Raw genomic sequence first — 230,686 nt, forward strand, 5'->3', positions numbered from 1 at the left:
GAAGATGCTGTTTTATTTTTGGTAGCATATCAGGATTAGCATAGCTGCTAATGGTGCGCTCTACACGGGCAAAGTGCTCATCAATGATGATGTCTGGATTCAGCTCAAGCGCATCTAACTTATCAGTCAGAGTCGTTGTTTGATTGCTGAGCTTAACATCAAATACGTCGCCCAAGCTGTGGGCAGGGTCAGTCGAGATAATTAACGTCTTTTGACCGTTGGCAGCAAATTGCGATGCTAACGCAGCGGCTGTGGTGGTCTTACCTACCCCGCCCTTACCGCCCACAAATACAATGGGGATGCTATCTAATTGCTCGACCAATTTGTTTAAACTTTGCATAATATTCTCTTTAGGGCCTTCTGGCTTAGTCAAACTTCTGTCTTGGCTAAAAGTTAAAAGCTGTTTTAACAGCAGCCGCCATGCTGTAAGGGACAACGGGGCATACCCATGCGCTGATGCCACTCATGAAATTGCTCTAAGAATATGGGCTGTAGCTCAAGCGTATAAAAGCTGGCAGGATTATCAATGCCTAAGCTTTCGCAAAATAATAACAGCATAAACAGATCTTCTTCATCACGCGCTGCTCGAGCCAGTGTTTGTCGATATGGCGCATGATAAAACTCATTTAAACCAGCAACAAAGCGCTGCCACCAAGACTGTGATTGGGTATCCATGTTTATTGCCCTCTTCCTAAACCAGTTTTTATATAAATGACCATCATATTATCACCTTATCCATTATGTTATAAAAAAACGCCAACTTAAAGTCAGCGTTTTTTATCCTAATTAAAACCTAATTACTGTCTATGCTCTATGCTCTATGCTGTCGCCATTCACGACGTAATACAGAGAAGCTTTCAAAAGTTACCAAAATGGTAGCAATTAAGATAATAATATCCAAGAAGATAAGCAGCCAATTGCCATCACTATAGAACGTCTTCAACTGCAGGATCAATGCAAAGATTGCCATCACTAATAAGAAAGACAAGGGCGCAAGCGTATACCAAACCGTTTTGCCTTTACGCAGTAGAATAACGGTGACAATCATCAAGGTTAATGCAGCCATCAACTGGTTGGTAGTACCAAATAAAGGCCAGATTAGCATACCGCCTGAACCATCGATACCGCCAGCACCAAAGGCAATTAACAAACAGCTACCAACTGCAAGAAGTGTGGCAACCACGCCTTTTTTAAGCGCTGGCAAGTTATAAACCTCACCAAACTCTTGGAAGATATAACGCTGTAAGCGCACACCCGTATCCATGGTTGTACCCGCGAATAAAGCGGCCATAACCGTCAAGATAGTCTGTGATAATACAATCTCAATACCCATGCCATTATTTAAAATAGTGGCACCGCCATCGATAAAGGCACCGACTGAACCATCACCAAACTTCTGATAGACGCCTTCCCAGTCTGCTAAAGTCGCAAAACCTGCGGTAGCAGCCAAGATAGCACCCAGCGCTAATAGCCCTTCACCCACTGCACCAAAGTAACCGACAAAGCGAATGTCTTCTTCTTTATCAATTTGCTTCGAGGTAGTACCGGTTGCCACCAATCCATGGAAGCCAGAAATCGCACCACAAGCAACGGTAACGAATAACAGCGGCATGATTGAAGGTGTGCTTGCTGGTAAGTTGTGGTTGATTGCAGGTGCAACAATATCTGGCGTCGCAATAAAGATAGCGCCATATAAAAGGATTAAGCCCACAAACAGCTGCAATCCATTAATATAATCACGTGGCTGTAATAGCATCCAAACTGGTAGTAATGATGCAATCGCAGCGTAGAAAAATAAGAATAAGATCCATACCGCATTATCTGGTAAACCAAACACTGTCTCTGGGATGGCGACAGGCATTAATGTACCCAGATAAATCAGTCCGTATAAGGCGACAACACCAAATAGTGAGACCCACGCTAGGTTCATTTTGTAGCGATAGATACACTGACCAATGATAGCGGCGACGACTAATGCTCCCCAAACCGGAATAACCGCGGTTGGTGTTTTGATCATCATATTGGCAATCACCACACCAAATACAGCGTTAACCATCAACAGTAGTAAGAAGATAACCACCATCATCAAGGTGCGTACCTTGCCGCCCATCACAGAGCCTGCGATACTACCGATTGACTGACCCTTATTACGGACACTGGCCCAAGTGGCTGACATATCGTGAACCCCAGCCATAAAAATAGTACCTAAAACCACCCATATCATGGCCGGTACCCAACCCCAAATAACAGCGATGGCAGGACCGATAATAGGTGCCGCACCGGCAACTGATGTAAAGTGATGTCCCCACAGCACGTACTTATTGGTAGGCACATAGTCAATACCATCTTTCATGGTATGTGCGGGGGTGGGAATGGAATTATCCAATCCTAAAATATGCTTAGCAAACATCTTTGAATACACAAAGTAGCCGGCAAGCATGGCTAGGACGCCAAACAGTAAGACAATGGCACTGTTCATTTGTTCCTCCTTGAAAGTTAGCTTTGATAAGATTGGGAGTATTGAATTAAGTTAATAATAAGATGAACTTTTAAAAAACGCATTATTATAGACTGAAATAATGGGTAAAAACTATAGCTAAGCCATTTTTAAGCTGCGTTGTTCTGCTTCCTTGCGTAATACTTAACTTCAGTAATCTTTGACTATATCATTTATTAAATTAAAACCATATTAAATAAAAAACCACCCGCTGTGGTAGCAAGGTGGCTTTTTATTAAACTGATTGTCGTTATTAACAACCTATATTAACGAACTTTAAAGCGACGACAACGCTTAGTTCTCGAGCGCATCGATAATATCTTGCCCCATAGGGTTGCCTTCACCATCGCGGTAGCGTTGCAATATGTCAGCGGTATACTCACGGATGTCTATCGTATTCGCCGCATTGGGTGTGGTTGCACCTTCAGGCAAACTTGTAAACACAGGAGCCGTAATCGATACTGGCTCATAACGGGTTAAGCTTTGAAGCTCCACAGCACGCAACACATCCAGCTCTTCGCTGGCAGGTGCCTCATCTTTAAGCTTGTACTGTTTAAAGTGCCACTGAATGCGCTGATTATTATCAATGGCATAGATATCACGCCATAACCAGCTGCTCTCTGGGGTATCGGGGTTATAAACACTGTAGCGAACGTTTGGTTTATTAGCCTCTTTATTAGCCTCGTTTTCTTCATCTGCATCGACATCACTATCATCATTAGTTTCAACACCCTCTTCATAGGTATTGTTTTCTATCATGGTAAGTAATAAGCTGACCAATTTACGACTGTCAAATTTCAACTTTTGATAGGCGTCCTCATCATCAGCTTCTGTATCAATGATATCAGTGACATCGTTTTCTGACGCGGCCATAATTTCGGCCTCAAGGGCATTGGCTTCTGCTTCTTCTAATTCGGCCGCAGCTTCTTCAAACTCTTGTTCTAATTGAGCAAGATATTCTTCTTGAGTCTGTCTTTTTTGAGACTGACTTTCTTCCGCCTCTTGCTTCATTTCTTCAACCAGCTCAGGATACTTTTCGCTAATCTGTTGATGCAACAACTTGAAGTAGTTGTTCAGGTTGCCCTCAACATCGTCTTCGGTTAAGCGTCTTTCAATCACATAAGGCGCTGACTTCAGATAAGGCAAAAAGCGGCTGTCGAATTTTATGGATTCATTCGCACTTTGCTCGGCGCTTAGCAGTTGATTATTGGTTAAGATTTTATAGCGCTGCGCCGGGATTTGCTGTGCCGCCTGATCAGTGGCATAAAAATGGCTGGCAATGAAATCTCGGCCAAAGCCTTCTGGCAAGCTACCATCATTCAAATCGAGCTTTAACCACTTGTTGTGCATTGAGGTGCCCAGCTTTTGATCGAAATAGACCGATAATAAATAAGCATAGGTATCGGCCCAGATATACACGGCGCCTTGTTTGGCATCAATGTATAAATAGTGACTGGCAATACTGGTCAGATTTATGCCTTGATAGCGTAAGGTTGGCGTCACACTCATTTTACCAAGCAAGGGTTGATAAACGCCTTGCACACTAACACTGGTTGGCTTTAAGAAATAGGCATCGAGCAACTTGGCTTTATGCGCGTCTAACTTGGTATGCGCACTGTCATAATTAGGTAAGAAATTATCTTGCTGTTCAACGCCTGATAAAGCGGCCAATAACTCAGTGATGGCTTGTTGATCATTATGTGGTGTGCTGTCTTCGTTTTCGTCTATATCATTGGCTTCGTCTTCAACAACTGCTGAGGTTTCTTCAATAATTAGAGTATCACTGCTTGGCTGTTCACTATCCGAATTATTAATGTCATCATCAAGGTCGTTGCTATCAGCATAATCAGACTCTGAGTCTAAGCCTATGTCCAAATCAATCTGATCGTATCTGGCGTTTTCCCACTCTACTTGCTCTGTTTTACACTCAATGAATGCAGACTTAAGTGCTTCACGCTGGGTACTGTATTTAGAATTGTCTATATCAGCGCCCTCAAGCTGTGCGCGCTGAATCAGATCGGCGTAGGCTTGATCATGAATGTGTTCGCAATGCTCCTCGGCAATATCACTCATCGCCAACTGGTCTTCACTGACCTGATCGAAGGCAGCCAAGCGTGCTTGATTGGAGCCAATCATATCCATCCGGTAGCGATAAGCGGACTTGCGCTGTTTTTGCAATGCTTCCATTAAAGTGTGCTTTGCCAATAGCGACTGCTCAGATTCGGTAGGCTGGCTTGCCATAATTTGACTTAATGAGCTTGAATGAAGGCCGCCGTTAGTCAATGCGCCATTTGACTGACAGCCTACTAACGATAATGCACTGATAGACAATGCGCCTAACGCAGCAACGGTTACTTTTTTTGTACCAACTTGGGGTGTTTGTTGATTATCTGGCGTATACGACATATTCTGTTTATCACTAGCAATACGGTTATTTACTGGGGTATGACTATTAACTGGTGTGTGGCTATTATTTGGAGTATGACTGGGTTTCATTTTCGATCCTTGACCTATTTTCGCTATTTTTGGCACTGTGTCTTAATAAGCATGCGTTTCATATCAACGGTTTGATAGCTCCATGCTCTAATACATTTGATCTTCATCGGGAAGATAATCTTCCATCGAAGACTCATCGTCCAAATAATCATTCACATTGCCAGAGTCTATGATACGAATCTGCGATTGATAGTAATCGTCATCATAGGCTTGATAGCTGTTGGTGTCACGGTTGTAATAGCCATAACCAGAACGCGCTTCACGAGCAGTCTCTATCGACTTCTCACGATCTTTGATGTTTTTCAACCAAGCATTACCGTCTACCGATTTTATATTGTTTTGGGTAAAAGGCTGGCCAAAAGACTGTTCAAATAGCGATGCTAGCGGGCTTTGTTTAAGACCAGAATCAAAGCGGGTTTGAGTGGTTGTGGTGTGGTTACGGCCTGCCAAATCACTACCAATGGCAGTACTAACCTGCTTACCAATCAAACGATTGCTTGAATCTAAATAGTAAGTATTAATCTTATTAAAGGTAATCGGCAAAAAGGTCTCTAAGGTTTGCGTCATGCGTCCAATATCATCGGTTAAGAAAGTAACACTTAATTCCTGCCATTGTTCCAGGCGATCCACTATATCTTCTGGATGTTCATAGGCCTCTGGATGATTGGTCACATGGGTCTGTAAGCTGTTTGCCATGTGTTTAACAATCACGCCAAACATCTTGCCTGATTGATAAGCATCTAAATTAACTTTAACAGCGCGACGAGCGCCTAGCTCTTTGGCAAAAGGGTCTTGGCTAATATCTAGCGCTGTAAAATTACTACTGTCTAGCTCAGTTAAGCTGTGGTTGATTGCAGTAATCAAGGCATCATAAACCACTTCAAGTGGGAAGTTGCGACTAAGTTCTTCAGGTAAACCAAAAGCAACCGTGGTTGATACCATCTCATCAGGCAGCGGTGTGTTTTCTGGTGCCATTAAAGCCACAAACGGTAAAATCGCACTAGGATCTAAAGTCATAGACCCTTGCTTAAAGTCGATACCCAGTGGCAATTGCACTGAGGTATAAGAAGAAGGGCTGGCATAATCAAAGCTATAAACACTGTTATATTTCTTTTGCTTAGCATCGTAAGCACTTAACTGATTTAGCGTTAGATACTGATAATAATAAAAGTTATTGGCTTCAATCTGAGCTGGCGTGATTTGCATCATCGCAACCGCTTTTTGAATGGCTTCTACGCGTTGCTGCTTTTCGTACTCACTTTCTTCTTCATAGTCATAATCACCATAATCATAGTCATCATTGCCATAAGTCAGCTCTTCAACCAGATCATTTTCGATTTCATATTTTGTTTTTTCATCTAATGCCAGTTGTTTACACTCAATAAAATCTTCATTGATGTCTAGATAGTGTTGCGGATTGTTTTTATAGGTAATACCTTTTCGTGCCGCTTCATCTTCGCTGGCAATCATCTCATCAGTACACTGCACAATTTGCTGCTTATAGTCCAAAAAGTACTGTGGCCAACCGTAGGATATATAAGTCACAGGCTCTAAGTCGTTAAGCAAAAACACGCTATAATCACACGCGTTGTAACTGCGCCATGTGTTATAGTAGGTCTTTAAATCCTTATCGTTTGATCGATCTGAAACCAAGTAATCAGACGTTTGCTTAGTAAAGCGATCAACGCAGGCATTTTCAAGTTTGACGTATTGACGCTGATACACATTAGAGAGCGCTAAGATTTCAGGCTCATCCTTACTAACTTCGTTTAAACATTCCTGAAAAGTCGCTTCAAGTGCTTTAATACCTTCATCATCATGTTTAGTGCCTGGCTCAGTTTCTAAAATAATATCAAGATCATAGGAAAAATCGACGGCGCATGAATAGATATCATCTAAATAACTAACCACTAAGTTTGAGTCATCATAGCTACTGGCCGACAGCCCCTCTACTCTTGTCACCTTATAGTTTGGGGTTGGCAAGCTGCCTTGTTTTTCATCGATATAGTTTAAGTATAAGGCGTCGCCATCAAGTAGGTAATCGTCTTCAGTACGATAAGTAGGACCGGCGAATTTCTCTTCATCGCCATAGTAAGTGATTGATTCCTCATCATCAGAATTATCATAAGCGTCATCATCACTGTCTAACTCTTCTTCATAAAGCGCTTTTTCATAAACCGTTTCTTCATAAATCTCTTTTATATCAGCGGCAACATCATCTTCATAATCATATTCGTCATCTTCGTAGTCATCTTCATCACTAAAATCAACCTCACCAAATATCACATTTCTAAGTTTAAACAGCTCTAATGCAGACAATGAGCCTTCTAATATACTTATAAAAGAATTTTGTGACTCAGCATCAACACTATTAGGCTCAAAGAAAGGAGTCTCATGCATACGTGTTTGCGAGATGGCCACATGATTGCTGCTTAAATGAGTGTTTAAAGCATTTAATAGCGTATTTTTGGCATTTTCATCAGCACTATCGGTTTTCGTAAACAGCTGCTGATAGCGATTGTTATTATCGGCGACTTGTTGCTGATAGGCTGTATTTGCAGAAATTGGCGAGTCTGTTAAATCAAAACTTTTTAAGGACTGCTCTGGGGAATGGGTAGTTTGACAGCCTAACAGTGAAGCTAATGATGCGGTTAAAAACAGAAGTTTAAAATGACGGCTTGAAGTTGATTTAGCGTATTGAGAAATGTTGGTCATGGTGGTTTGACTGCTCCGTGCGTCTTGATCAATCTATCAGTTATTTATCCTAATCGATCGATTTTGAACTCAAATATGACTGTTACGATAAACTATAATTGCACAATAAAGGGTTAGACAAATATAAGATTGTTGAATAAAATCAAAGCAATGCACGACAGTTACCTTCGGCGCATTAAACTTTATAGTCACATAAATAACGCAATGTGTGTAAGATTTAGGTAATACTATCACAATACACAGCTACATTAGGTTACAAAATAGCTTTTTTGTTTACTTTTTATAACCTAAGCTGTTCATCTAACGCTTTTTTTAGTTGGATTTATTCTTCTAACCTTGGTTAAAATTTGTTTATCTGAACTTGGCTATTACGAATAGGTTTATTAAAACGTCTATTCGATTTTAATAAAGACGAGCTGGATACAACCACTCACCTTTATTCACCCCCTACACCACTTACAACTCTATTTATATAGATATTTTATTTATATAAATTGTCATAAAAGGATTTAACATGACGCATTACTTTGGATTTGAACCCACCGACAAACTAAAAAATATGATTGACGACGCTGAACAAAAAGTCAGCTCTAATAGCTCGGAACCTTACTATCCGCTACGTAATGATATTTCTCATCAAATTGCCCACGAAATTATCGAAAACCTATTGGTTAACCTAATCAGTGTCATTCCTGATGAAGAACGCAAAGAAAAAATGAAAGGCATTGTCAGCAAAATTGAAGGCGCAGCTGACACCATGCTGAATATCTTATTGGGTAAAGATAAAAATAAGGACGTCCTACCTAACTTTGAATATCTAAAAAACGAAACTGTATTTGAAGACAATGATGGCAACACGCGCATCGGCTTTAAATTAGACGACTCTGTTGCTCAAACTATTAATGATGGCTTCGATTCAGTCACTGATGAGTCAGTCGATAAAGATAAACTACAAAAAGGATTAATGGCGATGAATCACGCCGTTGTTGATCACTTTATTACTCGTTTTTCTGAAACCCTTCCGCTAGGTATGTTCAAGCGCAATGCAGTACCAGTTGCCAAAGCAGGTATTAATAAAGCACTGGAAGTGGCTATCAACAAGCTATTCCCACAGCTGCCATTGGAATCGTTACAACGCTTGGTTGCTTTTTACCGTCCCTATGTAATCGAAAAAGCGTAATCATTTATGCAATAGCAACAATTAAGGCCTTATCCGCTTTGATTTTGTGTTGAGGCGGATAACAATATTGGCTCGTTATGGTAAATCCTGTTAAAATAACGACTTTTACTTAACCTGTGGTGCCATTATGAGCCAAATCAGCAACCAAGAAATCGAAAAAACCCTACGCAACTCAGAATGCCTAATCAGTAGCATTGAAGTCGCTGCTGCTTATGAGCGTCTAGCAGCACAGTTGAACCTACATTACGCTGGCCTAAACCCGATCGTTATGGTCGTTATGAACGGCGGCTTAATCCCAGCAGGTCAATTGTTGACTCACCTCACCTTCTATCATCGTATGCACTATATTCACGCGACTCGTTATCGTGAGAATGAAGGCACCAATGAGTTAATCTGGAAGTACAAGCCAGATGTTAACCTTGAAGGCGAACACGTGCTACTAATCGATGATATTTTTGATGAAGGCATCACCTTAAAAGCGATCGTTGAAGATTTGAAAAATGAGAATCCAGCCTCGATCAACTGCTGTGTGCTACTAAACAAAGAGCACGACCGCAAGGTGCAAGACTTCAACGTTGATTTCATCGGTTTAAATGTTGCAGACAGATATGTCTATGGTTGTGGTATGGATTTCCATGGTTACCTACGCCACCTTCCTGGCATTTATGCGATTAAAGAAGACTAGGTTTAGTTTTCATTAATCAGATATGCAAAAAGCACCTGAATAACAGGTGCTTTTTTATGCGCTATTTTTGTGATTGAGTAACTTTTAAGGAACGTTTAAAGTGTCTCAAACTGCAACGCCAATCCGGTATGTCTTTGGGTTGGTGTCTGTACTGCTTTCTCTAATGCTGACTTTGAACTATAGATAGTCACCTGCTTTTTAGCGCGTGTCACCGCCGTATAAATCAGCTCTTTACTTAGTAGTCTGCTGTGACTGTTATCTAAGGCAATCGCCACATGATCAAACTCAGACCCCTGAGATTTATGAATGGTCATCGCATAAGCAGTCGTGATTAACGCATCATTTAACAAATTAACCGCTATCCCCTGAGTTTTATTCTCAAAGAACACCTCTAATCGCCCCTTGTCACCCGCTGTTTGTAAGCAAATACCAATATCACCGTTGAACAGCCCAAGCTCATAGTTGTTTTGCAGCACCATCACCGGGCGTCCGTGATACCAGTTGTCTTGTCTTATTAACAGCTTTAGCTCATTGGTATGCCATTGAGTTAGGTAATCGTTAATAAAATGATCGCCCCATTCGCCATGATGCCCGGCACTTAAGATTCTAAATTGATTAAATACAGCCATCAGCTCAGTAATGGTTTGTTTTACGACTTCTGGCATGGAAGTTGCGATTGAGTGCGTTAGTAGTTTATGTGTTTTACTAACATAATTAGCATAATGTGTGGTCAGCGAATGAATTTGATTTTTATTGCTTAGGCTATTTATTATCTGATTATTAGAAGATGATTTATCTGATGGCTTTGATAACTGGGTGTTTTCAAAGTGTAGCACTTCATCCTTTTGTATTAACTGCCACATATCCCTGACATCAACCTGAGACTGGTTAATCAGGGTTGCTAATTGCCCAATACCAGAGTCAGCACCAAAGCGTCTACTCTCAGTCAGCTGTGCATGAATTGGTGTCAGCAAAGGCGTGCGACATAGATCCGCCAATACTGCCCCAGCATCTACTGCCGCTAACTGATTGGCATCTCCTAATAATATCAGTCTTGCACCCGGCTTAACCGCACTAACTAAATAATTGGCAAGCTCTACCCCTAGCATAGATGCTTCATCGACAATGATAATATCTTCGCCCAATGGGTTATCGGCGTTATAACGTGGTTTACCAGTACGCCCTATGCCTAATAAACGGTGAATAGTTTTCGCTTCTTGTAGCTGCATCTCAACCCCAGCAGCATCAAGCGCTGCCTGAAGTGACTCTTGCATGCGCTGCGCCGCCTTACCTGTGGGTGCCGCCAATGCTAAACTGGCACTATCGGTACTAAAGGTAATACGTGGTTGTATCGCTGCACTACTCTGTTTGTCCTGTGCCTGTTGTAACGCCATGACCAGTTGCGCCACGGTATAAGTCTTACCGGTACCAGGGCCGCCAGTAATGATGCTAAATGCGTTATTATTGGCCACTTCAACGGCATTGACCTGCTGTGCATTGAGGTGTTCAGGAATATCGATATCTAGCGGGCTAATGCGATTATTAAGTATTTGCTTTACCTTCATCGCCAGATTGTATTCTGCTTGCCATGCTCTATGTAGCCAGAGTGTTAGTGTGATGGGTTGTTGTTCTGATTTGTGATACTTAGTGTGGTAGATATTTGGCGCTTGCTTACTTTTGCTTAGGCTATTTTTATTTGTCAGAGATAAAGACTGTTGTTCATTGACCAATGCTTCAAACAAATCATGCTGCTGTAACTGTGCGATCAATGCTGACAAGCTAAGGCGGCTAAGCTGTTGATAAACTGTCAGTACCAATTGCAGACGCTGCTTTAATATCACAACTTGCGCTGAGTTAACCGAAGCATGCCACCACAACTGCTCCTTCTTCGTTAGCAATACCGACATGATTTCAAATATAGTAAGCTGTCCTTGAATGGCTCGCACATTTAAAGAAGGCTGCTCCGCTGAAGCTGACTCATCACTACTTAGCGCATCGCTATCAATCTCATCGGCGTCAATATAATCAACCAAAGGCGCAGTTAATATCTGCAATACTTGAACTTGCCAAGCATACAGCGACACTGCTTTGCCATTGATATGCCCTATGCTAGGCGCCTCATTGGCTGCCTGAGTCAAGGTTAATACCGTGTGCCCCTCTTCTAACTGGCTGGCCAACAAGATAAAAAATGCTCTAAACAAAGCATCACTCTCATCTGTGTGTGCAGCAGTTTGCTCACCTGACACTGCCCTACTTTGACTGTTCATTGGTAGTTCAGTGCTTTTATAAGCAGTGGCTGTTTGTTGGCGGCGCTTGATAATATAGTCACTCACCTGTGTCGCCCAGCTTTGTTGAGCGCTGATGGTGGGGATTGTACGGTTACTTTGTGCCATGAGTTTTCTCTGAGTATTCTTTAATTTATTTTTAATAAAGATATTTTTATTTGCTTAGGCTATTTTAATTAATACTAAAATAACGGATACGATTAAACCATCGTATTCATTTGATTAAATCAGCTAACTTGGCTTACCAAACAAGCTATCAAGCGCTTTTACAAATTCAATAGGAATATCCCAAGTAACCAGTCCATAGCGCTCGCTTTCAAAGTCATTATCCGTATTATCGTCAGCTTCGGCTTGTTCAGCTTCCGCCATATGCACCCCGCGTAAAAAAACATACTCTACCGGTGCCAAATATTTGTCCTCATTACCCTCATAATCAGCGATTCGCATTGACAAAAAGCGATGCAAAGCGACTTGATAAATAGCCGCTTGCAGCCAATACCCTGCTTTACTCATCGCTTTTTTCAAAGCAGCTTGGCTATAATCGCTTAGGCTATTTCCTAAATAATTACTCTTATAATCAACCACATGGAACTTATTGTCATACTGATAGACCAAGTCAATCTCCCCTCGCAAGTAGCGATACAGATAATCATGACTTTGAGCCAATAAGTTAATATGCTTATCTTTATCAGGCACATACTGCTCAAACAGTTGATTAATTTGTAGCACCTTAAACTGCTCTGACAGCCCCATATTAAAGCCAAGCTCTGCCACACGCTGATGTGGTTCAATGGCTATTAATGGCTGGTTAGAGGCCAATAACGGCGTATGTAGCACTTCATCAATCCAATTCACCAATGCCTTATGCTCACTGTCGTCTATCTCAAATTCAGGCTTATCATCAGACTTATTTGAATTGGGCGCTAGGTTATTGTTATTCAGCTTAGAGCTGTCTTTTTCGTTTAACACGCGTAGTTGCTGCTCACGGCTGGCATAGACTGCTGGCAGCTGATAGCTTCTAATAGCTTTATCGATGACCTGTGGCCACTGCGCTTTATTGGTAAACTCAATCTTTTCGTAAATTTCATGCAAAAAGGTACCCGCATTGGCGCCTTTGACGAAGCTGAAGCGAATGTCGTCTTTTGCTTTTAGCTGCAGCTCACTACCCTCATGACTAACGTTTATATCCGTAGGATTGATACTATTAAGGCCGTTTCTCGAATCAACAGCAACCATACCGAGTGCCACAGCATCATCAATACGCTCATCAGCCACTGCCAATGCTTGCGCCGACTCATCTAGCTGACGTGCCAGCGCGGTAAAGCTGGTCTTGGCCCAACCTTTGAAGTAGTTGGTTTTCATCACTGTCGCAAAGTCATCATACTCAATGGGCTGACTGATTGACTTGCCAGACTCAGAGTCAACGGACGTTGACGAAGACACCGAACTACTTTTCGCAGCTTGCTCAAAGTGACTATTAAAGCAATCGATAATATTAACAGCGGGCAGATAACCAATTTGTTGCTTGAGTCTATCCGGCAATTGATAGGTTACAGGTTTTTGCTTAGGCGTTTCAAACCAATGAAACACAGGTTTAAGATCCATATCAGCGGTATTATGCGGATCAGATAACACGATGTATAACTGCTCACTGGCGCGGGTGAAGGCAACATAGCCCAGACGCAAACGCTCATCAAAGTTTTCATCAGTCTCTAAATCAATATAGTGCGTTTTATTTGTAGCTGTGCCTTGCATTGGTGAAAAGCGACGCAAGGTAATTGAATTCTTATTACCGGTAGTTGCTATAGAGGACGGTTGCTCAGTATTGTCTTGCTCAACCTTATCTTGCTCGACGTTATATAAATACAGCCCGTAGGTTTCACCTTTACCCGATTTATTACTAGCAGAAGCCATTCCCATGACATACACAATCGGGAACTCCAAACCCTTGGATTTATGAATGGTCATCAGCTGCACCCCTGACTCAGTTGGCAGTGGATGTTGCTTGGCCCAGTCGCTACCCGGGGCTTGTTCAATATTTTGTTTAAACCAGGCCAGCAGTTCGTACTCACCCATGCTCAGACCATACTCTGCCAAGATATCCATCACATGGCGCAAGTCCATAATATGGCGATCACCATCTTTGTGGGCCGCCAATGCTTGCCAGACACCTTGCGGCTGTATGGTATTGGCCTCGAATAAATAATGAAGCGCGGATAAGATACCGTAACGCTGCCAAAGCTCCGCCCCCTGCTGCAAATAGCTGATAAAGTCTTGATAGCTTTTTTTACTCTGTTTATCTGTTTGCTGCGCTTGGTTGTCATCTGCCTGACTGTCGTTACTTATACCCGTGTTAGAAATCGAACTTGTATGATCTGCCTCAGCCACACCAGTTTCATAATCCATCATCATCGCTTTGGCTTGCTTAACACTAAACCCATACAGATGACTGGTTAACACCCGATTGACCAAATCATGACGATACGGCTGCAACATGGCACTGAGTATCGCTGCCACATCTTCGGCAATCACCGTTTCAAAAATACTGGCATCACTGGTGGTCAAGGTTGGAATCTTGAGCTTAACCAGTTCATTCTCTAACTGCTTTAACTGTTTTTTAGCCCTTGCCAGCACCCCAATATCACTGGGCTTGATCGGCTTACCGTCTAGGGTTTGGCCGCTATTGAGTAGCATCGCAATATGCTTGGCCGTCACCTCAAACTCGTTATAGCTTGCCTCTGTGTCATACGGTAGATTAATTAAGCTGACCCCACGATTAGGCAACACGTGTTGATGCAGCTCTTGATTCAGGTCTTGTTGTCGCTCGGATTGTTGTGCTTGCTGACCTTGTTGCAGTGACTGCATCCATGACAGCTTCGCCTCTTCATTAGCCGCTTCAATATACTGATAATAAATACCCTCACCGAGCTTTGCTAAGTGATGCTGCTTGGCACTGTCTTGAGTGGGCATACAAAACCAATGATTGAGTGCATCAATGACTGCTCCATTAGAACGGCGGTTAACATTCAATGTCCAGATATGCTTGTCATCGAACTGGCGCTTCATGGCATTGTAGTTGGCGACGTCACCACCACGGAATCCGTAAATGGCTTGCTTGGGGTCACCGACCAACAATAAGAACTCGTTATTAGAACGCTGCTTACGGTTTTTAGTATTTGGCAAATACACGCTTTGGATCATAATGGCCTGTTCACCATTAATATCCTGAGATTCGTCAATCAAGGCTACTGGATAATGGTGACGAATATAACGTGCCAGTTTATCACCTTGCTTACCACTTAATGCTTGGTTAAGCCTTACCATCTGTAAACTAAATGTTGTCTGTGAGCGCTCTTCTAAAATAATTGGCAGTCTTTCACGCACCGCCAGTACAATATGGCGATTTAAATTGGCGAGTAAGCCCGTTGTATATGACTCTAAGCCATTAGACATATCAATAACATCCATGAGCTTACTAATGGTCGTCAGCCCAAAAAACACCTGATGCTCTTTTTCTCGCTTTGAGTTAAAGTTTTTAATCTTACCGTCTTCTTGAGGATAACGTGCAGCCTCAATCGCTTCGATTAGTTTTTTAGCATCTTCACTTAGATAGCTCTCAAAGCCTAACCCTCTTTGCGAGATAACTTTGTGAATCTCAATAATATGCTCAAACCTCGTTTGAAGGCTCGATCTACCATTAAATCCTTGAGATTTTCTATAATCAGGATTGAGATAAGGCTCAATATCAGTTAAATCTAACTGAGAGAAGTCATTAAGTAACTGTTCATACTCATCAAAACTAAAATCAATGACTGGCACTTCATCAATAGTCGCTGAAAAGAAGTTTAGCGAGCGCTGTACAAAGCCTCTATGATCGGCAACATCCGTTAGCTTGCCTTGCTGGTCTAATAACTTGTATAGACGCGGCTGCTCATAATACAGACGGCTTTGAAACTGACGCAGCTCATCATGGATGATACTGTCAGTGACTTGCTCAATACTGTGATCTTCTATAATGGACATGCCTTGTTGGTGACCGGTCTCACTACTGTATTCGCTCAGCCACTTTTGCGCCAAGCTGTCTAAAGTTCCAACGAACAGCTTATCAAGCGTGGTCAATACCAAGGCAGTACGGCGAATGGCCTCTGATAGCTTATAGGTGTGTAAATGCTGCAACAGATATTGCACCAGATGCATGTTCACCGGATCGCCCATAATGCCATCAAGGCGGGCATACTTAGCTTGCTCTTTTAGCCATTCCGCCTGTTGCTGTTTACACGCTTCTTTTTTCTCAATCAAACGCTGTTGCTCGGCATGTGCATCCTGATTTTCATCATGAGCCTCAATATCAGTACTTGACTTGGCTTTATCAGCCTCCGCATCTGGTTTAATCACCAATTCAGTCGGATACAACTCATCATGATTGGCTGGATTAGCACTGAGCACATCAACCCACTTCAATAACTGATAAAACTCAACCAATCGATCATGAATACGTTGGCGCATCTCAGCGGCAGCGGCACGCGTAAAGGTAGTGGCAATGATTTGCTCTGGTGCGCGGCGGGCCTCAATCAATAAGCGCAGCACAATACCGGTCAGCGTCCAAGTCTTACCGGTGCCTGCCGAGGCTTCAATTAAGTGTCTGCCGGTGAGATCGACATCAATAGCAGGTATGATTTCTTTAGGTTTGGCCGGTTGTGACGCTGGTTGGCTACTGTCTTGATTGAGCGACGTGGTCATGCTGTCTGATTGAGTCATATCAATTTACGCTTATTGGTTTGTCTTATGTGTATTATCTGTCTATTTCTGTCTTGTAGTGCTTGTTGCTTACAATGGCTTCTGCTTTATAACGGATTGGCTTTAAAAAGATATTGGCTTATTAAATGCTAGGCTTTTAAAGGCGTCAAAGCGTTATACATTGGCTGATACAAAGGTAATGCCAAATTATCTAGTCCATCACGCAGCGCATTAAAGGCATCATCATCACGCAGTACATACTGCCAAATGGCATGTCGGACGCAATTATCATAGACATCTTGTTGATAGCCCGGCGCAAACCACTTGCTAAAGTCCGAACGTTTGGTCCAATACTGGCTATCTTCTTCGGCCGATTGTTGAACCTTTGCCACATAGTTTAGGCCGTACTCTGGCAATAAGGTCATTGGTACTTGACCTGCCAGCTTAGCGAACAGCGCCCATTTGATCAGTTCAATGGCTGCCTGATTGTGTTCTACTGGATTTAGCTTAAACGCAACCACACTCTTATAAGCATCTACATCAGAGCGTGACTTACTAAAGCGCCAATAGCTGACCCCATCAGCGAGCGCCACTTGCTGAGCTGTGGTGCCTCTGGCCACTTGCCAATACAGATGCGACAACCAAAACTTTAATAGATGTTTAGGGCCTGCTGAGCTGGGCAGTATGTTTAACCAATATCGAGGGGAACGCTGAGAATACGCAAGTTGATCGCTATGATTGACATCAATAGCGTCATCTCCATGATTAGTTGTTGTTAGTGCATCAGCAGTATTTGTATCAGTCGTTTGTGTAGAGACTGTATTAGAATGAACAGGCACTTTACCTTTAAGCTTAATATACTTAGGTAATAACGACAGCCACTGCTTAATCTCACTCTGCGAACTGTTATCTTGTAAATTGTTACCTGATGCTTGATGCTGATACGATTCAAACAGCTGCTGTACATTAAGCTGAACCGGCTCTTCTTTGGTAGCAGTCAATAAGAAGTGAGCAGGTTGCTGCTGCTCTTGCAATAGCTCGATTAACGGCTCGTTATCAGCTTCATTGACTAACAGCTGCTCTATAAACTCCTCGCATTGCTTTTGCAGCTTCTGCTGTTGATTGGGCAGGGTGGTTTGACGCGCAATACCAGCAGGCATGATCTTTTGATACATCAACTGGTTGTCTTGTTGAGCAACGCCCTGCTGAGCATTAGACTGGCTATTATCGTCCGAGCTGTTGTCTATTAAACTAGTATCTTCAAGCGAGTCATTGGATTGAGACTGATTTGCCAGTGAATTAATCAGATACTCATTGATCTGATAGCGCGCTAATGGATCTAAAAACAGCGGTTCTTGATTGGCCATCACTTGCTGACCTTGCACTACGTGTACTTGCTGATAGCGCAAAAACTCTTTACCCGGATGGCGGACTTGATACGCCAAAGCGCCATCAATATCTATTTCTTCGATATTAAACAAGCTATCGGCCAACGCCGAGCAAGCAAGGTCAGCATCTAAATCTAGACTGTCAGTAGAACCTGATTGATCGTTTGAACTAATAGCAGCTTGATGATCAAGCAGCTGTAATAGCGACTTGATGGTCTCAATATCTAATGAACCCAGCTTACCAAGCAGATTGACTTGTTTGGGTTGCTGACTAGACTCAGGTTTAGCTTGCTCTGGTGGCTCTACAAACAGTCTGGCAATAGACTTGTATTGCTCGGGCGTTGGCAACTCGACTCGGCTAACAGACGGCTGATTATCACGTACTTTAAGCGTATTAAATACACTTTGCCACAGCGGTGCTGGCGGGAACTGTCGCTGTTGAGCCAATTTGGTCTGACGCATTGCATGATTTAATTGTGCTTCTAAGTCTAAATTACCAGAGTCGTTAGCATCACTGCCTAAGTCAGTACTTGTTAGTTCCGTATCGTTAACAGACTCATCGGTATCATCAGCGCTTACTTGATCGAGCTCTTCCGTGGTCTCAAACAAGCTTTTATCAAACGGTAATGCCGGATGCTCGGTGACTAGCCACTGCTTAATTAAATTTGGCAACTGACGTCTGACACTTTGCGCATCAGGGTCAATATCATCAGGCATATTTTGCATTGAGCTGACTTGCCATTGCACTTCGCCTTGTAAGAACTGTAGTAACTCGCTGACTGGGTTGGCCGGTAGATGCTCATGGGTATCAGTTAGGCTCTGACCGTTATAGAATATCCAACAGGCACTGCGCGCGCACAGTAGCGCATCCAAGAAGGCACCATTGTCATCATCCTCACTGTCTCTATCACCGCGGCGAGACATGGTCGCTTTCATCAAGTCATAACGGTTATCACGGTCACGTCCTGGGAACTCAGATAAGTTCATATTGAGCATGACTACCAGCTCAAACGGTACGTTTCTTAACGCACCAAAGCGACCAAAGGTAATCACTCCGGTCGGCTCGGCACTCACTTGCTGACTTTCTAGCTCAGCTTCGATACTGTCTAGCATAAAGCTAAGCTTAAGTGGCAGCTGCTCAATATTATCGAAGCTGTTTTCTTTTTGCTGCTCAGTTGCCTGACTCGGATCACTATAGTGTTGGTAATGACGATTGGCACGCAGGCTAGACTTAAAGCCGTTCATGGCGTTATAAATGGCGCGCATACTGCGGGTTTGATCGACATCAGCAAAGTAACGGTGAATCACTTCGGTCTCAATCTGATTGAGCCAGTCTTCTGCTTTCATGGTTTGTAGGTGATCATAGCGTCTTTCGACCAATCCGCTATAGATGCGACACAAGGCTTCGATAATCGGTGCGTCATTGAGGCTGACCTGTGATAACGGCAGGCTCATCTCGGCAATGGCAGTCTGCGGCCAATCGTGCTCGTCAATCGGATACAAGCAGTTGCTCATGCCAGCTTCCGGCATCACCAAACCTAAAGTTAGGCGGTCTAATGCTTGGGCAAAGCTAAAGCGATAATCAAAGTCCTTGTCATCCAAGGTCTGCTTTAAGTGCTCTTCATCAAAGCCGCGGATAAAACCTGCCTCAACCAATAGATCACAGCCTCGACTCATCTGCTCATGGGTCAAACCAAAGCTTTGATATAGTGGCGGCAGCATCAACCAATCAAAGACTTCCGCCGCTTCAAAGCGTGCACTGTCACTACCGAGCAATTTATAAAAGCCAATCACCGCTTCCCACAGCTGACGAATATCCGCATCCACCACACCGGTAATCTTGGCGGGCAAATACAAGCCGTCTTGACCTTTGCCATTGACAAAGATAGAGCTAATCAGGGCATGATGACGCTCCACATCAGGCAATAACACCACGATATCAGACACATGGCGTGGCTTAGCACCTTCTGGCAACGGTTCATTAAGCCAGCGTCCAATCATAATGCGCAGCACTTCTAGCTGACGCTGTAAACTGTGGCACGAATGAATACTTAGGCTATTATCTTGTGAAGAGATTGGCCAACTACGTGGCTTATCGTAATGCTTATTTTCAAGCACCTCATCAGAATACGGATCAAACTCATCAGTTTGAGCAATATCAATATTGGCTGATTTAGGTAAACTTTCGGCTTCTGTACTTTGAGGATTTGAGCTTTGATTGCCTGCGCTCTCTAGCTGCTCACCAATGTCTTTGGTTACGCGCACTGCAGTTGCTTGCTGCGTCGATTGCTCATCGAGCATCAGCACATCTTGTTGCAGCTGTTGTAATAGACTTGGCGTGTTATTTAATGAGTTATTTGGCGCGTTATTTGAAAAGTTATTTGGTGAGTTATCCAACTTTTGGGCAGAGTCACTAGCGTCAGATTGAGACTCAAGATTTGGCTGCGCCTCTTCTTCGAAAAAGCCATCCTGCCAATAATCGTCTTGCCAAAAGTCATCGTGCCAGACTACCTGCGCGCGCTCATAATCCTCACCACCTGACAAGGTCGCCAACATCGCAAAGGTATCACGTGATTGCTTACCCAGACGTGACAGCAGACTGTGACCATAGTCACGTAGGAACACACTCTCAGGGTTAATAATACGTTGACGCTCAAGCCAAGACTTATCGACAATATCTGCCCAAAACAGCTTTGATGGATTGTAGTGCAGCAAGGTGATGTCCATAAACTCAGACAAACGCTGCAAAAAGTCGAGCTCTGCTTGTGGTAGCTGCTGAATGGTAAAGATTCTCAGCACTTTGGGTAGCGTATCTTGCTCATGGGCAATGTTGTTGGTTAGCACTTCCCAAAACTTAGCTTCTAACGCCACACGGTGCAAATGCACATCGGCAAAAAGATTTAGCCAAAGATGACGCTGCGCGGCTTCTAACTCAATATAATGATCTATCAGCCAATCTGGCGTACCGCGCGCATATTTATCGAAGCGCAACGAGAGACTGTCTTTTTCTAAAATCAGTTGCTCAACTGGCAGCTGCTTATTGTTCGACCACGTCTGTAGCCAGTCTTCACGGTGGGTCAGATAACGGTTAAACACCCGTGCCAAATCACTTGCCAGCTGCCACAGTCTGGCATCTCTTTGCCCCGGATCTTGAGTGTTTTGCTGTTGGCCATCCGTTTGGCTCTGGTTCTGATTCTGAGTAGAATTTTTAGCTTGGTTTTGATCTTGCAGCGATTCCATCAATGAAATCAGCAGCGGATACAACGGATGCTTGTCATCTTTGATGATTTGCGCTTGATAATGATTAAGATATCCAAAGATTCGCCACTGCATAACGGTTGGCGACAGCACAGCCACTTCTGGCACATTAATAGTAGTGGCATTCGGGTCTTGGCTTTTGACAAAATCATTATGACGGCTCAATACCGCTTGCATCAGTCGCCATTGATATTCACCCCAGAATTTGGTCTGCACCAAGGTACTAATGCCTGCCTGACTGGCGATGGTTTTATCCAGCCAATCTCCCAGTACTTTTGACGGCACAATCACAATAAACGGCTCAAAAATGGGCTGATCTTTGGATTGATATTCGTGTAGCAGTTGGGTGACCAGTTTTTCGGTGCGATTGGACTGAATAATTTTAAACATAAGGGGCAATCTTTTGTTAAAGGCAATTCGGATTAATACGGCGATAGCAAAGACACAGGAATTAGAAGAACACAGAGTTTAGAAAAGATAAAGCGCTTAGATAAGCATAACCGATTATGGCAAAAAGAAAACCATCAAACCACACCCGAACGTCACCCATTGTCGCAAAGATTTGATAAAGCATTAAAGCCATGCTTCACAAGTCAAGTGTTAGGTCTAATTAAACCAACTATCTGCTAAGGCTTGCGCTATCGACCCAATCAAGCTCCTCTAAGATACGCGCCCACTGCTCGTCAAATCCTGCCGTCAACACTAACGGCTCACCAGTTACCGGATGATCGAGTTTTAAGGTCTGAGCGTGTAACAGCATACGTGTGCAATCATATTGAGCACGAAAAAACTTATTATGGCGTCCATCACCATAGCTGGTATCCCCGACTATCGGGTGAAACAGATGTCGCATGTGCCGGCGCAGCTGATGTTTCCGCCCAGTCTCAGGCAATAAGCGCATTAAACTATAACGGCTGGTCGCATGCTTTTTTGAAACCGCAAACGGCAGCTCAATTTGGTCTAAGCTTTGCCAATGGGTTACCGCTTCTTGAGCAGGTTTGTCTAAATCAGCAAATTTATCGGCAATAGCATCCGGCTTAAAGCTTAACGCATAATCAACGCTGCCTTCCTCTGCCATAAAGCCACGCACCACAGCGATATACTGCTTAGCAACTTTACGCTCAGTAAAGGCTTCAGTCAGACTGCGTGCCACAGCAGAGCTCTTAGCGAATAACAACACGCCGGATGTTGGTCTATCTAATCGGTGTGCTGGAAACACATGGCAACCGACCGCATCACGGGTGAGCTGCATCGCAAAGCGGGTCTCGCCTTTATCCAGCCAGCTGCGATGCACCAATAGACCGGCTTCTTTATTAATGGCTACTAGATGCTCATCTTCATAGATAATTTCTATTGGGTTATGTTTTAGGTCGTCTGTTTGGTTATCTGATTGACTGTCAGTGCCACTTTCAATATCCATCTTTATCCATTATTAATATTGTTCTTTAGGCGTTAGGCTTAACTCTTAATAGGTTTGCTTTAAGCCCACTCTCACTGTTTAATATCTTGAGCAGGCAGGGCTTAAGTTCTATAAAGCACTTTCACCACATGCCAGCCAAACTTGGTTTTGACTAAATGCGGGGTTAATAGCTCACCATTGAAGCAAACTTTATCAAATGCCGGCACCATTTGACCTTTTCTAAATTCACCCAAGTCGCCGCCCTTCTTACCAGAGGGACAAGTTGAGTGTTTCTTAGCGAGCACATCAAAATGCGCGCCCTTTTTAAGCTTGGCTATAATTTCTTCAGCCAGCTCTTTGTCTTTTACCAAAATATGTAATGCGCTTGCGGTACGTGCCATGATATCAATCCTTCAAAAATATTAATTGTCGCGGCATTATAGCACTAGTGACTGATAGTACGGGTGCTACGCTTATAAAAGTGGGTCAAACAGCTGATTAATTATGATAAAATAATTCTCCTTTCTATCAGCATTTCAATCTATGCGCTTATAGCTCAACAGGATAGAGCAGTCGCCTCCTAAGCGATCGATCGGGGTTCGAGTCCCTGTGGGCGCACCAACACATGTGATTACTAGTTACCGCTCATTACCTACACCCCTTCAAGTAAATAAATCCAAAGGAATGTAGTTTTTTATTTTAGTTAATATTTAAGAAAAATTTATCAAAATTTTAGCCAGTACTAATCTTATCCACTAACTTTTTTGTGTCTGCAATTTCCGTTTTTGCAAGCAGCTAAGGCAATAATGATGCTATTATCAAGTGCTATTGCATTTGATTGTGACCAGTAAACAACTTGACAAGGAATAGTATGAAAAAATTAGCAGTATTAGCAATGGTAGGATTAATGTCAGTAACAGCTACAGCAGCAAGTTCTGACGGCTGGGCTTTAGTAGCGACTACTGAGAACAACCAAAGTAGAAGTTATGTCAATACTCACACTTTGACCAATTCAGGATCATATAAAATGTCCTTTGAAAAAGTGGAATTTGCTGAATACCAAACCGATGGCGAAAACTATTACAATTCTATTGAAATGTTTACTACTGTTGATTGCAACAGTACTCCAAAAAGAATTAGCAGGGATAATTATAAAGTTTTCAAAGATGGTAAGTATCTATTTATGTTTTTCGAGGATGAGGAAACTTTTAATGATGCGCCTATAGGCACTGTTGGTGGCAATGTAGCTGATTATATGTGCTCGCATTAAAAAGATAGGACAAACCAGTGTCACGTTGATAGTGAGAACCTGCCTGTAATTAAGCCAAACCATCCTGCTTCAGATATGGTTTGGTATCTTGATACACGCAAGCACATCGGTTAGAGGTGAAATTAATTAAGCACTAAGACTTGTTTTGAACCTCTTGTAAACACTCATAATTCTTCTTATCTAGAAACAGTGAAATCGCTAAACCTTTAAGGTATTTAGTCTCATACACCGGGTAACTATAAGCCTCAGATAATAAATCGTGATAAAAATCGAGGCTGTTTTCTGCCAATTCAAGGCCATCAGAATTTTGACTTAAATCAATTAGAAGATAAATATCCTCATAATCATAGCCCTTTTGCCTCATGTTCATAAAATTAAAAGCATAGGCTGACTTAGCTGAACAAATCCCTCTTTCTTCATAAGAAAGCTGTTGTTCTATCTTAATATTATCCTCTACATCAGCACTCTCGATAAGCGCTTGAAGCTCAATAGGCAAGTCTGAAAATGACATTGTATTTGCTATCGTATCTTTCAGACTTTCTGATTCTTCAGCATAACCCTGCTGATACGGTGTAACTGTACTGATTAAAATGCCAAAAGTTAAAAGCCATTTTTTCATAGTTATATTCAGCCGTTAGAGTGTGATTTAATTTAACGATAAATACTCTACTAACTCCCCACTCTGCCCTTCTTAAAATGTTCGGCCTGGTCGAATATCTCGGTATACACCTCATCGCGATCAATCGGCGGATAGCCCCACTCATCAAGCAGCACAATCAGATCAAACTCTAGCTCAGCCTTAGTATCATTACGCTTATTCCAGTCGGTATACTGCGCTTTATCATCAACCAAGTCTTTCACCGCTTTAGACAGCTCGATAAGCTTATCTTCTGGGTAAGTAAAGTCATACTTATGCGCCAGTGTTAATAAGATGTCATAAAAAGCTTTTTGTTCATAATCGATACCCTTATCTTTATACGAGCTCACCTCATCGCGCATCTGGTGAATGATATCGATAATTTGGTCAGTGAAGTCTTTCATCACTGTTGAGTGCATGATGCTGCTTTCATCACGCTCGTTGTACTTTTGCACAATGGCGTTCATCTTTTTACTAAAGTCGATACTCTTGACCTTGTTGGTCTTTTTGAACTCACCAATGGCTTTTTTGAGCAATTGCTGCAACAGTTCCATCTTGGTATTGGGCTGTTTAATCTTATCAATCTTAGCCAAGTAGTCATCGTCAAAGATACTGATTTCATGCCCATGCTCAGCGCCCATCTTGAAGATTTCTTCGACACCATCGCTTTGTAGCGCATCTTTCACCAGCTCACGCACCTTTTCATTCATTTGCTCAACATCGGGGGCATTGCCGGTAGTAATTTTGAATATAATGGTACGAACCGCTAAGTAGTAGTGAATCTTGTCCTTGTGCAGTTGCGTTAAGTCATTACTACCAACACAGATGTCATAAGCTGACTTCAGACGCTTTACCACATCCATAAAAAAGCGCTTCGACTTCTCAGTGGCCAGTACAAAGTTGGCCGACTCATTTAGACAATCTAATTGCTCAATGGGCTTACCTGAGAAGTAGCCTGAGTTATCAAAGTTATGGAACATGGCATCAAGTAGGCTTAACTGGTCCTTGACGATCACCACCGATTGAGCGATTTCTTCTAAATTTTGCTCTTTGCCTTCGGTGTACTGAGCCAGCGCCAAGTTCATGTGCTTTTTGATACCAATATAATCCACTACCAGCCCGCGCTCTTTACCCTCAAACTTACGGTTGACCCGTGAGATGGTTTGAATCAGATTGTGCTTTTGTAACGGCTTATCAATATAGATGGTATCCAAGAAAGGCACATCAAAGCCGGTGAGCCACATATCAACCACGATGGCTATCTTAAAGTTGGATTTGCCATTTTTAAATTGACGGTCCAGCTCTTTGCGATAGTCTTTAGTGCCCAGTAAATCCCACAGCTCTTGAGAGTCATCCTTGTTACGCGTCATAATCATTTTGACGCGCTCCATCGGCTTAATGGTCTTTTTCTCGCTCTCAGTAAGCGTGCTGCCCTCTTCACAGGCCATCACTTCCGCCCATTGCGGTCGTATATCGATAATGTCCTTATACAGCTTAAATGCGTTCTCACGAGAGCTACACACGAACATGGCTTTACCTTTTTGGGTCGTGCCCTCGGCCACTCGAGTTTCGTAATGTTCAACGAAGTCTTCAGCAATAGCTCGAATACGGTCAGGGTCGCCCAATACGGTCGACATAGTCGCCATGGTTTGCTTACTTTTTTCTATCTGATACTCGTTGGCACCTGCTTCTTCGGCTTGCTTATAGTATTTTTCGACTTCTTCCAGTTGATTGTTATCCAACAACACTTTGGCGGCGCGTCCTTCATAGACGATAGGTACCGTAATCTCGTCATGCACCGACTCGGTCATGGTGTAGCTGTCGACAATCGGGCCGAACACATCGAGCGTGGCATCGACTGGCGTTCCGGTAAAGCCAACGTAGGTTGCATTAGGCAATGAGTCATGCAGGTATTTGGCAAAGCCGTAAGTCTTTTTGACACCGTCTTCGGTAACGGTAATCTTCTGCTCAAGGTTGAGCTGGCTGCGGTGCGCTTCATCAGATAAGACAATGACATTGCTGCGCTCTGTGAGCAGCTGCGTATCTTCGGTGAACTTGTGAATAGTCGTCAGGTACACGCCGCCGCTTTTAATGCCTGACAGCCGCTCTCTTAGCTCAGCACGGCTTTCAACACTGATGATATTGTCATCACCAATATAGGTCTTGGCATTGGTAAATTGACCAGACAGCTGATCGTCTAAGTCGGTACGGTCCGTAATCAAGACAATAGTCGGGCTGCCAAGCGTCACATCACGCATTAACAGACGGGTTAAAAACAACATGGTATAGCTTTTACCACATCCGGTCGCACCAAAGTAGGTACCGCCTTTACCGTCACCAGCGATAAGCTTGCCAGCCGAGTCAATTTGCTTGATGTGCTGTTTGATATTATTGAATAGCTTGGTAGCCGCATAGTACTGGGGATAGCGGCAAATGATTTTCTCTTTTTTGGTAGAGGTATCAGGCAGGTAGATAAAGTTACGCAGCACATTAAACAGGCGCTGTTGATTAAATAGGCCTTGAATCATGGTAATCAGCGCACTGATTCCGTCTGTTTCTAGCGCTTCATCACCAGTGACTTTACGCCAAGAGTAGAAGAATTCATAAGGCGCAAATTGCGAGCCCATTTTGGTATTGGCACCATCACTAATGACACAGATGGCATTGTATTTGAGTAGTTCAGGGATATCACGGGTATAGCGGGTCGTGAGCTGCACGTAGGCATCATGTAGCGGTGCTTCTTCGCGTATGGCGCTCTTAAATTCGAACACCACCAGTGGCAAGCCATTAATGTATAAAATGGCATCGGGAATACGCAGCTCATAGCCTTCAATATTTAGCTGAGTGACGACCCGCAGCGTATTATTGCTCAGGTCATCATAATCAAGCAGCTGGATAAACAGGTCTTTTTTGGTGTGGTCTTCACGCTTAAGCAAAAAGCCATTAGACACATCTTTCATAATGGCTTTGTTACTGTCGTAAAGATCAGAGGCTGGCAGGGTTTTAAGACGATGCAGGATTAAGCCAATCTCATAATCGGTAATGTGCTGATCTTGATAGCGTCTGGCTAGAAAATCACGTAAATCAGACTCAATGAGTACATCTTCAGGCTCCCGCCCAAGCTGGCTATCGACGATTTCACCTGGGGTGTGTGGATAACCTTCGCTGGCAAGTAATTCGACAATGGCCTGTTCAAGTTTGGCTTCAGTGAATTTCAATGCTATGTTTCCTATACTAAATTACCACTAAAATGCGTTTCTGATATGAATGATATGTATGGGTAGCTACTTACTGCAATTCGCTTATAACTGTCTTTGCAAAGGCGGGCAGTTTAAACTGGTTAGTAGGGCTCCATAAGAGGGATAAAATTAAATCTTTACTTGAACGTAACTAAACTTACGCCTATAATAGCTCCTAACAGCACCGCCACCTCTACCTAATCTCTCTGGTAACATTGAATTAGGAAATGTGGCGGTTTTCTATTGTCCATTGATTTATCTTAGTAGATTTTGTAAGTTTCTTCACCAGTCCTGCCAAGTACTAAATCCTATATCATTTAATTTGATAGCTTTATTTGTTGGTGTAGGAAATTTATGAAATAAATCTTCTACTTTACGATCCCAAGTACTGTTTGGCTCAATGACCGCTAACAAATGCTTCATCATAATAAGATAAAAGAACAACCGTTTATTATCCGCTGATGACAACCCTAAAAAACGACTGTCCACTTTTGCCACAACATCAATATTTATATTCCATAATCTCGCATGATGTGCACAAATATTGCGTATATAGTTTAATGACTTAAGCCAGCTTCCGAATACATTGGGATTATCCACACCATAACTTTGTGATATTTGCTTTTTCTGCCTACCTTTAAGTCCTGAATACAATACCGATAAGCTACCAAAATCCATAACCTCTACTCCTACCCATATCGGCAAGTCTTCATAAGTGGCGATGTGATGCTTGATAAATGGACTTTTGTTTGAACGACGTATCTGATATTTATACTTTTTCAACCATGATTCATAGTTAATTTGTTTGCTTTCACCTTGAACAAACTTTTGGTCAAAATTATTTTTATCTAAATGTGCAACAGGGCTGATACGTCCAAAATTGTATGCTATGTTGGTTCTTACAGACATCTCAATGACCTCTAGAGCTTCTAAACACAACATACGTAACTTTTTATCAAAATTATAGATATTTAAAACATCGGTAAATTTAGTATCTTTATAAAAATTATTCTCTCTCGTGTTATTAATTAGTTGCCTAAATGGATACCAATACCCACTTAATCGGTAGTAATTTACTTGCGATAGAATATGTATAGCGTCAGTTTTATCCTCGAATATCATCCCTCTATTCTCAAGCAAGGCTATCTGTTTTTCGAATGATTGCCAAGGTTTGCAACTTTGTTTATTCAATAGATTCAAACGAGGTATTCCTTTGCCTGTTTATTTTACGTGAATTGCAAGTACTAGCATCTTAACAAAAATTTATCGTAGTTTACTCTCCATTGTACTTTTAGGTCACGATAATAATCGGTATATGCAATACACCCTACTTTGTTATATTTTTTTCTTACAGCTTAAATCACGACCTTATATATAACTTTTAATAATACTCCTTTTTCACAGGATCAAATCTCTTAACGGTGCTGTGATGTACATCTTCTATACGCCCAGTATCGTCATTGGGCATTTCTCCTATATATGTCATTTGGATGGGATAATACTTCGAGTTATCATCAGGTAAAACCTTGTAGACTACATCATATTTATAACTCAACGGGGAATCTTCACCATATACCCCAGATATATCAAGACCTCCATCACCTAAATGATAAATGTCAATAAAATCATCTTCTGGTAGATGTAAAGCTTCCCACCAATATGAGTCTTCACCATGTACGAGTTGATTGTTTTTATAGATACTGCCGACAAGATCTTTTCCGATTACTTGTATGCCTGTCTTCACATTAAATGAGTCAAATTTTATTAAACCCCATCCCCCTGAAATTTCGATTTCATTGTCTGGTAGACTCTTACTAACCAATTGATATACTGACCCCTGCCGTCAAATCCGTACACCTAAACTTGGGAGATTTTGATCAGGCAGCTTGACGATAGAAATCCATCCAAACTTGTCTTGGCGATCTCATACCTAAACTCTGCTGAATCCTGACTTGATTGTAATCTAACTCGATATATTTTATGATACTGTTGATTGCTTCAAATCGAGTTTTGTAATTATGATGATATATCAGCTCATTCTTTAAAACGCCCCAGAAGCTCTCTATTGGCGCATTGTCATAACAGTTACCTTTCGCACTCATAGATCCTTTAAAACCGTATTTACTGATCATTTTGCGATAATCTTCGCTGCAATACTGGCTGCCTCTATCTGAATGTACAATAAGCCCTTGGCTAGGTCGTTTATCCTTGATTGCTTTATTTAAGGCTCTACAGACTAAATCTGCTTTCATGCGTTTATCGATAGCGTAGCCAACCAATTCTTTGGTATATAAGTCTTTGACGCCTGCTAAATAAAGCCAGCCCTCATCTGTCCAAATATAGGTTATATCACTGACCCAAGCACAATTAGGACGGTTAACGCCAAACTGTTGTTTAAGAAAATTAGGATAGACTCGCTTGTTATGGTCTGAGTCCGTTGTCACTTTAAAGCGTTTATGACGTCTACATTTGATGTCATGTTCTTCCTTGATACTACGCACCATGTACTTGCTAATCTCATGTCCATGCTCACTTAAATGTGCATGCAGACGCTGATAACCATATCGCTCTTTAGTCTCACTATGCGCAGCTTTTACAAGCAGCTCACAGCGGTTACGATGTATTTGCTGAGCACTGATATTACGCTTGGTCCAGTCATAGTAGCTTGATGGTTTAATATCAAGGGTTTTACACATGCTGGTAATGCTAAATTCATATTTGTGATGGTCAATAAAGGCGTACCTTACTGACCGTGTTTCGCAAAGTACGCCGTGGCCTTTTTTAGTATCTCTCGTTCTTCTTGTGCTATTTTTAGTTCACGCTTTAAACGCTTCATTTCTTCAAGGGCTGAAACAAGCTCTGGATCGTATTGCTTAGTACCCTTGAGCATGCCTTGATTGGCTTTTCGTTGCCAGTTAGCCAGTGTCTGCATTGGCAGCCCTAACCGCCTAGCTGTAGCACTAACATTGCCACCATTATTCTCTATTGCTTTAACTGCTTCTGCTTTAAATTCTTCACTGTATCTTTTAGCTTTCTTTGTCATGGTAAACTCCTATTTGTCTTCCTTAGTTTACCAAGTTTTTGTCTACGGTTTTTTCAGCATAGCTCATACACCACTATCTAACTGTTTGAAAGTATATAAATCAGCTGATGTGAGACAAATACGACACGAAATCAAATAATCTGGATCATCTTCATCTACCTTGAGTTTTTCAATGAGTACCAGATAACGAGTTTCTCCTGAAACGTTTTTATATTCAATGGCAGGATGCATGACTCCCACTGTTCTCAAAACTTGATCATCTACCCCAGTTAGACCGATATATGGATAGCTATTAAGTTCATCGTCACCATAAACCACGTTGACCATTCGATCACTGTAAAATTGGCGCATGATGTATTTGAAATTCAATTCAGGAATTTTAGTTTGCGCTATTTGTTGGGCATTAAATACCGGTGTTGCCGCCATGGCAGAAGTAGCCGTTAGAGAACCCAATCCAATCGCTAAACTTAATAGTAATCTTTTCATAAAAAGTCCTTTGATACGTTTTAAACTAAAATCCCTTTAAATATTTGCCACCAACTTCTCAGCATCAGGAATACGCAGCTCGCCTGACATGAGTTTGGGTAATAGCGTGTCACGGAGTTTGGCTAGTGTTCTACTCTCTTTAGCTTGTATTGAAATTTTTTCGAAGTTTACTGAAGTCATTTCATGAAATAGCTCTAATACTTTATTGCTACTTTTAGGTAGAGCCATATAAAAATCAGAAAAACATGAGTTTTGAACTCGTTGTCGTCCTGAAGAACCAACCATGCTCTGAATAGCATGCAAACGGAATTTATTATTACGAGCTAAACAGGCAACAAACTCCATTGTAATATTATCTTTTTCCCTTAAAACAATAAATTCTGTTGAGCCGAAGCCAACCTCACCAGGTTCTAAAAAGTCTACTAATCCTGTTTTACCATTCTCAAGACAAGGAGTTATTCGAGCAAATAAGACATCTCTATTTTGAAACTTCGTTCCACCTGAATATTCTTTTTCTATTACACCATCAATATTAAAACCAGATTCTGGCAATGCTTTCATGTCAGCATGACTGGCTAAAGTTCCCTTTTTTAAAGTCAGCCTAGGGTTGATTTCTATCATATTATCAATACTATCGACATCCCACCCCTTAGGAATCCAGCCTAAGTCTTCAATAAACTCAAACTCACTCGGGAATAGGTCATTAATCTCTGAATTAGTCTTAGATTTACCACTGTCTAATTGAGCCTGACGCATTTCTGCGCGCTCTTTTAGTGGTTCAGGAATAGCTTTACCTGCCAGCAACGCGTTATCAATCACTGGGTCGAAGTCAACAAACCAGCTTTTAAACAAAGCTTGTGCCATCGCTTCTAGCGTTTCGTTCATTTGACGATTTAGTTCGATTTTATCGTCTAGTGTGCCTAGGATGTGAGCAATCGCTTTTTGTTCAGGCATTGGGGGTAGCTTAAATGAATAACTACTTAAAACTTTCGCGTTTGCACCAGCTTGAGCTGAACCTGTCTTAGCTCCTTGAATAAATGCCCACCATTGAGGAGAACGCATTGAGTACCAAACGAAAAATGGATTGGCTACATCCTCTTTAAGTCTAAATCGGATTAAGTATGAAGCATAAACTGTGTCCTGCTCTCCAGTAAAAATATAGTTTTCACCAGTGCTATTGCCTGTCCGTGCTACTACAATATCTCCTGTATGTAAAAGATATTTCTTTAACTTAGAATCATCAATAGGGCAATAAGGAACAGTATTCCAGTCAACCACACCATTTTGAATATCAGTAATTCGTAAAAATTTTGGACCCACTTCCTCATTTGTTGCACTTTCGGTGTAGCCATATGATACATCACTTGAAATATCTCCGAGTTTCACTTCATCCCAATTATTTGCCATAACCTAACACCTCCAAGTTATGACGAATCGCTTGTTCTAACTTTTCTGACTCAGCCATTTGCTGATACAAGGTTTCGCTAAGCTCACTCATTTTGGTTTCAAATGGAATGCCATCATCCTCAATTGGCGCCATACCCACATAACGACCTGGGGTAAGCACATAATCATTGGCTTTAATCTCATCTAATGCTGCTGATTTACAGAAGCCTGCTTCGTCTTCATACGCCTCATACCCGCCCGCGTGCTGCTCGCCCCGCCACGCATGGTAGGTATCGGTTATCTTTTTAACATCCTCATCAGATAAACTTTTATGCGTACGGTCGAGCATATAGCCTAGATTACGCGCATCAATAAACAGCGTTTCACCTGAGCGATTGCGTAAGCCACGCTCTTTGCTATCAGCAGACTCCGCTTTTTTATCTTTACTGATAAACCATAAGCAAACTGGAATACCAGTGGTATAAAATAGCTGACCGGGCAGAGCCACCATACAATCTACCAAATCATTCTCTAAGATTTGTTGACGGATTTCACCCTCACCACTCGTCGTAGTAGACATCGAGCCATTGGCCAATACGAAGCCGGCCGTACCATGCTCAGACAGCTTAGATATCATGTGCAATATCCAAGCGTAGTTGGCATTGCCCGTTGGCGGTGTGGGATAACCTGCCCAACGTGGGTCATCGACTAGCTCATCATCGGCACGCCACTGCGACTGGTTAAATGGCGGGTTAGCCATGATAAAGTCCGCTTTGAGCTGTGGGTGTTGGTCTTTGAAGAACGTATCGGCCGCCACTTCGCCTAAGTTACTAGAGATACCACGAATGGCTAAGTTCATCTTCGCCAGCTTATACGTGGTCGTGGTGTACTCTTGACCATAGATAGACACATCCTTGGTGTCGCCTTGATGGTTCTCAATAAACTTAATCGACTGCACAAACATACCGCCCGAGCCGCAACACGGATCGTATATCTTGCCCTTATACGGCTCAATCATCTCAGTAATCAAGTTCACTACCGACTTAGGCGTATAGAACTCACCACCGCCTTTGCCTTCACTGTCAGCGAACTTACCTAAGAAGTACTCATAGACACGGCCAACCACATCTTTGTGCTCATTATCGATGGTGTCGATGTTGTTAATCACATCAATCAAAGCCGCTAACTTACTCGGGGTTAAGCCAAGACGTGAGAAGTAGTTGTCAGGCAGTGCGCCTTTTAATGATTTGTTGGTCTTCTCAATAGTGCTAAGCGCCGTATCAATCTTCAGTGCAATATCTTCTTGCTTGGCGTTTTGTTGAATAAAACTCCAACGTGATTCTTCTGGCAAATAAAACACGTTCTCTTTGGTATAAGCCTGTACCAAATCAATATACTTCTCTTGGCCAGCATCTATCAGCTCTTGCTTACGCTTCTCAAAGGTATCACTGATGAACTTTAAGAAGATAAGACTGAGCACAATGTGCTTATACTCTGAAGACTCAACGCTACCACGCAGCTTATTGGCCGCATCCCATAGCGCCTCTTCAAAGCGAACTTCTTTTTTATCACTCTTTTTGGTTGTTTTTGCCATGATTAAAGATTCTCTATTGTTATGAAGGATTGCTCAAAAGTGGATTGTTTTATAATTGATAACATAAATAAATGAGCTAATATTAACGGTTCAGTTACACTGGTGCAATGCTCAGTGCCTTATATCGCACCTAGATTAAAAAACAGGGTGTATAAACCGCTTGTGTATAAACACTGCAATGGTCGTACAAATACAAAAAAAGCCTGCGATGTGCTGGCAGGCTTTGATTAATAACTTAATAAAATCTATATCGTTAAAGGCCTATATCAAATAGCGATAACCAGACCTAAGTCAAATAGGTTAAGTTAAATTCCTCTATCACAACGTACCGTTCTATTTTGTCTATCAAATTTCAAAGCAACGAACTCATATCCTCCAACCTGATATCCATTTATATCGTTTCTGGTGAGATCAGATTCACTGTCCTGTGGTACTTTAAATGCTGAACGTAGATTCACAAAATTATCGTTTTTGAAAAAAAGCTTACTGTGAAATTGATTATAACCTCTATAAGTCTCTATTTTCTGTAAAGGATAACCAAAAGCGACAGCATCTTTTAGAATGACGGTGGTCGTTTCGTTTGGATCATCTCCCTGCGGTTTACTTATTTTTTGATGATCAGCAATAGCGCCCGGCTGCTCTTGAACAAGTTTGTCTAACTCTACGAAGTCACAGCCATCTAACATGGGCTTGATATAGCGACCTATCTCTGTTGCTTGAGACTGTGTATTGGTCGTATTTTGAGAGGCCGGCGATAGTACAGCAACAGCGATATCTTTCATTGCATCGCCCATCTTGCTGTATGTGCTATCTGGACCAGATGCGCATCCTGAAAGCGTGGCAATACTGACTGTGGCAACCATTATTTTAAAGATATTATTTCTCATCATGCTTCCTAGTTGTTACATTACAGGGGTGTTTTATTATCATAATAAAATTCGTCTAAGTTTGTAAGGTTTAATATCCGATAAATGAATCTGCATAATACTAATTTGCATAATACTAAGCCTTTGATAGGACTCTCTCAAAAGTTTGCCTCAGACAGTTAGGCATGTTGTCGCATTTATGGTCAGAACATTGGTTTAAATTAGGTGTTAGGTTAGCTTAAGTAGCCATAGATTCAGTTAATAAATGAACTGATTGCTATTCTGATATTCATTTTAGTTAAAACAGATTGATTTTATATCGCTAAATTGAGTGTCGCTAAACATAATAATCCGCTATGCTTAATACTACTCATTTTGAGTGGCATCTGCTTTGGCGATGCCAATGTTCTCAAATCTATATTTCGACTGCTATCCATTCTAAAGGAGTATTTGTATGAAAAAACTTTGTATATCTCTAACGGTTGCCACTGGATTGGCTTTAAGCGCGCCAGCAATGGCAGCAAATCTAAATGGCTTTTTAACACCAAATTCATTGGGTAAGAATATCAACACATTGAATAAACAATACAACCTTGGCTTAACCAAAGCAGATTGGGATGGCTGGGATTTGTACACCAATAGCTCAAATACTGATTGTGATCTGAGTGTATCAACCAAAAATGACAAAGTAACAGAAATTAAAGTTTCACCAAATGGTGAAAACTGCCGATATAAGACCCAGTCTAGCGGTATCACCTTCCAATATGACAAAACCCGAGTGGTCGATATATTAAATAATGCCAAACTAGCAGATATACAATTTATTCCTGGCTGTTTTAACTGCCCTTCAAGAATTGAACTACCAGATGAATTAGTCGTGTCCAGACCTCAAGATAAATACACCACAACCTTTGGCATTAGCGGCTATAACGATGATTATCTAAAATATATGGCCACAAAAATGGGCATAAAGAATGTTGAACAAGATTACTACCCTGCTATGGACAGCTTAGAAGAAAAGCTCAATGCTAATCCAAAGGCTTATAATCGTGAAGACTTCAAGCGACAAGCCATCAGAACCTATGATCTAAAGTCGACACCTTGGGTTTTTAAGATTACTGCTAAATAAATACACTGAGCATATGCTTAAAATCAGTTGTAGTCATAAGTAAAGCAGCACATAAGTTATCTTATGTGCTGCTTATTCAATTAAGATTCCCTAACCCCTATCCCTCAAAGCGCTCATCCTTTTCTAACTCATCGATTAATGCTATCCATTCTTTCACTACCAATTCGTTTGCAATAAACGCATTATCTGTATCATTGTACTTTCTCAAGCCCTTTAAAATCATCTTATAGGTTGCATTAAATTCTTCAGTGTTTAACTCCTCTAAGCTTACATAGTCCATGCCACATTCAATGGGTAGGTATAACTTAAACTCTAACGCCTCATCGTCAATGAACTGCCGTGAGTATTCAAATATCTCGTAAAACCAAAACTTATAAAAGCACAGTCTCTTTTGTTCATTAATAAAGACTAATGATGGCACAGTGCAAACTCCTAATGTTTCAGGCAGTTAGTTAGGTAGATATTGAGAAGCTAGTCACTATTGAGAACTCAATATCGACTCAACCTCCTGATCTAACTCAATACGTCTTTGATAAGTGCGATCTGTCAGACAGCTATTGTAGACCATAGTGTGCATACTACCGCCTGCCAGCTCTCGAGTGGTAAAATCACACGACTTATCTCTAAAGCTTATCCAAGCCCGCTGCGCCTGCTTTAACTGCTCTTTTTCTGATGCAGACTCTAACAATCCCATTAATGATTTGTATGAAATATTCAGTTTGCTGTCTTCATACTCCAGATTTCTGCCCGTACAATTTACCAAATCAGACGTAATATACTCACCATCACAGAACTCAACAGGCTCTGCCTGAGCGCTCATTAACATGCCAGCCAGCACACCAACGCCCATACCCAGTTGTACCCAATATTTAACAAATCGCATCAGCTTATCCTCTTATTAATTAGTCTTTACCTTCTTTTTGCAGTGTCTATTTTTATAATATTACAGTTTTAAATTCATTTTGTCTTTACGCAGTAGAAATAATTCAGTAATGACAGTAAAATTTAGTTACTATGAAAGTTTAAGTGATATTAAAATTATAGAGACCTATCATTAGTAACGAAGTCATTCATTATTAGGCCATTCATATTAGGAAATTTGTCATGTCTGATGTCGCCAGGCTAACCCCAGAAGCTGCCAGAGCCCTTATTAGAGACGGTAAGCTCAATCGCCCGACCTCAGGGATGTGTGAAGGGCATGTACAGGCCAACTTAGTCATCGTACCTAAGGCACTGGCCTTTGACTTCTTATTGTTCGCTCAGCGCAATCCCAAATCTTGCCCTATCTTAGATGTCACCGATATCGGCAGTCCCGAGCCTAAGTTTATGGCACCAGGTGCAGACCTACGCTACGACCTAGCCAGATATCGTATCTATAAGCATGGCGAATTGGTCGATGAAGTGAGCGACTTAGATGACTACTGGAAGGACGACTTGGTTGGCTTCTTATTAGGTTGTAGCTTCTCATTTGAGTCGGCGCTGATCAATGCCTCTATCCCAATTCGTCACATCGAGGACAATCACAATGTACCGATGTACATCACCAATATAGACACCGTACCTGCCGGCAGCTTTAGAGGCAAAATGGTAGTCAGCATGCGGCCGATACCCTATCAACAAGTCACCCGCACTGTTCAAGCAACCTCAAGATTCCCACAAGTACATGGTGCGCCGATTCATATTGGCGACCCTAGCTTAATCGGTATTAATGATATTCATAATCCAGACTTTGGTGATGCTTCGCGTATTAATGAAGGTGAAGTACCTGTGTTTTGGGCGTGTGGCGTGACCCCACAGAATATCGCCATTACCGCCAAGCCTGAGCTGATGATTACTCATGCGCCGGGCTATATGTTTATTTGTGATCCTAAGGATGAGGACTTGGCGGTGTTGTAACGGCCGTTTTAAAAACTGGTATTTATTTAAACCAATTTAAGTCGGCTACGCTTAGTCAGGCATTTATTATCAATTAAAAACACAGGAGAACCCGTATGAGATTCAAAAAACCACTGGCCGCACTTTTTACCTTTTTAGTCGCCACCCCCTCTGCATATGCCTCTTTAGAATCACAGCTTGAAGTCATGGATATGGCGGGCGCTTTACTAGATTACTACCCCTCACATGACGAAGATGGTAGCGGTGTTTTGACAGAGTATCAGGAAGAAAAAACGCGCTTTATGCTTACTCGTAATGAAACCTATTCTTTCGCCGCAGTCTGTGATGATGACTGTACCGATATTGATCTCTATGTTTATGACAATAATGATAAGGTCGTGGACTTAGATGATGAGGATGACGACCATCCCGTTGTTAGTTTTACAGCCGAATACAGTGGTCCTTATTACGCCGAAGTCACCATGTATGAGTGTGCAACCAAGCATTGCGCCTATAAAGTTAGAGCATATAAACAGACTCGGTGATGGTTTATTAGATGGCTGTATCACTAAGCCACTGCTTGACTGCCTATGCTGCTTTTCTACCCATTTAATGCATTGATTATAGAATGCACTATATTTGAAGGTTAATTATGAAACCATTAAAACAACTGGCCGCCCTTGCTGCCCTCATGATCGCTATGCCCTTTGCACAGGCATCTGTATACTCAGAGATTGAGGACAGCGATGCGGCACTCGCGGGCCAAGGCTTCTACCCCTCACATGACGAGGATGGTACCGGTGCATTAGCAGAAAATGAGGAAAAGCTAACTGAGTTTGTACTCACGCGCAATGAAACTTATATGTTCACTGCTGTCTGTGATGATGATTGTACCGATATTGATCTCTATGTTTATGACGACAATGGCCAGCTGATAGAGCTTGACGATGAAGATGATGACTTCCCGATTGTTGGTTTTACAGCCGAATATAGTGGCTCTTATTACGCTGAAGTCACCATGTATGAGTGTGCAACCAAGTATTGCGGCTATATCGTCAGAGCATATAAAGAGGCTCAGTTGGGCTATTAATAATACCTACTCACCTTAATGAAAAGTGTTCTACCAGTGTTTGTCGCTGAACCTAATAACTGTCTATAACTGGATAGCTCATGAATAAAATTACTATTACTTTATTACTATCTAGCTGTTTTTTACTATTAGGGTGCCCTCACAGAACAATGGTAGGCAATGCGAAAGTTTTTTATAAAAAAAATAATAATATGTTATGTGTCAACCATTCTAAAAATATTGAAAAAGGAATCCTAACTACTTTATATGATGGCAATACATCTATATTTTTGAATAAAATCAGCCCACAAACAAGCTGTGCTACTTTTAGCATTAACGATAAAATCACTATAAAATCTGCTAATAATAATGATATTGAAATAATTCCCTATCATGTATACAACTTCTATACCGGCCTTCTTAAGAAAGATATGACAGAAGGTGATGGCTCAGGTTTCGGACCACGAATTTGTTTTGTTAAAGACGAACAGAATCAGTATGTTTTAAATATAGAAAAGACTGCAAAGCTAAACAAAATGAATAGCAAATTTTGCTCCAAAGATGGCAAAGTAATGTTAGATAGTAAATAAGCAGTTATACCAAGATATAAAGGCTTTATGGTGTAACTAATAGATAAAAGCCCTTTACAACGATTAAGCTGTAAAGGGCTTTTATGTGATGAACTTGGATTCAATGTTAAAACTTAAGCTGACTTGATATCATCGGCATATACTTGACGAGCGAGGCGTTTGAAAAATAGTTAAGTTGGTATCTGTACCTAAAGATATTCGCTTAATGCCTCAACTATTTGTTCAGCTTCACCCAATATCTTTTTGGCCATTTCACCGTTAATAATCTGCTCCCAAGGTTTTGTTGTTGTATCCCATAAGTCATAAGGCTCAAAGCTGTAATACGCGGGATACCACCAAGATGACTTGAATACTTTATTGTGAATTTGATCATTTAATTTTTTATTGAATTGCTCAATATGTCTAGGAGCATCTTCATGGTCTCTTTGCTTTTCAGATATAAATCTAAATCCTAAGTCAGGGTTGTTATAAGGTCTATCAAATTCAAAGCAGACAAACCCAATACTTTCTACTGTCGCAAAAGTAATCAACCCATGCCTACTATGCTCTTTAGAATACTCAATATTAATTTTAGGGTTCGTGTTTTTCTCTATTAATTGATTAATTAATTCCAATATCAAGCTTTCTTTCATTCGTTCAATATTATTTTGAACCATTAAGCTAGCTTCAATACTGCTAGTATCTTGTTTCATAATCTCTAGTACTGCATTGCTTTTGCTCATATTCTCTATACCCATAAACTGTTTTTGGATAAATGCAATAAACTGTCTTAAAAAGATTGATACATCGTTGTTTTGACACTCTAGTCTGCAAGCTTTTAGCCACTCAATTAAGCTTCTAAATCTTAAAGATGTAAATTTATTTTCACTTATTAGACTACTTAAATCTTCAGCTGTGATACTGCTCTCACTAGGTAGCTCTCTATACTCACTGAGATATACAATATGCCAGTGATCTACAGCTCTATTTGTCAACTCTAAGGCGTAATCTTTTATTTGCCCAACTTGATCAGATGCATAGGGTTTGTTTTCAATACATATCCCATACTTTTTACCATGCACCACACCCTCTAGATAAATATCCATGCGCCGTCTAGTGCCGCTAGCCTCTGTCAACACTTCAGTAGAAACTTTAGTTTTATCAGCATTTTTTATAAAGGCTTGCCAGTTTTCATCCTTCTTGATGTCTATCATACTGTGCTGAATAAAGAGCTGTAAGAAAAGCTCTTTTTGACCATGTGTCCCTTTAGGATCCAGTAAGTCTGCTAGTATTTTACTAATGCCTAATTCATCAGTTTTAATATAGTTAAAAGTATTAAAGTCTGGTGCTAACTGGCAGCTATACAAGGCTTCAGCCACTCTCAAAGCATCTGACTTCCTGCTTACTTTATTCAATAATTCTTCAAGCTTATGCATAAACCAACTCGCTTCAATTAATTCTTACCTGCCAGCTACACTCAAAATTAAAGTTAGGGATAATTTCTGTCTAATCATCCAAACCAGCACAATGCTTAATAAATATACCAAGATCCTTCATTAACTTAACTACAGATTCTAACTCAATTGGCTTGTCACCACTGTCAAAGATTTCCGTTTCTAGTACAGCAAAAGTCATTGTTTTACCGCTACCAAATCTTTTAGGTTTTTTTACTCTTAAACCAAATTTATCGGCTTCATTAACAAATAGTTTATATAACTTATTCCTAGCTTTTTTGTGGTCGCCACCATCTAATACAGTGATTTTAAAGCAGACATTTCTTTGCTCCAGTTGCAGATAAACTCTGATACCATTGACTGTACAACCTAGCCCCCAAAACCCCATAAACCCCATAAACCCACCACTTTAATTGGCAACATACTTCCATCTACCCTCACCTAACTGACTTTGAAGGTATATAAAGAAGCCTTTCCATGCATGGCGTTTCCACTTATGAACAGGTACTGTTCTAAAGCTTTGTACCGCTGTTTCTATTGATTGCAGGTAGTAATAATAATTGGCATAGATATCACTTTGTCTTGCCGCTTCATTATCAGCATTATCAAAAACCTGAAGTAAGTCTTTTCTTAATACCGGATAGAATCCATGTTCCATGACTTTGTCATAGCTACTTTGATCATGTGTCTGTAAATAAATGGAAATTATCTTATCTTCTGCAAAAGGTTGATGCTGCTTTGTCATTAGATACTGCTTATATCGAGCCAACTGATTTGAATGCTGAACCGTACCTACTTTATCTTCGATAAGCACCGCATAGGTATCATTAATAACGCATAAAACGTCAATATGATTAACCTGTCTCCTCACATCTATATTTTCGATGTGATTGGGTAGTTTCTTACCTGATTTTTGAAAAAATAGAGTTAAAATATCTATCGCGATTTTATTAAGCGCTTTATGCTTATCACTACCTCCTTTGTATTCAGGATTAGCCCAAGATAATAGCCAGGCAATGAATGCGTCTTGTGACAGCTCAGATGTTGCAAATTTAAATAAGTTAGGGGTCTCCATAATCTTCATCTCCATATAGTGAAATTAAATAACTAATCAAAGCGCACCACAATCGCTGTGCCATTGTCATAAGCATTACCTTCTGACTGATACACTTGGGTTTTTAATGTGAGTAGCCATTGCTGTATATCCGTCTGCTCATCTATCAATTCCCACTCATCATTTGGCACCAAGTCATGTATGCCATCGGTGCAAACAACAAAACAATCGCCCGACTGAATGTCTATCGTATTCACCTCACTTTGTGGTGCCCCAGCATTAAACTCATCCTCTGTCGATAAACTATAGCATTCAGTAATGCTATACAGCATGCCAGCCATCCCTGTCTTGTTATAGTCTGACATTTTTGCTTGCGTGCCCTCGGCCTGCAGTTGCTCGTCTATTAACTCATTGAGCAGATTATGATCTCGAGTTAAGCATTGCCACTGCGATGCGCCACTTGCCAGTCGATAGACACGACTGTCACCGACATGGGTTAATTTAGCCTCAGCCTTTCCTTCCTTATCCTGTACTTCAAACATCGCCAGCGTCGCTGATGCACCATAGCGTTTAGTGATATGCTTTGTTTCGCTAATAGCTTTGTGAATATTGATAGCGTTAGGGGGTTGCCGATTATCCATTAGTGTTTTAACCGCTTTGACGACAGCTTTAGAACAATGCTGTGAATAGTTTGAGCTGGAAACACCATCAGAGACGGCCAAACAAAACGGGTATCGTACAGAGGTGACTTCTGTGATACCCAGTGTTTCTTGAAAATAATCATCGATAAAGAAAAAGGCATCTTGCTGACGCTGATTACTGGCATTGCCTTGAAAGGTAATGGCACAAGCGGTTGCACTTATAACTGAGGCTGGCTTGGCTGTCATGGTCTGGTCTATCATTAGATTGGCCTTATGTTTGGATGTCAGCTTTTTGAATCTGTGTTTATTATAGCCAATGACTTAGAAAGTATTTTTCTAGGTTACACCTAATGCTTAATATCTGACAATTTTAATTCAATAAAAAAGCCTTCCAAGCCAATAATTTAGCTTGGAAGGCTTTAGCGTTTTAAAGCAATAGATTAGCTAATTAACGCAGTTCGTCTACTACGGCAAGCATCGCCACTAATGAGGCCTCACCAAACTTGATAGAGCGCTCAGGCGACCAGCCAGTGTCTGCATCTGGCAAGTTCACATTGTCTTTAAACGGCATCTCTAAGGTATTGGCCAGACAATCAAAGTGCTCGGCTACCCAGTTAGTCGCAAGTGTCATGTTGGCTTCACCTGGGGCATCAATCTCATAGCCGTATTCGGTCTGAAAGTCAGCGCTTGCCAGCAACAATGCTGCTGAAAACTTCTCACGCAAATCAGCAAGACGTTGGTTATAGCTTGGCGTGCCTTGTGAGCCGGCTAAGAATACATAAGGCAAGGCTTCATCACCATGTACATCATAGAATAGATCAACGCCCGTCTGCTCCATCTTTTTAATCACATGATAAACTTCAGGGCTTTTCTCTAAACTTGGATTTGACCATTCACGGTTTAAGTTAGTGCCCGCCGCATTGGTGCGCAAATGACCACGCACGCTGCCGTCTGGGTTCATATTTGGCACAATATAGAAGTTGGCTTTTTCAAGCAAACGTTTGCCAGTAGCATTATCACCGTCTAACAGACTGTATAGCAAACCTTCGATTAACCACTCAGCCATTGACTCACCTGGGTGCTGGCGGGCAGTAATCCAGATGTTACGTTTTTTATTGTCGCTATCATTGTCGCTGCTGATTTTAACCAAGGTTAAATCACGCTTATCAAGAGTGTCACCCAAATGCTCTAAAGTGACTAACGGATGTGTTTGCACCGCTGCTAGTAAGTCTAGATGACGCTCATAGCTATATGGCGCGAAGTAAGCAATTTGAATGGTCTCACACTCAAGCTCAACGTCTATGGTCAACTTACCGTCTTTATAAGTGGTCGGTAGGCGGAACCAATATTGACGATCATAAGAAGCGACCGCTTGATAGTCATCCCAGCCTTCAAGATAAGAAGCTTCACCAGCATTCATTAGATGTAAGGTGTAATGCTCACCTATCTGACCCGATAGACGAAAGTTAAACCACTGAAAAAATTCACCGCCAAAATCTGGGCGAATCGCTAATTGAATATTTTTGGGGTCTTGTAGGCTAATAACTTCTATATTACCGGCATCGAAGTTTGCGCTGATATGCATTATCATTCCTTACGTAAGTGAACAGGTGTTAAATTTGAACTCAAAGTTTAGCACTTAGCCAACTGCGAACTCAACAATCAATCGAGTCGCTTGGCTTGCCGCTTATAATAATACCGGTTGTAATAAAGCTTTTGATATAGCATTAACATCGTTAGTTTTAAAGTTATATCGTCATAAGCCCATGGCATATCAGCCGATAAGCTATGGTTGAGCCTGTATAAAAATGCTATAATTTGGCTCACATCAAACCCATCAAGTTTATAAAAATTGTTGCGCAAAATACCTTAAGCCTTCCTTTTAAGTTATTGACATTATTATAGTTATTTCTCTTGTGATACTTACGTCAATACTTAGTCCGCATGTTTAACATACAATGGCAGCTTTAATAGCTCAGCTTTATATAACTTTATATATTAAAAATCAGGTCACATATGGCATTTGTACATCTTGGTATTCATAGTGAATTTTCTATTACCGACTCTATTATCCGCATCAAACCTATGGTGAAAGCGGCTGCTGCCGATGGGCAAATGGCGCTGGCATTAACCGACCTGTCTAACTTATATGCGGCAGTGAAGTTTTATCGTGCCTGCCTAGATGTGGGTATTAAGCCTATTATCGGTGCTGAAATTATCCTAGATGATGAAAATACCCGGTTAACGCTACTGGCCATGGACAATGAGGGCTACAAAAGCATCACTCGTATTGTGTCACTGGGCTACACCGATGGTCGTATGAACCCTGAGAATAAAGGCACGCCGATTGTTAACAAACAGCATTTGCTTGACAACAGCGAAGGGGTGATTGTCTTATTAACCGAAAAATCTGACGTTGGCCAAGCCTTACTGGGCTCAAATCCAGAACGCGCCAATCCGCTGATTGAAGACTATAAAGCGGTGTTCGATGATCGCTTGTACTTTGCTATTAAGCGTACCCAGCGTGCCAATGAGGATGCCTTTATTGAGCAGGCAATTAACATGGGCGCACAGCACAACATTGCTATTGTTGCCCATAACGACGTGCGCTTTTTGTTAGAAGAAGATTTTGATGCGCACGAAGCGCGGGTATGTATTGCAACTTCACACGTATTAGCTGACCCCAATCGTCCGCACGATTATTCGAGTGAACAATATCTAAAAACTCAGCAGCAGATGGTTGAGCTGTTTGCTGACATTCCACAAGTTATTGAAAACACCGTTATTTTAGCGCAGCGCTGTAACGTTACCTTAACGCTGGGCATTAACGTATTGCCCGAATTCCCTGTACCTGAGGGTGAGACCATTGAGACTTTCTTCCGCTCAGAATCACAGCGTGGTCTGAATGCACGCTTAGATAAGCTTTATCCAGTTGATGAGCGTGATGACACTTGGCCTGAGGTACGTAAGCCGTATGATGAGCGCCTCGAGCATGAGCTAAACATTATTCTATCGATGGGATTCCCTGGTTACTTCCTAATCGTTATGGACTTCATCCGCTGGGCCAAAGCCAATGGCGTGCCAGTAGGCCCTGGACGTGGTTCGGGTGCTGGTTCGCTGGTCGCTTATGCGCTAAACATTACCGACTTAGATCCGCTGCATTATGATCTGCTGTTTGAGCGCTTCTTAAACCCAGAGCGTGTGTCGATGCCCGACTTCGATATTGACTTTTGTATTGAAGGTCGTGACCGTGTGATTGAATACGTGGCCAGTCAGTATGGACGTGAAGCGGTATCTCAGATTATCACCTTTGGTACGATGGCGGCCAAGGCGGTCGTGCGTGACGTAGCGCGTGTGCAAAGTAAATCCTATGGTTTGGCCGATAGAATATCGAAGCTGATTCCAAAGACACCGGGTATCTCATTACAAGATGCAGTGCTTGAAGAGCCACAGCTTAAAGACTTAATCTCGAATCCAGACAATATGGATTATGAAGATGCCAATGAAATCTGGGAGATGGCGTTAAAGCTTGAAGGCATTACCCGTAACGTCGGTAAACATGCTGGTGGTGTCCTTATCGCCCCTAACAAAATTACTGACTTTAGTGCCATCTATTGTGATGAAGAAGGTCACCGCGTCAGTCAATACGATAAAGACGATGTAGAAGCCGTTGGTCTGGTTAAGTTCGACTTCTTGGGTCTGCGTAACCTAACCGTTATTAACGCTGCGGTGAAGAACATCAATGAGCGCCGTGCGCGTGAGAATAAGCCGCCGATTGAGCTTGAAGACCTGCCACTGGATGACAGAAACGCGTATAAACTGCTGCAAGATGCCAAGACCACAGCCGTGTTCCAGTTGGAAAGCTCGGGTATGAAAAAGTACCTCTCTAAGCTACAGCCAACCAACATTGAAGACGTTATCGCGATGTGTGCGCTATATCGCCCAGGTCCATTAGATGCCGGGATGGTAGAGATGTACATTGACCGTAAGCATGGTCGTGAGGAAGTGGTATATGACCATCCTAACCTTGAGCCCATCTTAGAAAATACCAATGGGGTTATTGTCTACCAAGAACAGGTGATGCAGATTTCACAGGTGATGGCCGGCTATAGCTTAGGCGGTGCTGACATGTTACGCCGTGCTATGGGTAAGAAAAAGCCAGAAGAGATGGCCAAGCAGCGCAACATCTTTGTCACCGGTGCCACAGAGCAAGGTATTGATCCGGTCGTCTCTGGTGGTGTCTTCGACTTGATGGAAAAGTTCGCCGGTTACGGCTTTAACAAGTCGCACTCGGCTGCCTATGGGGTACTGGCCTATCAAACCGCCTATCTAAAATATTATTACCCTGCTGAATTTATGGCAGCGGTTCTGACCTCAGACATGAACAACACCGACAACGTGGTGTTCTTTATTAATGACTGCCGTGAGAACTTTGGTCTTACTGTCGATAATCCATCGGTAAACCGCAGTCAGTGGCAGTTCGTCGCTGATAAACCAACCAATATCATTTATGGGCTTGGTGCAATTAAAGGCGTTGGTGAAGGCGCGGTTGAATCGATTGTTCACGCACGTAATCAAGGCGGACCTTATAGCGACTTATATGACTTCTGTCGCCGAGTTGACATCAAGAAGGTCAATAAGCGTACGCTTGAGGCATTAATTAAATCGGGCTGCTTCGATGACTTCGCTGTCACCTTACGCCCAGATCTTGAGCCAGATCAAAGACACCAGATTCGTGGCGCATTAATGGATCAGCTGCCAAGTGCTGTACAGGCAGCTGAGCAAGAACGTCAGAACAATGAAATGGGCATGATGGATCTGTTCAGTGAAGTAGACAATGCCACCACTGCCCCGCCGTTGCCGACTGCGCCTGAATTGATTTGGGGTGACAAACACCGTCTAAAAGCCGAAAAAGACACCTTAGGCTTGTACTTAACCGGTCACCCAATAGATCAATATCGGAAGGAAGTAGCGGTCTATACCGCCAATGCCCGCTTAGATAGCTTGTCTGATACTGGCTATAACGGCAGCACCTTATTTGCTGGCTTAATTATCGATATCGCCAACTTCGGTAACCGCTGTGTGATTACTTTAGATGACGGTACTGCCCGTCTGGAGGTCAGCTGTTATGCCGAGCGCTTTAATCGCATCAAAGACAAGCTAAAAGTCGATGAAGTCATTGTGATTAAAGGTGGTATCCGTGATCGTGACGGCCGTTTGTTTGCACGATTGGATAACGCTTATACCTTACTTGAGTGTCGCCAGCGCTGGGTGAAGAAGATTAGCATTAAGATAAACAGTGAAGACACCAAGCTGCTTGATGCATTACAGCCATTATTAAAGCCGGCTCAGTTAGACAGTATTCCATCCGCTGCTCCTGCCTTATTAGATGAGAGTGATGAAGCCAGTGAAGCACAAATGATGGATGCGTATTACAATGAGCAAGCCAGTTACGATATGGCCCCTAGCAGTGCGCCGGTCAATCAAAATGACGGCTGTATTCCTTTGGCCTTGAACGTCTTTACCGACTTTGCGATTGCCAGCGTTAAATTAAATGATGATTGGCGCTTATACCCAACCGATGACAACTTAATGCAATTGGGTCAGGTTGTGCCAAGCGACCATTTATATTTCCATTACAGCTAGACGCGTAATACTTAGCTAATTCGAATCTTTATTAGTCACACAAGCATAAACAATTATCACAAGGTAACTGAGGTCGAGTGTAGGCACTACAATCCTAGACTTAGCTAAGTTAACACCGTAACCATTTTGTGGTTACCTGACTATAGGTAGTAAACAAAAAAAGAAGCGCTAATAGCGCTTCTTTTTTTGTTTCAATTTACTTAGCATTTAATCATTTATAGACTATCAGCGTATCTATTATGAACGTGCTTCAAAAGCTGCTTCAAAAATATCAATAACATCTGCTTTGTCGCCTTGTACTGGGTTGGTGACTGCACACACGTCTTTTAGTGCGTTTTCAGCCAAATCTTCAAAGTCTTCACGTTTGACGCCAAGCTCTTTTAGCGACTTAGGAATATTGACAATGTCTGCCATTTTCTTAATTGCATCAATGGTATTTAGACCCGCCAAGTCACTGTTGTTGGCTAATAGGATTTCGCCCACTTCATCTAGACGCTGTTTGGCAGTTGCTGATGATTCGTTATAGGCTTCTACGTGTGGTAATAGCAAGGCGTTACACACACCATGTGGTAAGTTATACATACCGCCTAGCTGGTGCGCCATCGCATGTACATAACCTAATGAGGCGTTGTTAAATGCCATACCGGCTAAGAACTGCGCATAAGCCATGTCATCACGCGCCTGCATGTTGTTTGGCTCAGCCACTGCCACTGGTAGAGATTTGGCGATTAGCTCAATGGCTTTCACCGCACAAGCATCCGTAATTGGGCTGGCTGCAGTTGAAACATAAGCTTCAATGGCGTGGGTTAACGCGTCCATACCGGTTGCCGCCGTTAGACTGGCTGGCATGCCTGCCATTAGCTCTGGATCGTTAATCGACAAAATTGGGGTAACATTGCTGTCAACGATAGCCATTTTAATATGACGCTCTTCGTCAGTGATAATGGTAAAACGGGTCATCTCTGACGCGGTACCAGCTGTGGTGTTAATAGAGACCAGTGGTAATTGGCTGGTTTTTGATTGATCTAGACCTTCATAGTCTTCAATTTTACCGCCATTAGTCGCTACCAACGCAATACCTTTGGCACAGTCATGTACTGAGCCACCACCAAGTGACATCACACAATCTGATCCGTGTTGTTTTAGTTGCTCAAGACCAGCGTTCACGTTACTAACCGTTGGGTTTGGTTGCACTTCTGCATAGACTGAGACGTCAATGTTTTTGGCTTCTAGTAAGCCTTTGACTTTGTCTGCCAAGCCGATACCAGAGATACCTTGGTCAGTGACCAGTAGTACTTTTTTAAAGTTTAGTTTGCTAACTTGTTCAATACCGGCTTCTAGTGCGCCCTCACCAATTAGGTTGTTGGAAGGCATAAAGAACTGTGATAGAGCCATAAATTACTCCTTAAATGAATGAGAGACTTAAAAATTAAGATAACAGTCTTAATTAACCGAGTACTTAAAGTAATTTTGATTTATAAAAATTGATAGTACTGCTGTTTTTATAATTTTTTTACTTGATTTCTTATATAAGATAGTTAAAGCATTGATTGACTACATTTCCATTATTATAACATGGGTATTAAGTATGAAACATACTAAAAGTTTCGTTTTCAATAAGATCTATTTCTATTCTCTTGAACGCATCATTCTTTTAAGCACCATTTTTGATTGTATTATGCTTAGAGTTGGAAAGTTGAACGTGCTGGCGAGCCTTGATAACGGCTCAAATTGGTCAAAAAATACTCAACTAATGTAAGCGTACGTATCAAAGTATTACATTAGGTAACACTCAAAAATAATGGCAAATTATAAAAAAGTTTAATGCTGTTCAAACCAAACTTGTCAAATGCGATTTATTTTGCCTAATAGTGTTATCAAAAAGATAAAGGGCTTTTAAAAATCAGTTTATAAACTAAAATGGGTTGTGCCTTATATTTCAATAGTATTAAACAATAATCACTGCTTTTAGGTCAATAATTCAGGCGAACTAGAGCTAAATGCTACTTAAACAGCTCTATTAGCTCAGCTACATATAATATTTTTAATTAAAGTATTGTTAAACAACAAAATCGGTTAAAACAGGCCGCTAACATTGTACAGCAACTGTAACGCATGGGTTGCCCTGCATGGGCTCTGAGGATATACTAGTCGCCAATAAGTAATCGAAACCGTTCAGAATCACCTTATCGAATCTGTGGCTTTAATTACTTATTATGATTAAGTTGATATCTAGTATTTACGCTTTTAAACGTTTAATCACTCCAGATATTAACTTTAATTGTAATGATACTTTTACATTGGTTTTATAAATTTAATCTTCATAATTTTGTAATAACCAATACTTCACTTTTGATAACAAGGATAATAAATATGTCAAATAAATTAGAACTACTAACACCACAAAACTCACAAGTAATCTTCATTGACCAACAGCCACAAATGGCGTTTGGCGTACAGTCAATTGACCGTCAAACTCTAAAAAACAACGTTGTTGCTCTAGCTAAATCAGCCAAAGTATTCGACATTCCAGTAACCATTACTACTGTTGAAACTAACAGCTTCTCTGGCCACACTTATCCAGAACTACTAGCTGTATACCCAGAGCATCAAATCCTAGAGCGCACTTCAATGAACTCTTGGGATGATCAAAACGTACGTGATTTCCTAGCGAAAAACGCTGCAAACGGTCGTAAGAAAGTAGTTGTATCAGGTCTTTGGACTGAAGTATGTAACCTAACTTTCTCACTATCTTGCCTACAAGATACTGACTATGAAATCTACATGGTAACTGACGCTTCAGGCGGTACTTCAGTTGAAGCACACGAACAAGCTATGAACCGCATGATCCAAGTTGGTATCGTTCCAGTAACTTGGCAACAAGTACTACTAGAATGGCAACGTGACTGGGCGAAACGCGACACTTATGATGCTGTTATGGACGTAGTAAGAGAGCATTCAGGTGCTTATGGCTTCGGTGTTGACTATGCTTACACTATGGTTCACGGTGCTCCAGAGCGTACTGAACACGGTGAGATGATTGGTCCAAACCCAGCTAACAAATAATCTTCTTAACTATTAATAGGTAATTAATTTATTGCCTGCTAAAAGAAGTTTATAACTGGTTTAGTTTAAAAGGATTAATTGAGTTTGAGATTTGACACCTGTTCTGGTCCATCTCTACTTGATTAATCCTTTCTTCTTTTCACCTAAAGAGTATATAAATTATGAGAATTTATATTGCATCACTAATTGTTGGCATTATAGTTGGCGTTCTTTACAACTTACTTAACGTAAGATCTCCTGCCCCTCCGACTTGGGCGCTAGTCGGTCTATTAGGTATGCTGATTGGCGAGCAAGCCATTCCTTATGTAAAACAGCATTTTTTCAATAACGGAACTCAAGTGAGTCAGATTGAAACGACAGGTACTCAAGAAGACACAAATAACCAGTAGCTGTTGATATGGCTTAGTTATATGCTCAGTTTTATAGCATATACAGAAGTTGTATAGGTTCGTTTTATAGGAAATTTATAACGATACAGGAAGTTGAAATTAATAATTTAATTAAGACTTGTTTTAACAGATAACAGGTTATTTAAATGATTAGTTAAGTTATTGTTGTATAAGTAAAAGTTTCTCGATATGCCATCTTTTTTTAATGAACTTCATTGGGCATAGCTTCATTTTTTCTTGTATTTTTAATAAATAATACAAGTTGGTTTATTAACAAAAGTTATTAGCATAGAGGCTTTGTATATGATTCATATTATTGTGTAACAGCATTATCTTTTGCTCTTGTCGTGTCCTGTTTTCTCCTATAGGATTTTAGATGGTTGATAAACCGCACTAGTTGGCCTAACTAATAGCCAACACAGTCAAAATAACTAAGCAAGATGCTAGATAAGCTAATGAAGGTTATTACCCGTAATAGTCCAAACGTCCTGAAAATCGTTAGCTAAAATTTTTTACTCTCATTTCAATAGGATAATAATTATGACAACTCCCGACATTATTTATTATAACGGTAAAATAACCACACTCGATCGATCTAACCCAGAAGCCACAGCCGTTGCCATTAAAGATGGACGCTTCGTAAAAGTAGGTAACGACTCTGAAGTACTCGATCTAGCCGGTTCGGATACAAAGTCTATCAACTTAAAAGGTCGTAGTGTCATTCCAGGTCTATTTGATAACCATACACACGTCATACGTGGTGGCCTAAACTACAACATGGAACTACGCTGGGACGGTGTTCGCTCATTAGCTGATGCGATGGCAATGCTAAAAGACCAAGTAGACAAAACTCCTGCACCACAGTGGGTACGCGTGGTTGGTGGTTTCACTGAAAACCAATTCGCTGAAAAGCGTCTGCCAACAATCGACGAGCTAAACGCGGTTGCACCTGACACTCCTGTTTTCATCCTACATTTATATGACCGTGCGTTACTAAACGCAGCGGCGCTACGTGCTGTTGGTTATACCAAAGAAACACCAGAACCACCAGGTGGCGAAATCCAACGTGATGCCAATGGTAACCCAACTGGTCTATTATTAGCGAAACCAAACGCAAGCATCTTATATGCAACGCTTGCTAAAGGTCCAAAACTTCCATTTGATTATCAGCTAAACTCTACTCGTCATTTTATGCGTGAGCTAAACCGCTTAGGTGTGACTGGTATTATTGACGCTGGTGGTGGTTCACAGAACTATCCTGATGACTACGAAGTGGTTCAAAAGCTGCATGATGAAGATCAGCTAACCGTTCGTATGGCGTATAACTTATTTACGCAAAAACCAAATGAAGAAAAAGAAGACTTCTTAAACTGGACTTCTTCAGTTACTTACAAACAAGGTGATGACTACTTCCGCCACAATGGTGCCGGTGAAATGTTGGTTTACTCAGCAGCTGACTTCGAAGACTTCCGTCAGCCACGTCCTGAAATGCCAGCCAACATGGAAGAAGATCTTGAAGAAGTGATTCGCATCTTGGCTCAAAACAAATGGCCATGGCGCTTACACGCAACCTATGATGAAACCATCGAGCGTGCGTTAAACGTTTATGAAAAAGTTGCACAAGACATTCCATTTGAAGGTTTAAACTGGTTCTTTGACCATGCTGAAACCATCTCTCAAAAGAGTATTGACCGTATTGCTGAGCTAGGCGGTGGTATCGCGGTACAGCATCGTATGGCATATCAAGGCGAATACTTCGCTGAACGTTATGGTACAGCAGCTGCTTCAAACACACCGCCTGTTAAGCAAATGCTAGACAGTGGTGTTAAAGTATCTGCCGGTACTGACGCGACCCGTGTTGCATCTTACAACCCATGGGTATCTCTATCATGGTTGATCAGTGGTCAAACGGTTGGCGGTATGCAGCTATATGATCAAGACAACCTTTTAGATCGCGAAACTGCACTACGTATGTGGACTGAAAATGTTGCATGGTTCACTAACGAAGAAGGCAAACGTGGTCGTATCGAAGAAGGTCATTTAGCTGACTTCATCGTACCTAATAAAGACTTCTTTGCGGTACCAGAAAATGAAATCCCATACCTAACTTCTGACCTAACTGTAGTTGGCGGTAAGCCTGTATTTGGTGCTGGCGAGTTCTCAGACTTTGACAGCCCACTACCTCCAGCAATGCCAGATTGGTCACCAGTTAACCAGTATGGCGGCTACGCTGCTTGGGGCGACCCAGAAGGCGCAGGTAAGAATTCATTAGCGCCACAAGGTGCTGCTATGGCTGCATCATGCGGTTGCTCAAGCGCATGTGCTGTGCATGGTCACAACCATGCCAAAGCATGGAAGTCTAATGCCCCTGTATCAAGCATGAAAGACTTCTTTGGTGCCTTCGGTTGCTCTTGCTGGGCAGTATAAGTCTCGCAAGTTAACAAGAACACCATTTAACTTAAGCTGTTTAAGTTAACACTATAAGCTTAAGTTAATACGACAAAAAGAGCCCGTTGATTGATTCAGCGGGCTCTTTTTTGTGCTTGACGATTATTGTGCTAAATAGGGCTTAAAGTTGATACACTAGGCGTCATAAAATAGTAATATAGTAAGATAAATTGTATCTACCATAAGCGATAATCGTAGCCCTATGCCAACTCAACAAAACACGCCTGCACCGCACAATAACTCTAACTCCGATAGTGTCGATAACATTGATAATATTGATGCGCTTGATAATAGCCATCATGACCAAAGCTTAAGACAGCGCCTAGCACAAGTGCGTATCGTGATGATTAATACGACCCTGCCAGCCAATATCGGCTCTGCAGCTCGTGCTATGCTGACCATGGGCTTAACCGATTTAGTCGTCGTTGCACCCAAGCATCCCATTGATGATGAAAGCGTGTCGCATGCAGCAGGCGCACAAAGTGTGTTAAACAACTGCCGCATAGTTGATAATTTAGAACAAGCCACTGCCGATTGTCAGCTGGTATTTGCTGCCAGTAGCCGTCAACGTCACATCCCAAGACCGGTGGTTACGCCAGATCAAGCGGCGAAACTTGTGTTAGCTAGACCCACTCACGACACCAAGGTTGCCATTTTATTTGGCCGTGAAGATCGAGGGCTCACCAATGATGAATTGGCTTTGGCTGATTATCATATTCAGATAGATGCCAACCCTGACTACCCTGTGCTAAACGTGGCCTCTGCGGTGCAAGTCATTGCCAGTTTTTTCTACAGTCGCTTTTTACAACACAGTCAACAACCGCAAGGCTTAACCAATACTAACGAAATTAATAACACAGATGATAGTAATCAAGCCATTTATAACCAGGCATTAGATAATGACTTAAATAGTGACTTAGATAACGACTTGAATAGTGAGAACTTACTGATGCCAGTTATGCTGCGCCAAATTTGGGACAGTCCCGCCATCAGTCACGAGCAAAAGCTTAAATTACAATTACGTATTATTGAACTAATGTATCAGTTGCAGTTGCTTGAAGACACTCAAACAGATAAGCTAAGAGACTTACCCAGTCGTCTGTCACGACTGCTGTCGCGACTACAGCTAGATCAAAAAGAATATGAGCTACTCAATGCGATTATTGCCAAAATCATGTTGAAACTCTAAAATGAATCGTCAGTGCTGATTAACATAACAATTCCAGATTCAATCTAACCGACTAACCTAATATAAAACACAACCTAATAAGCAGACGATAAATTAAGTCATCAAACACTCACTAAAACCATAAGATAATGCCATGAGACTCATTAAAGCCCTTCGTAACGCCAAAGCCTCATTACAAGAAGACATCGCTGCGGTATTCAATCGTGATCCTGCAGCGCGCAACAGTGTTGAGGTATTACTGACCTACCCTGGTATTCACGCGCTTATCCTGCATCGCGGCGCCCATTACTTATGGAATAAAGACTGTAAATTTAGTGCCCGTGCGCTCTCTTATGGCTCACGTATGATTACCGGTATTGAGATTCACCCTGCAGCCCAAATTGGTCGTCGTTTCTTTATCGATCACGGTATGGGTGTGGTCATCGGTGAAACTGCCAAAATTGGTGATGACGTTACCTTATATCACGGTGTTACCCTTGGCGGTGTTTCACTTGGTCAAGGCAAGCGTCACCCGACATTAGAAGACGGGGTAATTGTTGGTGCCGGCGCCAAAGTATTGGGTCCTTTTACCGTTGGTAAAAATGCCAAAATTGGCTCAAATGCGGTCGTGGTAAAACCAGTGCCTGAAGAAGCCACAATGGTCGGTAGCGCAGCACGTATGATCGGCAAAGCCCCTGAAGAGACGGAGTCCAATGCGGCGCAATCTTCAAATCAAGCCAATCAGGCAACCAAAGACTCTGATGAATCTCCATGCCCAGACAATGTGACCCGCCGATTAGACAGCAAGCGCACACCACTTACTGAAAAGGTCGACTTTAGTGCTTATGGCTTAAACCCTGATTCTGAAGACCCAGTTGCAGAAGCTTTTACTAAAATCTTAAATCACATTCAGCAATCTGAGAAGCGTATCAGCGAGCTACAGCAAGCGCTTAGCAAGCTAGATCCTAGCTTTAAACCATCAGATACGGACAGCAAGGTGTTATCTGCCGAAGAGTTAGATATTATTAGTAACTAGTTCTCTCGTTTAAACAGCAGTATCTTTAACCCTATAAGCCGAAAGTCTGATAGATTTTCGGCTTATTATTAGCAGTAAGCAAAAAAATTAGCATTCAAACTAACAATCAAAAATAACAACTATCAAAGGACTGATAATCATGAAAACCTCACCAAAGCGCTCGGTTAAGCAAAATACTGTTTTAAAAGCCAGTATCCTAAGTAATATAAATCCTATTAATAAACATACACCTAAACGCTTGGCAGCTTCATTGCTTGGCATGTCAGCGCTAATGCTGGTCGGTACACAAGCTACTTATGCAATTGATCAAAATACGCCTACTCAAAACTCAGCAGTGTCGGCTACAACGTCAACGCCGTTAAATACAGATACTATCAAAGCATTAGAAATCTCTGAAAACAAAACCATTAAGGCTTTACGCAACCCATCAAGCGGCAGTAGTTCTCAAAGCACAACAGTCAACACCAATAGCCAAGCCAACGAGCAAGCCATCTTCTCTGCTGATGCCATTCATCATCCGTTATGGGCTAAAAATGGCATGGTAGCGACTCAAGAAGCGTTGGCCTCAAATATTGGTCTACAAATATTAGAACAAGGTGGTAATGCGGTTGATGCGGCAGTTGCTGTGGGCTTTGCGCTTGCGGTTACTCTGCCGCGAGCGGGTAATATTGGCGGTGGCGGCTTTATGATGATTTATGATGCTAACACCGGCAAAACCGTTGCCCTAGATTATCGTGAAAAAGCGCCATTGCAAGCTGAAAAGGACATGTATCTGGATGATGATGGCAATGCGGTAAAAGAGCTATCACGCTTTCATGGTCTAGCGGTCGGTGTTCCAGGTACAGTCGCTGGATTGGTAACAGCGCTTGAAAACTACGGCAGCATGCCTTTAGCACAAGTCATGGCGCCCGCGATAGATTTGGCTGAAAATGGTATTGAAGTAACCCCTGGTCTGGCCGAGTCGCTTATCTCTCTTGAGGACAGATTAAAGAAATGGCCGAGCTCTGCCAAAATCTTCTTTAAAGCCGATGGTAGCCCTTACCAAGTTGGCGAGCGTTTATATCAACCAGAGCTTGCCATCTCATTAAAGCGCATCGCTCAACAAGGCGCGGCTGGGTTTTATACTGGCAAAACCGCACAAAATATTGTTAAAGCGGTCAACGAAGCCGGCGGTATTATGAGTATGCAAGACTTGGCAGACTATCAAGCCCTTATTCGTGAGCCTGTTACCGGAACTTATCGTGGCTATAAGATTACCTCTATGCCACCACCCTCCTCTGGTGGCGCTCACATTATTCAGATTCTTAATATCTTAGAAGGCTATCCTCTAAAAGAATATGGCCATAACAGTGCCCAGACCATACATTTGATGTCCGAAGCAATGCAGTTGGCTTATGCAGATCGTTCTGAATACTTAGGTGATGCCGACTTCGTCGAGGTGCCCTTAGCTGGTATTACAGCCAAAGCGTATGCGCAAGAGCTGCGTAAAAGCATTGATCCTAATAAAGCAACGCCCGCCAGCTTAGTAAAGCCAAACAACCCTCTGCCTTATGAAAGCAATGAGACCACTCATTTTTCAATTGTCGATAAGCAAGGAAATGCGGTAGCCAATACCTATACCTTAAACTTCTCTTACGGTACCGGTCTAGTCGCTGAAGGCACAGGGATTTTGTTAAACAATGAGATGGATGACTTCTCAGCCAAAGCTGGTGTTGCCAATGCTTATGGACTACTGGGTAATGAAGCTAATGCAGTCGCAGCTGGCAAGCGTCCGCTGTCTTCAATGAGCCCAACCATCGTATTTAAAGATGATAAACCTTATATCGTCACTGGCAGCCCAGGTGGCAGTCGAATTATCACCACAGTGACTCAGATTATCTCTAACGTGATTGACCATGATATGAATATTGCTGAGGCCACTCATGCACCGCGTATTCATGATCAGTGGATGCCTGATGAGATTCGTATCGAGAAGTCGCTAAATATTGACACCATAAACAAGCTCGAGTCGATGGGCCATAAGGTCTCTCCAAAAGCAGCAATGGGATCAACACAGTCGATTATGTTGACCCCACAAGGCTTATATGGGTCATCAGACCCAAGACGTACTGATTCTGCAGTAGTCGGTTATTAAGCTAGAACTTTTATTAACTTAGCTGCTAGATTTCATAAGTTAGATATGTAGGTGATAAAGGCACAGAGGTCACGTCTACATATCGACTTTCAGTCTATCCCAATACTTCTGATACAGCGCCATAGTAGAGTCGCTGACATCGCCACGGAAAGTCGCAAGTGAAAGTAACTCTTCTGGCGGATAAATAATCTGATCATTGGCAATTTCAGGCGGTAGCAAATCTTTGGCTGCTTCACTCGGTGAACCATAACCAATTTCTTCACTGATAATAGCCGAGTTTTCAGGACGTAAGATAAAGTCGATAAACGCATGCGCATTGTCGCGATTTTTGGCATTTTTTGGAATGCACATGTTATCCATCCACATAATTGCGCCTTCTTTTGGATAGACAAAATCAAGTTCTGGCATGCCCTGGTCTTGAGCCATAATGACCTCGCCATTCCAAGCCATACCTAAATAGGTCTCCCCTTCGATGAAAGGCATACGCGGCGCATCTGAGTTAAAGGTACGTACGTTTGGCATCATCTTCGATAAGATCTGATACGACTCTTTGATGTGCTGCGGGTCTTCGGTCATGACTGGATAACCCAGTACCAACAGCCCAATGATAAACACATCACGCATGTCATTCATCAGCATCACTCGACCTTCAAACTCTGGAAGCCACAAATCATTCCATGAACGTATGCTATCAATATCCACTCTGTTTTTATTGACCGCGATACCTGATGAGCCCCACAAGTAAGGAATACTAAATTTATTTTCTGGGTCAAAATTGGCATCCAAAAATGCCTTACCAAGATGCTTAAAGTTAGACAGTTTACTGTGATCAATCTGCTCTAACATGCCCTCTTTACGCATCTTATCCACGAAGTCGGTACTTGGGAAAATAATGTCGTAATCACCACGATTGTTCATCAGCTTTAACTTGGCATACATCGCCTCATTGGAGTCAAAGGTGCTGTATATCACCTCAATACCCGTTTCTTCAGTAAAGGCTTCTAGCACATCGTCGGAAATGTATTCGGTCCAGTTATAGACCTTGACTACATTTTTGCCATCCGTATTAACCGTAGCAGATTCAGCATCGTCTGTCTCATTAGATGAGCCTGTTGGCTGACAGCCGCTAAGCGCACCCACGCCTGATAACGCAGCCAACCCGGCCCCTGTTATTTCCAAAAAACGTCGGCGAGTGAGAAACTTAGTGTTTGACATAACAATATCCTTAACGTTTTCTGAGCAACAACAGCTGTGAGATGACCAAGCCAATCAGTGATATGGCCAATAAGATAGTGCCTACCGCATTAACCTCTGGCTTCACCCCAACACGAACCATAGAATAAATTTGTAACGGCAAAATCTCAAAACTTGCACCGGTATTAAAGGTAGACACCACCACATCATCGAGCGATAACGTAAACGCCAATACCCAACCTGCCAGCACTGCCGGCATGATGGTTGGTAATAAAACAGTACGTATCATGGTAAATTCACTGGCTCCTAGGTCACGAGCCGCTTCTAAAATACTATTGTCTAAGCTCGCCAATCGAGCCGATACCGTAATCACCACGAAAGGTAAACAGAAGGTAATGTGCGCTAATAATAAAGTCACAAACCCAAGCTCAATACCAATCATCAAAAACAGCGCCAACAGTGAAATTGCCAATACAATCTCAGGCGACATCATTAGCACAAACAGTAAGCTTTGCAGTACGCTTTTACCTTTAAAGTCATAACGTTGAAATGATAAAGCGGTCAGGCTACCGATAACAGTGGTTACCGTTGCCGCCACAACTGCCAGTAATACTGAATTCATGGCGGCTTGTATCATTGCCTCATTATTAAACAGCTCATGGTACCAATTAAAGCTAAAGCCGCCCCAGGTATAACCCACTTTCGAGGCGTTAAATGAAAACACCACCATCACTAAGATGGGTGCAAACAGCACTAGGTAGATAAGGGTTAAATAAAGGCGAGAAAGCCACTTCATTGTATTACTCATACTCACCCCCTTAAGCCACTTCATTATGATCGGTTTTGCCGATACGTTTACTGCTGGCGTAGTAAGCCGCGATTAATATCGCCATGGTCACCGTCAACAATACGCTTGCTGCCGCCCCAAATGGCCAATCACGCGCATCTAAGAATTGCGACTTGATAATATTACCGACCAATAAGTTACGCGAACCGCCCAAGATGTCTGCCACGTAGAACATACCCATCGCTGGCAGTAACACCAATAACACACCTGAGATGATACCCGGTGTGGTTAATGGCAGTATGATGTGCCAAAAGGTCTGAAACTTATTGGCGCCCAAGTCCTTTGATGCCAACACAATATCATCGCGCATATCGGTAAATACCGCATACAAAGGCAGTACCATAAACGGGAATAACAGATAAACCAATCCACCAATCACTGCTTTTTGGGTATATAAAATTTGTAATGGCTCATCAATAAGTCCCATACCAATCAAGGCTGAACTTAATAGACCATTGGCGGCAATAATTAACTTAACTGCATATAAGCGCACTAAAGAATTGGTCCAAAAAGGTATGATTAATAGCAACATCAAAAATGACTGCCATTTTTTTGACACCCGGCTGACCAACCACGCAAAAGGATATCCCAAAATAAGGCAAATCAAAGTAGTTATCGCTGCCATACTCAACGAATGCATAAACACTTTGACATACAAAGGATCGATAAAGCGTAAGTAGCTTTCAACCGTCAATGGTAATTCCAAAAAGGTGTCTTCATCACGGGTCAAAAAGCTGGCAAGCACTACCAAGATATTAGGAATCAAGGCAAATATAATCAGCCAAGCCCAAATGATAAACACCGTTACCCGCTGAAACAGACGCCCACTTTGATGATGTTTAGGCTGTTTATTCTGATCTGACTTATTCATCTGGTAATATCCACTCCCAACCATCGACCCAGTCTACACGGACTTCCTGGCCAAGCTTATAGTTAAAATTAGGATCATCTTCATTAAAGTACTCAGATGCTTTAACCATATTGCCATTTTCAAGCTCAATCACAGAGTCTAACGTACTGCCTTTATAGGCACTGTCAATCACGTAACCTACTAAACCATCATGACCTTCGTTTAGATAATAAACGCGGATGTCTTCAGGACGTAGAAGCAAATTGATACTTTGCCCCACTTTTACTTCAAACTTAGGACGTGGTAAGTCGCGTACCGGATGGAAGCCGTCTTTTTGTTCTGTGACCTCAACCTTGATGCGCTTGTCATTAATTTCAAGCACTCGACCTTTGAACAAGTTGGTCTCGCCAATAAAGTTCGCCGTGAATAAGTTAGCTGGAGACTCATAAATACCAATAGGGCTATCAATTTGCTGAAACTCGCCAGCTTTCATTACCGCAATGCGATCTGACATCGACAACGCTTCTTCTTGGTCGTGGGTAACGAATACGAAGGTAATCCCAAGTTCACGCTGCAAACGCTTAAGCTCTGACTGCATTTGAACCCGCATTTTGGCATCTAATGCCGATAATGGCTCATCAAGTAATAGCATTTTAGGACGATTAACCACAGCGCGTGCAATAGCAATACGCTGCTGCTGACCACCTGATAAATCTTGGGGTCTTCGATTGATGGTATGCTCGAGCTGCACCATCGCCAACGCTTCTTTCACCCGTTGTTTGATCTCATCTTTAGGCACTTTTTTTAACTTTAGCCCATAAGCAATATTATCAAACACATTCATATGCGGAAATAATGCATACTGCTGAAACACAGTATTAATCGGGCGTTTCTCTGCTGGCAGGTCGGTGATATCAACGCCATCTAGTGTCATACTGCCTGTATCTGGTACTTCAAAACCGCCAATCATACGCAGTAGCGTGGTCTTACCACAGCCTGAAGGCCCCAATAAAGTCAAAAACTCACCATCATAAATGTCCAAATCAATACTTTTTAGAATCTGTGTATCATCATAGGACTTACTGATACCACGAATACGTAGCAATGACTTCTTATCATCGGGCTGATTTCTAGTTAAATTACTAGGCGTTCTATTGACCTTTAATGAATCTATAGATGCATGATCAGGAAGTTTAACGTTAGGATCTAATGCGTTGTCAGCTGCATTAACGGAGGGTCTATTATTAATCGACATAGAAACAGCCTCATTGTAAAAATAAAGAAGACATAAACGAATACAGAGATAGCTTTTGTGTGACAACATCAGCAAAAACTATAGTGACGATAAAAGCTGCTATCGTACAGGAGCAGCAGAAAAAAACCAATACATCAGATAAAATTAGCACAATCATTACTTAATTTATCAAATAGTTACAGCACTCAATAACGCTCAAAGCGTAAAATAATGTCATAAAACTTGAATATAACCGCTATTAATAACTATTTTTAATATAGAAAACTATTTGTAAATTAGGAGTTTTAAAATGAAGAACGCGTGTCTTATGAACCCAGCTGCTCTAGCCCTTATTGTCTTGGCAGGATGTAGTAACCCCAACGAGGAGGCCAAAACTCCTGATGCAGTTAACACCGAACCGGTGGCAACTGAACAAGTTGCTATCGACACCAATGAGGTGGCTGCTACCGCTACCACTGCTCAGTTTATTAGCATAGAAGACGCCATTGCCGCAGCGCTTAAAAATACATCTGGTGACGTCATCGATGTTGAACTCGATACCCATGACAATGGCACCCAAGCTGAATACGAAGTGGATGTCATTGCTAATAATTTCAAGCATGAGATAAAACTGAACGCCATTAGCGCAGACATTATTGAAGTCACCCAAAAAAGCTTGGATACTGATGATCAAGCTGAGCATCAAGCGCTACAACAAGCATCTGTTAATCTTGAGCAAGCCATCAAAACAGCGGCTGATAGTGTCGCCGGGTCTACCGTTACTGGGGCAGGCTTTGATTTAGATAACAATCAAGGCGTTTATGAAATTAAACTAATGGCCGATAATCAAGAGCATGAGGTGAAAGTTGACGCCAATAGTAGTGACATTATTAGCTCTAAACTGGATTAATTAACGCCATAAGGCTACTCTTTATACAGGCCCTATAAATGTCGATAATCGTTAACGACTAACTTATATAACGACCAACCTATATTTAGCGTTTAATAAGCAACCAGTAACCCTCGTTATTGGTTGCTTTTTTGTGGTATGGCCTTTTTGAACAGCATGGCTTGTAAAAGATATGTCTTGTGATAAGCAGCTACTGTTTATTAAAGTGCTTTTCTTTATTAATCTTTATTAAAGTGCTTTATCCTACTGAGCCGCCTTTGGGTAAAAAGCTGCCATCATCAGGTCCTGCCAGCTCTTGTTGTAACAAGCTATTAAGCTTAGCATTCATCGTTACTATCAATTCAACATTGCTGTCACTATCTGCTGCCAGATTATGCATCTCATCAGGATCTTGATGTAAATCAAACAGCTCGACATCATTATAGGCAAATATTTGCTCAAGGGTTTGCGGTTGATTGTGCTGCAACGGTGAAAAATAACGATTGAGTTTATAACGTCCATCAAACACACTGCGGATAGCACCACGCTTACTCAAATCTTGAGGAAAATTTTGCGCAGCAATCTCACTTCTACTGCTACCGGCATTCACAAACTGCTGCACACGCTGCATAAACTGGTAATCCAAATAGGCAAACATATTAAAGCTATATAGCGCCCCCTCGCGTATTTCGTTGATCTTGGCTTGCTCGCCTTTTTGTAATAAAGGGGTCAAAGTTTTGCCGCGTAAGTTAGTCGATAAACGCCGAGTCGTCGACTCATCTGCCCCACTCCAAGCCACAAAGCTTGGCACTAAGTCCAGATGTGATGTCAAAGCCTTACAGCGCTGGCCATGGGTTTGCACATAATCAGGATGTGAAATAACTAACGGCACATGATTTTGCTCTTGATAAGCGGTCGCGCCTTTACCATGATTGCCATGGCTGCCGCCAAGCTCTCCATGGTCTGAGGTTAGCACCACGATGGTATTATCCAGTAAGCCTAAGTCCTGCAATTCGTCTAACAAGATTTCAACTTTGTGGTCGGTAGATAAGATACAGTTATAGTAATAATTTAATAAGCGCTGCCAACGTCTGTCTTCATTGGGGAAAGAGCCTACCTGTGTGTCACGGGCACGTTGATACTCCTGATGCGCTGCAGGACGTGAGGCCTTATCAAACGGCTCATGGCGACTATTTGGTAACTCAAACTGCCACTGCTGCTTGTAAAATGGCGTGTCTGGCTCAGCACTTAGCCCAAGCCATGGCGCAGGCGTGTCTTGCACATGCTCGCCTGGCTCATCAGTGTCCAAAAACATCACATCGTGCGGATTTACCAAATTAACTGCCAAAAACCAAGGGGTTTGCCCTTCATTTAAGGGTTTACCGCGCACGCGCAGCCAACGTTGAGCTTGAGCAGTGATTAGATCATCATTAATCCAGCCTCCGTGCACCATCCCAATGACATCACCAATGCCCACATAATCGTGAAAACCATAAGACTCGAGTATCTCTGTGAGCTTGGCATCTGGTAACGCTTGCTCGTCGAGATTACCTAAATTTGATAAATGCCATTTACCTTTATAAGCCGCATAGTAACCCGCCTCAGATAATAACTGCCCCACGGTACCTATATTAGGATCTAAATCTTGGGACCAAGGAAAGTTGACGTTATCAAACAGTTTGGTTTGCTGTATGTGTTGGCCAGTATAGATAACCGAGCGCGATGAGGTACATACCGCTGATGTAATTTGATGATTATCAAAACTGACCCCTCTCTGTTTAAGGCGCTCACGTCCTGGTAACCGATAACCTTTAGGCAAACTATCTGGATCCAGATATCGCTCTTGATCGGTCAAAATAAACAAAATATTGTGTGGCTTATTTGCTTGTGGTGACTGTTTAGCTTAATTCATAACACCCTCTGTATTTTATATTTTGATTATCTTTGCTGTGTTTTTAGTGGCTATTTTTTGGTAGCTCTAACCTTTGTGGCTTTAGTATTTAACGACTAACGACTCAGTCTTATGTTATAAGTCTTATCTTATTGCACCATATTGTTTGACCACTGTGTGTGTAGATATTTAGGTGTTATGTTGAAGCAGCATCATCGAATACATCAAATATTGGTTATAAACCTTGCAAAACCCGAATTATTGTTATCAAAAATAGAACAATTAATTGCTAAATCTTCTGTTTATTATCATTGGTTCGACAGATATCATAGGTTCAATTCATTCAATCACAAATCAAACAATCAAAATCTAACCATCAACAGGAGATGATAATGGGACTATTAATTGAAGGTAAATGGCACGACCAGTGGTACGACACGTCAGAAACTGGCGGCCGCTTCCAACGTGATATTTCTCGTTTTAGAAATTGGGTGACCGTTGATGGTAGTGCAGGTCCTAGCGGTTCAGACGGCTTTAAAGCAGAGCCTAATCGTTATCATCTTTATGTGTCATTAGCCTGTCCTTGGGCGCACCGTACGCTTATTTATCGTAAGCTAAAAGGTCTAGAAGACATGATTTCAGTGTCTGCTGTGCATCCTTTAATGCATGAGCATGGTTGGACATTTAATGAAGGTGATGGTGTTATTCCTGATCCAATCTTTAACGCTGATTACATGCATCAAATCTACACCAAAACAAAATCAGATTATACCGGCCGTGTCACTGTACCTGTGCTGTGGGATAAAAAGAACAACACCATCGTTAGCAATGAATCATCAGAAATTATCCGTATGTTTAACTCTGCATTTGATGAAGTCGGCGCTAACAAAGACGTGAACTTTTTACCTGAAGAGTTACGTAGCGAAATTGATGAATTAAACGAATACATCTATCCAAATATCAACAATGGCGTGTATAAATCAGGCTTTGCAACCACTCAAGAAGCTTATGAAGAAGCGGTCGTTAGCCTGTTTGAAGCATTGGATAAAATTGAAGAACGCTTATCAACTCGCCGCTACTTAACCGGTGATACCATTACTGAGGCAGACTGGCGCTTATTCACAACCCTAGTACGCTTTGACCCAGTATATGTTGGTCACTTCAAATGTAACATCAATCGTATCGTAGACTATCCAAACCTATGGGGCTACTTACGTGACTTGTATCAAGTGCCAGGTGTGGCTGAAACCGTGAACATGGACCATATCAAAACCCATTATTACGGTAGCCATGACACCATCAACCCAACCCTAGTTGTACCGGTTGGCCCAGAGATTGATTTCATGACGCCACATGGCCGTGAAAAGCTATCTCAGCAATAAATGCTAGTGCTAATCATAAAAACTATAACAACCAGCTTGCTTATTTAGTTAGTAAATAGAGCAAAGCTAATATAATAAAAACCATTAAAAATAATAAAAGACAATAAAACAAAATATAATAAAAATAATGAATCCAACTCAGCTGTGTCTGCCCTCCAGACAGCACAGCTGAGTTTTTTTACCGAACAAACATGCCATCAAAAAAGCCACCCTCGTAATGAGAGTGGCTTTTTGATGGCTCATTATTTAAGAGTTTGCATAATGCTTATTTGTTATCTAACAAGTCATTATCTCTAAGTTATTAACGCGCATCCGGATGCAATAAATTCTCCATTGCTTCCACTCTCTGCGGCTCTTCACGAGGAATGAACTTATTAAGGACTAACCACAACAAACCGATTAGTGGAGATATCCAACAAACAAACGCATAGGGTGCATAAGTCAATGTCGCTGCACCAAGCGTCGCTGCTACGAAGCTACCACCCATATTCCAAGGAATAAGCGGTGATAATAACGTACCACAGTCTTCAATAGAGCGGGTTAACGTCGTGCGTTTAAAGCCCATTTGCTTGTATTTGTCTTTTAATAAGCGGCCTGGTAGCACCAGTGTGGTATACACATCACCGATAATGGTACCAACACCGATGACCACACCGTAGGTCGAACCTACCAATCCAAAACGGGTTTTAATAATTTTATTAAGTTTTACCATAATGGCTTTCAGGGTACCGTAATGCTCAAGTGAGCCCACAAATGCCAGAGCAAAGATAGTTAATGTGACAACCCAAGTCATCGACATTACGCCACCTTTGGTCAGTAGTTGATCGACCACTTCTACCCCAGTTTCACTGACGAAACCATCTTGCAGCACCACAAAGATGTCATGCACGCCAACGCCTTGCATAAAGAACGCAATCAGTGATGCCACAAATACACCGATTAATACGGTTGGAATCGCTGGAAATTTCATTACTGCAGCGCCAACTACCACAAGCGCTGGCAATAAAGTCCATAGGCTGATGATGTAATTATCTGCTAATGTCTGCTGCATCTGCTGCACCGACGACATATCTACCCCGTCAGAGCTATAGCCTGAGCCAATCCAGGCATACAAACCCAGCGCAATGATTAATGCCGGCACCGTAGTCGGCAGTAAGCCCTTAATATGATCCCAAAGCTCAATACCTGCCGATGCTGGCGTTAAGTTAGTGGTATCAGACAGAGGCGACATTTTATCACCAAAAAAAGCACCTGATACAATCGCACCGCCCGTCAACTCAGGAGGTAAACCCAGACCAGTACCAATACCCATCATGGCCAGACCGACCGTACCAATCGTACCCCAAGAAGTACCTGTCGCAATCGAAATCACGGCACAAATAATACATACCGAGACTAAAAATGAAGACGGACTAAAAATATCAAAACCATAATATAAAATGGTCGGTACCGTACCGGCAATAATCCATGAACCAACCAGCATACCAACGCCCATTAAAATGATAATAGCGGGTAAGCCCACTCTAATAACTCGCAAAAAACGAGATTCCATACCTTCCCAGCTACGACCACGCGCAGCCATAAATACGGCAGTAATCAGAACACCACAAGCGAGGGGAATATGGGGAGTGAAGTCTTTGAAGATGAAGAACTGAACCATCAATATCATGGCGGTCAGTACGAGAGGAGCGATATCTAGAAGGAAGTTTGATGAGGCTCTATAGCCCTTTACCTCAGGATCGTAGGGCTTTTTTTTGATCATAAAAGTATAATATCTCCTTAACGTTATCGCCGTTAGTAATTACTTTGACGATATAAAACATCAATTTAATTAGAACATCTGTTAAATAAAATTAAATATTAAGGGTATTAAAATATTAAATTGATTTCAAGTTTGAGCTGAAAAAAACTTATCTTCTAGTATCAACCTCAATTATTCTAAAACTTAATATTATATGAAATTAGAACTCTATAAACTTATGACTTAAGTTTTAATTTAGTATTAATGAAATTAAAAAGTAAAAAAGCGGCCTAGTGGCCGCTTTATCTTAAAACTTACTTTATTTTTAATAACTAACTATCTTTTATCCAATCACTCACTTTTAAAGTTTTTACCTTTAAAAGCGACTATTACTCTTGGTAATTGGGTTCTCATTTTCTGATAGCTTTTCAATTGTGGCAAACCCTTCCTCATCACCAAAATATAAACGCTGGGCATCTTCATCTCGATAGAAGCGTAATTGTTGGCCGTGAGGACCTTCCATCTGGAAATCTTTAATTAAATGCTCCCAATGCGCGCGCTTTTCTTGCTCATTATGATCGGCAGCCAAAGTTGGCTTGAGGATGCTCTTTAAATCTTCACGCTCCTCTTCAGTCATAACACTGACTAATTGATCATGCTCGCACAATCTATGAGCAATTCTTTCGATATCTTCAAGTGTTTCAGGCCCTTCATTTAATTCAATAATAATCATTGCAGTTCTCTTTTGTAATAAATCACATACCCTAATATCAACAGCTTGTGTTGAATAAGTGGCGTAATAATTGGTTAAATAAATTAAACTTAATGTTGTTATCGTTAATTATAACCGCTATATAGGCTTTATTAGAAGTAACGGATAGTAGTCTTTTTGCTACTAACGTGTTTAGCTAGTGACATGACTTGATTATCAAAACAGAACCGATACTGAGTAGAAGTTAATAGCAATCAATGATTAAAAACTAATCATAGGAATTGTAGACAGGTGTATCTATAATGGAGCTATGAGTTAATAAATGGAGCTAAAAGTAAATAAAGCCAGAAGTCATCGATTTTAAGATAGCTATTGATGACCTAACTATTAAGAAGATAAACATCTATAACAACAACATTGTGTGAAATAAGTCGTTTATGAGATAAGCAACGACATTAATAAGAAGCTACCTTAATATAACCACAAACCTTATTTTGCACCGATTAAATAATAAGAGAAAAAAATGCAAAACAACAATCCTCAATTAGATCGTCAAAGACAACAGCAACTGATTCAGCAATATTTGCAAAAGTTAATCAAGACTGACCCGACTTTGTATTATTCAGCCACCACGGATATTGCCCGCGCTTTATACCCTATGATTAAAGAGAATCTGCAACGCATGCCAGTAGAAGATCAAGCGCTACTACGAAACTTAAGTGCACGTGATATAGAAATGCTGCTTAGCTTTCACCACTAAGCAGCATCGTTAGATTCAAAGTTAGACTTTTATCACGACATGATTGACTAAACAATCAAAGATTATTGACCAGTTTTGACTATTTTAGTAATGGTAATGCCGGTATAACCAAAGATTACGGTCAATAAGAATGATAAATAACAGAAGAAAGCATAAGGTAGATAGTCAAGCACTGGTACATCTAGTGCTTGGCTGATAAACACCCCGCACACACTCCAAGGTACCAGTGGGTTAATAACGGTACCGGCATCTTCTAAGGTACGTGATAAGTTTTTGGGATGTAAGTTTAATCGCTCAAAAGTAGATCTAAACGCGGTACCTGCAAGCAGTAAACTTAAGTACTGTTCGCCAATAAGCACGTTAATACTCAAGGCTGACATAGCCGCTGCAGCAATGGCTCGACCCGAGCTGGTCAAGCTGTCTTTAATACCCGATAACAAGGCAGGTAAGATACCTAATGCTGTTAGCAGTCCACCTAAACTTAACGCCAAAATAACGATGGTTTGGGTAAAGAACATACTGTTAACGCCGCCTCGCGACAGCATCCCCCCTACCTCGCCAAGCTCTAAGTTTTCAGCAGGTTTATAACCGCCGAAGAAGTAGCCACCTAACTCGCCGACACTCGGTGAACTGTGCACGAAGGTGACGATAAGCGCCACGATAATGGTACAAATAATGGTGTAGATTGCATTAACCCGCATTACGGCAAGTGCTACTAAAACCACAAAAGGCAACACGGCATAGCTATGCACCAACCCGCTCTCTATTAACTGAGATTGCAGTGTCGTGACCTGATTTAAATCAGCCGCTTTGGTGTCACCCGACATAAACCAAAACAGAAAAGCAGTAATCAGCCAAGCAGGCACCGTGGTATACATCATATTGCGGATGTGCTCGAATAAATCAATACCCACGACAGACGCCGCAATGGTACAGGTATCAGATAACGGCGACATCTTATCGCCAAAAAATGCACCAGAAACCACCGCGCCAGCTGCAATCGCCACGTTGGCATCAAATGCATGACTCATCCCAATAAAGGCCACGCCAAGCGTTGCCACAGTGGTCAAGCTACTGCCTAGTGCAATACCAATAATTGAGGTTAATACAAATGCAGAGATGTAATAGAACTCTGGAGAGATAAGCTCAAAACCAAAGTACATTAAAGTTGGAATGGCGCCTGACATCATCAAAGCGGCAACCATCAATCCAATGAAGAAAAACAGATAAATTGCGCCGATACCGCGCATCACACCACTGGCCATCTGTGCTTGCATATCTTCAAAGGCTAACCCTTTAATCAAGCCAACGGCTAATAAAAAGCAAATTGCTAATATTAATGATAAATGCGGAACCCAGCCAAAACCGATCATGGTCACACCCATAATGGCGATAATTAGCGTGGAGAGAATAAACGCCATCTTTGGCGAAACTTGAGATAATATTTGTGGAGGCATAACACATCCTTATGTTGCCGTTGTCTTAAAAATCCATTTTATTTTAAGTGTTGTTGATTGTATAGCACTGGCTAATCATTCTAGCCAGCGCTTGTTTATTAGGTTAATTCACACTTTATTAAACAGCTCATCGGTCTTTGCCGCCATCACAAAATCATTGCGGTGTAACCCCTTGATACTATGTGACCACCAGCTAACAGTAGCCTTACCCCATTCGACTAGAATACCAGGGTGATGACCCTCAGCTTCACTAATTTCTGCCAGCTCATTGGCAAACTTCATCGCTGCCATAAAGTTTTTGAATTTATAGACGCGGTGTAGCTGTTTAATACCATCAACCTCGACCAGTGTCCACTCAGGGATTTGAGTCATTAACTCATTGGCTTCGTCTTGAGACACTGTCGGGGCACCAATACGGCAGGCTTCACAGCTTGATTGAGATAGAGTTGTCATGATAATTCCTTTTATTTATTTTTGATTGAGTTGTTTTTATGTCAGGTTTTGGGATTTAATTTTCAAATAGCACTTTGGGATTAGTACGCATCAAGCTAATACAAGCTACTAATAAGTCGGTTCAAACAAGCCTAACGACATGGCCTTTCTAACATCGCTCATGACATCGCTACTAGCAATATCAAACAAGCTATCCAAATCATCTATCACATAATAAATGGGCTGAATGTGGTCAATACGATAAGGGGTGCGCAGTACATCTATCAAGTCAAACGCTCGATACTCAGGCTCACCGCTTAGCGCATAAACCGTTTCGGATGGAGAGCTTAATATACCACCGCCATAAATACGGCGCTCATCTGGATTATGACCCACTAAACCAAACTCAATGGTGAACCAATACATACGCGCTAAAAAAACCCGCTCCTCTTTACTCGCTTCAAGACCAAGCTTGCCATAGGTCTCATTAAACGCTGCAAACGCAGGATGTGTCAGCAGTGGGCAGTGCCCGACAATCTCATGAAAGATGTCCGGCTCTTGGATATAATCCATGTCCTCTTGCCGGCGAATAAAGGTTGCTACCGGAAACTGTTTATTGGCTAGCAGTTTGAAAAATTTACCAAAACTGATTAATGCAGGTACCGCAGCTGTTTGCCAACCTGTGGTGCTTTGAAGCACCTCATCGATATCACTCAGCTGTGGAATAGTATTTGAAGATAAGTTAAGTTTCTCAAGTCCTTCTAGATACTCTGGGCAGGCACGATTGGGAATCTGCTTTTCTTGACGTGATAGTAAAGCTTGCCACATCTCATTTTCAGGCTGACTGTATTGAATGAAACCATTAGCGTCAGGGGTATGTGAGACGTACGGCTCTTTGGTCAGTGCAGAGGTCGATGAATGCTGATTTTGCGTCAGCGAGGCTTGAGTCGGTGAAGCAGTGCGTTCCATGCCAGCTTTCCTTATATATATAGTGGTTAGAATAAATGGTGAGTTTTAGCCGTTGTCGTATTAGGCAAACTTGGTTAGACAAACTCCTTTTATCTAACCAAGCTTTGGTTTAACCCTACGACACTACACTCAGTCTCATCCAAATGATTTAATGAATGATAGCGTAATTAGAGCTATCTACACGGCTAAAAGTATCGTTATGAATATTTAGCGAACCTGTCATGTTAAGCACTAACAGCGTCGGAATCATCTTTTTTACCGTCGGTTTCAATCGCACCACGGCGCAACTGATCACGTTCGATAGATTCAAACAAGGCTTTAAAGTTACCTTCACCAAAGCCTTCTTCATAGTCGCCTTTGCGCTGGATGAACTCAAAGAATACTGGACTACCCAAAATGGTCTCTGAGAAGATTTGCAGTAACAATCTTGGCGTACCATCTTCAGTAGTACCATCTAATAAGATGCCACGAGTTTGTAGTTCTTTAACGTCTTCACCGTGACCCGGTAAGCGTTCATCTAGCATTTTATAATAAGTATCATTCGGAGCGGTCATCAATGGAATGCCCGACTTTTTAAGCATATCGATACTGTCTAATAGATTATCGCTTAACAAGGCAATATGCTGAATACCTTCACCATTAAACTGCATCAGATACTCTTCAATCTGACCGCCGCCTTGACGAGACTCTTCATTCAACGGGATACGAATCTTACCATCTGGCGCGGTCATTGCTTTACTGGTTAGGCCGGTGTACTCGCCTTTAATATCGAAATAACGAATCTCACGGAAGTTAAAGATACGCTCGTAGAAATTAGCCCAATAAGCCATACGTCCACGATAAACGTTGTGCGTTAAGTGATCGATAACCTTAAAGCCAAAGCCTTTGGGCTTTCTATCAACACCAGGTAGGAATTCGAAATCGATGTCGTAAATTGAGCTGCCTTCATCAAAGCGGTCGATAAGGTAAATCAACGAACCGCCAATGCCCTTAATAGCGGGTAATTTAAGCTCCATCACACCGGTAGGCACTTCGACAGGTTGTGCGCCCATTTCAATGGCACGTTTATATGCTTTACGAGAGTCTTCTACACGAAAGCCCATGCTACACGCACCCGGTCCATGCTCTTCGACAAAGTAGCTGGCGTGACTTTTTGGCTCACGGTTTAAGATAAGGTTGATATCCCCTTGGCGATACAAGGCCACATCTTTTGATCTGTGATTGGCGACATGAGTAAAGCCGAGCTTTTGAAACAGCTCTTCGACTAACTTAGGCTCAGGTGAGGCAAATTCCACAAAGTCAAAACCACGTAGTCCCATCGGGTTATCAAATAAATCTGCCATGTTAAATCATCCTTAATTTAATTAATTAATAAAAGTTATTGACGCTGTAATCATATTAGAATAGGTTTATTTATAAGACTAATCGTTTTTTATGATTTATTTATCAGGAAATATTATGAATGTAACCTTGCGTCAACTAAATGCGTTTATTCAAGTGGCGGAAACCGGTAGTTTTACGCGTGCCAGCGATAAGATGCACTTGACCCAATCTGCGGTCAGCGGGCTGATTAAGGAGCTTGAAAATAACTTAAATGTGGTTTTATTTGACCGCACCACACGCCAGCTATCCTTATCTGTGGTTGGTCATCACTTATTACCGCAAGCTAAGCGGGTGCTAAACGAGCTCACCTTATTTGAAAATGAAGCCTCAAGTTTGACCAGTCTGGCGCAAGGCACGGTACGTCTTGCCGCGTCACAGTTTGCAGCTTCGTCTATGCCGGCAGTAATTGCTCAATTCGCCAAAGTGTATCCAGACATTAAGGTGAGCTTACTGGACTGCTCAGCCGAGGATGTGTTGCAACATATTGAGAATATCGAAGTGGACTTGGGTGTGGGCGTTGAGCTAAGTGCTGAACAACACGATGATAATTTACGCGCAGATTTATTGTATGAGTTACCGTTTTGTATTGTGGTTCCGCAGCAGCACCCCTTGGCAAACAAATCGATAGTCAACTGGGATGACTTACTAAACCTGCCTTTGATTACCTTAAATGGCCCCTTTATTGATCAGGTCGCATTAGAGCTTAATGAGCATATGGCACAGCAAATAAAAAATGCCGCCTATAAAGTAAATTTCATGTCCACTGCGCTTGAGATGACCCGTCAAGGTTTTGGCATCACCTTGTGTCTGCCCTATATGCCTGAAGTCATTGACTGGGTCAGCGCCAATCAACTGGTGCTAAAACCTTTAACCAATCCAATTAAATCTCGCAAGTTTTATATTTATCAGCGTTCATCTCGCGCTTTATCCCCGGCAAGCAAAACGTTTAAGAAATTTTTACAAAGCTATTTTGAGGACTATTTCACTGATATATCCAAATAACATATCCAATTAAAATACTCAAAAATACATATTCAAAAATAAATGTTTATTCATCTATTCACCTGCGCTCGAGCTTGCTCTTTGAACTACTTTTTAAACATTGCTTACATGTTGAGTTGTACATTATTTGAACGTTATCACCTATTTAAAGGCTATAAACAGTGTTTTTAAATTTAATAATAGCGCCTTTATCGTTAACTAAAACTTTCTAAAAAATTGCAATAAGTCACTTGCAAAGCACTTAAATTTAAATTACATTAGACATAACTGATTACTTATAACGTAATTTAAATTTTAATTTACATCGAGTTTTACACTATAAATAAACGGTGTTTATCGTACCCTCTAATAAACCTCTCAGAAAAAGGATTTTCTATGATTACTTTAGATAAAACATTGACCTCATTTGTAGACGTTGCTGCTGACAGTGACTTCTCTATTCACAACCTACCTTACGGTATCTTTAGCGAAACCAAAGACGGCAAACGTCGTGCCGGTATCGCTATTGGCAATAAAGTATTGGATTTATCAGTACTTGAAGAAGCGGGCTTATTAAAACTGTCTGGCGGTCCGTACTTTGACAAGCCAACCTTAAACAGCTTTATCGAGTCAGGTCGTGACAACTGGACGACAGCCCGCAATACAGTACAGAAATTATTGTCTGCTGATACCGATACGCTGCGTGACAATTCAGAACTACAAGCCAAAGCCCTATTCAATCAAGATGACGTGACCATGCATCTACCTTTGCATGTGCCTGGTTATACTGACTTTTATTCTTCAAGAGAACATGCGACCAACGTCGGTACCATGTTCCGTGACCCAAATAATGCATTATTGCCAAACTGGACTGAGCTTCCTGTTGGCTACAATGGCCGTGCCAGCACCGTTATCGTTAGTGGTCATGATGTGGTACGCCCTTCTGGTCAGATTAAACCAAACGCTGATGAGCGCCCAGTTTTCTCAGCCTGTAAGCGTTTAGATTTTGAATTAGAAACCGCATTTGTGGTTGGTAAACCCAATCATATCGGCCAGCCTATCTCTATCGATGATGCATGGGATCACATTTTTGGCATGGTGCTACTAAATGACTGGTCAGCACGTGATATCCAAAAATGGGAATACGTACCTTTAGGTCCGTTTAATGCCAAAACCTTTGCCTCTTCTATCTCACCTTGGATTGTGACCTTAGATGCGTTAGAACCGTTTAAAACTTCTGTACCGGTTCAGGATCCACAACCTCTGGCCTACCTACGTGAAGACAAAAAAGACAACACTTATGACATCAACTTGTCAGTTGAGCTGATGGCAGATCAAGCAAATGCATCGACTGTGGTCTGTGAGACCAACTTTAAATACATGTACTGGTCAATGGCACAGCAGCTGACACACCACACCATTGGTGGCTGTGAAGTTGAAGTTGGTGATTTGATGGGTTCAGGTACTATTTCAGGCCCAACACCAGATTCATACGGCTCAATGCTTGAGATTGCTTGGAATGCGACCAAACCAGTTGACATTGGTAATGGTCAAACCCGTACCTTTATTGAAGACGGTGATACGGTGATTATGAAGGGCTACAGCGAAAAAGATGGCATTCGCGTTGGCTTTGGTGAAGTGCGCGGCAAGGTATTGCCAGCCTTAAACTTCAATTTTGATAAATAATCAGCCAAATAGTCCCGTTTAGACCCAGTAGGTTTAAACCTAATCAGTTTAAACCTATTAAATTGACTGTATAAAGTGACACCATCAAAAGGAATTTGATATGAGCTTTGAAATCGAAAAAATTCACCACGTGGCGTATCGTTGTAAGGACGCTAAAGAGACCGTCGAGTGGTACGAAAAAAATCTAAACATGTCGTTTATCTTAGCCTTTGCAGAAGACCATGTGCCTTCTACCAAAGCCTATGATCCTTACATGCATATCTTCTTGGATGCCGGTAACGGTAATGTTTTGGCATTCTTTGAATTGCCGAATCAGCCTGAAATGGGCGCTGACCCTAACACCCCAGCATGGGTGCAGCATTTGGCGTTAAAGGTAAAAGACAGACCTGCTTTATTGGCTGCCAAAGAGCATCTAGAAAATAATGGTATTGATGTGCTTGGGGTGACCAATCACGGTATTTTCCACTCTATCTACTTCTTTGATCCTAATGGTCATCGCATTGAGCTGACTTATGATGACGAAACATCGCCTGAGAAGATCGCCATGATCACCGAAGAGATGAAAGTGGATATGCTTGAAGAATGGACACGTACCAAACGTGCGCCAAATCAGACCCACTTCTTGCACGCTCAAGAGCTTGCAGAGGTAAAGGATAAAATACCTGCTGGTGAATAGCTGCCTTAACCGGCCGGCATGTCCGTGCATTGTCTAGCTTCTAAACTTGAGACATTTAGTCTTAGTAATTTAGAAGCTAGACATCAAAAAGCTCGACATCTTGCAGTGAGGTATTGTTAGTAAAGCTTTGTTTGTTAACCACATCCTATATTTGCTATTTTACAAGGAAGTAAAATGAAACAACTTGTACTTAACGAGTATATTGACTCACAAAAAATCGGCCGCTATCAAGTCTTTATTCTTGGTATTTGTTTATTATTAATGATCATGGATGGCTATGATATTCAAGCCATGGCTTATGCTGCACCCTTCATTATTGAAGATTGGGGTGTCGATAAACCTGCTTTAGGTATGGCTTTTAGTGCCAGTATTTTGGGCTTGTTTATTGGGTCATTGACGCTAAGCTGGTGTTCTGACAAGTTTGGTCGTCGCCCTATCCTAATGCTATCAACATTGGCTTTCTCAATTCTGATGATTGCCACACCACATGTCACTAGTATCGAACAATTAACTGTCATTCGCTTTATTACCGGCATATTCTTAGGTGGTATCATGCCTAATGCCATGGCCTACAGCTCAGAGATTGTCCCTAATGGTCAACGCGTGTTTGCCATGATTTTAATCTCTACAGGCTACACCATCGGCGGTATGATAGGCGGCTTTATCTCAGCTTGGTTAACCCCAATCGGAGGCTGGCATGCTATTTTCTATTTTGGCGGGGTTATTCCGTTAATCATCTTTGTCATCATGCTATTTACGCTGCCTGAATCATTACGCTACATGGGTGCCAAAAAAGAAAACCATGATAAGATTCGCTACTGGCTCAACAAGATGTTCCCTAACTGCGGTATCACCAATACCACTGAAATCATCCATCATGCTGATACAGGGGTTAAGCCTTCTCCACTACAACTGTTTAAAGGCAATCGCGCCTTCTTTACAACCACTATCTGGATCATCAGTGCGCTGAATATGATGAGCTTGTATTTCTTAGCAAGCTGGTTGCCTACCTTGGGTAAAGAGTCTGGCTTATCTATGCAAAACGCGATGTACATTGGCTCAACTCTATTGCTTGGCGGTACCATAGGTAGTGTGATGATAGCGCTAAAAATTAATAAACTAGGCTTTTACAAAGTACTTATCCCAGTATTTATCGTTGCAGTTATTAGCGTTGGATTGATTGGCTTTACCTCATCAGTTGTACCTTTGATGTTCTTAGCAGTATTTGTCGCTGGTTTTGCCGTGGTCGGCGGTCAGCCTGCAATTAATGCACTATCAGCCGATTATTATCCTATTAAACTGCGTACCACAGGGGTTGGTTGGAGTATTGGTATTGGCCGTTTAGGCTCAGTGATTGCACCTGTATTTGGTGGTTACTTATCTACCTTCTTAACCATTAATCATTTGTTTTTAATTGCGGCTATCCCTTCGGTTACCATTATTGGTATCTTGCTCATACAGCTAAAAAGCTTACGTTCTAATAAAGCGGTTAGTAACGTCGAAGCGGCATCGGTATAGCCTAAAACAGTTCTGCTAAACCAAAAAAGCACTTTATCAAATTTGATAAAGTGCTTTTTTGTACTTATTGCTTTTGAGCGGTCTTTTAATTTAAATCATATAACTTTGTACACTAATAGCATAGCAAACTACTACACCTGATAAGCACGGCAAATTGACAAAATCTGATCGACAGTTTCGCTATATGAGCTAGACTTATTGTCAGAGTTACCATCAGTATTCAGGGGTAACTGCTCAGCGGTTCCAATAACCGTCAATGCATACTCAAGCCTATACCGATCAACAGCTTGAGTAACTGGGTAATGGTAAAATGGCACACTAATAGCATTGATGCCCAGCAGCATTCTGCCTTCGACATAAGCGTATCCTTGCTTAATGGTTTGTTGCTTTAACGGTACAAATGCCTCCCAACTTAGCATTCTGCTATCAACGCTGCTAGCAGCTTTTGAGCCACTCTTACTGTGCTCATCTGACTCTTGTTCTAGCATTGGTCGAATAGTGTCTTCTGCTAAGTAGCTGGCAAACAGACGCCCCGTCGCTGAGCTACACAGCGGCATGCGTGAGCCAATGCGGGTGATAATACTAATGGGCGTATCAGACTCGAAAGACTGAATGATAATAGGTCCTTCAGAGAACCATTTGGCGATTTGCACACTACAATTGGTGATGTCTTTAATAGCAATAGCAGCTTGGGTCAAACGGTCTAATATATTGTTTGAATTTAAGCCTATGTAACCGAGCGCACTGGCTCTTTGCCCTAATGCATAACGTCCATCTTCTTGCTGCTTGGCATAGTTTTTACGAATTAAACTGACCAAATAGCGATGCACTTTGGCAGGATGCATGTCTATGGCTTGGGCGATGTCTTTGAGCATCATGGGTTCATTTTGATCAATCAAAACATCTAAAACAGCCAACCCAACCTCAAGGGATTGAACGCCCCCTTGGGGTTTGCTTTTGCTAGAACTCATAGAACGATTAACCTTAGTAGCGGCAGTAACGGACTGCGATTGTGACATGATTTGCTCAGTTGCTTATTCACTCATTATTTATGGTTAATAAAAGCTGTGATTATAAACGATAACTGAAAAATTTTTCTTCGATTTTACGATTATTGATTATACCTTTATTTTGGCCATTTGGCACAGATTCGGCTGTAGTTGTATAACTGACTGATAATTTTATTGGCTTACAATTTTGCACATCAAGTCTCATTGCTAAGCGGCACTGGCTTTTTTACAATAGCCGACTTAAGTTTATAGCGATACACCAGTTGTAAGTATTAGCCGTCAAAAATAGTCACGGCTCAATACTAAAACTCATTAACCAAGCAGCTGTTTAAACACAAATATTAGGATACCTCCCATGTCTAAAACCAAGCTTACCCAATTAAAACCCAACCTAGTCTGGCATTACTTTGAGGCATTAACCCAAATACCGCGCCCTTCACATCATGAAGAAGCCGTGCAGCAGTTTGTGTTAGATGAAGCGAAGCGCTTAGGCCTTTGGGCAGAGCGTGATGCTGTGGGCAACGTCTTGGTTCGTAAGCCTGCCAGCGCTGGCATGGAGAATGCACCAGGGGTTATTTTGCAAAATCACCTCGATATGGTTGCGCAAAAAAATGAAGACAGTCATCATGACTTCACTACTGATCCGATTGACGCTTATATTGATCCAGAGATGAATAATGAGTGGGTAACCGCCAAAGGCACAACACTTGGTGCGGATAACGGTATTGGTGCAGCCTCTGCTTTGGCAATCTTGGCCTCTGATGATGTACAGCATGGTCCACTAGAAGCGCTATTCACTGCTACCGAAGAAACGGGCATGGATGGGGCGAAAGGATTACAAGCCGGTTGGATTCAAGGTGATCTACTATTGAACTTGGATACCGAAGAGCTTGGCGATATCTGTATTGGCTGTGCTGGCGGTGTTGATGCCACGTTCTCATTACCGCTACAATGGCAAGCACCGACCGCACAACAAGGCTACAAGCTTTCGGTACGTGGCTTAAAAGGCGGCCACTCTGGTATTGATATCATCAAGCAGCGTGGTAATGCCGCTTTAATCATCTCAAGACTATTAGACCGACTGGCTACTCAAAGTGCTATTGAGGTTGTAGAGATATCCGCCGGTAACTTACGTAATGCTATCCCTCGTGAAGCATCTGCGGTATTTGCTAGTGATAGTGAACATGAGCAACTAAAAGATGCCCTACTTGCTGAAGCAGAGATTATTCGTCGCGGCCTGCCAGCTGAAGACAGAGAAATGCAAGTTAGTATTGAGCCGGCTGATAAGCCTGAGCAAGTTTGGCAGTCAAACTCACAGAGTCAGATATTAACCGCTATTCGTCTGTGCCCTAATGGCGTTGATAGAATGAGCATGGATACCACAGGCGTGGTCGAAACCTCAGTGAACTTAGCACGCATTGAAACACAGTCAAACGCGGTCGAACTACAAAGCCTACTGCGCTCACTAGACGATGATGCACGTGATGATTTGGCAGACAGAATGAAGCGTTTGTTCGAGTCGTTTGATGCTAAAGTGACTCTAGATGGTGAATATCCAGGTTGGAAGCCTGCGCCCCACTCTGCTTTAACCGAGACTGTCATTAATCAAGGCCGTAATGTATTGGGTCGTGAGCCAAATGTCACTGTGATTCATGCCGGCCTTGAATGCGGTCTACTCGGTCATCACTATCCAAATTGGCAAATGGTGTCATTTGGCCCAACCATTGAAATGCCGCACTCTCCTGACGAACGAGTGAATATTGACAGTGTAGAAACCTTTTGGAAATGGTTAACTCAAGTATTGGCTTCGTTACAATCAGTATAGTATCGAGCTTGGCTGTGGCTGCTATTAGCGGCCGCGTGCTATGATTGTTTCATGTTATCATTTCATCGTATTTATTTTATCATAATCAGTTTAAGCTTTAGGCAAATAAGCTTTAATAAAATAGTTTTCACAATGATATTAAGGGCTATTTATAGCCCTTTTTTATGATGTAAATTTTCACAAATTAATTAAGGGCACCTATGGAGTTTTTAGGGTTTACAGTTGATGTGGCCAGCTTAACCGAAGGCGGCATCCAATTGATTATCAAAGTATTGCTTGCCATTCTAATCTTGGTTGTCGGTCGCTGGATTGCCAAGAAAGTGGTTAGCATCGCAAACAAAGTCATGGCTCGCAGTCACTTAGACGATACAGTTTCTAGCTTTTTAAGTCGCTTGTTATACGGTGTGTTACTGGTTATCGTAATCTTGGCTGCGTTAAGTAAAGTCGGCGTACAGACCACGTCAGTGGTTGCTATCTTAGGTGGTGCCGCATTGGCTGTCGGTCTTGCACTAAAAGATCAACTGTCAAACTTTGCTGCGGGTATTTTAATTGTCATCTTCCGCCCTTTTGTACGCGGCGACTTTGTGCAAATTAGCAGTTATACCGGTACGGTTACTGATATCTCTTTAATCAACACCCATATTACAACCACCAATAACCATGATGTGGTGATTCCTAATAGCGACATCAGCACCTCAGCGATTATTAACTATACGTCACTGCCCAATCGCCGCGTCGATATCACGGTCGGCATAGGTTACGACGCCAATATTAAGACAGCCAAAGACGTTTTATTAGCCACTGCTAAGGCCAACCCTATGGCATTTACAGACCCTGAGCCTGTGGTACGCGTAACTAATCTTGGTGACAATTCGGTTGACTTAACTATCAACGTATGGACCTCTAACGATGACTGGTGGGCGATGCAGTGTGACTTACTAGAAGAGTTTAAAGTTGCACTTGACGAACATAAAATCGATATTCCTTTCCCACAACGCAGTATTCATGTTAGCGGTCTCGATCAATTGGTCAATAAATCAGACAGTGACAACGCATAGTTTTTGTTATCAAAACAATCGATGTCAGCATGACAATCAAAAAGCGCATCTATCATTAGATGCGCTTTTTTTTAGTTCAAATATTAATGATTCTGTTAATAAATAATCTATAAATGCTGCTGCAAATACTGTAGTAATACCTTAACTTTGGTCGTTAACTGTCTGTTATATGGATACACTGCCCAAATACCCTCTTCTGGCTCGCGATAGGCATCGAGTAAACTAATCAGCGCACCCGAATCTAAATACTGCTGCACATAATAATCTGGCAATTGCACCATGCCCAATCCTTTTAATGCTGCATCAACCAAGCTATGACCACTGTTATAATGCACCCGCCCTGTCACTCTTATAGAACGCTGTGCATCACCCACTTTAAATCGCCAATGATCTAAGCTACCCAATAAGCAATTATGATCTGCTAACTGCGCTAAACTTTCCGGGGTGCCATATTTATCCAAATACGCTGGTGATGCGCAGACATAACTGGTGCGATGGCTTAACTTTTTGGCCATTAAACTTGAATCATCAAGCTTGCCAATACGTATTGCCAAATCATAGCCGCCTTCTATCAAATCTAAGGTTTGATTACTTAAAAAGGCAATTACCTCAACATCGGGATACAGAACCATAAAATCATTAATCAGTGGCAACAGCTGCTGCTCGCCATAGGTGACAGGTGCGGTCAGCTTAATCTTACCTTGCGGCTTCGCCTGCAAATCACTAATGGCATGTTCTGCGGCGTCTAATCGGTCTAATATATCTCGGCAATGGTTATAAAATAAACGCCCCTCTTCGGTCAATGAAATCTTGCGAGTGGTGCGATAAAACAATTTAATATTGAGCCGTTTTTCTAGCGCGCTAACCTGACGGCTCACCTGAGCGATTGAAATACCCAGTTGTTTTGCAGCCTGAGTAAAGCTTTGATATTCGGCCACATAAACGAATTCACTAATCCCTTCCCATTTCATGATTATTACCACTGTGTAAAAGTTATTTGTAAATATACACTATTATCAACTGTGCAGATATAATCTATAATTGATGTTGTTAACAATATTGCTAATGATTAGGGTGTTATCCCCTATTTTTGCCCTGTATATTAATAGTCTTCTACATATAAATGATTTAGTGAGTAACTAAGTAAGCAATTAAACAATTCACGACTTAAAACAAACAATCAAAAAAGTGAGAGTTTCAATGACGGATAAATTTATTAAATCAAAAGCAGCTGTCGCATGGGGTCCAAACGAGCCATTAAAAATTGAAGAAGTTGATGTCATGCTACCGCGCAAAGGCGAAGTATTGGTTAAAGTACTTGCCAGCGGCGTTTGCCACACTGACGCTTACACCCTATCAGGCACAGACCCTGAAGGCGTATTCCCTGCTATTTTAGGTCACGAAGGTGGCGGTATCGTTGAGCAAGTGGGCGAAGGCGTGACCAGCGTAGAAGTCGGCGACCATGTAATTCCGCTATACACTGCAGAATGTGGCGTATGTAAAATGTGCCGCTCGGGCAAAACCAACCTTTGCTCAGCAGTACGCGAAACCCAAGGTAAAGGCTTAATGCCAGATGGCACCACTCGTTTCTACAAAGACGGTGAGCCAATTTATCATTACATGGGCTGCTCAACTTTCTCTGAGTACACCGTATTGCCAGAGATTTCACTGGCCAAAGTCAATAAAGAAGCACCTTTAGAAGAAGTATGTCTATTGGGCTGCGGCGTGACTACCGGTATGGGCGCTGTGATGAACACCGCTAAAGTTGAAGAAGGCTCAACGGTTGCTATCTTTGGTCTTGGTGGTATTGGTCTGGCGGCTATTATCGGTTCAGTGATGGCGGGTGCTAGCCGTATCATTGGTATCGATATCAACGAAAGCAAATTTGAGCTGGCCAAAAAGCTTGGTGCAACTGACCTAATCAACCCAAAAGACTATGACCATCCGATTCAGGATATCATCGTTGAGCTAACTGACGGCGGTGTGGATTACTCATTTGAGTGTATCGGTAACGTCGATGTGATGCGTTCAGCGCTTGAGTGCTGCCACAAAGGCTGGGGCGAATCGGTGATTATTGGTGTTGCAGGCGCAGGTGAAGAAATCTCAACCCGCCCATTCCAGTTAGTGACGGGTCGCGTCTGGAGAGGCTCAGCCTTTGGTGGCGTGAAAGGTCGTACTGAGCTGCCTGGTTACGTAGAACGCTACCTAGCTGGTGAAATCCCATTACAAGACTTCATTACGCACACTATGCCACTTGAGGACATCAACGAGGCATTTGAATTAATGCATGAAGGTAAGAGTATCCGCAGTGTGGTTCACTTTGATGCGTTAAAAGAAAACAGCTAAACCGCAAAGTAGTTCGAAAAGAAAATAGCTAATTAAAAAACCAACTGTTTCTCAAAACAGATGAATATTGGCGCACATCGCTAATATGTTCTGACTTTGACTCAGTTGGTTTCGACTGCCCTGCTTATTATGCCTGTACTTATTAATACAAGAACTTTTGATGAAACTGTTTTAGCTTGTATTGATTTAGGCATGATAAGCAGGGCTTTGTTGTTTTGCTTAGGCTATTTTATATAAATCAATAGGACGTCATAAAGCGCTATTATTTATAGATAGTTTAATAGTTCGGCTAATAATCAGATAAATAGTTAGAGTAATGATTATCTGATACCTCCCTAGCTATATCCCCAATTGAGTCGCAAAATGCTGCCATAACTTGCTTTTAAAGCTGTCTTTGTGCCAAATTGCCCACCATACCCGCTGCAAATCGATACCCTCAACCTCAATAGCAACCAAGCTTCCTTGCTTAAGCTCAGAGTCAATCACATACTGTGATAAGCAGCCAATCCCAATATCCGCTTTAACCATGTTACGCACCGCTTCTGACTGCTGTACAGCCATCATGACATTGGCTTGCGGTATAAATTGTAGTAGCTGCTCATCGATGACTTGCCGCGTTCCTGATCCTGGCTCACGCACTAATAATGGTAAACCTGATAGCTGCTCAGGCGTGACTTGATACACATAGTGCTGCGAGTCAGCATTGTCTGTCTGATTTTGAATAAGCGTCGGCTGCATACCTGCCAGCCATTGACTGTCCTTTTTGGCAAATACGACCAGCTTGTCGGTACGCCAGGCTCTTTGTTCGATGACCTTAGTATCAGTCGCTCTAGGCTTACCCTCTACCAATCCCAAATCAACTGTTAGCTGCTCGACTTGATCGACCACATCTTGAGTATTACCGATAAATGCAGTGACCTGCGCATCCGGCATCTGAGTATATAGCTGCTGAATTAATGATGGCATCACATTATTACCAATGGTCGTACTGGCACCCAGATGGATGCGTCCTGCCTGATAACTGTGATACTGCTCAAGCGCAGAGCATTGCCCGAGTATGGCTTGCGCTTGGGTATAAATAGCGTGGGCATTTTCATTTTTATGCAGCCGCCGCCCAATGCGTTCAAACAGTGGCATTGTAAGCCGCTCTTCTAGCTCACTTAACGCACTACTGACCGCAGATTGTGACAAATGCAGCTGCTCACTGGCTGCACTGGTACTGCCTGTTTGATAAATACTAACAAATATTGCCAGTTGTTTTAGGGTAATTTTTGGCAACAGCCCCTGCCCGGTTAAGCCCGCTGATAATGATGTACTCGTTAATGATGATAAGGTATTTGATTGCTGAGCGTTAAGCTTTGGCATATCACTGTCTTCTATTTATTTAAGATTGCTATTGAAAGTTACTGATGTTATTGATGATGACCATTAGCTTATTTGTGGATTGAATCATTAACTCATCACATCCGCAGCACTTGCAAATCACTAACCTTTCTTACTCTTACCTATTTTATCGATAATAACTATCTAATCAATCTGTTTTTAATATATACAAAAAAGGCATATAGTTATTCTTATAAACCATAAAACAATCACCATTAACGATAAGTACACAACTAACGATATGCAACCAACCCCACTCAATGCTGAGTATCATGCCATGAAAAAACAGAGCCCAGTGACCTACCCTAGCTATCAAGCGGACTCACCGCAAGTGTGTGGTGTCGGCAAGATCGGTTGGCTGCATAATCTAGCAACCAAAGCAGGGTTAGACAGCTACTTGCCTAGACCTTCTCATGGTCTGGGGCTTACTGTAGTGCTTATTGCCAGTCTGTTTTGCTTATGGTTTAGTGATTATTTGATTGACTTATCAAATGGCAAGCTACTGGGTCTGTCGTCATTAACCTTGGCCATTTTATTGGGAATGCTGCTGGGTAATACCGTATATCCCAGATTTGCCGCACCCTTATCCTCTGGTGTTGACTTTGCCAAGTCACAGTGCTTACGCTTGGCCATCGTACTCTATGGCTTTAAGGTAACGCTGACCCAAGTAGCCAGCGTGGGCAGCGCAGCCATCGCTATTGATGCATTGGTATTGACCAGTACTTTTTTGCTGACCTATATTCTGGGTCACAAATGGTTAAAGCTAGATAAACAAACCACACTACTTATCGGTGCTGGTAGTAGCATCTGTGGTGCCGCTGCGGTGATTGCCACAGAGCCGGTGGTTAAAGCTGAAGCGTATAAGGTTACTATCGCAGTTGCCACTGTGGTGGTGTTTGGTACCTTAGCGATGCTGCTCTATCCACTGCTATATCAGCTTCAATGGCTGGCTGCAACACTTGGCGCTGAGCAATATGGAGTCTATATTGGCTCGACAGTACATGAAGTTGCGCAAGTGGTGGTCGCTGGCAATGCCATTAGCACTGAGGTCGGTAATACCGCGGTAGTGACCAAGATGATTAGAGTGATGATGCTGGCGCCTTTTTTACTCATACTGTCCTTTGTACTAAGCGGCATCCATAATAATGTTAATCCTAACGACAGCCTTGCTTTAAAGCCGACAAAAACAAACTTCTGGCAGCGTGCTAAGCAAGTTCATATCCCGTGGTTTGCGTTTATGTTCTTGGTTATGATTGGCATCAACTCATTGCTTCATCACACTCAGTCAGCCAGTAGCGCACATTTCGTTGAATTGATGGTCAGTCTTGATAATCTGTTATTAACCATGGCAATGTTTGCTTTGGGACTCACGACTCATTTTAGCGCCATCAAAAAAGCAGGCTTTAAGCCTTTGTTATTAGCAGCCTTAGTTTTTGGATGGTTATTAAGCGGTGGTGCTGCCATTAATATGGGCATACAGACTTTGGTTGTCGGTTAGCCATAAATCAACAATAAATAACCAAAATCACTGCTTACCATAAATTTGGTTACCATCACTTACCACTCACTGATTGCCTAGTAACATCAAGGATTGGTACAATAACGCTCCATCGAGATTACAGGTATTTATTTACTGTTTTCATCTAGGTTTAACGCCTATCTATTGCTCTTTATTGCCCTATTGCTGGAGCCGTTATGAAAACCGCACAAGAATTGGTTGCTCAAGCCAAAGCCAACATTCAAAAAGTTCCTGTCGATCAGGCTGACAACGCCTGCAACAACGCCGATGTTATCATTGATGTGCGTGAACCTGCCGAATATGAAGCCGGTCATTTAAACAATGCCATTTGTATTCCACGTGGTGTTTTGGAGTTTAAAATTGGTGACCTTGAGCAAATCAAAGATGCAGATACTAAAATATTAATCTACTGCAAAACCAGTGGCCGTGCAGCTTTAGCAGCTCAGTCTTTAGCACAATTGGGTTTCAACAATGTCACCTCTATTACAGGTGGCTACGATGCTTGGGTTGAAGCTGGAAAGCCTGTGGTCGCTTCTTCTTAAACCCATTTTTTCTTAAATCCGTTGCTTGATTAATCTATAACGCTCAAACCCCTATTACTGAACCATAAAATATTAAGCTAAAACCCCTTAAGCATCAGCTATTGAACGCTAGCCATTAAACTTTAGCTATTAAATACTAAACATTAGCCGTTAACCATTGAACCGTAAAACTGAACCGTGAAATAGGTAATGACATGACGCACCCTGCTGAAAAACCTTCTAGAACGCCTGAACTACTGTGCCCTGCTGGTACTTTTAAAAACATGCAATACGCCTTTGCTTATGGTGCGGATGCTGTATATGCCGGTCAGGCCCGTTATAGTCTACGGGTGCGTAATAATGACTTTGATGAAGATAATTTGCGCCGCGGTATCGAATATGCGCACAGCTTAGGCAAAAAGTTTTATGTGGTGGTCAACATTCAAGCGCATAACGCCAAATTAAAAACCTTTATTGAAGACATCCGCCCAGTCATTGAGATGAATCCAGATGCGTTAATCATGTCTGATGCCGGTATGATTATGATGGTGCGTGAGCATTTCCCAGATATGGAAATTCATTTATCGGTTCAAGCCAACGCAGTAAACTGGGCAACAGTGAAGTTCTGGAAGCAGATGGGCGTCAGCCGGGTTATTTTATCGCGTGAATTGTCACTAAAAGAGATTTCACAGATTATCGATGAAGTGCCAGGTATGGAGATTGAGGTATTTGTACACGGTGCATTGTGTATGGCCTACTCTGGTCGCTGTTTACTATCAGGATATATCAACAAGCGTGATGCCAACCAAGGCACTTGCACCAATGCTTGCCGCTGGAGCTACAACACCTACAAAGCTGAAGAAAACGAAACCGGTGACATTGTACCGGTACAAAGCTATGACCCTAAGCAGATTGAAACTGTGAACTTAAACGGCGACACCGTTATGGGCGATGATTATGTGCAACAGCCTAGCGATGAGGTAGTGCTATTAGAAGAGCAAAACCGTCCTGGTGAGTTAATGGCCATGTATGAAGATGAGCATGGTACTTATATCATGAACTCTAAAGACTTGCGTGCGGTAGAACTGGTACCACAGCTGACTGAAATGGGCGTACATTCATTAAAAATTGAAGGTCGTACTAAGTCGCATTACTATGTGGCGCGTACCGCTCAAGTCTATCGTCAAGCCATTGATGATGCTGCCGCTGGCAAGCCTTTTGATACCTCACTAATTGGCGCATTAGATGGCCTAGCTAACCGTGGCTACACTGAAGGATTCTTACGTCGTCACGTGCACAGCGATTATCAGAATTATGAATATGGTGCCTCAAAAACAGACCAACAGCAGTTCGTTGCAGAAGTTACTGCATTCGACACCGATAAACTGACTTTAGAGATTAAAAACAAACTTGAAGTGGGTGATACCATTGAGATTATGACGCCAAAAGGTAATGTCACTTACACTTTAGAACAGATGTGGGACAAAAAAGGCAATCCGATTGACGCTGCGCTTGGCTCAGGATGGGTCGCTCAGATTAATAACCCATTTAAAGATATGGATCAAACTAACTTGCAGTTTGCGTTAATCATGAAAAACGTTAAGCAGGCCATTTACAGTTAGTAGTTTTTCATAACTAAAATTAGTGTTTATTACGGCGCTACGTACTATACGCTTGATGCCACGAACTTAGATACCACGAACCTAAAAGTTGATAATGCCAAAAATTACCCGAACCTTAGTCTTACAAGCAGTTTTATTAATCACTGGTCTGATTCTAATGATTGACTGTGCGCTATTAATTGCTGCTGATAAGATAAACTTTGGGACGGTGGTGCCTTTCTTTATTGGCTTAATTTTTGCGCTACATGCGATATTTTGGCGACGTATTCAGGCCTTACTAAGCCGTCATCGTTGGCTAAAGCATATTAGCAGAATGCTATGGATAGGCTTTGGCATGTGGCTGGTTAGCTTTATTATCTTTGCCATCACCCTGCAAAGTAATATTCAAAAAAGCCACACCCCATTACAAAAGGTAGATGCCATTATCGTCCTAGGCGGCGGTATCCAAAATGGCATCCCCTCACCGACTTTGGCAAACCGTTTAGATAGTGCGGCGGTATTGATTAAGCAGCAACCGCAAGCGATGGTGATTACCAGTGGCGGTGTTGGTATCGGTGAGACGCGCAGTGAAGCTGAGGCGATGGCGCAATATTTGTACGCGCTACAGCATGTGCCTTTGCAACATGTGCTACAAGAAGATCGCAGTACCAGTACTGAAGAAAACTTCTTATTTAGCCAAACCATACTGCTGCAGCATGGCGTTAGCTTATCAGACCCTATCGCCATTGTTACCAGCGACTTTCATATTCCACGCGCCAAAGCCATTGCACAACACCAAGGTTATGAAAACTTAGTCACGCTTGCCAGCCCAACGCCTTTATCAATTCGGTATAATGCTTGGTTTCGCGAGTACTTTGCTTATATCAGTGGTTGGTTACTGGGCGAGTATTAATCAGCAGCAGTTAATAACTTGTCATTTAATGACTTAGTACTTCATCACTCCACACTTAATGACAGATTTGGGAGCACATTGATTTGGCACTTAAAATTACATCAGAATGCATCAACTGTGATATCTGCGAGCCTGAATGTCCTAATGATGCCATTAGCTATGATCAAAAAGGTCAAAAGACGTATGTCATAGACCCAGATCTATGCACCGAGTGTGTCGGTTTTTATGACGAGCCTACCTGTGATAAGGTCTGCCCTATTGACTGTATTATTCCAGACCCAGATCGGGTTGAAAGCGATGAAGAGTTACGCTTAAAACATCAGCGCATTTGGAACAAATAGTTAATCATCTTTAACCATTTGCTCCCTGTTCGCTTTAAATTTCAGTTTATTAATAGACTTCCTATTAATAAACAGCGGCTGTTAATCCAACGACTTAGACCAACTAACTGTCTTCGCTGGTCCAGGCTAGAATGGCTTCAATAAGCGCAAACTGGCGAATATCTGTGGTCATGGTCACATCATAGTTGTGCACGTAAGCCACTGCGGTGTTACTCTCTACATCACACCAAGCGACCGAGCCGTTATAGCCCATATGCCCAAACATGTTCTGCAACTTATCCGTATCGTGACAGCGACTAAACAAACGATGATATCCCAAACGCCATTGCATACTATTTGGTTCAGTGGCTGGCATGATGGCATCACCGCCTTTGACATGAATGGCCGATAACTGTTCAAACACCTCTGGTCGAATCAACTGTTGACCCAGCCACTGTCCTTTATTGGCTAACATCGCATACATAGTGGCCAACGCCTCAGCTGATGCCACATTGTTGGCGGCTGGGATTTTCGCCATTAACGACTCAGCGGTATAATAATCAAATCCCGAACGTCCAGCCGGCACCAGTGCATATTTGAAGTCTTGAATCTTAATCTGACTCATATCCAAATAAAGCTTGGCAATATCAGCAGTGCCTAAATTAGTTTCGTTCTCACCATCCGACTGAGTATCAGCGTGCTGCCAACATTCATAACTTGGCAGACTTTGATAAACCTCTAGTATGTGCTCGCTATCTAGACGTAACTTTGGTTTGCTACTTCTTTTTTTAACCGCCTGTTTGGCCTCGTCACCCTGCTCATTGTCATCGGTTAACGCAGTTAACTGGTCAAAATTGTCAAAGTTTTTCACCGGAGTGGCGACTTGCTGTACTTTATCTGCCGGCACGCCAAAATAGACACTGTCTGCAATACCCAGAGGTTCGGTCAAATACTGAGCTAAGGCCTCATTTAAGGTTAATCCAGTGACCTTTTCGATTAAACCGCCCAGCACCCACCCTGAGACCAATGCACTATACGCGCTTTCAGCTTGCTCATTAAAAGTTGCTTGCGGCTCTAACTGCTCAACGCGCTCAAGCATTAAGCCCCAGTCAGTCATGTCATCTGCAGATTCAGTAATCTGTTGGATGTTAAATAACCCTGAGCGATGGGTTAACACATCAATTAGGCGGATATCTTGTTTACCATTCGCCGCAAATTGTGGCCAATAATGGGCAATGCGCTGCTCATAATCGAGTAAATCATTGCTGACCAACACATGGATTAAGGTAACCAGCACCCCTTTTCCAGTCGAAAAATTAAGCGACAAGGTGTTTTTATCCCACTTAAGATCAGGCGTTGCCTCACCCACACAAGCCTGCGCAATAAGCTCGCTGTTTTTATACACCACCACACTACCGCCGGCTGGCATATCTTCGAGCTGTAATTGCTGCATAAGCTGGGTCAGTTTGGCTTGTAGAGTGGATGACATAAATTTACCTTCCGTAATAGTGGGCGATTCAAAATTAATTATTAAAGGTTTATAGCGCTAGCGAGGTACCAATAAACGCATATGCACTTCTTGCTCTAGATCCTGTTGAAGACCATGATCCTTACCACGCTGCATGGCGGTATCCATCTTTCGGCCACGTAACCATCCGGCTCTTAAGGCAACAACAGCCCCTACTTTATTACCTGAATCACAGTGCAGCAAGGTTTTTTTACCATGATGCGTACGCAATGCTTTATCAAACTCAAGCAAATTAAGCTGTTTTAAGTCATCTGTTTTGGCAATCGGCAAATGAGTATAGGCCATGCCATGCGCTTCTACTGCTGCCTTTTCATCAAAGGTTAGCTCAGATTCAGGCTGCAAATTAATCACATGTTCAATGCCAGCTTCGGCTAACTTATCGATTACCTCTTCGCTTAACTGGCCACTGACCACGGTATTAGCATCAGGAAACAGTGCTTTGTCTAGTACAGGCTCAAGCAGTTGCTGTAAAGAGGGTTCTGCTTTTTGCTCAGACTTCTCATCGCTACTGCCTGCATTATTTTGCACCGAACTGGTGGTGCCTGCTGTGGTGACTGGATTTGAGTCCACATCTTTTCCCATAACAACTCCTTTAAACGGCAGAAATTCAGCTAAAAGTGATCTTCTAGCTGAATCTGTAATATCCTGTGTTTAATGGGCCTATAGTCAATAGCCAATAGATAATAGCCAAGAGAATACAAAGCCATTAAACAGTACTAACTGTTGTTAGTAATTTATGACTTGTGAACTTTTAGATTTTGGTAATGCTGCCTGATAAATGTGGCTTATCATTTTTGGCACTATACAATCCAAAATCAACCTCATTAACATCATCACCTAATTTGCGTGGATTTTGACCAATCATCTCAACTTCAGAAGGTAGCAAAATTGGCAATTTAAATGAGACGTTTACAGTAAAGGCTTCTGGTAAATCCATAAAGCCTAGGCATTTGGCTTTTGACCACATGCCGTGTGCAATGGCAGATGGGAAACCAAGCGCTCTTGCTGTAATCGGGTGTATATGAATTAAGTTATAGTCACCTGAGACTTTGGCATAACGACGGCCAATATCTTCTGGTACAGCAAAGATATGGTGTAAGTCATCATCACCGGCTTCTGGCTTTTGTTGAACAGTTTTAGGTTTAGGCTTTTTGGCTTTGTCTTCAGCTTTCTTTTTGGTTTTTTGACGCGACAAATAAGTCGATGTACCTTCCCAAATCAACTCATCACCGGTATGAACTTGGGTCACAAAGTCAAACTGCTGACCTTTGTCATGGTCACGTAAGTTATCTAAGCTGACAGTCATAGACACCACTTCAGTGTCTGCGATACGGCGATACTGGGTCACTGAGTTTTCAACGTGTACTAGACCTAACATTGGAAAAGGAAAAGGCTCGTCAACCATCATGTTCATTTGTAGTGCTTGTGATAACACCGCAAAATATGTTGGCGGTACTTGGCCATTGTCTGCAAAGCCACAAATACGACGATAATCTTGTAGATTACCTTTGTCGATGGTCATTTCATTCACTTCATAAGTGGCTGTTGGTAACGTGCTTTTTTCACCTTTCTCAGCTTTACCAACCACAGGGAGTAATGATTTGATAATTTTGCCATAGGTTCTATGCGCTTCAGGCAGGCTTCTAAATTCACGGGTTGTCATAGTAGTTCCTTTGTATCGATATCAATGTAGCTTCAGTGCTTAGTTGATTTTTGGAATTAGGTTAAAGGCTATTGTTTCACTTTTTCTGAATCAAGTTTCTGAATCAAGCTTGTTTTATTCATCTAACTTGCTTAGATCTAGCTTAATTAAAACTAGCCTAACCAACTGGCTTAATGCAGTGACCAAAAGAGCCATCTTAGCGATGGCTCTCAATGTGTATTCATCAAATATTATACAACATGAGTAGCAAAGCTATATTAACAGTTTACAACTGTTTTCACAGCATAAAACTTGCCAATAAGCCTGCTTTTAACGCAACACTCATATTATTCATACACGAAACGTGAATTAGGCACCCAGTAAGCTTTGGCCACAAACACGTACGATATTAGCATTCACACCGCCAGATGCAGGTGCTGCTAACCAAGCGATGGTTTCAGCAACATCTACTGGTAAACCGCCTTGGCTCATAGAGTTCATACGACGGCCCGCTTCACGAATGGCTAATGGGATAGCGGCTGTCATTTGAGTTTCGATGAAGCCTGGTGCTACCGCGTTAATGGTAATGGCTTTACCGTCTGCTTTAATTTTCTTCGGTGTTGCTTGTACTAGACCAATCACACCTGCTTTAGAGGTTGCATAGTTAGTCTGACCTAGGTTACCAGCGATACCTGAGATTGAAGACACACAAACAATGCGCGCATCATTGGTTAGTACGTCATTGTCGAATAGGTAATCATTAATCATTGCAATACTTTGCAAGTTAATATCGATAACCATATCCCACTGTTTGTCATCCATCTTCGCTAATGTCTTATCACGGGTCACACCAGCGTTATGAACGATAGCGTCTAGGCCGCCACGTTTAGCAGCTGCTTCACCGATTTTCTCGCCAGCATCATCAGCAGTAATATCAACCGCTAATGTTGAGCCGCCGATTTCGCCTGCCACACGTTGTAAGTCTGCAAGCTGAGCTGGAATGTCTAAGCAAATAACATGAGCACCATCACGCGCTAAAACACGAGCGATTGCTTCACCAATACCACGGCTAGCACCGGTTACTAATGCAGTTTTGCCGGCCATTGGCTTAGCCCAATCCACTTCAACAGCATTACCAGCGCCGACACGTACTGCTTGACCTGATACATAAGCTGAACGCGCAGAGATAAAGAAGCGCAAGGTTGACTCTAAGTTATCTTCAGCATCTTCACTCACGTAAATAACTTGCGCAGTAATGCCTTTTTTGAACTCTTTACCAACTGACTTGATAAAGCCTTCTAACGCACGCTGTGACAAAGTTTTGCCGATACGGTCACACTCTTCTGGAGGACGACCCAACACAATAACACGGCCAGATTGTTCGATCTGACGAGCGATTGGGTGGAAGAACTCATACATCTCTTTTAGGTCAGGAGCATGGGCGATGTTGGTTGCATCAAAGATAGCAACTTTATATTTATCAGTTTCGCCTTCGCTGTCTTTGGCTTCGATACCAGCTTCTGACAAAGCAGATTTATGTGGATCATTACCAGCAACATAAACAGGTGCTTGCAAACCATTTAAGATTTTTGCAACAGACTGACTGACTCGTGCATCATCACCTGACGCTGAACCAAAAATTACGCTACCACGCACAACTTTTTCGCCTGGCTCATAGCGGTCTAATTTGGTTGGTAATGGCAGTCCTAAGTTCTTAGCGACTTTTTTCCCTAGTGGTGACTGTACAAACTCTCCATAACGATCTGACATAAAATCTCCTAATTATTGTCGTGTTGGTATTAGTGGTTAATAGTAACCTGTTGAACCTGATTGGTTTTTACGTATTGCTTTCGAGGACTTAAAAATAGGTTTTCATTCCTAAATTATCGCCGTTAAATCAAAACTTATCGCTGTTAAAACCTATTTATAATAAGCATAAGCAGGTTATTAATAAGTATCCGTTATAAACATAAGCTGTATGAATAACTTAAAATAATGATGGCGTTAAGCGCGACTATTTTCAAATACAATAGAAGCGGTTGGCCCAAAAAATTGCGACTAGTCAGTTCATGCTTTTAATACTTATCATTCATTAACACTCAGATTTGATATAAACCCAAGCTTTTATCAATCATCAAACAAAGCTTCTTTGATAAGACTGACAAAATTAATCTCCAGCCATCATCACTGATACTAAGCTTAACAGCTTTGGTTATATCAGGTTAATAGTGCTTTGTAGGTGCTTGAGTTATGAGCATCAGTGCTACTGTAAATATATGTATAAAAAACCCAGTAGCGTAACATTTGCTTCACACTAGTCACTAATTTCACACCTACTCACACCAACGGTGATTGCCTAATATTAACGATGTGATAAAATGAAACCTAATGTTATGAGTACCCTCGGTAACGATAACATTATATTATTATAGAACAAGTTTCGACACAATGCTTTAGTAACAATGTTAAAATCATCATTAGGATAAAGTTATTACTATTAAAATACGGCTTATGTTCACTATCGTACTGTTCGGCTATTCATGATTCAGTATGTGAAAATAAAAATAGGCCATAATTAAAGTTATTGCGTTAACCTCATGACAGTTGTTGACCTGTTAATCATTTCTGTTAATTATTAATAATAGACAATGTCGAGTGATATGATTTTAAATTGTTAAGCTGCTTTAACGCTGCTTAGTATTGTGAGATAGATGATAAGCCAATAGCAAACTGCTTGATTGTCTTAGCACACCTGTCATGATGATAGTTAGATACTGATAGCAAAAGATTTCTTTTTTATATTTCTTTTTATAAGGATGTTGACTAAAAATGAGTAATTCAAAAAAAACCAACAACAAATCTGCTGAATCAAAAACAACCATTACCTCAACGGTTGTCAATAAAGCAGGCGAATCATTACTTGATGAAAACCGCAGTGAACAGTCAAATGCGGCAGAAACTTCTGCTGATTTTTCTAAATTACAAAAAGAAGTCAATGCTTCTGAAAAATCTGAAGCAGATGCTGTGATTAGCGAAGACCGTGCTGCCAAGCAAAAAATCATCGCTGAAAGTAAAGCTCAAGCAGAACAAGATGACAATCTATCTGCAGTAGACTCTGATGATAGCCAAAAAGACGAAGCCTCTGAAAGCAAGGCATCTGATAACCAACCATCTGATAATAAGCCAGCTGAAAAGTCTGAGAAAAAAGAAGCCGCTGCAGCTAAGTCAAAAGACACTGATAACAAGTCTGACGCCAAAAAAGCTGACAAGACTGACAGTGATAACAAGACAACAACTACTCAGGCAGATAATGCCAAAACCAACAGCAACACTAATAATAAGGAAACCTCTATGTCTAACAGCTCAAACCTTCCACGCCGCGTCGCTATTTTAGGCGGTAACCGTATCCCATTTGCACGTTCTAACGGTGCATATGCTGATGCCAGCAACACAGATATGTTAAGCGCTGCGCTAAATGGTCTTGTTGAGCGCTATGAATTACAAGGTGAGCGTGTTGGCGAAGTAGTTGCTGGTGCGGTATTAAAATTGAGCCGTGACCTAAACTTAACCCGTGAGTCTGCGCTAAACACAGCACTTGATCCACAAACCCCAGCTTATGACATCTCACAAGCCTGTGGTACTGGTCTACAAGCAACGTTTGCATCAGCCAACAAAATTGCTTTAGGCATCATTGATTCAGCAATTACTGGTGGTGTAGATACTACTTCTGATGCGCCTATCGCTGTTGGTGATGGCCTACGTAAAGCACTAATCAAATTAGGTGCTGCGCGCAATAATAAACAACGTTTAAGTGCTTTAACCAGCATCAACCCTAAAGAGCTTATCGATGCCCCTCAAAATGGTGAGCCTCGCACTGGTCTGTCTATGGGTGAGCACCAAGCTATTACTGCACTTGAGTGGAACATCACTCGTGAAGCACAAGATGAGCTAGCTGTTAACAGTCATCACAACCTAGCGCGTGCTTATGAAGAAGGTTTCTTCGATGACATGATTACGCCATTTAAAGGCCTGACTCGTGACAACAACTTACGTCCTGACTCTTCATTAGAAAAGCTAGCAACGTTAAAGCCTGTATTCGGTAAAAACAACGCTAACCCAACCATGACAGCGGCTAACTCTACGCCACTAACTGATGGTGCATCATGTGTCCTACTAGGTACTGATGAGTGGGCAAAAGAACATGGCTTGAAGCCACTGGCTTACATCGCGCATCAAGAAACGGCAGCGGTAGACTTCATTGGTAAAAATGGTCCTAAAGAAGGCCTACTAATGGCCCCTGCTTATGCGGTTCCACGTATGCTAGAGCGTGCTGGCCTAACTCTACAAGACTTTGATTTCTATGAAATCCATGAAGCATTTGCTTCACAAGTATTGTCTACGCTTGCTGCTTGGGAAGATGAAACTTTCTGTAAAGAGCGTTTAGGTCTAGATGCACCACTAGGTTCAATCGATCGTAGCAAGCTTAACGTTAACGGTTCATCTCTAGCAGCTGGTCACCCATTCGCTGCTACAGGTGGTCGTATCCTAGCAACTGCTGCTAAGCTACTTGATCAAAAAGGCTCTGGCCGCGCACTAATCTCAATCTGTGCTGCTGGTGGTCAAGGCGTTACTTGTATCCTAGAAAAATAAGCTACCAAGCTGTGGTGTTTAACAGCTAATTAGTTGCTTAATAAGTACTCGCTGTTAAACACTCATTAGTATCATTAGAAATATTAAAAAAGGAGCCTAATATCAATTAAGCTCCTTTTTTATGTCCTTTATATTATTTTAAATGATAAATTTATTTTTAGACTTCAAATTATAGTTGCGTCTAAACTAGCTAAAAGGTTAATTGATTTGCTAGGTTTAGATAGTTCAGTTAGGTTGTTATAGCCTAGCTAGCTCAGCCAACAGATGATCATAAGCCATTTTATCCTGCACGTTCTGCTGACATGCCTGCTTAATATCATTGATAACAGCCAATACAGCATAGATTTTTTCTTGTGGCAGCTGAATAGTCTGCTCATCAAACTCGATATCGGTCTGCAAGCTGGGTACGCCTAAATTGAGACGGCTTAAATCCATCAGCATAAACTCAGAAAGCTTAACGAACTCCTCAATCGCTAACGTTTTTTGCCAATAATCACTGGCAGCCACACTGCTTCTGCGCCCTGTTCTTAGCGCAATCCAAGCATTGAGCCATATTTGACGGAATGAATACCAACTGCTTGATAACATCTCTAATGCCGCCAAAGGCGCACCATTGGCTAAAGTAAGTGCCTGTGATATTTGCTGCGCTAAATCATCTTCATCTGTATATTCAAGCAAAGCTTGCTCTTTCACTGCTTGCATCAAATAATCGTGGATGCTATTGATCTGTTGGTCACGCTGGGATAAGTGACTACCAGCTGAATCTGATGCTGCTTGTGACTCATCCTGTGACCCTGCCTGTGCTAGGCGTTGTATCGGATATACTGAGACTTGTTGCACCCGACTTTTGATAGTCGCTAATAAGCGTGCTGGCATATCAGAGATTAATAAAACATGAATGCCGTCTCTGGGTTCTTCTAGGGTTTTTAATAATGCGTTGGCGGCAGCTACTGTCATGCTATCAGCATTATCAATCACACATACCCTACGACCACTACTGCCTTGACTCATAAAGGGTTGCAGCTGCCTGATATCATCTACTTTAATACTGGTTGATGCTGTTTCTGACTTGGCTGCTTTAGAGCCTGCTTTTGCTTTGCTATTCTTAGTAGCGCCTTTTTTGCTTTGACTACCACTTTTAGTCGTACTGCCCTGCTCTTGCTCTGAGTCAATTTCAACAGGCAAACTGGCTGCTGGTAATACTTGCAAATCTTGATGCGTACCAGAGGCTAACCATTGACAGCTTTGACACTGACCACACCCGACTTGTTGATCGGCAGGTAAATTTAATCTGGACTCTCGATTATCGCATAACAACCACGCCACAAAGCGCCACACAAAAGCACGCTTGCCGATACCCTGCATCCCAGAGAATAATAATCCATGCGGCAATCTATCATAACGCTCAAGCAAACGCGCCCAAGCACCTTTTTGCCAAGGTAGAATGGGAGAAAAATAAATCGATTGTTCGCTGTGTGAGGTCTGGGTCATAGAGTGTCAGGACATTGAGAGTTATTAAAAGTTCATATCAAGCAGTATTAAAAATATTAAAGCGGCACACCTAATACTAAAGCTGCATCAGTAATTATTGTAACTCACTGATAGGCAGCGCATTAAGTCGATCAAGGTCTTGTTGAATATCAACCCCAGGTGGCAGCTGCAAGGTTGCCTGCGTAATGGCTATTTTGCCGCCATTTTCAAGCACACGTAACTGCTCTAAGCTTTCTAAAGTCTCAAGCGTGCCTGCTGGCCAACGCACAAAATCTTGTAGCAAATTAACACGGTAGGCATAGATACCTAAGTGACGATAGGCATTTTTTGGCACACTTAACTGAGGCACTGACTGCTGATCTTCATTAGATTGCGCCATTGCGAGTGCATGGTCACGGTCACAAGGTATCGGTGCTCGGCTAAAATAAAGCGCCTGCTGCTGATTATCGGTAACTACTTTAACCACAGAAGGACGCATAAATTCATCATAAGCACTTATCGGCTCATATAATGTCGCCATCACACAGTCTGGTTTCTCAATTAGCAAATCTTTTACTTGTTGCAGTAACTGTGGCGGCACTAAAGGCTCATCACCTTGCATATTGACCACAATGTCTTGAGCATCCCAGCCTTTTTGCTGCGCCACTTCGCTGAGTCGGTCAGTACCTGATGCGTGATTTGCATCGGTCATCACCACATCATAACCTGCCTGGCTGCACACCTCAGCTATACGATCGTCATCTGTGGCGATACATAAGTCATCAGCGAAATCAGCTTGGCTCGCCTTTTCAGCAACCCATAAAATCATAGGCTTGTCATGAATATTAAGCAGCGGTTTACCCGGCAAGCGGCTACTCTTATAACGAGCAGGAATCACGATATGTACTTTAGGCTGTGAAGATGGCTGGGTGCTCATAGACTGTCTCACTTATACGACTCAAATGGCGATGACTCACCAATGGCGCTTTTTAATGGGTTTAAAATTGTTTTATTTATTAATGTCTTTCTCATTCAAGATTAAGCTTATTAAAGATTAAGTAGGTGTTTAACCGAATAAGATGTAACGATTAGCTATTTTCAGGTTTAGCAGTTACACCAACAGCATTAAGCTGCTGCATCAAAGTACTATAACAGCTTTCTGATAACTGCGCTTGCACTGGCAACACCCAAATGGAGCGTTGTTTTAAATCAGGGTGATTGGCTACCAGTGGCGCTATTTTAACCGCGTCTTTAGTGGTCACCACAACAGGATAATCGGATAATGGCAGCAAATCATCGACTGTAAACTGGTGATGATCAGGCATGGGCTTAGCGATCACTTGATAACCCAGTGTGGTTAAAGTATCAAAAAATCGTTGTGGGTAGCCAATACCACTCATGGCATAGACGGTATTATTAGGCTGTTGCGGTTGGGGCGGCGACTGAGAGTCTTGAGACGCTAATAGCGGAACTAAATGACTTGGCTTCAGCTGCATACTCAGCTTGTTTATAGGCGTAGAGGACTGTTTAGCTTGATGATAAATCACTGTCCCTTTCTTTAATCTTGATAAGGGTTCACGCAAGAATCCAGTAGGCAGTAGCTGCTTATTACCAAAACCTCTATCACTATCAACCACGATCCATTCAATATCACGCCGCAGCTTATAATGCTGCAATCCATCGTCAGCAATGATTAATTGTATATCCGGCTGTTTCTGTAATAAAAGCTCAATCGCTTGCTGGCGATTAGGACACACCGCCACACCAGCCCCAGTTTCTCGGAATATTAAACAAGGCTCATCACCAACCTGTTCTGGCAGGCTGTCAGCATTCACCACTTGCGGCATTCGTGACTCATCACCACCATAGCCACGACTGATGACCCCGACTTTAATATTATTAACTTGTAAGTAACTCACCAACTCAATGATGAGCGGGGTCTTGCCACTGCCACCGACTGTAATATTACCGACGACTAGTACAGGAATGGGGGCTTTATAACTGGCAAACAGTCCTTTTTTATAACCCTGACGACGAACAAAAGTGATACTGCCATATAACCAGCTCATAGGCAGAAGCAGCCACAACCACCACGATTGCTGTTGCCACGCCTGCACCACTTTCATTTCTAAGTTAGAATCTGATTTATCCTGCTTTTGACTTAACTTGGCATTCGCTTGAGACAAGTTGTGATTGCTGTTCATGATGGCCACGCTGGTTATGGGTTTTGATTATTCATCTGCTGCTCAGCAAAGTCTCTATCATACATATGCGCATATTGGCCAGATAATGCCATCAGCTCTTCGTGTGTACCGGCTTCAATGATACGTCCACCATCCAACACCACAATCTTATCGGCTGACTCAATGGTTGTCAGACGATGCGCAATTACTAAAGTGGTTCGGTTTTGCATGATATTTTCAAGCGCTTGCTGAATATAAAATTCAGACTCATTGTCTAATGCACTGGTCGCTTCATCTAATATCAAAATAGGCGCATCTTTTAACAAGGCTCTAGCAATAGACAGACGTTGACGTTGCCCACCCGACAATTGTAAACCTTCAGCACCAATCGTACTGTCATAACCGTCTGGCAGCTGCATGATGAAGTCATGAGCAAAGGCAGACTTAGCAGCCACCATCACTTCCTCATCACTTTTATCAGCGAGAGCACCATACGCAATGTTGTGACGCACGGTATCATTAAACAGTACCACTTGCTGATTTACCATACCCACTTTAGAGCGTAATGAGGTCAAAGAAATCTCATCGATCGGTAGACCATCGATGGTGATTCTACCATGACTGGGTTCTAATGTGCGGGTGAGTAGGTTCACCAGAGTTGTCTTACCGGCCCCACTTTTACCCACAAATGCCACCGTCTCTCCTGCTTTAACGGTTAGACTAAAGTCTTGCAGTGCCTTAGTACCATCTGGATACTGTACTGCAACCTGATCAAAGACGATTTCGCCTTTAACCTCATCCAATATCGCACCACTGTCATCTTCTTCTAGCTCGTCTAACAATGCAAAAATAGATTGTCCTGCGGCAATGCCTCGTTGCAATTTTTGGTTAACATCGGTCAAGCTACGTACCGGCTTACTGATTAAGCCTGCTGCCGTTAGATAGGCAATAAATTCACCTGCTGTGGTATTAACGATCACTTCAGGGCGTAATGCCAACCAGATAACAATGGATAACGCACTGGCCATCAATAACTGTACCGCTGGCGTGTTAATACTATTGGTAACAACAATTTTCATGCCCTGCTTCAAATTGTCCAAAGAGGCACGCTCAAAGCGTTTTTGCTCATAACTTTGGCCACCGTAGTTTTTAACCACTTGATAGCCACCAATAATTTCATTAGTAATATGGCTGACGTCACCCATGGTCTTTTGAATACCTATCGACAGATTCAAATAGCGCTTAGAGGCTTTTTGGATAAGCCATAAAATGGGTGGTAATACCAAAAATAAGATGAGCGTTAAACGCCAGTTTGAATAAAGCAAATAGCCCATCAGAGCCACCACAGTCAAACCGTCGCGTAATAAGGTTTTTAGTGAGTCAGTACTGGCAGCTGTTACTTGCTCTACATCAAATATTAATTTTGAAGAAATCGTACCTGATGGGTTTTCTAGGAAAAAAGAGTTCGGTAGACGCAGTAATTTATCAAACACTTCCACTCTGAGCTGATAAACCAGATTACGAGAGATTAACGCTGAAAAATAGTTACCTAAAAAGGTACCAAAACCTCGAATAGAAAACAGCACCACAATTAAAAACGGGAACAAGTTTCTTTGGCTTTGGGTACCGGTATTAATGGCATCGGTAATAAACTGAATTAGTTTAGCAATACCAATTTCAGTCGCAGAGTTAATAGCAAAGCCTAAGATGGTCAGTAAAATCGCCCACCAGTATGGCTTTACGTATTTTAGTAGTCTGATATAGGTTTGCGTTCGCGTTGGCTCAGGTCGATTATTGTCTGAGCCCGGATTTGATTGATGACCAGCTTTTACCGGAGTTGATGAAGCATTTTTGGTTGATGTAGTTGTCATCATATGCCTTTTTAAAATTGCGTAGGGTCACGAAAAGGAGGCTAGCTCTACTCTCACTGCCACTACTCATATAAGTACTGCAAATATAGCGGTTAATAGCCACTCAGATATGACGATTTAAACTCGTTATGGATTAATTAAAGGGTTAGTATCAGTTGTGCAATTGTTCATTAAAATAGGATTATGACTTAAAGTGCTTTAACAGCGCATCTAGCTCTTCTGGACTATGGAAGAATATCTCCATACTGCCCTTGCCATCCTTTTTCTGCTTAAGCTTAACAGTGGCACCTAAGTAATCTGATAACTGTTGATTTAGTTTTTCGACTTCGGCATGCTGCTGTTGTTTTTGCTTATTGTCTTCTTTTTGCGGGTTTAAAATTGATTTAACCAGCTTTTCGGCTTCACGTACTGTCATTGATGCTTCAATGATTTTTTCAGCAATGATCGGTTGCTGCTCAGATGACAAAGACAATAAAGCGCGCGCATGCCCCATATCTAGCTGACCGTCATTAAGATAGGTCTTGACCGTTTCATGCAAATGATTAAGTCGTAACAAGTTAGAGACTGTGGTTCTTGCTTTACCGACCACTTCTGCAATCATCGCATGGCTCATACCAAACTCGGTATGAAAGCGTTGTAATGCCGCTGCTTGCTCGATAACAGATAAGTCTTCACGCTGAATATTCTCAATCAAAGCCAGCGCAATAGCCAATTCATCTGACAATGCACGCTCAATGGCTGGAATCGTGGTTTGGCCAGCAAGTTTCGCGGCACGCCAGCGACGTTCACCGGCAATAATTTCGTGAGTAATGGTGTCAGCGATTTTTTCTTCCGTCGCCAATAATGGACGGATAACAATCGGCTGCATGACCCCATGCTGTTTGATAGAAGACGCCAACTCACCAAGCGCGGTCTCACTCATATCACGTCTTGGTTGATATTTACCCGCTTGCAAACGCTCCACATCCATCTGCACTAGGGTCATCTCTTCATCAGAGACATCGACGGCCGTTTTTGCAACGACTTCGGCTTTGGCCGCGCTGGCAGTTTTTTTTCTTACGGCTGTTTTTTTAGCGCTAGCAGTACCTTTTACTGAAGCTTTTGCACCAGTATCGGGTTTTTCGTCATGCTCAAGGGTGCTATCATCACGCAAAGCGGCTGCGGTGATGGCTTTTTCTTTTTTAATAGACCCGAGTAGAGCATCTAACCCTCGGTTTGCAGCTAATCCACGCTTTTTTGCCATGTTGGTTATCCTCTACTACTACCTGCTTACCTGAATCTATCCGATCGTCTGTACGGCTTAGGCCATCTCAAACTACCGTCTATATCGTTATTGTGTGAACTATTATAATAGTCGTTAATCGCAAAACTATTCAACCGACTCCCCTCTTCACGAGGGCTGTCCATTTTAATGGATTGTGCGGAGCTTGCAAGCGCAATCACTCCCTAATACCTAACTTTATTATCCAATCCAATCAATTTAATCACATTAGATAGCTTCTTATTTAATTTAAAATTTTCTTATTTAACAAACCAACTGTTTAATATCAGTAGTGATGGTCAGTATTAACAGCCTATTTAACATTCAAAGGCAACTGTCGGCTTTGCTTGATAATCTCTGAGGCCAGCTTGCGATATGCCTGCGCCCCTTTCGAGCTTTTTTCATAATCTAACACCGGCATCCCATGCGCAGGTGCCTCGGCCAAACGCACGTTTCTAGGAATAATGGTTTTGAACATCAAATCACCAAAATGCGATTCTAGCTCAGCTGAAACATCATTAGCCAAAGTATTGCGTGAGTCAAATAAGGTTCTTAATACGCCGCGAATATGCAGCTGCGGGTTTAATTCTTTAAGCCGATCAATGGTCTGAGACAAATCCGCCAACCCTTCAAGCGCATAATACTCACACTGCATCGGGATAATCACTCCTTGCGTGGCTACCATCGCATTAACGGTCAACAAATTCAAGCTGGGCGCACAGTCAATAATGACATAATCATAGCCCTCTAATGAAGCCATTGCCTGACTGAGTAGTAAGTGACTGTCACTTTTACCCATCAATGTAATGTCGATTCCTGATAAGTCACGGTTCGATCCAACCACATCAAAACCAGCTGGGCTACGACAAATCGCATCGGACAGCGCTACGTCATCAAGTAATACATCCGCAACACTTAGCTCAAGCGCTCTTTTTTCTAACCCTGTTCCTGAAGTGGCATTGCCTTGAGGATCTAAATCAATAAGCAGTACTTTTTTGCGTCTTGCCGCCAAGCTAGCAGCCAAGTTCACTGCTGTCGTTGTTTTACCGACACCGCCTTTTTGGTTTGCAATTGCCAATATTTCCATAGGGTTACTCTATTACCTCAATAAAAGCAGGAAGTTATTATATTTGGTGTTATTTTTAAACTTAATATAGTGTCTAATTTAGTTAGCGTCTAATCTAGTCCAATTGAATTGGTTGAATTGAACGCCTAACTTAGCTTTGATAACTATTAGTTGAGCTTTGATACATAGTTATTATTCGCTTAGCCTCGTTCATTCACTTGCTTAGCCTAGACTGGTTTAGCTTATTAGCGACTATTATAACTGCTATTTTTTAAACAGCTCCGTCAAATGACGGGTCTCATTCAAAAAAGGAACTATCAATGGCACATTGTCGATCTGCCAATGCGCAACCAGACCTGCCATATCCTCTCCATCAGGTATCAAGCCTTTCATTGCTTGTAAGCAGCCATTATCTGCCATGGTAGGTTCCGCTGCAGCAACGAAGTCAGTTAAACTGGCAAAGGCTCTTGATGTCACAACATCAAACTTTTCTGATTCAGTCAACTCAAAGTGTTCGATACGACTGGCAACTGGGGTTACATTCTCAATATCAAGCTCAGTAATAGACTGGCGAATAAATCGAATCTTTTTTTGGTTACTATCGAGCACAGTAACGTCACGCTGTGGCTGACAGATAGCAACAATAACACCGGGCAACCCAGCGCCTGTTCCAATATCGAGCAGCTTACCTGGCTTTAAATGCGGTAAAATGGCCAAACAGTCTATAATGTGCTTAATCAGCGCTTCTTTTGGCTGTTTAATAGCGGTCAAGTTATAGGCTTTATTCCAAAACAATAACTTATCTAAATACAATAACAGCTTGGTTTGTTGCTCTGCATTGATATTTAGATCAAGCTGTGCAATGGCTTGCGATAACAGTTGATTCAGCTCATCATATTGATTATGTATTACTTTAAATTCAGTGGTGTTCATCATCTTATCGCTACCATACTGTATTATAATACCGGTAAATACCAAGCCCATACGTTAGCCAAGTACCGTGTTTAACGAACATATCATTTAATAGGTATCTGTATTAGACCAATATCTATTTGATTAACTTGTAGATACTGACCTGAAGATATTTGGCTTGATATTTAAACCTTTACCCATTTCTTTGTTTTGAGTGTGTTGCACTAGATTTTACTGAGTTGATGTAAAAAACCAACCAATTAGGCGGGCATTATAACACGTCCACAATTTTTTTAGATGATATCACCCCTGCTAAAATAATCGATTTACTATTTAAAACGCAGCTGTCGAATAAAGATAAATGAAATAACCCCTATAAATCAAATATGACCCACAGAAATCGTTTATTGAACACTCATATCCTTTTAATAACATCCATTTAATAATAAGTACAAAAACATGTCTAACCCAAAAAGCAGTCCTTCAAAAACCAATACATCGAAAGCCAATGGGTCAAAAAATAGCCCAGCAACCAGCCAATCAAACAGTGGTCAAACCAAACGTGGCCCATCTAAGCAAAAAACAATGAAAATTGATTCCTCTAATAAAAAGGCCAAGAATAAACTGCGTAATCAACAAGCCGTCACAGCAGTGATCAATGCATGTAAAGTTAGCCCAGAACAGCTAAAAAAATACACCGATCGCAGCAGCTTACCAAAGACCACTGAGTCAGCGCCTAAGTTAAACTTAAGCTTTGGTCAAGATCGTGCGGTGCATGCGCTACAAACAGCGTGCGCGATTAAAGCGACCGGCTATCATGTATTCGCTGCAGGTGAGCATGGCCTGGGTAAACGCACCTTTATCCAGCATTATTTGCATCAACATGGCGAGCCACAAACTGATTTGGTTGATTGGATCTATGTTTATAATTTCCGTCAGCCTTCACAGCCTATTGCCATTGTTTTGGCATCGGGTAATGCTTCTGATTTAGCCAATCGAATTCAAGTTATTTGGCAGCAGCTGCTCGAACACCTATCACACGCACGACATGAGCTACATGAGGCGCACTCAGCTGTATTGGCAGGATTAACCTCTGTGTTAAAAGCAGCTCATGCTGATGATAAAGATCATTATCAGCAGCAATACAAGCAACTGATGCAAATCGCTGAGAACTATCTTCAACCACTATTTGAAAAGCTAAAGCAGAACTTTGAAGTTAATCCAGAGTTAGCAGATTATCTAGTTTTATTGCAGCAAGACATGATTGTTGAGTCTGTTCACACCCTATTGGCTCACTCTGGGCAGCCAGAAACGATGACGCATTCGCTGCCTAACAAATATCAACTGCACATCATGACAGCGCATCAGCAGTCATCGGCTAGTCTAAAATCGGCAGATAGTTCCTCACAGAGACACTCACCAAAGAGTATCAGCTCACAGGGGGCGCCGATAGTATTTGAGCCTAATCCTAGTGTAGAGAATTTATTTGGCCGCGCTGATGCTCATTATTTAACACATACTTCAGGCGCTCCAAACAGCTCAGTAAATGCAAACATTGCGCTAAATATTCAGCCAGGTGCATTACACCGAGCAAATGGCGGCTATTTACTGATAGAAGCGCACCAACTTAATGACTGCCCTGATGCGTGGCGTGCGCTAAAGTTAGCATTAAGAGCCAACCAAATTGACTTTAGTCATGCGCAACAAAATCGCATGTTACAGCCTGGTACATCGCTTTATCCAGTATCGCTAAGCCCTTCGCCTATTCCATTATCGGTGAAAGTTATCTTGCTTGGTGATCCAGACTTATATGATCAATTCGCAGACCATGATGTCGACTTTACCAGTTTGTTTAAAATACGGGCGGATTTTCATCAAGAAGTCACCAGAAGCTCAGAAAATGAACGCCAGATGAGTGCCAAGTTTGCAGATATTATTAATAAATATCAGATTCATCATTTTGATCGTGATGCGCAAGCGGTAGTACTTGAGTTTTTAAGTCGTCAATCTGAAGATCAAAATAAATTGAGCTTACATGCCGACAGCCTGATACAGTTAATGCTTGAAGCCAGTCGTCACGCAGATTTAGCTCAGAAAAATCTTGTTAGTGCACAACATGTTAAACAAGCACTGAGTGATATTAGTTATAGATCTGGATATTTAAAAGAGCTTTATTTGCAAGAAATTACTGATGGTCAGCAGCTGATTAACACCACTGGCACGGCAGTCGGACAAATTAATGCGCTGACCATTATTGACTATGCCAACAGTGAATTTGGCATGCCTGCCCTATTGACTGCGGTAGTACAAAACAGTGTTGGCTCAGGTGACATTTTGGATATTGAGCGCGATGTTGAGCTTGGCGGTAGTCTGCATGCTAAAGGGATGCTGATTATGAACAGCTACTTGCGCGCCTTATTCAGCCCTTACTATCCGCTCAACTTTACGGCATCTTTGGCATTTGAGCAAAGCTACGCCCATATTGATGGTGATAGTGCGACCTTGGCTGAAGCCTGCGCATTGCTATCTGCTTTGGCTGATGCCCCTATCTCACAAGAATTAGGGATTACCGGATCCATGAACCAACTGGGCCGGGTGCAAGCAGTTGGCGGCGTCAATACCAAAGTTGCCGGCTTCTTTGATGCCTGCTCACATCAAGGACTGACTGGAAATCAAGGCGTTATACTGCCCTATGCCAATATCTCGCAGCTGATGCTACGCGATGATATTATTGCTGCAGTCAAAGCTGGACAGTTTCATATTTATGGCGTCAAGACATTAAGTGATGCGTTAACAATTTTGGCAAACACCCAGGTTGACAGCAAAAATAAAAAGGGCCGCTACCGTTCTTCCAGCTTATTTGGCAAAATTATTAAAAACTTACAAAAGTGGGAGGAGCAATTAAATCCGCCTGAAGAATTAGAGGAACCAGTGTCGACAAAAGAAAATACACCTGACACTGATGATGCAACCAATAATTAAGGCATCTGTAAAACTAAGCTAAGTCAAACCAATTTAAGCCAAGTTAAGCCAAATTAAGCGAGTGCCTAATAATAAACACCTGCTGTCATTGGGCTGTATTTTGATTTAAAGTTAAATATATTAAGTAGAATATATTGAATAGATAACACCCATTTTAGAAATAGAGTATATTAAAGCAAGCGTATATTAATTCGAATAAGTAAAAACACGTTGAGGGTAACACGATGGCCAACAACCAACGCTGGACGCAAAACCGTGAACCAGATAGCCAAGCAGCAGATCAAAATGACAACGCTAGCAATAAAACAGCGACAACCGCAAGACAATGGGAGCTACTAAGCTTACTTGAACGCGGCAGCTGGCGTGGTACTCAGCATCTACATGAGCAATTAATGCTGGCAGGTTTTGAAGTCAGCTTACGCACCATTCAACGCGATCTTAATGCGCTGGCAAAACGCTTCCCTATTGAAAAGAACAATGCCAATCCACAAGGATGGCGTTGGCGTGACGATGCACCAGTGCAAAGTCTACCGCATCTGAATTTGTCTCAGGCCATTGCCTTTAGTATGGTTGAAGCCAATTTGGTACAACTGTTACCGCCTGCTATATTAGATGAGCTAAGACCCTGGTTTGATTTAGCGAGACAGCATCTGCGGAATAGTAAGGTGAGCTATAATTGGCTCGATCGGGTGCGTATTGAACCCGCCACTCAACCTCTTATTGCTCCTAAGATTTGTCGAGATTGCCAAGATGCTATCTATCAAGCCATCTTCAAAAACTTACAAATCAGTGCCAAATATACTTCGCGTAATAAAGACACCCCCGGCGACTATCAATTAAACCCAATCGCCATTATTCAGCGCGGTGTCGTCATCTACTTACTGGCCACTAAAATTGATGACCCTGAACAAATTATACGCATCTTTGCCCTGCACCGCTTTAGCTCGGTCACTGTCGAAGAGACTGAATCACAAATACCAGAAGGCTTTAACCTGACCAATTATTTAGACTCTGGCGGTATGGGCTTTGCACATTACTTATTTAAAGACTTACCTGATCATGGCAAAAACACCAAAGTTAAATTAGTATTTAAAGGTAACGCTGGGATCAGTTTAATTGAAAGCCGCTTAAGTGAAGATCAGGTAGTTGTCAGCGACCCAGAAAATGACACCCAAACCATTACAGCAACCATAAACCTGACCTCTCAGTTGGTATGGTGGTTACGCGGCTTTGGTAATCAACTGATTTCTATTGAGCCTGAAATTTTAGCAACTGCTGTGCATCAAGATGATCCTGAATTCCCTTAGTCACTTAGTACTTGAGGCAAAAGGTTTATAATTTACACATAGATTACAGCAGACAATATCAATATACTGTCAATCCTATAACGACATGACACGATTGATCATATATTAGGAGTTTCTTTTGAGCTTAAATCATAACAATACTGCAGGTAATGACAACAAACAGGCTGCCAACAGCAACGATCAAACGGATAGCCAAGCCCCTGTTAATACAAGCGATGGCCAATTGCCTCAGTCTAACCTATTAAGCGAGCTACCCATCCAAGGCAGTACCTTGTTGTTTGGCTTAAACTTCCAATACACCAAAGTATCAAAAAAAGGGCTTATCAATCGCATCAAAGGCAACACTCAGACTTTAGATATGGATTTGTCGTGCTTGCTGTTTGACGATAAATTAGAACTGGTCGATACGGTTTGGTTTAAGCAGTTGCGTGACAACTCAGAAGCCATTCGCCATCAGGGCGATAGTCTTAATGGTAAAGACCGTGGCGCAGCGGCACAGATGGATCGCAATGTCGATATGGAAACCATTGAGCTGCGTTTATCCCGTTTACCAGAGTCTGTGACCCATGTCGCCCTGCTATTATCGTCATACTATAATCTTCCGATTCGCCAAGTAGAACGCGGCAATATCTATATCAGTGATGATGAAGGTAATGAAGTATATACCTCAGATTTGACCCTACTGTCTCACGAAAACTCAGCAGTGTGTATCGCTATATTAAGTCGTGAATTGGGTGAATGGCGACTGACCATTAAAGATTTGGTATTAGGCAGTCCTAATATCGAAAAAATGACTCAAGAAGTTCAACGGGAGCTTGGTCGTATTTACGCCTAAGCGTATTGAAATCTAATAGTGATTGAGTAACTTATTTTTAGCTTAATATAAAACCTAGAGATTCTTTATATTCAAAACTGTTATAAAAAATTTATTTAAAAAAGGTGTCTGCTTAACAAGCACACGCCTTTTTTCGTTAATACTATTTGTAACAAATACAGCTGATTTAACTCACTACAGATGCTCACCACAATGCGGACAGAAGTTTTTCTTATCGAGCTCAGAAAGCTTTTGCTCGTATTCGTGTTCACGCAATAACTGCAAAATCACCTCTTGAGCCTGCTCCTTATTTAACCCAAGCTCACGGCGGATTTTATCGACCTTATACTTGTCTTTTAATAGATCAATGTGCTCATCTTCAAGCAGCAATTCACGGAAGCGCTGCTCAAGTAGCTCTCGTCTTTGCTCAAGCTCAGACGCTAAACCTGATGCCAAAATACCAGCAGGCAGTGCCGCTAAACCAACCCCTAAGATAGTCATGACAGCACCCAAGAACTTACCTAAATTGGTCACTGGAATAACGTCACCATAGCCTACCGTGGTTAAGGTTACTACCGCCCACCACATCGACTTTGGAATTGACTCAAATACTTCAGGTTGTGCTTGGTTTTCAACCACATAAATACCACTGGCTGCGGTCACTATCATAATGACTAAAATAAAAACAACCGCTTTGAACGACTCTTTTTCTTTATGTAATACGATTAACAAAATACGCATCGCCGCAAAATAACGGGTCAACTTAAGCAGCCTAAATAACCTTAATACCCTTAAGAAGCGTAAATCGACAGTCACAAAGTAATTCATGAATGCCGGTAGAATTGAAATAATATCAATGATTGCTCCAGGACTCTTAATCCAATTCCATCGTCTTTTCCAGTTCGGCATATCTGGATTTATGAACTTATCACGTTCGACAATAGCCCAAACCCTAAGCAGATATTCAGCGGTAAAGATAATAATTGAAAAGTTTTCAAATGCATTAAATAAATGCTGATTAGGAAAATACAAGCGATCAACTGATTCAGCTATCACCGCTGATACATTTAGCAAAATGAGTATAATTAAAAACTTATCGACGAATTTGCTTAACGGCGTTTGATATTTATCGTTTTCAATAATATCGAATGTTTTACTGCGCAGCTGTTGGTAAAGTTGGTTTCTAATCATATTGGATTTACAATCTTGTTATCAAATAAGCCGATATTATAGAGGACAGTTTGTCGTTATACTATAACCTAAACATATGTTTATCACTTAAATCAGCACGACAAAAAAAGCCTTTGACCACAATTGTGATCAAAGGCTTCGTTAAATCGCTTTTTTTGTTAATAGTTATTTATCATTGATTACAACAAAACTGCAGATAAATACGCCAACGTACAGTATCAGCCTATAGCAGTAAAAAATCAGCTTATAGCAAGATACGTCTTGGATCTGCTAACAGTTTTGCGATATAACGCGTAAATACTGCTGCATCAGCACCATTAATAACTCGGTGATCATAAGACAACGATAATGGCAGCATCAGTCTTGGCTCAAAGCTTTGTTTTTGTGCATTCCAACGTGGTTGCATCGTCGCTTCTGATATACCTAAGATACCCACTTGTGGCCAATTAACCAGAGGCGTAAAGTAAGTACCACCTAGGTTGCCTTGGCTTGAGATAGTGAAGCTTGCGCCTTGTAAATCTTTAGCACCCAATTTCTTGTCACGAGCTTTCGCAGCCAACTCACCAATTTCAATGGCAATCTGCTTAATGCCTTTGTCTTGTACATTCTTAATAACAGGTACAATTAGACCATCATCGGTAGCAACAGCAATACCCATGTTAACCGTTTTTCTAATGATGATCTGTGTGTTGTCATCACTTAAATGGCTGTTAAACTTAGGATGCTGCGTTAACGCATACGCGGTTGCTTTAACGATAAAGGCAAGAATGGTTAGACCAATACCCTGTGCTTTGAACTCACCTTTTAGCTCACCGCGCAGTTTTTCAGTTTCAGTGATATCTGATAGATCAAACTGAGTCACTTGCGGCAGATAGGTGTTGTAGTTCAATTGAGGTATAGATACCTTCTGCAAGCGGCTAAGATCTTGAGTCTCAATCTCACCCCAGATATCAGCATTACTCATATCTGGTAAGCTTGGTAAGCCAGAACCGCCAGCAACTGATCCAGCTGCTGCAGCTTTAGGCTGTTCTTTGAGCTGTGTCTTAACAAAGTCAAATAAATCTTCTTTAACGATGCGGTCATTAATGGCTGAGCCAGATACTTGTGTGATATCGACACCAAGCTGACGTGCCAGCTTACGCACTGCCGGACCTGCATAAACATCGGTTAATTTGGCATTAACCTCAGATTCAGACAGTTTATTCTGTGATTGCTGAGTCTTTTGAGCTGGTGCTGCTTGCTTTTTAGGCTCAGCTGTATTTTGCTTGTCAGCTTGCTCTTTAGACTCTGTTTTGGCAGGCGCTTCATCAGCAGCTGCAGTGTCGGTAGTGCCAGCAGCTGCTTGAGTGCTTTTGATGACAATATAATCTTGACCATTAGCAATGGTATCACCGGTGCTAACCAAGATTTCTTCAATCGTACCTGCCACAGGCGATGGCACTTCAACCGACGCTTTATCCGACTCAACCAATAAGATAGATTGATCAGCATCTACGCTATCACCGACACTGACCATAATTTCAGCAATCATGGCTTCATCGACACCTAAATCAGGTAACGAGTAGGTTTGTGAGCTGCTCACCTGCTCAGAAGATTTTGATTCATCTTGGATGCTTGTTGGTTCAGAAGTATCAGCATCTTTCGCTGACGCTTGTTGTTGCGCTTGTTGTTTTGTGTCTTTATCGGCTTCTGAGCCTGCATCAGAACTTGTATCCGAACTTGTATCTGCGTCAGATGCATCATCAGCTTCAAGCTCAATCAATACTGTCCCTTCAGAAACAGTATCACCAACAGAAACTGAAATTTTGGTGACCTTACCTTTGGCTGAGCTTGGCACTTCAACCGCGGCTTTATCAGACTCTAATAAAACAAGATTGTCGTCTTCGGTAATTACGTCACCGACACTGACTAAAATCTCACTTACCTCAGCGCTGTCTACTCCTAGATCAGGGGCTTTAATTTGCATTTTGTTCTCCAGCATGTGTTTTTATTCGATTAAAAGCGTTTGTTTTTATATCAAGGTTGGCTCGACCGTTATTCTTAACTACGATGGATAACGAGTTCAATTCATTTACTCCATATCAAGCCAACCTATGACCTTATTTAGTCAGTCACTACTATTTTTTGTCTGACTGCGCTTCATCTTTAATGTCTTCCTCTTCCTCTTGCAACTCAGGCACTGGATTTGGATTCACATTATCAGGTGCTGGAGCATCTGGGAAATGGTCAAATTGTGGCTGTGGCTGCCATGCAGGCGGCTGCTCTGTATCAATACCTAAGCTTACAATGGCATCTTTAACCAAGCGCATTTCTACTTCACCTTCGTCAGCAAGACGTTTCAAAGTAGCAACAACAATATGCTCAGCATTTACATGGAAGAAGTTACGTAATTGCTCACGACTGTCAGAACGACCAAATCCATCAGTACCTAAGGTGGTGTAAGGACGGTTGTCTGGTAACCAACCACGAATTTGTTCTGCAAAGTTGCGCATATAGTCTGTTGCAGCAACCACGATACCTTCGTGTTTAGCCAACTGTTCAGTAATCCATGGCACTTTTTCTTCTTCCATTGGGTGTAAGCGGTTGAAGTCATCACAAGCCATACCATCACGAGTTAGCTCGTTAAAGCTGGTAACACTCCATACGTTAGCGCTGATATTAAACTCTTCAAGTAAGATTTTAGCAGCACGACGTACTTCACGTAAGATCACACCAGAACCTAATAGCTGAACATGTGCGCTGGCTTGCTTATCACTGTTATCTTCTAACAGATACATACCACGCTTAATACCTTCTTCTGCACCTTCAGGCATCGCTGGATGTTCATAGTTTTCATTCATTACTGTGATGTAGTAATAAACGCGCTCGCCTTCACCATACATACGGCGTAGACCATCATGCATAATCACCGCAAGCTCATAGCCATAGCATGGGTCATAGCTGACACAGTTTGGCACAGTGCCAAATAGGATATGTGAATGGCCATCTTGGTGCTGTAGACCTTCACCGTTTAGAGTTGTACGACCTGCGGTACCACCTAATAAGAAGCCTTGTGCTTGACAATCGCCCGCTGCCCAAGCTAAGTCACCAACACGTTGGAAACCAAACATTGAGTAAAAGATATACACTGGAATCATTGGCAAGGCGTTTACTGAGTAACTGGTTGCTAAAGCAATCCAAGCACTCATTGCACCTGCTTCGTTAATACCTTCTTGTAGCATGTGACCATCTTGGGCTTCTTTATAGCCCATTAACGCATCACCATCTTCTGGGGTATATTTCTGACCAACAGAAGAGTAAATACCTAGCTGACGGAACATACCTTCAAGACCAAAGGTACGCGCTTCATCAGGTACGATAGGCACCACGCGATCTTGAATGTCTTTGTTCTTCAACATCGCAGCTAAGATACGTACAAAGACCATAGTGGTCGACTGTTCTTTACCACCACTGCCCTGCAATACACGATCAAAGATAGATAGATCAGGAATACTCAGCGGAATATGTCCACTGCGACGGTTCGGCAGATGACCACCTAATGCTTCACGACGACCACGCAGATATTTCATTTCTGGTGAATTTTCGTCTGGGCGATAGAATGGTAGGTTGTCTAACTCTTCATCTGAGAAAGGTAGGTCAAAACGATCACGGAAATATACCAGACCTTCTTTGTCTAGTTTTTTGATTTGGTGCGCTTTATTCACCGCTTGCGCTTGGGTCGATAGACCGTAGCCTTTAACTGTTTTAACCAACACAACCGTTGGCTGACCTTTGGTCTTCATCGCTTCACTAAAGGCAGCATAGACTTTGATTGGGTCATGACCACCACGGTTTAAGTGAAGGATATCATCATCAGTTAACTCATCTGCCATTTCAGCAAGTTCAGGATATTTACCGAAGAATTCTTTACGGCTAAAGGCACCATCACGGGCTTCATATAGCTGATACTCACCGTCAACCGTTTCATGCATGCGTTTTTTCAATGCACCTGAATGGTCTTTAGCAAGTAAAGTATCCCAGCGACCACCCCAGATAACTTTAATTACACGCCAACCAGCACCGCGGAATACAGATTCAAGTTCTTGAATAATTTTTCCGTTACCACGAACCGGGCCATCTAAGCGCTGTAAGTTACAGTTAACAACCCAAATTAGGTTGTCTAGTTTCTCACGACCAGCAAGTGAAATAGCACCTAAGCTTTCTGGCTCATCTGTTTCACCGTCACCTAGGAATGCCCAGATTTTACGATCTTCGTCTTTCATTAGACCACGGTTTACCAAGTACTTATGGATATGACCATGATAAATTGACATGATTGGACCTAAGCCCATAGATACAGTTGGGAACTGCCAATAGTCTGGCATCAAATATGGATGTGGATAGCTTGATAAACCTTTACCACCAACTTCACGGCGATAGTTATCAAGTTGCTCTTCGGTCAAACGACCCTCTAGGAATGATCGGGCATAGATACCTGGTGCTGAGTGACCTTGGTAATAGATCATGTCACCACCGAAGTGATCACTGGCTGCGCGGAAAAAATGGTTGAAACCAGTTTCATAAAGCGTTGCACTAGATGCAAAAGAGGCCAAGTGGCCACCTAATTCGTCATCATTTTGGTTTGCACGCATTACCATCGCTAAAGCATTATAGCGAATTAATGCTCTAATTTTACGCTCAATAGTTAGATCACCTGGGTAAGTAGGCTCATCTTCTACAGGGATAGTATTAATATAAGCGGTGTCTAGGCGGTTAAAAGGCAATCCTTCTTGTACCGCCATATCATACAATGTTTTTAGCAAAAATCTTGCACGATCTTTATCCGCATGCTTAATCACTGATTCAAAGGCATCAAGCCATTCCTTTGTTTCTGTGTGATCGGCATCGTTATAGTATTTCATAGTTATTACCCTTTGGTGTGTTTTTTAAGCTTATAAATAGTTAAGCTTTTGGTTTAAAATGAAACAAACTTTTTTATACTTGTAAAAATAAACTTATCATAGCATCAACACTAGATGCTTTATAATCAGTTAACACTTGTAGTATTTGATAGTTAGTATACCTATATTTACTAGTGTTACCTATCTTTTATAAGAAATGGTTTTAATAATGGTATTTAGCTATTAAATGGTGGAACCTGTTACGATAATTGATGACTAATCTCGCTTTACAATTAATATTGTAATAGAATTAGGTTGTTTTAAAGTTGTGTTGTTATAACAACTGCTCCAAGAGCGACACACACCCTAACAAATTTGAGTGTATTGGTATTAGACCCTTGTTAATCATCAGATTAATAAGAATCATAAAGGAGTTTATCTTGATCGTAGTTGACTCAAAACCCATTTCATTCATTAACACACCTTTATTACAAAAAGGCTCACTACCTGTATTTATCGGCTGTGCTTTAGGCATGTTATGCTTGTCACCCGCACCTGCGGACGCTCATGATGCCTTAAAAATGAGCCTAACCTCCAGCAAAGTAGTGACTGACGCTGATGGCAATCGTGTTTATATTCCGGTTAGAACGGCTAAGGTTGGTACGCTTATTCAGTACAAAGCCACTTATAACAATACGTTAGATGCGCCTATCCAAAATACGACCATTACCCTGCCCATTCCGGCGAATACCGAATTTACTGGTGAGGCCTACCCGCCAAGTGCGCAAGGTTCTACTGATTACTATAATTACCAAGATATTCCATTAAGACGGGTCAGTGACGGCAAGATGGTCGATGTCCCCTTTTCAGAATACAAATCCTTGCGTTGGAACATCAAATATATTCCGGCTCACAAATCTGTCAAAGTGGCATTTAATACCATTGTGAATTAATAAATAAAAAAGGCTTATCAGAATAACTGATAGGCCTTTTTTACACGTTAATTATCAAACTTTAAAATGTACAAACTTTGAAATGTACAAACTTTGAAATGTACAAACTTTGAAATGTACAGATTTTAAATGCTACAAGCGTTAAATTGATACTCAGTAAATGACTACACCTCGGTGCTATCGGCGTTACTTGAGCCATTAGTATCTAATTTATGCTCAAGCTTTAGGTAATCCTCAGACTGCATTTCAAGTAGACGCGAGCGGGTGCGCTCAATCTCGAACGCCAGCTTTTCACCCTGATACAACTCTAAAATACTCTGCTCGGCTCGAATCAACAGCTTCACGCGTCTGTCATAAAACTCATCAACCAAGTAAATAAAGCGGCGTGTCGGGTCACGTAATACATCTGATAACTCAGGAACGTTATCGACTAATACCGTACTAAAGTTATTAGCAATTTCGATAAAGTCTACTGCCGATCTAGGCTCCATGCATAACTGACGGAAGTCACAGTACAGAACAGTCTTGGTACGTGCATTAATTTTGATTTGACGTCCATTAATCTCAATAGGCTCTTGGCTTATTTTTTGGTTGCTGGCTAACGACGTAAAGCGGTTGGCCAACCAGTGACTGTTCTCTTTGGTTAATGGATATTTATACAGCTCAGCCTGTTGCAATAAGCGCAAGCGATAATCAATACCTGAGTCAATATTCATCACTGTGGTGTGCTTTTCAAGCTCAGCGATGGCTGGCATGAATCTGTCTCTATGCAGTCCATCTTTGTATAAGCCAGAAGGCTCAATGTTTGAAGTGGCCACTAAGGTAATGCCTCGCTTGAACAGCATGGTGAATAAATCACCTAAAATCATGGCATCCGAGACGTTAGAGACGAAGAACTCATCGAAGCAGATTAAAACCGCTTCGCTATGAATAATATCCGCTACTTTCTCTAACGGATCACTACTGCCTTGCAATTTATTTAACTCTTTGTGCACACGCTGCATAAAGTGGTGAAAGTGCATGCGCATCTTGCGCTCAAGTGGGATAGATTCAAAGAACATATCCATCATCCACGTTTTACCACGCCCGACACCACCCCACATATATAGGCCTTTTGGCGGCTTAGGATCGGCCTTAAAGAAGCCAAACAAGCCTTTTTTCTCTTGCTTACCTTCTACAAGCTGATGATATACCTGATCAAGATACTCCATGGCTTTGTGTTGAATGGGATCATGATTGAACTCATCAGTGGCTATCGCCGCTTCGTAGCGTTGTAAAGGTGTTTTATTCATAGGTTATCAGCACTCTTGATTATAGTAATAATAAACTTCCGATAGTAATAAACGTTTAGTAAAAAACTTTCTGACAATAATAAAAATATAACCTCTATTTTAAATGGCATGTTGCTCAAGTAAAGACTTAATTTCTGTTAAACGACCATGGAAGAAATGGCCAGCACCTTCTACGATATAAAAAGGAATTTGTTTTGATTCAGCAAACTGCTGCATACTGCTCGGCTTAATGACATTATCTTCATCACCATGAATCTGAATGGTTTTGTTGGTCGGTAGCATCACATCCGAGGCATCATTATTTTCAACCGAAGGTGCCATCAGTACTACTTTAACCAACTCCATATCCTCCAGGCCCCAAATATGCGGAGTGACCATCACCTGTTCAGCGACTCGAGCAGTGATATAGCCGCCAAAAGAAAAACCACCTAGCCACAACTTTCTTGCCGGTGTTTTATGGCTAATCCATTGTAGCACTGCCATCGCATCTTCAATTTCACCTTTGGCATAGTCATGCTCACCAGTCGACTTGCCAGCACCACGGAAGTTAAAGCGCACCGCATGCATACCCTCATCACGGGCGAAGTTAAACAAAGTGGTCACAACTTTATTATTCATGGTGCCATCATACAAGGGATTGGGATGACAAATCAGCGCCACGCCTTTGGTATTCGGATCGGTAGGATCTTCATTCTGCCAAAGCGCTTCAACTTCTAATTTTCCCGCAGGACCATCGATTAATAATTTTTCTGTTTTCATTTTCATAGTAATATCTTACAGTTATCCAATAATAGTTTATGTGAAAGTTGTTTATGAAAAATACTTTTGTAAACGGGTTTAGCACCTATCAATTATGATCACGTTGTATAACTTTTTTATTTATTTATGAATTAGTTAATTAACCCATTCAGTCACTCAATAGCGAACACTAGTGTCTAAGGCGTACTTGCAAAACCCATATACTAGCAAAATCAGGACTTAACATGGGTTACCCTCTGTTAAGAAAAACTTGATTTTTGGAGGTTGTGTGAGAATATGCAACCAATTGTTATTAGCGATTATCGGTGAATATCAAGACTTAGACACCTCTGTTAAGGTTAAGGTAATAGTTAAGTAACAACTTCTACACCAATCATTTATAATATGCACGATTGCAGACAGTGTCAGCCTATATACTTATTACACTAACTATAACTGCACTAACCTTATATGCTGATATAAATCGTATTTACTAATATTTAAAACAACGGAGAGTATCAATGACAACCTTTAAATCTTCTCACAAATTAACAACCATGGGACTGTTACTATTAGCCACAGTCGGTTTAACTGCGTGTCAATCAACACCGACGTCACCTGTTATTCAACGCGCTGACTCAACTTATGAAACCACTGGCGTTGGTAAAACCAAAGTTGAAGCACAGCAAAAAGCATTAGACAGTGCTAAAAAAACCTGTGGTATGCGCCAAGCCATCGTTGTTGATGACGATTTAAAATATAACGGTGTGTTTGATGAGCGTACTGGTCGTATGGTTGATCAAGTCGGATCTATCGCCGGTGCGGTGTTCGGTACTGGCAAGCCAGATCTGTCACGTGATGATGATTATGAGTACGAAATCAGCTTCCGTTGCCAGTAATTAATTTCAGCTTAGTTTAAATAAATAACAGCGTGTCTCATCAGATACGCTGTTATTTTTTTGAATGCTATTTTATCTTAGCGATAAGTCTTTAGTTATATTAGCGCAGCATATAAACATTAACAGCTGCTTAAAATAAACTGAGTGATAACCCGGCACTATACAATAAGACCCTACAATAAATTAACGCCTTGGATCAAAAGCATCACGCAGCGCTTCACCAATAAAGATTAACAACGATAACACCACAGTTAAACTAAAGAATGCCGATAACGCCAACCAAGGTGCATCCAGATTATTCTTACCTTGGTTCATCAGCTCACCCAAAGAGGGCGAACCTGGCGGCAGACCATAGCCCAAGAAATCAAGCGAGGTTAGCGCAATAATATTGGCCGTCAGAATAAATGGCAACTGAGATAAGCTAGATGCCAGCGCATTAGGTAAGATATGACGCAGCATAATTCGACTGTCTGATACCCCAAGATTGCGCGCAGCACGCACATAATCAAAGTTACGGGCACGCAAAAACTCTGCACGTACCAGCCCGACCAAACTCATCCAACCGAACAGCAACATGAGTGCAAACAGCACCCACACGCTAGGACTAAATAAACTCACCAAAATAATAATCATAAACAGCTGTGGTAAACCGGCCCACACTTCCATAAAACGCTGACCAATCAAATCAAGCCAACCGCCAAAATAGCCTTGCAGCGCTCCAATTACAATCCCAATGAGTGAGCCGGCCAAAGTTAATGCCAATCCAAATAACAGTGAGATGCGTAAACCATACAAAATACGCGCCAACACATCACGACCCGTATCATCAGTGCCTAACCAATTACTTGAATTAGGCGGTGCCGAATAAGGCATGGCAATCTCAACACTGGGCGTCTGATCAGCAAACTCAATCGGCGGCATCACCATAAAGCCAGATTCATTAATCATCGCTTTTACCGCAGGATCTTTATAGTCAGCTTCCGTCTCGAACACCCCACCAAAGGCAGTTTCTGGATAGGCTTTGACGATTGGGAAATACAATTCACCATCGTAACGTACTAGCAGCGGCTTATCATTAGCGACAAAGTTAGCGCCCATGCACAGCACAAATATAAAACAAAAGGCGATTAAAGCCATCACCCCTAGCCTGTTTTGTTTAAAGCGATTGACTCTGGCTTGCCAAATGGGATTTAAGCGCATAAATTTGGTTGATTGCTTCACTTAGCGCCCCTCAAAGTCAATACGAGGGTCTATCAAGTGATAGCTAATATCACTGATTAACTGTAATAAAAGCCCCACTAAGGTGAAAATAAACAACGTGCCAAAGATAACCGGATAGTCTCTTTGTACAATGGCTTCAAAGCCCAACAACCCTAAACCATCAAGTTTAAAGATAATTTCAATTAAAAAGTTACCGGTAAAAAAGATACCAACAATGGCCGCCGGCACGCCAGCAATGATAATCAGCATCGCATTACGAAACACATGACCATACAGCACCTGATTGTTAGATAGCCCTTTGGCACGTGCAGTTAATACGTATTGCTTTGATAGCTCTTCCATAAAGCTAAACTTAGTCAAATAAGTCAGACCTGCAAAACCTCCGATGGTACTGGCCAAAAGTGGCAGCGCCAAGTGCCAAAAGTAATCTTTAACTTTCCCCAGTGTGCTTAATTGATCAAAGTTCTCTGACACCAAGCCTTGTAGCGGAAATATTTGCCAATAACTACCGCCAGCAAATAACACCAGTAAAATAACACCAAACACAAATACCGGTACGGCATGACCCACAGCGAGCATCACAGCGGTTACTCGGTCAATGCCGGTGCCATTACGCATGGCCTTAAAGATACCCAAAGGTATGGCTATCGAATAAATAAGCAAGGTACTCCAAAGACCTAAGGAGATCGAGACCGGCAACTTTTCCACGATAAGCTCAGTCACCGGCTTACCTTTGAAAAATGACTCACCAAAGTCTAACTGCGCATAGCTTTTTAGCATTAACCAAAAGCGTTCAGGTGCAGGTTTATCAAAGCCATATTGCGCTTTAATCGCTTCAACCATCTCATCGGTTAAGCCGCGTGAGCCGCGATAACCGCCATCTGACATCACGCCCTGACCCATGCTTGCCCCTGCCGCCTCTCCTTTGACTTGAGCTTGCTCTATCTGTGCAATTTGCTGCTCTACCGGACCGCCTGGTGCAGCTTGTACCAATACAAAATTGGTCAACAAAATCAAGAACAAAGTAGGAATGATAAGCAATATGCGTTTTAAAATATAACGGCCCATAGCCTCAGTCCTTGATAGAGAATGCGATTAAAAGTTATCTTTTAACTGTCTTAATGCGGTAAATACGGTCAATGGCTTAGTATCCGATAGCTCTACTTTTGCTTTCACCCCATCAATCACACTGTCCTCATCGGTGCGTAAGAACACATTGACCTGCTTTTCATGCGCCAAAGTGACAGGTAACGACGGTCGGCCTTGTGCGGTGACTTGCTCGACTTCAAGCAAGGTTTGCTGCATGTATTGATTGTCAGGCTCAATAGCCAAACCAAACTTTAAGTTAGAAGCTGTATATTCATGGGCTGGGTAAAATAAGGTCTCATCAGGCAGCTTACTAAAGCGTTTTAAACTGTTGTATAACTGCTCCATTGTGCCGGTAAATACTCGGCCACAACCCGCACTAAACAGTGTATCACCACAAAAGACATGTTTGATATCTTCGTTATTGTCAAAGATATAAGCTAAGTGTGACTTGGTATGACCTGGCACTGCCCAAACCTGAGCGCCATATCCCCATGCTCTTACCGAGCTACCATCGATAACGGTTTGATCAGGCTCTACTCCATGCTCTGAGCTGGCAACCACATGAGTCATAGGATACAGCTCGCGTAACTCAGACACGCCGCCCACATGGTCATTGTGATGATGAGTAATCCAAATAGCGGTCAGCTCAAAATCATGCTCCTGCAAATATTCAGCCACTGGTGCTGCCTGACCTGGATCAACAACAATCGCTTGTTTGTTTTTTTCATTAATCAGTGCCCAAATATAGTTATCCGTAAATGCTGGAATCGCTGTAATTGTAAGGCTCATGTGATTTCCTATTGACTTATAAATGTCATGTGAATTTAAGTGTTCTTTACTTATATGATGCTTATATAGTGCTTATGTGCTGCTTAAAATTAATGCTTTATTACGCATATTATCTATATATAAAGGGCAAGATGCTGGTGTTACTGCTCTTTAGTGCTTAAGATATCGGTTTACTTTAGACTCTGCTTCACCATCTACCCACCAGTAATCTAACCCGACGCCATTATCTGGTAGCTTGTCGACATGGCGATATTTGTCCCAGTACACCACTCGTGTATTCGAAGTACCATACATAGGTACCATATAAAACCCGGCTCGTAACAGACGGTCAAGCACCTTACTATATAGCACAATCTGTTCACGATCTTCTGCTAATATCAGCTTGTTAATGACCTCATCGATTGCTTCATTTTTAATACCACTGTAGTTTTGGTTACCGACTTCATCCGCTGCCTGACTACCCCACATATAACTTTGCTCAGCGCCCGGCGATAAGCCTTGCGGGAACCCGCCGATAATCATGTCATAATCAAACCGACGCAAGCGTTCTAAATACTGGGGACTGTCAACTTGACGAATGGAGGCATCAAAGCCTAGTTTTTTTAAATTACGCACATAAGGTAACAACACCCGAGTAATCTTGTCATCGGCAATTAAAATTTCAAGCTTAGCAGGCTTACCATTGGGCTGATATAGCTTCATATTTTGATAATAAAAACCAGCCTCTAACAGCTTTTCACGCGCTTGTAATAGCGCTTCACGGGGGTAGCCTTTACCATCCGATTTTGGTAGCTGCCATTCTGATAACGCATATTTTTTTTGCACCGGATCAAGTTGATCAAGCAAGGGGGCCATCATTTGCTTTTCTCGCTCGCTGGGCTCACCCGTTGCGGCTAACTCTGAACCATGAAAGTAGCTTTCTAAACGCTCATATTGATCATAGAATAAGGTTTTATTCATTAACTCAAAGTCAAAGGCATCGGTTAATGCTTGTCGGACTCGAATATCAGCGAACAAAGGCTTTCGTAAATTCATTACCAAGGCTTGCATCATCACCGGATTATGACTGCTGATACTCTCTTTTTTGATTAAACCCGCTTTAACAGCAGGAAAGTTGTAGGCAGTCGCCCACTTACGTGCTGAGCTTTCTTGACGGAAGTGATACTGTCCTACTTTAAAGCCTTCGAGTGCGACTTCATCACTGCCATAATAGACATATTTAATATAATCGAAATTAAATCGTCCTTTATTGGCCATCACCTGTTGACCCCAATAGTTAGGGTCGCGTCGATAGGTCACGCTGCGACCCTGCTCAACATGGTCTAATTGATACGGACCACTGCCCATCATAGGCTTAAGACTTAAGGTCTCAAACTCCTTCTCAACTGAGGCCTTTTTAAAGATTGGAAACTGAGCAACAGTGAGCAGAATCTCCTTATTATCAGCTGACGCAAAATGAAACTTAACCCGATGCGTATCGATAACCTCAATAGATTCAATGGCTGACAAGTAGCTGCGCACTTGCATCAAGCCTTTATTCAAATAAGCATCGTAAGTGGCTTCAACATCCTCTGCAGTCACTGCTGACCCATCCCAAAACTTTGCTTTGGGGTTGATGTGATAGATAATCCAGCTGGTATCCTCTGGATCGTAAGTCACTTTTTCTGCCAATTGCGGATACATCACAAACGACTCATCTAATGAGCCGGTCATCAAGGTATCGTATAAATACTCTGTACCACGCATGGCTATTCCAGTGGTCATCCACATATTGGCACTGTTAAACGTACCGATGGCTGACTGTGACAGCACACCACCCTTAGGCGCATTGGGATTGGCATAAGGCATATAAGGCGCAGAGGTGTAAGCGGCTTTGGTGTTGTGACCCAACGCCGAGACAGTGACAGGATCTGCCATCGCTGTTGGTATCACTGAGGCGGCAGTGGTTATCAACAGCGCAGCGATCGCTTTAAAGCCAATCACTGCTGTGCCTTTAGGGTTGCGTCTTTTCATAACCACCTGTCACCTGCCTGCTATCATTGAGTAGGATTAGCTATGCTGCTTGGCAAACTGAATCATAAAGTCACATAACGCTTGTACAGATTCTAAGCTAACCGCATTATAAATACTGGCACGCATACCACCCACATCACGGTGACCTTTTAGATTTAGTAAGCCTGCTTTTTCAGCCTCTGCTAAAAACTGTGCATCTAAGCTGTCATCTTTTAGCGTAAATGGTACATTCATGATTGAGCGATAGTCAGGATCGACATTGTTGTGATAAAAGTCGGTGCTGTCTATGGTTTGATACAGTAGCTCTGCTTTTTGACGGTTTATCTTCGCCATCGCTTCAAGACCGCCTTGCGCTTCAATCCATTCAAAGACTAAGCCGGCAAGATACCATGAGTAAGTAGCTGGCGTGTTAAGCATAGAGTCTTTATTGGCTTGGTTGGCATAGTCCATCAGGCTTGGACACCAAGCGCTTGCTTTACCAATTAAGTCTTCACGTACAATAACAATGACCAGACCAGCTGGGCCGATATTCTTTTGCGCGCCGGCATAAATCAAGCCAAACTTAGACACATCAACTGGCTCAGATAAAATGCAAGAAGACATATCTGCCACTAATGGCGCGTCTACTTGTGGCGGCTCAAAGATCTGTACCCCATGAATGGTTTCATTGGCGCAGTAATGGAAGTACTGAGCCTTCTCTGACAGCTGCCACTCACTGGTTGGCGGTACAGTGACGAAATTGTTTGCCTTACTCGATGCCACTTCATTGATTTGACCCAAACCTAAGTCGGCATAACGTTTGGCTTCTTTAACCGCCTTAGTCGACCAAGCCCCTGTGGTTAAATAATCAGCAACACCTTGCTGCTGACCATCATCTAGTAGGTTTAGCGGAATGGCTGAAAACTGAAGTGTGGCGCCACCTTGTAAAAATAATACTTTGTAATTGTCCGGTATATTCATCAAGCGGCGTAGACTTTGCTCTGCCTTTTGGGCGACCTCAACATAGTCTTTGCTACGGTGACTCATCTCCATCACTGAGACGCCTTTACCATGCCAATCTAGCATTTCAGCTTGCGCTTTTAATAACACATCTGTCGATAAAGACGCTGGTCCTGCACAAAAGTTATGTAGGCGATGTGGTTGGTTGTTTTCTACTTGATTAGCAGCGGTTGTGGATTGAGAGTCAGTCATAATATTCCTACTAAAAAAAAGCTCAAATTATTGAACAGATTATTTAAGTTAACATGCATAAGTCAATATACATGCAGCAACACATCGAACGATTGATTAAATCTTTAACTCATGGAACTTAACGCTTAGCAATGTAACGCTTTGAATAGCTAAGTGTTAAGTATTTAATTTTTGAGTACTTAAGTATAAGTGATTAAGTATAAGTGATTAAGTATAAGCTCTTAAGTATAGTCAAACCCATTAAAACTTACTATAAAAAAAGGCGCTTAAAAAAAGGTGCTTAAACCAACTTAGGCGCTATCATATCCCACAGTTGCTTTTTGCATTTCCCATCCGCTAGCATTTCAGTCAAATAAGGTGCACGCACCACCTTGTCATGCATCGTACCTTCAGGCATAGGCGTTAAGGCAACCACATTAACATCAATACTTTGAGCCACTCTGAATATAAACCCTGCTAGGCAAGCATTGGCGTTTTCTTGGTCACTAATCTCTGCGCAGATTGGGAAGTTTTGTACATCAGGGGTTAATGACAGTGCCTGCAATATATTTTGCCATAAGTTAAAGCAGCGCTCATCATTAAAGGCACTGGTATCAACCAGCAGCACCCATCCATGATAGTGAGCGGCCACTACTTCAAACGGTGCAACAGGCACACTTGGGGTCTGCACAAGTTCATCAATATCCGCACTATCGTCAGCAACTTCAGTGACATCAGTCATTGATGTTAAGCGTTCAACAATTTGCTCAGGTGTTTGTTGATCTTGCAGCCCAGAATCAAGGGTCCTATTAACAGGTGCTTGCTCTGTGTTTTGGGTCTGGTCGCTACCCATTGTATGAGACAGGCCATTTTGAGACTGACTGCTTGCATGCTCTGTAGCCAGTTCTGCTTGCTGATTAATTTGCGGCAAACCAGTAACTACTTGATTTGATTGCTTGGCATCACGCAGCTGAGTATGTAATTGGACGTACTGATCATAATCAACCGCCTGTACTTGACGCTGCTGTGATACCCAAACATCAACGCCCATCAATGCCAATATCTGTCGTTGCTGTACGGCCATTGCTTGAATTTCAGATGCAACCGATTCAGACACAGCCGATTCAGGTTGGGTCACAGGATGTGCCAAACGATTATTCGAAGCTGGCTTCGAAGCAGATTGAGCAGTTTGATTACTATTAATCACAATAATAAGAACACTTATAAAATCAGATTGCTGAATAAATGAGGACAATTAAATGTCAGACGACGACTTTCTAACTATCTGTAGCAGTGTAGCAAAATTACGCCAATATCTCGATCGCTATTACATTAAAAAGCCATATTGTATTCAAAAGCTTAAGTCTTAAACCTGACGTATTAAATAAACCCTGTTAAATTAACAACGCCATCAAAAACAAAAAACCTAGCTGACTAAAGTTAGTAGCTAGGTTATGAGATTTATTGCTTATCAGCTATTCATTGTGTGCTCATTGCGCATCAGTCAATATCTATCATGACCAATACCAATGAGCAAGTCAATGGCTCAAGACAATTGATTACTGAGGTGCATTCTCACCAGTTGTTTCAGCTTCGCCTTCTTGCTCTTCACCCCAAATCTTAGGATATTTGTAGCCTGGGAAAGTTTCGTGTGCATAAGTCTTGAAGCTTGGTGAGTTATAAGCCGCTTCAACGTCTTTCACCCATTTAGCGTCTTTATTCTCAGTCTTAACCGCTGACCAGTTCACGTAAGCGAAGCTTTTTTCTTGATATAGCGCGTCAGTTAGCTTAATACCAGCATCAGTCGCATAGTTACCGTTAATGACTGCAAAATCAACATCATCACGTGCACGTGGTAACTGAGCGGCTTCTAGCTCAACGATGTCAATATTCATTGGGTTGCTTGCGATGTCATCTTTAGACGCTTTTAATGGATCGACATTGTCTTTCAATGTAATCCAGCCCAAGTCATTCATCATGACTAGCGCACGAGCAAAGTTACTTGGATCATTTGGTGCAGATACTTTCATGCCTTCATAAGCATCTTCTAGTGATGTTTTCTTACCTGAGTAGATGCCTAGTGGTGCGGTTGGTACTTGGAATACTTCAACCAAATCAAGGTTATTTTCTGCTTTGAACGTATCTAAGTAAGGCTTATGCTGGAATACGTTGATATCAAGAGAGCCATCATCTAGTGCAATGTTTGGTGCAACGTAATCTGTGAAAGTGGTTAATTTTACTTCGTAGCCTTGCGACTCAAGCTCACCTTTAACCTGGTCACGCACCATATCAGCGAAATCACCTTCTGTGGTACCAATCACGATGGTCTTTTTCTCAGCATCATCACCGCCTGCTGCTGCCGCGTCTTGGTCAGCGTTGTTGCTACAACCAACCAATACTAGGCCTGAAACGCCGGCTACTGCAACGGCCGATAATAGCTGTTTACGAATATCAACTAGGTTCATTTATACATCCTTACTTTACTAAAATATCATTAATTAAATGAACTTTCTTAGTATCAACAAACGACATCATTTATTTAAACTAAATCGCTATTGGTCTAAAAAAGCAGAGAAAATATTTTCAAATAACATCTTAAAACTAAATATGACAGCCAAACTCTAAAATCAAAACGTTAAACTCAAATTTTAGGTATAGGTACAGTGCTTAACGTTTGTCTAACTTCGCAGCTAACCAATTGCCGATGGCTTGAATAGCAATCACCATAATCGACAAGATGATCACAATAAACACCATAATATCGTTCTGGTTGCGATAATAACCATAACGTATGGCAACGTCACCCAGTCCGCCGCCGCCAATCATGCCTGCAGCAGCAGAGAATGATAGCAAGCTAATACATAAGATGGTTACTGATAGTACCAAGCCAGATCTTGCTTCATTGAGCAACACCTTAATGATAGTGCCTGGACTTGCGCCCATCGATTCACTGGCTTCGACGATGCCGCGTGGCACTTCACGTAAGTTTTGTTCTACCAAGCGTGCAAAGTAAAAAGAGCCGGCAATAGCCAATACAAAAGACGCCGCAACTGGACCAATTCTGGTACCTATAATGCTTTTGGTCAACGGACCCATCGCTACCATCAATATCACAAACGGGAAAGCGCGCATAAAGTTGGTAAAACCGCCTAACACCCCATATAACGGTTTGTTTTCTAATAACTGTTTGTCACTCGATAAGAATAAGAACACCCCAAACACACCACCAATAATAATCGCAGCTGTGGTTGAGATACCCATCATTAAGAATGTTTCACCAGTGGCTCTAATAAACTCATCTTGTAATCCTACAAAGCGTTCAAAGGCTTCGCTAAATGAAAATGCTAACATCTGCTAGTCCTCCTGAACCAATTCACGGCCAATTTCAGTGGTTGCAACAATTTGACCATCAGTAATTTCAGCCACTTCTAATAAGTGTCCTTGGTGTAATAATGCGGCGCGGTGACAAATGCGACGAATCACACTCATTTCATGGGTAACAATCACAATAGTCACGCCAAGCTTTTCATTGACTTCTTTTAATGTGGTCAATAAAGTACGAGTGGTCGCAGGGTCAAGCGCACTGGTCGGCTCATCGGCAAGCAATACTTTTGGATTAGGCGCAATAGCTCGAGCAATACCAACACGCTGCTTTTGACCGCCTGACAGCTGCGCAGGATAATGATGCGCTCTGTCTGTCAGATCCACAATTTGCAGACACTGCATGACTCTGTCATGAATCTTATCTTTGTCATAACCGGCGACTTTTAGGTTGAACGCCACATTCTCAAACACAGTGCGGTTTGACATTAAATTAAACTGCTGGAAAATCATACCCACGTTATGACGGGCGACTCGCAGCTGTTTGGGATTCATGTCTGTTAACACATCACCATCAATGGTGACCGTACCGCCATCAGGACGCTCAAGTAAATTCATTAGGCGTAATAAGGTCGATTTACCCGCCCCTGAGTACCCCATTAACCCGAAAATCTCGCCCTGTTTTACAGACAACGAAATGGGTTCAACAGCTGTAAACCAATACGGTTTGCCATCTTTTTGGGTTTGGAATTTTTTATATACCTGTTCTAAAACAATCATATCGCTCATGGCAGTCATCTTAAGTGTCAAATTTACAGCAACTTAATTTGTATCAATCGGCGACAATTTCAAAATGCTAGATTCCAACAGTCGAAATTGAAAAAACCTAATTTAAAGAACGCAGTAATATAGCATACAGTGTCTTGACACGCATCACTTTATAGCAAATAAAGTCATGCTACTATTGAATATACAAACGGCTGTTTAGAATATAGCTAATATAAAACCCACTATTTAGGCTTAGCTAACAGCCTAAATTAGCCTGTTTTAAAAGCTTAAGGTGAGTCATACTTTTGACTTTCTAATACCCAGAAGAAGATACTATCGATTAACGACGAAATATATTTAATAATAAACTTAGCACAATACTGACAACAATCATGGTAACGATGGGAAAGTAGACGCGAGTGTTGCCAGACTCATAACGAATATCACCGGGCAATTTTCCAAACCAAGACAGCGCATTCGGGAATACGGTTAATATGACTCCGATAACGACGACTATTAATCCTATAGTGATAAAGACTTTACCCATAATGTCAGGTTTCCAATTTAGTTGTAAGTTAGTTATAGCCGCTAGTGTATTTAAAAATTGATAGTTAGGGTGTTTTTATATTTTAATCATACCCTACTAGCGCTGATTTTTTTAGAAAAACAACTCTTTAAGCAGTAAAAGTACAGCTGTTTTAGCCTTTATTAGCAATAAAGCGTAACAAACCTGCCCCAACCTGCTAGATTTTGATAAAATGACCGCGCTTGTTGCACGCTTAGCGTTTAACAACATCCCATAACACACTGATTGATTGACTAACATACACAATTATAAAGCGAACAAGGGTTTTCTATGAATATTTTAGTGATTGGTTCTGGCGGTCGTGAACATGCACTGGCTTGGCAATGTGCAAAAGATGCTGATGTGGCAACCGTCTATGTCGCAAATGGTAATGCAGGTACTGCTTTAGAGCCAAAATGTGAAAATATCGACCTAGATACCAATAATCACGATGCCGTTATCGACTTTTGTCAGCAAAACAAAGTTGAGCTTGTCATTGTCGGCCCAGAAGCACCTTTAGTAGCCGGCTTAGTCGATGACTGCCGTAATGCAGGTATTGCCATCTGGGGCCCTACCCAATATTGCGCTCAACTTGAAGGCTCAAAAACCTTTGCTAAAGAGTTTATGCAAGCCAACAATATTCCAACCGCGCATTATGCTGGCTTTACTGAAATTGAGCCTGCCAAAGAATATGTCAATCAACATGGCGCACCGATCGTTGTCAAAGCAGATGGTCTTGCTGCTGGTAAAGGCGTTATCGTTGCCGAAACCGTTGAGCAAGCACATGAAGCCATCGAAGATATGCTGGGCGATAATAAGTTTGGCGATGCCGGCAGCCGTGTCGTTATCGAGCAGTTCTTACAAGGCGAAGAAGCCAGCTTTATTTGTATGATTGATGGCGACAATATCTTACCGATGGCGACTAGCCAAGACCACAAACGTGTTGGCGAAGGCGATACTGGTCCTAATACTGGCGGTATGGGCGCATACTCACCAGCCCCTGTGGTTACCGATGAAGTGCATCAGAAAGTGATGAGCCGTGTTATCGAGCCTGTTGTTCAAGCGATGAAAGCAGCCGGTCATCCTTACACTGGATTCTTGTACGCTGGTCTTATGATTGATGATAATAACGACCCATACGTGATTGAATTTAACTGCCGCTTTGGTGACCCAGAGACTCAGCCTATCATGATGCGCTTACAATCCTCACTGGTTAAACTAGTGCAACAAGGTGTTGAAGGCAACCTGCCAGCACAAGCCGATTGGGACACCCGCGCAGCTTTGGGTATTGTATTGGCATCAAAAGGCTATCCTGAAAGCTCATCAAAAGGCGATATGATTACTGGCCTGCCAGAGCTTGGTTCAGATCAAAGCACGATTAAAGTATTCCACGCTGGTACCAAGAAAGACGGTGAGCACGTAGTTACCAATGGCGGTCGTGTTCTTTGTGTGACTGCACTAGGTGATGACATCGCACAAGCGCAACAAGCCGCTTTACAAGCGACTGCAGCGATAGAATTTGACGGCGCACATTATCGTCGTGATATCGGCTATCGCGCTTTAAATCGTGGTTAATTGGTAGGGCGTCTTTACACAACCAATGATCCTTACATAAGCTGCTGATATCAGGATCCACTGATATTAATAGCAGCTGATATAAAGAGCAGTTGGCCTTCGAGAACTCTTTGCGATTGTTAACTAAAATGCTTAGGCTATTTTAGAGAGTTGTAAGTAAAACTCGAAGGTCAGCATCTTTATTTAGGAACAATGTTATTCTATAGATTCGTTAATATGTCATCTTTAAATAAGGGTTAAACGGTTGTAAAAGGATGATTGACACAACTGATGCCTTATTGATAGTAATTTTTATAGTGAGTAATCTTTATTTAAGTTATTACAAAAATGATGACATTAATGACGCAATAACAGTTGTCACTCAAAGGGCAGATCGTCACTTAAGGACAGTTAACCCACGGTACAGTATTCATTTTCCAATATGGTTAAATCATGGCAAATTCATCACAACCTTCACAAACTAATTTGAATAATACGAATGGAAGCACGCCGACAAACAATGAGATGGACCAATTAAAGACCTCTCGCTTAGACCGCCGTTTATCCATTGCAAAAACCTCATTAAACCTTGGTCGCCGCTGGGCAGGGAACAGCTTTAGTGGCCTGTTTTTAAGCAAAGAAGAGAAAGCCTCTCGCAACCAATCCTTTATGAAAGAACAAGCCGCTTATCTTGCTGATGAGCTGGGCAAATTGAAAGGGTCTGTGGTAAAAATTGGCCAGATGTTAGCCTTATATGGCGAGCATTTCTTACATCCTGAAATCACCGCTGCCTTATATCGCTTAAATGACAGTACCGCAAGCTTAGCCTGGCCAGTTGTCGAAACAGCAATTCGTCAGCAACTTGGTGATCGTATTCATGATCTTGACATCTCCACTACTCCAATTGGAACGGCCTCATTAGCCCAAGTTCACCGCGCTACTATCAAAGCGACTGGTCAACAAGTGGTATTAAAGGTTCAGTACCCGGGTGTAGCCGATGCCATTGATTCGGATTTAAGCTTTTTCAAACATTTGTTAAAAGTAACCAATGCGGTTCCTCAAACCAAAGCTTTGGATGAGTGGTTTAATGAAATCAGTGACTTACTAAAGGTTGAAGTCAATTATGACACTGAAGCCAAGACCACCATGCGCTTTTATGAGCGTTTAAAGGGTGATGAGCGTTATGCCGTACCTGAGGTTATTGAAGCTTACTCGACCGATAGAGTACTGTGCTTAAGCTTTGAAGAAGGTGTGCCAGTAACTCATGCAGATTTAAAAGCATTACCGCAACAGCGCCGTGACAAACTTGGTCAAGCGGCCATTGATATCATGCTTAATGAAATCTTCGTATGGGGCGAAATGCAAACTGACCCCAACTTTGGTAATTACTTAATTCGCTCTGAGCCTGTCGATAAGCCAGATGGTAAAGACACCTTGGTATTATTAGACTTTGGTGCCATGCGTCAATTTGATGATGATTTGTTAAAAATTGCGCGTAACTTAATGCTGGCAGGTTTCCATTATGACAAACAGCAGATGATGAATGCCATGCAAGGCTACCCTTTCTTTGACTCGATGAGTCAGGAAGTTAAGTCGAATATGGCGGATGTTTTCTTATTAGCGACTGAACCGTTCCGCTCACCAAAGTTGCAACAGTCAACGGTCAGTGAATTGATTGATGACGAAGGCTACTATCATTGGGCGGATAGTAACTTACACAAACGCTTGATGGAAAGCTCAGGCAGCGCTATGCAGTCACGTGAATTCAGTCTGCCGCCTAAAGAGTTTATGTTTATCAGTCGTAAGTTTATTGGCGCGTACACCTTTTTGACGGTGCTCGATGCGCGTACCAATACTTATGACACCATCAATCAGTTTGTACCGATTAATATGAGCAAACCTGAGTCGTTATAGTAAACAACCAAGCGATTTATAAATCTATTATGTAAAAGAACTTTCTAAAAAAAGCGCTATCACTCGATGTTTATTTATTTAACATCTGTGATAGCGCTTTTTTATTACTGACCATTTTTTTTAGCTGGATCTACTTAACTGGCTCTTTGCTAACTGATTGTAGTTTCCGCCTGCCACTGATCAAAACGAGTGACATAGCCCTTAGGCTTGGTTAAATTCAACTCCCAGCAGGTTTCGCCACGTGCTAAATATTTGATTTCAAAATGGGTGCGCTGACTGTCTGTCGCTACCTCTTTACGCTCGGTATCAAGCTGCCAAGTCTCAAGCGCTTGCTGATAGGCATTATCAATATAGTCTTCAATATTACTGGCTAACACCACTCTGCCCTCAGGCTTTAGTCGCGATAATAAAAATTCAAAAAACGGCATGTTTAACCATTGCTGGTTGGGGTTCTTAGGCTCAGGATTGGGATAGAGCAAATAAAACACATCGACACTTTGAGGCGGCAGCGCATGTACACAATAAGGAATGGCGTCTGCGTGTACTGCTAATAGGTTAGTTAAATCACTGGTGTGCTCAAGTCCCATTTCTCGAATTAAGCGTGGCAGCTTACTGTTATTTTGTGTTTTGGTAGCATTTTTGGCGCTATGGTCTTCATTACCACTATCAGCTTGATGCTGGTTTGCCACTGCCTGGATGCTTGCTTCAAAGGCCGTAAATTTATTAAGCGTACGCTCAATGGCAATGATATCGTGCTCAGGATGGCCATTGGCATATAAGATGGCATGTCGACCCTTACCCGCACCAATTTCAACAATTAACGGCCGCGTGTTATTTTCTATATCACCAGAGGCGTTATGCTGTTGGTTTGAACGCTGTAAAAATCTAGGTAACTGAAAGTCACGAGGCACGGTTAACTTCTCTGGTTTAAACGCCCTACTTTTTTGATGCGTTAGCTGGTTAGTTGATGTCTTTTCCACGGTCGCCTCTTGTATTAATTAAAAATTGTGCATACTATAATTTTACAGCTGTTGTGTTTTTACAGCCGTTATCTGGTTATAACTGTTATAATTTTAGCGTTAAAGTCAAAACAACACCAATTACCGATCACGGCTTAAATAACGTCAACACATAGACAGCCAATCCTTTTCGAAAAAAAGATTTAAAAATTATGAGTAAAGCAAATATCAGTGCCGATACAGATGAACAGTCTACAACACCGCAAACACCAAAAACCTACCCTTGCCCTCAATGTCGCAAGCCTACTTCATGGCAAAACAATCCATATAAGCCTTTTTGCAGTGACCGCTGCAAATTAATTGATCTTGGTGCTTGGGCCAATGAAGAGTATCGAGTGCCGGCTCAAGACGACCCCTTCTCTACTGATTTACATTAAGATAGATTTAAACCAAACAACCACAGCCCCTAACCCAAACAAATATTTGAGGAATTTTGTATGTCCGCTTCTGCCCCACGTTCCTACATCACCCCTACCTATAGTCCACAACCCATTAGCTTTAGCCGTGGCGAAGGCAGCTGGTTATATACCGCTGATAACACCGCCTATTTAGATGCACTTACTGGTATTGCGGTTTGTGGTCTCGGTCATTGTCATCCGCAAGTCACCGAAGCCATTCAGCAGCAGGCGCAAACCTTAGTGCATACCAGTAATTTATTCCAAATTGAATGGCAAGAAAAAGCTGCCGAAAGTCTGTGTACTGCTGCCGGTATGGACAGTGTGTTTTTTGCCAATAGTGGTGCTGAAGCCAATGAAGCGGCATTAAAAATGGCGCGCTTATACGGTTATAAAAAAGGCTTTAAGCAGCCTAAAGTCATCGTCATGGAGCGCTCATTTCATGGTCGCACCTTACTGTCTGTCTCAGCCACGGCCAATCCAAAAGCAAGAGAAGGCTTTTTTACCTTAGACCAAGACTTCATCCGTGTGCCTTTTGCGGACATTGAAGCCATTAAGCAGGTTGTACAAAATGAATCTGAAATCACCGCTGTGTTACTAGAACCTATTCAAGGTGAAGGCGGTCTAAATACCGCTGCTAATGGCTTTGACTTTTTAGCCGATATTCAAGCGTTATGTGATCAGAACGACTGGCTATTCATGCTAGATGAGGTTCAAACTGGTAATGGTCGAACCGGTAAATACTTTGCGTTTCAGCATAGCACGGTTCAGCCAGATGTGCTCTCTACTGCCAAAGGCTTAGGTAACGGCTTCCCTATTGGTGCTTGTATGGTCAGTGGACGTGCGCGTGACTTATTACAAGTTGGCAGCCATGGTTCAACCTATGGCGGCACGCCACTCGGCAGCCGTGTGGTACATAGTGTTTATGACGTGCTACGTCAAACCGATATCATGCAGAATGCTAAAACCGAAGGCGACTATATCCAAACTAACTTAACTAATGAGCTTAAGTCTCTTGGAGTTAGCACTCGCGGCTATGGCATGATGATTGGCGTGGTATTGCCTGAGCAAACTGACTGTAGCAATCTGGTCGATGATGCTCGCACCCAAGAGCAGCTAATTGTTAATGTCACCGGCGGTCATGTGGTGCGCTTATTGCCACCGCTTAACCTGTCACGTGACGAATCTGATCAAGTTATTGAAAGATTAACACGAGTGATTAAGCATACTTTGGCCTAATCTATCTTACCGCCAAAGCTCATTCCCAGTTAATCCTAGTTAAACAGTATCCCTAGTACTCAATAATCTAATAACACAACGATGCGCTAAAACATTTAGCGCATCGTCATTGGTCAATTTAAGTCATAGGCTCATCATATAGGCTGATAACCGCTAGCAAATAACGGCTACTTAAAGTTAGACAGCTGCTGCAAAGTTAGTTTTAACAAGCTTTGGGTATCGACAATGTTTTGCCCTGCATCAGTTTCACGTGCCGCTTTAATGGCTTGTTGTGCCTCTTTATCACGGTAACCTAAGCTGATTAGAGCTGATTCAACCTCTGCTAGAATAACGCCCTCTTTGCCTTGCTGAGTCATAGTCTCAGTATTAACGGTGCTCAATAGATCCGTATCATTTTCAATATGATCAAACTTACCTTTGAGTTCAATTAGCAGTCGCTGTGCGGTTTTTTTACCAATGCCAGGAACCCGAGTTAAAGCAGCTTCGTTATCAGATTCAACACTGTGTTTTAATTCAGAAGCTGACATGGTTGACATCATGGCCAATGCCATTTTTGCCCCAACCCCATTGATACGAATCAGTTGACGAAATACATCACGCTCACCGATGTTCAAAAAGCCAAACAATAGCTGTGCATCTTCGCGCACGTGCAAATGTGTCCATAGCATCACGCTTGCTTCCATTTGCAATTGGCAAAAATCGGGCAGCGGTAACTCCACTTCATACCCCACTCCTGCATTGGTCATGATACAAGCAACTGGCGCGGCCAGATGGCACACCCTTCCTTCAATAAGTCCAATCATAGTTTTATTTTCATCTCTAAAAACACAAGCTTAAATATTACAGGTTATTATTCTAATGAGAATCTAAATGGTTTTACTTTTAAAATACTAAAAACCAGGGGTAATCGCTGCTCATTATAGCATTAAAAAAGGCTCTGAAATTTCAGAGCCTTTTTATGAGGGATAAGGTCTATGCATTAGCTATGGGTATGTTTAATAGGGTCAAACATACCAGCTAAATTAATACTGTTGGTCTTCGTCTTCTACTTCAGCCAAAGGATTTGATTCAGACGCTTTATCGGCCATGTCAGAAGCACCATCAGCAACTGCAGTTGCGCCGTCAGCAACAGCTTCAGCGGTGTTTTCTACAGCTGTGTTCGCACCTTCTGCTACAGTATCACCAGCTTCTTGCAGCTGATTGCCAGCGTTTGATACCGCTTCAGAGACATCATTGCCTGCATTTTCAGCAGCAGCTTCTACAGAGCTTTGATCTTCTTTACTACAACCAGTGATCGCAACAACACCAGCAACTAGACCAGCAACAACAAGTTTACGGTTTAACATGCATACTCCTCACATAATGTGATATTAATGAATGGTTAGCATTCTAATGATTATTAAAGTAAAAAACAATGAAAATATTAAAAACTGCCATTAAGTTATACTAAAGTTACCATCAGTAACAATTTATACATAGGCTCTGCTAACGCTTGTACTTTGTTAAGCAGCTTATTAAGTAGCTCATTTTTAATTAACGTGAGCACTTTTTATTAACACACTACTATTTTAACATTTTTAGCATTTTTATGCGTAATAGAGCATATTTAGCTGGCAAATTAAGAACCTTTTCAAGAAATTATACAAATCACTTCAAACTACTTTAATAAATCAGCTGCAAACAGCTCAGCTTAACAGCTTAACGGTTACTGTGGTTTTGTAAAGCGGCAACGGCTGGCAAGGTTTTACCTTCAACGAACTCTAAGAAAGCACCACCGCCAGTCGACATATAGCTAACGCCGTCTTCAACTTCAAATTGATGGATAGCAGCTAAAGTATCCCCGCCACCTGCAATTGAGAAACCATTACTGTCACTCACTGCTTGTGATAATAGGCGTGTGCCTTCAGCAAAAGCTTCAACCTCAAATACACCGACTGGACCATTCCATAGAATAGTTGCTGCATTTTTTACTGCTTCAAAGATATGCTCAGAGCCTTCTTTTGCGACATCTAAAATCATTTCATCATCGCCAACTTCTGAGATAGATCTATGAATTGGTGTGGCTGACTGTAATGAGTTGATAAAGTCATCAAAGTTAATTTCACTTTTGTCAGCGACAACCACATTCTCTGGTAATAAGATTTCTGTTTGCGCCATAATATCTTTAGCAGTATCAATCATATCCGCTTCATATAATGAAGCCCCTACTGAGTGACCTTTAGCTGCAATGAAAGTATTGGCAATACCGCCGCCAACGATGATTTGATCGCAGATTTTAGCCAAGCTGATTAGCACATCTAGTTTAGTCGATACTTTTGAGCCGCCAACGATAGCAACCAATGGTTTTTTAGGCTGATGCAATGCTTTATCTAGTGCATCTAATTCTGCCGCTAATAAAGGACCGGCGCAGACCACTTTACCCGCACTGGCTGCCGCTTGGATAACACCTTCAGTTGATGCTTGCGCACGATGTGCAGTTCCAAAGGCATCCATCACAAACACATCACAAAGGTTGGCATAATCTGCTGATAATTCAGGACTATTTTTCTTTTCACCTTGGTTAAAGCGAACGTTTTCTAACAGCACTACTTCACCTGGGGCAACATCAACGTTATTGCCAACATAGTCTTTTTGCAATTTAACTGTTTGACCTAAATGCTCAGATAGATACTTAGCAACCGGCTGTAACGAGTACTTTTCTTCATACTCACCTTCGCTAGGACGGCCTAAATGTGAGCATACCAATACAGCAGCTCCTTCCTCAAGCGCTAACTTAATGGTAGGAATACTTGATTTTAAACGGGCATCGTTTGAGATTTTACCGTTTTGAATAGGTACGTTTAAGTCTTCACGAATCAGTACCCGCTTACCAGATAACGCTTGGTTTTCCATTCTAGCAAAGTTCATTTTATTACCCTTAGTTAATTCAGAGGTTAACAATTAATTTGAGTTTCCAATCAGTCGCTTAAAGCACCTAAAGTATTGAGTATTTGCTTAGTACCAATGCTCATAAGTACTATATGCTCAATAGAACAACGCTAAATGTCTAATAGCTCAACACTAATATCTAATAGCGTTATAGTGCCAAAATTTGAACAGATTCTACCACATTTTCACATCAATTTTATATTGAGTTTGCCACTTATCGTCCCCATTTCATCTATAGGAAGGCAGAGTTATTAGATATCCATAGCGTCAGTCTTTCCCTCGATTTATACAAAGCATATAAAGGATTTATTTGTTAAATAATGCTATGATTATAAGAATAAATCGACAATATTTTAATTAAGCATTTATTTATCAACTCTTAGTAAATATTTAAAATCGCTTATTTTTAAACACTAATTCGTTAATAGCAACTTCTTAGTAATAACGATAATTTAGTAATAATGACAATAATTAACCGTAAACCAGCTTATTGGGAGAAAAGTAATGAGTATTGATCTTAATGCAGCCAAAACAAAACTATTAGAGTTACAGCAAGAATATCAAACTCGAATCGATAAAATCGAAGACCATATTCACAACCCTCAAGACGACTTGAATGAACACTGGGATGACCAGGCCATTTCAATGCGTGAAAATGAAATGCGCAAGACTTTATTGGTCGAAGCTCAACAAGGTCTAACCTATGTTAACAATGCGCTAAGTCGTATTGAAAACGGTACCTATGGTGAATGCACCGTCTGTGGAGAGGATATTGAAGAGAAGCGTTTGCTTGCCATCCCATACGCAACGCTTTGTATGGAACACGCCTCTTAATACACTCTCATTAATTTGATTGTTTTTGACTAATTATTAATCGACAAATTATTAAGCAACAAAAAAACGCCATGATTCAAATCAGGGCGTTTTTTATGGTTCACTGTTTTATAAAACTCTAACAGTCAGTGCTCGCTATCTATTTGATTAGATTGAGCGACGTGATGCTAGGTTAGTTAGAATGGTCTCTGCATCATTCCAACGAGCTGATGAGTTTTTCGCACCCAAGATAACAATAATAGCTGGACGGTTATTCACTTGTGTTTCCATCACAACACAGCGGCCTGCTTCGTTAATGAAACCTGTTTTTGAAATACCGATTGGATAAGTACCATTGCGTACTAATACACTGGTGTTACTCGCTGGGTAGTTACGGTTACCGGCTGCATAGTTAGCAACGAAGAAGTCATAGCTTTTGGTTGTTGAGAAGCGACGAATCACTTCATACTGACCAGCAGCTTGAACCATTTTCACCAAATCAACTGGCGATGCAACGTTACGCTTATCAAGACCGGTTGGGTCTCCAAAGAACGCACTGCCCATGCCTAGTGATTGTGCCTTACGGTTCATATCACGCATGAATGCATCATAGCCGCCTGGATAGTTACGTGCTAGCGACTTAGCAGCTGGGTTTTCTGACTTCATTAATGTCATTAATAACAGTTCAGCGCGGTTCAAGCGATCGCCTGCTTTTAAGCGCGAACTGGCACGCTTAGGACCGATGAAGTCTTCTGGATCAAGTTTGATCTCTTCACGCATGTCTAAGCCAGCATCTAGCACAACCATAGCAGTCATTAGCTTAGTAATAGAAGCAATTGGGCGTGCCACATCGGCGTTCTTTTGATATAAAGGCTTGCCACTTTCTACATCCATCACAATCACGCCACGTGAGGCGGTAGAGATAGGTAGAGTGTCAAAGTAGCTTGGTGTGTTGTTTGCACTTGCAAATGAAGTCGTGCTGGTAGTTGGGTTCGAGTACATAATATTACGTGCTTCAGATAACCCGCCGGCGTTACCCCACTGAATTTTTGAATTACCAGTTTTGCCCGGTTCTACAATGGTAAGTGCAGCATGAGATGCTGAGCTCACAGTACCCAAACCCAATGCGATGCAGACAAAGATATAAGATTTGTTGAAAGATTTTTTAATGCTCATAAGTCATCCCACTTGAGTCGAAAATTAAGGTATAGGCTTTTTGTTAACTCACTAATTTCAGTTAATTTATCAAATACTATTTGATTAAATACTGGCATCCTGACATCATGCTGATGCGTAAAGCTTACACCGCTTAACTAAAATATGTACAAAACCATACTCATGTTTAGATAATTACAACCAATCTAAACATGGCACTATGGTTTATGTTAATAATAATGAATAATATGGGGATAGCATCAATAATTAATTGCTATTCATCCCTTTATTTTAAATAATAGAACAATGTCAATAGTCATTCTATTGCCTTATTATTAGTTATATTAACATCATTAACGGCAGCAGTTAAGTATTAATTCTTATAAAAGGTAAGGTATTAAGGTGCATTGTCAATTCAAAACATTTGATTTACGATACAGCAACATAAAATACTGCTAATATAGTTAATACAACATAAAAGTAAAAAGACTATAAAGATTTCTTTAGGAAAGCGTTATGATTAAAGTTTTGGTAGTCGATGATCACGACTTAGTAAGAATGGGCATTAGCAGAATGTTGGCTGATGATCCAGAAATTGAAGTGATAGGTGAAGCCAATAGCGGTGAAATGGCCATTAAAATGGTCAGATCAATGCAACCTGATGTCGTATTGCTCGACGTCAATATGCCTAATATCGGCGGCGTTGAGGCAACCAAAAGACTGCGCCAGTTTGATGATAAGGTCAAAATCTTAGCAGTCAGCAGTGTCTCTGCACAGCCCTACCCTTCGATGCTATTAAAAGCAGGTGTCAATGGTTATATCACTAAAGGCACGCCGTTGGTCGAAATGATCAAGGCCATCAAAAAAGTAAATCAAGGCAGTAAATATTTTAGTAGCGATGTGGCAGAGCAGCTCGCTGACATGCTATTAACCGATAATGAAGAGTCGCCCTTTGATCGCTTAAGTGAGCGTGAAAAGCAAGTAGCCATGATGGTTGTTAACTGTCAAAGTCCACAGCAGATTGCTGATCAGCTATTTGTGAGTGTTAAAACAGTCAATACCTATCGCTACCGTATCTTTGAAAAAGTGGGTGTCGATAGTGATGTTAAGTTAACTCATTTGGCCATGCGTCATGGTTTGATTACACCCTAGCCCAATGATACGCCCTAGCCTAGTTAAACGATGAGGATTGCTATCAACTAGTAATCCTCAATCACAGATAACCCATCAAGCTCATCTTCGAACTTAATACCCAGCGGTCTATCTTGGGTCAACAAATAATCAACCGCCTTTTGCTGCCAGTCACTACCATCATGCTCAAAGCTGATATCAGGTTTTACACCAACACCATCGATAGGCTCACCTTTCGCGCTTCGATATTCAGCCACAGTCAGCTTTAATGCGCCGCCTGACTTAAGCGGAATCACTTCCTGAACCGTGCCCTTGCCAAAGCTTTGCTCGCCCAATATTTTGGCGCGTTGGTTGCTTTTAAAGCTACTGGCCAGCACTTCTGCTGCTGAAGCCGAGTAACGATTTTGTAAAATAACTACTGGCAAATCTGATAAGTAAGGCACACCGTTGGAGTTCAGCAATTGGCTACGATTGGTTCTATTACGCACTTGAATGAGACTGCTATCACCGATAAACAAACTGGCCACATCAATCGCAGAGGACAGTACGCCCCCAGGATTATTCCTAACATCAAGCACCACACCAGTAATCGGCACTCCTGTTTGTCTTAATGCTTCAATCAGCTGATCTTTAGAACCATTTTGGAACACTGGTAAGCGAATCACAGCGATATCTTGCTGAACGCTCACTTGAAGCTTGTTATTGGCCGCAAGGTTTCTTTGCAAGATTATGCTGCGTCTGCTGCCTTGCTTACTAATAACAGTGACAGATACTTGAGAGCCTGCCACGCCAGATAGTAGCTGAGTGACATCTTGTGGGGTCATATCAGAGGTTAATTCAGCACGCTTAATACGTACTAGCTTATCGCCAACTTCAATACCTGCTTCTTTCGCAGAAGACTGCGCTAACACCTCTCTAACTATCCAATATCCAGAAATTGGATCGTAGCGGGCAACAATACCGACTTGGCCGATTTCACCATCTGTAAAGCTGCGTAAGCGCTCATAGTTATCTTCAGTTAGATACTCAGCATGGTTATCTAACTTCTCAAGCATTCCGGTAATGGCATGCTGGAATAGAACTTCATCGTTCACTGGACGTAAATAGTCGTGGCGTATGACATCGATCACTTCGACAAAAGCTTCAATGGTTTCAGGAGAGATGGCATTTAAAGGCACATGCTCAATGCCAAGCTGAATATCAGAGTTTGAAGGCGCATCAATCGCGTCATCTTCCTCTTCTTCAACAAACACCGATTCATCAAGGGCGTCATCGGTAGCGACGGCATCAATATCATCGCAGTCATCAACACACTCTTCATCATCATAGCCGGTATGCTTGACATCAGTGAAGGTATCTTCATCATCTGTTACGATGCTGTTGTTTTGACCGGTTTTATTTTGAAGAGGTCGGGTCATACCTGAGTTTGGGTAGATTCGAGTAGCACGATTTGAGGCTTCATGCGGTGTATCCGCTTCAACCCTTGATGCTTGCTCATCTGTCAAAATAGCATCTGTGCTATTGCCTTGAGCATAAGCAACCGGTGTTAATAATGAGCTCGATATGCAAAGCGTCAATAATAACTTTTTTAACCGTCTCTGCCCAAACATCAGCTGACCACAACTTAGCCGACCATCACCTAGCGCCCTAAACACATGAGGGTCTGGATTAGCTTGCAGCATCAAAAGCTCAGAAAGCCTGTAACTTTTAGCCACAAGCTTTTGAGTGGTGTCAGCTGTATGTTGGACACAGTTGTTATGTTGAGACGCTTTTCTGCTCATTATGGACTCTACTTTATACTTAATTACTATCGATACTGCCTTTGATTTAGGCTGTAACCTATTCTTTAGGCTGCAATAAATCTAAGCCTGTCATTTCTTCTGGGACATCAAGCGCCATTAGGCCTAAAATGGTAGGTGCTACATCACTGAGTTTACCACCACTGCGTACCTGAACTTGCTTATCACCAACATAAATTAACGGCACTTGTTCTGTTGTATGCTGGGTATGCACCTGCCCACTTTCATAATCCTGCATCTGTTCACAGTTACCATGATCAGCAGTGATCAGCATATGACCGCCTTCTTCAAGCACCGCATCTGCCACAGCACCAACTGCCACATCCAATGCTTCAACCGCTTTAACCGCTGCATCGAAGTTACCTGTGTGCCCTACCATATCACCATTGGCATAGTTGACGATTAACACGTCATACTTACCTGAATGAATGGCATCGACCAGATTTTGCGTCACTTCAGGCGCACTCATCTCTGGTTTTAAATCATACGTTTCCACATCAGGAGATGGGATTAAGATACGTGACTCACCTTCATACTCATCTTCTTTACCACCACTGAAGAAGAAAGTTACGTGCGCAAACTTTTCAGTCTCTGCAATTCGAAGTTGGGTTTTATCATTATTTTGTAGATACTCACCTAGGGTGTTATGCAGTGTGGTCGGCGCATAAGCAACTGATGTTTTTGGATGCGCAGCCAGCTCATCTGAGTAATGAGTCATCATAACAAACGCTGATAAGCGCGGTTGTTTTTTACGAGCGAAACCAGAGAACTCATGATCCGGTAGGATGAAGGCTTGGCTTAATTCACGCGCTCTATCGGCACGGAAATTCATAAAGATAACCGCATCGTTATCATCTATGGTAATTGGTGTCTCACCATGTTCAATCACGTTAGTTGGGCTAACAAACTCATCGGTCTCACGTGCTTTATAAGCCGCTTGCACCGCGCCATCGGCACGGGTTGCCATACGTTCAGATTTACCTAGGGTCAATAAGTCGTAGGCTTGTTGCACACGATCCCAGCGATTGTCACGATCCATAGCGTAATAGCGGCCAATAATACTTGCAATCTGCACCTGGCTTTCATAATAGCCATTTAAATTATTCAAATAATCACGCAAACGCTTAATATATTTGTCTGCAGACTTAGGCGGCGTATCACGTCCATCTAAGAAGCAATGCACATATACCCCTTTGGCCCCGTGAACCACAGCGGCATGACACATGGCTTCAATATGGTCTTGATGCGCATGCACGCCACCATCTGACAATAAGCCCATAATATGCACATTACCACCCGCATCTGTGGCTGCTTGAATGGCTTCGGTTAGCGCAGGATTTTTGTAAAAATCACGGTTTTTGATATCACGTGAAATACGGGTAGAATCTTGGAATAAGACACGCCCTGCGCCAAGGTTCATATGACCGACTTCTGAGTTACCAAATTGACCTTCTGGTAAACCAACATCCTCACCAGACCCAGATATTAAGCCATGCGGATAAGTTTGGTTAATACGATCAAGATTGGGTGTATTAGCAGCAGCGATGGCATTATCTCGCTGATCTTCACGGTATCCAAAACCATCTAAAATCATTAGTACGTGTGGAATCTTTTTATTATTATCAGCTGCTACCATGTCATTATTCTCCGATTCGTTACTGGTTGTGATTAAAAACAATAAAATACGATAGCCAAATTACAATACAGGCAATTAAAACAAAACCTAACTTATCAATTGTAACACACAAGCCTATTTTCCAATAATGGAAGATTGTGCTTGCAAAAATTCAATCCCGTATTTTCGCCAATTAAGTCTATGTATTAACGCACATTTTAACGCCTAAATTGCTTTGAATTGAGTTTAACTTTTCTTCAAAACCTTGTATATACAAACATCATATTGCTACCCTTCGCTATGAAAAGGCTACGCTTCTTAACAAACAAAGTTGGCGCTGCATTTGCAACTACTATCAATTTTAGTTAGAATCTAAAGACTCTGAAGTGTTCGCCAGTGGATGATATTCCCTGAGCCGATAATGCACTAAATGGATGTGCTATCTATTGTCTTATTGTGTAAGCCTGCACTGCTCGCAGTGACTCAGGAAACCTTAAGAGACAGTGACACATCCGCCCTGAACTTCACGGTTCATGGGTTCCCATCTTACAGCGGCACTTCGGTCTAATATTTTTGCTATTAAGCATATAAAAAAGCCCTTTTATTAATAAAAGGGCTTTTTTTATTTTAGGACTTTATTGAGCATTGTTTATTCATGAGTATGAGTCATGGCATTATCAGCAACTTGGCATAACCTGCAATCAATTACTCACACTCATTGTGCTCGTGATTGCTTTAGTCGTCATTGGCTGGCTTATCTAGCTTTTTAACATCTTTTACCACTGTTTTTGCTGAACCATCAACGGTTGTATTGTGCTTGAAGCCACCACCAAATGGACTGCTACCACCTGTTTTATTAGAAAATGGATCTTGGCTTCCAAATGGGCTTTGACCACCGAATGGATTTTGACCACCAAAAGGATTGCCGCCTGCACCGCCGAATGGATTTTGACCACCCATTTGACCGCCCATCTGTTTTGCCATCATTTCCATCATTTTTTGTTGGTTATTCATGACGTAATTATTGGCCACATCTTTTAGCTTTTTCTGTACCGGTGGTAAGATTACTAATAGCGCCAAAACGTCAGACAATAGACCTGGAATTAATAGCAATAGGCCGCCCACTGCCATGCCAATGGTTTTCATGATTGTCGTTTCAGGTGGACGCATGGCAGGATTTAACATACCACCAGATTTCATCTGTTGTGCCATTGGATTCAAGGTAGTCATGCCTCGACGCATTAATGACAAACCAATCACTGCTGCCGCGATAAACCAGAAGAATATCCACCAGCCACTAATAAATTGTGCAGCCAGATACCACAATAGCATTTCAATGATAAACCAGACGATGGCAATGCCAACTAATTGACCCATAATGTGTCATCCTATTTTCGCTAAAACAAATAAATTAATTAAAATCTGTGCAATTAAAAATTTTAAACTCTGATATGTTATCTATATGGGGATGGCTTGCTATACTATCAAATTAAACTAGGCATTTGTTAGTGTTTTACCTCAAAGTAAAGCGTTTTTGCCAACCCTCTAATCACCTTTTTTATAAGTAAAATAAAAACTATGGCAATCATTATTGGAATAGATCCTGGGTCTCGATTAACCGGATATGGCATCATCCATCAAACTGGAGATAAGCTGCGCTATTTAGATGCAGGCACCATACGCACTGAGACCAAAGAAATGCCAGAACGATTAAAGCGTATCTTTAACGGCATCACTCGCATCACACAATATCACTTAAAATATGCCAATGAACCCATCCATGCCGCCGTCGAGCAGGTATTTATGGCATCTAACCCAGACTCTGCACTTAAACTTGGTCAGGCGCGTGGTGCTGCCATAGCAGCTTTAGTGGCTTTAGACTTAGAAGTATCTGAATATACCGCCCGACAGATTAAACAAGCAGTGTGTGGTTATGGCGCAGCAGACAAAATCCAAGTTCAAGAAATGGTATGTCGTATCTTAAATCTTGAGGTTACACCGCAACAAGATGCCGCTGACGGGCTGGCATGCGCCATATGTCACGCCCACTCTAGTCATTCAATGAACAAGCTGCTAATGAATAGTGCACTAAAAGGGCGCGGATCATCAAAGAAAAAAGGCCGTTGGCGCTTAACTGAAGAAGACATTGCCAATCTTAAATAGCCATTGCTTAAATAAAGATTCGCAATCTTCCATTGCTTAACAACACTCAGCAACTGAGCTACTCAACTACTGAGCTTTCAACGATTCTATCGAACACGTAGACAGACTGCTTACCCTTAACATCGGCTGGATCAACAACAAAGCGTTTTATGCGAACCACTTGATCAAGCCCAGTGTCATGCTGATAGCCTTCGATTGGATCAACAATCAGTTGCCAAGGACCAAAACCGGTTTTGATACCTTTATCATCATAAAATACTTCTCTGGCTTTAAGGCAGGTGCTGCCAGCATCAGGGTTTGGACATTGCTGCAGCTGATGATCTATTTGCCAAAAAACAGTACCAGCTTGCTGTCCATAGCGCGCTTCAGGGGTTTTCGCCCCTTGCCAAACTATGGTAGACCCATTTTCAGTGGTCTGAGTCAAAATCGGATTTTCTGCCGCTTTTAAGCTCAGTTGACTGCGGCCATCCATAAGACTAGCCAATTGTTTTTCAGCAGCATCCAAATCTTGGCACAGCATCATAGTACTGATTATTTGACCGACCTGCATCGTATTTGATTGAAGCGTATAGCCAGCGCCCATCGAGTTACAGCCCACACTAAACCAAATACCGTAGCCATTTTGCTTCTTATCGAAGCTTAGCGTCACTTGTTGCTTGATTTTATTTAACGACTCAATCGGACGCTTTTGATTATCGGTCGCTTTAACCAATTGCCAATGATAAGCAGCTAAATCATTGTTGTTGATCTGCTTGACTGCTTCAGCACTGTGATTGGTACTGTCATTAGTGGTACCTTCATTTTGATGTAAAGACATGGTCTGACATCCTGTTAAACTAATAAGGGTAGCAAAAGCCACTATAGGCAAGGTACGAAACGTTGACATAAAACCTCTTAACTTAATTGAATGACTGAATATGACTGGGCGAATAAGCTGCTGTCATTATTTGATTAGTTCTATTTGATTAGCTCTTTTTAAAACCAAATTGCTCATCCATCATTTTATAAAAGCGAGCAATACCCGTGCCATGCGCTAAAGGATCGAATTTTAACACACGACCAAAATCTAGCGCGATATACAGTACGATATCGGCATAACTTAACTGCTTGCCCATCAAGTAGTCATTATTTTGAAGAATATTGTCAAAGTAAGGCAACACTTTGATAGCGCGCTCAATCGACTTAGGTCCCATTTCAGGAACTTGATCGACTCGATGCGCTTTGGAAGGATGGGTATGCTGAAACGCCAGCATAAAGTTATACAATACTTCAAACTCTGCTGTACGGCGCAAAGAGGCAACCCGCGCACGCTGCACCACATCATTACCCATTACTGAGCGCTCACCATAGACGCGGTCAAGATACTCACAAATTGCCTGAGAGTCATTAAGCACAGTGCCATCGTCTAAGACCAATACTGGCAATAGCTGTAATGGGTTTATCTTAGTAAACTCTTCTGTGAGATGCTCCCCTTGTGCCATATCAATATCAATGACGTCGATGTCATCCATATCGTCAATATTTAGGCCCTTAGCTTGCATTAATACCAATACTTTACGTGGATTTGGTGCTCTGCGGTTTAAATATAATTTTTTCATCACAAACTCCTTTTGCTTTGAATTATTGTTGTTTATTTATCTAGCGTCTTATTAATATAGGACATTTATTGTTAGGTTAATAGACTAATATCTTAATACACCTTTTAATAATAATTTTAGCCAGTATTTTAATATCAGTATTTTAATAAATAAGTGTTTTAGTATATGAATGTTCTAGTAGCAGCACGCTTCTGTCTTAACATTATTCTATCTTAATACTGCTTTATCTTAACATTGAAAGGCACAGTGACAAAAAAGGCCTCACCGTAATTATACAGTGAGGCCTTCCAAATTTATACCGCTTTTAAATTAAACCACTTTTAAATTAAACAGTTCCTAAGCGTATTATTTGCTTGGATCTGGTGTGGTACGAAGGTATGGTTTAATTTCAGTAAAGCCTTTTGGATAATCTTTTTCAGAAATATCTTCAGTTTTTATGCTTGGCGGAATGATAACGTCTTTACCTTTGGTCCAGTCTACTGGCGTAGCAACGTTATATTCGTCTGTTAACTGAAGCGCATCAATCACACGCAGAATCTCGTCGAAGTTACGACCAACGCTGGCTGGGTAAGTTAGCGTTAAGCGAACTTTTTTGGCTGGATCGATGATAAACACACTACGTACGGTATGAGTAGTGGCTGCATTTGGGTGAATCATGTCATATAACTCAGCCACTTTTTTATCAGGATCTGCAACAATTGGGAAGTTAAGATCTGTGCCTTGAGTCTCACCGATGTCTTTTGCCCATGCATTATGATCATCAATATCATCTACTGAGATTGCGATTGGTTTTACACCACGCTTCTGAAACTCACCATTTAGTGCCGCTGTACGACCAAGCTCTGTGGTACATACTGGCGTAAAATCAGCAGGATGTGAGAAAAACACAACCCAGTTATCACCTGCCCAATCATGGAAGTTAATATCACCATCTGTGGTAGTTGCGTCAAAGTTTGGTGCGGTATCACCTAAACGTAAATGTGCCATAATCAAAATCCTTATTCTTTTATTGATTTATTGGTTTAATTGCTTAGCATCAGTATTAGTCAATACAATGCACACACTGCCGTACTTTCAGGCGGTGTACTATCATTTATAGTATCAAAACTAATATTGGAAGACTATGCCAGTTTGTAAAGTGGTTATGCTTTAATCCTAATTGACAGTTTTTTGCCATTCATTTGTGGCCTTTGACTTTATGTTTAACCAAATAATCCATCCCCAGCCCTTCCTTTAAGAAAGGAAGGTAGCTAAACCTTTCAGCTATTAAAACTACATGCTAAGCTAAAAGTGGCCTTTTAGATATCAGGTTATAGGTTTTAAGTTTTAAATTATAAATTGTAGACGTTAAAAAGCCCAGTCAATGATATCGCCTAACAGACAAATATCAGATACTGGGCTTTTTAAGACTCTCAAAACTAACTATGTAAACATCTAGAGGCTAGTACTTGCTAGGTGTTAGTTAATGTATGAGCGATGCTTATTTTTGAATCCACTGACGGATCTTTTCACGCTCATCTGGAGAAGCTTGTAACCAAATTTGCATAAACTGATCTAGAGTATCTGCATTTTGAGATACGGTCACGGTACGAGTCGCAGCAGCTGGCGTTGCAGCAACTGGTGCAATGGCTTGACTTGAACCAGACGTATTCACTGGTTGATTGGCGTTAATCGCTGCAATAGCACGCTGATTATCAGCTTGTGCATCGCTACTGCCGGTGAAGATTGAGCTGATGCTAGAGAATAAGCCACCTTCATCATTCGATCCGCCTGACGCTTGAGCAATGGTAGTATTGCCTTGCATAATCGCTAAAGTCGGTGCCTTAACATACTTTTTTGCTTCTTCGTACTTTTCAGGCTGACCTGGCATGGCTAAGCGATATGTCTGATTGTCTTTCATATCCGCTGTCACTGTGATATTTGCTGAACGCAAATAATCATGCTCATCACGACGAAGGTCATATAAACGATCATATTTGGCCGTAATCACATGTTGACCAGGCTGCAGGGTAAAGTTTTTCTTAATTGGCATGAAAGGACTAGAATTTACTGTCTTACCATTAATAGCCGTTACTTTAATATTATCATCGACCTGTAAAGTCACTTCCGCATGTGCCAATGTTAATGAGCAGGCACTTACCGCACCGATGGCAATTAATTTGTTAATTATTGTTTTGTATTGATTGTCTTGCATAATGAGGGCCTTAAATGTATAGAAATGTTTTGAAATATAACGTGTGACTTTAGTATACGTGATAGTTTTAGAAAAAACGAAATACTTTTGGATAAAATATGGTGTTTTTACACCCTTTATTATCTTACCTTTAATTTATGACACACCGTTTATTCATACTAAAATAAATGACGTTAATGATAAAAACATCAATTAACTAACCGTTGATTCATCAGTGAGTTATCGCATTGATTGAGGTGTTAACTAAAAATCTAGCGGTAAGTTATCTCGATAAGCGCTGTTCTCTTCAGATTTTGACAGCAAATCCTCTTGAGCTTCTTGATGAATATCCTCAAGCTCTGCCATTAGCGTATGCTCATCAATCATCTCCAATGCCTGATTGATAACAGACTTAGAAATATGAGCGCGATTTAAATTAGAAAACATCGGCTGAATCACATTTAGAATATCGAGCATACCGCCAATACGGTGCGGACCTTCTTGCAGCAAATGCTCGGTAATGCGTGAATCAAACTGCCAACCACGACGGCGCATCACTGATTCAAGCATGGCTTTACGATCAGCGATATTATGCCCTTCAGGCACTCTAAACGCAGGTGATTGGATTAAACGGGTCAATAAGTCAGGAAGCTCAAAGGGTAACTCTGTGGCTGGTGTCTTAGCAGCAAAAATCAGCTGGCCCTGCCCTTCTCGGCTACGATTGATTAAATGGAAGATGGCTTCTTGCCAAGCTCGGCTGTGACGAATGACTTCTAAATCATCAATGGCGACTAAATCAAAGCTTTCTAAGGCAGCAAGCACCCCCACATCAGTATGCACCAGCTCTTTTAAAGACAGGTTAATCGCTGTCTTATCCATCTCTCGATAGGACTCGCAAATGGCTGATAGTAGATGTGTTTTACCGGTTGCCGCACTGCCATAGATATACATTTGACCAATTAAGCCAACGTGCAGTTGCCGAATAGCATCTATAATAGTCGACCAACCCGGCCCAGAGAAATCACTCAGGCTGGCGTCTGTCCTTACTTCTAGATTTAAACTTAATTGATTTGTCATCAGGCTAGTATCTCGGCTCGATATAACTTTATAACGCTTATTTATACCACAAATTTGTTAACAATAATATGGCATTACTGGCTAGCATAACAGGTTGTACCACTCAAAGTTGTAATCTTTAAATCAGTTACGATCCAAACACAGAGGCTACAAGGTTCGTCAATTGAATTGATTAACTATTTAAACAGCTGATACTGCTTACGCCCTTTGTAAAAGTTAGTCTGAGTATAAGCAGCGTAAGCATGATTAAATAACACATTTAAAATTGCCGATACAGGTAATGCGATTAACATACCCACAAAGCCCATCAACCCTGCGCCTGCTAATACAGCAAAGATAACCCAAAGTGGTGATAGCCCTATTTTATCGCCTAATAGCAGTGGCTGTAAGACATATCCTTCGACAGCTTGCCCCACTACAAAGGCACCCACAATTAAACCTATTTTTACCCAGTCCACGCCAAATTGGAAGAAGCCTGCAATGATAGCAGCGATAAAGCCAATGCCAAATCCTAAATAAGGTACAAAGCTTGCGACACCCGCAACCATACCAATAATCAAACCAAGCTCTAAACCAATTAACTGCAACTGAACCGCATAGACCACGCCCAGCAAAATCATCACTAATAGTTGTCCTTTGACAAAGGCCATTAGTGCCTCATCACAATCGTGGGTGATTTCGATGATTTTATCTTTACTACCAGCAGGTAATGCTTCACGCCATGTCTTAATACGCTCATCCCAGTTAAACAAGAAATAAAACATTAAAATAGGCACTAAAACAACCAAGCCTGCATTGTTGATAACCATCATGCCAGAGCTAAGCACCTGTTGCACAAAAGACTGTGCATCTTCAACATTGTAGTTCTTATTCAGATACTCAATGAAGGTGTTCGACACAACTTGCGTGTCTAACGCAGGTAAATTAAATTGACTAAAGCCATTTATCCAAGTACGAAAATCTTCGTTATACCACTGCACCATTCGAGGCATATACTCTATAGCTGCTTGTATTTGATGCCAAAGCGTCGGCAATAACCACCACAGCAGGATACCAAATCCAAGAATAAGCGCCGCATAGACGAATATGATAGCCAGCCATCGTGGCATAATTCGCGACATTTTAGTCACAATAGGATTAAACAAATATGCCAAAATAAAGGCAGAGAAAAACGGCACAATAACAGGTATTAATAAATACAGTATATAAAGTGCAATTATAATGGCTACCACGATGGCCAAGCGTTTAAAAAATGGATCGACTCGTGCTACCTGCATACGTACCCTCTTGCTGTATTTATTAGGATTAATCTGGTTAGAATGGTTTTATAAGGTTTTAATTACTTTAAGCTTAAAGCGATTTTTGTTAATCGTAGCATCAATTTAAATGAAGCTTATATTGTGCTCAATATCGCATCCGCTAAAGATAACGCAAAGCTTGAAAATAATCAGTATGTTTTTTGCTTCTATTATCGATACTAATATAAGCCATCAGTATAAATAATCAATTTAAAAATTGATAACTGCAAGATACAGATATATACGAATAAATAGCGCATAAATTTTGCGAGCCCCGTGTTTTTGCGTATAATGCAAACAGCAAAATACACAACCTAACACGGCCAGATATTTCGTGCATTTTGATGGGTTTGATTTGATACGTTTTAAAAGCTTATCTTGACTTAAACTCTATCTGTATATCTAATACTAGGCCCTAATTAGTTTTTTGTATTTAACTACTATTTCACACATTCGCTTATAAGGTCTGCTGCTACCATGAGCCATCCAAATATCCCTAACACACCTGCTAACAACTCATCACAATCAACTTCTTTAAGCTATAAAGATGCTGGCGTCGATATCGATGCAGGTGATGCCCTTGTACAACGCATTAAGTCTGTCGCTAAAGCCACTACTCGTCCAGAAGTTGTGGGCGGCTTAGGCGGCTTCGGTGCATTATGCCGTATCCCTAAAGGCTATGAATCTCCTTTATTGGTTTCAGGCACAGATGGTGTCGGTACTAAGCTTAAGCTTGCGCTACAGCTAGATCGTCATGACACCATTGGTATTGACTTAGTCGCTATGTGCGTCAATGACCTATTGGTATGTGGTGCTGAGCCTTTATTCTTCTTAGACTATTACGCCACAGGTAAGCTTGATGTAGACACTGCAGCATCAGTGGTCACTGGTATCGGTGAAGGCTGTAAACAGTCTAACTGTGCGTTAATCGGCGGTGAAACGGCTGAAATGCCAGGCATGTATCAAGACGAAGACTATGACTTAGCTGGATTCTGTGTCGGTGTGGTTGAAGAGTCTGAAGTCATTACTGGTGACAATGTTGCTGCTGGTGATGTCTTGGTTGGTATCAAATCAAGTGGCGCACACTCAAACGGCTACTCATTAATTCGTAAAGTAATTGAAGTCAGCGGTGTTGATATCGCCAATTCTGATGAAACCTTAGATGGCAAACCTATTGCAGATGCGCTGATGGCACCCACTAAGATTTATGTCAAATCGATTCAAGCACTACAAAAACAACTAGGCAACATTAAGTTACATGCCATGTCACACATTACTGGCGGCGGCTTTACTGAAAACCTACCTCGCGTCTTACCAGACAACTTAGCCGCTAAAATTGACACCAATAGCTGGCAGATGCCTGAGCTATTTAGCTGGTTACAAAAGCACGGCAATATTGAGCAATCAGAAATGTACCGCACCTTTAACTGTGGTGTTGGCTTTGTGGTCGTCCTGCCTGCTGAAGTGGCAGATCAAGCAGTGACTATCTTAAATGATGCCGGTGAAGACGCCTTTAAACTAGGTGAAATCATTAACCGTACTGATGATGCTGTGGTGTATGCCTAATATGTCAGATTCTTATCAAGACTCAAAACCGCTTAAAGTTGCTGTATTGGTCTCAGGCAGTGGCAGCAATCTGCAAGTTCTGATTGATGCCATGAAGGCCGGTAGTTTGCCTATTGAGATTGTGGGTGTGATTAGCAATGTCAAAGAGGCATATGCGGTAACACGTGCTGAGCAAGCAGATATCCCTGTGACTGTGCTGTCGCATATCACAGAAGGTGAGAATGCTGGCAAGCGCATGGGGATTAAGACCTTTGAACGTCATGCTACTGCTCAGCTAAACAGTTGGCAGCCGGATCTGATTGTATTGGCCGGCTTTATGCGGGTGTTAAGTGCTGACTTCATTGATGGCGCCCCTGCCCCAATGATTAACCTGCATCCGTCACTATTGCCTAAATACAAAGGGCTAGACACCCATGAGCGTGTCCTTGCATCTGATGACACCCATCATGGCTGCAGCGTGCATGTGGTCACCGCTGAGCTTGATGCCGGTCAAGTATTAACGCAAGCATTATTAGCCATTGATAAGCAAAACAGCCCTGAACAGTTGCAAAAGCGGGTGCAAAAGCTTGAACATAAAATACTGCCTTGGACCATCTTATTGATTACCAAAGGCGTGCTTGATATTGAAGCTATTAATGCACAACAGCAGTCTAGTGAATACCTGCCTGCCTTACCGTTACAGCTATGGTTAGACAACTAATTTAAGCTGTTTAGTAAAACCTATAGTTATAACTGTAAAAAGCCCAAGTCACTGACTTGGGCTTTTTTGCTATTAAAATAATTAATTAAGATTCAAAGTAAAGAATTGGCTGATTTTAAGACTTAGCGGTCATTAACTTAATCCCGAGTCCAATAAAGACCACACCACTGATTTTGTTTAATAGACTCTCAATAGTTGGGTTTTCTCGTAGCTTCTGACTAAATACCGAAGCCAATAATACCAGCATTAGACACCATATTAGGCTGGTTGCTGCAAAGGTTAAACCCAATACTAGCAACGACAGCATACCATTTGAATAGCCGGTATTAATAAACTGAGGGAAAAATGCTAAGAAGAATAAGGCAACTTTTGGGTTAAAAACGTTGGTCAATATGCCCTGCTTGTATATCTGAGCGTGGCTTAGGTTATTATTGATGTTGTCACGAGTACTGATACCTTCTTCTAAAAAGCCATCTTTTAAAGCGCTGTTCGCTAAACTGTTAGATACCAGTTTAGTTTGTTTGGTCATCAACATTTTGACGCCTAGATAACATAAATATAGCGCACCAACAGTCTTAACCATCGTAAATGCCAGAGGATAAGTAGACAGTAATACTGACAAACCTAATGCTGCTAACAAGGTATGGACTAAAATACCCGATATGATGCCCAAGGCTGAAAATACACCCGCCTCTTTGCCTTGCGCAATACTACGCATAATAATATAGACCGTGTCGGTGCCTGGTGTCAGATTTAATAAAATACAGGCAGCAATAAACCCGAAGTAGTTTTCGATACCAAACATCCCTGTCTCCTGTATTTTATATTAAGTTAGATATTGAGTTAGTAAGCTATTAAGTCAGTTAACTAATAAGTAAGTTAGGTATTAGTTAGTCAGCTAGCTTTGAATCGCTGCAAATATTTGCTTTTTTAGATTCAGATAGTCTTGGCTATCTAAAAAGCCCTCGCATTTAGGGATGCTAAATGTCTGCGTAAACTCCGCCGGTGAACCCTTTAGCACATATAGCTGATCAGATAAATATATCGCCTCATCAATATCATGGGTAATAATAAGACAGGTCAGCTCAAGCCGCTTTTGTAGCTTACTAAACCAGTGATACATCTCATCTTTAGTCACAAAGTCTAGTGCAGAGAACGGCTCATCAAGCAGCATAATTGGATTATCACTCAGATAAGTGCGCAATAATGCGGCACGTTGACGCTGCCCGCCAGAGAGCATCTGTGGATATTGATGCTCAAGCCCTTCTAAACCAAAACTTGCCAGCTGAGGGTTAATAATATCCGCAATCTTTGCCTTGCTATAACCCTTAAGCGTTAGCGGCAATGCAATATTGTCATATACGCTTTTGAACGGCAATAGCAAATCTTTTTGCAGCATATAACCGACGGTGCCGGCTTCACCTGTGGTCTCTTTGCCATTAATAAACACTTTGCCGCTACTGGGCACGAGAAGACCAGCGGCGATATTAAATAAAGTGGTCTTACCCACGCCACTGGCACCCACAATACTGACCACGTCATTTTTGGACACCGACATACTTAGATTATCAAAGATCGGCTGCTGCCCAAACGCATGGCTAATATTATCGAGCACCAGGACGTCATTCATAGTCATACCTTCATTTGCGTTACTAATACATCTACGTTATTAAATATGAGTTACTGAAAATGAGTTACTAAATATAAATTACAAATAATCATTACTCACGCCAGCTTGAGGCGGTAATGGCTCTTCTAATAATCCATTTTTGTAAACCCAGTCATAAAAACTATCCCAGCGATTATAATCAAACTTACCCCAATCGCCCTCTTCGTCTAGATACTGAGTTGAGATATATTTTTGGCTAGCAAGTGCAAGCTCTGCGTTGGTTTCAGGTGCATGTTTAACTAAGATTTCAGCACTTTCTTCAGGATTATTCGCGGCATAAATATAGCCTTTTTTCATCGCAGCCAATGCCTTTTTCACCATTTCTGGCTTGGTTTCTAACAGCTCATTATTGGTAATGATGACCGGTGCATAATAGTCAAACTGCGGCTCATAATCTCTTAGGAAGAAGAAGTTAGTGTCAATATCTTGAAGCTCAGCATGAATGCCATCCCAACCATAATAGGCTAAGATATAGTCAAACTGATTCATACGTAAAGCAACCGTTGCATCAGTGGCCTCACCTGGAATCTTAACCAAATTATCACCGACCAAATGTGACACAGTAGCATCATCAATGGGATCTTCCCAAGTTGAATAACGCTTACCATTGAGATCTTTAGGTGACTGTGCGCCCAATGACTTTAATGACAATAGACCTGCTGGGTTGTGTTGTAATATGGCAGCCACAGCGGTAATGGGCATACCTTTTGCCAGTCTTGAAGTCATGTTCGACTGAAAGTAGATACCAAAGTCTGCTCTATTATTAGCAACCAAGGTTGAGGCACTGTCTTCACTAGGCTGAACAATTTTTACCGCAAGTCCCTCTTCTTCAAAGTAGCCTTTGTCATCAGCGACATAAATGCCGGTATGATTGGTATTGGGCACCCAGTCTAATGAGATAACAATCTCGGTCAGCTCTTTATCAGTGCCGCCCTTGGCATCCGCGTCTTGTTTCGGCTGACAAGCAGTCAATAGAACTAACGCAGCCACTGATAGAATTAATATGATGGTTTGTACTCGGCTTAAATTCGCCGTATTGGTTCGAATAAATGACACAATAAATCCTTTTTAAAATTCTTAGTAAATAAATTATAAGTAAATAAATTATAAGTAATGATGCTTTAATACTTTTTTCTCTAACCACTTGACCAAGCCAATGAGTAAAATAGTCAAAAAGCTAATCAAAAAAATAACCGCGAACATGCTGTCCAAATCATAAGACTTACGCACTCGAGTCATATACACCCCTAACCCATGATAACCGCCAAGCCACTCTGCAATCACCGCAGAAATAAGGGCATATGACAGCGCTACTTTTAAACCTGTAAAAAAAGAGCCCATGGCGGATGGTATCTTCAGATGACGATATAACTGATATTTAGACGCCTTCATCGATTTAAATAGGTTCAGATGCTCACGGCTTACGGATTGATAACCATCAATTAAGGCAATGGTAATCGGAAAAAAAACCGCCAATATGACTAGCACCACTTTTGGGGTAATACCATAACCCAACCAAATGATAAGCAGTGGCGCAATGGCAATGGTCGGTATGGTTTGGTTAAGCAGGATAACAGGATAGATCAGCTCTTTGACCGTTTTTGACAAATCCATGCAGATAGAAAGCACAAAGCTTATCAGCAGCCCTATGGTTGTTCCAATCACTGCAGTTGCTAAGGTATATTTAGAATGCTGCATCAGCAGTGGAAAATCTTCAATAAAGGCTTGCACAATCTGTAATGGTGACGGCAATAAATAGTCAGGGATCAACCCAAACTGAACGCACAGCTGCCATATCAGCAATATCATAATCACTAAGATATGGCTTTTAAATAGATTAATGGCTTGCCTGCCCGTTTGGCGACCTTTATCGTTCACTGTCATTGTCAATATTCTCGGTGCTGCTTTGGGTAATGGATAAAGTGATAACGTAATGCCTAGTGTTTAGAATTTCACAACAAATACTATATAAAGCCTAAATTCTACACATAGCATACTATTCATTGCGATTCTAACAAAATTATTGATTCTATGGCGCATTTATATCACGATGCGGCTGTATATGACTAATTCATTACTATTAACTTTACTATTAATTCGACACTATTAACCCTAATAATACTTGTAACCCTAAGTGAGTTGGCTGCTACAGAGTCAGTAAATTTTACCCATATAAAAAGAGCCCTTGGCATCATATACCAAGGGCTCTTTTTTTTGTTTAAAGCTTAAAGTTAACGGTTATACCGGTGATTTGTTAATCACAAATAGAGACTTCTCATTAACGAACTCTTTCATACCTGAGCCGCCATGCTCACGTCCATAACCTGAGTTTTTAACACCGCCAAATGGTAAGCCAGGATTAACGAGACCATAACCGTTGATGTTCACCATACCAGTGTCAAAGTAAGTCTTAGCCAATTCGATTGCTTTGTCTTCATCTTTAGTGAAGATACCGCCGCCTAAACCATAACGGCTGTCATTGGCAATGCGCATGGCATCATCCGTATCTTTGGCGCGGATTAAGGCCACTGCTGGTCCAAATAGCTCGTCGTCATAGGCAGGCTGACCTGGTTTAACATCTTCCAAAATCACTGGCGGGAAGAAGTTACCTTTCGAACCTTCTGGTACTTGACCACAAACTGTCTTTTTAGCGCCTTTATCGACACTTTCTTGTACTTGCTTCTCGATGGTCTCAACTTGCTGCTTCATCGATAATGGACCAAGGTCGGTTGCTTCATCCATTGGGTCACCGATTTTGTAACCTTCAAACTCTTTGATAAGTTTTTCACGGAATTCATCATAAACGCTATCAACAACCACAAAGCGCTTAGCAGCAACACAAGTCTCACCATTGTTATAAAGGCGAGCATACGCGCAAGTTTTAACAGCTAAGTCTAGATCAGCATCATCTAATACCAAGAAGGCATCGTTAGAGCCAAGCTCCATCACTGTTTTCTTAAGCACGCTTGCTGCTTGCTGTGCAACCGTTGCACCGGCTTTATCACTACCAGTTAAGGTCACACCGCGCACATAATCGTTATAGATAACCTGTTCAGATTGATCATGGCTAATCACCAAGGTGCGGAACAGCTCATTTGGCAAATCAGAATCATGTAAGATTTTTTCAATCAATAAGCCTGAGCCTGTTACATTAGACGCGTGCTTTAACAAGATAGCATTACCAGCCATTAGGTTAGCAATAGTGTAACGAATCACTTGATAAGCTGGATAGTTCCAAGGCTGGATACCATAGATAATACCCATAGGCTGATAGGTAACGATACCTTTATCCATGCCTTCGATTTCACGCACATCATCTGCTAAATCTTTAGGGCCATTCGCAGCGGTAAAATCACAAATTGCTTTACAAAGATCAACTTCTTGCAAGCTTTGCTGATAAGTCTTACCACGCTCAGTGGTCATCATCTTCGCCAGTTCTTCTTTGTGCTTAATCAGCGAGTCACCAATAGAGTTAATGATTTTTGCACGCTCATCCAGTGATTTTAAGCGCCAGTCTAAAAAAGCATTGTGTGATGCTTCTAGAATGTCATTAACCTCTTTATCACTCATATAATCATATGATTGTAGGTCTTCGCCTGTATAAGGGTTTACGGTAGTAATATCCGCCATAATAATATTCCTTTTTTATAATTCGATGTGTTTATTAGATTGGAGCAATGGCATCTTTCTAATTGTCTTGTCTATCTAGCTTTGCCAATCTAGCTTTCTGTTTATTGCCGTTGCTCACTGTTTGCTGTTAGCACTTGATTTACTTAATTAGCATAGCAGTGATAGTAGGACGACTCATTATTAACATGTTAAAAACTGTCAGTACTATGTTAATAACCGCCCGATTCATTAATGTTGTGTAAGTGGTTCAATCGCAGCTAATAAGTGACTGTATATAGGTTTAACCAGTACGCCCTCTTATTCACTGTATTTAGGCTTATTAGATGTAGTCTCATTAGCTGTTAAACACTTTTTATTGTCTATTTTATTTTCTAAAAATTTTAAAGTTAAAAGCCTGAATGCACGACTTATAGACCCAATACAACTACTAAACCAAACGTAAAAAAGCCAGTCACAGGGGACTGGCTTTAAAATAAGCGCTAAATAACGCGAGATTAATGACTAACAACAGTCTGTTAAAACAAATGACTCATGGTCGGTGTCTCGTTTTCATCTTGCTGCTCATCAGCGACCACTTGACGTGCCACATGCATAATTAACTGACGTAGCCATCTATGTGCCGGATGATGTTGTAATAAAGGTGACCAGGCCATGGTAAGCTCAAATTCTGGAATGAAAAATGGCGGCTCTTTTAACACAATACTGTCATTGTTGGCCTGCATTCTTGCGACACGCGTCGGCAAAGTTGCAATCAAATCTTTGTTGGCTGCCAGCATCGCAGGCATCTGATAATGACGGGTAAAGACGCTGATTTGTCGCTTTTGACCCAAACGCTGTAAGGCTTGGTCAATGGACCCTAGACCGCCCGACTTATCTGGGTTTACCCCAAAGCCAACGCCCATACCGGTTTTAGATACCCACACGTGCTGCGCTTTTAGATAATTCTTGAGGTTAAAGCGATGCGCGTAAGGACTATCAGCAGATAGCAAACAACTGAACGTATCACGCCATACCAATACCTGGTGAAAGCTTTGAGGAATCTCATTAAAGCGGTTAATCGCTAAGTCCACTCGCCCCTGCTCCATATCTCGATAAGACACGTCAGATGGGGTCAAAAAGTCCAAAATAACATTAGGTGCTTCTGAGCGCAGTGCTTTGACCAGACGCGGCACAAGCGTTGCCTCTGCATAATCTGAGGTCATGATACGGAACACACGAGAGGTACTATAAGGTCGAAACTCGGTACGTGGCTCTAGCAGCTGGGTTAACTCCGCTAAAATCTCACGCACTCTTGGTTGCAATTCTAACGCACGCTCTGTCGGCGTCATACCTTCTGAGGAACGCACTAATAATGGGTCATTAAATAGTTTGCGCAAACGGCGCAAGATATTACTCATTGCTGGCTGAGTGATACCTAATTGCTCTGCTGCGCGTGTCACGTTTTTTTCTCGTAATAACACATCTAAATTTACTAATAAATTTAAATCGACCCTCTGTAGATTCATAATACTCTCTGACTGTTATATATATTTATAGGTAGTTATTTTCGATGTTATAGGTATAGCTCAGCTGTCATCTCGCCTGTCATATTGGTGCTTATATTGATAAAAATTCTATGACTTACTATGACTTCTGATAGCTTATTTTTGCTTCTAATTCTGCTTTTAATACTGTTTCTAATCTTGCTTAAGCAGTCCTGTTTAGGGACTTGTTTTTGATCACGGTGTTTTAACTGTTAATTGCTTTAACGTGTGTTGATTCACACCATGCTGGCAGCGCTTAATCTGTTAACTGTTCCTCTATTTGAAGTCGTGTTTGTATTAAGCAAAAACAGTGTTTGTATCTCCCAAAACAGCGACATTCGCTACAAAATAGATTTAGGCACTAATATTGGGTCAAAAACTAGGATTTAAAACCGCCTCAAAGCCATACTCACATTGTACTATAATTTAAATAAATACCCAAGATAACCGTCATAAACTAGATAAATCTAATGAATATGGTTATAGTGATTGCAAGTGTTAAGGGCATAGTGGTGAATCACTATCAATTTATGATTGGTTTATTTGAACACCGAACACCTATTAGATTAAACCAACATAAAATGAAACATTTAGCAGTTATTATCCTAAAATAACGAGACAATCTATTGATTAGATATCTCTCGTATCCATGAGTTAAATAATGCTGAGTTAAATGAGGATTATACTTTTTTTCTACATTTAGCAGGCATTTATTTTACCCAACCCATCCTCAATCAAGGAGACAATTGATGTCAACTTATAAATCAGCTATTGACCATATCCGTGAAATCAAAGCAAAACATGGCAACTGGAATAACATCAGTGAAGCTGATGCTGCGCGTATGATGGTTCAAAACCGTTTCAAAACTGGTCTTGATATCGCTAAGTACACCGCTGCTATCATGCGTAAAGATATGGCCGAGTATGATGCCGACAACTCTAAGTACACTCAGTCTCTTGGTGCATGGCATGGCTTTATCGCCCAGCAAACAATGTACGCTAAGAAAAAATACTTCGGTACAACTTCAAAAACTTACATCTACCTATCTGGTTGGATGGTAGCTGCTCTACGTTCAGAGCTTGGTCCATTACCTGACCAATCAATGCACGAAAAAACTACTGTTCCTCAATTGATTGAAGAAATCTACACTTTCTTACGTCAAGCTGACGCTAAAGTATTAAACGACTACTTCCGTGAGCTTAACGCTGCTAAAGAAGCGGGTCAAGACACTTCAGCTATCGAAGAAAAAATCAACAACTTTGATTCACACGTTGTGCCAATTATCGCTGACATCGACGCAGGTTTCGGTAACGAAGAAGCAACTTACCTATTAACTAAAGCTATGATCGAAGCCGGTGCTTGTGCTATCCAGATCGAAAACCAAGTATCTGACGCGAAGCAGTGTGGTCACCAAGCTGGTAAAGTAACTGTACCACATGAAGACTTCATCTCTAAGCTAAACGCTATCCGTTATGCATTCTTAGAGCTAGGCGTTGACGACGGTGTTATCGTTGCCCGTACTGACTCTGAAGGTGCATCACTAACTCAGAAAATCCCAGTATCTGAAAAACCAGGTGACTTAGCTTCTAAATACATCGACTTCATCGACGTTGAAGAAATCGACATCGCTGATGCGAAAGAAAACGACGTACTATTAAAGCGTGACGGTAAACTAGTTCGTCCAGTTCGTCTAGCTAACGGTTTATATCAGTTCCGTGAAGAAACTAACATCGACCGTGTTGTTCTTGACTGTGTAACTGCTCTAGAAAACGGTGCTGACCTTCTATGGATCGAAACACCAACGCCAGACGTCGCTCACATCAAATCAATGGTTGACCGTATTAAAGAGCAACGCCCAGAAGCGAAGCTAGTATACAATAACAGCCCATCGTTCAACTGGACTCTAAACTTCCGTAAGCAAGTTATCGCTAAGTGGGAAGAAGAAGGTAAAGATATCTCAGCATACGACAAGAACAACTTGATGAGTGCTGACTATGACGGTACTGAGCTTGACGCTGCTGCTGACTTAGCTGCTAAGAACTTCCAGAAAGATGCGTCACGTGAAGCAGGTGTATTCCATCACCTAATCACTCTACCTACTTACCACACTACAGCTCTTAGCGTTCACGAACTTGCTAAAGGCTACTTCGGTGAAGACGGTATGCTTGCTTATGCAGCTGGCGTACAACGTAAAGAAATCCGTGAAGGTATCTCTTGCGTTAAGCACCAAGCAATGGCTGGTTCAGACTTAGGTGACGATCACAAAGAAATCTTCTCTGGTGATAACGCACTTAAAGCTGGCGGTGAGAAAAACACAATGAACCAGTTCTAAGAACGCTTTATAAAAGATTCTTAGTTCATCATTGAACAAAAAGTCGCTCTAACTTCGGTTAGGGCGACTTTTTTTATGTTTGGATATTTAATTTATAGTATTTTCATCTAAATGAAATAACATTTATATTAATTATTCAGTATGTTTTATTATTTTTTAAAGAGAGATTTTTTGAAGCAAGAGTTTCTGGATAAGGCATTTTTTGATATTTATTTTAATTATTCATTGTCATTGACGTAATAACCGGATACTGTCATCAATATGTCATTTTAATCTGCTTGTTATTGAGAGCCACTTATCCTAGGATATTGCTTAACGGCATCACCTCTTTTTTATTATTTATTAAATTATTTTCAATAACAATAAAAACCTGTTCCCTAACCCCTATCAAAGATCCAAGGAAGCTCTATGCAAGAGATAGAACTGAAGTTTTTAGTACCTCAATACAAAATTGACGCCCTGATGCGTCAGGCAAAAATAAAATCCTCTGTCACTTCTCAGTTAGCGGCTCATTATTTTGACACCCCTACTAATGCATTGGCCAGTGCAGGCATGGCATTGCGTATTCGTAAAGAAGGTGACACTTGGGTACAAACCTTAAAATCAAGTGGCGATGGCATGGCCTCACGTGGTGAACAAAATAACACCTTAGATGAAGAGCAGATTGCCACCGCATTAGAACAAGACAATCTTTATCCTGATTTATCCTTATATGATGATGCAAAAACATCAAAAGCCATTAATCAATTGACCGCCAATCAAGCAGGCGATCAACAAACGATATTAACCCGTCAATATGTGACCGATGTTGAACGCACCACTCGATTAATTAAAAGAGACAATAATGTCATCGAAATGGCTTATGACGAAGGTAAAGTGGTCCATGGCGAAGACAGCCAAATCACACAGCCGATTCATGAAATAGAATTTGAATTGGTCGAAGGCGAAGTCAGTTATCTATTTGAAATTGCCAAAACCTGGTGTAAGCGTTATCAGCTGTGTATATCGACTGTGACTAAAGCTGAGCGCGGCGGATTATTATTAGAAGATAAACTGTTTGCTGACGCCACAAAAGCAGATTTAAAACAACTGTCTGTACATAGCAAAATGAGCAAGCCACAGTTTATGCGCGCCGTTATACATAACTGCATGATTCAGATTCTACCCAATGCCAGCGCTATTGCTGCCGGTAGTGACGATGGCAATCATGTACATCAGTTGCGTGTCGGGCTGCGTCGTCTACGTACTGCGTTAAAGTTCTTTGATGGGTTCTCATCAGATATTAATCCTGAATGGTTACCTATCTTAAAGCAGACCTTTAGTCTATTGGGTGATTTTCGTGATAGAGAGCTGCTACAGACTAAAACCCAGCCTATGCTAGAGTCAGTTGGCGGACCTTTTGTAGATTGGTCTGATGAGCGTGACAATCTGGCAGTGATGCCGATTGATGCAGTACGTGCTAATGACTTTCAGCTAACCTTACTAGAGCTGATTGAATACACCATGAGTAGTGCCAAGCAAGATCAAGTCAGCCGTAAATCTTCAGCGAAAGAAGCCACTACTGCTATCTTAAACAAGTTATATAACAAGATTAGCAAAGCCAGTGATCACTTTGCCGATTTGAGCATTGATGAGCAACATGATGTGCGTAAGCGTCTTAAAAGCTTACGCTATGTGTCTGAATTTGTGCGCCCTATGTACAAAAAGAAAAAGACCAAAGCCTTCTTAAAGTATTTAGAACCTGCACAAGAAGTATTGGGTGAATATAATGACAACATCGTGGGGCACCTATTTTATGCTGAAAAGACCAACAAAGATGCCAATGCTTGGTTTGCCGTGGGTTATTTTAGCGCAAAAGAAGTTTATGCCAGTCAGCAGTGCGCTGAGTGTTTGAAACAAGTCAGAGATGCGCCAATATTTTGGTAGCCTCTAGCTTTGACAGCGGCTAGCTTTTACGAAATTCCTAGCTTTTAAAGAGCTTAGTTTTAGATAGCCTCTAGGAGTTATGGTTGTCGTCAGTCAATTGGCTGAGCGTTAAGCGCATTGGCTTAGGTAAAATCAAGGGTTGTATCTCGGGGCAAACGCCCTTATGATATCTGCAAATCATGTAAAACAGTAGATACCATGACAGCCCTTTTACCGACACGCGTTTCAATTTACGACTTCTTGTTCGAAGACACTCAGCCGATTGATGCCCTATTGGCAGATCAGGGCAATATCTCTTTGCCACAAGCACGCATATTAGTTGAAAATGGCATTCAAGCCATTATTAGCGGCTTGCTGGCATATCATCAAAACTATGGCGCTGATGCGGTATTAAAAAAACTGCTTAGCCGTAGTCAAATCAAAGAACTGCGTAAACACAATGCGTTTAACTTAGATACCATGCATACCGCAATGCAACACGGACAAAATGTCAGTGATGCCTTGTTTGAAAGCGTGGAAGTGCAAAAAGCGGTGTGTAAAAAGCTGGGTCAATTAACCGATCTTAGTGCTGGTCAAGTGCGTCCATTATTAGGGGCGCTGAGCATATTGTGCTTGCGCGAAATTGCTATCTTAGCTGACTTCGCTCAGCTCGATGCCAGTGAATTAGACACTTGGTTTAAACAGCAGCCTCAATTTTTGCATTTAGATCGTAAGATTGCCAATCTCACTTTAAATGAGAATATTTGTGATGCCAACGCGTTTAAGATGCCTACATTTGATATCAATTGGGGTCAACTAACCGGTTGTCACTTACCCAAAAGCAATAACGGCATCATGAGTGCTGAACAAATGCCACATTACGCCAAAGTCATCGGTCGCACCACCCAAACTACCAGTCAGACGCCTCAAACCACTGAAGATGGACAGCTGATTGTTGATAAAGCAGACAACAGCAATATTTTGACATTCTGTGCGATGGACAATATTGCACTGCCCTATCAACGCTGGATGCTACAACTGGCTAAAATATCAGATATTTATTTGAGCCGTAATCGCTTAAAAGTTGCGCCAGAACCTGCACAGCCACCTTCAAGACCCTTTGTTAGCTTTGGCTTCCTAGATAACAAAACTCCAGAAACCAATAATCATAGTGCAGCAGTGGTCACTGACCAAAACAAACCATTATGGAAAAACCCTGTGCTTATCTTATTGGTATTAGTGATTGGTGCACTGTCATTATTGGCTGTCGGTAAATATCAATACAAAAAATCCCATGCCGATCCAGCGGAACAAGCCACACAAAAACAGCCTGTAACCAAAAAACCAGACTCTCATTAAATGACTAATGCGAGTCTGGCTTTTATAGACAACGGTAATCCATTAAATTCTGATAATGCGTTAGATACCAAACACTACAGTTGATCAATGGCCATCTGAGTTAAGACGCGCCCACGTGCTGTTCTAAGCACATAACCTTGCTGAATTAAATAGGGCTCGATAACATCTTCTAACGTACCTCTATCCTCTGCCATAGCTGCAGCAATGGCTTCTACCCCTGCAGGACCGCCATCAAAGCGGGCATGAACCATCTCAATATAGCGTCTATCTAAATGGTCTAGACCACGTCTATCAACCGCAAGCATATCAAGCGCACTGTCTGCGATATCCCCTGTGACTTCACCATTAGATTTGACTTCCGCATAGTCGCGTACCCTGCGCAGCAAACGGTTTGCAATTCGAGGCGTACCGCGTGATCGACGAGCAACCTCTACCGCACCTTCTGGTGTCATTGTCACGTTCATCAATCTTGCTGAGCGGCTAACAATGGTCGTTAAATCTTCAATGTTATAAAACTCTAGACGCTGAACAATACCAAATCGATCTCTTAACGGAGACGTCAGTAAGCCGGCACGTGTCGTCGCTGCAACTAAGGTAAAAGGCGGTAAGTCCAATTTAATCGATCGTGCTGCAGGACCTTCGCCAATCATAATATCAAGCTGGAAGTCTTCCATCGCTGGATATAATATCTCTTCAATTACTGGGCTTAAACGGTGTATCTCATCAATGAATAGCACATCGCCTTCTTCTAAGTTGGTCAGCATGGCAGCTAAGTCACCGGCTCGCTCAAGAACAGGACCGGATGTTGAACGCAAGTTGCCACCCATTTCACGGGCAATAATATTAGCTAAAGTAGTCTTACCAAGACCTGGAGGACCAAAAATTAGGGTGTGGTCTAACGCTTCATTGCGACGTCTTGCTGCTTCGATGAACACTTCCATTTGCTCACGGACAACGGGCTGACCGATATAGTCTGCTAATGTACTGGGGCGAATATTACTGTCTACTACGTCATCAACTCGCTCTAGCGGGTTAATCAGTCTGTTTTCCATAATTAAATTATCTTATTTTCAGTGTTTATTTTTAGAATTAAGTATTTGAATGTGCTAAGCGTTAGCTTATAAAGGGTTATGCTTAATATATTGGCGCAAATATGTGTGAGATTACTGGCATCAATTATAGCATTTATAGCAGATGAAAGAGCGATCAAAGACTCAACTGTAAATAGCTAAACGTTAAATCGATTGCTGCTCATTTAAACAAAAAAATACGCACCAACAGCAATCATGATAGTTGTCTATCAAAATTGCTACTAGTGCGTATCGTTATTATCCTAAAACGCTTTAGCAGGGCGTATTAATGCCTAACTTATAGTGCAGCGTGGAAATGCTTTTTCAACACTTCTAAGCAGCGAGTAATTTTCGCTGGCTGCTGTTCGCGATCTAATGTAACCGCATACAATACGAAGTGAGGTAAAGAGAATTCAGGTAGTACTTCAACAAGCTCACCTGAGGCTAACTCTTTTTGTACGTCTAAAGACATCACACGAACCAGGCCATGACCTTCTTTTGCTAAGGTTGTTGCTAAGAACACGTTATTGGTTTGAATTCTAGAATTCAATTTAACGCGGTTCTTCTTACCGGTTTCGATGCTACTAAACTCTAGAGAGTTTGGATCTTTCATCAAGTCAATACCGATTAACTGATGATTGGTCAAATCTTTAGGCTTAGTGATTTTCTCATGCTGTCTCAAATAATGTGGTGATGCCACTAATATTTGTTTTACTTCAGCCAATGGATAAGTTGCCACTGATGTGTCTTTAATCTGTGGGCTCATACGAATGGCAATATCAGCACGCTCATCAATCATATCGATGTAATGGTTATCAGCGATGAAATAAATACTTAAATCATCATGTGCTGACATCCAAGTCGATAAGGCAGGCAAGATGTGATTAACGCCTAGCTCAGGTGTGGTTGCAATACGCAAACTACCGGCTAGCTCATCACGCAATTGGTTTACTTTAATTCGACCTTGGTCTGCTGCAGTTACAACGTCTTTTGCAGATTCGTAGAAACTGGCACCAGCTTCAGTCAAACTAAGCTTACGCGTAGATCTATGTAATAATACGACGCCCAAGTCTTTTTCAAGAGAGCGGATTTGTTGGCTTACTGCACTTGTGGTAATCCCAAGTTGTCTAGCTGCCCCACTAAACGAACCATGACTGACAACACTTGCGAATACAGCCATTCCTCTTAAATTGTCTAACATCATTTTTGAACACCTAACGTATATAATATAAGTGGGGTATTATAGCGTATTTTATGAACAAATGTTGACAATATGTGAACTTCTGTCCAGTTTTTTCCCATTTTTCGGTTGTTTTTTTGTTTACTTATTTTACAACTTATATTCAGTAGGTTTATATAATTTGCAATTGACTACTGCTCGCTATCTAATAGCTTTAAATTAGTGATTTCCCCATTAAAATCATGGATTAAGCGGTGCATCACTGGACTCGAATTTATTAGATTTTTGGCAGATTGTATCGCTTTCACTTCACGTGTTTTTTGTCTATTTTGCGGCAATAGATCCGCCTTGTCATTATTAAGTGCAGGTTCAATAGCAATTGTGGTCTCTGATCCAAATTGGTCTTCTAAATGCATCGCAAGATGCTTAAAAATACTTTGCATATTTTTGGTATCAAAGGCTACTTTAAACTCACTTTTACCGTGAATATCGCCAGTCATTACCCCTTGCCTTGCCAATGCCAACTGATCTTGTGCCAATGTGCCGGTTTCTCGAGCATTTTGCAACCAATAGTCCCACTTCTCTGGGCTCCACTCACCTTCTAGCTCGACCACTGGTGATTTAAGCAGATGACGAGGGTCTTGTGCGCTCATCCCCGGTGCAGCCTTTTCGGCTGATGCCGCTTCTACACTTGTGGTTTCAGCATAATCATTAACTGGCGCTTGCTCAAACGTATCATTTGCAGAGTCAGCCTCTGATGGTTTGATATCAAGCGTTTCCGTTTCAACAGCTGGATTTGAAGCAGAGTCGCTATCAAGCAGTTGACTTGCTTGGTTATCTATTGCTGGCTCAGCTGTTGGGTCATCTACTGGAACTACATTCGGCTCTGCAGCACTTGACTCAATGTCATTGAGTGGTTGCTCAGCGACTGTGGCAGACTCAGTCTCAATTGGCGCCGATTTAAAACCGGGGGATTGTACTAAACTGTCATTATTTAATAAAGTATTTTGTTCACTATTTTTATCATTATCTAGAGCAGTTAAAGGCGTCTGGCTATCCGCTTGGCTACCATTGTCAAAACTATTATTTTGTTGATTGCTATCTATTACATTACTGTCTATCTGTGCAGACTGTTGTTGGACAGCTAATTGTTCAACATCTTGTTGTTGGAAGTTCGTTTGTTGAAAGCCATCTTGTTGATTATGCTCTACATCGTGAGATGGCGTATTTTCAAAACTCGTCTCAAGGTTATGGTTGTCGTTAACTTCAGGCTCAGCATAGATTAGATTATCGGGCTGCGTATTTAAATTTTGAACATTATCGACTGACGCATCACTACCGTCATGAATAATAGTATCAGTGTCAGCAGTTTGGTTTGCTTCATCTTTATGAACAGCTGTTTCATTAATAGCTGTCTGACTAACGTCTGCTTGACTAGAAGCTGCTTGATTGACTGCCACTTCATTCACACCCAGTGGTCTGAACGCCAATAATCTTAATAGACACATCTCAAGAGCTTGTAGTGGCGTATTTGCCAGCTTAATCTGCTCACGACCTTGGACTACGATTTGATAATACAGCTGCAACACGTCTGGAGTAATTTGCTGCGCTAAATGGTTAATTTGTTGAGCCTGAACATCATTCACATTGAGGCTGACATCAGGCAGCAGTTGCACCATCGCTATTTGATGCAACAGCTCAGCAAGCCCGTCAAACATACTACCGGCATCGACCATTTGTGCGCGCATCTGCTCAATATGCGCCGATACCTGCTGCTTATTACCTTGATATATGTCTAATATCAAACGTGCCAAATCAGCACTGTCAATTAACCCCAGCATCTCATTGACTGTATCATCGGTCAACTGCCCTTGCCCAAACGCAATGGCTTGGTCGGTCAATGACAGTGCATCACGCACTGAGCCCTTAGCAGCGTTGGCCAGTTGCCACAGCGCAGGCTGAGTATAGTCAATGCCCTCTTGAGTCAACAAGTTTGCCAGATGCTCGCTGATAGCTTGCTGTGCTAAAGGTCTTAGCACAAACTGCAAACAGCGACTGATAATGGTAATGGGTAGCTTCTGGGGATCGGTGGTTGCCAGTAAGAACTTGACGTGTTCCGGCGGCTCTTCCAATGTTTTTAATAACGCATTAAAACTATGGGTAGACAACATGTGCACTTCGTCAATTAAGTACACTTTATATCGGCCTTGAGTCGGCGCATAAGGAACGTTGTCAATCAGCTCACGCGTATCTTCGACCTTGGTGCGTGATGCAGCATCAATCTCAATCAAGTCAATAAAACGGCCTTGATCAATCGCGACGCAGCTACTACATACCCCGCATGGCGTACTGGTGATACCGGTTTCGCAGTTAAGACACTTAGATAAAATACGGGCAATGGTAGTCTTACCGACACCACGGGTCCCGGTAAAAAGGTAAGCATGATGTAATCTATTGTGATCAATCGCGTTGATTAATGCCTTAGATACATGGGTTTGACCAACCAATTCATGGAAGTTTTTTGGTCGGTATTTACGTGCTAAGACTTGATACTGCTGCGACATAATAGACGATCAACCCTTTTTATCATTTATCATTGATGGTTTTATAATTTACTTTTACTATTTTTTGAAACTTGAACGGCTTTAACATACAGACATAGCTGTGATGGATTAACCATTCACTTGCTGGTACAAGCGTTTTTCTGTTTCTGACATCTGCGACCCCGACTGATGGAACACATCCATCTCAACCTTCACGTTTCCTTGGCCATCATTATTGGACATATCAAAAGCTAAAATGAAGTACTCTTTCATAGCAGGATCCTGTAGCTGCGCATTAATATCTGTCAATAATTGACTGTAATTTTGCTGTAGATAGCCACGGCTGTACTGAGCATTTTCACTTAATCCATAAACGATAATGACGTAGTGATGACCAAAATCATTATACGAATGCTGATGACTGATATAGCCATCCATGCACTCTTGCTTGCTGCGCGATTCATAAGCCATCATCTCTTCTATAATACTCAATCGAGTATACATAGACTCAGCAACCAGTAGCTTCACTTGATCCAGTGGAATGGTGTCATTGGCATTGTGGCGGCGTTTGGTAGTGCCGTTAAGCAGCTTTTGGAAGGTAGTCGCATAGGCCTGTAGCTTCTTAACCAAATCCGCTTGCGCTTGCTTAGCCTCAGGCTGAGCTAAGTATTGAGGATCTGTCATATTCGCTAAGCGGGTTTCTACTTTGGTCAATAGCCCAATATTCACCAGCTGTTGCTGTACTGCTATCGCACGCTCGAAAAATGCAGCGCTGCCTAAATATTGCTGTGCCAACGCATACTCACTTTCAAAGTCATCGAAGGCTACTAATGTCTGCAAATGATAATCTAGAAAGCTCAGCAAATCGCTTGGCGTTTGTAGCAGCTTAATAATTTTATAAAAGCTATTGAGACTTAACAGTTGTAGCACACGGCTTTCATCGTCTAGATCAAGCACACACTCTTCTTGGAAAAAGCGACTGCCAAAGTCATGTTCAATCTGGAAGCTCTCATCTTTATGGGTAAAGATGATAGACGTTAAGCCTAGATAGTGAATCTTATCTTGTGACTCATCACTTGGTAATTCAAGCTTAGCGCTAATCTGTTGATAACGCTTATTTATCTGAGTGGCCACCTGCTGTCTTATTTCAGCCAGTACTCTTTTTTCGACATTGGTACTTTCCACTTCAAGCGACTCATGGTGCACCAATACGTACAGTTTTTGATTGCCAATTTGAAATGCATAATCAAACTTGCCTGCACCGACTAGAGGATCGTTGTTATTAAGATAAACCGATAAAAACGTCCGATGAAACATGGATGTCCAATCGAAAGCAGGCGGTTGTTTTTTCTGTGATTTTGGTGATGTTTTTAGCATAGAGTCTGAGTTAGTCTTGGCTTCGTTTGATGGATTAATGAGAGGCTTAGTAACCGCTCTTGGCTTATTGGCCTGTAACGGCTCACCCTGCTGCTGCGATGATAGCGTATTAGCGTCAGTACTAGAAGGACGTTTTACGGTCGGACTATCATCTGCTGATGTGCTACTGTCATCTGCTAAATAGTATTTTTTACCATTATTTAAACGAACACTTTTTATTTTTTGACTGGAATAGTTTGACATAGCATCTATTTAACCTAATAGTGACGATAAGAGCATCATTCATTGCGTGCTTATGGGTGATTGCGTAATATCTTAAATCACTGACTTTAAGCACTGTTTTTAGTGATAATAGAATGGCTCACCAATAATTTAATCAATGAGGTTTACTATACCGTTTTTTTTAATCGGTTGCACTTATCGCTTAGCACTAATCGTAAATGACTGGGTTAAAATTGGGGTTACAATCATGAATACAAGTGGCTAATCTTAAAAGCTAATGCAGAAAAAAATATAGGACTGCCAAAAATAAGCAGTCCCATAATTTCCACTGACTATATTTGTACTAACCATTAAATAGGTCATCAGTCAGCGAGTCATCAACAGTATTTGGCTATTTAGATATTATGACTACTGTTGCTTCATACGCATGTGCGGGAATAGAATCACATCGCGAATACTGGCAGCATCAGTGAATAACATCACTAAGCGGTCGATACCAATACCCTCACCTGCTGTTGGGGGTAGACCATAAGATAAGGCTTCGATATAGTCCGCATCAAAGTGCATGGCTTCATCATCACCCGCTTCTTTTTCTGCCACTTGGTTATGGAAGCGCTCAGCTTGGTCAGCTGGGTCATTCAGCTCACTAAAGCCGTTCGCAATCTCACGACCGCCAATGAATAGCTCAAAACGATCGGTAATTTCTGGGTTCTCATCATTACGGCGTGCTAATGGCGACGTTTCAGCTGGATATTCAGTGATGAACGTTGGTTGACGCAGTTTATGTTCAGCGGTTTCTTCAAAGATAATGGTTTGTAATTTACCAATACCAAAGCCATCTTTGACTTGCTGTTTTAACACGTTTTGTGCATAGTCCGCTAAATAATCTCTATCATCGATTTTTGCCATGTCGAAATCATCAGCGTATTTTGCAATCGCATCTTTCATGCTTAGACGCTCAAATGGCGCTTTTAAGCTGATACTTTCTTCTTGATAAGTCAGTTCAGTCGTACCTAAGATTTCAACTGCCAACTCATTGAACAAACGCTCAGTGAGATCCATCAAGTCTTTGTAATCAGCATAAGCTTGGTAGAACTCAATCATAGTGAATTCTGGGTTATGACGTGTTGATACGCCTTCGTTACGGAAGCTACGGTTGATTTCAAACACACGTTCAAAGCCGCCAACAACCAAGCGCTTCAAGTAAAGCTCTGGTGCAATGCGTAAGTAAAGTGGCATGTCTAACGCGTTATGATGAGTAATGAAAGGACGCGCGACCGCACCACCTGGGATTGGGTGCATCATTGGCGTCTCTACTTCCATAAAGCGCTCATTAAGCATAAACTTACGAATACCGCTAATCACTTGACTGCGAATCATAAACGTATCACGGCTTGATTCGTTGGTCATAAGATCAAGATGACGGTTACGATAACGTGCTTCTGTGTCCGCTAAGCCGTGGAATTTGTTTGGCATTGGGCGCAGTGATTTGGTCAGTAACGTAATCTCTTGGATGTGAACGTACAAATCACCTTTACCAGAACGACCGATAAAGCCTGAAACACCAACGATATCACCTAAGTCTAACGATTTGATTAGCACTTTGGTATCGTCATCTAACTCTTTACGGGCAACATATAACTGGATACGACCGGTCATATCTTGAATAACCATAAATGAGCCACGGTTCAACATCACACGGCCCGCAACGTTCACTTGAGTCTTATCACCGGCTGCTGCTTTTTCTTCAATTTCTTGCTTGCTAACGCCTTCAAACTGCTTTTGCAAATCCTCAGCATAATCCGTACGTTTGAACTTGTTTGGATAAGCGACTTGGCCAGAAGCACTAATCGCATCTAGCTTAGCTTGACGCTGAGCAATCAGCTCATTGGTTTCGTCAGCAGATTGGATTTGTTCTTGATCGTTATTCGTTGTTTGATTAGACATTGCAGTTTCCAAAGTAGGTCAAAAAATTGATAAATATAAACGAAAATTAAGCAGCTGACAGGTCAGCCGCTTTTATTTAAGCATCGCCGCCAATACTGGCCATCAAGTCAGCTTGATGCTCACGAGTTAAGGCATCGAGCAACTCATCTAAATCACCTTCCATAATAGCGTCTAACTTATACAAAGTTAAGTTAATACGGTGATCAGTCATACGACCTTGCGGGAAGTTATAAGTACGAATACGCTCACTACGGTCACCACTACCAACTAAGTTGCGGCGCAGTGCATCAGCGGTATCGACTTGTTCTTGAACCTTAGCTTGTTGAATACGCGCAATCAGCATTTGCATCGCTTTTGCACGGTTTTTATGTTGGCTTCGCTCTTGCTGACATTCGGCAACCACACCGGTTGGAATGTGAGTTAGACGTACCGCTGAGTCAGTGGTGTTAACGTGCTGACCACCTGCACCACTTGAGCGGAAGGTATCCATACGGATATCGGCAGGGTTCAACTCAACCGTATCATCAATCTCTACTTCTGGCATCACAGCCACGGTACACGCTGAGGTATGCACACGCCCTTGGCTTTCAGTCTCAGGTACACGCTGTACGCGATGCGCACCAGACTCAAACTTTAAACGGCCATAAACATCATTACCCGATACGCGGGTAATAATTTCTTTATAACCGCCGTGCTCGCCTTCGTTGGTAGATAAGACTTCGATACTCCACCCTTGCGCAGACGCATAACGCTCATACATGCGGAACAGATCACCAGCGAAGATTGCCGCCTCATCACCGCCCGTACCGGCACGAATTTCTAAGAAGGCAGGTACTCTGTCATTAGGATCTTTCGGCAGCATCATGACATTAAGCTCTTCTTCCATAGCTTCAATATCTTCAGCCGCAGTATCGATCTCTTCTTGCATCATCGCCTTCATTTCGGCATCTGATGCTTCTGCAATCATCTCTTCAGCATCTTTTTTATCTTGCTCAGCTTGAAGATAACGCTGCCATAATGCGGTAATCTCTGACAGATCGCTGTGCTCCATAGACAGCTCACGGAATTTATTATTATCGCTAATAATATCCGGGTCAGATAATAAGGCAGTCACTTCTTCAAAGCGATCTACCATTTGATCAAGGCGTTCTCGTAACGAGTCTTTCATAAGTAATCTTTTAATTAGTCTTGTATAAGGTGAAATATAAGCAGGATGTCATGTCGGTCAAATAGACTAGAGGTTCGAAATCAATGAGTATTAAATGTGTATAAACAGCATCAATCTGTGACCGATTGGCATATTCAAAAATAAGGTCGGTAATTATACCAAATTTTGGCTAAAATACCGACCTTTTGCACAAAGCAAGTTTAGCAATAGCGTAACACGCTGCTGATTTATTTAAATAACTCACCTTTTAGCTTTAAATAACTTCAGCGGCGCACACACACTACTATACTTTTCTAAGTAGTACTGAACCAATTGAATAGCCCGCACCAAACGAACACATCACGCCCAAATCACCCGAGCTAAGCTTGTCTTTAAAGCGATGGAATACAATCACTGGACTGGCTGAACTGGTGTTACCAAACTCATCAATAACCGTTGGTGTAATTGCAGGATCTGCCTCTTTACCAACCACACTGCGTAAAATCAAGTTAATCATATTGATATTGGCCTGATGTAGCCACATCATTTTAACTTCTTCGGCAGGCAGGTTGTTCTCTTGCAAATGAGTGCTGATAATCTCAGAGACTTTCGGGCACACTTCACGGAAAACTTTTCGACCATTTTGTAAAAATAGCTTATCGGTCACTGGCTCATTGATATCGTCATACAGTTTACGTCCAGCAGCGAAGTACTCACCTCTGTCCATAAAGCCACATTCATTCTTAATATTGATTGAGAACTGAGTAAATAGCTTACTGTCGATAATCTCATAGCCTTTTGGCGTCTCACTGTGCTCAATAATGCTGGCAGTAGCGACATCACCAAAGATAAAGTGACTGTCACGATTACGCCAGTTTAAATGGGCAGTAGTGATTTCAACGTTAACCACAGCAATTCGGGTACCTAAGCCGCCTTTGATAGAACCAACCGCTTGTGCAATACCGAAGGTAGCGGCACTACAGGCCACATTCATATCATAAGCAAAGCCGCCTTCCATACCAATAGCATGTTGGATTTCAATGGCTAGTGCAGGATAGGCACGGGGTAAATTAGAACAAGCGACAATGATGCCATCTAATTGATTGGGCTCAATACCAGCCTCTTCAATCGCTTGTAGTAGCGCATCACGACCCATCTCTGCCATTAATGACAGCTCTTCGCCAAGCTTTCTTTCAGGGAAGATTGGCATCATCACATTAGGGTCTAAGATGCCAGACTTTTCCATCACATAGCGAGACTTAATACCAGACACTTTTTCGATAAATTCAGCGGAAGATTTTTCTAATGCAGTACGTTCACCTGCTTCAATCTCACTGGCGTGCTCTGCGTTATAATTATCAACATATTGATTGAATGACTCAACCAACTCTTCATTACTGATACTATATGGCGGAATATATAGCCCTGTCCCTGTAAGATATGTTTTCATACTACTTCCTATTTTTCTAAAAATTTATTTTTGTTGGTTTCGCTAGAAATTATAATGTGCTGTTCTCGCAGTCAATGCGCAATCTTTGCAACCAAGCTCATTATTATGCCTGTTTTGTGGCATGATTCCTAGGGCATGTGTTTATCATAAATGTTATAAAATCTTAGATTTTATACGCTTAACCATTATCATTTTGATCAATGAGTCATTATTATGCCAGTAAACAGTCGTACACTGCCAGTGAATAATTTAATAGAATCGTCTTCGTCAGCGCCTCTACGTATGTCTTTATCAGATACTTTACCAGACACGCTCAAGATGGATGCCGATACTGGTGTAATTAAAGTATTGGTATTAGGTGCCGAAAGTACAGGCAAAACAACCCTTTGCCAAGATCTTGCGGCTCACTTTAACACCGAGTGGACGCCAGAATACATGCGTCCTTACTTACAACATAAATGGGATAAAACTCAAACCAGTTGTGAATGGCATGATTTAATGCCTATTGCAGAAGGTCAAGTTTCGCTAGAAAATGAAAAAGCTCGCCTAGCCAATCGCTTTTTGTTCTGTGATACCGCTTTATTTGAGCTGATGGTTTATGCCTATTGGTATTACCAAAAATGCCCGCCTCAGCTTGAGGCTGCTGCCCTGACGCATCACTATGATTTAATTTTATTAACTGAGGTTGATGTGCCTTGGGAAGCGGATGATTTACGTGATGCACCGCATCAAAGAGAAGAGATTCGCCAAGCCTTTGCTGATGCACTGACTAAACATAATAAACCTTTTCGACGTATCGGAGGCAATCGTGAGCAGCGTGTGGCGAAAGTTGCTAGTTGGTTGAATCAACTCAATCCTTAATCAGTTTGTCCAAATCTCATTGTTCCTTTCTAATAATACCTCTGCCCTAACCATGAAAAAAACCAACCCTCTTCCTCTTAATGAAGGTTGGTTTTTATTGATATCAAATATTGGCTCTCAAAAAAATTAATGAGTGGTGTGGCAATCAGTCTATTAGTAGCGGGTTAAATTCACCTTATCTAACACATAATCAATGTCTTTATCGCCACGGCCAGATAAGTTGACTAAAATACTGTCCTCAGCAGACATGGTTTTAGCCACTTTCATCGCATAGGCTACTGCATGTGATGACTCAAGCGCTGGAATAATACCTTCTAGACGAGACAGCGCCATAAATGCATCCAAACATTCATCATCAGTCACTGCTTCGTAAGTGGCCAGCTGCTCATCTTTTAGATACGAATGCTGAGGTCCGACACCAGGATAATCCAAACCTGAGGCAATAGAATGCACAGGCGCTGGTTCGCCTTTTTCATCAAGAAGCACATAGCACTTAAAGCCTTGTATCTCACCTTTAACGCCCTTACTCATAGTTGCCGCATGATTAGGCGTATCAAGCCCTTCCCCTGCTGGCTCGACACCTACTTTTTCGACTGCAGGGTCTGCCATAAAGCCACTAAATAGCCCCATTGCATTCGATCCGCCGCCAACACAGGCCACAACCTTATTAGGCAATTTATCTGTTGCGGCTAAGAACTGCTCACGAGCCTCATGCCCAATCACCGATTGAAAGTAGCTGACCATTTCTGGATATGGTGCAGGACCCACTACTGAGCCAATCGCAAACATACTATTTTCAATATCTTCCAAATAAGCTGCAAATGCGCTATCTACTGCTTCTTTTAGGGTGCCTGCTCCTTCAGATACAGGGACCAACTTGGCACCCAATATCTTCATGCGACTGACATTCGGGTGCTCTTTTTTGATATCCACTACCCCCATGTGAATCTCACACTCAACGCCCATTAGCGCCGCTGCCGTTGCCAAAGCCACACCATGTTGGCCGGCACCTGTCTCTGCAATCACTTTGGTTTTACCCAGTTTCTTGGCTAACAATACTTCACCCAAGCAGTGGTTAATTTTGTGCGCCCCTGTGTGGTTTAAATCTTCACGCTTTAGATAAATCTGAGCACCGCCGCAATGTTCTGATAGACGCTTGGCGTGATAAATAGGACTTGGACGCCCAATATAGGTCTCACGCAGTCGCTTCATCTCAGCGATAAAATCTTTATTTTTGATAATTTCGTGGAAGCCCACTTCTAATTCATCCAATGCTTTGGCTAATTGTGGATGTCCAATTTTACCGCCAAACTCACCATATAGACCTTGATTATTAGGCAGTGTTGTTGGGTGTAAGCCATAGTTATTTACGATTTGTGTCATGTCTGAGCCCTATTTTGTATGGTTTAGCCTTGTTGCGTACCACTATCAGTCGCGTATTGCTATAAAAATATTTGAGTAAGTTGTGTGCGCTTGGCTAATGTATTTGTGTTCTAGTACAGTGATACATAGTCTATAACAACTGAATAATGTGGTCAACCTATTGATACTACTTTTAGTTCAAAAATGCAGTATTTCAAAGCTCAGTGTTTTGGCTTAATGCGCCAAATTAGTGTTATACAAAGTGAGTCTCTTAAACCAGCCACTTAGACGGATAATCATAAAATTAGGCTCGAACGCCTTGAGGTTGACGGTTAAAACGCCATCAAATATCTCTGTTTAGGGGTATACTATTGGCAAATTATTAGTTTCAATAGTTATAACCAATAAGAATATCAACAGCTGATTTCATCGATAGACCTTTTGGTCTATTTGAGCTAACCTTCTGTTCAATTCGCTTTCATTAACATCAGTCATCTTTTTTTACAGTCATTTTTTCAAAACAACTGCTTCAAAACCATTTGTTTGCTGATTAATAAATTAACGGAGTCTGTCATGGTACTCGTATTGCTGGTAGCAATTTTTATTGCCCTACTGTATGGATTATGGCGATATCACCGTCAAAGTGATTCGCTAAGTTATAGTGTGTTTTTGGGTTTATTCTTAGGTGTCGTTTATGGATTGGTGCTTTCGGTATTAAACATCAATACTGATGACTTGCTACCTTGGATTAATATTGTCGGTGTTGGCTATGTCAATTTATTAAAAATGATTGCCATGCCGCTGGTATTTATTTCGATATTGGCAGCCATTGCACGCTTGGAAAAAGCGTCTATGATTGGCTCGATGAGCTTTTGGATTATCAGCACCTTATTGATTACTACCGGTATTGCTGCGCTAGACGGCGCTATTATTGCCAATTTATTCCATTTAGATGCCAGCTCCATTGTGGCCGGCGAGATGGAAGTCGCACGTGGTCAAAGCATGATTGAAAGCAGCAGTGAAGTGGCTGACTTAACCATCCCAGGCTTAATATTGAGCTTTATTCCAACCAGTATCGGCGGCACTTTTGCTGGTCTTGCCAGCACTTCGATGATTTCTGCAGTAGTCATTGCCAGCTTACTGGGTATTGCGGCATTGACGGTCAACAAAAATGACCCGCAAAAAGGCGCAACCATCTTACGTGGTATTGACGTGCTTCAAAGTTGGGTGATGGCGTTGGTACGTTTGATCATTCGTTTAACGCCTTATGGTATTTTAGCGTTAATGGTGAAAGTTATTGTCACCACTGATGCCGATGCTATTTGGCAATTGGCTAAATTCTTAGTGGCTTCGTACGTCGCTTTATTTATCATGCTTATCGTACATGCCATTATCATTGCGCTTACCGGTCGCTCACCAATTGCTCATTTTAAGAAGATTGCACCGGTACTGACCTTTGCCTTTACATCACGCAGTTCTGCGGCATCGATTCCATTAAACATTGATGCGCAGGTTAACAAACTTGGTATTACCAAACCGATTGCTAACTTCTCTGCCTCATTTGGCGCAACCATTGGTCAAAATGGCTGTGCCGGCGTATACCCTGCGATGTTAGCAATGATGATTGCACCGACTATGGGTATTGATCCTTGGTCAATGACCTTTATTGCCTCAGTGGTTGGGGTATCAATGATTGCATCGTTTGGTGTGGCAGGTGTTGGTGGCGGTGCTACCTTTGCGGCCATTATCGTTCTATCAACTTTAGGCATGCCGCTAGAGCTGGCAGGTTTGTTAATCTCTATTGAGCCGTTGATTGATATGATGCGTACCTTAGTCAATGTCAGTGGTTCAATTACCTCTGGCGTGGTCGGTAATAAGATTTTGGGTGATAAAACCCATCCACAAAGCATGGATACCCAATCAACTCAGCTTGGTTAATCGTTAGATTTAGCCAATCAAAACCGCAAGACCCCATAAGTCAACATTATGGGGTCTTTTTTATATGGCTGTTTAAAAATTTTCTTATTGTTCTAATCTAAATGACTAATCTAAATAACAACCACTGATGACAACTGATAACAAAGGTTATGTCATTGATTGGAATACGAATTGGGTTACAGCTTTAATTTTTTAAGAGAAGTTGTTATTCTGTCATTTTATTTTTGAGCGCAGACAATGACCACCTATATATTAGATACAGAAACCACAGGCCTAAATGAACCGCACATGACTGAGGCAGCCTACTCTATCGTGGATATCGATGCAGAGGGAAAGGTCATTGTCATTCAGGCGCCGAGATCAAAACGCTTTAATCCTTTAAAGCCGATAAGCTTAGGTGCTATGGCAACCTCACATATCTGTGATGAAGATGTGGTCAATGAGACGCCGCATACTGATTTTAGATTGCCAAGCAAAGTTCAATATTTAATCGGTCACAACATCGATTTTGACATGCAGGTGTTAAAAAATGCCGGTGTGACACATACACCAAAGTTGATCTGCACTAAGGCCATGTCTAACTATCTGTTGCCAACCTTAGACAGTCATACCCTAGTCGCGCTGCTGTATTATTTCCATCCGACCATTGCGCGTGAGCAGGCGAAAGAAGCACATGCCGCTGAATACGATATTTATTTTACTCAGCTGGTGCTAGGCAGCTTAATTGAATTGGCAAAAAGCCAAGGTCATGTGATTACTGATATGGCGAGCTTATATCAATTTAGTGAGCTGGCACGTATACCGACCCACTTTAGCTTTGGTAAATATAAAGGCCAAGCCATTACAGATGTGGCAGCCACTGCCGATGGCGCAGGTTATTTGCAATGGTTACTCAATCAAGACACTATAGACCCCTACTTAGCACAAGCTTGCAAACAAGCTTTAGGCTAGACAGATATGAGGCTATTAGGAGTCAGATCAACAGACATCAGCTTTACTTGCCGTCCATTGATCTATTCAACTTTTACTAATTACTAATACTCAAACAGCAATTCTAAAAAACCGCTCCTATTTATGTGAGCCGCCTGAGCTATAGCCTGTGCGGCCACTGCCACTACTGCTGTTATTACTACCGCCGCCAAAACCGCCAGGGATAATAATAATGCCACCGCCGCGTGAGCCTTGAGCTTCTTCGGTATTTTCAGTATTTTCGGGCGTTGAGCTAGGTCCAGTCGCTGATGGCGCTGCGGTATTACCAATAATGACACTCAGTAATGCCGACAACACGATTACTACAATGGCAAAGCCTTGAACGCCAGCAGTATGATAATGAAACGGTCCGGTAATGGTCTCTACATCAGCCTTTTGCTTAGCACTTTCACTGCCTTTGAAATACACCAGATAAATAATAATGGCGCCAATAATGGCCACAATTAATGAACCATTGAATATAAAATAAATCAATGCTTGCGAAAGCAACTGCCATTGCAGCATCTTTTTTAAGCTGCCAGGCTGAGCAAATGCTGCATTCGCTTCATCATCGTTTGGCACTGATAGATACTGGCCAAACCACTGCTGTAGCTTACTGTCATCTACTGGCTTAGCATGGGTATAAGTGATTTCACGCTCTGTTTGCTCAGAAGTAATTAACTCATCGCCATTGACATAATCAATCAGCAGGTCACTGTCATCGGTCTTCACTTGCCAGTTAAAGGCACCCATCGCAAACACCACACGATTGCGATAGCCAGAGTCAACTTGACGCCAACGTTTGTCGTTATAAATCAGCTGCCCAGGCTCAGTGACTGGCATTTCGCTAAGCACGCGTGCAGCATACCAGCCGCTCGACTCTTCTGATAGCCATAAGAAGCCATCAGTTAAGCTATACAGCAAATATTCAGTCCACGAGGCATACTCACCGACCTCGTTAAGATGCATAATACCGATAACGATATAATCATGATAAGCGTGTGCAGCAAGCCGTGAGTCAACCTCGTCTTCAGACAAGGATACCTCACTGATATCGATCAAATCCGTGCTATCAATACGTGCTTTGGCACCTAGAGGCAGGCTTGAATCAAAATGCTGCATAGTAGAGTGCATTTTGATGAGATCGGCTTTACTGCCAGTGATTTGAACTTCACTGTGACAGCTAGGACAGAATAAATACTCGGTCGCACCTTGCACATACGGAATGGGACTACCACAGTTTGGGCAGTCTATCTTGGTAATGACGACTTCAGCATTGCTATTGTCAGAACTGCTAGAGGCTGACCCACTATCGGTACCAAAAGCAGCAGCGCCAGATGTATTAACCTGCTCGCTGACCTGATGCGCCTGTTTAAGCATTTGCATCGACAGCTCGTTTAACTGTACCACTTGACCGTGATACACCATAGGTGCACTTTGAGGCCCGTTTTCCGCATAATCTAGGGTAATAAATTGACGCTTATACTGAGCATCGATGCCCCAAGTCTGCCATCCTTTACCGACCACAAACGGTAACTCACCTTCACCAGCAATGGCCGTTGCTTCACGCTTGTCACTGACCGAGTAAGAGATGCCTTCATAGTCGACACGATCAGTAATACTGAGCGCATCATAAGTCGGCAAGCCTGTCGCCTCACTAGCACCGACAGTCAGGCTATACTGACCTAACGCTTCGGTTAGCCAGCCATTACGCCCATCTGCAAACTGCACATACCATTCATTCCACACGCCTTGGCTATAACGCAGTTGCACTCGGCCAATTAAGGCAAAATCAGTGCCCTCGAAGCGACCGACACTGCCTATCTGCAATGGCGAGTAATCTTCAATAGTAAGCGACTGCTTACCTTGCGCTTTTAATGCTTTTCCATCACGCAGCACTGTGGTTTGACAGTATTCACATACTGCCATTACAGAGCCTGGTGAAGCGAACTCAACCGGTGCACCGCATGATGGACATGGGGCACTGAAGGTGAGAACCTCAAAGTTACTAGGTAACTTAGGCTTTACCGAATCAGGCTGTGGTGGTTGCGGAGGACGATTATTATCTATCATTGAGTCAGTTGAGTTAGGATCTTGGTTTTGGCCTCATCATAGTCAGCTTGACTGATTAAGCCTTGGTCTAATAAGCCTTTTAATTGACTCAGCTTAGCGGTAAAGTCAGTGGCACCTGCAGCTTCAGTAGTTGCAGACTGTTGGCTTTGCTGCTGTGGCTGTTGAGCTTGTTGAGGCTGGGCTTGCTGAGTACGAGGTGTCATTGCCTCACTCATCACCTGACCCATATTCATGCCGACACCTAGACCCGCACCTACTCCTGCCATACCGCCTTCGTTTTTAGCTGCATGTTGAATCGCTTCTGCTGTTTGATAACGAGTATAGGCATCCATATCGCCAATCATACCCATAGAGATGCGCTTATCTAGGGTCTGTTGCAGCGCTTCAGGCAATGATACGTTTTCGACCACAAATGATTCTATTGATAAACCATATTTAGCAAAATCAGGCTGTAGCTCTTTTTTAACTTCATCGCCCATCAGGCCTTGGTTTGCCGCTAAATCGATAAACGGAACTTGGCTTTGGCCCAAGCCTGATGCCAAATCAGAAACGATTAAGTTACGTAGTTGCGGCTCGATTTGCTCTGCACGGTAGCTGTCATTCATACCAGTAATGGTCTGATAGAACTGCGCCACATCATTGATTTTGTATGAATACATACCAAAGGCACGTAGACGCACCATACCAAATTCAGAATCGCGAACGGTTACTGGCTGAGTGGTGCCCCACTTACGACCTTGCTGCAAACGAGTGCTAAAGAACAGCACGTCTGATTTAAAAGGTGAGTCAAAACCCATGCGCCAGTTTCTTAGGTTGGTCATAACCGGTAAGGTTTCGGTTGTCAGCTCATAACGCCCTGCAGTGAAAATATCGGCGATTTGACCTTCGTTAATAAATACCGCCACTTGCCCATCACGTACGGTTAATGAAGCACCACTTTGGATTTCATTATCCGCCATCGGGAACTTCCACATTAAAACGTCGTCATCTTGCCAATCCCACTCGATGGCATCAATAAATTGCTTTTTAATAAAACTTCTAATACCCATGGTGTTGTCCTTTTTTATAATTCAAATGTTTGATTTAAATAGTTTTGATTGTAAGTGTTTGGTTTAACTATTTTAACAATGCACTATTTTAACGATGTTAAGCCAGTTATGAGTGAATTTACTGTTATGTTTTATAGCTGTTTTTTGATGAACCAGTTAACTGTCTTTTTAATTGTTTTCTTGATTAGATGTCTTCTTAATCAATTAGCTTCTTAAGCATCTGTTTTCGAAAGTAATTATTTTTTAATTAACGCATCTAGGATAAACAGGCTTGTGTCAGCTTGGCTATGTCAGCTCGAATAAGGTAGGTTAAGCGGTTAAACAATATAGCCCTCTAAAACCTTTTTCAGACCTCTATAAAACTGTGTTAAGACAAAATACCGGCGTTAATAATACCCAGTACCAAGCCACTGATACCGATCAGCCCACCAACCGCTAAGTTATTTCTTTTAATATGCTCAGGCACATCGCCAATGATAGATACCATAATGAAATAGCCAATGATTTGTACAATCATAGCGACCGCACTCCACACTAAAAAGGCGATAAAGCCCGTGTTATAAATGGCGCTGGCAGCGAGCGTCAGTGAAAACCCTATAATGGTCCCGCCAAAACTAAGTGCCGCAGCACCTGAGCCTTTACGAATCAGCGCAATTTCATTGTATGGGGTAATGGCCATATAAATGATGGAAAATACAAGTAGCATGACCACGCCGCCGCCAAAGTAGATGGCGTAATAAAGTAGCTCGGTCTGCAAATCAGCAAAATTTTGCATGAATGATATCCTAGATTTTTTACTTGTTATGAGTCGATTTAATATGAAATATCATCAGTAAATAAATGATTTATCGGTACAGCTTAACACTGCCTTTCTTACATTAGCAACCACAACCAACAGCACTCACCATGTTTGACAGCTAATAACTATTTTTATCAATATTAAGCCCTTCGCTGCCTTCATTTAGACCCTTTGAATAGCCTATTGAGTGATGGCTGCCACCGGTTGATGCTGACGTATGACCTGATTTACGTGCTGCTGCTTTGGCGCAAAGATATCAACACATGCAGTAAATAATGCTTGTGCCTTATCACTATTATCTTGAGTGACATTGCACACATACACATCTAAAGTGACGCTATTGTGCTCACCCCAGGTATGTAAACAAAGATGCGACTCGGCCAATAATAGGGTTAAAGTAACACCGCTACTTTGCACTTGCACTGTCTTGTTTACTGGTTCTACTGATATCTTGTCTGTAGCTATCTCAGCATCTTCAATAGGCTGAAATTGATGCACCGCATGCCCCACTAAGGTTAGACCGGCATCGGCCACGGCTTGCGTCAACTTAGTCAGTAGCGGCTCAATCTCAGTCAATAGCTCGGGCGCACATTGACACTGCCAAAATTCTGCCAGTATATGCTTACCATTTAATGGGCTACGTGGATTAAGATCAGCGGGACGGGCATTATTGTGGCTATTTATCATTGATTACTTATTGATTGTGATACTTTTAGGTAGACTGGCTATAATGAAATGGTTTACTGTACTGTATACTATTTTTTATTAACATACTGTTTTAACTTGTTTTATTTTATCTCTATCCTAGGCTGCTCTTACCCTACTCATCCGACCAATCTTGCAAATAATAATGCACCAATATCTGACGGTCTAAAGTATTGGGCTCAACCTCTATCGGCTGCATATCAGGTGCGAATACAAACATCTCACGACTGACTTCAGGAGTTAGATATCGTACCGGCACCTGATAAGCAGTTGGTGCTTCGAACACTTTGCCAGCACTGGCTACAATAAAGCCCCACTCACCAAACGATGGCACGTAAGTATGATACGGTGTGGTTTTAAAACCGGTCAATTGCAAGGTTTTATTAATCGACCAAAACGAGCGAGGCGCATAATAAGGTGAAGTTGATTGTACCACTATCAGCCCCTCAGCATTGAGGTGTTGTTGCACCAAATGATACATCGACTCCGAATACAATTTAGCCAAGCTATATTGTGACGGATCTGGCAAATCGATGATAATGGCATCAAAGTGTTCGTCATTATCCTCTAGCCATTTATAAGCATCGGCGTTAATGACGTTTACTTTTGGATCATTAAGTGAGTTTTTATTAAGGGTCTTAAAGCGTGGCGTATTGGCAAAAAACTCCGTCATTTTAGGATCTAAATCAACTAAGGTAATTTGCTGAACGCTATCGTACTTTAATACCTCACGTGCTGCCATCCCATCACCGCCGCCTAAGATAAGTACTTTTAAGTCAGGCTTAGAGGCACTTATGCCTTGATGTAACTGTTGCATAATTGGGTGCACTAAAGCTTCATGGTAGCGGTATTCATCACGCGTTGAAAACTGCAGGTTGCCGTTTAAGAACAGCTGTAAATGACCACTTTTTTCTGTCACTACCAAGCGCTGATACGGTGAGTTGGTCGCAAAAATAACCGGTGCTTTAAAGATTTTTTGTTCAGAAAGACTCACTAAACGATCAGCAAACAGCAGGCCAGCTAACAATAGCACCATAGCGACCAATATACGCACTATTAGCCGATCTCTTATCTTGGCATGTGTCGCACGCTGCTGCTTTTGTTCATTAGCACTTAGGCCTTGGGTAGTCAGCACCGCAACTTTGGGATAAAAATGCCACGCTGTCCAACCGGCAACTAACACGTTTAAGATACCAAATAGCACCGCAGATCGAGCCAGCCCCAACATAGGGGCTAACACCAGTGGGAATAATAATGACACCACCAATGCGCCTAGATAATCAAAGGTCAGCACCTTACTCACCAGCTCATGGAACGCTTGCTTTTGTGAGTTTAAAATGCGCATCACCAGCGGAATTTCCATCCCCACTAACGTACCAACACAAATGACCAACGCATATAAAATGGTCTTGAAAGTTGGCAGCCAAGCAAAGGCCAAAAATAGGAAAATAGCAGACAAACCGCCGATTAAGCCAACCAGAACCTCAATCTCGATAAAGCGCTGTAGCACCTTATCTTCAGGCACATATTTGGACAAATGCGAGCCAATGCCCATCGCAAACAGATAAGTACCGATAATGGTCGAGAACTGTAACACCGAATCGCCGAGCACATAACTTGCCAGCGCGCCGGCAATTAACTCATAAGCCAAGCCGCATGAGGCAACAATAAAGACCGACAACACTAACAGTGAGTCGGTGTGCAAACGTTTAAAGCGAAAATTCATAAATCAATATCTTATCGTTTTTATAGATTAACCATGCGCTATGAGGGGCTTTCTTTTTTTAGCCTATCTTTTGACCTGATCAACAAACACGCCATAGCCAGATTGTGGCATCTTATCTACCGGAATAAACTGTAACGCACCGCCATTAATACAATAGCGCAGTCCGGTTTTATCCTTTGGACCATCATTAAACACATGACCTAGATGCGAGTCGGCCACCCGAGAGCGCACCTCAGTGCGCACCATATTATACGCTGTATCTTTGTGCTCAGTAATCACATCAGGTGCAATCGGCTGCCAAAAGCTTGGCCAGCCGCAGCCAGAATCATATTTATGCGTCGATAAGAATAACGGCTCACCGCTGACCACATCGACATAAATGCCTGGCGCAAATAAATGATCGTATTCGTGGCTAAAGGCACGTTCAGTGCCCGCTTTTTGAGTAATCTCATACTGCGATTTGGTCAGTGTATTTTTTAACGCATTTTTATCAAAATTAGCATAACGCTTTGGATTTAATGCTTCAGCGACAGTATTGGCAGGAGCAAGCTTAACCGTTTTACTCGTCGACTGTAACTTATCATCAGCAAGACTTAAATCAATATGACAATAACCATTAGGGTTTTTAGCCAAATAATCTTGGTGATATTCTTCAGCTAATGAGAAGTTCTGTAATGGCTTATTTTCAACCACAATCGGCTTACTGTACTTTGATTCAATCGATTGTAGCGCTTGCTCAACCACTGCTTTATCGCTCGCATCGGTGTAATAGATACCAGTGCGATACTGTACGCCTCTGTCGTTGCCTTGTTTATTTAGGCTAGTCGGATCGATAACACGTAAGTAGTACTTTAACACTGTCTCTAAATCGATTTTATCAGCGTCATAGACTACTTTAACTGTTTCAGCATGCCCAGAGCCAGCAATCACTTGTTCATAACTTGGGTCGGTCAAACTTGGATTGCCATTGGCATAGCCTGAGATGGCATCCACTACCCCATCAACTCGCTCCATATAGGCTTCTAATCCCCAAAAGCAGCCGCCGGCCAAGTAAATGGTCTTGGTATTAATCGGTGCGCCATCTGAATTGTAATAGACACCGTTTTTGTTGTTAGGCGTATCTGATTTAGCACTTTGGCTAGAGTCAACCCCTGCTTGAGCCGGTTTAGCTTTGCTGTTTTTAAGGTCTGCGAAGTCATTACTAGCGTTTTCTGCTAAGGCGTAAGCCTGCTCTTCGGTTAGATTGCCTTTAATCAGACGTACTAGATTGCCCTGTTTATCCAGAATCGCCCAACTTGGATACACCTGCACGCCAAGCTGTTTAATCAGGCTGCCTGAATTATCTATTAATACCGGAAGCTTTGGATAATCGCTCTGCACGCCGGCATACCACTGAGTAAAATCAGCTTCGTCTTTTTCATTAAGATGACCGGGACTCGCCACAGTCACCACATTAAGCCCCGAAAAAGCCGCATCTTTACGCCAAGTTTCAGTTTCTTCAAGCGTGCCCAAACACAGGGGGCACCAGCTCGCCCACAGCTTAACCAAGGTTGGTTTATTGGGGTCTAACACATCTGTACCAGACTCACCTAACCCTTTCGTCAGCTGTGGCAATCCGTTTAATTGATTAAGCACATCGCTTGGCAACATGTCACGACTGTCGGTTACACCCGTATTGGAGGACTGCATGGTTTGTTTGGCACTATTATCTGAATTCACATTACCGCAGGCAGGCAATAAGCTGCTGCTGGCGATGATAAATCCGGTGAGTAATGTCATCCGTTTAAGTTGAGGGTGCATTTGAATATTGACTGATTTTGACATGAGCGTGTTACCTTATATGCTTAGGCTATTTACATAAGCGAATTTAAATTATAAGCTTTGGGCTATATCCCTATAATGGCGACTGTTGACGCTGATTGCAAAGAGGTTTTTGTGATGAGTGTTAAATTTAATCAATTTAATCAATTAATTTCGCACCACTCTATATAATATATACGATAATGATTATCATTTATGTTAAAATATTTGGCATTATTTAATACCAATACTTAAATTTTAATCAAATTATGTCTCCCACTATGATGCGATCATGTTCTAATCAATCTAAATTAAAATCATCAGCCGCTGTCAGCAAGCCTTATCGTAATCGCTTATTGCGCTATTCATTTATTATATTGGGAGGCGTTTTTTTCATCACTGGTGTCATCGGTATCATTTTACCGGTATTACCAACCACACCTTTTATTTTGCTTGCCGCAGCCTGCTGGGCAAAAGGATCTACTAAATTTCATCACTGGCTGATAAACCACAAAACCTTTGGCAATATGGTGATTAACTGGCAACAACATCGCGCCATTCCTCGTCGAGCAAAGTATTTGGCCTGGTCGATGATGAGCTTATCTTGTGGCATGTTGTTTTACCGCCTATCAAATAACTTACAATGGCTGGCTTGGCTAACATCAGTAATTTGTGTTGCTACGGCTATCTGGATGTCTCGCCTGCCTGATGGTTAGTAAGTATAAATAGTTAGTGGACGTAAAAATAGAGAGGAAAAAAGGCCAGATTATTACAGTCTGGCCTTTTTTATAACATTCAGTTTCATATGATTTGTTTTGCACGACTTATTGTCAGTTGACTAGTGTACTGGTTAGGTTATAGTCTGCGAATTACTAAACGGTTACGGTGTTAACCTCGTTAAGCCTACATTTGTAGTACTTGCGCTCGGTTGCCTTGTAACCATTTTAGACTTCTCTAACTATAAGCCACTAAAACTCATAAGTCAGCCCTACTTTATAATTACGTCCTGGCGCTGTATAACGCTCAATACCGGTTCCGTCGTTACCCACCATGGTATTTAGACTAAACTCTGCTAATGATCGCAAATTACTCCATGGGATATATTTAGCGTCAAATACATTATAAACACCAGCAGATAACTTAATATTATCGCGAATCTTTTTGCTGCCATACACATCGTAAACCAACTTAGATTTGGAATGTTCAATCAAATCAAATGGAACGATACCGTAGATCGGATCACTGTAAGGATTTCGATTGGTTTCTGCAAAAACCTTGGCATCGCCTGCTTTTTTGCGGCCAATATAACTCATACTGGCATTCAACTGATAGTCTTTAGCGGCTGACTCATATTGAACCCCTAACTGAGCGCCAGGGGGCTGTGTCGCTAATAAATTAATACCTTTGTCGGTCTTATCTTTGGCATAGCTCACATTGCCAGATAGCTTCAAACTGCCTGCGATATCTGCTATCTCTGAGATATCCCATGTGCCGCCTAGACGGGCACCATAGGTTTTCGCTTTACCTATATTTTGTGCACCAATTAAGTTAATGGTTGAACCCGGCCACCTACCTGGAGCGGGATAATTAGAAAACTGAATAAAGTCATCATAATCGGTATAAAACCCAGTCAAGCTGGTACTAAAGGTATCATAATCAGTGGCTAAGGTTAGCTCATGGTTTTTCGATTGTTCAGGATCCAAGTTAGGATTGGGGGTGAGCTTATTGCCTAAGATTTCAAATGCTGAATACATCTGACTGGTAGAAGGCACCATAAAGCCGGTTGAGTATTTGTAGCCGACCTGCCAATGTGGGGTGAACTTATAATTAAGCGCTATCATGCCACCTACGTTATCCATCCGACGTTTTTTTTCAAAGTCACCATTTGCATAATACTGTTTGACCGCAGCCTCGCCGCTATAATGCTCAATTGACTTAAGCTGAGCGTCTGTCATGTGCGGCTTAAAGTTATAATTATCATAACGTAGGCCTAAAGTGGCTCTTAACTTATCGGTTAACTTAATAGAATCTGATATGGACAGATTAAACACATTGGTTTTGACCGCAGGACCAATAAATGTATCCCACTTACCTATCGTATAGTTATCAGAATACCAATCATAGTTTTTACTTTTGGCATGTAACAACAAGTCATGATCGACAGTCGCATACTTGGTGTTAACGCCAATACTGTGAGTACCAAAACGATCTGTCTCAATCGGTAATAGCTTAGCGTCAATACTGATTTGTTTTACTTTATCTTTTTGAGGGCGGGTATCAATTTGATCCCAGCTATAACTACCATCTCTGTGTCTATGAATCTCAGTGCGCGCAATAGACTCAATTTGTTGCATACTGATGTCTGACTTAATCTCATCAATATAGTCACTTTGTAATGGCGCATAACGATAGTTTATACCGGCACCTTTAAGCTCACTGCTGTCTCTACCCAATTTGGCAGGTGGGTTAGTAAAGTCCTCTGTCGTTGTTGAATAGTTATTGGCCAAACTTTCTCGTTTTTGATAAATGCCTTGCACCCCAATTCTATGATCATCATTGACATGCATATAAAGCTTAGCAATGGCAGCCTCTGTTTTGTAATCTAATGGATCGGGTAACGGAGACTCTCCTGGATAAGTATTATAGTAGTCGTCATCCTCACGGAAACTATAAGCAGGATCCAACTTAGCTGAATCAAATTTTTTCATTTGATGGTTTTTTAACTCATGTCCATCACGACGTACATAATTAATGATAGCCTCGAACTTATCATTGCGTCCTGCCAAGCCCATTGCTTTAGAAAACTCTTCATTTCTATCGCTATAACCCAATTTGGCATAGCCGCCTATTTGCTTGTCAGGCTCGATTAAGTCACTAGGATCTTTTGTTTTGTAATTGACTGAGCCACCCACGGCACCACTACCCGACTGAAACGAGTCTGCACCTACTTGAATACGAGATTCAGATAATATCTCGACATCTGGACTAAAGCGCCCTTCATACATTTTTCCATAGCGAGTGAATACTTCATTGACCTGTCTGTCTGGCAAGCTAACGCCATCCAAGCTTAACGCCACTCGGTTGCCATCGACGCCACGGATAGCAAAGCCTTTATTACCATAACGCCCAATCTCAGCAACACTGATGTCTGTGTTATAGCGCACTAAATCTTGGATACTGTCTATTTGATTGTCGACAATCTGTTTATTGGTTTTAACATCTTCAGTGGCTGATGTGGCTGCTGGTGTCCTTTTCACATTAATCTGTGTGGTTTCAAGTTCAATATGCGGCCTCACCTCTTCATCCGCTGTATTGGCCGCATAAGCACTTTGTATCATGAAAATACTAACTAAAACACTTAACGCATTTCTTGAAAAATTATGTCTTGAAAATTTATGGTCACCCAACCGAGTTTTGATTGGATGAGTTAAATTGCCGACATAGTTATTATTATCTAACTGCTCTAATTGATATACAGCCATCTGTTATTCCACTGTGATTGAAGGTTAATATTACGTTTGCCTTTGTTAATATATTATTGCTAGCGCTAACAGTTAAATGATAATCATTATCATATGTATTTGCAATAGAATTTACAACAAAAATGAAACCTTCTTAAGCGGTTCAATTTCAAAATTAATGAAATTTATAGATATGGAGTTCTGAAATGGAGTATTGAAGGATATGATATATAGTATTAAAGAGGGCTTGATAAGGTAAGAATACAAGCTAAGCCAGTAAGCTAAAGAAATGTGTTAGGGCAGAACATTTGCTAGGATTACGCATTAACGTTTTCATTGATTTCGATACCTGGGGGTAAAGCACTGTTTCTGAGGTCTAGTCGCTCAATATGCTGCATTCTAAATAAACTATTACCATGAAAGAACATCTCAACAATCTCTTGACGCAGCGTCTTATAACTTAGGCGCTTATCCAGTGTTGAGCTTGAGTGCTAATCCTGTGATTGCATATAAACGTCAAAGTCCACCTGTTCACAAAATATGGCATAAGCATAATAATCATAACTGGCGCTTAACTTAGCTTGACCAAGACAAACCCTGACCTGAGCGGGTGTATAGAAGTCAGACTTACCAAAAGCTTGTCCCAAAGGCTTGGGTAACTTTAATAGATAGCTGTGCAGTATGTGATGCTTTTTATATTTGCAAAGTGTTTTCATCGTATTGCAACCTATCTGTAGTCAATAGTTTATAGAGTTTGCAGTGATTATTATGCTGTTTCCGTACGTCATATAAATCGTTGCCTACTAGCTAGCCAACCCTCAGAAACGTACGCTATCCTCTACAACCTCTACCCTCTGGCTACCATAAAGCGCTCAACATAGGCATCAGCAGGATTGTCCTGCAATTGCTGCGGTGTGCCGGTTTGTACCAGACGACCGCCATTTAAGATACTAATGCGGCTACCAAGCTTAACCGCTTCATCAATATCATGGGTAATAAACACGATGGTTTTGTTCAGTTTGTGCTGTAGCTCAAGTAATTGATCTTGCAACTGACCGCGTATTAACGGATCAAGCGCTGAGAACGCCTCATCCATTAGGATAATCGGCGTATCCACTGCGAGTGCTCGTGCCAAGCCCACACGCTGCTGCATACCGCCTGAAAGCTCATCGGGGTAGCTATTCTCTACACCCTCTAAACCGACTTCATTGAGCCAATGCCGTGCGATCTCATGGCGCTCAGATTTGCGCATTTTGCGAACTCTAAGCCCGTAAGCCACATTTTGAATCACCGTCATATGCGGCACCAGACCGAAATTCTGAAACACCATACTGACATTGTTTTGACGAAACTGCTGTAACGGCTTATCGCTGAGACTGAGCACATTGATCACATTGGGCTGATCGGCTAATTGCTCAGCACTGTCTAGATAATCAGGCGTGCCTGCGCTATGCTGAGTGTCTATCCAAATCTTGCCCTCTGTGGGGTCAATTAAGCGATTGATATGGCGAATCAAGGTTGATTTGCCTGAGCCTGACAGCCCCATGACACAGTGCAGCTCGCCGGCCTCGATACTAAGATTAATATTATATAGCCCTACCGAATAGCCGGTTTGCTCACGCAGCTCGCTACTACTCATGCCTTGCTGCAAAAGCTTTAGCGCTTGCGCAGCTTCACTGGGACTGACATCAAAGACTTTACTGACGTTTTCTAATCGAATGTGGCTCATAGCGGTGTTCTTTTTATCAATAAATTAAGTTGTTTTTATCGTCTGATTTTTAGCTTGTTTTAGGCTTAACTTGTTTTATGCTTAAACAGTCTAGTTTTTATTATGATGACGTAGCTCATCACGCGCGCGTCGTCCTTGACCAAAGGCTTGAGTAATGCGGTCAATAATAATCGCCATAATCACAATCGCTGTGCCTGCCTGCAATCCTTGACCAATATTTAGCGTCTGAATCGATTGCAACACATCCTCGCCAAGTCCTGGCGCACCAATCATAGATGCCAATACGACCATCGACAGCGACATCATTACTGCTTGGTTAATACCGGCCATAATACTGGGCAGCGCTTGCGGCAATTTAATCCAAATTAATAGCTGCTTATGATTACTACCAAAAGAGCGGCCAGCCTCAACCATCTCATGCGGCACTTGCTTAATACCCAGCATGGTTAGGCGAATTAACGGCGGCAAAGCATAGATAACGGTTGCAAATAAGGCGGGTACTTTACCGATACCGAACAACATCAATACTGGAATGAGATACACAAAGCTTGGCATGGTCTGCATCACATCGAGCACTGGGGTGACGATACGGCGCAAACGATTGCTTCCGGCCATCAAGATACCCATCGGAATACCGATGACTATGGTAACAATCACTGAGACAATCAGTAGCGCTAAGGTCTGTACTAACGCTGGCCACAGTCCAAACGCACCGATTAAAAACAGCCCTATCGCGCAGGTCGCTGCAAACCATAATTTACGAGTTGCTAGCCAGCCCAAGAGCGCCACTAGCCCAATAATGAACCAAGGTGGTACGACCGTCATTAATCGTTCTATCGGCAGCAATAAATAGGTCAAAGTCACTTGGCTAATCGAGCGAAAGATATCACCAAAGTTTTGAACAATATAACTGAGCGAGTCATTTAATTGATTTTCAAAGGACCACTCTGGGAACCAACTAAAGGCGGCTGCATCGCTATTGATAGCGTTATTACCATTACTATCCGCTGCAGAGCCCTCTAAGGATACATTCAGCGCTGTGGCTAAATTTTGTGAGGCCTCAGGGGTTAGCCACTGTTGCCATAATTGCGGATTTTGCTGCAAGAATAGCTTGGCTTGCTCCTCCCCGCTACGCTTGTTTTCACTCATCTCCAAGATAGCACCGTTTAGGGTATCTGGCGTAAACTGCACCTGCTTAAACGCATCCACTAAGTCAGGATAGCCCTCAACAAAAGGTGTGGATACGGCAACCCCTAAATTTGATACAGGGAAACCTGACACACAATCTGTCTGACTGTTGGCATCAAGTAGCTTGTCCCAGCACTGCTCATCATGCTTGGCAAACGGGATTTCGGCAAAGTCATATTTGGCCATCAGCCCCGTTGGCTGCCAATAATAAAACAGTAGCGGTTTGCGCTGCTCAAAGGCGGACGATATGGCTGCATCTAGCGCAGCACCCGTACCAGGGTGCACATTATTAAATTTAACTCCGTCACTATTGGGTTTGGTCAAACCAGTGTTTTTGAGTAAATGCGTATTAAATACTTCACAAGTCCAACCGGTTGGACAGTTTAAGAAACGTGCATTAGACGGGTTTTCAGGATCGGTAAACAGATGAGCGTATTTGGGTAGGTCTTGATAGCTTTTTAGTCCAGGATTGTCTTCCAGTACGTATTTGGGCACATACCAACCCTGAGTGGCACCGCCCTCTAACGTATCACCAATTACCGCCGCCTTATTTGCTGCAATCGCTTCTTGCATGATTGGCGAGCGCCCAACCCACTGCTCGCCAATCACTTGTATGTCATTTTGCGACAGCGCATTCTCTAGTGCCGGTCCCGTACCTGGTACTAGCTCGGTTTCACAGCCATAGCCGTCTTCGGCAATCATTTGCAGCACCGAAGATATGAATTGACCACTCTCCCATGTCAGTGAGCCAAACTTAACCGGTGCACTGTCTGCTTCACCGCAAGCCGCCATGGCTGGGGTTGACCAGAATGACAAGCACAACAGCATTAAGCCTAATAAGGAGAAAGGTTTAGAGAAATGTCTAGAAGATGAGCTATGTGCGCGCAAGGGAATACCTATATTTTATTATTTTAAAGTATGAGTTTTTATGATTGTTGCTATCTATCAGCCGGTCATATATCAGGTTGCAAGCTATTGACCGCTTTAATCTAAATCTACCTTACCACGTAACGCCTTGGTCCTGCCACGTTGAACTTTGTTATCGGTGCGTCTGCGTTTGGCATTACGACTTGGTTTGGTTGGTCTGCGGGTTTTATTGACCTCAGTGCCTTTACTAATAAATTCTTTGAGACGCTCAATGGCATCGAGCTTATTACGCTCTTGGGTACGGTGCTGCTGCGCTTTGATGATGAGCACCCCTTCTTTGGTAATGCGGCTGTCTTTGGTGTCTAGTAATCGCTGTTTAAGTTCATCACTTAGACTTGAGGCAGGAATATCAAAGCGCAAGTGAATAGCAGACGACACTTTATTGACGTTTTGCCCGCCAGCGCCTTGTGCCCGCATAGGATTGAGTTCTACTTCATTGTCGCTCAAGCTGATGCTGTTATTGATTATAATCATTGTTTTGTATCACGACTCTTTTATGGTTTTGGTTGCTTTGATTAAATTAGTAATGTCAGTTGTTAATAAAAAAGTGTTACTGATGAAAAAAAAGCCCCTCTATATATCTGCTATAGAAGGGCTATTACATATTGGCTAACTATCAATTAAACTTATTTAGTTAAATACTTTAAGCCTTTTCTAAACAAATTACTGTACGGCGGCAGCATAATGCTCATCGCGTTCAGTTTTGACTGTACAAATACCGGCTTCATATGGCTCATGCGCTCAAAGCCCCACTTGCCATGATAGGCACCTATCCCAGACTCACCGACACCGCCAAATGGCAGTTCATGCTGTGCCACATGCATAATCACTTCATTAATTGCAACGCCGCCAGAAACGGTATGCGAGCGCACGTAATCAATATTTTTATTGTCTTCACCAAAGATGTATAACGCCAGTGGACGTGGGCGACTATTGACGAACTCAACCGCATCACGCAATCCATTGACATGAATTAATGGCAGGATAGGTGCAAACAGCTCATTTTGCATTACTTCGGTTTCAGGGTCTGGATTTAAGACGATAACCGGCGGCAATAAGCGCTTTTCTGCATCTGCTTCCACATTGGTTAATGGCACCACTTGTTCTTTTGGTAAAGGCGATAAGTACCCTTGCAGGCGCTTAAAGTGTGCATCATTAATAATACGAGTGTAATCGTCATTGCTCTCAATATTAGGGTAATGCTTCAGCAGCCACTCTTTGGCCAACTTGACAAACTTACTGTGCAGCGAAGAATGAATCAACACATAGTCTGGGGCAATACAGGTTTGACCGGCATTTAAGGTCTTACCCATCATAACGCGATTGACCACATTTTCTAAATCAGCGTCATCTAAAACCACAACCGGCGACTTACCGCCTAACTCTAAGGTCACTGGCGTTAGATTCGGCGCTGCTGCTGCCATCACCTTGCGGCCAACACTGGTTGAGCCGGTATATAACAGATGGTCAAAAGGCATCTCGCTAAAGGCAACCGCAATATCAACATCGCCTACGACCACAGAAACCATATCAGGTGAAAAATGCTTGGCAACAGCTTGAGCAAAGGCTTCTGCAAATAACGGAGCCGACTCACTCATCTTAATCATCACACGGTTACCCGCAGCCAACGCATCAATCATTGGACCAATAGATAAGAAGATTGGATAGTTCCAAGGGGCAATCACACCAACTAGACCTAGCGGCTGTGGCTGAATTTCATTATAAGCGGGACGGAACAGGGTTGAGATACCAGCGCGGCGGGTTTTCATCCATGACTTACCATGCTTTTTGGCATGGGCAATACCTTGGAAGCTTGGGAAAAGTTCTGCAAAATTGGTCTCATCTTGGCTGCGATGACCAAAGTCTTGACTAATGGCATCGGCGAAAACTTGTTGGTTCTTAGCCAACATGGTTTCTAAACTATCTAGCAAAGCCTCTCTATCAATCCAAGAATTAAGCGGCTTTTTGCGGCTTAATGCCCGCATGTGGTCAAACTGTGCCTGTAACTGATCAATTGTAGTGATAATACTTTGACTCATACAAATATCCTTTTGGTATGTTACTTGGTACGCTACTGATTGCTTTATACGCTGCAAATTAGTCAGTTTCGGATCAGCCTTTGTTATTGTTAAGCTAGATACGAAATAGGTTTAAGTTGCCCGCTTGCCGCTAATACAACAGGCAAACTGAACATTAACTAATTTAAGCAAAATAACATAAAACACAGCTTTAGTGTGTATTAAATCAATAATTTAAAGTCACAGCCCATTAGATGAAAGGGGTTTAATGTGGCTCGCCCGGTAAGATTCGTGCAAAAGCTCTTTGCAAGATATTTGGCTTAGATTTCTTGCGTTTTGCAGATTTAAAGTCAGGAAATAAACGAAAGCCTAAAGACTGAATACCCAAGTTAAACTTAGGCACTAAGGCATAAGTGGCTGACGCAAAGCGTCCCATATTACTTGAGATACTGACCGGCTTTTCGATAATAGCTTTGGCTACCAGATCTGCTGCCTCTTGAGGGCTTAGCGCTGGCATATAATTATACATTTTGGTTGGTGCAATCATCGGCGTACGCACTAAGGGCATATATATGGAGGTTAAATTTACTTTTTTGCCTTTAACCTCTGCTGCTATACAACGACTAAAGGCGTCAAGTGCCGCTTTTGAAGCCACATAAGCTGAAAATCTAGGTGTATTAGCTAGCACTCCAATCGACGAGATGTTGATAATATGTCCTTTTTTACGTTTAAGCATGCTAGGCATCAGTTCTAATACTAATTTGACAGCACCAAAGTAGTTGATATCCATTGTACGCTCAAAGTCGTGAAAACGATCCAATGACTCATTGATTGAGCGTCGAATCGAGCGCCCAGCGTTGTTTACTAAGATATCAACATGCTTGTGTTCTTTTAATATCTTACGTACTGTTTTCTCAATGGCTTTCGTATCAGTTAAGTCACAACTATAAACACTGGCTTTACCAGAAAAAGCACTGATTTTCGCCTGCACTTGCTGTAGCTTATCCATAGATCTGGCAATTAAAATAACATGTGCACCAGCCGCTGCAAGCATATAAGCTGTGCTTTCGCCTATACCACTTGAGCCACCAGTGATAATGATATTTTTGTTTTTCACTACTCGGCTTAATGTGCTTTTATACATCTAATAACCCTTATTTATTGATATTTTTGTTTGTCATTTTTATACAGTAAATTGAGAACATGATCTAGACTATGGCGACAGTTCTAGTCTCATGATATGCTATATCTTTCAAAAAAAACAATAGCCGATTATGAATTCTACCGCCCAAAACACCCTTGAAGATACCCTGATTGTTCGCACTTTAATTGGTGCTGACTATGAGATCACGCACAGTGAGATGCTACAAAAAACATTGGCGCGTATTGATAAAAAAAAGCAAGGCATCACCACGCCCGATGAGCTGTGGATTGTTGAACACAATGATGTCTATACTTTAGGTCAAGCTGGCAAAAAAGAACATATCTTGCAGCAGACCAATACCCCTATTATTCAAACCGATCGTGGCGGACAGGTCACTTGGCACGGGATGGGGCAACTGGTCATTTATTGGCTGATTGATTTAAATACCCTCGGCTGGTCAGTGCGTGACTTGGTATCGCATGCAGAGCAAAGTATTGAAGATGTGCTCAATCGCACCCTGCAATCACACCCTGATGCCAATGGCCATACCTTTTATGCCAAAGCGCGCCAAGATGCGCCTGGGGTCTATATTTATAATCAAGATGATCTGATGCTCGGTAAGATTGCCTCATTAGGTTTTAAAATTAAGCATGGCTTTAGCTATCATGGTATTGCGCTTAATTTAACCTGTGATTTAAATGCGTTTAACGCCATCAATCCTTGTGGCTATGCTGGCATGCAGATGTTACGACTGGCCGACTTTGTGAGTCTAGATAAAGTTAGCCCTGAATCTGCTGACGAAACGTCTAATGACTTACAACCCAATCCTTCCCAAAAAGTCGATATCGTCGCAGGCAGTATTACTGAGCTTCAGACCACTCATGATTTGCTACACAATATTATGCAGCGTGAGGCCGGTAACATTACTCTACGTCGATCGCCAGACAGTAAACGTTAGCGAAACAACCAAACCAGTCTAGTTAAACGCTTGCTAGCCATTTAAAAACAGTCAAAATAATAAGAAAATCAATTAAGTAAAACAGAGCCCTTATATGATCACACCGCAGATGACGGATACCTCTTACAGCCCAACGCCAAACGCTAGCGCTCATGTTAGCAATAATACTGATGCGCACACAGAGGTCAGCACCAATAGCAACACTGAGGTCAAAGCTGACCCTGCCCTGCTAACAGATCCCAATACCCTGCATCTTGATCAGATTATTAGCGATGAGCAAACCCCTTGGCAGATTCATAACTGTAAGATTATTGATAAAACCCTCACTCAAGATGAGAAGCTACCTTTTATCTATCATTATGATGCCTTATCAGAAGAGGTCAAAGCAGCACATCCGCTCACTCCTGATTTGTTAAAACAGTTTCAAACGCCAGTATATGCCAGTGAAGCCGCTGACCTATTAAAGCTGCCTGCTGAGTTGATAAAAACACCATGGCAAGTAAAAGTCACCGGTACGCTGGTGATGTTTTGTGAACGATTACAACTTGCGCTGCGTTTAAAGTTTACCAATACCGCCAAACAGCGTGATCCAATTTATAGCAATACCCCAGAAGATGCGTTAAAAATAGCCTTGGAAAACTGGCATTTTTACGGTGATATCTTTGTGTTAAATAAAGGCAGCCGCCCGTTGGTTATGAGCTTGGATGATGAGTGGTTACAGATACCGCGCTCAGAAGATTACCAAGTATTGCCCGCTCAGTATACGCTGGCGTTATTGGCATTATTAGAGGAACAAAAGCAGCAATTGCCGCAGTTAACAGAAGCCATTGCATTACGATTGGCCTAAGGTCTGAAATCGTTAACTGCTAATAACACAATACTGAGTCAAATCATAATTTTAGTTTATACCTGCCAAAGAATTTTTGCTTTTACCAAAATAGCGTTTATAGGTTACAATGAGGATGATGATAATTTTGCTCATTGCTAGCAATCAAAAACTAACTATTTATTGCTAAACGATAGATGCTAAAAACAAAAACCCAATCATTTAATATAAGACCAAGCTAATTATCCAAACCAATTATAGTAATTGATTATATTGTTTTAAAAAGCTCGATAGACCCTAACCGAAAAAGCCACTTATAACAAAGAGTCCGTCTTTTAAAGTAAAAAGGAAATACTATGCAATATCGCTCTAAGACCTCTACCTCAGGCCGTAATATGGCAGGTGCCCGTGCGTTATGGCGCGCAACAGGCATGACAGATGGTGACTTTGACAAACCCATTATTGCCATTGCCAACTCCTTTACTCAGTTTGTACCCGGTCATGTGCATTTAAAAGACATGGGACAACTGGTTGCCCGTGAGATCGAAAGAGTCGGCGGTGTTGCCAAAGAATTTAATACCATTGCCGTTGATGATGGTATTGCCATGGGTCACAGCGGTATGCTGTATTCACTGCCTAGCCGTGATTTAATCGCCGATTCGGTTGAATACATGGTCAATGCGCACTGTGCAGACGCCTTAGTATGTATCTCTAACTGTGACAAAATCACCCCAGGGATGTTAATGGCCGCCATGCGCCTCAATATTCCAGTGATCTTCGTTTCAGGCGGTCCTATGGAAGCCGGTAAAGTATTGGCTGAAGACTTAGCGCCAAGTCACAATCTTGATGCGCCAGTTAATGAAGATGGCAAAGAGATTCGGAAGCTGGACTTAGTTGACGCCATGATTGATGCGGCGGACGACAATGTCAGTGACGCTGATGTGCTTCAGATTGAACGCTCTGCCTGCCCAACCTGTGGCTCATGCTCAGGTATGTTTACCGCTAACTCTATGAACTGCTTGACTGAAGCTCTGGGTCTGTCATTACCAGGTAACGGCTCATTATTAGCCACTCATGCCAAACGTGAAGCACTATTCTTAGAAGCCGGTCGACGCATCGTTGATTTGGCCAAGCGCCGCTATGAGCAAGATGATGAGTCAGTTCTACCACGCTCTATCGCAACCAAACAAGCCTTTGAAAACGCGATGAGTTTAGATATTGCCATGGGCGGTTCGACCAACACTATTTTGCACTTATTGGCCGCCGCTCATGAAGCCGAAGTTGACTTTAAAATGGCAGATATTGATCAATTAAGTCGCCGTGTGCCTTGTCTGTCAAAAGTCGCACCCGCCACTCAAAAATATCACATGGAAGATGTGCATCGTGCCGGCGGTGTGTTAGGTATCTTAGCCGAACTAAACCGTGCTGGCTTATTGCACACAAACTTACCAACGGTACACGCCAAGACCTTACAAGAAGCACTTGAAATGTGGGATGTGATGAATACTGATCATCCGAATCATCAAACCGCTCGTGACCTATATATCGCTGCACCAGGCGGCGTGCGTACCACTCAAGCATTCTCACAAAACAAAGCGTGGTCAAACTTAGACGTTAACCGTGAGTCTGGTTGTATCCGCTCTGTCGAACACGCCTACTCTACCGATGGCGGCCTTGCAGTATTATTCGGTAATATCGCTGAGCGTGGCTGTGTGGTGAAAACCGCTGGTGTTGATGACAGCATCTTAACCTTTACCGGTCGTGCACGTGTCTATGAATCACAAGATGCGGCGGTTGAAGCCATCTTGGCTGACGAAGTGGTCGCTGGTGATATCGTTATTATTCGCTATGAAGGTCCAAAAGGCGGACCGGGCATGCAAGAGATGCTATATCCAACCTCTTACTTAAAGTCAAAAGGTCTGGGTAAAGTGTGTGCCCTACTGACAGATGGTCGCTTCTCAGGCGGTACCTCTGGCTTGTCAATCGGACATGCCAGCCCAGAAGCCGCAGAAGGCGGTGCTATTGGTCTGGTTAATGAAGGCGATACCATTCACATCGACATTCCAAAACGTAGCATCCATTTAGACGTCAGCGATAGCGAATTAGCGCGCCGTCGTGAAGAAATGGAAGCACGTGGCAGCAAAGCTTGGAAACCAGTGAGCCGTGATCGTCATGTGACGCCAGCATTACGTGCTTATGCGGCGATGACCACTAGTGCTGATACTGGTGCGGTACGTGACGTTAGCCAAGTTGAGCGTTAATTTAGAACTTATAACCTTTAATACTCAAACGACTTGTCTTAAATCTAAGGCAAGTCGTTTTTTTATGCGTAAGTTTTCTATTCCAGGCATTTATAGTCAATTAAACCAGCCAGATTTAGTAAGCAGATTACACTAAATAGAAGAAAGTTAGCGCTAGCCAGATACTGATAAACACAAAAAAGGCCTGCATTACGCAGACCTTTTTTAATTTATTTAAATCTTATAGTTTATTCTATGCTAAACCTATAACCATACTCATAATAACCATAATTGTCGTTATAGATTTAAGCGTAGTGAGTCAGCAAGTGGCAAGTGTATTAATTACACCGCTTGTGACAGTGCTGATAAGGCACCTTTTAACATCGCCGATACCGTACTGGTATGCGTGCCGATGCCTGAGTAAATCTCACCATCAACATTCAATTGAATGTATGCCGCGGCACTGGCATTGGTTTTGTCAGAAGTCTCGTCATTGTCATCAGCGATGCTCTTAGCATTTTGTACTGGCTGACTAATAGCATGCTCAGCATAGTTAATAATATGCAGCTGTTTGCCTGTATGACGTGCTACGCCATCGATAAAGGCAGATAGCGGACCGTTACCTTTACCATTAACAGCCACTTCTTCACCATGCAAGGTCACTTGACCGTCAAACTCGACCTCACCACCAACGTTTTTCACGCTGTGATCTAACAGCTCATAACCACTGTTTTGTAAGTAAGTCTCTTCAAAGGCGGCCAAGATCTCTTCATTTTTCAACTCACGCGCCACGTCTTCCGCTTTTTGTTGTACCACACGGCTAAAGTCGATTTGCATCCAGCGTGGTAAGTTAAAGCCATAGTTGCGTTTTAGGATGTAAGCCACACCGCCTTTACCTGACTGACTGTTGATGCGTACCACGTCTTGATAGCCGCGGCCAATGTGTGCCGGATCAATTGGCAGATAAGCCACATCCCAGACGTTCTTGGTCTCTTCGCTGTTTTTCTCGTTATAATCCAGTGACTTCTTAATCGCGTCTTGATGCGAGCCACTAAAGGCGGTAAACACTAACTCACCGACGTAAGGATGACGTGGATGTACTGGCAAGTTATTACACTCACTCACCACTTGCACAATACGGTTCATATCACTTAGGTCAAGCTCTGGGTCGACACCTTGGCTGTATAAGTTCATCGCCATAATCATGATGTCCATATTACCGGTACGCTCGCCATTACCCAATAGCGTACCTTCAATACGATCCGCGCCAGCCAATACGCCTAGCTCGGCAGCAGCAACCGCACTACCTCTGTCATTATGAGTATGTAGACTGATAATGACGTGCTCACGGTTCTTAATATGACGGCAGAAGTACTCTACTTGGTCGGCATACACGTTTGGCATAGATGACTCAACCGTTGCTGGCAAGTTAATAATAACCTGCTGACCTTCCTCTGGCTTCCACACTTCATTGACCGCATCAACTACTTCGATGGCATAGTCTGGCTCAGTTTGGCTAAAGCTTTCTGGTGAATACTGGAATACCCACTCAGTGTCTGGATGCTTAGCGGCATGGTCTTGCAGCATTTTTGCGCCTTTAATCGCAATTTGCTTAATCTCTTCTAAGTTCTTAGCATACACTTTGTCGCGTTGTACACGGCTGGTTGAGTTATAAACGTGTACCACTGCACGACGAACACCTTTAAGCGCCTCAAAGGTACGCTCAATCAAATGTTCACGCGCTTGTACCAATACCTGAATGGTCACATCATCTGGAATATGACCTTCTTCGATTAGTTTACGGGCAAAATCAAACTCGACTTGTGCCGCTGAAGGAAAACCAATTTCAATTTCTTTAAAACCAACATCAACCAGCAGTTTAAAGAACTGCATTTTTTGATCAATAGTCATTGGGTCAATCAGTGCTTGGTTACCATCGCGTAAATCAACGCTGGCCCACATAGGTGCCTTCTCAATGGTTTTGTTTGGCCAAGTACGATCGGTTAAGTTTGGTGCAAACGCAAAAGGACGATATTTGCGAAAATCAAACGCATCAAACTTTGGCTTAACTTTAGGTTCTACCTGACTCATGGACTATCCTCTTTGATCTGTTGTCTGTGGTTTAAATGTAGGTAAAGGGGTTATGGAATTACTTATTTTTGCTTATTTGGATAACGCTTAGCAAGCTGAACTCTATTATTAATAATCAAATATAAATACATGAATATTTAATCTAAATAATAGTGCGAGCCGCTTGTTAACCATTACTTCTTTAACTTATCACTATCATATCAAAGTTTTAGAACAATATTCCTGCAAAAAACGTCCTTTTTTAGGCTATAATGAGTGAATATCACTAATTAATTACTAAATACTAGCCCTTTTAACTAATTTACTAACTCTAGGCTTCATATATGACCAAATCATCATCAAAAAAAGAACCCATGACTAGCAAAAGTCATGAGTCATACGAAATGGACGCCACTGATCGTCATATTTTAGAGCTATTACAACAAGATGCACGCATGAGCATTACCGATATCGCTGAAGCGGTGCATCTATCTGCCACGCCCTGCGCACGTCGTATCAAACGCTTAGAAGATGCCGGTATCATCATGGGATACCACACTCAGGTCAATCCACAAAAGCTGGGGTTCAGCTTAGCACTGTATATCGCAGTCAGTATGGACCGACATACTGCTGAACGCTTTGCACAATTTGAAAAAAAGATTCAAAGCTTTGAAGAAGTGGTCAGCTGCAGTATTGTCACCGGGCGCACAGAGGATTATTTGCTTAAAGTAGTGGTGCGAGATATGGCGCACTATGAAGAGTTTTTGTTGCACCGTTTGAACCGTATTGAAGGCGTCAGTCAAGTGCATACCAGCTTTGAGCTACGTCAGGTATTTACCCGCAATATTTTGTCCTGATAGGCACAATCCCAATGAAGCAACTTAAGCCTAATTAGCCAGACAATCTGACTCGCTAAACAGCTAACAGGCTTAAGCGCGAGTGGCATCGTCCATATCATCACGCTTTTCTGGCAGACGATTTGAAGCAACTTGATAGAATAATGCGGCCAGTAACACAATGCTAATTGGCACAAACATCGCCGCATAGCCAAATTTAAAATAAGCATAGGCACCAACCACGCCGCCACCACAGAAGCAATACCAAATAATCGCTTGAAAGCCCAAGGTCAGCTTGTTAATCGGGCGTCCTGCCAGCCAGTTGCCTATCGCAGCGCCCATATCTGAGGTCAAACCTGTCAAGTGAGTGGTACGAATAACCGCGCCACTATAGGTCGCTACCATCGCGTTTTGCAGGCCACACGCAGCGGCCGCCATTAACTGGCCTAAATAATCATGATGGAAAAACAACAGAAAGCTAAGCACCAATAATGCCGCTTCAACACCTAGCGCCACACCATATTGACGACCTAGACTCAAAGAGCGCTGTCCGATTAACAGACCACTTAAAATAGCGCCGGCCAAAAATGACAGTAATGAAGCCCCAATAAACAACACCGATGACCACTCTAATCGAGCCATCGCTGCTGAAAACAAACTTACGTTTCCAGTCACGTGCGATACAGATAAGTTGGTAAATCCACTTAAGGCAATAATATTGACACTGCCCGCACTGAAAGCCAAAATCGCACCACCAATTAAAATCCAACGAGGTAATTTGGTTATCATATGCCCTACTTTTTAGTTTGTATGCTAAAAATAAAAACCAATATCAACGTTAAAATGTCAGCCTAAGATGCTGATTGCCCTAGCAAGCTCACACGCGCATCATTGAACATATCCATATCTGGCGCCAGTGTTCGCATAAAACGATCAAAATACAACATTTGCTTGGTGAGCAGCGCAAAATCACGCGGGAAGTGAATGCCATGACGTTTGCCCACTTCGACAATCTCTAGCATCATTTTGTTTAGCTCATCGGCTTGTTCTTTGCTATTAAACGGCTTGCCACTGGTATAGGTTTTATCTTCGGCCATGATACGCGTGATCATTTTGGCCAAGTCCCCTGCCAGTTGCGCTTGATCCACTTGACCACGCTCATGAGTCATGCCCATATCTATCATGCAGCCGGCCATCGTGACGTAATCACTTTCTTGCAATGCCTGCATCATGCCCATACAGGCCTGCCAGCTCTCTGGCGCAAGCTTACCCACAATACCAAAGTCAATAAAACCAATACGCCCATCGGTCAATAACATCAGGTTACCGGCATGCAAATCAGCATGGAAACTGTTACCAAACATCAAGCTTGCAAACCAGGTATTAAGGGTATCAGCCATCACCTGCGCCGGATCATTGCAGTACTGGCGCATCGCGATTTCATCAACCATAGAGATACCATGCAAGCGGCTCATGGTCAGCACCCGTCTGGTAGTCAACTCATCAACCACTTCTGGCGCGATGACTCTGTCATTACCGGTCAAGCTCAAAAACTGCTGAAAATCTGCGATATTAGAAGCTTCGGCGATAAAGTCGGTCTCTGCCAACATACGAATACGTATCTCATCGATAATCGGTGATAAGCTGGCAAATTTCATTTGTGGCATTAAGCGCTCTAGCATGCGAGTCACGCCATGCAGCACCCCTAAGTCGGTTTGCATGATGACTTCGACATCTGGTTTTTGCACTTTTAGCACCACTTCACGCCCATCTGGCAGTGTTGCGGCATGCACCTGCGCAATACTGGCAGAAGCCAAAGGCTCAGGATCAATGTGCGCAAACAAGTCTTCGAGACGCTGCCCTGGCTGTAGCAACTCTTCTTGCAATACCTGCTCGATATACTTGTAAGGTAACGGTGTGGTTTGATCCAAACAGCCTTGAAAGGCAATCACATATTCACGTGGGAATAACGATGGCGTACTGGCAATAAATTGGCCAATCTTAATATAAGTGGTGCCAAGCTGCTCAAAAGTCTCTCGCAACATGACCGCATCAGGACGCTCACCTTTTGCCACACGCAAGGCAGATAATCCCATCACGCTAGCAGTTTGACGGACACGATTGGCAACATTAAAGGATTTTTTTAATAAATTGGGCATGGTGTTGGGTATCGTTTTATGGAATGTTATCGTTAAGGTAATCTGTTAAATGCCGGCTATATTAGCACACCCTGTTTTAACTTTAACCCGTCATCGCTGACTTCACAGCTCAATAATACGCTGAATGATACTCTTGATATCGCTCTTGATAGCCCTATAGATACTGCTCTAGATAACGCGCTAAACAAAAGGGACTGACTTTAGATAACTTTGATTAGATATAGTCAAAGAAGTCAAAAATGGTTACAAGGCAACCGAGCGTAAGTACTACAAATGTAGGCTTAGCGAGGTTAACACCGTAAGCGTTTAGTAGTTCGCTGATTATAGCTCTGATTAGATATCTTTGACTCAATGGCATTGAATATGGCATTGAGTCATTAACCTTAGCTAACTAGATATGTAAATCGTGGCCGCAGCGGTCACAGAACTGAGCACCTGAGGCATGACCAAACTTACCACAGTTAGGACAAGTGACTGGATGCAGCTGAGGTCGCATGCTTTTGGTTAACTCTGCCGTGAAGATACCGGTTGGTACCGCAATGATAGAGTAACCAGTCATCATCACCATGGTCGCAATGAACTGACCCAGCGGCGTTTTGGGTGACATATCACCATAACCGACCGTGGTTAGGGTTACCGTTGCCCAATAAATAGAAACTGGGATACTGGTAAAGCCATTTTCTGGCCCCTCTACCACATAAATCACCGATCCGAAGATCATTACCAGCAATACAAGCGATAAGAAGAAAACCGTAATCTTATGCTGACTGGTCTTTAATGCTGAGGCTAAGAAGCCCGCTTGCTGCATATATGATTTAAGTTTTAGCACCCTAAACACGCGTAAAATACGTAAAATACGCACCACAATCAGATACTGAACGCCGCCAAATATTAAGCTCAAATAGCTTGGTAATACGGACAGTAAATCCACCAGGCCAAAAAAGCTAAACGCATAGCGCAGTCTATTCGGCGCTGAGAATAGGCGTAGGAGATATTCTAGGGTAAATAAAATGGTAAAGAACCATTCGGCATAAAAGAAGATCGTTCCGTATTGCAATCGCAAATACAATACACTATCAAGCATCACGACCGCGACACTGGCAGCAATGGCGATCAGTAAGGTGATGTCAAAAAACTTACCTAAAGGCGTGTCTGTACCTTCGATGATAATATGGATACGATCACGTAAGTTATTTAGGGTATTCGATGATAGTTTTTTCATAAATATAGGTAACTGGTCTATAATAGGCAGTTATTATACGTGAATATCTTTGTAATGTTACCACTTACACCCACTTTGTTGTTAATACGCTGTTTTTGATAACACAGCATCCCTTTTTTGATTAGTTAAACCTAACCACTTCCATTTAACCAATAAGGATAAAATATTATGGCAGGTCATTCTAAATGGGCAAATATTAAGCACAAGAAGGCCAAAGAAGACGCCAAGCGTGGCAAAATCTTTACCAAAATTATTCGTGAATTGGTCTCTGCAACCAAGCAAGGTGATCCCGATCCAGATACCAACCCACGCCTACGTGCAGCTGTAGAAAAGGCACTGTCAGCCAACATGACCAAAGACACCATTCAGCGCGCTATTGAGCGTGGTGCTGGTAACTCTGAAGGCGGCGAAATGGATGAGCTGACCTATGAAGGTTATGGCATTGGCGGTGTGGCGGTATTGGTTGAAACCATGACCGACAACGTCAACCGTACGGTCAGTGAAGTGCGCCATGCCTTTACTAAGTTTGACGGTAACCTAGGTACGTCAGGCTCGGTTGCCTATCTGTTTAGCAAACGTGGTGAGATTATCTTTGATGACACCTCTCTTGAAGACGACATCATGCTAGTGGCGTTAGATGCTGGCGCGCTTGATATCGAAAATGACGGTGAGTCATTATTGGTCATCACTGAACCTGACGACTTTGGTAAAGTGAAAGACGCGCTAAATGAAGCAGGCTTCGAGTCTAGCAACGCTGAAGTTACCATGTCACCTTCAACCACAGCTATCATCGATAATATTGAAGATGCTGAAAAAGTGATGAAGATGATCGACATGTTAGAAGATTTAGATGATGTTCAGGATGTTTACACCAACGTTGACTTCCCTGACGAGATTCTTGATCAGCTAAACGCTTAAGCCTAAAGTCCCTCTATACATACTTTTAGGCTGGGTCGCTTGCTGTTTACTTGCGACCCGAATCAAGGTCATTGTTTACAATGAGCGTGACTAATTTCATCAAAATCTTGTTTCGTTAAATTAAAGCCGTCCTGTTAAAGTTACTTATTTGGCTTGGTTTTACTTAGCTTTACTTGATTTTGCCTTGTTTTTATTAGTTACGCTCATTAGTTTATGGCTTGGATAACGCGTAATGTGAATCTGATCGAAGTCGCTATTATGAGTCAAAGTGATATGCGATGCGGGCTCAGTTAATATACACTCCGATTGATATTTATCGGTATGCACCAATAGCCATAACGCATCCAGCGCTCGTCTTGTTTTATACCCCGCCACTTTATGCGCTTTCTTATCCATCACCTGGTCAACATCCTGTTGCGTAATCGGTGATAACGATAAATGCTGTCGCCGCTGCAAAAACTGATCATTTGGCATATATAACGTTTTTACCGGCAGTTTAAATCGCTCAAAGTTTGGCAAACACCCCTCTACCTCCCCTATCATCGCTTGTTGCTGCAATCTTCGTTTTGCTGCTGCTTGCAATCCTTGCCAATACCATCGCTTTGCGATCAAATCATGATCACCCATGTTGTCACGCAGACGCGGTAATGTGGTCAATTCAACACCGATATAAATAATCCGACCATCTTTTGCAAAAATTAAGGTGAAATCAGGCTCTTGCCCATCATCTTTACCCGAAATGATATCTATCGGATCTAAACCCTCAATCGCTAAATAATGGCTTAAGTACACCCATTCGCGTTGGCGCTTGATTTGATTCTGCCGACTGCCTGGCTCAATGACTTTATGAGGTGCTTGATGTTGTGTGGCAGTGATCAATTGATCAGACTTGGATAGGTTTTGGATAGAAGAGTTTTTATTAAGTGAACTTTTACTGGATGAATATTGACTAAATAGGCTTTGATTTATGCAGTGACCGTTTAAACCATTTGAGTTAAATCGTTGTTGTAAAAAACTCTCTTCGAAACAACTCTTTTGAAACAAGGCATCTTGGTATAAATGGTGCTGGGCTAAATTGTCTAAACCATAAGGATAATAGGTATGAATGCGGTTAGATTGAATCGATGACAGCTTACTCATAGCAGCAACCCATCGCTGCTGTTATGCTGTAAACCATGCCAATATCTGACGACTTGCAAGGTTTGATAGATGCTTATTAAGCCAACTATCGATAGATAAGGTGCTAATGGATAAGGGGCGAATACAGTCATCACTTAGCCTTATTTATAATTATTCCTTTAAGGCTAAACTAACAACTTAATAAGACAATTTTATGACAACTATTATGCCAGTAATGACCTTTCCTATTTGATGCACTCCTGATATTACTTGGCTTTATACCATTGCGGTGCTGACTTTATTTACTATATATTTGAGCTTTTGATTGCTCTAGTTGCAGCAAATACTGCTTTTTATCAATCCCGCCGGTATAACCGCCCAACCCGCCACCAGTTGCAATCACCCGATGGCAAGGAATAATAATACTAAATGGATTTTTGCCATTGGCATTGGCCACAGCACGATACGCGGTCGGCTGACCAATATTTTTTGCCAATTGTGCGTAACTGATGGTTTGACCATACTCAATTTGTTGCAGCGCGCGCCAAACTTTTTGCTGAAATGTAGTTCCCAAACGCCAATCAAGCTTGATATCAAACTCTTTTCGCTCACCATTAGCGTATTGGCCTAGCTGCTCAATCACTTCTAGCAACAGTAATTCAGTTTTGTTTTCTTTGCTTAGGCTATTTTTATCAATAAACCTAAACTCATCATCACTAAGCTGATACTGCTTTTTTAGCATAACAATCGATTTTGAGTCATACCACGCCTGCTGCTCAGCTAACCAGTCAACTGTGACCAATCGATCGTTGTCGGCAATCAGCAGTAGCCTAAATTGTGCAATATCTGTAGTCGTAACTATCATCATCGAATGTCTCAAATAAAAAAATGGCACCTGTATGATGCCATTTTTTATCATTAATTAGAAACGCTAGTCATTAGAAACAGTATTAATTTGAAACTACAGTTAGCAATATGCTAAATGAACTTTCCTCATCAGTTTCAAATTTTATTCTTCAGTTTCAAATAATGCGGCCACAAACTGCTTCGGACTAAAGGCGCGTAAATCATCAATAGATTCACCAACCCCAATAAATCGAATCGGAATGTCTGTGGTATTGGCGATATTAAACACCACACCGCCTTTTGCCGTACCGTCTAACTTAGTAATGGTAATACCAGTTAATGGCACGGCATCATTAAAGATATTAACCTGATTGATTGCGTTTTGACCAGTACCTGCATCCAGCACAATCATACCTTCGTGCGGCGCCGTTGGATCAGCTTTACGCATCACACGTACCACTTTTTCAAGCTCAGCCATTAAGTAAGTTTTGTTTTGTAGACGCCCAGCAGTATCGGCAATCAAGACGTCAATATTTTTGGCTTTGGCTGACTGCATCGCATCGAACACCACAGACGCACTGTCGGCACCATGACCTTGAGCAATTACCGGAATGTTATTGCGCTCACCCCAAACTTGTAGCTGCTCTGTCGCGGCGGCACGGAAAGTATCACCTGCTGCCAGCATCACTGACTTGCCTTCAGCTTGCAAACGCTTGGCCAGCTTACCAATGGTAGTGGTTTTACCCACACCGTTCACCCCTACCACTAAGATGACAAATGGCTTCTTCGAGGTATCAATGATTAACGGCGCAACTTTTGGCTCTAGAATCTCAACCAACTCTTTTTGAAGTGCTTTATATAATGAGTGCGAATAAATCAAATCACCACGCGCCGTCTGTTCGGTCAAGCTGGTGATAATCTTATTGGTCGCATCCACACCGATATCAGCCACTAATAGCTGATCTTCGACCTCTTCTAACAGCTCATCATCAATCTCTTTACCACCAATAAGGATATTGGCCACACCTTCGGCTAGGTTTTTACGTGATTTAGTCAGGCCTGACTTCATACGCGCAAACCAACCACCACGCTTTTTATTCTGCTTTGATTCTTCAGACTCTTGCTGCTCGGCCATTGGCTGTGATTGCGCAACAGGTTCTGGCTGTGGCTGTACAGGTGTCGGCTCTGGAACATGTTTTGGTTGTGGCGCTGACTCTGATAGTGTCGCTGGACTAGGTTCTGATACTGGCGTTGGCTGTGGTGCTGGCGCTGCTTGAGGCTCAGGCTGTAAATTAACAGCCGCATCAGACGCTTGCTCAACACGTGGCGTCTCAATCACCTCTATGTCTTCATTGACAGGCAGACTCGGTAGCGTGATGTCATCATCGTCTAGCTCATCTAAACTACCATCTAGATCGATCACCACTCGGGTTGGATTGTTTGTATTATTCATGGAAATCTCTTATTTAATTAATCACTTAGATTTTGTCGAATGCTATTTTATATGTTTGATTGATATCAGTTTTAATTTTACTGAGTGCGCGATAAGTTAGGCGCATTTATAGTGGGTAATGAATTATTGTGCTTAGTTTACCATAACTACCCCAAAGCTTGATAAATCACCCTATTTAGAGGCCAAAAATAAAAAAAATGACTTTTTTTCAAAATAATTGCAAAAAAGGTTTGACAGATGTTTTTTTATCTATATAATACGCACCTACATTCAGAGGACATAGCGAAGAAGCTTAGCTCTAAATGTAAGCAAATCGGGTGATTAGCTCAGTTGGTAGAGCGTCTGCCTTACACGCAGAATGTCGGCAGTTCGAGCCTGTCATCACCCACCACTCTTTATAGAGTATCACTTCTTTAGAAAGTGGCTAAACATTCTAAAGCGACCTAAGCAGCGGTAGTTCAGTTGGTTAGAATACCGGCCTGTCACGCCGGGGGTCGCGGGTTCGAGTCCCGTCCGCTGCGCCATATTTTAAAACTTATGTTTTATCAAAAGTTTCAGCCCTAGATATTAAGTTATCTAGGGTTTTTTTGTGGGTGATGATTTTAGCTATCCTCTTTCAAAGCCTTTATTAACAAGACTTTTACAGAAAGTAAAAGTCACATCTTAAAATATCAAAATTAATCTTAATGTCAGTTACTGAAGGTTTGAACAATTAAAATTTATTAAGTTCTTCTAATAATGCATTAAGGAAAACTACGGTGACCAAACCCTCGGTGACCAAATGGTGACCATTTTGTGACTAAAATTGAAAAAGATGGGATTAATCAGTATAAAAATTTATCCAAACAATTAGTCATACTAATTTAATCTAATACTTCTAAATAACTCACTCTGCTGTAATGAAGCGCTACGTCTATCACCTTGATCGATTAACCAGTCTATGATTCTTAATAGCTTCTGTCCCGTTGCCAAATCTAAAGGATTGTCCCTTTCAGCGAAGAATTGTACCAAATCTGCTATACGGGCATATAAAGTGCTACCTTGCCAACCTATGAGCTTTGGTTTAGATATGACGGTTAAGAGTTGATCTGCAAAAATATCAGCAGGATAGTGATCTTTTGCGTACTCACATAGTTTGATAAAGTTTTGCATAACCGTTCCTATCCAGCCTGCCTCACGAACAAGCTTATCAATAATTGGTAGTATTAAGTGAATATCTGACCAGTCGCTATTTGCAAAACGTTTAGCACCTTTAAATGTGTCAATAGACGTAAACATTAACGACTCAAGTGTATTTTGTTTATATAAATCAAATCTATTAAGCTTATATCCATTTTGGTCAAACTCATCTTCTTGTAGGAATCGTTCTAAACAACGCTCTAAGATTATAATGACATCATTTGGCACTTCAGCTTCATCATAAAGATGACAACTTAAATAGCTTATTAAAGGCTGTATAAGCTCCCAACCTTCTTCAGTTTGTAAAGCTAATATAGGTTGTACAAACCTATCAAAAGTCTCACTGTAAGGTAATTTGCCACAGAATATGCTTATAGTGTTACCTAAAGCATCCATAAACTCGTAAAGGCTATTGCGATCGCCTCTAAAATCATATTCCTCTGCCCACGACGGTTCGATTAATTCAATAGTCCAAGCAAGTAAACTGTCAATAAAACTCAGAAACTCGGTATTAAATTCAGATTCTATAAGTTTCTTGGTAGGTAGCGTCTTCAAAACCTTTGCTAGAAAATTAGTATCCCATTGTTCCTCAGACCTTTCCCACTTTATAGCAACTAAAGATTTATCAAAATAGTAATTAGCAGAAGGTCTGTATTTTTCCTTTTCTAATTCTATCCAAGGACTGATGCACCTTGGAAGTTTCAAATATTGTTCCTCTGACTCATAATATTTATCAATAGTGGCTAGTAGGTTGAGCAACTTTTCATTTACTTTCTTTCTATCCTCTGAATTAAAAATTGCATATTTAAAATGGTTATAACAGAGTGAAATAGCAAGAAATATTGCAGAATAAGATAGTTTAGCGTCTATATCATATAATGAAGCACAACAGTTTAAAGCTAATAGGGATAGCTCATTAACTGGACTTACAATCAGACCTAGCAAATGATTTTTTGCATAATCCGCATCTACGTCATTCCTTATTTCAGCTACTAATGCATTACTAGCAAATAATTTTGGATGGAACATTAACTGGGCATCTGCTGTGCTACATTCATAAGAGTTAAAAGGTAAACTCATTACTTTATCAATAATTTCTCGAGCCCATTTTAAATCTGTATCTGTCAAACCTTCTCTAAAACACAGCGCCATAGTTGCTACAGCACTAATAGCATTCTGCTTCATACGCCTGTAAATAGCCTCATACTCCCACCCACCACAACTATCTTCAAACAGTTGCGAATCGTCATGTTCTTTTATATAACCTAGGGCAGATGGAATAGAATATCCTTCTACAATGGCACCTTGCAATAAGGATTTCTGAGACCAATAGGCTATATTATTAAAAATTAAGAAGTCTGAACTTTTCTTCTGCTCTGCTCTATTCTTGCTACTGTTTAAAGAAGGACTGTGATGCGAAATAGTTACTATATTTTTATTTTCAGTAGGTTGCACTGAATAGGTAGTTTCATCGGCATACTCAGCATAAAATCCAGCTCGTTCTAACAGTTTCTCAGTGACTTCTGTACTGCCAAATTGATCTTCAAAGTCATATGGTAGAGAGTTTTTGAATTCATTCAGCCTTACTTTTATTTCATCACTAAATTCCGAGAACATAAATGCGGTGAGTAAGCTTGATAAACAGGATTGGTAACCCGCTTTAGTATACATTTCCTTAATCTCACCTATGTCCTTTTTATGAGTAAGATGTTTACCTGCGTAGGATATCAAAGGTGCTGATGAACCACCTAGGTCTTGAGTATAACGATAATAATCTAAATCAAGCACTTTTTGATTCGTTACTAAAGGAAGTGTGCTTTTGCTAATGTGTTGTCGTTCCAGAGCAAGTACAGACACAATACTTAAAATAGCTACTGATTCGTGACCTTGTGTAATTCTTTGGATTAAAGCTTCTAAATCTACACCTGCCTCTAATTGCTCAAAACACCATTTCTCTAGGGTCATAAAAGCTGATGACAATATATCGTTTGCCCAGTATGCACGCGACCAAATATATTCTTTCTCATTACCCCAAAAAGTTTGAGCCCCCCAAGGAAAGTTTAACTCAATTGGAATAGGTGTCATTTTTTCATCAGATAATTGATGAAGCTGTTTCCAAGCTGCTATTGCATGGTTTGAGAGTTTTCTGATTAACTTTAAACCGATATCAGGCGCATATTTTAATAGTGAGTAAAAAGGTTCTTTAATTGGTGAGGAAGGATAGAAACCAATAAAGTCACTATTAAGAGCCAGACTCTTCCAGTCGCTATCAGTAACAGATTGGTTTGGAAATGGACTAAGAAATAAGGCCCTACGTTGAAGCATCTCTTTTTGTTTATCAGTTAGCTCATCATGTGGAATATTATTTAATTTCGTCCAATACTCTTGAGATCGTTGTTGCTCTTCACATTCTCGCGCGTACTTATCCAAAGGTAATTCACATAAAGCCTTTTTTAAGCAGAACTCTGCAATTAGATTAGAATGCTTTGTGGTTATAAGGCTAGATAATTGAATAATATGTTTAAACAATTCATTGGGTATCTCATCCAGGCTAAGTAGCCTAGTCAAATAGGTTTCAAAGAAAGTTGGATATGAACTGGCTGATAATATGATAAGGTTACGTAAAGCGTCTTTGAACTCTCGTATATCATCAATTAATTGCCAGTTATGGGTACTAGGATAATCTTTTAATTCTTCTAATTCAGAGAGCCAGCTTAAAGCTAGCTCTAATATCTTAGATGCAAATGCATTAATAACTTGTGGAGGATTTGAAGAATTTTCGAAATTGATGGTGAAATTTTGAAAAACAGTAAAGACATCGATAACTTTTGGGTATATATGTTCTGGCAACGAAGAAATATCTTCTAATATGAAACTAATAACTTGAAACCATAAGGTTAAGTCAGCGGGCCACGCAAGAGAGGTAGCAATCTTCATATCTTTAGAAGTAGCAAGTATCAATGGGTTTGGCTGAGTCTTCTCTGCTTGAAACCAGACCAAAAGCTTCTCATAGAGCGCGTAATCATTTTCAGCAAGCTTACCTCTAAATTGCTCATTGTATTTAGCTATGTTTGGATAACTAATTGCACCTAATAGCCATGCCCGCATCCACTGTGAACGGAGTGTTTTAAATTTTGGTTGCTCTATTTCTGTAGACCATTCATCGTCTTTAAGCTTTTGCTGAGATAATAACTCCACAACTCTAGCTATAGCAGGAGGTTGACCAAACGCTTCAATTTGATCAAGCCATTCATCCTCGGCTTCAAATAAACTGTACAACAATGACCACTCAAAGAAGATATCATGAGCGAAATCTACTGTCGATTTTCTGTCGTTAATTCTAATGACACCATCACTGTTTAATTCATCTAGTTCCAAGTTACTAGCAAGCGACCTTCTTTTGACAGATTGAGTAAGTTTTTTCACTTTATGCTCGGCTAAATCCAGCAAAGTGTTTTGTCTATCTATAATTTTCTGACTTGTGGCACTGTACCCGCCACGTTTCCACCATTCGTGAATTAAATCCAGCTCAGTTTCCGGTGAAGTATTATCTGATAGACTTAGTGTAGATAGAATTTTTGCAAAGAATGGTGTTCTCACAACATGCTTTACATTTTCAGAAGGACTAAAAAGTAGCCTTCTTAAATTCGGAAATTGCTTTGCAAGAATATTAGCTTCATTATCATCTAATTTATCAACCGTCACACTACCAATCGAAGCTTGCTTTAGAACAGAGCCTAGCCACGTTCTCAATGGCTCTAACCCTGTCTCACGTAAAGTAACGACTATCTTCCACTCTGTTAATAATGGATCGTTTAGAATTAGTGTTATTAGCTCTTCAATAATTGGTCTATGCTCACTATCAACACGATCAATACCGTCAATGAACAAAATAGGCGTGCCTGCCGATTCAATTTCAACGAGTAGCTCTTTTAAGCTATGTGTTGTCGATATCCCTGAACCTTGAGCATATTGAACCCAGTTTTTACCAATAAGTTGATCAGATTTAAAAAACAGAACAAATGAGTTAGCTAAATATTCCTCAATTACCTGACGTAGCAAGGCGGACTTACCCGTGCCAGGCATACCTGTTATCTGAATAAATCGTTTATTATCAATCTCATCTGTAAATTTAGATTTTAAATTAGTCCTATCTAGTATAAACCCATCAATATCACTTTGAATTTGATGGAGATAAGTATTTGTAAGCTCTTTTATGCTTAAAATTTGTTCCTCAAACGTTCTACCTTCTTTAAGTTGAACAACTTTACTTAATTCATGGACTAACCGAACTCTATCAAACTGTCCTGCTTTTCCAGCAGATTCTCTTCCTAACTCATAAATATGAGACCAAACCAATACGGGTGATATATGACTGTTTATCGGTAGTTGTGATCGAATGTGTTTTTCTGCAACATGAGTGCCAACTTCGCCATCATGTAGAAAGTCAAATCGAACAATGATGAAATGTTTTAGAAAATTGTGTTTTTGAGTAGGTGTTAATGGCGTTGAAGAGAACTCATCTAGTAGCTGATAAATGGTATTTCTAATTGATTGAATATTTGCACCAGCATTACCATTAGAGCTGAACCGCTGTTCAAAATGCTCAAAATCATTACTTTCAATGGCTATTTGACAAAGAAAGCCTAAATCACGAAATTTAGCTGAGGATATCTCACTAACCGCTACTCCATACTTATCTAAACCCTCATTAAAAGCAGAATCGTGATAACTGGTTAAGCTATCACGTATAACATCTCTAAAGTTTTTATTAGTGTCAGCAGAACTAATTGTTAGTTCACGTTTGATTTGCAAACTGGTCGTTCCAATTCGATCTGATGCGTCCCTCCATTTGACAATAACATCATCTAAAGGGTAGCCAAAGTCTCTTTGCTGACTAGCCACATTTACCACTATACCATCGCATCCAGGCGCACTTGATTCAGCTAATAACGCAGTTAAATAGTAAGCCATAACATGACCTTCATAGGTGAAACCATCACCACCTGCTAGTTCTGGGGACTGTGACATAAAGATTCCCTTCTATTATCAATAAAGATTTATAAACTCAAAATAGGTTTATCAATTAGCTTTACGTGATCACCTGTTTCAATCTAAATTAGATCAGGATTTACTATTTGCACGTATTTTAACACTCAGGTAGCATATAATTAGTCTCGACTTGAGCCAAGCCGTCGAATGGCCAAATCTATTTGATTCTCATTGCTATTATCAAATCATAAATTTATTAGAATCGAATTTCCTTAATATCAAAGGCATCAAAACTCTATTCTTATAACTATAGTAATTATAATAATATAAAATTTCTTCCCTTAAATTATAATTAAACCCTTTATCTAATGCTTATATCCTAGTTTTGGCAAAAAGCTTTTTATTAGCTGGCATGGTTGATATTGGTATTTAAATCTACTTATTCGTTGTTTAATATTGAACAGCGATAATACGAAATAATGCAACTAAATTAATCACGACCCACCGAGAATATGGCAATATCATCATTTAAAGTACACCAATTTGCTTTAAACTTAGTATAAATCTGGGCGTTTATTGCTATAGGAAGCTCCTCATCAAATATCGCAATGGCTAATTCAATATCCTCAAATGGCGCACTCTTAACTCGAAACCCAATACTAGAACCACAGTTTGAGCAAAAAGTTCTAGTAGTACCATTTTCTGCAACATAATCTTTTAATTTTTTACGCCCTGCTAGCCACTTTAAACCTTTCACGGGAACCAACGTACCAAACGCCGCGCCATGGAACTTGCGACACATTGAGCAATGACAATTGGCAACGTTATCACTAAAGCCTGTCACACTAAATTGAACCTGATTGCAAAGACATGAGCCTTGGTAAGTTTTCTGATTTTTTCGCTTGTTTTGACTATCATAATTTAGCAACCTGAACTTTATCTTTATAGAAAAAACGGTCAGTGGTTTTAGCCAATAGGATTAATAGCACAACAGCGAATGCCACCCTACCAACCAAAATCACCCAAATATCCGCGCCGAGTAATAGGATAAGCAATGTATCCTCAATCAATGAGTGCATAATGGACAAACAGCTTAACGACATAAACAAATCTCTTTTACTATAAGACACTTCCCTCACTTTTTGAATAATAAGCCCACCACCGTATGATAATCCTAGTAACAAACCTATAGTCGTCATTGGCGCAAGTTCGGGATTTTGACCTGTCAGACGTAAAAACGGCTCTAATCTGCGCGATAACCATCTGATAAACCCAATACGCTCTAGCACATCCATGACAAAGTTTAGTGCCGTCAGGATGGCAAAAATCATAACTATAAGCTCGGCAATGCTTTGTAACCAATGTAGCCAACTATCATCAGTTGAGGCTTCTGGTAACCAAGTGATGGTCACAGGGTCTTGCATTATATCGAAGAACTTAAATATAAAATTAGCACCAATACCATAGACAATCGCGGAAAATAGCCGTAATGCTCCTGTGAATAATGCACTTGCCCCTGCAACTTTTACTACGGCTTGCTCAACAGGTATTGCATGGGCAAATAGCATCGCTGAGCCAAGAATACTCAGTTGTCCAACAGTGAGTCCATCTGAGGGTAATAAGGTCGCTAGTACGCCAATACCGCCATAGATGTTGGTTAATATCGTCACTGCCCAAATAAGCCCTGCCTCCCCTGGCAAGCCCATAGCAGACAACGGTATCGCTAAGATGCGACTTAACCAATCAGCAACGCCCGTCAATACCATAATCCGTGAAATAAACATCATCGGTACAATAATCTTTAATAAAAACCATGTGGTAAGGAGTGACTTTTTCAGTAAGGCTAGGATGTACGGCATTTGGTTTGACCTTTGTTGTAAACTTAGTTAAGAAAATATAGCTTTCCAATAATTCAATTCACTATCTAGGAGACGCATTTGGAAAATAATAATTCAGTAAATGAGATTCAGGCTGTACAGGCTTGTTTAGATGATGCAGTTGCTTTTAGGGATATGATGCTAGAATTACAAAGTCTTCCAACTCATACGTCTAATTTAATTAGTCCTGGTTATCTCTCAGAATCAGCGATGTTTATTGTTGAAAGTTATGAGTGCT

General features: G+C 41.8%; 176 protein-coding genes, 3 tRNA genes and 1 other RNA gene (2 of these 180 running past the window's edge). 62 read left to right on the plus strand and 118 right to left on the minus strand.

Annotated elements, in window-relative coordinates; genetic code table 11:
- From A6J60_RS01285 to A6J60_RS01305, 5 genes are all read right to left on the minus strand, one after another.
- On the minus strand, positions 1–340 hold the beginning of the coding sequence (locus A6J60_RS01285; RefSeq protein WP_096064388.1) for an ArsA family ATPase. The gene continues 704 nt to the left of window position 1, outside the view; the window shows 340 of its 1,044 coding nt (coding positions 1–340); the start codon lies at positions 338–340; the stop codon falls past the left edge of the window.
- Between the two features lie 65 nt (positions 341–405).
- On the minus strand, positions 406–675 hold the full coding sequence (locus A6J60_RS01290) for a cory-CC-star protein (protein ID WP_096064389.1): 270 nt from the start codon (positions 673–675) through the stop codon (positions 406–408).
- A 136-nt stretch (positions 676–811) separates the two neighbouring features.
- Entirely contained in the window at positions 812–2,479 is a 1,668-nt protein-coding gene (locus tag A6J60_RS01295) for a carbon starvation protein A (RefSeq protein ID WP_096064390.1), read from the minus strand.
- Positions 2,480–2,791: 312 nt separating this feature from the next.
- Entirely contained in the window at positions 2,792–4,993 is a 2,202-nt protein-coding gene (locus A6J60_RS01300) for a hypothetical protein (protein WP_096064391.1), read from the minus strand.
- Between the two features lie 87 nt (positions 4,994–5,080).
- On the minus strand, positions 5,081–7,708 hold the full coding sequence (locus A6J60_RS01305; RefSeq protein WP_096064392.1) for a hypothetical protein: 2,628 nt from the start codon (positions 7,706–7,708) through the stop codon (positions 5,081–5,083).
- Between the two features lie 514 nt (positions 7,709–8,222).
- On the opposite strand from A6J60_RS01305, the gene A6J60_RS01310 reads away from it, so the two are divergent.
- Both A6J60_RS01310 and A6J60_RS01315 read left to right on the plus strand, forming a co-directional pair.
- Positions 8,223–8,888 (plus strand): hypothetical protein, encoded by a 666-nt coding sequence (locus A6J60_RS01310; RefSeq protein WP_096064393.1) that lies wholly within the window; start codon positions 8,223–8,225, stop codon positions 8,886–8,888.
- Positions 8,889–9,015: 127 nt separating this feature from the next.
- Positions 9,016–9,573, plus strand: a complete 558-nt coding sequence (locus A6J60_RS01315) for a hypoxanthine-guanine phosphoribosyltransferase (RefSeq protein WP_096064394.1) — start codon at positions 9,016–9,018, stop codon at positions 9,571–9,573.
- 95 nt (positions 9,574–9,668) lie between these two features.
- On the opposite strand, the gene recD is transcribed toward A6J60_RS01315, so the two are convergent.
- The 5 genes from recD to ppiC all read right to left on the minus strand — a co-directional run bounded on the left by recD (position 9,669) and on the right by ppiC (position 23,041).
- Entirely contained in the window at positions 9,669–11,966 is a 2,298-nt protein-coding gene (gene recD, locus A6J60_RS01320; RefSeq protein WP_096064395.1) for an exodeoxyribonuclease V subunit alpha, read from the minus strand.
- A 123-nt stretch (positions 11,967–12,089) separates the two neighbouring features.
- On the minus strand, positions 12,090–16,616 hold the full coding sequence (locus tag A6J60_RS01325; RefSeq protein ID WP_096064396.1) for a UvrD-helicase domain-containing protein: 4,527 nt from the start codon (positions 16,614–16,616) through the stop codon (positions 12,090–12,092).
- Between the two features lie 128 nt (positions 16,617–16,744).
- Positions 16,745–21,631, minus strand: coding sequence for an exodeoxyribonuclease V subunit gamma (locus tag A6J60_RS01330; protein ID WP_096064397.1), 4,887 nt, complete (start codon positions 21,629–21,631; stop codon positions 16,745–16,747).
- 229 nt (positions 21,632–21,860) lie between these two features.
- Positions 21,861–22,661, minus strand: coding sequence for a tRNA pseudouridine(65) synthase TruC (truC, locus tag A6J60_RS01335; RefSeq protein WP_096064398.1), 801 nt, complete (start codon positions 22,659–22,661; stop codon positions 21,861–21,863).
- Positions 22,662–22,762: 101 nt separating this feature from the next.
- Positions 22,763–23,041, minus strand: coding sequence for a peptidylprolyl isomerase PpiC (ppiC, locus tag A6J60_RS01340; RefSeq protein ID WP_096064399.1), 279 nt, complete (start codon positions 23,039–23,041; stop codon positions 22,763–22,765).
- 144 nt (positions 23,042–23,185) lie between these two features.
- On the opposite strand from ppiC, the gene A6J60_RS01345 reads away from it, so the two are divergent.
- Both A6J60_RS01345 and A6J60_RS01350 read left to right on the plus strand, forming a co-directional pair.
- Positions 23,186–23,261, plus strand: a tRNA-Arg gene (locus A6J60_RS01345).
- Positions 23,262–23,511: 250 nt separating this feature from the next.
- Positions 23,512–23,910: a surface-adhesin E family protein gene (locus A6J60_RS01350; RefSeq protein ID WP_096064400.1), complete on the plus strand. Its 399-nt coding sequence runs from the start codon at positions 23,512–23,514 to the stop codon at positions 23,908–23,910.
- Between the two features lie 133 nt (positions 23,911–24,043).
- On the opposite strand, the gene A6J60_RS01355 is transcribed toward A6J60_RS01350, so the two are convergent.
- The 9 genes from A6J60_RS01355 to A6J60_RS01395 form a co-directional block, all read right to left on the minus strand.
- Complete coding sequence (locus A6J60_RS01355) at positions 24,044–24,529, minus strand: hypothetical protein (RefSeq protein ID WP_096064401.1); 486 nt, start codon at positions 24,527–24,529, stop codon at positions 24,044–24,046.
- Between the two features lie 50 nt (positions 24,530–24,579).
- Positions 24,580–27,765, minus strand: a complete 3,186-nt coding sequence (locus A6J60_RS01360) for a type I restriction endonuclease subunit R (protein WP_096064402.1) — start codon at positions 27,763–27,765, stop codon at positions 24,580–24,582.
- Between the two features lie 303 nt (positions 27,766–28,068).
- Positions 28,069–28,986, minus strand: a complete 918-nt coding sequence (locus tag A6J60_RS01365; protein WP_096064403.1) for an Abi family protein — start codon at positions 28,984–28,986, stop codon at positions 28,069–28,071.
- Positions 28,987–29,167: 181 nt separating this feature from the next.
- On the minus strand, positions 29,168–29,608 hold the full coding sequence (locus A6J60_RS01370) for a hypothetical protein (RefSeq protein WP_096064404.1): 441 nt from the start codon (positions 29,606–29,608) through the stop codon (positions 29,168–29,170).
- A gap of 55 nt (positions 29,609–29,663) precedes the next feature.
- Positions 29,664–30,829 (minus strand): IS3 family transposase gene (locus A6J60_RS01375; RefSeq protein WP_096064200.1). Its coding sequence is split into 2 segments (ribosomal slippage): positions 29,664–30,571 and positions 30,571–30,829, totalling 1,167 coding nucleotides; the frame shifts between segments, so codons are not numbered across the junction.
- A gap of 63 nt (positions 30,830–30,892) precedes the next feature.
- Positions 30,893–31,315 (minus strand): hypothetical protein, encoded by a 423-nt coding sequence (locus A6J60_RS01380; protein WP_096064405.1) that lies wholly within the window; start codon positions 31,313–31,315, stop codon positions 30,893–30,895.
- A 36-nt stretch (positions 31,316–31,351) separates the two neighbouring features.
- Positions 31,352–32,722, minus strand: a complete 1,371-nt coding sequence (locus A6J60_RS01385; protein ID WP_096064406.1) for a restriction endonuclease subunit S — start codon at positions 32,720–32,722, stop codon at positions 31,352–31,354.
- Positions 32,712–34,295, minus strand: coding sequence for a type I restriction-modification system subunit M (locus A6J60_RS01390; RefSeq protein ID WP_096064407.1), 1,584 nt, complete (start codon positions 34,293–34,295; stop codon positions 32,712–32,714). The genes A6J60_RS01385 and A6J60_RS01390 overlap by 11 nt, the downstream gene beginning before the upstream one ends.
- Before the next feature lie 305 nt (positions 34,296–34,600).
- Positions 34,601–35,182, minus strand: a complete 582-nt coding sequence (locus tag A6J60_RS01395) for a hypothetical protein (RefSeq protein WP_096064408.1) — start codon at positions 35,180–35,182, stop codon at positions 34,601–34,603.
- A gap of 433 nt (positions 35,183–35,615) precedes the next feature.
- Between A6J60_RS01395 and A6J60_RS01400 the strand changes: the two genes are divergently transcribed.
- Positions 35,616–36,290, plus strand: coding sequence for a hypothetical protein (locus A6J60_RS01400; RefSeq protein WP_096064409.1), 675 nt, complete (start codon positions 35,616–35,618; stop codon positions 36,288–36,290).
- A 97-nt stretch (positions 36,291–36,387) separates the two neighbouring features.
- Here the strand turns inward: A6J60_RS01400 and A6J60_RS01405 are convergent, their stop codons facing one another.
- Positions 36,388–36,711 (minus strand): hypothetical protein, encoded by a 324-nt coding sequence (locus A6J60_RS01405; protein ID WP_096064410.1) that lies wholly within the window; start codon positions 36,709–36,711, stop codon positions 36,388–36,390.
- A 57-nt stretch (positions 36,712–36,768) separates the two neighbouring features.
- The gene (locus A6J60_RS01410) at positions 36,769–37,173 is read right to left on the minus strand and encodes a lysozyme inhibitor LprI family protein (RefSeq protein ID WP_096064411.1); all 405 of its coding nucleotides are present in this window, start codon (positions 37,171–37,173) and stop codon (positions 36,769–36,771) included.
- A gap of 221 nt (positions 37,174–37,394) precedes the next feature.
- Here A6J60_RS01410 and A6J60_RS01415 point away from each other — a divergent pair, with 221 nt between their 5' ends.
- The 4 genes from A6J60_RS01415 (at position 37,395) to A6J60_RS01430 (ending at position 39,824) form a co-directional block, all read left to right on the plus strand.
- Entirely contained in the window at positions 37,395–38,186 is a 792-nt protein-coding gene (locus A6J60_RS01415; RefSeq protein ID WP_096064412.1) for a putative hydro-lyase, read from the plus strand.
- A gap of 95 nt (positions 38,187–38,281) precedes the next feature.
- A complete protein-coding gene (locus tag A6J60_RS01420) occupies positions 38,282–38,710 on the plus strand; it encodes a hypothetical protein (RefSeq protein WP_096064413.1) in 429 nt (142 codons plus the stop codon).
- A 107-nt stretch (positions 38,711–38,817) separates the two neighbouring features.
- Positions 38,818–39,255 (plus strand): hypothetical protein, encoded by a 438-nt coding sequence (locus tag A6J60_RS01425; RefSeq protein ID WP_096064414.1) that lies wholly within the window; start codon positions 38,818–38,820, stop codon positions 39,253–39,255.
- Positions 39,256–39,335: 80 nt separating this feature from the next.
- The gene (locus tag A6J60_RS01430; protein WP_127891423.1) at positions 39,336–39,824 is read left to right on the plus strand and encodes a hypothetical protein; all 489 of its coding nucleotides are present in this window, start codon (positions 39,336–39,338) and stop codon (positions 39,822–39,824) included.
- A gap of 188 nt (positions 39,825–40,012) precedes the next feature.
- Here the strand turns inward: A6J60_RS01430 and A6J60_RS01435 are convergent, their stop codons facing one another.
- The 5 genes from A6J60_RS01435 to A6J60_RS01455 form a co-directional block, all read right to left on the minus strand.
- Entirely contained in the window at positions 40,013–41,239 is a 1,227-nt protein-coding gene (locus tag A6J60_RS01435) for a PD-(D/E)XK nuclease family protein (RefSeq protein WP_096064416.1), read from the minus strand.
- Between the two features lie 70 nt (positions 41,240–41,309).
- Positions 41,310–41,654, minus strand: a complete 345-nt coding sequence (locus A6J60_RS01440) for a hypothetical protein (protein WP_096064417.1) — start codon at positions 41,652–41,654, stop codon at positions 41,310–41,312.
- 12 nt (positions 41,655–41,666) lie between these two features.
- Positions 41,667–42,332 carry a PD-(D/E)XK nuclease family protein gene (locus tag A6J60_RS01445; protein ID WP_193778001.1) on the minus strand — a complete coding sequence of 222 codons (666 nt, stop codon included), beginning with the start codon at positions 42,330–42,332 and terminating at the stop codon, positions 41,667–41,669.
- 32 nt (positions 42,333–42,364) lie between these two features.
- On the minus strand, positions 42,365–43,213 hold the full coding sequence (locus A6J60_RS01450; protein ID WP_096064419.1) for a PP2C family protein-serine/threonine phosphatase: 849 nt from the start codon (positions 43,211–43,213) through the stop codon (positions 42,365–42,367).
- A 187-nt stretch (positions 43,214–43,400) separates the two neighbouring features.
- Entirely contained in the window at positions 43,401–44,537 is a 1,137-nt protein-coding gene (locus tag A6J60_RS01455) for a M14-type cytosolic carboxypeptidase (RefSeq protein WP_096064420.1), read from the minus strand.
- A 431-nt stretch (positions 44,538–44,968) separates the two neighbouring features.
- On the opposite strand from A6J60_RS01455, the gene dnaE reads away from it, so the two are divergent.
- Positions 44,969–48,598 carry a DNA polymerase III subunit alpha gene (gene dnaE / locus A6J60_RS01460; protein WP_096064421.1) on the plus strand — a complete coding sequence of 1,210 codons (3,630 nt, stop codon included), beginning with the start codon at positions 44,969–44,971 and terminating at the stop codon, positions 48,596–48,598.
- A 237-nt stretch (positions 48,599–48,835) separates the two neighbouring features.
- On the opposite strand, the gene A6J60_RS01465 is transcribed toward dnaE, so the two are convergent.
- Complete coding sequence (locus A6J60_RS01465; RefSeq protein ID WP_096064422.1) at positions 48,836–49,993, minus strand: iron-containing alcohol dehydrogenase; 1,158 nt, start codon at positions 49,991–49,993, stop codon at positions 48,836–48,838.
- A gap of 978 nt (positions 49,994–50,971) precedes the next feature.
- On the opposite strand from A6J60_RS01465, the gene A6J60_RS01470 reads away from it, so the two are divergent.
- The 6 genes from A6J60_RS01470 (at position 50,972) to ggt (ending at position 58,839) form a co-directional block, all read left to right on the plus strand.
- Positions 50,972–51,664, plus strand: a complete 693-nt coding sequence (locus A6J60_RS01470) for a hydrolase (protein WP_096064423.1) — start codon at positions 50,972–50,974, stop codon at positions 51,662–51,664.
- A 161-nt stretch (positions 51,665–51,825) separates the two neighbouring features.
- On the plus strand, positions 51,826–52,053 hold the full coding sequence (locus A6J60_RS01475) for a DUF1427 family protein (RefSeq protein ID WP_096064424.1): 228 nt from the start codon (positions 51,826–51,828) through the stop codon (positions 52,051–52,053).
- 540 nt (positions 52,054–52,593) lie between these two features.
- A complete protein-coding gene (locus tag A6J60_RS01480) occupies positions 52,594–54,480 on the plus strand; it encodes an amidohydrolase (RefSeq protein ID WP_193778002.1) in 1,887 nt (628 codons plus the stop codon).
- 364 nt (positions 54,481–54,844) lie between these two features.
- Positions 54,845–55,690: an RNA methyltransferase gene (locus A6J60_RS01485; RefSeq protein ID WP_413772372.1), complete on the plus strand. Its 846-nt coding sequence runs from the start codon at positions 54,845–54,847 to the stop codon at positions 55,688–55,690.
- A 133-nt stretch (positions 55,691–55,823) separates the two neighbouring features.
- A complete protein-coding gene (gene cysE / locus A6J60_RS01490; RefSeq protein WP_096064427.1) occupies positions 55,824–56,705 on the plus strand; it encodes a serine O-acetyltransferase in 882 nt (293 codons plus the stop codon).
- A 139-nt stretch (positions 56,706–56,844) separates the two neighbouring features.
- Entirely contained in the window at positions 56,845–58,839 is a 1,995-nt protein-coding gene (ggt, locus tag A6J60_RS01495) for a gamma-glutamyltransferase (protein WP_264755561.1), read from the plus strand.
- A gap of 75 nt (positions 58,840–58,914) precedes the next feature.
- Here ggt and A6J60_RS01500 read toward each other — a convergent pair whose 3' ends face one another.
- The 4 genes from A6J60_RS01500 to potA are packed head-to-tail and all read right to left on the minus strand — an operon-like array spanning position 58,915 to position 62,985.
- Positions 58,915–60,054: an ABC transporter substrate-binding protein gene (locus tag A6J60_RS01500; RefSeq protein WP_096064428.1), complete on the minus strand. Its 1,140-nt coding sequence runs from the start codon at positions 60,052–60,054 to the stop codon at positions 58,915–58,917.
- Between the two features lie 10 nt (positions 60,055–60,064).
- Positions 60,065–60,841: a spermidine/putrescine ABC transporter permease PotC gene (gene potC / locus A6J60_RS01505; RefSeq protein ID WP_193778003.1), complete on the minus strand. Its 777-nt coding sequence runs from the start codon at positions 60,839–60,841 to the stop codon at positions 60,065–60,067.
- A 10-nt stretch (positions 60,842–60,851) separates the two neighbouring features.
- On the minus strand, positions 60,852–61,751 hold the full coding sequence (potB, locus tag A6J60_RS01510) for a spermidine/putrescine ABC transporter permease PotB (protein ID WP_096064429.1): 900 nt from the start codon (positions 61,749–61,751) through the stop codon (positions 60,852–60,854).
- Positions 61,744–62,985, minus strand: coding sequence for a spermidine/putrescine ABC transporter ATP-binding protein PotA (gene potA, locus A6J60_RS01515; RefSeq protein WP_227526020.1), 1,242 nt, complete (start codon positions 62,983–62,985; stop codon positions 61,744–61,746). The genes potB and potA overlap by 8 nt, the downstream gene beginning before the upstream one ends.
- 289 nt (positions 62,986–63,274) lie before the next feature.
- On the opposite strand from potA, the gene A6J60_RS01520 reads away from it, so the two are divergent.
- Positions 63,275–63,874, plus strand: a complete 600-nt coding sequence (locus A6J60_RS01520; RefSeq protein ID WP_096064430.1) for a PepSY domain-containing protein — start codon at positions 63,275–63,277, stop codon at positions 63,872–63,874.
- A 238-nt stretch (positions 63,875–64,112) separates the two neighbouring features.
- Here the strand turns inward: A6J60_RS01520 and A6J60_RS01525 are convergent, their stop codons facing one another.
- Positions 64,113–65,717 (minus strand): sulfatase-like hydrolase/transferase, encoded by a 1,605-nt coding sequence (locus A6J60_RS01525; RefSeq protein ID WP_227526021.1) that lies wholly within the window; start codon positions 65,715–65,717, stop codon positions 64,113–64,115.
- 419 nt (positions 65,718–66,136) lie between these two features.
- Between A6J60_RS01525 and A6J60_RS01530 the strand changes: the two genes are divergently transcribed.
- Positions 66,137–67,126, plus strand: a complete 990-nt coding sequence (locus tag A6J60_RS01530; protein ID WP_096064432.1) for a glutathione S-transferase family protein — start codon at positions 66,137–66,139, stop codon at positions 67,124–67,126.
- Positions 67,127–67,427: 301 nt separating this feature from the next.
- Here A6J60_RS01530 and nhaC (A6J60_RS01535) read toward each other — a convergent pair whose 3' ends face one another.
- Positions 67,428–68,888, minus strand: coding sequence for a Na+/H+ antiporter NhaC (nhaC, locus tag A6J60_RS01535; protein ID WP_096064433.1), 1,461 nt, complete (start codon positions 68,886–68,888; stop codon positions 67,428–67,430).
- Between the two features lie 355 nt (positions 68,889–69,243).
- Positions 69,244–69,600 carry a hypothetical protein gene (locus tag A6J60_RS01540; RefSeq protein ID WP_096064434.1) on the minus strand — a complete coding sequence of 119 codons (357 nt, stop codon included), beginning with the start codon at positions 69,598–69,600 and terminating at the stop codon, positions 69,244–69,246.
- 502 nt (positions 69,601–70,102) lie between these two features.
- On the opposite strand from A6J60_RS01540, the gene A6J60_RS01545 reads away from it, so the two are divergent.
- Positions 70,103–70,339: a hypothetical protein gene (locus A6J60_RS01545; protein ID WP_096064435.1), complete on the plus strand. Its 237-nt coding sequence runs from the start codon at positions 70,103–70,105 to the stop codon at positions 70,337–70,339.
- A gap of 62 nt (positions 70,340–70,401) precedes the next feature.
- On the opposite strand, the gene nhaC (A6J60_RS01550) is transcribed toward A6J60_RS01545, so the two are convergent.
- The 4 genes from nhaC (A6J60_RS01550) to hppD form a co-directional block, all read right to left on the minus strand.
- On the minus strand, positions 70,402–71,796 hold the full coding sequence (gene nhaC / locus A6J60_RS01550; RefSeq protein WP_096064436.1) for a Na+/H+ antiporter NhaC: 1,395 nt from the start codon (positions 71,794–71,796) through the stop codon (positions 70,402–70,404).
- Between the two features lie 108 nt (positions 71,797–71,904).
- On the minus strand, positions 71,905–72,249 hold the full coding sequence (locus A6J60_RS01555) for a 4a-hydroxytetrahydrobiopterin dehydratase (RefSeq protein WP_096064437.1): 345 nt from the start codon (positions 72,247–72,249) through the stop codon (positions 71,905–71,907).
- A gap of 108 nt (positions 72,250–72,357) precedes the next feature.
- Positions 72,358–73,197 carry a phenylalanine 4-monooxygenase gene (gene phhA, locus A6J60_RS01560; RefSeq protein WP_096064438.1) on the minus strand — a complete coding sequence of 280 codons (840 nt, stop codon included), beginning with the start codon at positions 73,195–73,197 and terminating at the stop codon, positions 72,358–72,360.
- A gap of 224 nt (positions 73,198–73,421) precedes the next feature.
- A complete protein-coding gene (gene hppD / locus A6J60_RS01565) occupies positions 73,422–74,540 on the minus strand; it encodes a 4-hydroxyphenylpyruvate dioxygenase (protein ID WP_096064439.1) in 1,119 nt (372 codons plus the stop codon).
- 115 nt (positions 74,541–74,655) lie between these two features.
- Between hppD and A6J60_RS01570 the strand changes: the two genes are divergently transcribed.
- From A6J60_RS01570 to A6J60_RS01585, 4 genes are all read left to right on the plus strand, one after another.
- Entirely contained in the window at positions 74,656–75,582 is a 927-nt protein-coding gene (locus A6J60_RS01570; RefSeq protein WP_096064440.1) for a LysR family transcriptional regulator, read from the plus strand.
- 375 nt (positions 75,583–75,957) lie between these two features.
- Positions 75,958–77,247, plus strand: coding sequence for a fumarylacetoacetase (gene fahA / locus A6J60_RS01575; protein WP_096064441.1), 1,290 nt, complete (start codon positions 75,958–75,960; stop codon positions 77,245–77,247).
- 100 nt (positions 77,248–77,347) lie between these two features.
- A complete protein-coding gene (locus A6J60_RS01580) occupies positions 77,348–77,923 on the plus strand; it encodes a VOC family protein (RefSeq protein ID WP_096064442.1) in 576 nt (191 codons plus the stop codon).
- 174 nt (positions 77,924–78,097) lie between these two features.
- Positions 78,098–79,441 carry an MFS transporter gene (locus tag A6J60_RS01585; protein ID WP_096064443.1) on the plus strand — a complete coding sequence of 448 codons (1,344 nt, stop codon included), beginning with the start codon at positions 78,098–78,100 and terminating at the stop codon, positions 79,439–79,441.
- A 131-nt stretch (positions 79,442–79,572) separates the two neighbouring features.
- Here the strand turns inward: A6J60_RS01585 and A6J60_RS01590 are convergent, their stop codons facing one another.
- Positions 79,573–80,460 (minus strand): IclR family transcriptional regulator, encoded by an 888-nt coding sequence (locus tag A6J60_RS01590; RefSeq protein WP_227526022.1) that lies wholly within the window; start codon positions 80,458–80,460, stop codon positions 79,573–79,575.
- Positions 80,461–80,806: 346 nt separating this feature from the next.
- Here A6J60_RS01590 and A6J60_RS01595 point away from each other — a divergent pair, with 346 nt between their 5' ends.
- Together A6J60_RS01595 and A6J60_RS01600 are read left to right on the plus strand one after the other, a co-directional pair.
- Positions 80,807–82,276, plus strand: coding sequence for an aminoacyl-histidine dipeptidase (locus A6J60_RS01595; RefSeq protein ID WP_096064445.1), 1,470 nt, complete (start codon positions 80,807–80,809; stop codon positions 82,274–82,276).
- A 200-nt stretch (positions 82,277–82,476) separates the two neighbouring features.
- Positions 82,477–83,334 (plus strand): mechanosensitive ion channel family protein, encoded by an 858-nt coding sequence (locus A6J60_RS01600; RefSeq protein WP_096064446.1) that lies wholly within the window; start codon positions 82,477–82,479, stop codon positions 83,332–83,334.
- A gap of 107 nt (positions 83,335–83,441) precedes the next feature.
- Here A6J60_RS01600 and A6J60_RS01605 read toward each other — a convergent pair whose 3' ends face one another.
- Entirely contained in the window at positions 83,442–84,305 is an 864-nt protein-coding gene (locus A6J60_RS01605; protein ID WP_096064447.1) for a LysR family transcriptional regulator, read from the minus strand.
- Positions 84,306–84,534: 229 nt separating this feature from the next.
- On the opposite strand from A6J60_RS01605, the gene A6J60_RS01610 reads away from it, so the two are divergent.
- A complete protein-coding gene (locus tag A6J60_RS01610; protein WP_096064448.1) occupies positions 84,535–85,680 on the plus strand; it encodes an S-(hydroxymethyl)glutathione dehydrogenase/class III alcohol dehydrogenase in 1,146 nt (381 codons plus the stop codon).
- A gap of 339 nt (positions 85,681–86,019) precedes the next feature.
- Here the strand turns inward: A6J60_RS01610 and A6J60_RS01615 are convergent, their stop codons facing one another.
- Positions 86,020–87,045, minus strand: coding sequence for a LysR substrate-binding domain-containing protein (locus A6J60_RS01615; RefSeq protein ID WP_096064449.1), 1,026 nt, complete (start codon positions 87,043–87,045; stop codon positions 86,020–86,022).
- A gap of 259 nt (positions 87,046–87,304) precedes the next feature.
- Between A6J60_RS01615 and A6J60_RS01620 the strand changes: the two genes are divergently transcribed.
- The 5 genes from A6J60_RS01620 (at position 87,305) to A6J60_RS01640 (ending at position 91,958) form a co-directional block, all read left to right on the plus strand.
- Positions 87,305–88,561: a YeiH family protein gene (locus tag A6J60_RS01620; protein ID WP_227526023.1), complete on the plus strand. Its 1,257-nt coding sequence runs from the start codon at positions 87,305–87,307 to the stop codon at positions 88,559–88,561.
- 197 nt (positions 88,562–88,758) lie between these two features.
- Positions 88,759–89,124 (plus strand): rhodanese-like domain-containing protein, encoded by a 366-nt coding sequence (locus A6J60_RS01625; RefSeq protein ID WP_096064450.1) that lies wholly within the window; start codon positions 88,759–88,761, stop codon positions 89,122–89,124.
- A 194-nt stretch (positions 89,125–89,318) separates the two neighbouring features.
- Entirely contained in the window at positions 89,319–90,725 is a 1,407-nt protein-coding gene (yegQ, locus tag A6J60_RS01630; protein WP_096064451.1) for a tRNA 5-hydroxyuridine modification protein YegQ, read from the plus strand.
- Positions 90,726–90,819: 94 nt separating this feature from the next.
- Positions 90,820–91,617 carry a YdcF family protein gene (locus A6J60_RS01635; RefSeq protein WP_193778004.1) on the plus strand — a complete coding sequence of 266 codons (798 nt, stop codon included), beginning with the start codon at positions 90,820–90,822 and terminating at the stop codon, positions 91,615–91,617.
- 83 nt (positions 91,618–91,700) lie between these two features.
- On the plus strand, positions 91,701–91,958 hold the full coding sequence (locus A6J60_RS01640) for a YfhL family 4Fe-4S dicluster ferredoxin (protein WP_096064452.1): 258 nt from the start codon (positions 91,701–91,703) through the stop codon (positions 91,956–91,958).
- Between the two features lie 103 nt (positions 91,959–92,061).
- On the opposite strand, the gene A6J60_RS01645 is transcribed toward A6J60_RS01640, so the two are convergent.
- From A6J60_RS01645 to A6J60_RS01660, 4 genes are all read right to left on the minus strand, one after another.
- The gene (locus tag A6J60_RS01645) at positions 92,062–93,426 is read right to left on the minus strand and encodes a serine hydrolase domain-containing protein (protein WP_096064453.1); all 1,365 of its coding nucleotides are present in this window, start codon (positions 93,424–93,426) and stop codon (positions 92,062–92,064) included.
- A gap of 57 nt (positions 93,427–93,483) precedes the next feature.
- A complete protein-coding gene (locus tag A6J60_RS01650; RefSeq protein ID WP_096064454.1) occupies positions 93,484–94,047 on the minus strand; it encodes a beta-lactamase hydrolase domain-containing protein in 564 nt (187 codons plus the stop codon).
- Between the two features lie 169 nt (positions 94,048–94,216).
- Positions 94,217–95,128, minus strand: a complete 912-nt coding sequence (locus A6J60_RS01655; RefSeq protein ID WP_096064455.1) for a MaoC/PaaZ C-terminal domain-containing protein — start codon at positions 95,126–95,128, stop codon at positions 94,217–94,219.
- A gap of 348 nt (positions 95,129–95,476) precedes the next feature.
- Positions 95,477–96,877 carry a 3-oxoacyl-ACP reductase gene (locus tag A6J60_RS01660; protein ID WP_096064456.1) on the minus strand — a complete coding sequence of 467 codons (1,401 nt, stop codon included), beginning with the start codon at positions 96,875–96,877 and terminating at the stop codon, positions 95,477–95,479.
- 1,059 nt (positions 96,878–97,936) lie between these two features.
- Between A6J60_RS01660 and A6J60_RS01665 the strand changes: the two genes are divergently transcribed.
- The gene (locus A6J60_RS01665; RefSeq protein ID WP_227526024.1) at positions 97,937–99,757 is read left to right on the plus strand and encodes an acetyl-CoA C-acetyltransferase; all 1,821 of its coding nucleotides are present in this window, start codon (positions 97,937–97,939) and stop codon (positions 99,755–99,757) included.
- Positions 99,758–99,994: 237 nt separating this feature from the next.
- Here the strand turns inward: A6J60_RS01665 and A6J60_RS01670 are convergent, their stop codons facing one another.
- The 7 genes from A6J60_RS01670 to rsmG all read right to left on the minus strand — a co-directional run bounded on the left by A6J60_RS01670 (position 99,995) and on the right by rsmG (position 108,544).
- A complete protein-coding gene (locus A6J60_RS01670) occupies positions 99,995–101,248 on the minus strand; it encodes a DNA polymerase III subunit delta' (protein WP_096064457.1) in 1,254 nt (417 codons plus the stop codon).
- Positions 101,249–101,342: 94 nt separating this feature from the next.
- Positions 101,343–102,164: a 3-deoxy-manno-octulosonate cytidylyltransferase gene (gene kdsB / locus A6J60_RS01675; RefSeq protein ID WP_096064458.1), complete on the minus strand. Its 822-nt coding sequence runs from the start codon at positions 102,162–102,164 to the stop codon at positions 101,343–101,345.
- A gap of 151 nt (positions 102,165–102,315) precedes the next feature.
- A complete protein-coding gene (lpxK, locus tag A6J60_RS01680; RefSeq protein ID WP_227526170.1) occupies positions 102,316–103,353 on the minus strand; it encodes a tetraacyldisaccharide 4'-kinase in 1,038 nt (345 codons plus the stop codon).
- A gap of 92 nt (positions 103,354–103,445) precedes the next feature.
- Positions 103,446–105,281 (minus strand): lipid A export permease/ATP-binding protein MsbA, encoded by a 1,836-nt coding sequence (gene msbA, locus A6J60_RS01685; protein ID WP_413772352.1) that lies wholly within the window; start codon positions 105,279–105,281, stop codon positions 103,446–103,448.
- Positions 105,282–105,462: 181 nt separating this feature from the next.
- Entirely contained in the window at positions 105,463–106,524 is a 1,062-nt protein-coding gene (locus A6J60_RS01690; RefSeq protein ID WP_096064461.1) for a ParB/RepB/Spo0J family partition protein, read from the minus strand.
- Between the two features lie 331 nt (positions 106,525–106,855).
- Positions 106,856–107,629 carry a ParA family protein gene (locus tag A6J60_RS01695; RefSeq protein ID WP_096064462.1) on the minus strand — a complete coding sequence of 258 codons (774 nt, stop codon included), beginning with the start codon at positions 107,627–107,629 and terminating at the stop codon, positions 106,856–106,858.
- Positions 107,630–107,872: 243 nt separating this feature from the next.
- Positions 107,873–108,544, minus strand: a complete 672-nt coding sequence (gene rsmG, locus A6J60_RS01700; RefSeq protein ID WP_096066417.1) for a 16S rRNA (guanine(527)-N(7))-methyltransferase RsmG — start codon at positions 108,542–108,544, stop codon at positions 107,873–107,875.
- 435 nt (positions 108,545–108,979) lie between these two features.
- Between rsmG and A6J60_RS01705 the strand changes: the two genes are divergently transcribed.
- The 3 genes from A6J60_RS01705 to A6J60_RS01715 all read left to right on the plus strand — a co-directional run bounded on the left by A6J60_RS01705 (position 108,980) and on the right by A6J60_RS01715 (position 113,644).
- Entirely contained in the window at positions 108,980–111,502 is a 2,523-nt protein-coding gene (locus A6J60_RS01705) for a Lon protease family protein (protein ID WP_227526025.1), read from the plus strand.
- Between the two features lie 224 nt (positions 111,503–111,726).
- Positions 111,727–112,809, plus strand: a complete 1,083-nt coding sequence (locus A6J60_RS01710; protein WP_096064463.1) for a helix-turn-helix transcriptional regulator — start codon at positions 111,727–111,729, stop codon at positions 112,807–112,809.
- A gap of 118 nt (positions 112,810–112,927) precedes the next feature.
- A complete protein-coding gene (locus A6J60_RS01715; protein WP_096064464.1) occupies positions 112,928–113,644 on the plus strand; it encodes a TerD family protein in 717 nt (238 codons plus the stop codon).
- Positions 113,645–113,818: 174 nt separating this feature from the next.
- Here the strand turns inward: A6J60_RS01715 and A6J60_RS01720 are convergent, their stop codons facing one another.
- The 3 genes from A6J60_RS01720 to aceE all read right to left on the minus strand — a co-directional run bounded on the left by A6J60_RS01720 (position 113,819) and on the right by aceE (position 119,715).
- Complete coding sequence (locus A6J60_RS01720) at positions 113,819–114,814, minus strand: ion transporter (protein ID WP_096064465.1); 996 nt, start codon at positions 114,812–114,814, stop codon at positions 113,819–113,821.
- A 244-nt stretch (positions 114,815–115,058) separates the two neighbouring features.
- Positions 115,059–116,780, minus strand: coding sequence for a 2-oxo acid dehydrogenase subunit E2 (locus tag A6J60_RS01725; RefSeq protein ID WP_096064466.1), 1,722 nt, complete (start codon positions 116,778–116,780; stop codon positions 115,059–115,061).
- Positions 116,781–116,931: 151 nt separating this feature from the next.
- Positions 116,932–119,715, minus strand: a complete 2,784-nt coding sequence (gene aceE, locus A6J60_RS01730) for a pyruvate dehydrogenase (acetyl-transferring), homodimeric type (RefSeq protein ID WP_096064467.1) — start codon at positions 119,713–119,715, stop codon at positions 116,932–116,934.
- A gap of 419 nt (positions 119,716–120,134) precedes the next feature.
- On the opposite strand from aceE, the gene A6J60_RS01735 reads away from it, so the two are divergent.
- Complete coding sequence (locus A6J60_RS01735) at positions 120,135–120,647, plus strand: hypothetical protein (protein WP_227526026.1); 513 nt, start codon at positions 120,135–120,137, stop codon at positions 120,645–120,647.
- A gap of 164 nt (positions 120,648–120,811) precedes the next feature.
- Here the strand turns inward: A6J60_RS01735 and zapE are convergent, their stop codons facing one another.
- A complete protein-coding gene (zapE, locus tag A6J60_RS01740; RefSeq protein ID WP_096064468.1) occupies positions 120,812–121,939 on the minus strand; it encodes a cell division protein ZapE in 1,128 nt (375 codons plus the stop codon).
- Between the two features lie 99 nt (positions 121,940–122,038).
- Positions 122,039–122,704 carry an alpha/beta hydrolase gene (locus A6J60_RS01745; RefSeq protein ID WP_096064469.1) on the minus strand — a complete coding sequence of 222 codons (666 nt, stop codon included), beginning with the start codon at positions 122,702–122,704 and terminating at the stop codon, positions 122,039–122,041.
- 494 nt (positions 122,705–123,198) lie between these two features.
- Here A6J60_RS01745 and A6J60_RS01750 point away from each other — a divergent pair, with 494 nt between their 5' ends.
- Positions 123,199–123,576: a hypothetical protein gene (locus tag A6J60_RS01750; RefSeq protein WP_096064470.1), complete on the plus strand. Its 378-nt coding sequence runs from the start codon at positions 123,199–123,201 to the stop codon at positions 123,574–123,576.
- Positions 123,577–123,759: 183 nt separating this feature from the next.
- On the opposite strand, the gene A6J60_RS01755 is transcribed toward A6J60_RS01750, so the two are convergent.
- From A6J60_RS01755 to A6J60_RS01800, 10 genes are all read right to left on the minus strand, one after another.
- The gene (locus tag A6J60_RS01755; protein ID WP_096066420.1) at positions 123,760–124,776 is read right to left on the minus strand and encodes an ABC transporter permease; all 1,017 of its coding nucleotides are present in this window, start codon (positions 124,774–124,776) and stop codon (positions 123,760–123,762) included.
- A 21-nt stretch (positions 124,777–124,797) separates the two neighbouring features.
- Positions 124,798–125,865, minus strand: a complete 1,068-nt coding sequence (locus tag A6J60_RS01760; protein ID WP_096064471.1) for a microcin C ABC transporter permease YejB — start codon at positions 125,863–125,865, stop codon at positions 124,798–124,800.
- 27 nt (positions 125,866–125,892) lie between these two features.
- Positions 125,893–126,675 carry a hydroxyacylglutathione hydrolase gene (gene gloB / locus A6J60_RS01765; RefSeq protein WP_096064472.1) on the minus strand — a complete coding sequence of 261 codons (783 nt, stop codon included), beginning with the start codon at positions 126,673–126,675 and terminating at the stop codon, positions 125,893–125,895.
- Between the two features lie 150 nt (positions 126,676–126,825).
- Positions 126,826–128,688: an extracellular solute-binding protein gene (locus tag A6J60_RS01770; RefSeq protein ID WP_096064473.1), complete on the minus strand. Its 1,863-nt coding sequence runs from the start codon at positions 128,686–128,688 to the stop codon at positions 126,826–126,828.
- 36 nt (positions 128,689–128,724) lie between these two features.
- Positions 128,725–129,879 carry a 3-phosphoserine/phosphohydroxythreonine transaminase gene (serC, locus tag A6J60_RS01775; protein WP_096064474.1) on the minus strand — a complete coding sequence of 385 codons (1,155 nt, stop codon included), beginning with the start codon at positions 129,877–129,879 and terminating at the stop codon, positions 128,725–128,727.
- A 280-nt stretch (positions 129,880–130,159) separates the two neighbouring features.
- Positions 130,160–131,065, minus strand: coding sequence for a hypothetical protein (locus A6J60_RS01780; protein ID WP_096064475.1), 906 nt, complete (start codon positions 131,063–131,065; stop codon positions 130,160–130,162).
- Positions 131,066–131,417: 352 nt separating this feature from the next.
- Positions 131,418–132,323, minus strand: a complete 906-nt coding sequence (locus A6J60_RS01785) for a MetQ/NlpA family ABC transporter substrate-binding protein (protein ID WP_096064476.1) — start codon at positions 132,321–132,323, stop codon at positions 131,418–131,420.
- A 202-nt stretch (positions 132,324–132,525) separates the two neighbouring features.
- Positions 132,526–133,209 (minus strand): methionine ABC transporter permease, encoded by a 684-nt coding sequence (locus A6J60_RS01790; protein ID WP_096064477.1) that lies wholly within the window; start codon positions 133,207–133,209, stop codon positions 132,526–132,528.
- 3 nt (positions 133,210–133,212) lie between these two features.
- The gene (locus A6J60_RS01795) at positions 133,213–133,968 is read right to left on the minus strand and encodes a methionine ABC transporter ATP-binding protein (protein ID WP_227526027.1); all 756 of its coding nucleotides are present in this window, start codon (positions 133,966–133,968) and stop codon (positions 133,213–133,215) included.
- A gap of 319 nt (positions 133,969–134,287) precedes the next feature.
- Positions 134,288–134,494, minus strand: coding sequence for a DUF2905 domain-containing protein (locus A6J60_RS01800; RefSeq protein WP_096064479.1), 207 nt, complete (start codon positions 134,492–134,494; stop codon positions 134,288–134,290).
- A gap of 309 nt (positions 134,495–134,803) precedes the next feature.
- Here A6J60_RS01800 and purD point away from each other — a divergent pair, with 309 nt between their 5' ends.
- Together purD and A6J60_RS01810 are read left to right on the plus strand one after the other, a co-directional pair.
- Complete coding sequence (purD, locus tag A6J60_RS01805; RefSeq protein WP_096064480.1) at positions 134,804–136,087, plus strand: phosphoribosylamine--glycine ligase; 1,284 nt, start codon at positions 134,804–134,806, stop codon at positions 136,085–136,087.
- Positions 136,088–136,519: 432 nt separating this feature from the next.
- A complete protein-coding gene (locus A6J60_RS01810; RefSeq protein WP_096064481.1) occupies positions 136,520–137,980 on the plus strand; it encodes an ABC1 kinase family protein in 1,461 nt (486 codons plus the stop codon).
- 149 nt (positions 137,981–138,129) lie between these two features.
- Here the strand turns inward: A6J60_RS01810 and A6J60_RS01815 are convergent, their stop codons facing one another.
- A complete protein-coding gene (locus tag A6J60_RS01815) occupies positions 138,130–138,960 on the minus strand; it encodes a methyltransferase (RefSeq protein ID WP_096064482.1) in 831 nt (276 codons plus the stop codon).
- A 191-nt stretch (positions 138,961–139,151) separates the two neighbouring features.
- Between A6J60_RS01815 and A6J60_RS01820 the strand changes: the two genes are divergently transcribed.
- Positions 139,152–139,376, plus strand: coding sequence for a DNA gyrase inhibitor YacG (locus tag A6J60_RS01820; RefSeq protein WP_096064483.1), 225 nt, complete (start codon positions 139,152–139,154; stop codon positions 139,374–139,376).
- A gap of 60 nt (positions 139,377–139,436) precedes the next feature.
- Complete coding sequence (locus A6J60_RS01825; protein ID WP_096064484.1) at positions 139,437–140,633, plus strand: aspartate aminotransferase family protein; 1,197 nt, start codon at positions 139,437–139,439, stop codon at positions 140,631–140,633.
- Between the two features lie 167 nt (positions 140,634–140,800).
- On the opposite strand, the gene ruvA is transcribed toward A6J60_RS01825, so the two are convergent.
- The 3 genes from ruvA to A6J60_RS01840 all read right to left on the minus strand — a co-directional run bounded on the left by ruvA (position 140,801) and on the right by A6J60_RS01840 (position 143,540).
- Complete coding sequence (gene ruvA / locus A6J60_RS01830) at positions 140,801–141,436, minus strand: Holliday junction branch migration protein RuvA (protein ID WP_096064485.1); 636 nt, start codon at positions 141,434–141,436, stop codon at positions 140,801–140,803.
- Between the two features lie 219 nt (positions 141,437–141,655).
- A complete protein-coding gene (locus A6J60_RS01835; protein ID WP_096064486.1) occupies positions 141,656–141,979 on the minus strand; it encodes a hypothetical protein in 324 nt (107 codons plus the stop codon).
- 352 nt (positions 141,980–142,331) lie between these two features.
- Positions 142,332–143,540 carry a phosphoglycerate kinase gene (locus A6J60_RS01840; protein ID WP_096064487.1) on the minus strand — a complete coding sequence of 403 codons (1,209 nt, stop codon included), beginning with the start codon at positions 143,538–143,540 and terminating at the stop codon, positions 142,332–142,334.
- 525 nt (positions 143,541–144,065) lie between these two features.
- On the opposite strand from A6J60_RS01840, the gene A6J60_RS01845 reads away from it, so the two are divergent.
- Entirely contained in the window at positions 144,066–144,395 is a 330-nt protein-coding gene (locus A6J60_RS01845) for a TraR/DksA family transcriptional regulator (protein WP_096064488.1), read from the plus strand.
- Positions 144,396–144,542: 147 nt separating this feature from the next.
- Here the strand turns inward: A6J60_RS01845 and A6J60_RS01850 are convergent, their stop codons facing one another.
- Positions 144,543–145,550 (minus strand): serine hydrolase, encoded by a 1,008-nt coding sequence (locus A6J60_RS01850; RefSeq protein WP_096064489.1) that lies wholly within the window; start codon positions 145,548–145,550, stop codon positions 144,543–144,545.
- Positions 145,551–146,045: 495 nt separating this feature from the next.
- On the opposite strand from A6J60_RS01850, the gene A6J60_RS01855 reads away from it, so the two are divergent.
- Positions 146,046–146,681, plus strand: a complete 636-nt coding sequence (locus A6J60_RS01855) for a response regulator (RefSeq protein ID WP_096064490.1) — start codon at positions 146,046–146,048, stop codon at positions 146,679–146,681.
- 47 nt (positions 146,682–146,728) lie between these two features.
- On the opposite strand, the gene A6J60_RS01860 is transcribed toward A6J60_RS01855, so the two are convergent.
- On the minus strand, positions 146,729–148,441 hold the full coding sequence (locus tag A6J60_RS01860; protein WP_227526028.1) for a S41 family peptidase: 1,713 nt from the start codon (positions 148,439–148,441) through the stop codon (positions 146,729–146,731).
- Between the two features lie 58 nt (positions 148,442–148,499).
- Positions 148,500–150,095 carry a 2,3-bisphosphoglycerate-independent phosphoglycerate mutase gene (gpmI, locus tag A6J60_RS01865; protein WP_096064491.1) on the minus strand — a complete coding sequence of 532 codons (1,596 nt, stop codon included), beginning with the start codon at positions 150,093–150,095 and terminating at the stop codon, positions 148,500–148,502.
- Positions 150,096–150,449: 354 nt separating this feature from the next.
- Between gpmI and ssrS the strand changes: the two genes are divergently transcribed.
- A non-coding RNA gene (gene ssrS, locus A6J60_RS01870) (6S RNA) lies at positions 150,450–150,644 on the plus strand.
- Between the two features lie 165 nt (positions 150,645–150,809).
- Here ssrS and A6J60_RS01875 read toward each other — a convergent pair.
- A complete protein-coding gene (locus A6J60_RS01875) occupies positions 150,810–151,451 on the minus strand; it encodes an FxsA family protein (protein WP_096064492.1) in 642 nt (213 codons plus the stop codon).
- A 201-nt stretch (positions 151,452–151,652) separates the two neighbouring features.
- Here A6J60_RS01875 and ruvC point away from each other — a divergent pair, with 201 nt between their 5' ends.
- A complete protein-coding gene (gene ruvC / locus A6J60_RS01880; RefSeq protein WP_096064493.1) occupies positions 151,653–152,237 on the plus strand; it encodes a crossover junction endodeoxyribonuclease RuvC in 585 nt (194 codons plus the stop codon).
- A gap of 58 nt (positions 152,238–152,295) precedes the next feature.
- Here ruvC and A6J60_RS01885 read toward each other — a convergent pair whose 3' ends face one another.
- The 6 genes from A6J60_RS01885 to A6J60_RS01910 form a co-directional block, all read right to left on the minus strand.
- Positions 152,296–153,123 carry an META domain-containing protein gene (locus A6J60_RS01885; protein ID WP_096064494.1) on the minus strand — a complete coding sequence of 276 codons (828 nt, stop codon included), beginning with the start codon at positions 153,121–153,123 and terminating at the stop codon, positions 152,296–152,298.
- 79 nt (positions 153,124–153,202) lie between these two features.
- Positions 153,203–153,835, minus strand: coding sequence for a glutathione S-transferase family protein (locus A6J60_RS01890; protein WP_096064495.1), 633 nt, complete (start codon positions 153,833–153,835; stop codon positions 153,203–153,205).
- Between the two features lie 345 nt (positions 153,836–154,180).
- Positions 154,181–154,822, minus strand: coding sequence for a peroxiredoxin (locus A6J60_RS01895; protein ID WP_096064496.1), 642 nt, complete (start codon positions 154,820–154,822; stop codon positions 154,181–154,183).
- A 493-nt stretch (positions 154,823–155,315) separates the two neighbouring features.
- Positions 155,316–156,029: a DUF2057 family protein gene (locus A6J60_RS01900; protein ID WP_096064497.1), complete on the minus strand. Its 714-nt coding sequence runs from the start codon at positions 156,027–156,029 to the stop codon at positions 155,316–155,318.
- A 243-nt stretch (positions 156,030–156,272) separates the two neighbouring features.
- Positions 156,273–157,085, minus strand: coding sequence for a DnaA ATPase domain-containing protein (locus tag A6J60_RS01905; RefSeq protein ID WP_193778005.1), 813 nt, complete (start codon positions 157,083–157,085; stop codon positions 156,273–156,275).
- A gap of 176 nt (positions 157,086–157,261) precedes the next feature.
- Positions 157,262–158,362 (minus strand): AI-2E family transporter, encoded by a 1,101-nt coding sequence (locus tag A6J60_RS01910; protein ID WP_096064499.1) that lies wholly within the window; start codon positions 158,360–158,362, stop codon positions 157,262–157,264.
- 498 nt (positions 158,363–158,860) lie between these two features.
- On the opposite strand from A6J60_RS01910, the gene purM reads away from it, so the two are divergent.
- Both purM and purN read left to right on the plus strand, forming a co-directional pair.
- Positions 158,861–159,949, plus strand: coding sequence for a phosphoribosylformylglycinamidine cyclo-ligase (gene purM, locus A6J60_RS01915; RefSeq protein ID WP_096064500.1), 1,089 nt, complete (start codon positions 158,861–158,863; stop codon positions 159,947–159,949).
- Positions 159,942–160,649 (plus strand): phosphoribosylglycinamide formyltransferase, encoded by a 708-nt coding sequence (gene purN / locus A6J60_RS01920; protein ID WP_096064501.1) that lies wholly within the window; start codon positions 159,942–159,944, stop codon positions 160,647–160,649. The genes purM and purN overlap by 8 nt, the downstream gene beginning before the upstream one ends.
- Positions 160,650–160,764: 115 nt before the next feature.
- On the opposite strand, the gene A6J60_RS01925 is transcribed toward purN, so the two are convergent.
- From A6J60_RS01925 to A6J60_RS01950, 6 genes are all read right to left on the minus strand, one after another.
- Positions 160,765–161,454 carry a LysE family translocator gene (locus A6J60_RS01925; protein ID WP_096064502.1) on the minus strand — a complete coding sequence of 230 codons (690 nt, stop codon included), beginning with the start codon at positions 161,452–161,454 and terminating at the stop codon, positions 160,765–160,767.
- A gap of 93 nt (positions 161,455–161,547) precedes the next feature.
- A complete protein-coding gene (locus A6J60_RS01930; RefSeq protein ID WP_096064503.1) occupies positions 161,548–162,279 on the minus strand; it encodes an ABC transporter ATP-binding protein in 732 nt (243 codons plus the stop codon).
- 78 nt (positions 162,280–162,357) lie between these two features.
- Positions 162,358–163,374, minus strand: a complete 1,017-nt coding sequence (locus A6J60_RS01935) for an ABC transporter substrate-binding protein (RefSeq protein ID WP_227526029.1) — start codon at positions 163,372–163,374, stop codon at positions 162,358–162,360.
- A 48-nt stretch (positions 163,375–163,422) separates the two neighbouring features.
- Complete coding sequence (locus A6J60_RS01940) at positions 163,423–164,127, minus strand: ABC transporter permease (protein ID WP_413772373.1); 705 nt, start codon at positions 164,125–164,127, stop codon at positions 163,423–163,425.
- A gap of 429 nt (positions 164,128–164,556) precedes the next feature.
- On the minus strand, positions 164,557–165,948 hold the full coding sequence (locus A6J60_RS01945; RefSeq protein ID WP_096064505.1) for an NAD-dependent succinate-semialdehyde dehydrogenase: 1,392 nt from the start codon (positions 165,946–165,948) through the stop codon (positions 164,557–164,559).
- A gap of 515 nt (positions 165,949–166,463) precedes the next feature.
- Positions 166,464–167,453, minus strand: a complete 990-nt coding sequence (locus tag A6J60_RS01950) for a LysR family transcriptional regulator (RefSeq protein WP_096064506.1) — start codon at positions 167,451–167,453, stop codon at positions 166,464–166,466.
- 767 nt (positions 167,454–168,220) lie between these two features.
- On the opposite strand from A6J60_RS01950, the gene A6J60_RS01955 reads away from it, so the two are divergent.
- The 3 genes from A6J60_RS01955 to A6J60_RS01965 all read left to right on the plus strand — a co-directional run bounded on the left by A6J60_RS01955 (position 168,221) and on the right by A6J60_RS01965 (position 173,068).
- Positions 168,221–169,804 (plus strand): isocitrate lyase, encoded by a 1,584-nt coding sequence (locus A6J60_RS01955; RefSeq protein WP_096064507.1) that lies wholly within the window; start codon positions 168,221–168,223, stop codon positions 169,802–169,804.
- 408 nt (positions 169,805–170,212) lie between these two features.
- Positions 170,213–171,730 (plus strand): CYTH and CHAD domain-containing protein, encoded by a 1,518-nt coding sequence (locus tag A6J60_RS01960; RefSeq protein WP_096064508.1) that lies wholly within the window; start codon positions 170,213–170,215, stop codon positions 171,728–171,730.
- Positions 171,731–171,928: 198 nt separating this feature from the next.
- A complete protein-coding gene (locus A6J60_RS01965; RefSeq protein WP_096064509.1) occupies positions 171,929–173,068 on the plus strand; it encodes a hypothetical protein in 1,140 nt (379 codons plus the stop codon).
- Between the two features lie 74 nt (positions 173,069–173,142).
- On the opposite strand, the gene ruvB is transcribed toward A6J60_RS01965, so the two are convergent.
- The 7 genes from ruvB to A6J60_RS02000 all read right to left on the minus strand — a co-directional run bounded on the left by ruvB (position 173,143) and on the right by A6J60_RS02000 (position 184,004).
- Positions 173,143–174,120 carry a Holliday junction branch migration DNA helicase RuvB gene (ruvB, locus tag A6J60_RS01970; protein ID WP_096064510.1) on the minus strand — a complete coding sequence of 326 codons (978 nt, stop codon included), beginning with the start codon at positions 174,118–174,120 and terminating at the stop codon, positions 173,143–173,145.
- 316 nt (positions 174,121–174,436) lie between these two features.
- Positions 174,437–175,339, minus strand: a complete 903-nt coding sequence (locus A6J60_RS01975; protein WP_193778077.1) for a LysR family transcriptional regulator — start codon at positions 175,337–175,339, stop codon at positions 174,437–174,439.
- Between the two features lie 170 nt (positions 175,340–175,509).
- Positions 175,510–177,882 (minus strand): DNA polymerase III subunit gamma/tau, encoded by a 2,373-nt coding sequence (dnaX, locus tag A6J60_RS01980; RefSeq protein ID WP_096064512.1) that lies wholly within the window; start codon positions 177,880–177,882, stop codon positions 175,510–175,512.
- Between the two features lie 108 nt (positions 177,883–177,990).
- A complete protein-coding gene (locus tag A6J60_RS01985) occupies positions 177,991–179,481 on the minus strand; it encodes a hypothetical protein (RefSeq protein WP_227526030.1) in 1,491 nt (496 codons plus the stop codon).
- 387 nt (positions 179,482–179,868) lie between these two features.
- Positions 179,869–181,407: a lysine--tRNA ligase gene (gene lysS / locus A6J60_RS01990; RefSeq protein ID WP_096064513.1), complete on the minus strand. Its 1,539-nt coding sequence runs from the start codon at positions 181,405–181,407 to the stop codon at positions 179,869–179,871.
- 76 nt (positions 181,408–181,483) lie between these two features.
- Positions 181,484–182,575, minus strand: coding sequence for a peptide chain release factor 1 (prfA, locus tag A6J60_RS01995; RefSeq protein ID WP_096064514.1), 1,092 nt, complete (start codon positions 182,573–182,575; stop codon positions 181,484–181,486).
- A 283-nt stretch (positions 182,576–182,858) separates the two neighbouring features.
- Positions 182,859–184,004 (minus strand): beta-ketoacyl-ACP synthase III, encoded by a 1,146-nt coding sequence (locus tag A6J60_RS02000; RefSeq protein ID WP_096064515.1) that lies wholly within the window; start codon positions 184,002–184,004, stop codon positions 182,859–182,861.
- A 213-nt stretch (positions 184,005–184,217) separates the two neighbouring features.
- Between A6J60_RS02000 and A6J60_RS02005 the strand changes: the two genes are divergently transcribed.
- Positions 184,218–184,865, plus strand: coding sequence for an AAA family ATPase (locus tag A6J60_RS02005; protein ID WP_227526031.1), 648 nt, complete (start codon positions 184,218–184,220; stop codon positions 184,863–184,865).
- A gap of 153 nt (positions 184,866–185,018) precedes the next feature.
- On the opposite strand, the gene trpB is transcribed toward A6J60_RS02005, so the two are convergent.
- Complete coding sequence (trpB, locus tag A6J60_RS02010) at positions 185,019–186,248, minus strand: tryptophan synthase subunit beta (protein WP_096064516.1); 1,230 nt, start codon at positions 186,246–186,248, stop codon at positions 185,019–185,021.
- 552 nt (positions 186,249–186,800) lie between these two features.
- Between trpB and A6J60_RS02015 the strand changes: the two genes are divergently transcribed.
- Together A6J60_RS02015 and A6J60_RS02020 are read left to right on the plus strand one after the other, a co-directional pair.
- Entirely contained in the window at positions 186,801–188,165 is a 1,365-nt protein-coding gene (locus A6J60_RS02015; RefSeq protein ID WP_096064517.1) for a cation:dicarboxylate symporter family transporter, read from the plus strand.
- A gap of 237 nt (positions 188,166–188,402) precedes the next feature.
- Positions 188,403–189,116, plus strand: coding sequence for an exonuclease domain-containing protein (locus tag A6J60_RS02020; protein WP_096064518.1), 714 nt, complete (start codon positions 188,403–188,405; stop codon positions 189,114–189,116).
- A 117-nt stretch (positions 189,117–189,233) separates the two neighbouring features.
- On the opposite strand, the gene A6J60_RS02025 is transcribed toward A6J60_RS02020, so the two are convergent.
- The 6 genes from A6J60_RS02025 to msrAB all read right to left on the minus strand — a co-directional run bounded on the left by A6J60_RS02025 (position 189,234) and on the right by msrAB (position 197,310).
- A complete protein-coding gene (locus tag A6J60_RS02025; protein ID WP_096064519.1) occupies positions 189,234–191,207 on the minus strand; it encodes a DUF4178 domain-containing protein in 1,974 nt (657 codons plus the stop codon).
- The gene (locus A6J60_RS02030; RefSeq protein ID WP_096064520.1) at positions 191,204–192,256 is read right to left on the minus strand and encodes an SPFH domain-containing protein; all 1,053 of its coding nucleotides are present in this window, start codon (positions 192,254–192,256) and stop codon (positions 191,204–191,206) included. Before A6J60_RS02030 ends, A6J60_RS02025 begins: the two co-directional genes overlap by 4 nt.
- A gap of 367 nt (positions 192,257–192,623) precedes the next feature.
- Positions 192,624–193,031 (minus strand): DUF350 domain-containing protein, encoded by a 408-nt coding sequence (locus A6J60_RS02035; RefSeq protein WP_096064521.1) that lies wholly within the window; start codon positions 193,029–193,031, stop codon positions 192,624–192,626.
- Between the two features lie 204 nt (positions 193,032–193,235).
- Complete coding sequence (locus tag A6J60_RS02040; protein WP_096064522.1) at positions 193,236–193,742, minus strand: S-adenosylmethionine decarboxylase family protein; 507 nt, start codon at positions 193,740–193,742, stop codon at positions 193,236–193,238.
- A gap of 133 nt (positions 193,743–193,875) precedes the next feature.
- Entirely contained in the window at positions 193,876–195,486 is a 1,611-nt protein-coding gene (locus A6J60_RS02045) for a polyamine aminopropyltransferase (protein WP_096064523.1), read from the minus strand.
- 63 nt (positions 195,487–195,549) lie between these two features.
- Positions 195,550–197,310 carry a bifunctional peptide-methionine (S)-S-oxide reductase MsrA/peptide-methionine (R)-S-oxide reductase MsrB gene (gene msrAB, locus A6J60_RS02050; RefSeq protein ID WP_413772353.1) on the minus strand — a complete coding sequence of 587 codons (1,761 nt, stop codon included), beginning with the start codon at positions 197,308–197,310 and terminating at the stop codon, positions 195,550–195,552.
- A gap of 257 nt (positions 197,311–197,567) precedes the next feature.
- On the opposite strand from msrAB, the gene A6J60_RS02055 reads away from it, so the two are divergent.
- Positions 197,568–198,002, plus strand: a complete 435-nt coding sequence (locus A6J60_RS02055; protein ID WP_096064524.1) for a YbaN family protein — start codon at positions 197,568–197,570, stop codon at positions 198,000–198,002.
- 252 nt (positions 198,003–198,254) lie between these two features.
- On the opposite strand, the gene A6J60_RS02060 is transcribed toward A6J60_RS02055, so the two are convergent.
- The 7 genes from A6J60_RS02060 to A6J60_RS02090 all read right to left on the minus strand — a co-directional run bounded on the left by A6J60_RS02060 (position 198,255) and on the right by A6J60_RS02090 (position 207,753).
- Positions 198,255–200,768, minus strand: coding sequence for a TonB-dependent hemoglobin/transferrin/lactoferrin family receptor (locus A6J60_RS02060; RefSeq protein WP_096064525.1), 2,514 nt, complete (start codon positions 200,766–200,768; stop codon positions 198,255–198,257).
- A gap of 470 nt (positions 200,769–201,238) precedes the next feature.
- The gene (locus tag A6J60_RS13710; RefSeq protein WP_096064526.1) at positions 201,239–201,463 is read right to left on the minus strand and encodes a DUF6559 family protein; all 225 of its coding nucleotides are present in this window, start codon (positions 201,461–201,463) and stop codon (positions 201,239–201,241) included.
- Positions 201,464–201,594: 131 nt separating this feature from the next.
- Positions 201,595–202,476: an ATP-binding cassette domain-containing protein gene (locus A6J60_RS02070; RefSeq protein WP_096064527.1), complete on the minus strand. Its 882-nt coding sequence runs from the start codon at positions 202,474–202,476 to the stop codon at positions 201,595–201,597.
- Positions 202,477–202,566: 90 nt separating this feature from the next.
- Entirely contained in the window at positions 202,567–204,492 is a 1,926-nt protein-coding gene (locus tag A6J60_RS02075) for a glycine betaine ABC transporter substrate-binding protein (RefSeq protein ID WP_096064528.1), read from the minus strand.
- Between the two features lie 156 nt (positions 204,493–204,648).
- Positions 204,649–205,065 carry an alternative ribosome rescue aminoacyl-tRNA hydrolase ArfB gene (gene arfB, locus A6J60_RS02080; protein WP_096064529.1) on the minus strand — a complete coding sequence of 139 codons (417 nt, stop codon included), beginning with the start codon at positions 205,063–205,065 and terminating at the stop codon, positions 204,649–204,651.
- Between the two features lie 152 nt (positions 205,066–205,217).
- Positions 205,218–206,630: a coniferyl aldehyde dehydrogenase gene (locus A6J60_RS02085; protein ID WP_096064530.1), complete on the minus strand. Its 1,413-nt coding sequence runs from the start codon at positions 206,628–206,630 to the stop codon at positions 205,218–205,220.
- 244 nt (positions 206,631–206,874) lie between these two features.
- A complete protein-coding gene (locus tag A6J60_RS02090) occupies positions 206,875–207,753 on the minus strand; it encodes an SDR family NAD(P)-dependent oxidoreductase (RefSeq protein WP_096064531.1) in 879 nt (292 codons plus the stop codon).
- 130 nt (positions 207,754–207,883) lie between these two features.
- Here A6J60_RS02090 and lipB point away from each other — a divergent pair, with 130 nt between their 5' ends.
- The 3 genes from lipB (at position 207,884) to ilvD (ending at position 211,798) form a co-directional block, all read left to right on the plus strand.
- A complete protein-coding gene (gene lipB / locus A6J60_RS02095; RefSeq protein WP_096064532.1) occupies positions 207,884–208,711 on the plus strand; it encodes a lipoyl(octanoyl) transferase LipB in 828 nt (275 codons plus the stop codon).
- 94 nt (positions 208,712–208,805) lie between these two features.
- A complete protein-coding gene (locus A6J60_RS02100; protein WP_096064533.1) occupies positions 208,806–209,558 on the plus strand; it encodes a hypothetical protein in 753 nt (250 codons plus the stop codon).
- A gap of 335 nt (positions 209,559–209,893) precedes the next feature.
- Positions 209,894–211,798 (plus strand): dihydroxy-acid dehydratase, encoded by a 1,905-nt coding sequence (gene ilvD / locus A6J60_RS02105; protein WP_096064534.1) that lies wholly within the window; start codon positions 209,894–209,896, stop codon positions 211,796–211,798.
- Positions 211,799–212,119: 321 nt separating this feature from the next.
- On the opposite strand, the gene leuA is transcribed toward ilvD, so the two are convergent.
- On the minus strand, positions 212,120–213,868 hold the full coding sequence (leuA, locus tag A6J60_RS02110; protein WP_096064535.1) for a 2-isopropylmalate synthase: 1,749 nt from the start codon (positions 213,866–213,868) through the stop codon (positions 212,120–212,122).
- A gap of 353 nt (positions 213,869–214,221) precedes the next feature.
- Between leuA and A6J60_RS02115 the strand changes: the two genes are divergently transcribed.
- Positions 214,222–214,704, plus strand: a complete 483-nt coding sequence (locus A6J60_RS02115) for an Lrp/AsnC family transcriptional regulator (RefSeq protein ID WP_096066426.1) — start codon at positions 214,222–214,224, stop codon at positions 214,702–214,704.
- A 72-nt stretch (positions 214,705–214,776) separates the two neighbouring features.
- Here A6J60_RS02115 and A6J60_RS02120 read toward each other — a convergent pair whose 3' ends face one another.
- The 3 genes from A6J60_RS02120 to A6J60_RS02130 all read right to left on the minus strand — a co-directional run bounded on the left by A6J60_RS02120 (position 214,777) and on the right by A6J60_RS02130 (position 218,064).
- Complete coding sequence (locus A6J60_RS02120; RefSeq protein WP_096064536.1) at positions 214,777–215,472, minus strand: YoaK family protein; 696 nt, start codon at positions 215,470–215,472, stop codon at positions 214,777–214,779.
- Between the two features lie 62 nt (positions 215,473–215,534).
- Complete coding sequence (locus tag A6J60_RS02125; protein WP_096064537.1) at positions 215,535–216,842, minus strand: ABC1 kinase family protein; 1,308 nt, start codon at positions 216,840–216,842, stop codon at positions 215,535–215,537.
- A 391-nt stretch (positions 216,843–217,233) separates the two neighbouring features.
- Positions 217,234–218,064 carry an ion transporter gene (locus A6J60_RS02130; protein WP_096064538.1) on the minus strand — a complete coding sequence of 277 codons (831 nt, stop codon included), beginning with the start codon at positions 218,062–218,064 and terminating at the stop codon, positions 217,234–217,236.
- A gap of 168 nt (positions 218,065–218,232) precedes the next feature.
- Here A6J60_RS02130 and A6J60_RS02135 point away from each other — a divergent pair, with 168 nt between their 5' ends.
- Positions 218,233–218,982, plus strand: coding sequence for a YebC/PmpR family DNA-binding transcriptional regulator (locus tag A6J60_RS02135; protein WP_096064539.1), 750 nt, complete (start codon positions 218,233–218,235; stop codon positions 218,980–218,982).
- A gap of 159 nt (positions 218,983–219,141) precedes the next feature.
- Here the strand turns inward: A6J60_RS02135 and A6J60_RS02140 are convergent, their stop codons facing one another.
- The 3 genes from A6J60_RS02140 to ftsY form a co-directional block, all read right to left on the minus strand.
- On the minus strand, positions 219,142–220,122 hold the full coding sequence (locus A6J60_RS02140; RefSeq protein WP_096064540.1) for a hypothetical protein: 981 nt from the start codon (positions 220,120–220,122) through the stop codon (positions 219,142–219,144).
- Between the two features lie 277 nt (positions 220,123–220,399).
- The gene (locus A6J60_RS02145) at positions 220,400–220,969 is read right to left on the minus strand and encodes a methylated-DNA--[protein]-cysteine S-methyltransferase (RefSeq protein ID WP_413772354.1); all 570 of its coding nucleotides are present in this window, start codon (positions 220,967–220,969) and stop codon (positions 220,400–220,402) included.
- 141 nt (positions 220,970–221,110) lie between these two features.
- Complete coding sequence (ftsY, locus tag A6J60_RS02150) at positions 221,111–222,400, minus strand: signal recognition particle-docking protein FtsY (RefSeq protein WP_227526033.1); 1,290 nt, start codon at positions 222,398–222,400, stop codon at positions 221,111–221,113.
- A gap of 315 nt (positions 222,401–222,715) precedes the next feature.
- Here ftsY and A6J60_RS02155 point away from each other — a divergent pair.
- Positions 222,716–222,791, plus strand: a tRNA-Val gene (locus A6J60_RS02155).
- A gap of 56 nt (positions 222,792–222,847) precedes the next feature.
- Positions 222,848–222,924: transfer RNA gene (locus tag A6J60_RS02160), tRNA-Asp, on the plus strand.
- A 334-nt stretch (positions 222,925–223,258) separates the two neighbouring features.
- Here A6J60_RS02160 and A6J60_RS02165 read toward each other — a convergent pair.
- The 3 genes from A6J60_RS02165 to A6J60_RS02175 all read right to left on the minus strand — a co-directional run bounded on the left by A6J60_RS02165 (position 223,259) and on the right by A6J60_RS02175 (position 230,430).
- Positions 223,259–228,610 (minus strand): AAA family ATPase, encoded by a 5,352-nt coding sequence (locus A6J60_RS02165; RefSeq protein WP_096064541.1) that lies wholly within the window; start codon positions 228,608–228,610, stop codon positions 223,259–223,261.
- Between the two features lie 451 nt (positions 228,611–229,061).
- The gene (locus A6J60_RS02170) at positions 229,062–229,415 is read right to left on the minus strand and encodes a GFA family protein (RefSeq protein ID WP_264755586.1); all 354 of its coding nucleotides are present in this window, start codon (positions 229,413–229,415) and stop codon (positions 229,062–229,064) included.
- Between the two features lie 70 nt (positions 229,416–229,485).
- Positions 229,486–230,430, minus strand: coding sequence for a hypothetical protein (locus A6J60_RS02175; RefSeq protein ID WP_096064542.1), 945 nt, complete (start codon positions 230,428–230,430; stop codon positions 229,486–229,488).
- Between the two features lie 78 nt (positions 230,431–230,508).
- On the opposite strand from A6J60_RS02175, the gene A6J60_RS02180 reads away from it, so the two are divergent.
- Positions 230,509–230,686 carry the 5' end (the start) of a hypothetical protein gene (locus tag A6J60_RS02180; protein WP_096064543.1) on the plus strand. Its footprint extends 359 nt past the window's final position, so 178 of the gene's 537 nt are visible here — the first part of the coding sequence; it begins with the start codon at positions 230,509–230,511; its stop codon lies beyond the right edge, outside the window.

The sequence above is a fragment of the Psychrobacter sp. FDAARGOS_221 genome, assembly GCF_002313155.2.
Taxonomy (GTDB): domain Bacteria; phylum Pseudomonadota; class Gammaproteobacteria; order Pseudomonadales; family Moraxellaceae; genus Psychrobacter.

Excerpts from the sequence above, each read along its gene's own strand:
- ftsY (WP_227526033.1), bottom strand. The coding sequence starts at position 222,400 with ATGAATAATACAAACAATCCAACCCGAGTGGTGATCGATCTAGATGGT.
- A6J60_RS01900 (WP_096064497.1), bottom strand. The coding sequence starts at position 156,029 with ATGCAAGACAATCAATACAAAACAATAATTAACAAATTAATTGCCATC.
- A6J60_RS02090 (WP_096064531.1), bottom strand. The coding sequence starts at position 207,753 with ATGTATAAAAGCACATTAAGCCGAGTAGTGAAAAACAAAAATATCATT.
- A6J60_RS01590 (WP_227526022.1), bottom strand. The coding sequence starts at position 80,460 with ATGTCACAATCGCAGTCCGTTACTGCCGCTACTAAGGTTAATCGTTCT.
- A6J60_RS01945 (WP_096064505.1), bottom strand. The coding sequence starts at position 165,948 with ATGGCGGATATTACTACCGTAAACCCTTATACAGGCGAAGACCTACAA.
- ruvC (WP_096064493.1), top strand. The coding sequence starts at position 151,653 with ATGGCAATCATTATTGGAATAGATCCTGGGTCTCGATTAACCGGATAT.
- recD (WP_096064395.1), bottom strand. The coding sequence starts at position 11,966 with ATGGCACAAAGTAACCGTACAATCCCCACCATCAGCGCTCAACAAAGC.
- A6J60_RS01910 (WP_096064499.1), bottom strand. The coding sequence starts at position 158,362 with ATGCAGGTAGCACGAGTCGATCCATTTTTTAAACGCTTGGCCATCGTG.
- A6J60_RS01835 (WP_096064486.1), bottom strand. The coding sequence starts at position 141,979 with ATGTTAAACCGTAAACTTGTTGTTGCTGGTCTAGTTGCTGGTGTTGTT.
- rsmG (WP_096066417.1), bottom strand. The coding sequence starts at position 108,544 with ATGATGAACACCACTGAATTTAAAGTAATACATAATCAATATGATGAG.
- kdsB (WP_096064458.1), bottom strand. The coding sequence starts at position 102,164 with ATGAGCACCCAGCCATCTTCACAGCCTAAAGTACATATCGTGATTCCT.
- A6J60_RS01570 (WP_096064440.1), top strand. The coding sequence starts at position 74,656 with ATGAATGTAACCTTGCGTCAACTAAATGCGTTTATTCAAGTGGCGGAA.
- A6J60_RS01540 (WP_096064434.1), bottom strand. The coding sequence starts at position 69,600 with ATGATTATTATTGAATTAAATGAAGGGCCTGAAACACTTGAAGATATC.
- cysE (WP_096064427.1), top strand. The coding sequence starts at position 55,824 with ATGAGACTCATTAAAGCCCTTCGTAACGCCAAAGCCTCATTACAAGAA.
- aceE (WP_096064467.1), bottom strand. The coding sequence starts at position 119,715 with ATGAAATACTATAACGATGCCGATCACACAGAAACAAAGGAATGGCTT.
- gpmI (WP_096064491.1), bottom strand. The coding sequence starts at position 150,095 with ATGGTAGCAGCTGATAATAATAAAAAGATTCCACACGTACTAATGATT.
- A6J60_RS01395 (WP_096064408.1), bottom strand. The coding sequence starts at position 35,182 with ATGAGAAATAATATCTTTAAAATAATGGTTGCCACAGTCAGTATTGCC.
- A6J60_RS01545 (WP_096064435.1), top strand. The coding sequence starts at position 70,103 with ATGCAAAACAACAATCCTCAATTAGATCGTCAAAGACAACAGCAACTG.
- serC (WP_096064474.1), bottom strand. The coding sequence starts at position 129,879 with ATGACTGACTCTCAATCCACAACCGCTGCTAATCAAGTAGAAAACAAC.
- dnaE (WP_096064421.1), top strand. The coding sequence starts at position 44,969 with ATGGCATTTGTACATCTTGGTATTCATAGTGAATTTTCTATTACCGAC.
- A6J60_RS01465 (WP_096064422.1), bottom strand. The coding sequence starts at position 49,993 with ATGGCTCTATCACAGTTCTTTATGCCTTCCAACAACCTAATTGGTGAG.
- A6J60_RS02175 (WP_096064542.1), bottom strand. The coding sequence starts at position 230,430 with ATGCCGTACATCCTAGCCTTACTGAAAAAGTCACTCCTTACCACATGG.
- A6J60_RS02075 (WP_096064528.1), bottom strand. The coding sequence starts at position 204,492 with ATGCTGTTGTGCTTGTCATTCTGGTCAACCCCAGCCATGGCGGCTTGC.
- A6J60_RS02165 (WP_096064541.1), bottom strand. The coding sequence starts at position 228,610 with ATGTCACAGTCCCCAGAACTAGCAGGTGGTGATGGTTTCACCTATGAA.
- A6J60_RS01350 (WP_096064400.1), top strand. The coding sequence starts at position 23,512 with ATGAAAAAATTAGCAGTATTAGCAATGGTAGGATTAATGTCAGTAACA.
- A6J60_RS02115 (WP_096066426.1), top strand. The coding sequence starts at position 214,222 with ATGACTAGCAAAAGTCATGAGTCATACGAAATGGACGCCACTGATCGT.
- A6J60_RS01790 (WP_096064477.1), bottom strand. The coding sequence starts at position 133,209 with ATGTTAGCATTTTCATTTAGCGAAGCCTTTGAACGCTTTGTAGGATTA.
- A6J60_RS02005 (WP_227526031.1), top strand. The coding sequence starts at position 184,218 with ATGCCAGTAAACAGTCGTACACTGCCAGTGAATAATTTAATAGAATCG.
- A6J60_RS01670 (WP_096064457.1), bottom strand. The coding sequence starts at position 101,248 with ATGACCCAGACCTCACACAGCGAACAATCGATTTATTTTTCTCCCATT.
- A6J60_RS01325 (WP_096064396.1), bottom strand. The coding sequence starts at position 16,616 with ATGACTCAATCAGACAGCATGACCACGTCGCTCAATCAAGACAGTAGC.
- arfB (WP_096064529.1), bottom strand. The coding sequence starts at position 205,065 with ATGATTATAATCAATAACAGCATCAGCTTGAGCGACAATGAAGTAGAA.
- A6J60_RS01380 (WP_096064405.1), bottom strand. The coding sequence starts at position 31,315 with ATGAAAAGATTACTATTAAGTTTAGCGATTGGATTGGGTTCTCTAACG.
- msbA (WP_413772352.1), bottom strand. The coding sequence starts at position 105,281 with ATGACAACTACATCAACCAAAAATGCTTCATCAACTCCGGTAAAAGCT.
- A6J60_RS01955 (WP_096064507.1), top strand. The coding sequence starts at position 168,221 with ATGTCAACTTATAAATCAGCTATTGACCATATCCGTGAAATCAAAGCA.
- A6J60_RS01400 (WP_096064409.1), top strand. The coding sequence starts at position 35,616 with ATGAAAAAACTTTGTATATCTCTAACGGTTGCCACTGGATTGGCTTTA.
- A6J60_RS01710 (WP_096064463.1), top strand. The coding sequence starts at position 111,727 with ATGGCCAACAACCAACGCTGGACGCAAAACCGTGAACCAGATAGCCAA.
- nhaC (WP_096064436.1), bottom strand. The coding sequence starts at position 71,796 with ATGCCTCCACAAATATTATCTCAAGTTTCGCCAAAGATGGCGTTTATT.
- A6J60_RS01610 (WP_096064448.1), top strand. The coding sequence starts at position 84,535 with ATGACGGATAAATTTATTAAATCAAAAGCAGCTGTCGCATGGGGTCCA.
- A6J60_RS01930 (WP_096064503.1), bottom strand. The coding sequence starts at position 162,279 with ATGAATGACGTCCTGGTGCTCGATAATATTAGCCATGCGTTTGGGCAG.
- A6J60_RS02055 (WP_096064524.1), top strand. The coding sequence starts at position 197,568 with ATGATGCGATCATGTTCTAATCAATCTAAATTAAAATCATCAGCCGCT.
- A6J60_RS01985 (WP_227526030.1), bottom strand. The coding sequence starts at position 179,481 with ATGTCAAACTATTCCAGTCAAAAAATAAAAAGTGTTCGTTTAAATAAT.
- A6J60_RS01755 (WP_096066420.1), bottom strand. The coding sequence starts at position 124,776 with ATGCGCTTAAATCCCATTTGGCAAGCCAGAGTCAATCGCTTTAAACAA.
- phhA (WP_096064438.1), bottom strand. The coding sequence starts at position 73,197 with ATGGAACGCACTGCTTCACCGACTCAAGCCTCGCTGACGCAAAATCAG.
- nhaC (WP_096064433.1), bottom strand. The coding sequence starts at position 68,888 with ATGATCAAAAAAAAGCCCTACGATCCTGAGGTAAAGGGCTATAGAGCC.
- A6J60_RS01925 (WP_096064502.1), bottom strand. The coding sequence starts at position 161,454 with ATGTTTGGTATCGAAAACTACTTCGGGTTTATTGCTGCCTGTATTTTA.
- lipB (WP_096064532.1), top strand. The coding sequence starts at position 207,884 with ATGAATTCTACCGCCCAAAACACCCTTGAAGATACCCTGATTGTTCGC.
- A6J60_RS01820 (WP_096064483.1), top strand. The coding sequence starts at position 139,152 with ATGAGTAAAGCAAATATCAGTGCCGATACAGATGAACAGTCTACAACA.
- A6J60_RS02040 (WP_096064522.1), bottom strand. The coding sequence starts at position 193,742 with ATGATAAATAGCCACAATAATGCCCGTCCCGCTGATCTTAATCCACGT.
- A6J60_RS01330 (WP_096064397.1), bottom strand. The coding sequence starts at position 21,631 with ATGTTTAAAATTATTCAGTCCAATCGCACCGAAAAACTGGTCACCCAA.
- gloB (WP_096064472.1), bottom strand. The coding sequence starts at position 126,675 with ATGAGCCTTACAATTACAGCGATTCCAGCATTTACGGATAACTATATT.
- A6J60_RS02035 (WP_096064521.1), bottom strand. The coding sequence starts at position 193,031 with ATGCAAAATTTTGCTGATTTGCAGACCGAGCTACTTTATTACGCCATC.
- A6J60_RS01785 (WP_096064476.1), bottom strand. The coding sequence starts at position 132,323 with ATGAACCTAGTTGATATTCGTAAACAGCTATTATCGGCCGTTGCAGTA.
- A6J60_RS02015 (WP_096064517.1), top strand. The coding sequence starts at position 186,801 with ATGGTACTCGTATTGCTGGTAGCAATTTTTATTGCCCTACTGTATGGA.
- A6J60_RS02045 (WP_096064523.1), bottom strand. The coding sequence starts at position 195,486 with ATGAATTTTCGCTTTAAACGTTTGCACACCGACTCACTGTTAGTGTTG.
- A6J60_RS01650 (WP_096064454.1), bottom strand. The coding sequence starts at position 94,047 with ATGGGAAAAGATGTGGACTCAAATCCAGTCACCACAGCAGGCACCACC.
- A6J60_RS01410 (WP_096064411.1), bottom strand. The coding sequence starts at position 37,173 with ATGCGATTTGTTAAATATTGGGTACAACTGGGTATGGGCGTTGGTGTG.
- lpxK (WP_227526170.1), bottom strand. The coding sequence starts at position 103,353 with ATGAAAGTGGTGCAGGCGTGGCAACAGCAATCGTGGTGGTTGTGGCTG.
- A6J60_RS01620 (WP_227526023.1), top strand. The coding sequence starts at position 87,305 with ATGCAACCAACCCCACTCAATGCTGAGTATCATGCCATGAAAAAACAG.
- A6J60_RS01760 (WP_096064471.1), bottom strand. The coding sequence starts at position 125,865 with ATGGGCCGTTATATTTTAAAACGCATATTGCTTATCATTCCTACTTTG.
- A6J60_RS01795 (WP_227526027.1), bottom strand. The coding sequence starts at position 133,968 with ATGAGCGATATGATTGTTTTAGAACAGGTATATAAAAAATTCCAAACC.
- A6J60_RS01415 (WP_096064412.1), top strand. The coding sequence starts at position 37,395 with ATGTCTGATGTCGCCAGGCTAACCCCAGAAGCTGCCAGAGCCCTTATT.
- A6J60_RS01600 (WP_096064446.1), top strand. The coding sequence starts at position 82,477 with ATGGAGTTTTTAGGGTTTACAGTTGATGTGGCCAGCTTAACCGAAGGC.
- A6J60_RS01655 (WP_096064455.1), bottom strand. The coding sequence starts at position 95,128 with ATGACAACCCGTGAATTTAGAAGCCTGCCTGAAGCGCATAGAACCTAT.
- A6J60_RS01470 (WP_096064423.1), top strand. The coding sequence starts at position 50,972 with ATGTCAAATAAATTAGAACTACTAACACCACAAAACTCACAAGTAATC.
- msrAB (WP_413772353.1), bottom strand. The coding sequence starts at position 197,310 with ATGTCAAAATCAGTCAATATTCAAATGCACCCTCAACTTAAACGGATG.
- A6J60_RS01480 (WP_193778002.1), top strand. The coding sequence starts at position 52,594 with ATGACAACTCCCGACATTATTTATTATAACGGTAAAATAACCACACTC.
- purD (WP_096064480.1), top strand. The coding sequence starts at position 134,804 with ATGAATATTTTAGTGATTGGTTCTGGCGGTCGTGAACATGCACTGGCT.
- A6J60_RS01625 (WP_096064450.1), top strand. The coding sequence starts at position 88,759 with ATGAAAACCGCACAAGAATTGGTTGCTCAAGCCAAAGCCAACATTCAA.
- ilvD (WP_096064534.1), top strand. The coding sequence starts at position 209,894 with ATGCAATATCGCTCTAAGACCTCTACCTCAGGCCGTAATATGGCAGGT.
- A6J60_RS01635 (WP_193778004.1), top strand. The coding sequence starts at position 90,820 with ATGCCAAAAATTACCCGAACCTTAGTCTTACAAGCAGTTTTATTAATC.
- A6J60_RS01960 (WP_096064508.1), top strand. The coding sequence starts at position 170,213 with ATGCAAGAGATAGAACTGAAGTTTTTAGTACCTCAATACAAAATTGAC.
- A6J60_RS02120 (WP_096064536.1), bottom strand. The coding sequence starts at position 215,472 with ATGATAACCAAATTACCTCGTTGGATTTTAATTGGTGGTGCGATTTTG.
- A6J60_RS01965 (WP_096064509.1), top strand. The coding sequence starts at position 171,929 with ATGACAGCCCTTTTACCGACACGCGTTTCAATTTACGACTTCTTGTTC.
- A6J60_RS01895 (WP_096064496.1), bottom strand. The coding sequence starts at position 154,822 with ATGGCACATTTACGTTTAGGTGATACCGCACCAAACTTTGACGCAACT.
- dnaX (WP_096064512.1), bottom strand. The coding sequence starts at position 177,882 with ATGTCGCAGCAGTATCAAGTCTTAGCACGTAAATACCGACCAAAAAAC.
- zapE (WP_096064468.1), bottom strand. The coding sequence starts at position 121,939 with ATGAATAAAACACCTTTACAACGCTACGAAGCGGCGATAGCCACTGAT.
- A6J60_RS01435 (WP_096064416.1), bottom strand. The coding sequence starts at position 41,239 with ATGCATAAGCTTGAAGAATTATTGAATAAAGTAAGCAGGAAGTCAGAT.
- A6J60_RS01445 (WP_193778001.1), bottom strand. The coding sequence starts at position 42,332 with ATGGAGACCCCTAACTTATTTAAATTTGCAACATCTGAGCTGTCACAA.
- A6J60_RS01770 (WP_096064473.1), bottom strand. The coding sequence starts at position 128,688 with ATGAAAAGACGCAACCCTAAAGGCACAGCAGTGATTGGCTTTAAAGCG.
- A6J60_RS01430 (WP_127891423.1), top strand. The coding sequence starts at position 39,336 with ATGAATAAAATTACTATTACTTTATTACTATCTAGCTGTTTTTTACTA.
- ruvA (WP_096064485.1), bottom strand. The coding sequence starts at position 141,436 with ATGATTGGACTTATTGAAGGAAGGGTGTGCCATCTGGCCGCGCCAGTT.
- yegQ (WP_096064451.1), top strand. The coding sequence starts at position 89,319 with ATGACGCACCCTGCTGAAAAACCTTCTAGAACGCCTGAACTACTGTGC.
- A6J60_RS01475 (WP_096064424.1), top strand. The coding sequence starts at position 51,826 with ATGAGAATTTATATTGCATCACTAATTGTTGGCATTATAGTTGGCGTT.
- A6J60_RS02145 (WP_413772354.1), bottom strand. The coding sequence starts at position 220,969 with ATGATGATAGTTACGACTACAGATATTGCACAATTTAGGCTACTGCTG.
- A6J60_RS01750 (WP_096064470.1), top strand. The coding sequence starts at position 123,199 with ATGACAACCTTTAAATCTTCTCACAAATTAACAACCATGGGACTGTTA.
- A6J60_RS02020 (WP_096064518.1), top strand. The coding sequence starts at position 188,403 with ATGACCACCTATATATTAGATACAGAAACCACAGGCCTAAATGAACCG.
- A6J60_RS01645 (WP_096064453.1), bottom strand. The coding sequence starts at position 93,426 with ATGTCATCCACTCTACAAGCCAAACTGACCCAGCTTATGCAGCAATTA.
- A6J60_RS01890 (WP_096064495.1), bottom strand. The coding sequence starts at position 153,835 with ATGAAAAAATTATATTTAAACCGCAGAGCACCAAATCCACGTAAAGTA.
- A6J60_RS02070 (WP_096064527.1), bottom strand. The coding sequence starts at position 202,476 with ATGAGCCACATTCGATTAGAAAACGTCAGTAAAGTCTTTGATGTCAGT.
- truC (WP_096064398.1), bottom strand. The coding sequence starts at position 22,661 with ATGGATATTGAAAGTGGCACTGACAGTCAATCAGATAACCAAACAGAC.
- A6J60_RS02060 (WP_096064525.1), bottom strand. The coding sequence starts at position 200,768 with ATGGCTGTATATCAATTAGAGCAGTTAGATAATAATAACTATGTCGGC.
- A6J60_RS01555 (WP_096064437.1), bottom strand. The coding sequence starts at position 72,249 with ATGACAACTCTATCTCAATCAAGCTGTGAAGCCTGCCGTATTGGTGCC.
- purM (WP_096064500.1), top strand. The coding sequence starts at position 158,861 with ATGAGCCATCCAAATATCCCTAACACACCTGCTAACAACTCATCACAA.
- A6J60_RS01800 (WP_096064479.1), bottom strand. The coding sequence starts at position 134,494 with ATGGGTAAAGTCTTTATCACTATAGGATTAATAGTCGTCGTTATCGGA.
- A6J60_RS01950 (WP_096064506.1), bottom strand. The coding sequence starts at position 167,453 with ATGAATCTACAGAGGGTCGATTTAAATTTATTAGTAAATTTAGATGTG.
- A6J60_RS01390 (WP_096064407.1), bottom strand. The coding sequence starts at position 34,295 with ATGGCAAAAACAACCAAAAAGAGTGATAAAAAAGAAGTTCGCTTTGAA.
- A6J60_RS01520 (WP_096064430.1), top strand. The coding sequence starts at position 63,275 with ATGAAGAACGCGTGTCTTATGAACCCAGCTGCTCTAGCCCTTATTGTC.
- A6J60_RS01720 (WP_096064465.1), bottom strand. The coding sequence starts at position 114,814 with ATGATTAGAAACCAACTTTACCAACAGCTGCGCAGTAAAACATTCGAT.
- A6J60_RS01665 (WP_227526024.1), top strand. The coding sequence starts at position 97,937 with ATGAGTAATTCAAAAAAAACCAACAACAAATCTGCTGAATCAAAAACA.
- A6J60_RS02085 (WP_096064530.1), bottom strand. The coding sequence starts at position 206,630 with ATGAGTCAAAGTATTATCACTACAATTGATCAGTTACAGGCACAGTTT.
- A6J60_RS01305 (WP_096064392.1), bottom strand. The coding sequence starts at position 7,708 with ATGACCAACATTTCTCAATACGCTAAATCAACTTCAAGCCGTCATTTT.
- A6J60_RS01295 (WP_096064390.1), bottom strand. The coding sequence starts at position 2,479 with ATGAACAGTGCCATTGTCTTACTGTTTGGCGTCCTAGCCATGCTTGCC.
- lysS (WP_096064513.1), bottom strand. The coding sequence starts at position 181,407 with ATGTCTAATCAAACAACGAATAACGATCAAGAACAAATCCAATCTGCT.
- A6J60_RS01585 (WP_096064443.1), top strand. The coding sequence starts at position 78,098 with ATGAAACAACTTGTACTTAACGAGTATATTGACTCACAAAAAATCGGC.
- ppiC (WP_096064399.1), bottom strand. The coding sequence starts at position 23,041 with ATGGCACGTACCGCAAGCGCATTACATATTTTGGTAAAAGACAAAGAG.
- A6J60_RS01860 (WP_227526028.1), bottom strand. The coding sequence starts at position 148,441 with ATGAGCAGAAAAGCGTCTCAACATAACAACTGTGTCCAACATACAGCT.
- A6J60_RS01420 (WP_096064413.1), top strand. The coding sequence starts at position 38,282 with ATGAGATTCAAAAAACCACTGGCCGCACTTTTTACCTTTTTAGTCGCC.
- A6J60_RS01310 (WP_096064393.1), top strand. The coding sequence starts at position 8,223 with ATGACGCATTACTTTGGATTTGAACCCACCGACAAACTAAAAAATATG.
- A6J60_RS13710 (WP_096064526.1), bottom strand. The coding sequence starts at position 201,463 with ATGAAAACACTTTGCAAATATAAAAAGCATCACATACTGCACAGCTAT.
- A6J60_RS02140 (WP_096064540.1), bottom strand. The coding sequence starts at position 220,122 with ATGAGTAAGCTGTCATCGATTCAATCTAACCGCATTCATACCTATTAT.
- potA (WP_227526020.1), bottom strand. The coding sequence starts at position 62,985 with ATGTCGATTAATAATAGACCCTCCGTTAATGCAGCTGACAACGCATTA.
- potB (WP_096064429.1), bottom strand. The coding sequence starts at position 61,751 with ATGAATAAGTCAGATCAGAATAAACAGCCTAAACATCATCAAAGTGGG.
- A6J60_RS01845 (WP_096064488.1), top strand. The coding sequence starts at position 144,066 with ATGAGTATTGATCTTAATGCAGCCAAAACAAAACTATTAGAGTTACAG.
- A6J60_RS01355 (WP_096064401.1), bottom strand. The coding sequence starts at position 24,529 with ATGAAAAAATGGCTTTTAACTTTTGGCATTTTAATCAGTACAGTTACA.
- A6J60_RS01385 (WP_096064406.1), bottom strand. The coding sequence starts at position 32,722 with ATGGCAAATAATTGGGATGAAGTGAAACTCGGAGATATTTCAAGTGAT.
- A6J60_RS01840 (WP_096064487.1), bottom strand. The coding sequence starts at position 143,540 with ATGAACTTTGCTAGAATGGAAAACCAAGCGTTATCTGGTAAGCGGGTA.
- A6J60_RS02100 (WP_096064533.1), top strand. The coding sequence starts at position 208,806 with ATGATCACACCGCAGATGACGGATACCTCTTACAGCCCAACGCCAAAC.
- A6J60_RS01580 (WP_096064442.1), top strand. The coding sequence starts at position 77,348 with ATGAGCTTTGAAATCGAAAAAATTCACCACGTGGCGTATCGTTGTAAG.
- A6J60_RS01605 (WP_096064447.1), bottom strand. The coding sequence starts at position 84,305 with ATGAAATGGGAAGGGATTAGTGAATTCGTTTATGTGGCCGAATATCAA.
- A6J60_RS01905 (WP_193778005.1), bottom strand. The coding sequence starts at position 157,085 with ATGACAAATCAATTAAGTTTAAATCTAGAAGTAAGGACAGACGCCAGC.
- A6J60_RS01500 (WP_096064428.1), bottom strand. The coding sequence starts at position 60,054 with ATGTCAAACACTAAGTTTCTCACTCGCCGACGTTTTTTGGAAATAACA.
- A6J60_RS01690 (WP_096064461.1), bottom strand. The coding sequence starts at position 106,524 with ATGGCAAAAAAGCGTGGATTAGCTGCAAACCGAGGGTTAGATGCTCTA.
- A6J60_RS01695 (WP_096064462.1), bottom strand. The coding sequence starts at position 107,629 with ATGGAAATATTGGCAATTGCAAACCAAAAAGGCGGTGTCGGTAAAACA.
- A6J60_RS01290 (WP_096064389.1), bottom strand. The coding sequence starts at position 675 with ATGGATACCCAATCACAGTCTTGGTGGCAGCGCTTTGTTGCTGGTTTA.
- potC (WP_193778003.1), bottom strand. The coding sequence starts at position 60,841 with ATGAGTAATACAATGAAGTGGCTTTCTCGCCTTTATTTAACCCTTATC.
- A6J60_RS01440 (WP_096064417.1), bottom strand. The coding sequence starts at position 41,654 with ATGGGGTTTATGGGGTTTTGGGGGCTAGGTTGTACAGTCAATGGTATC.
- A6J60_RS02030 (WP_096064520.1), bottom strand. The coding sequence starts at position 192,256 with ATGGGTATTAGAAGTTTTATTAAAAAGCAATTTATTGATGCCATCGAG.
- A6J60_RS01615 (WP_096064449.1), bottom strand. The coding sequence starts at position 87,045 with ATGCCAAAGCTTAACGCTCAGCAATCAAATACCTTATCATCATTAACG.
- A6J60_RS01825 (WP_096064484.1), top strand. The coding sequence starts at position 139,437 with ATGTCCGCTTCTGCCCCACGTTCCTACATCACCCCTACCTATAGTCCA.
- ggt (WP_264755561.1), top strand. The coding sequence starts at position 56,845 with ATGAAAACCTCACCAAAGCGCTCGGTTAAGCAAAATACTGTTTTAAAA.
- A6J60_RS01855 (WP_096064490.1), top strand. The coding sequence starts at position 146,046 with ATGATTAAAGTTTTGGTAGTCGATGATCACGACTTAGTAAGAATGGGC.
- A6J60_RS01850 (WP_096064489.1), bottom strand. The coding sequence starts at position 145,550 with ATGAGCATTAAAAAATCTTTCAACAAATCTTATATCTTTGTCTGCATC.
- A6J60_RS01300 (WP_096064391.1), bottom strand. The coding sequence starts at position 4,993 with ATGAAACCCAGTCATACTCCAAATAATAGCCACACACCAGTTAATAGT.
- A6J60_RS01725 (WP_096064466.1), bottom strand. The coding sequence starts at position 116,780 with ATGCAAATTAAAGCCCCTGATCTAGGAGTAGACAGCGCTGAGGTAAGT.
- trpB (WP_096064516.1), bottom strand. The coding sequence starts at position 186,248 with ATGACACAAATCGTAAATAACTATGGCTTACACCCAACAACACTGCCT.
- A6J60_RS02135 (WP_096064539.1), top strand. The coding sequence starts at position 218,233 with ATGGCAGGTCATTCTAAATGGGCAAATATTAAGCACAAGAAGGCCAAA.
- A6J60_RS01810 (WP_096064481.1), top strand. The coding sequence starts at position 136,520 with ATGGCAAATTCATCACAACCTTCACAAACTAATTTGAATAATACGAAT.
- A6J60_RS01530 (WP_096064432.1), top strand. The coding sequence starts at position 66,137 with ATGGGACTATTAATTGAAGGTAAATGGCACGACCAGTGGTACGACACG.
- A6J60_RS01940 (WP_413772373.1), bottom strand. The coding sequence starts at position 164,127 with ATGATATTGCTGATATGGCAGCTGTGCGTTCAGTTTGGGTTGATCCCT.
- A6J60_RS01705 (WP_227526025.1), top strand. The coding sequence starts at position 108,980 with ATGTCTAACCCAAAAAGCAGTCCTTCAAAAACCAATACATCGAAAGCC.
- A6J60_RS01425 (WP_096064414.1), top strand. The coding sequence starts at position 38,818 with ATGAAACCATTAAAACAACTGGCCGCCCTTGCTGCCCTCATGATCGCT.
- prfA (WP_096064514.1), bottom strand. The coding sequence starts at position 182,575 with ATGAAAGACTCGTTACGAGAACGCCTTGATCAAATGGTAGATCGCTTT.
- ruvB (WP_096064510.1), bottom strand. The coding sequence starts at position 174,120 with ATGGAAAACAGACTGATTAACCCGCTAGAGCGAGTTGATGACGTAGTA.
- leuA (WP_096064535.1), bottom strand. The coding sequence starts at position 213,868 with ATGAGTCAGGTAGAACCTAAAGTTAAGCCAAAGTTTGATGCGTTTGAT.
- A6J60_RS02000 (WP_096064515.1), bottom strand. The coding sequence starts at position 184,004 with ATGAAAACATATCTTACAGGGACAGGGCTATATATTCCGCCATATAGT.
- A6J60_RS01450 (WP_096064419.1), bottom strand. The coding sequence starts at position 43,213 with ATGATAGACCAGACCATGACAGCCAAGCCAGCCTCAGTTATAAGTGCA.
- purN (WP_096064501.1), top strand. The coding sequence starts at position 159,942 with ATGCCTAATATGTCAGATTCTTATCAAGACTCAAAACCGCTTAAAGTT.
- A6J60_RS01875 (WP_096064492.1), bottom strand. The coding sequence starts at position 151,451 with ATGGGTCAATTAGTTGGCATTGCCATCGTCTGGTTTATCATTGAAATG.
- A6J60_RS01660 (WP_096064456.1), bottom strand. The coding sequence starts at position 96,877 with ATGTCAGATCGTTATGGAGAGTTTGTACAGTCACCACTAGGGAAAAAA.
- A6J60_RS01315 (WP_096064394.1), top strand. The coding sequence starts at position 9,016 with ATGAGCCAAATCAGCAACCAAGAAATCGAAAAAACCCTACGCAACTCA.
- fahA (WP_096064441.1), top strand. The coding sequence starts at position 75,958 with ATGATTACTTTAGATAAAACATTGACCTCATTTGTAGACGTTGCTGCT.
- A6J60_RS02130 (WP_096064538.1), bottom strand. The coding sequence starts at position 218,064 with ATGAAAAAACTATCATCGAATACCCTAAATAACTTACGTGATCGTATC.
- A6J60_RS01745 (WP_096064469.1), bottom strand. The coding sequence starts at position 122,704 with ATGAAAATGAAAACAGAAAAATTATTAATCGATGGTCCTGCGGGAAAA.
- A6J60_RS02025 (WP_096064519.1), bottom strand. The coding sequence starts at position 191,207 with ATGATAGATAATAATCGTCCTCCGCAACCACCACAGCCTGATTCGGTA.
- A6J60_RS01975 (WP_193778077.1), bottom strand. The coding sequence starts at position 175,339 with ATGTTAGACAATTTAAGAGGAATGGCTGTATTCGCAAGTGTTGTCAGT.
- A6J60_RS01485 (WP_413772372.1), top strand. The coding sequence starts at position 54,845 with ATGATTAATACGACCCTGCCAGCCAATATCGGCTCTGCAGCTCGTGCT.
- hppD (WP_096064439.1), bottom strand. The coding sequence starts at position 74,540 with ATGGCAGATTTATTTGATAACCCGATGGGACTACGTGGTTTTGACTTT.
- A6J60_RS02125 (WP_096064537.1), bottom strand. The coding sequence starts at position 216,842 with ATGCCCAATTTATTAAAAAAATCCTTTAATGTTGCCAATCGTGTCCGT.
- A6J60_RS01885 (WP_096064494.1), bottom strand. The coding sequence starts at position 153,123 with ATGTCAACGTTTCGTACCTTGCCTATAGTGGCTTTTGCTACCCTTATT.
- A6J60_RS01455 (WP_096064420.1), bottom strand. The coding sequence starts at position 44,537 with ATGCATATCAGCGCAAACTTCGATGCCGGTAATATAGAAGTTATTAGC.
- A6J60_RS01595 (WP_096064445.1), top strand. The coding sequence starts at position 80,807 with ATGTCTAAAACCAAGCTTACCCAATTAAAACCCAACCTAGTCTGGCAT.